The sequence below is a fragment of the Puia sp. P3 genome (assembly GCF_050632245.1).
Taxonomy (GTDB): domain Bacteria; phylum Bacteroidota; class Bacteroidia; order Chitinophagales; family Chitinophagaceae; genus Puia.
The window spans coordinates 285,334-506,598 of record NZ_CP192583.1; the positions used below are offsets into that span (position 1 = coordinate 285,334).

General features: G+C 51.4%; 273 protein-coding genes, 18 pseudogenes and 4 riboswitches (2 of these 295 cut by a window edge). Of the genes and pseudogenes, 164 read left to right on the plus strand and 127 right to left on the minus strand.

Features of this window, described 5'->3' with window-relative positions; all coding sequences use genetic code 11:
• Positions 1–60: the final stretch of a hypothetical protein gene (locus ACQ86N_RS01580; protein ID WP_431213632.1), read on the plus strand. Its footprint begins 219 nt before the window's first position; only the last 60 of its 279 coding nucleotides appear in the window; the start codon falls outside the window, past its left edge; it ends in the stop codon at positions 58–60.
• A gap of 54 nt (positions 61–114) precedes the next feature.
• Here the strand turns inward: ACQ86N_RS01580 and ACQ86N_RS01585 are convergent, their stop codons facing one another.
• The gene (locus tag ACQ86N_RS01585) at positions 115–1,479 is read right to left on the minus strand and encodes a dipeptidase (RefSeq protein ID WP_431213633.1); all 1,365 of its coding nucleotides are present in this window, start codon (positions 1,477–1,479) and stop codon (positions 115–117) included.
• Between the two features lie 277 nt (positions 1,480–1,756).
• Between ACQ86N_RS01585 and ACQ86N_RS01590 the strand changes: the two genes are divergently transcribed.
• Entirely contained in the window at positions 1,757–2,749 is a 993-nt protein-coding gene (locus ACQ86N_RS01590) for an alpha/beta hydrolase (RefSeq protein WP_431213634.1), read from the plus strand.
• Positions 2,750–2,835: 86 nt separating this feature from the next.
• Positions 2,836–3,726, plus strand: a complete 891-nt coding sequence (locus ACQ86N_RS01595) for an AraC family transcriptional regulator (protein ID WP_431213635.1) — start codon at positions 2,836–2,838, stop codon at positions 3,724–3,726.
• 127 nt (positions 3,727–3,853) lie between these two features.
• Here the strand turns inward: ACQ86N_RS01595 and ACQ86N_RS01600 are convergent, their stop codons facing one another.
• The 7 genes from ACQ86N_RS01600 to ACQ86N_RS01630 form a co-directional block, all read right to left on the minus strand.
• Complete coding sequence (locus ACQ86N_RS01600; protein ID WP_431213636.1) at positions 3,854–4,228, minus strand: hypothetical protein; 375 nt, start codon at positions 4,226–4,228, stop codon at positions 3,854–3,856.
• A complete protein-coding gene (locus ACQ86N_RS01605; RefSeq protein ID WP_431213637.1) occupies positions 4,206–4,802 on the minus strand; it encodes a hypothetical protein in 597 nt (198 codons plus the stop codon). The genes ACQ86N_RS01600 and ACQ86N_RS01605 overlap by 23 nt, the downstream gene beginning before the upstream one ends.
• A 428-nt stretch (positions 4,803–5,230) precedes the next feature.
• Positions 5,231–5,785 carry a PID-CTERM protein-sorting domain-containing protein gene (locus tag ACQ86N_RS01610; protein WP_431213638.1) on the minus strand — a complete coding sequence of 185 codons (555 nt, stop codon included), beginning with the start codon at positions 5,783–5,785 and terminating at the stop codon, positions 5,231–5,233.
• Positions 5,786–6,074: 289 nt separating this feature from the next.
• Positions 6,075–6,659 carry a Crp/Fnr family transcriptional regulator gene (locus tag ACQ86N_RS01615; RefSeq protein WP_431213639.1) on the minus strand — a complete coding sequence of 195 codons (585 nt, stop codon included), beginning with the start codon at positions 6,657–6,659 and terminating at the stop codon, positions 6,075–6,077.
• Positions 6,660–6,768: 109 nt separating this feature from the next.
• Positions 6,769–7,812: a cation diffusion facilitator family transporter gene (locus tag ACQ86N_RS01620; RefSeq protein ID WP_431217944.1), complete on the minus strand. Its 1,044-nt coding sequence runs from the start codon at positions 7,810–7,812 to the stop codon at positions 6,769–6,771.
• Positions 7,715–8,101, minus strand: a complete 387-nt coding sequence (locus tag ACQ86N_RS01625) for an LptF/LptG family permease (protein ID WP_431217945.1) — start codon at positions 8,099–8,101, stop codon at positions 7,715–7,717. Before ACQ86N_RS01625 ends, ACQ86N_RS01620 begins: the two co-directional genes overlap by 98 nt.
• A complete protein-coding gene (locus tag ACQ86N_RS01630; protein WP_431213640.1) occupies positions 8,026–9,495 on the minus strand; it encodes an LptF/LptG family permease in 1,470 nt (489 codons plus the stop codon). The genes ACQ86N_RS01625 and ACQ86N_RS01630 overlap by 76 nt, the downstream gene beginning before the upstream one ends.
• A 23-nt stretch (positions 9,496–9,518) precedes the next feature.
• Here ACQ86N_RS01630 and ACQ86N_RS01635 point away from each other — a divergent pair, with 23 nt between their 5' ends.
• Entirely contained in the window at positions 9,519–10,085 is a 567-nt protein-coding gene (locus tag ACQ86N_RS01635) for a hypothetical protein (RefSeq protein ID WP_431213641.1), read from the plus strand.
• A 53-nt stretch (positions 10,086–10,138) separates the two neighbouring features.
• On the opposite strand, the gene ACQ86N_RS01640 is transcribed toward ACQ86N_RS01635, so the two are convergent.
• Positions 10,139–10,519 (minus strand): START-like domain-containing protein, encoded by a 381-nt coding sequence (locus ACQ86N_RS01640; RefSeq protein WP_431213642.1) that lies wholly within the window; start codon positions 10,517–10,519, stop codon positions 10,139–10,141.
• Positions 10,520–10,948: 429 nt separating this feature from the next.
• Between ACQ86N_RS01640 and ACQ86N_RS01645 the strand changes: the two genes are divergently transcribed.
• The 5 genes and pseudogenes from ACQ86N_RS01645 to ACQ86N_RS01665 all read left to right on the plus strand — a co-directional run bounded on the left by ACQ86N_RS01645 (position 10,949) and on the right by ACQ86N_RS01665 (position 15,666).
• Positions 10,949–11,824: a sigma-70 family RNA polymerase sigma factor gene (locus ACQ86N_RS01645; RefSeq protein WP_431213643.1), complete on the plus strand. Its 876-nt coding sequence runs from the start codon at positions 10,949–10,951 to the stop codon at positions 11,822–11,824.
• A gap of 219 nt (positions 11,825–12,043) precedes the next feature.
• Positions 12,044–13,287, plus strand: a pseudogene (locus tag ACQ86N_RS01650) (signal recognition particle receptor subunit alpha); the annotation flags it as partial.
• Positions 13,288–13,561: 274 nt separating this feature from the next.
• Entirely contained in the window at positions 13,562–14,035 is a 474-nt protein-coding gene (gene rpsP / locus ACQ86N_RS01655; RefSeq protein ID WP_431213644.1) for a 30S ribosomal protein S16, read from the plus strand.
• Between the two features lie 95 nt (positions 14,036–14,130).
• Positions 14,131–14,946 carry a ribosome maturation factor RimM gene (locus tag ACQ86N_RS01660; protein WP_431213645.1) on the plus strand — a complete coding sequence of 272 codons (816 nt, stop codon included), beginning with the start codon at positions 14,131–14,133 and terminating at the stop codon, positions 14,944–14,946.
• Positions 14,947–15,117: 171 nt separating this feature from the next.
• Entirely contained in the window at positions 15,118–15,666 is a 549-nt protein-coding gene (locus tag ACQ86N_RS01665) for a carboxymuconolactone decarboxylase family protein (protein ID WP_431213646.1), read from the plus strand.
• Positions 15,667–15,795: 129 nt separating this feature from the next.
• Here ACQ86N_RS01665 and ACQ86N_RS01670 read toward each other — a convergent pair whose 3' ends face one another.
• The gene (locus ACQ86N_RS01670; RefSeq protein WP_431213647.1) at positions 15,796–16,452 is read right to left on the minus strand and encodes a thioredoxin family protein; all 657 of its coding nucleotides are present in this window, start codon (positions 16,450–16,452) and stop codon (positions 15,796–15,798) included.
• 98 nt (positions 16,453–16,550) lie between these two features.
• Here ACQ86N_RS01670 and ACQ86N_RS01675 point away from each other — a divergent pair, with 98 nt between their 5' ends.
• From ACQ86N_RS01675 to ACQ86N_RS01685, 3 genes are read left to right on the plus strand one after another with little or no spacing between them, the layout of a single operon-like run.
• The gene (locus tag ACQ86N_RS01675; RefSeq protein ID WP_431213648.1) at positions 16,551–16,721 is read left to right on the plus strand and encodes a hypothetical protein; all 171 of its coding nucleotides are present in this window, start codon (positions 16,551–16,553) and stop codon (positions 16,719–16,721) included.
• On the plus strand, positions 16,718–17,326 hold the full coding sequence (locus tag ACQ86N_RS01680; RefSeq protein ID WP_431213649.1) for a hypothetical protein: 609 nt from the start codon (positions 16,718–16,720) through the stop codon (positions 17,324–17,326). The genes ACQ86N_RS01675 and ACQ86N_RS01680 overlap by 4 nt, the downstream gene beginning before the upstream one ends.
• A gap of 39 nt (positions 17,327–17,365) precedes the next feature.
• Entirely contained in the window at positions 17,366–18,394 is a 1,029-nt protein-coding gene (locus ACQ86N_RS01685) for a hypothetical protein (RefSeq protein WP_431213650.1), read from the plus strand.
• On the opposite strand, the gene ACQ86N_RS01690 is transcribed toward ACQ86N_RS01685, so the two are convergent.
• The 6 genes from ACQ86N_RS01690 to ACQ86N_RS01715 are packed head-to-tail and all read right to left on the minus strand — an operon-like array spanning position 18,373 to position 22,501.
• A complete protein-coding gene (locus ACQ86N_RS01690; RefSeq protein WP_431213651.1) occupies positions 18,373–18,582 on the minus strand; it encodes a hypothetical protein in 210 nt (69 codons plus the stop codon). The genes ACQ86N_RS01685 and ACQ86N_RS01690 overlap by 22 nt on opposite strands.
• A gap of 17 nt (positions 18,583–18,599) precedes the next feature.
• Positions 18,600–19,373 (minus strand): hypothetical protein, encoded by a 774-nt coding sequence (locus ACQ86N_RS01695; RefSeq protein ID WP_431213652.1) that lies wholly within the window; start codon positions 19,371–19,373, stop codon positions 18,600–18,602.
• Positions 19,370–19,972, minus strand: coding sequence for a response regulator transcription factor (locus ACQ86N_RS01700; RefSeq protein ID WP_431213653.1), 603 nt, complete (start codon positions 19,970–19,972; stop codon positions 19,370–19,372). Before ACQ86N_RS01700 ends, ACQ86N_RS01695 begins: the two co-directional genes overlap by 4 nt.
• A gap of 33 nt (positions 19,973–20,005) precedes the next feature.
• Positions 20,006–21,280, minus strand: a complete 1,275-nt coding sequence (locus tag ACQ86N_RS01705) for an ATP-binding protein (protein ID WP_431213654.1) — start codon at positions 21,278–21,280, stop codon at positions 20,006–20,008.
• Positions 21,281–21,314: 34 nt separating this feature from the next.
• A complete protein-coding gene (locus ACQ86N_RS01710; RefSeq protein WP_431213655.1) occupies positions 21,315–22,244 on the minus strand; it encodes an ABC transporter permease in 930 nt (309 codons plus the stop codon).
• A 32-nt stretch (positions 22,245–22,276) separates the two neighbouring features.
• Positions 22,277–22,501, minus strand: coding sequence for a hypothetical protein (locus ACQ86N_RS01715; RefSeq protein WP_431213656.1), 225 nt, complete (start codon positions 22,499–22,501; stop codon positions 22,277–22,279).
• Between ACQ86N_RS01715 and dinB the strand changes: the two genes are divergently transcribed.
• The 5 genes and pseudogenes from dinB (at position 22,491) to ACQ86N_RS01740 (ending at position 27,103) form a co-directional block, all read left to right on the plus strand.
• On the plus strand, positions 22,491–23,510 hold the full coding sequence (gene dinB, locus ACQ86N_RS01720; protein WP_431217946.1) for a DNA polymerase IV: 1,020 nt from the start codon (positions 22,491–22,493) through the stop codon (positions 23,508–23,510). The two genes, ACQ86N_RS01715 and dinB, sit on opposite strands and share 11 nt — an antisense overlap.
• A 412-nt stretch (positions 23,511–23,922) precedes the next feature.
• Positions 23,923–24,063: pseudogene (locus ACQ86N_RS01725) on the plus strand (redoxin domain-containing protein); the annotation flags it as partial.
• Between the two features lie 34 nt (positions 24,064–24,097).
• Complete coding sequence (locus tag ACQ86N_RS01730; protein WP_431213657.1) at positions 24,098–24,559, plus strand: redoxin domain-containing protein; 462 nt, start codon at positions 24,098–24,100, stop codon at positions 24,557–24,559.
• Positions 24,560–24,698: 139 nt separating this feature from the next.
• Positions 24,699–26,801, plus strand: coding sequence for a hypothetical protein (locus ACQ86N_RS01735; protein ID WP_431213658.1), 2,103 nt, complete (start codon positions 24,699–24,701; stop codon positions 26,799–26,801).
• Positions 26,798–27,103: a gliding motility-associated C-terminal domain-containing protein gene (locus ACQ86N_RS01740; RefSeq protein WP_431213659.1), complete on the plus strand. Its 306-nt coding sequence runs from the start codon at positions 26,798–26,800 to the stop codon at positions 27,101–27,103. The genes ACQ86N_RS01735 and ACQ86N_RS01740 overlap by 4 nt, the downstream gene beginning before the upstream one ends.
• 38 nt (positions 27,104–27,141) lie before the next feature.
• Here the strand turns inward: ACQ86N_RS01740 and ACQ86N_RS01745 are convergent, their stop codons facing one another.
• Complete coding sequence (locus tag ACQ86N_RS01745; protein WP_431213660.1) at positions 27,142–28,419, minus strand: alpha/beta fold hydrolase; 1,278 nt, start codon at positions 28,417–28,419, stop codon at positions 27,142–27,144.
• A 74-nt stretch (positions 28,420–28,493) separates the two neighbouring features.
• Here ACQ86N_RS01745 and ACQ86N_RS01750 point away from each other — a divergent pair, with 74 nt between their 5' ends.
• Positions 28,494–29,771: an amidohydrolase family protein gene (locus ACQ86N_RS01750; RefSeq protein ID WP_431213661.1), complete on the plus strand. Its 1,278-nt coding sequence runs from the start codon at positions 28,494–28,496 to the stop codon at positions 29,769–29,771.
• 145 nt (positions 29,772–29,916) lie between these two features.
• On the opposite strand, the gene ACQ86N_RS01755 is transcribed toward ACQ86N_RS01750, so the two are convergent.
• From ACQ86N_RS01755 to ACQ86N_RS01770, 4 genes are read right to left on the minus strand one after another with little or no spacing between them, the layout of a single operon-like run.
• Complete coding sequence (locus ACQ86N_RS01755) at positions 29,917–30,042, minus strand: hypothetical protein (protein WP_431213662.1); 126 nt, start codon at positions 30,040–30,042, stop codon at positions 29,917–29,919.
• A 26-nt stretch (positions 30,043–30,068) separates the two neighbouring features.
• Entirely contained in the window at positions 30,069–30,299 is a 231-nt protein-coding gene (locus ACQ86N_RS01760) for a VOC family protein (RefSeq protein ID WP_431213663.1), read from the minus strand.
• Between the two features lie 28 nt (positions 30,300–30,327).
• On the minus strand, positions 30,328–31,575 hold the full coding sequence (locus ACQ86N_RS01765; protein WP_431213664.1) for a prolyl oligopeptidase family serine peptidase: 1,248 nt from the start codon (positions 31,573–31,575) through the stop codon (positions 30,328–30,330).
• Positions 31,491–32,495 (minus strand): DPP IV N-terminal domain-containing protein, encoded by a 1,005-nt coding sequence (locus ACQ86N_RS01770; protein ID WP_431213665.1) that lies wholly within the window; start codon positions 32,493–32,495, stop codon positions 31,491–31,493. The genes ACQ86N_RS01765 and ACQ86N_RS01770 overlap by 85 nt, the downstream gene beginning before the upstream one ends.
• A 158-nt stretch (positions 32,496–32,653) precedes the next feature.
• Here ACQ86N_RS01770 and ACQ86N_RS01775 point away from each other — a divergent pair, with 158 nt between their 5' ends.
• The 4 genes from ACQ86N_RS01775 (at position 32,654) to ACQ86N_RS01790 (ending at position 36,868) form a co-directional block, all read left to right on the plus strand.
• Positions 32,654–33,298 carry an ankyrin repeat domain-containing protein gene (locus tag ACQ86N_RS01775; RefSeq protein ID WP_431213666.1) on the plus strand — a complete coding sequence of 215 codons (645 nt, stop codon included), beginning with the start codon at positions 32,654–32,656 and terminating at the stop codon, positions 33,296–33,298.
• A gap of 14 nt (positions 33,299–33,312) precedes the next feature.
• On the plus strand, positions 33,313–34,272 hold the full coding sequence (locus ACQ86N_RS01780; RefSeq protein ID WP_431213667.1) for an ankyrin repeat domain-containing protein: 960 nt from the start codon (positions 33,313–33,315) through the stop codon (positions 34,270–34,272).
• 158 nt (positions 34,273–34,430) lie between these two features.
• Positions 34,431–35,879 (plus strand): ABC transporter permease, encoded by a 1,449-nt coding sequence (locus ACQ86N_RS01785; protein ID WP_431213668.1) that lies wholly within the window; start codon positions 34,431–34,433, stop codon positions 35,877–35,879.
• 59 nt (positions 35,880–35,938) lie between these two features.
• Entirely contained in the window at positions 35,939–36,868 is a 930-nt protein-coding gene (locus ACQ86N_RS01790; RefSeq protein WP_431213669.1) for an ABC transporter permease, read from the plus strand.
• Between the two features lie 16 nt (positions 36,869–36,884).
• Here the strand turns inward: ACQ86N_RS01790 and ACQ86N_RS01795 are convergent, their stop codons facing one another.
• The 6 genes from ACQ86N_RS01795 to ACQ86N_RS01820 form a co-directional block, all read right to left on the minus strand.
• The gene (locus ACQ86N_RS01795; protein ID WP_431213670.1) at positions 36,885–38,165 is read right to left on the minus strand and encodes a T9SS type A sorting domain-containing protein; all 1,281 of its coding nucleotides are present in this window, start codon (positions 38,163–38,165) and stop codon (positions 36,885–36,887) included.
• A gap of 314 nt (positions 38,166–38,479) precedes the next feature.
• The gene (locus ACQ86N_RS01800) at positions 38,480–38,977 is read right to left on the minus strand and encodes a pseudouridine synthase (protein WP_431213671.1); all 498 of its coding nucleotides are present in this window, start codon (positions 38,975–38,977) and stop codon (positions 38,480–38,482) included.
• The gene (locus ACQ86N_RS01805; RefSeq protein WP_431213672.1) at positions 38,961–39,290 is read right to left on the minus strand and encodes a pseudouridine synthase; all 330 of its coding nucleotides are present in this window, start codon (positions 39,288–39,290) and stop codon (positions 38,961–38,963) included. Before ACQ86N_RS01805 ends, ACQ86N_RS01800 begins: the two co-directional genes overlap by 17 nt.
• A gap of 9 nt (positions 39,291–39,299) precedes the next feature.
• Positions 39,300–40,346 carry a pseudouridine synthase gene (locus tag ACQ86N_RS01810; RefSeq protein ID WP_431213673.1) on the minus strand — a complete coding sequence of 349 codons (1,047 nt, stop codon included), beginning with the start codon at positions 40,344–40,346 and terminating at the stop codon, positions 39,300–39,302.
• 362 nt (positions 40,347–40,708) lie between these two features.
• A complete protein-coding gene (locus tag ACQ86N_RS01815; protein ID WP_431213674.1) occupies positions 40,709–41,509 on the minus strand; it encodes a TonB family protein in 801 nt (266 codons plus the stop codon).
• A gap of 24 nt (positions 41,510–41,533) precedes the next feature.
• Positions 41,534–42,205: a hypothetical protein gene (locus tag ACQ86N_RS01820; RefSeq protein ID WP_431213675.1), complete on the minus strand. Its 672-nt coding sequence runs from the start codon at positions 42,203–42,205 to the stop codon at positions 41,534–41,536.
• 171 nt (positions 42,206–42,376) lie between these two features.
• Between ACQ86N_RS01820 and ACQ86N_RS01825 the strand changes: the two genes are divergently transcribed.
• The 18 genes from ACQ86N_RS01825 (at position 42,377) to ACQ86N_RS01910 (ending at position 54,860) form a co-directional block, all read left to right on the plus strand.
• Positions 42,377–42,787 carry a hypothetical protein gene (locus ACQ86N_RS01825; protein ID WP_431213676.1) on the plus strand — a complete coding sequence of 137 codons (411 nt, stop codon included), beginning with the start codon at positions 42,377–42,379 and terminating at the stop codon, positions 42,785–42,787.
• A gap of 93 nt (positions 42,788–42,880) precedes the next feature.
• A complete protein-coding gene (locus tag ACQ86N_RS01830) occupies positions 42,881–43,309 on the plus strand; it encodes an RNA polymerase sigma factor (RefSeq protein WP_431213677.1) in 429 nt (142 codons plus the stop codon).
• Positions 43,291–43,509, plus strand: coding sequence for a hypothetical protein (locus ACQ86N_RS01835; RefSeq protein WP_431213678.1), 219 nt, complete (start codon positions 43,291–43,293; stop codon positions 43,507–43,509). Before ACQ86N_RS01830 ends, ACQ86N_RS01835 begins: the two co-directional genes overlap by 19 nt.
• A 174-nt stretch (positions 43,510–43,683) precedes the next feature.
• Positions 43,684–44,010, plus strand: coding sequence for an ArsR/SmtB family transcription factor (locus ACQ86N_RS01840; protein WP_431213679.1), 327 nt, complete (start codon positions 43,684–43,686; stop codon positions 44,008–44,010).
• A gap of 18 nt (positions 44,011–44,028) precedes the next feature.
• Entirely contained in the window at positions 44,029–44,457 is a 429-nt protein-coding gene (locus ACQ86N_RS01845) for a VOC family protein (protein ID WP_431213680.1), read from the plus strand.
• Positions 44,457–44,936 carry an SRPBCC family protein gene (locus ACQ86N_RS01850; protein ID WP_431213681.1) on the plus strand — a complete coding sequence of 160 codons (480 nt, stop codon included), beginning with the start codon at positions 44,457–44,459 and terminating at the stop codon, positions 44,934–44,936. Before ACQ86N_RS01845 ends, ACQ86N_RS01850 begins: the two co-directional genes overlap by 1 nt.
• A 162-nt stretch (positions 44,937–45,098) precedes the next feature.
• Positions 45,099–45,935 (plus strand): FecR family protein, encoded by an 837-nt coding sequence (locus tag ACQ86N_RS01855; protein WP_431213682.1) that lies wholly within the window; start codon positions 45,099–45,101, stop codon positions 45,933–45,935.
• Positions 45,936–46,005: 70 nt separating this feature from the next.
• Entirely contained in the window at positions 46,006–46,773 is a 768-nt protein-coding gene (locus ACQ86N_RS01860) for a hypothetical protein (protein ID WP_431213683.1), read from the plus strand.
• The gene (locus tag ACQ86N_RS01865) at positions 46,731–47,093 is read left to right on the plus strand and encodes a TonB-dependent receptor plug domain-containing protein (protein WP_431213684.1); all 363 of its coding nucleotides are present in this window, start codon (positions 46,731–46,733) and stop codon (positions 47,091–47,093) included. The genes ACQ86N_RS01860 and ACQ86N_RS01865 overlap by 43 nt, the downstream gene beginning before the upstream one ends.
• A gap of 37 nt (positions 47,094–47,130) precedes the next feature.
• Complete coding sequence (locus tag ACQ86N_RS01870; RefSeq protein ID WP_431213685.1) at positions 47,131–49,467, plus strand: hypothetical protein; 2,337 nt, start codon at positions 47,131–47,133, stop codon at positions 49,465–49,467.
• A 10-nt stretch (positions 49,468–49,477) separates the two neighbouring features.
• Positions 49,478–50,794 carry a SusD/RagB family nutrient-binding outer membrane lipoprotein gene (locus ACQ86N_RS01875; protein ID WP_431213686.1) on the plus strand — a complete coding sequence of 439 codons (1,317 nt, stop codon included), beginning with the start codon at positions 49,478–49,480 and terminating at the stop codon, positions 50,792–50,794.
• Complete coding sequence (locus tag ACQ86N_RS01880) at positions 50,685–50,978, plus strand: SusD/RagB family nutrient-binding outer membrane lipoprotein (protein WP_431213687.1); 294 nt, start codon at positions 50,685–50,687, stop codon at positions 50,976–50,978. Before ACQ86N_RS01875 ends, ACQ86N_RS01880 begins: the two co-directional genes overlap by 110 nt.
• Before the next feature lie 11 nt (positions 50,979–50,989).
• Positions 50,990–52,396 carry a DUF5689 domain-containing protein gene (locus ACQ86N_RS01885; protein WP_431213688.1) on the plus strand — a complete coding sequence of 469 codons (1,407 nt, stop codon included), beginning with the start codon at positions 50,990–50,992 and terminating at the stop codon, positions 52,394–52,396.
• Entirely contained in the window at positions 52,377–52,505 is a 129-nt protein-coding gene (locus ACQ86N_RS01890; protein WP_431213689.1) for a hypothetical protein, read from the plus strand. Before ACQ86N_RS01885 ends, ACQ86N_RS01890 begins: the two co-directional genes overlap by 20 nt.
• Before the next feature lie 251 nt (positions 52,506–52,756).
• On the plus strand, positions 52,757–53,392 hold the full coding sequence (locus tag ACQ86N_RS01895; protein ID WP_431213690.1) for a carboxypeptidase-like regulatory domain-containing protein: 636 nt from the start codon (positions 52,757–52,759) through the stop codon (positions 53,390–53,392).
• A gap of 144 nt (positions 53,393–53,536) precedes the next feature.
• Entirely contained in the window at positions 53,537–53,881 is a 345-nt protein-coding gene (locus ACQ86N_RS01900) for a TIGR03118 family protein (protein WP_431213691.1), read from the plus strand.
• Positions 53,878–54,210, plus strand: coding sequence for a hypothetical protein (locus ACQ86N_RS01905; RefSeq protein ID WP_431213692.1), 333 nt, complete (start codon positions 53,878–53,880; stop codon positions 54,208–54,210). Before ACQ86N_RS01900 ends, ACQ86N_RS01905 begins: the two co-directional genes overlap by 4 nt.
• A gap of 53 nt (positions 54,211–54,263) precedes the next feature.
• Positions 54,264–54,860 carry a matrixin family metalloprotease gene (locus ACQ86N_RS01910; protein ID WP_431213693.1) on the plus strand — a complete coding sequence of 199 codons (597 nt, stop codon included), beginning with the start codon at positions 54,264–54,266 and terminating at the stop codon, positions 54,858–54,860.
• Here ACQ86N_RS01910 and ACQ86N_RS01915 read toward each other — a convergent pair.
• From ACQ86N_RS01915 to ACQ86N_RS01950, 8 genes are all read right to left on the minus strand, one after another.
• Positions 54,855–55,499: an HD domain-containing protein gene (locus ACQ86N_RS01915; RefSeq protein ID WP_431213694.1), complete on the minus strand. Its 645-nt coding sequence runs from the start codon at positions 55,497–55,499 to the stop codon at positions 54,855–54,857. The genes ACQ86N_RS01910 and ACQ86N_RS01915 overlap by 6 nt on opposite strands.
• Positions 55,500–55,516: 17 nt before the next feature.
• Complete coding sequence (locus ACQ86N_RS01920; RefSeq protein ID WP_431213695.1) at positions 55,517–56,308, minus strand: hypothetical protein; 792 nt, start codon at positions 56,306–56,308, stop codon at positions 55,517–55,519.
• A gap of 115 nt (positions 56,309–56,423) precedes the next feature.
• On the minus strand, positions 56,424–57,317 hold the full coding sequence (locus tag ACQ86N_RS01925) for a pirin family protein (protein ID WP_431213696.1): 894 nt from the start codon (positions 57,315–57,317) through the stop codon (positions 56,424–56,426).
• Positions 57,318–57,323: 6 nt separating this feature from the next.
• The gene (locus ACQ86N_RS01930) at positions 57,324–58,211 is read right to left on the minus strand and encodes a pirin family protein (RefSeq protein WP_431213697.1); all 888 of its coding nucleotides are present in this window, start codon (positions 58,209–58,211) and stop codon (positions 57,324–57,326) included.
• Positions 58,212–58,342: 131 nt separating this feature from the next.
• Positions 58,343–58,927 carry a Crp/Fnr family transcriptional regulator gene (locus ACQ86N_RS01935; protein ID WP_431213698.1) on the minus strand — a complete coding sequence of 195 codons (585 nt, stop codon included), beginning with the start codon at positions 58,925–58,927 and terminating at the stop codon, positions 58,343–58,345.
• Between the two features lie 2 nt (positions 58,928–58,929).
• Complete coding sequence (gene rlmN, locus ACQ86N_RS01940; RefSeq protein WP_431213699.1) at positions 58,930–59,997, minus strand: 23S rRNA (adenine(2503)-C(2))-methyltransferase RlmN; 1,068 nt, start codon at positions 59,995–59,997, stop codon at positions 58,930–58,932.
• A 59-nt stretch (positions 59,998–60,056) separates the two neighbouring features.
• Positions 60,057–61,199: a radical SAM protein gene (locus ACQ86N_RS01945; RefSeq protein WP_431213700.1), complete on the minus strand. Its 1,143-nt coding sequence runs from the start codon at positions 61,197–61,199 to the stop codon at positions 60,057–60,059.
• A 44-nt stretch (positions 61,200–61,243) separates the two neighbouring features.
• Positions 61,244–61,546, minus strand: coding sequence for a hypothetical protein (locus tag ACQ86N_RS01950; RefSeq protein WP_431213701.1), 303 nt, complete (start codon positions 61,544–61,546; stop codon positions 61,244–61,246).
• A 17-nt stretch (positions 61,547–61,563) separates the two neighbouring features.
• Between ACQ86N_RS01950 and ACQ86N_RS01955 the strand changes: the two genes are divergently transcribed.
• The 7 genes and pseudogenes from ACQ86N_RS01955 (at position 61,564) to ACQ86N_RS01985 (ending at position 64,354) form a co-directional block, all read left to right on the plus strand.
• Positions 61,564–61,716: a hypothetical protein gene (locus ACQ86N_RS01955; RefSeq protein ID WP_431213702.1), complete on the plus strand. Its 153-nt coding sequence runs from the start codon at positions 61,564–61,566 to the stop codon at positions 61,714–61,716.
• Between the two features lie 10 nt (positions 61,717–61,726).
• Positions 61,727–61,849 (plus strand): hypothetical protein, encoded by a 123-nt coding sequence (locus ACQ86N_RS01960; RefSeq protein WP_431213703.1) that lies wholly within the window; start codon positions 61,727–61,729, stop codon positions 61,847–61,849.
• A 49-nt stretch (positions 61,850–61,898) separates the two neighbouring features.
• Positions 61,899–63,095: pseudogene (locus tag ACQ86N_RS01965) on the plus strand (acetyl-CoA C-acyltransferase).
• A 55-nt stretch (positions 63,096–63,150) separates the two neighbouring features.
• A complete protein-coding gene (locus tag ACQ86N_RS01970; RefSeq protein WP_431213704.1) occupies positions 63,151–63,735 on the plus strand; it encodes a hypothetical protein in 585 nt (194 codons plus the stop codon).
• Positions 63,728–63,838, plus strand: a pseudogene (locus ACQ86N_RS01975) (ATPase); the annotation flags it as partial. The gene ACQ86N_RS01970 and the pseudogene ACQ86N_RS01975, both read left to right, overlap by 8 nt.
• Positions 63,839–63,885: 47 nt before the next feature.
• Complete coding sequence (locus ACQ86N_RS01980) at positions 63,886–64,182, plus strand: SRPBCC domain-containing protein (RefSeq protein ID WP_431213705.1); 297 nt, start codon at positions 63,886–63,888, stop codon at positions 64,180–64,182.
• A gap of 13 nt (positions 64,183–64,195) precedes the next feature.
• Positions 64,196–64,354: a hypothetical protein gene (locus ACQ86N_RS01985; RefSeq protein WP_431213706.1), complete on the plus strand. Its 159-nt coding sequence runs from the start codon at positions 64,196–64,198 to the stop codon at positions 64,352–64,354.
• A 43-nt stretch (positions 64,355–64,397) separates the two neighbouring features.
• Here ACQ86N_RS01985 and ACQ86N_RS01990 read toward each other — a convergent pair whose 3' ends face one another.
• From ACQ86N_RS01990 to ACQ86N_RS02005, 4 genes are read right to left on the minus strand one after another with little or no spacing between them, the layout of a single operon-like run.
• The gene (locus tag ACQ86N_RS01990; protein WP_431213707.1) at positions 64,398–64,952 is read right to left on the minus strand and encodes a His/Gly/Thr/Pro-type tRNA ligase C-terminal domain-containing protein; all 555 of its coding nucleotides are present in this window, start codon (positions 64,950–64,952) and stop codon (positions 64,398–64,400) included.
• A complete protein-coding gene (locus ACQ86N_RS01995; protein WP_431213708.1) occupies positions 64,892–65,758 on the minus strand; it encodes an ATP phosphoribosyltransferase regulatory subunit in 867 nt (288 codons plus the stop codon). Before ACQ86N_RS01995 ends, ACQ86N_RS01990 begins: the two co-directional genes overlap by 61 nt.
• A 12-nt stretch (positions 65,759–65,770) precedes the next feature.
• Entirely contained in the window at positions 65,771–65,914 is a 144-nt protein-coding gene (locus tag ACQ86N_RS02000) for a hypothetical protein (protein ID WP_431213709.1), read from the minus strand.
• Complete coding sequence (locus ACQ86N_RS02005; RefSeq protein WP_431213710.1) at positions 65,889–66,224, minus strand: hypothetical protein; 336 nt, start codon at positions 66,222–66,224, stop codon at positions 65,889–65,891. Before ACQ86N_RS02005 ends, ACQ86N_RS02000 begins: the two co-directional genes overlap by 26 nt.
• Before the next feature lie 391 nt (positions 66,225–66,615).
• Between ACQ86N_RS02005 and ACQ86N_RS02010 the strand changes: the two genes are divergently transcribed.
• The 8 genes from ACQ86N_RS02010 (at position 66,616) to ACQ86N_RS02045 (ending at position 71,612) form a co-directional block, all read left to right on the plus strand.
• On the plus strand, positions 66,616–66,849 hold the full coding sequence (locus ACQ86N_RS02010; protein ID WP_431213711.1) for a hypothetical protein: 234 nt from the start codon (positions 66,616–66,618) through the stop codon (positions 66,847–66,849).
• A 33-nt stretch (positions 66,850–66,882) separates the two neighbouring features.
• Positions 66,883–67,410 (plus strand): substrate-binding domain-containing protein, encoded by a 528-nt coding sequence (locus ACQ86N_RS02015; protein ID WP_431213712.1) that lies wholly within the window; start codon positions 66,883–66,885, stop codon positions 67,408–67,410.
• Between the two features lie 17 nt (positions 67,411–67,427).
• A complete protein-coding gene (locus ACQ86N_RS02020; RefSeq protein WP_431213713.1) occupies positions 67,428–67,790 on the plus strand; it encodes a hypothetical protein in 363 nt (120 codons plus the stop codon).
• A gap of 271 nt (positions 67,791–68,061) precedes the next feature.
• Positions 68,062–69,591 carry a tetratricopeptide repeat protein gene (locus ACQ86N_RS02025; protein ID WP_431213714.1) on the plus strand — a complete coding sequence of 510 codons (1,530 nt, stop codon included), beginning with the start codon at positions 68,062–68,064 and terminating at the stop codon, positions 69,589–69,591.
• A 110-nt stretch (positions 69,592–69,701) separates the two neighbouring features.
• On the plus strand, positions 69,702–70,112 hold the full coding sequence (locus ACQ86N_RS02030) for an NADH-quinone oxidoreductase subunit A (protein WP_431213715.1): 411 nt from the start codon (positions 69,702–69,704) through the stop codon (positions 70,110–70,112).
• Between the two features lie 310 nt (positions 70,113–70,422).
• The gene (locus ACQ86N_RS02035) at positions 70,423–70,554 is read left to right on the plus strand and encodes a hypothetical protein (protein ID WP_431213716.1); all 132 of its coding nucleotides are present in this window, start codon (positions 70,423–70,425) and stop codon (positions 70,552–70,554) included.
• On the plus strand, positions 70,548–70,859 hold the full coding sequence (gene nuoB, locus ACQ86N_RS02040; RefSeq protein WP_431213717.1) for an NADH-quinone oxidoreductase subunit NuoB: 312 nt from the start codon (positions 70,548–70,550) through the stop codon (positions 70,857–70,859). Before ACQ86N_RS02035 ends, nuoB begins: the two co-directional genes overlap by 7 nt.
• Before the next feature lie 168 nt (positions 70,860–71,027).
• Complete coding sequence (locus tag ACQ86N_RS02045; RefSeq protein WP_431213718.1) at positions 71,028–71,612, plus strand: NADH-quinone oxidoreductase subunit C; 585 nt, start codon at positions 71,028–71,030, stop codon at positions 71,610–71,612.
• Here ACQ86N_RS02045 and ACQ86N_RS02050 read toward each other — a convergent pair.
• Complete coding sequence (locus ACQ86N_RS02050; protein ID WP_431213719.1) at positions 71,609–71,821, minus strand: hypothetical protein; 213 nt, start codon at positions 71,819–71,821, stop codon at positions 71,609–71,611. The two genes, ACQ86N_RS02045 and ACQ86N_RS02050, sit on opposite strands and share 4 nt — an antisense overlap.
• Positions 71,822–71,974: 153 nt before the next feature.
• Between ACQ86N_RS02050 and ACQ86N_RS02055 the strand changes: the two are divergent.
• From ACQ86N_RS02055 to ACQ86N_RS02140, 18 genes and pseudogenes are all read left to right on the plus strand, one after another.
• Positions 71,975–72,774 (plus strand): annotated as a pseudogene (locus tag ACQ86N_RS02055) (hypothetical protein).
• A gap of 123 nt (positions 72,775–72,897) precedes the next feature.
• Positions 72,898–73,626: an NAD(P)H-dependent oxidoreductase subunit E gene (locus ACQ86N_RS02060; RefSeq protein ID WP_431213720.1), complete on the plus strand. Its 729-nt coding sequence runs from the start codon at positions 72,898–72,900 to the stop codon at positions 73,624–73,626.
• Between the two features lie 27 nt (positions 73,627–73,653).
• Positions 73,654–73,896 (plus strand): hypothetical protein, encoded by a 243-nt coding sequence (locus ACQ86N_RS02065; RefSeq protein WP_431213721.1) that lies wholly within the window; start codon positions 73,654–73,656, stop codon positions 73,894–73,896.
• Positions 73,856–74,026: pseudogene (locus ACQ86N_RS02070) on the plus strand (NADH-quinone oxidoreductase subunit F); the annotation flags it as partial. The gene ACQ86N_RS02065 and the pseudogene ACQ86N_RS02070, both read left to right, overlap by 41 nt.
• Before the next feature lie 52 nt (positions 74,027–74,078).
• Entirely contained in the window at positions 74,079–75,011 is a 933-nt protein-coding gene (locus tag ACQ86N_RS02075) for a complex I 51 kDa subunit family protein (protein WP_431213722.1), read from the plus strand.
• A 13-nt stretch (positions 75,012–75,024) separates the two neighbouring features.
• On the plus strand, positions 75,025–75,423 hold the full coding sequence (locus ACQ86N_RS02080) for a 2Fe-2S iron-sulfur cluster-binding protein (RefSeq protein WP_431213723.1): 399 nt from the start codon (positions 75,025–75,027) through the stop codon (positions 75,421–75,423).
• 82 nt (positions 75,424–75,505) lie between these two features.
• Positions 75,506–75,865 (plus strand): hypothetical protein, encoded by a 360-nt coding sequence (locus ACQ86N_RS02085; RefSeq protein ID WP_431213724.1) that lies wholly within the window; start codon positions 75,506–75,508, stop codon positions 75,863–75,865.
• Positions 75,777–76,127 (plus strand): hypothetical protein, encoded by a 351-nt coding sequence (locus tag ACQ86N_RS02090; protein WP_431213725.1) that lies wholly within the window; start codon positions 75,777–75,779, stop codon positions 76,125–76,127. The genes ACQ86N_RS02085 and ACQ86N_RS02090 overlap by 89 nt, the downstream gene beginning before the upstream one ends.
• A gap of 9 nt (positions 76,128–76,136) precedes the next feature.
• Entirely contained in the window at positions 76,137–77,204 is a 1,068-nt protein-coding gene (gene nuoH, locus ACQ86N_RS02095) for an NADH-quinone oxidoreductase subunit NuoH (protein WP_431213726.1), read from the plus strand.
• Positions 77,205–77,269: 65 nt separating this feature from the next.
• On the plus strand, positions 77,270–77,806 hold the full coding sequence (gene nuoI, locus ACQ86N_RS02100; RefSeq protein WP_431213727.1) for an NADH-quinone oxidoreductase subunit NuoI: 537 nt from the start codon (positions 77,270–77,272) through the stop codon (positions 77,804–77,806).
• A gap of 44 nt (positions 77,807–77,850) precedes the next feature.
• A complete protein-coding gene (locus tag ACQ86N_RS02105; RefSeq protein ID WP_431213728.1) occupies positions 77,851–78,366 on the plus strand; it encodes an NADH-quinone oxidoreductase subunit J family protein in 516 nt (171 codons plus the stop codon).
• Between the two features lies 1 nt (position 78,367).
• Positions 78,368–78,697, plus strand: coding sequence for an NADH-quinone oxidoreductase subunit NuoK (nuoK, locus tag ACQ86N_RS02110; protein ID WP_431213729.1), 330 nt, complete (start codon positions 78,368–78,370; stop codon positions 78,695–78,697).
• 191 nt (positions 78,698–78,888) lie between these two features.
• Entirely contained in the window at positions 78,889–80,148 is a 1,260-nt protein-coding gene (nuoL, locus tag ACQ86N_RS02115; protein ID WP_431213730.1) for an NADH-quinone oxidoreductase subunit L, read from the plus strand.
• A gap of 84 nt (positions 80,149–80,232) precedes the next feature.
• Positions 80,233–80,586 (plus strand): hypothetical protein, encoded by a 354-nt coding sequence (locus ACQ86N_RS02120; protein WP_431213731.1) that lies wholly within the window; start codon positions 80,233–80,235, stop codon positions 80,584–80,586.
• Position 80,587: 1 nt separating this feature from the next.
• Complete coding sequence (locus tag ACQ86N_RS02125) at positions 80,588–81,310, plus strand: complex I subunit 4 family protein (RefSeq protein WP_431213732.1); 723 nt, start codon at positions 80,588–80,590, stop codon at positions 81,308–81,310.
• On the plus strand, positions 81,301–82,056 hold the full coding sequence (locus ACQ86N_RS02130; protein ID WP_431213733.1) for a complex I subunit 4 family protein: 756 nt from the start codon (positions 81,301–81,303) through the stop codon (positions 82,054–82,056). Before ACQ86N_RS02125 ends, ACQ86N_RS02130 begins: the two co-directional genes overlap by 10 nt.
• Positions 82,057–82,071: 15 nt before the next feature.
• On the plus strand, positions 82,072–83,259 hold the full coding sequence (locus ACQ86N_RS02135) for an NADH-quinone oxidoreductase subunit N (protein ID WP_431213734.1): 1,188 nt from the start codon (positions 82,072–82,074) through the stop codon (positions 83,257–83,259).
• Complete coding sequence (locus ACQ86N_RS02140) at positions 83,214–83,471, plus strand: hypothetical protein (RefSeq protein WP_431213735.1); 258 nt, start codon at positions 83,214–83,216, stop codon at positions 83,469–83,471. The genes ACQ86N_RS02135 and ACQ86N_RS02140 overlap by 46 nt, the downstream gene beginning before the upstream one ends.
• A gap of 247 nt (positions 83,472–83,718) precedes the next feature.
• Here ACQ86N_RS02140 and ACQ86N_RS02145 read toward each other — a convergent pair whose 3' ends face one another.
• Entirely contained in the window at positions 83,719–83,889 is a 171-nt protein-coding gene (locus tag ACQ86N_RS02145) for a hypothetical protein (protein ID WP_431213736.1), read from the minus strand.
• Between the two features lie 12 nt (positions 83,890–83,901).
• Between ACQ86N_RS02145 and ACQ86N_RS02150 the strand changes: the two genes are divergently transcribed.
• The 21 genes and pseudogenes from ACQ86N_RS02150 to ACQ86N_RS02250 all read left to right on the plus strand — a co-directional run bounded on the left by ACQ86N_RS02150 (position 83,902) and on the right by ACQ86N_RS02250 (position 94,954).
• Positions 83,902–84,174 carry a hypothetical protein gene (locus tag ACQ86N_RS02150; protein WP_431213737.1) on the plus strand — a complete coding sequence of 91 codons (273 nt, stop codon included), beginning with the start codon at positions 83,902–83,904 and terminating at the stop codon, positions 84,172–84,174.
• Complete coding sequence (locus ACQ86N_RS02155; RefSeq protein ID WP_431217947.1) at positions 84,111–84,548, plus strand: ABC transporter permease; 438 nt, start codon at positions 84,111–84,113, stop codon at positions 84,546–84,548. Before ACQ86N_RS02150 ends, ACQ86N_RS02155 begins: the two co-directional genes overlap by 64 nt.
• A 134-nt stretch (positions 84,549–84,682) precedes the next feature.
• Positions 84,683–84,949, plus strand: coding sequence for an ABC transporter permease (locus tag ACQ86N_RS02160; protein WP_431213738.1), 267 nt, complete (start codon positions 84,683–84,685; stop codon positions 84,947–84,949).
• Positions 84,950–85,557: 608 nt separating this feature from the next.
• Positions 85,558–86,193 carry a MotA/TolQ/ExbB proton channel family protein gene (locus ACQ86N_RS02165; RefSeq protein WP_431213739.1) on the plus strand — a complete coding sequence of 212 codons (636 nt, stop codon included), beginning with the start codon at positions 85,558–85,560 and terminating at the stop codon, positions 86,191–86,193.
• 116 nt (positions 86,194–86,309) lie between these two features.
• Entirely contained in the window at positions 86,310–86,801 is a 492-nt protein-coding gene (locus ACQ86N_RS02170; protein ID WP_431213740.1) for an ExbD/TolR family protein, read from the plus strand.
• A gap of 1 nt (position 86,802) precedes the next feature.
• Positions 86,803–86,985 carry a hypothetical protein gene (locus ACQ86N_RS02175; RefSeq protein ID WP_431213741.1) on the plus strand — a complete coding sequence of 61 codons (183 nt, stop codon included), beginning with the start codon at positions 86,803–86,805 and terminating at the stop codon, positions 86,983–86,985.
• Positions 86,986–87,037: 52 nt separating this feature from the next.
• The gene (locus tag ACQ86N_RS02180; protein WP_431213742.1) at positions 87,038–87,571 is read left to right on the plus strand and encodes an ExbD/TolR family protein; all 534 of its coding nucleotides are present in this window, start codon (positions 87,038–87,040) and stop codon (positions 87,569–87,571) included.
• Between the two features lie 63 nt (positions 87,572–87,634).
• The gene (locus ACQ86N_RS02185; protein ID WP_431213743.1) at positions 87,635–87,964 is read left to right on the plus strand and encodes a hypothetical protein; all 330 of its coding nucleotides are present in this window, start codon (positions 87,635–87,637) and stop codon (positions 87,962–87,964) included.
• 135 nt (positions 87,965–88,099) lie between these two features.
• A complete protein-coding gene (locus ACQ86N_RS02190) occupies positions 88,100–88,462 on the plus strand; it encodes an energy transducer TonB (RefSeq protein ID WP_431213744.1) in 363 nt (120 codons plus the stop codon).
• Positions 88,463–88,739: 277 nt separating this feature from the next.
• Positions 88,740–88,964, plus strand: a complete 225-nt coding sequence (locus ACQ86N_RS02195) for a hypothetical protein (protein ID WP_431213745.1) — start codon at positions 88,740–88,742, stop codon at positions 88,962–88,964.
• Between the two features lie 35 nt (positions 88,965–88,999).
• Positions 89,000–89,206, plus strand: a complete 207-nt coding sequence (locus tag ACQ86N_RS02200; protein WP_431213746.1) for a hypothetical protein — start codon at positions 89,000–89,002, stop codon at positions 89,204–89,206.
• Positions 89,207–89,252: 46 nt separating this feature from the next.
• Complete coding sequence (locus tag ACQ86N_RS02205) at positions 89,253–89,561, plus strand: energy transducer TonB (protein ID WP_431213747.1); 309 nt, start codon at positions 89,253–89,255, stop codon at positions 89,559–89,561.
• 313 nt (positions 89,562–89,874) lie between these two features.
• Complete coding sequence (locus ACQ86N_RS02210) at positions 89,875–90,525, plus strand: hypothetical protein (protein WP_431213748.1); 651 nt, start codon at positions 89,875–89,877, stop codon at positions 90,523–90,525.
• A 463-nt stretch (positions 90,526–90,988) separates the two neighbouring features.
• A complete protein-coding gene (locus ACQ86N_RS02215) occupies positions 90,989–91,414 on the plus strand; it encodes a T9SS type B sorting domain-containing protein (protein ID WP_431213749.1) in 426 nt (141 codons plus the stop codon).
• Positions 91,415–91,537: 123 nt separating this feature from the next.
• Positions 91,538–91,801: pseudogene (locus ACQ86N_RS02220) on the plus strand (tRNA uridine-5-carboxymethylaminomethyl(34) synthesis GTPase MnmE); the annotation flags it as partial.
• A 49-nt stretch (positions 91,802–91,850) separates the two neighbouring features.
• Positions 91,851–92,513, plus strand: a pseudogene (locus ACQ86N_RS02225) (tRNA modification GTPase); the annotation flags it as partial.
• A 146-nt stretch (positions 92,514–92,659) separates the two neighbouring features.
• Positions 92,660–92,917 (plus strand): hypothetical protein, encoded by a 258-nt coding sequence (locus ACQ86N_RS02230; protein WP_431217948.1) that lies wholly within the window; start codon positions 92,660–92,662, stop codon positions 92,915–92,917.
• Between the two features lie 266 nt (positions 92,918–93,183).
• Positions 93,184–93,381 (plus strand): hypothetical protein, encoded by a 198-nt coding sequence (locus ACQ86N_RS02235; RefSeq protein ID WP_431218056.1) that lies wholly within the window; start codon positions 93,184–93,186, stop codon positions 93,379–93,381.
• 22 nt (positions 93,382–93,403) lie between these two features.
• Positions 93,404–93,574, plus strand: coding sequence for a helix-turn-helix transcriptional regulator (locus ACQ86N_RS02240; protein ID WP_431217949.1), 171 nt, complete (start codon positions 93,404–93,406; stop codon positions 93,572–93,574).
• The gene (locus ACQ86N_RS02245) at positions 93,571–94,698 is read left to right on the plus strand and encodes a tyrosine-type recombinase/integrase (RefSeq protein WP_431213750.1); all 1,128 of its coding nucleotides are present in this window, start codon (positions 93,571–93,573) and stop codon (positions 94,696–94,698) included. Before ACQ86N_RS02240 ends, ACQ86N_RS02245 begins: the two co-directional genes overlap by 4 nt.
• A gap of 130 nt (positions 94,699–94,828) precedes the next feature.
• Complete coding sequence (locus tag ACQ86N_RS02250; RefSeq protein ID WP_431213751.1) at positions 94,829–94,954, plus strand: helix-turn-helix domain-containing protein; 126 nt, start codon at positions 94,829–94,831, stop codon at positions 94,952–94,954.
• A 369-nt stretch (positions 94,955–95,323) separates the two neighbouring features.
• Here the strand turns inward: ACQ86N_RS02250 and ACQ86N_RS02255 are convergent, their stop codons facing one another.
• From ACQ86N_RS02255 to ACQ86N_RS02370, 24 genes and pseudogenes are all read right to left on the minus strand, one after another.
• On the minus strand, positions 95,324–95,635 hold the full coding sequence (locus ACQ86N_RS02255) for an RNA recognition motif domain-containing protein (protein WP_431213752.1): 312 nt from the start codon (positions 95,633–95,635) through the stop codon (positions 95,324–95,326).
• A 426-nt stretch (positions 95,636–96,061) separates the two neighbouring features.
• Complete coding sequence (locus ACQ86N_RS02260) at positions 96,062–97,186, minus strand: MutS-related protein (RefSeq protein ID WP_431213753.1); 1,125 nt, start codon at positions 97,184–97,186, stop codon at positions 96,062–96,064.
• Positions 97,187–97,585: 399 nt separating this feature from the next.
• Complete coding sequence (locus tag ACQ86N_RS02265; RefSeq protein WP_431213754.1) at positions 97,586–99,175, minus strand: MutS-related protein; 1,590 nt, start codon at positions 99,173–99,175, stop codon at positions 97,586–97,588.
• 7 nt (positions 99,176–99,182) lie between these two features.
• Entirely contained in the window at positions 99,183–99,599 is a 417-nt protein-coding gene (locus tag ACQ86N_RS02270) for an NUDIX hydrolase (protein WP_431213755.1), read from the minus strand.
• The gene (locus ACQ86N_RS02275; RefSeq protein ID WP_431213756.1) at positions 99,589–100,944 is read right to left on the minus strand and encodes a sensor histidine kinase; all 1,356 of its coding nucleotides are present in this window, start codon (positions 100,942–100,944) and stop codon (positions 99,589–99,591) included. The genes ACQ86N_RS02270 and ACQ86N_RS02275 overlap by 11 nt, the downstream gene beginning before the upstream one ends.
• Entirely contained in the window at positions 100,919–101,617 is a 699-nt protein-coding gene (locus ACQ86N_RS02280) for a response regulator transcription factor (RefSeq protein ID WP_431213757.1), read from the minus strand. Before ACQ86N_RS02280 ends, ACQ86N_RS02275 begins: the two co-directional genes overlap by 26 nt.
• 133 nt (positions 101,618–101,750) lie before the next feature.
• The gene (locus tag ACQ86N_RS02285; RefSeq protein WP_431217950.1) at positions 101,751–102,107 is read right to left on the minus strand and encodes a metallophosphoesterase family protein; all 357 of its coding nucleotides are present in this window, start codon (positions 102,105–102,107) and stop codon (positions 101,751–101,753) included.
• Positions 102,108–102,140: 33 nt separating this feature from the next.
• Positions 102,141–102,386: a hypothetical protein gene (locus ACQ86N_RS02290; RefSeq protein ID WP_431213758.1), complete on the minus strand. Its 246-nt coding sequence runs from the start codon at positions 102,384–102,386 to the stop codon at positions 102,141–102,143.
• A 22-nt stretch (positions 102,387–102,408) separates the two neighbouring features.
• The gene (locus ACQ86N_RS02295) at positions 102,409–102,525 is read right to left on the minus strand and encodes a metallophosphoesterase family protein (protein ID WP_431213759.1); all 117 of its coding nucleotides are present in this window, start codon (positions 102,523–102,525) and stop codon (positions 102,409–102,411) included.
• A gap of 38 nt (positions 102,526–102,563) precedes the next feature.
• Positions 102,564–102,929, minus strand: a complete 366-nt coding sequence (locus ACQ86N_RS02300) for an inorganic diphosphatase (protein ID WP_431213760.1) — start codon at positions 102,927–102,929, stop codon at positions 102,564–102,566.
• Complete coding sequence (locus ACQ86N_RS02305; RefSeq protein WP_431213761.1) at positions 102,886–103,101, minus strand: inorganic diphosphatase; 216 nt, start codon at positions 103,099–103,101, stop codon at positions 102,886–102,888. Before ACQ86N_RS02305 ends, ACQ86N_RS02300 begins: the two co-directional genes overlap by 44 nt.
• A gap of 6 nt (positions 103,102–103,107) precedes the next feature.
• The gene (locus ACQ86N_RS02310) at positions 103,108–103,650 is read right to left on the minus strand and encodes a hypothetical protein (protein WP_431213762.1); all 543 of its coding nucleotides are present in this window, start codon (positions 103,648–103,650) and stop codon (positions 103,108–103,110) included.
• The gene (locus ACQ86N_RS02315; protein WP_431213763.1) at positions 103,599–103,940 is read right to left on the minus strand and encodes a hypothetical protein; all 342 of its coding nucleotides are present in this window, start codon (positions 103,938–103,940) and stop codon (positions 103,599–103,601) included. Before ACQ86N_RS02315 ends, ACQ86N_RS02310 begins: the two co-directional genes overlap by 52 nt.
• Positions 103,864–104,073, minus strand: coding sequence for a hypothetical protein (locus ACQ86N_RS02320; RefSeq protein ID WP_431213764.1), 210 nt, complete (start codon positions 104,071–104,073; stop codon positions 103,864–103,866). The genes ACQ86N_RS02315 and ACQ86N_RS02320 overlap by 77 nt, the downstream gene beginning before the upstream one ends.
• Positions 103,976–104,424 (minus strand): annotated as a pseudogene (locus ACQ86N_RS02325) (hypothetical protein). The gene ACQ86N_RS02320 and the pseudogene ACQ86N_RS02325 overlap by 98 nt, the downstream one beginning before the upstream one ends.
• 229 nt (positions 104,425–104,653) lie before the next feature.
• Positions 104,654–105,852: pseudogene (locus ACQ86N_RS02330) on the minus strand (chloride channel protein).
• A gap of 158 nt (positions 105,853–106,010) precedes the next feature.
• A riboswitch (Fluoride riboswitch) is annotated at positions 106,011–106,079 on the minus strand.
• Positions 106,080–106,169: 90 nt separating this feature from the next.
• Complete coding sequence (locus ACQ86N_RS02335) at positions 106,170–107,546, minus strand: vanadium-dependent haloperoxidase (RefSeq protein ID WP_431213765.1); 1,377 nt, start codon at positions 107,544–107,546, stop codon at positions 106,170–106,172.
• A gap of 31 nt (positions 107,547–107,577) precedes the next feature.
• Positions 107,578–107,646: riboswitch (Fluoride riboswitch) on the minus strand.
• Between the two features lie 45 nt (positions 107,647–107,691).
• Complete coding sequence (locus ACQ86N_RS02340) at positions 107,692–108,132, minus strand: universal stress protein (protein ID WP_431213766.1); 441 nt, start codon at positions 108,130–108,132, stop codon at positions 107,692–107,694.
• A 16-nt stretch (positions 108,133–108,148) separates the two neighbouring features.
• Entirely contained in the window at positions 108,149–108,517 is a 369-nt protein-coding gene (gene crcB, locus ACQ86N_RS02345) for a fluoride efflux transporter CrcB (protein ID WP_431213767.1), read from the minus strand.
• 315 nt (positions 108,518–108,832) lie between these two features.
• Positions 108,833–109,953 (minus strand): annotated as a pseudogene (locus ACQ86N_RS02350) (chloride channel protein).
• A complete protein-coding gene (locus ACQ86N_RS02355) occupies positions 109,935–110,246 on the minus strand; it encodes a hypothetical protein (protein ID WP_431213768.1) in 312 nt (103 codons plus the stop codon). Before ACQ86N_RS02355 ends, ACQ86N_RS02350 begins: the two are co-directional and overlap by 19 nt.
• Positions 110,247–110,285: 39 nt before the next feature.
• Positions 110,286–110,353, minus strand: a riboswitch (Fluoride riboswitch).
• Positions 110,354–110,414: 61 nt separating this feature from the next.
• Positions 110,415–111,179, minus strand: coding sequence for an SGNH/GDSL hydrolase family protein (locus ACQ86N_RS02360; protein WP_431213769.1), 765 nt, complete (start codon positions 111,177–111,179; stop codon positions 110,415–110,417).
• Between the two features lie 158 nt (positions 111,180–111,337).
• Positions 111,338–111,401, minus strand: a riboswitch (Fluoride riboswitch).
• A 117-nt stretch (positions 111,402–111,518) separates the two neighbouring features.
• A complete protein-coding gene (locus tag ACQ86N_RS02365; RefSeq protein ID WP_431217951.1) occupies positions 111,519–112,319 on the minus strand; it encodes an SLC13 family permease in 801 nt (266 codons plus the stop codon).
• Positions 112,320–112,321: 2 nt separating this feature from the next.
• Positions 112,322–112,675, minus strand: a complete 354-nt coding sequence (locus tag ACQ86N_RS02370) for a hypothetical protein (RefSeq protein WP_431213770.1) — start codon at positions 112,673–112,675, stop codon at positions 112,322–112,324.
• 278 nt (positions 112,676–112,953) lie between these two features.
• Between ACQ86N_RS02370 and ACQ86N_RS02375 the strand changes: the two genes are divergently transcribed.
• The 15 genes and pseudogenes from ACQ86N_RS02375 (at position 112,954) to ACQ86N_RS02445 (ending at position 123,660) form a co-directional block, all read left to right on the plus strand.
• Positions 112,954–113,400: a hypothetical protein gene (locus ACQ86N_RS02375; RefSeq protein ID WP_431218057.1), complete on the plus strand. Its 447-nt coding sequence runs from the start codon at positions 112,954–112,956 to the stop codon at positions 113,398–113,400.
• Entirely contained in the window at positions 113,327–113,554 is a 228-nt protein-coding gene (locus ACQ86N_RS02380; protein WP_431217952.1) for a hypothetical protein, read from the plus strand. The genes ACQ86N_RS02375 and ACQ86N_RS02380 overlap by 74 nt, the downstream gene beginning before the upstream one ends.
• A 44-nt stretch (positions 113,555–113,598) precedes the next feature.
• Positions 113,599–114,126, plus strand: coding sequence for an MFS transporter (locus ACQ86N_RS02385; RefSeq protein ID WP_431213771.1), 528 nt, complete (start codon positions 113,599–113,601; stop codon positions 114,124–114,126).
• Between the two features lie 51 nt (positions 114,127–114,177).
• Positions 114,178–114,876, plus strand: coding sequence for a metallophosphoesterase (locus tag ACQ86N_RS02390; RefSeq protein ID WP_431213772.1), 699 nt, complete (start codon positions 114,178–114,180; stop codon positions 114,874–114,876).
• Between the two features lie 95 nt (positions 114,877–114,971).
• A complete protein-coding gene (locus tag ACQ86N_RS02395; RefSeq protein WP_431213773.1) occupies positions 114,972–115,214 on the plus strand; it encodes a hypothetical protein in 243 nt (80 codons plus the stop codon).
• A 647-nt stretch (positions 115,215–115,861) separates the two neighbouring features.
• A complete protein-coding gene (locus tag ACQ86N_RS02400) occupies positions 115,862–116,314 on the plus strand; it encodes a YncE family protein (RefSeq protein WP_431213774.1) in 453 nt (150 codons plus the stop codon).
• 182 nt (positions 116,315–116,496) lie between these two features.
• A complete protein-coding gene (locus ACQ86N_RS02405; protein ID WP_431217953.1) occupies positions 116,497–117,684 on the plus strand; it encodes a TolC family protein in 1,188 nt (395 codons plus the stop codon).
• Positions 117,685–117,715: 31 nt separating this feature from the next.
• Positions 117,716–117,976: a biotin/lipoyl-binding protein gene (locus ACQ86N_RS02410; protein ID WP_431213775.1), complete on the plus strand. Its 261-nt coding sequence runs from the start codon at positions 117,716–117,718 to the stop codon at positions 117,974–117,976.
• Positions 117,977–118,003: 27 nt separating this feature from the next.
• Positions 118,004–118,489 carry an HlyD family efflux transporter periplasmic adaptor subunit gene (locus ACQ86N_RS02415; protein WP_431213776.1) on the plus strand — a complete coding sequence of 162 codons (486 nt, stop codon included), beginning with the start codon at positions 118,004–118,006 and terminating at the stop codon, positions 118,487–118,489.
• 163 nt (positions 118,490–118,652) lie between these two features.
• Positions 118,653–119,309: a phosphatase PAP2 family protein gene (locus ACQ86N_RS02420; RefSeq protein WP_431213777.1), complete on the plus strand. Its 657-nt coding sequence runs from the start codon at positions 118,653–118,655 to the stop codon at positions 119,307–119,309.
• 9 nt (positions 119,310–119,318) lie between these two features.
• A complete protein-coding gene (locus ACQ86N_RS02425; RefSeq protein WP_431213778.1) occupies positions 119,319–120,755 on the plus strand; it encodes an efflux RND transporter permease subunit in 1,437 nt (478 codons plus the stop codon).
• Between the two features lie 83 nt (positions 120,756–120,838).
• A pseudogene (locus tag ACQ86N_RS02430) lies at positions 120,839–121,786 on the plus strand (efflux RND transporter permease subunit); the annotation flags it as partial.
• A gap of 97 nt (positions 121,787–121,883) precedes the next feature.
• Positions 121,884–122,432, plus strand: a complete 549-nt coding sequence (locus ACQ86N_RS02435; RefSeq protein WP_431217954.1) for an efflux RND transporter permease subunit — start codon at positions 121,884–121,886, stop codon at positions 122,430–122,432.
• Positions 122,433–122,591: 159 nt separating this feature from the next.
• Complete coding sequence (locus ACQ86N_RS02440) at positions 122,592–123,161, plus strand: hypothetical protein (RefSeq protein WP_431213779.1); 570 nt, start codon at positions 122,592–122,594, stop codon at positions 123,159–123,161.
• A 46-nt stretch (positions 123,162–123,207) separates the two neighbouring features.
• Complete coding sequence (locus ACQ86N_RS02445) at positions 123,208–123,660, plus strand: hypothetical protein (RefSeq protein ID WP_431213780.1); 453 nt, start codon at positions 123,208–123,210, stop codon at positions 123,658–123,660.
• A 1,107-nt stretch (positions 123,661–124,767) separates the two neighbouring features.
• On the opposite strand, the gene ACQ86N_RS02450 is transcribed toward ACQ86N_RS02445, so the two are convergent.
• From ACQ86N_RS02450 to ACQ86N_RS02575, 26 genes and pseudogenes are all read right to left on the minus strand, one after another.
• A complete protein-coding gene (locus ACQ86N_RS02450) occupies positions 124,768–125,214 on the minus strand; it encodes a hypothetical protein (RefSeq protein WP_431213781.1) in 447 nt (148 codons plus the stop codon).
• 128 nt (positions 125,215–125,342) lie between these two features.
• On the minus strand, positions 125,343–125,837 hold the full coding sequence (locus ACQ86N_RS02455) for a hypothetical protein (RefSeq protein WP_431213782.1): 495 nt from the start codon (positions 125,835–125,837) through the stop codon (positions 125,343–125,345).
• Entirely contained in the window at positions 125,810–126,265 is a 456-nt protein-coding gene (locus ACQ86N_RS02460; protein ID WP_431213783.1) for a hypothetical protein, read from the minus strand. The genes ACQ86N_RS02455 and ACQ86N_RS02460 overlap by 28 nt, the downstream gene beginning before the upstream one ends.
• Positions 126,262–127,119, minus strand: coding sequence for a DUF4138 domain-containing protein (locus ACQ86N_RS02465; protein WP_431213784.1), 858 nt, complete (start codon positions 127,117–127,119; stop codon positions 126,262–126,264). The genes ACQ86N_RS02460 and ACQ86N_RS02465 overlap by 4 nt, the downstream gene beginning before the upstream one ends.
• Before the next feature lie 23 nt (positions 127,120–127,142).
• Complete coding sequence (traM, locus tag ACQ86N_RS02470) at positions 127,143–127,781, minus strand: conjugative transposon protein TraM (protein WP_431213785.1); 639 nt, start codon at positions 127,779–127,781, stop codon at positions 127,143–127,145.
• Positions 127,735–128,457, minus strand: a complete 723-nt coding sequence (locus ACQ86N_RS02475) for a hypothetical protein (protein ID WP_431213786.1) — start codon at positions 128,455–128,457, stop codon at positions 127,735–127,737. The genes traM and ACQ86N_RS02475 overlap by 47 nt, the downstream gene beginning before the upstream one ends.
• Positions 128,454–128,879, minus strand: coding sequence for a hypothetical protein (locus ACQ86N_RS02480; protein ID WP_431213787.1), 426 nt, complete (start codon positions 128,877–128,879; stop codon positions 128,454–128,456). Before ACQ86N_RS02480 ends, ACQ86N_RS02475 begins: the two co-directional genes overlap by 4 nt.
• A gap of 1 nt (position 128,880) precedes the next feature.
• A complete protein-coding gene (gene traK / locus ACQ86N_RS02485) occupies positions 128,881–129,498 on the minus strand; it encodes a conjugative transposon protein TraK (protein WP_431213788.1) in 618 nt (205 codons plus the stop codon).
• 12 nt (positions 129,499–129,510) lie between these two features.
• Positions 129,511–130,248: a hypothetical protein gene (locus ACQ86N_RS02490; RefSeq protein WP_431213789.1), complete on the minus strand. Its 738-nt coding sequence runs from the start codon at positions 130,246–130,248 to the stop codon at positions 129,511–129,513.
• 317 nt (positions 130,249–130,565) lie between these two features.
• Entirely contained in the window at positions 130,566–131,060 is a 495-nt protein-coding gene (locus tag ACQ86N_RS02495) for a TerB family tellurite resistance protein (protein WP_431213790.1), read from the minus strand.
• 144 nt (positions 131,061–131,204) lie between these two features.
• Positions 131,205–131,738: a hypothetical protein gene (locus ACQ86N_RS02500; RefSeq protein ID WP_431213791.1), complete on the minus strand. Its 534-nt coding sequence runs from the start codon at positions 131,736–131,738 to the stop codon at positions 131,205–131,207.
• Positions 131,739–131,861: 123 nt separating this feature from the next.
• Positions 131,862–132,530 carry a conjugal transfer protein TraI gene (locus ACQ86N_RS02505; RefSeq protein ID WP_431213792.1) on the minus strand — a complete coding sequence of 223 codons (669 nt, stop codon included), beginning with the start codon at positions 132,528–132,530 and terminating at the stop codon, positions 131,862–131,864.
• Positions 132,531–132,533: 3 nt separating this feature from the next.
• Positions 132,534–135,003, minus strand: a pseudogene (locus ACQ86N_RS02510) (TraG family conjugative transposon ATPase).
• A gap of 5 nt (positions 135,004–135,008) precedes the next feature.
• Complete coding sequence (locus ACQ86N_RS02515; protein WP_431213793.1) at positions 135,009–135,326, minus strand: DUF4133 domain-containing protein; 318 nt, start codon at positions 135,324–135,326, stop codon at positions 135,009–135,011.
• A gap of 11 nt (positions 135,327–135,337) precedes the next feature.
• A complete protein-coding gene (locus ACQ86N_RS02520; RefSeq protein ID WP_431213794.1) occupies positions 135,338–135,634 on the minus strand; it encodes a DUF4134 domain-containing protein in 297 nt (98 codons plus the stop codon).
• 741 nt (positions 135,635–136,375) lie between these two features.
• Entirely contained in the window at positions 136,376–137,086 is a 711-nt protein-coding gene (locus tag ACQ86N_RS02525; protein WP_431213795.1) for a hypothetical protein, read from the minus strand.
• Entirely contained in the window at positions 137,037–137,540 is a 504-nt protein-coding gene (locus tag ACQ86N_RS02530) for a hypothetical protein (RefSeq protein ID WP_431213796.1), read from the minus strand. The genes ACQ86N_RS02525 and ACQ86N_RS02530 overlap by 50 nt, the downstream gene beginning before the upstream one ends.
• A gap of 186 nt (positions 137,541–137,726) precedes the next feature.
• Positions 137,727–138,728 carry a hypothetical protein gene (locus ACQ86N_RS02535; RefSeq protein WP_431213797.1) on the minus strand — a complete coding sequence of 334 codons (1,002 nt, stop codon included), beginning with the start codon at positions 138,726–138,728 and terminating at the stop codon, positions 137,727–137,729.
• Between the two features lie 82 nt (positions 138,729–138,810).
• Complete coding sequence (locus ACQ86N_RS02540) at positions 138,811–139,254, minus strand: hypothetical protein (RefSeq protein WP_431213798.1); 444 nt, start codon at positions 139,252–139,254, stop codon at positions 138,811–138,813.
• Positions 139,254–140,300: a hypothetical protein gene (locus ACQ86N_RS02545; protein ID WP_431213799.1), complete on the minus strand. Its 1,047-nt coding sequence runs from the start codon at positions 140,298–140,300 to the stop codon at positions 139,254–139,256. The genes ACQ86N_RS02540 and ACQ86N_RS02545 overlap by 1 nt, the downstream gene beginning before the upstream one ends.
• 18 nt (positions 140,301–140,318) lie before the next feature.
• Positions 140,319–141,518, minus strand: coding sequence for a hypothetical protein (locus ACQ86N_RS02550; RefSeq protein ID WP_431213800.1), 1,200 nt, complete (start codon positions 141,516–141,518; stop codon positions 140,319–140,321).
• 954 nt (positions 141,519–142,472) lie between these two features.
• Entirely contained in the window at positions 142,473–143,066 is a 594-nt protein-coding gene (locus ACQ86N_RS02555; RefSeq protein WP_431213801.1) for a hypothetical protein, read from the minus strand.
• 616 nt (positions 143,067–143,682) lie between these two features.
• Entirely contained in the window at positions 143,683–144,141 is a 459-nt protein-coding gene (locus tag ACQ86N_RS02560) for a hypothetical protein (RefSeq protein WP_431213802.1), read from the minus strand.
• Positions 144,142–144,201: 60 nt separating this feature from the next.
• Entirely contained in the window at positions 144,202–145,167 is a 966-nt protein-coding gene (locus ACQ86N_RS02565) for an AAA family ATPase (RefSeq protein ID WP_431213803.1), read from the minus strand.
• 46 nt (positions 145,168–145,213) lie between these two features.
• The gene (locus tag ACQ86N_RS02570) at positions 145,214–145,618 is read right to left on the minus strand and encodes a helix-turn-helix domain-containing protein (protein WP_431213804.1); all 405 of its coding nucleotides are present in this window, start codon (positions 145,616–145,618) and stop codon (positions 145,214–145,216) included.
• A gap of 52 nt (positions 145,619–145,670) precedes the next feature.
• Complete coding sequence (locus tag ACQ86N_RS02575; protein ID WP_431213805.1) at positions 145,671–146,030, minus strand: helix-turn-helix transcriptional regulator; 360 nt, start codon at positions 146,028–146,030, stop codon at positions 145,671–145,673.
• A 190-nt stretch (positions 146,031–146,220) separates the two neighbouring features.
• Here ACQ86N_RS02575 and ACQ86N_RS02580 point away from each other — a divergent pair, with 190 nt between their 5' ends.
• The 9 genes and pseudogenes from ACQ86N_RS02580 (at position 146,221) to ACQ86N_RS02620 (ending at position 154,389) form a co-directional block, all read left to right on the plus strand.
• Positions 146,221–146,811 carry an RNA polymerase sigma factor gene (locus ACQ86N_RS02580; RefSeq protein WP_431213806.1) on the plus strand — a complete coding sequence of 197 codons (591 nt, stop codon included), beginning with the start codon at positions 146,221–146,223 and terminating at the stop codon, positions 146,809–146,811.
• Between the two features lie 119 nt (positions 146,812–146,930).
• Positions 146,931–147,359: a hypothetical protein gene (locus tag ACQ86N_RS02585; protein WP_431213807.1), complete on the plus strand. Its 429-nt coding sequence runs from the start codon at positions 146,931–146,933 to the stop codon at positions 147,357–147,359.
• 89 nt (positions 147,360–147,448) lie between these two features.
• Positions 147,449–148,159, plus strand: coding sequence for a FecR family protein (locus ACQ86N_RS02590; protein ID WP_431213808.1), 711 nt, complete (start codon positions 147,449–147,451; stop codon positions 148,157–148,159).
• Positions 148,160–148,365: 206 nt separating this feature from the next.
• Positions 148,366–149,175, plus strand: coding sequence for a carboxypeptidase-like regulatory domain-containing protein (locus ACQ86N_RS02595; protein ID WP_431213809.1), 810 nt, complete (start codon positions 148,366–148,368; stop codon positions 149,173–149,175).
• On the plus strand, positions 149,075–151,627 hold the full coding sequence (locus ACQ86N_RS02600; RefSeq protein ID WP_431213810.1) for a SusC/RagA family TonB-linked outer membrane protein: 2,553 nt from the start codon (positions 149,075–149,077) through the stop codon (positions 151,625–151,627). Before ACQ86N_RS02595 ends, ACQ86N_RS02600 begins: the two co-directional genes overlap by 101 nt.
• Positions 151,628–151,641: 14 nt before the next feature.
• Positions 151,642–152,145 (plus strand): RagB/SusD family nutrient uptake outer membrane protein, encoded by a 504-nt coding sequence (locus ACQ86N_RS02605; RefSeq protein WP_431213811.1) that lies wholly within the window; start codon positions 151,642–151,644, stop codon positions 152,143–152,145.
• 28 nt (positions 152,146–152,173) lie between these two features.
• Positions 152,174–152,302: pseudogene (locus tag ACQ86N_RS02610) on the plus strand (hypothetical protein); the annotation flags it as partial.
• Positions 152,288–153,007 carry a RagB/SusD family nutrient uptake outer membrane protein gene (locus ACQ86N_RS02615; protein WP_431217955.1) on the plus strand — a complete coding sequence of 240 codons (720 nt, stop codon included), beginning with the start codon at positions 152,288–152,290 and terminating at the stop codon, positions 153,005–153,007. The pseudogene ACQ86N_RS02610 and the gene ACQ86N_RS02615, both read left to right, overlap by 15 nt.
• A gap of 260 nt (positions 153,008–153,267) precedes the next feature.
• Complete coding sequence (locus tag ACQ86N_RS02620; protein WP_431213812.1) at positions 153,268–154,389, plus strand: TlpA family protein disulfide reductase; 1,122 nt, start codon at positions 153,268–153,270, stop codon at positions 154,387–154,389.
• A gap of 553 nt (positions 154,390–154,942) precedes the next feature.
• Here ACQ86N_RS02620 and ACQ86N_RS02625 read toward each other — a convergent pair.
• The 11 genes and pseudogenes from ACQ86N_RS02625 to ACQ86N_RS02675 form a co-directional block, all read right to left on the minus strand.
• On the minus strand, positions 154,943–155,422 hold the full coding sequence (locus tag ACQ86N_RS02625) for a hypothetical protein (RefSeq protein WP_431213813.1): 480 nt from the start codon (positions 155,420–155,422) through the stop codon (positions 154,943–154,945).
• A gap of 910 nt (positions 155,423–156,332) precedes the next feature.
• Positions 156,333–156,557 carry a hypothetical protein gene (locus ACQ86N_RS02630; RefSeq protein ID WP_431213814.1) on the minus strand — a complete coding sequence of 75 codons (225 nt, stop codon included), beginning with the start codon at positions 156,555–156,557 and terminating at the stop codon, positions 156,333–156,335.
• Between the two features lie 12 nt (positions 156,558–156,569).
• Positions 156,570–157,022, minus strand: a complete 453-nt coding sequence (locus ACQ86N_RS02635; RefSeq protein WP_431217956.1) for a MauE/DoxX family redox-associated membrane protein — start codon at positions 157,020–157,022, stop codon at positions 156,570–156,572.
• A gap of 18 nt (positions 157,023–157,040) precedes the next feature.
• Positions 157,041–157,400, minus strand: a pseudogene (locus ACQ86N_RS02640) (lanthionine synthetase LanC family protein); the annotation flags it as partial.
• Between the two features lie 336 nt (positions 157,401–157,736).
• Entirely contained in the window at positions 157,737–158,309 is a 573-nt protein-coding gene (locus tag ACQ86N_RS02645; protein ID WP_431213815.1) for a hypothetical protein, read from the minus strand.
• 47 nt (positions 158,310–158,356) lie between these two features.
• Positions 158,357–158,923, minus strand: coding sequence for a protein kinase domain-containing protein (locus ACQ86N_RS02650; protein WP_431213816.1), 567 nt, complete (start codon positions 158,921–158,923; stop codon positions 158,357–158,359).
• The gene (locus ACQ86N_RS02655) at positions 158,916–159,326 is read right to left on the minus strand and encodes a hypothetical protein (protein WP_431213817.1); all 411 of its coding nucleotides are present in this window, start codon (positions 159,324–159,326) and stop codon (positions 158,916–158,918) included. Before ACQ86N_RS02655 ends, ACQ86N_RS02650 begins: the two co-directional genes overlap by 8 nt.
• A gap of 220 nt (positions 159,327–159,546) precedes the next feature.
• Positions 159,547–159,783: a hypothetical protein gene (locus ACQ86N_RS02660; protein WP_431213818.1), complete on the minus strand. Its 237-nt coding sequence runs from the start codon at positions 159,781–159,783 to the stop codon at positions 159,547–159,549.
• 288 nt (positions 159,784–160,071) lie between these two features.
• Positions 160,072–160,515, minus strand: coding sequence for a helix-turn-helix transcriptional regulator (locus ACQ86N_RS02665; RefSeq protein ID WP_431213819.1), 444 nt, complete (start codon positions 160,513–160,515; stop codon positions 160,072–160,074).
• Between the two features lie 50 nt (positions 160,516–160,565).
• Complete coding sequence (locus ACQ86N_RS02670; protein WP_431213820.1) at positions 160,566–161,165, minus strand: hypothetical protein; 600 nt, start codon at positions 161,163–161,165, stop codon at positions 160,566–160,568.
• A gap of 357 nt (positions 161,166–161,522) precedes the next feature.
• Positions 161,523–161,765 (minus strand): hypothetical protein, encoded by a 243-nt coding sequence (locus ACQ86N_RS02675; protein ID WP_431213821.1) that lies wholly within the window; start codon positions 161,763–161,765, stop codon positions 161,523–161,525.
• 32 nt (positions 161,766–161,797) lie between these two features.
• Here ACQ86N_RS02675 and ACQ86N_RS02680 point away from each other — a divergent pair, with 32 nt between their 5' ends.
• From ACQ86N_RS02680 to ACQ86N_RS02705, 6 genes are read left to right on the plus strand one after another with little or no spacing between them, the layout of a single operon-like run.
• On the plus strand, positions 161,798–161,959 hold the full coding sequence (locus ACQ86N_RS02680; protein ID WP_431213822.1) for a hypothetical protein: 162 nt from the start codon (positions 161,798–161,800) through the stop codon (positions 161,957–161,959).
• A 41-nt stretch (positions 161,960–162,000) separates the two neighbouring features.
• Positions 162,001–162,171, plus strand: a complete 171-nt coding sequence (locus ACQ86N_RS02685) for a hypothetical protein (RefSeq protein ID WP_431213823.1) — start codon at positions 162,001–162,003, stop codon at positions 162,169–162,171.
• 35 nt (positions 162,172–162,206) lie between these two features.
• Positions 162,207–163,322 (plus strand): DUF932 domain-containing protein, encoded by a 1,116-nt coding sequence (locus ACQ86N_RS02690; RefSeq protein ID WP_431213824.1) that lies wholly within the window; start codon positions 162,207–162,209, stop codon positions 163,320–163,322.
• 5 nt (positions 163,323–163,327) lie between these two features.
• The gene (locus tag ACQ86N_RS02695; RefSeq protein ID WP_431213825.1) at positions 163,328–163,927 is read left to right on the plus strand and encodes a ParB/RepB/Spo0J family partition protein; all 600 of its coding nucleotides are present in this window, start codon (positions 163,328–163,330) and stop codon (positions 163,925–163,927) included.
• Positions 163,884–165,176 (plus strand): hypothetical protein, encoded by a 1,293-nt coding sequence (locus ACQ86N_RS02700; protein ID WP_431213826.1) that lies wholly within the window; start codon positions 163,884–163,886, stop codon positions 165,174–165,176. Before ACQ86N_RS02695 ends, ACQ86N_RS02700 begins: the two co-directional genes overlap by 44 nt.
• Positions 165,177–165,226: 50 nt before the next feature.
• On the plus strand, positions 165,227–166,192 hold the full coding sequence (locus ACQ86N_RS02705; RefSeq protein WP_431213827.1) for a phosphoadenosine phosphosulfate reductase family protein: 966 nt from the start codon (positions 165,227–165,229) through the stop codon (positions 166,190–166,192).
• 183 nt (positions 166,193–166,375) lie between these two features.
• On the opposite strand, the gene ACQ86N_RS02710 is transcribed toward ACQ86N_RS02705, so the two are convergent.
• Complete coding sequence (locus ACQ86N_RS02710) at positions 166,376–166,675, minus strand: hypothetical protein (RefSeq protein WP_431213828.1); 300 nt, start codon at positions 166,673–166,675, stop codon at positions 166,376–166,378.
• 92 nt (positions 166,676–166,767) lie between these two features.
• Here ACQ86N_RS02710 and ACQ86N_RS02715 point away from each other — a divergent pair, with 92 nt between their 5' ends.
• Positions 166,768–167,436: a hypothetical protein gene (locus ACQ86N_RS02715; protein ID WP_431213829.1), complete on the plus strand. Its 669-nt coding sequence runs from the start codon at positions 166,768–166,770 to the stop codon at positions 167,434–167,436.
• A 190-nt stretch (positions 167,437–167,626) separates the two neighbouring features.
• On the opposite strand, the gene ACQ86N_RS02720 is transcribed toward ACQ86N_RS02715, so the two are convergent.
• Positions 167,627–169,255, minus strand: coding sequence for a hypothetical protein (locus ACQ86N_RS02720; protein WP_431213830.1), 1,629 nt, complete (start codon positions 169,253–169,255; stop codon positions 167,627–167,629).
• Between the two features lie 470 nt (positions 169,256–169,725).
• Between ACQ86N_RS02720 and ACQ86N_RS02725 the strand changes: the two genes are divergently transcribed.
• The 7 genes from ACQ86N_RS02725 to ACQ86N_RS02755 all read left to right on the plus strand — a co-directional run bounded on the left by ACQ86N_RS02725 (position 169,726) and on the right by ACQ86N_RS02755 (position 180,251).
• Positions 169,726–170,112 (plus strand): plasmid mobilization protein, encoded by a 387-nt coding sequence (locus tag ACQ86N_RS02725; RefSeq protein WP_431213831.1) that lies wholly within the window; start codon positions 169,726–169,728, stop codon positions 170,110–170,112.
• Positions 170,100–171,392: a relaxase/mobilization nuclease domain-containing protein gene (locus tag ACQ86N_RS02730; protein WP_431213832.1), complete on the plus strand. Its 1,293-nt coding sequence runs from the start codon at positions 170,100–170,102 to the stop codon at positions 171,390–171,392. Before ACQ86N_RS02725 ends, ACQ86N_RS02730 begins: the two co-directional genes overlap by 13 nt.
• A 43-nt stretch (positions 171,393–171,435) precedes the next feature.
• Positions 171,436–173,418, plus strand: a complete 1,983-nt coding sequence (locus ACQ86N_RS02735) for a YWFCY domain-containing protein (protein ID WP_431213833.1) — start codon at positions 171,436–171,438, stop codon at positions 173,416–173,418.
• Positions 173,419–173,734: 316 nt separating this feature from the next.
• On the plus strand, positions 173,735–175,153 hold the full coding sequence (locus ACQ86N_RS02740) for a DEAD/DEAH box helicase (protein ID WP_431213834.1): 1,419 nt from the start codon (positions 173,735–173,737) through the stop codon (positions 175,151–175,153).
• Positions 175,154–176,941: 1,788 nt separating this feature from the next.
• Entirely contained in the window at positions 176,942–177,346 is a 405-nt protein-coding gene (locus ACQ86N_RS02745) for a helicase-related protein (protein WP_431213835.1), read from the plus strand.
• A 148-nt stretch (positions 177,347–177,494) separates the two neighbouring features.
• Positions 177,495–179,189 (plus strand): Zn-binding domain-containing protein, encoded by a 1,695-nt coding sequence (locus ACQ86N_RS02750; RefSeq protein WP_431213836.1) that lies wholly within the window; start codon positions 177,495–177,497, stop codon positions 179,187–179,189.
• 159 nt (positions 179,190–179,348) lie between these two features.
• On the plus strand, positions 179,349–180,251 hold the full coding sequence (locus ACQ86N_RS02755; protein ID WP_431213837.1) for a hypothetical protein: 903 nt from the start codon (positions 179,349–179,351) through the stop codon (positions 180,249–180,251).
• Here the strand turns inward: ACQ86N_RS02755 and ACQ86N_RS02760 are convergent.
• Positions 180,230–180,628 carry a YunG family protein gene (locus ACQ86N_RS02760; RefSeq protein WP_431213838.1) on the minus strand — a complete coding sequence of 133 codons (399 nt, stop codon included), beginning with the start codon at positions 180,626–180,628 and terminating at the stop codon, positions 180,230–180,232. The genes ACQ86N_RS02755 and ACQ86N_RS02760 overlap by 22 nt on opposite strands.
• Positions 180,629–181,466: 838 nt before the next feature.
• On the opposite strand from ACQ86N_RS02760, the gene ACQ86N_RS02765 reads away from it, so the two are divergent.
• Genes ACQ86N_RS02765 through ACQ86N_RS02795 form a run of 7 tightly spaced genes read left to right on the plus strand, consistent with a single transcriptional unit; the run spans position 181,467 to position 187,361 of the window.
• Complete coding sequence (locus tag ACQ86N_RS02765) at positions 181,467–181,898, plus strand: hypothetical protein (RefSeq protein ID WP_431213839.1); 432 nt, start codon at positions 181,467–181,469, stop codon at positions 181,896–181,898.
• 12 nt (positions 181,899–181,910) lie between these two features.
• Positions 181,911–183,794 (plus strand): ATP-binding protein, encoded by a 1,884-nt coding sequence (locus tag ACQ86N_RS02770; RefSeq protein ID WP_431213840.1) that lies wholly within the window; start codon positions 181,911–181,913, stop codon positions 183,792–183,794.
• A 36-nt stretch (positions 183,795–183,830) separates the two neighbouring features.
• Entirely contained in the window at positions 183,831–184,286 is a 456-nt protein-coding gene (locus tag ACQ86N_RS02775) for an ATP-binding protein (RefSeq protein ID WP_431213841.1), read from the plus strand.
• 44 nt (positions 184,287–184,330) lie between these two features.
• A complete protein-coding gene (locus ACQ86N_RS02780; protein ID WP_431213842.1) occupies positions 184,331–184,945 on the plus strand; it encodes a hypothetical protein in 615 nt (204 codons plus the stop codon).
• 17 nt (positions 184,946–184,962) lie between these two features.
• Entirely contained in the window at positions 184,963–185,325 is a 363-nt protein-coding gene (locus ACQ86N_RS02785) for a hypothetical protein (RefSeq protein ID WP_431213843.1), read from the plus strand.
• On the plus strand, positions 185,326–186,231 hold the full coding sequence (locus tag ACQ86N_RS02790) for a Druantia anti-phage system protein DruA (RefSeq protein WP_431213844.1): 906 nt from the start codon (positions 185,326–185,328) through the stop codon (positions 186,229–186,231). It abuts the gene before it with no gap.
• A 14-nt stretch (positions 186,232–186,245) separates the two neighbouring features.
• Entirely contained in the window at positions 186,246–187,361 is a 1,116-nt protein-coding gene (locus tag ACQ86N_RS02795; RefSeq protein ID WP_431213845.1) for a Druantia anti-phage system protein DruA, read from the plus strand.
• Between the two features lie 355 nt (positions 187,362–187,716).
• Here ACQ86N_RS02795 and ACQ86N_RS02800 read toward each other — a convergent pair whose 3' ends face one another.
• Entirely contained in the window at positions 187,717–188,301 is a 585-nt protein-coding gene (locus tag ACQ86N_RS02800; RefSeq protein ID WP_431213846.1) for a hypothetical protein, read from the minus strand.
• A gap of 774 nt (positions 188,302–189,075) precedes the next feature.
• Between ACQ86N_RS02800 and ACQ86N_RS02805 the strand changes: the two genes are divergently transcribed.
• The 6 genes and pseudogenes from ACQ86N_RS02805 to ACQ86N_RS02830 all read left to right on the plus strand — a co-directional run bounded on the left by ACQ86N_RS02805 (position 189,076) and on the right by ACQ86N_RS02830 (position 192,733).
• A complete protein-coding gene (locus tag ACQ86N_RS02805) occupies positions 189,076–189,636 on the plus strand; it encodes a plasmid pRiA4b ORF-3 family protein (protein WP_431213847.1) in 561 nt (186 codons plus the stop codon).
• Between the two features lie 124 nt (positions 189,637–189,760).
• Entirely contained in the window at positions 189,761–189,988 is a 228-nt protein-coding gene (locus ACQ86N_RS02810) for a type II toxin-antitoxin system MqsA family antitoxin (RefSeq protein ID WP_431213848.1), read from the plus strand.
• 195 nt (positions 189,989–190,183) lie between these two features.
• Complete coding sequence (locus ACQ86N_RS02815) at positions 190,184–190,624, plus strand: hypothetical protein (RefSeq protein WP_431213849.1); 441 nt, start codon at positions 190,184–190,186, stop codon at positions 190,622–190,624.
• A 119-nt stretch (positions 190,625–190,743) separates the two neighbouring features.
• A pseudogene (locus tag ACQ86N_RS02820) lies at positions 190,744–191,816 on the plus strand (IS3 family transposase); the annotation flags it as partial.
• Between the two features lie 97 nt (positions 191,817–191,913).
• Positions 191,914–192,558, plus strand: coding sequence for a zeta toxin family protein (locus ACQ86N_RS02825; protein WP_431213850.1), 645 nt, complete (start codon positions 191,914–191,916; stop codon positions 192,556–192,558).
• Entirely contained in the window at positions 192,548–192,733 is a 186-nt protein-coding gene (locus ACQ86N_RS02830) for a hypothetical protein (protein WP_431213851.1), read from the plus strand. Before ACQ86N_RS02825 ends, ACQ86N_RS02830 begins: the two co-directional genes overlap by 11 nt.
• A gap of 212 nt (positions 192,734–192,945) precedes the next feature.
• Here the strand turns inward: ACQ86N_RS02830 and ACQ86N_RS02835 are convergent, their stop codons facing one another.
• The 4 genes from ACQ86N_RS02835 to ACQ86N_RS02850 all read right to left on the minus strand — a co-directional run bounded on the left by ACQ86N_RS02835 (position 192,946) and on the right by ACQ86N_RS02850 (position 195,447).
• Positions 192,946–193,902, minus strand: coding sequence for a hypothetical protein (locus ACQ86N_RS02835; RefSeq protein ID WP_431213852.1), 957 nt, complete (start codon positions 193,900–193,902; stop codon positions 192,946–192,948).
• A gap of 109 nt (positions 193,903–194,011) precedes the next feature.
• Complete coding sequence (locus ACQ86N_RS02840; RefSeq protein WP_431213853.1) at positions 194,012–194,458, minus strand: hypothetical protein; 447 nt, start codon at positions 194,456–194,458, stop codon at positions 194,012–194,014.
• A gap of 141 nt (positions 194,459–194,599) precedes the next feature.
• On the minus strand, positions 194,600–195,133 hold the full coding sequence (locus ACQ86N_RS02845; protein WP_431213854.1) for a hypothetical protein: 534 nt from the start codon (positions 195,131–195,133) through the stop codon (positions 194,600–194,602).
• 23 nt (positions 195,134–195,156) lie between these two features.
• Positions 195,157–195,447 carry a hypothetical protein gene (locus ACQ86N_RS02850; protein ID WP_431213855.1) on the minus strand — a complete coding sequence of 97 codons (291 nt, stop codon included), beginning with the start codon at positions 195,445–195,447 and terminating at the stop codon, positions 195,157–195,159.
• Positions 195,448–195,659: 212 nt separating this feature from the next.
• Here ACQ86N_RS02850 and ACQ86N_RS02855 point away from each other — a divergent pair, with 212 nt between their 5' ends.
• The 3 genes from ACQ86N_RS02855 to ACQ86N_RS02865 all read left to right on the plus strand — a co-directional run bounded on the left by ACQ86N_RS02855 (position 195,660) and on the right by ACQ86N_RS02865 (position 196,975).
• Positions 195,660–196,076: a DUF6088 family protein gene (locus ACQ86N_RS02855; protein ID WP_431213856.1), complete on the plus strand. Its 417-nt coding sequence runs from the start codon at positions 195,660–195,662 to the stop codon at positions 196,074–196,076.
• Positions 196,057–196,344 carry a nucleotidyl transferase AbiEii/AbiGii toxin family protein gene (locus ACQ86N_RS02860; protein ID WP_431213857.1) on the plus strand — a complete coding sequence of 96 codons (288 nt, stop codon included), beginning with the start codon at positions 196,057–196,059 and terminating at the stop codon, positions 196,342–196,344. Before ACQ86N_RS02855 ends, ACQ86N_RS02860 begins: the two co-directional genes overlap by 20 nt.
• Before the next feature lie 79 nt (positions 196,345–196,423).
• Complete coding sequence (locus ACQ86N_RS02865; protein ID WP_431217957.1) at positions 196,424–196,975, plus strand: nucleotidyl transferase AbiEii/AbiGii toxin family protein; 552 nt, start codon at positions 196,424–196,426, stop codon at positions 196,973–196,975.
• Positions 196,976–197,292: 317 nt separating this feature from the next.
• Here ACQ86N_RS02865 and ACQ86N_RS02870 read toward each other — a convergent pair whose 3' ends face one another.
• Positions 197,293–197,490, minus strand: coding sequence for a transposase (locus ACQ86N_RS02870; protein WP_431213858.1), 198 nt, complete (start codon positions 197,488–197,490; stop codon positions 197,293–197,295).
• A 496-nt stretch (positions 197,491–197,986) separates the two neighbouring features.
• On the opposite strand from ACQ86N_RS02870, the gene ACQ86N_RS02875 reads away from it, so the two are divergent.
• Positions 197,987–198,601, plus strand: a complete 615-nt coding sequence (locus ACQ86N_RS02875) for a transposase (RefSeq protein WP_431213859.1) — start codon at positions 197,987–197,989, stop codon at positions 198,599–198,601.
• Positions 198,598–199,014 (plus strand): hypothetical protein, encoded by a 417-nt coding sequence (locus ACQ86N_RS02880; protein ID WP_431213860.1) that lies wholly within the window; start codon positions 198,598–198,600, stop codon positions 199,012–199,014. Before ACQ86N_RS02875 ends, ACQ86N_RS02880 begins: the two co-directional genes overlap by 4 nt.
• A gap of 163 nt (positions 199,015–199,177) precedes the next feature.
• Here the strand turns inward: ACQ86N_RS02880 and ACQ86N_RS02885 are convergent, their stop codons facing one another.
• The 5 genes from ACQ86N_RS02885 to ACQ86N_RS02905 all read right to left on the minus strand — a co-directional run bounded on the left by ACQ86N_RS02885 (position 199,178) and on the right by ACQ86N_RS02905 (position 203,303).
• On the minus strand, positions 199,178–200,677 hold the full coding sequence (locus ACQ86N_RS02885; protein WP_431217958.1) for a DNA/RNA helicase domain-containing protein: 1,500 nt from the start codon (positions 200,675–200,677) through the stop codon (positions 199,178–199,180).
• The gene (locus tag ACQ86N_RS02890) at positions 200,559–201,041 is read right to left on the minus strand and encodes a hypothetical protein (protein ID WP_431213861.1); all 483 of its coding nucleotides are present in this window, start codon (positions 201,039–201,041) and stop codon (positions 200,559–200,561) included. Before ACQ86N_RS02890 ends, ACQ86N_RS02885 begins: the two co-directional genes overlap by 119 nt.
• Before the next feature lie 15 nt (positions 201,042–201,056).
• The gene (locus ACQ86N_RS02895; protein WP_431213862.1) at positions 201,057–201,311 is read right to left on the minus strand and encodes a MazG-like family protein; all 255 of its coding nucleotides are present in this window, start codon (positions 201,309–201,311) and stop codon (positions 201,057–201,059) included.
• A 116-nt stretch (positions 201,312–201,427) separates the two neighbouring features.
• The gene (locus ACQ86N_RS02900) at positions 201,428–202,708 is read right to left on the minus strand and encodes a hypothetical protein (protein WP_431213863.1); all 1,281 of its coding nucleotides are present in this window, start codon (positions 202,706–202,708) and stop codon (positions 201,428–201,430) included.
• Positions 202,709–202,976: 268 nt separating this feature from the next.
• Positions 202,977–203,303, minus strand: coding sequence for a hypothetical protein (locus ACQ86N_RS02905; protein WP_431213864.1), 327 nt, complete (start codon positions 203,301–203,303; stop codon positions 202,977–202,979).
• A 179-nt stretch (positions 203,304–203,482) separates the two neighbouring features.
• Here ACQ86N_RS02905 and ACQ86N_RS02910 point away from each other — a divergent pair, with 179 nt between their 5' ends.
• On the plus strand, positions 203,483–203,701 hold the full coding sequence (locus ACQ86N_RS02910) for a hypothetical protein (RefSeq protein WP_431213865.1): 219 nt from the start codon (positions 203,483–203,485) through the stop codon (positions 203,699–203,701).
• Positions 203,638–205,776, plus strand: a complete 2,139-nt coding sequence (locus ACQ86N_RS02915; protein WP_431213866.1) for a GH92 family glycosyl hydrolase — start codon at positions 203,638–203,640, stop codon at positions 205,774–205,776. The genes ACQ86N_RS02910 and ACQ86N_RS02915 overlap by 64 nt, the downstream gene beginning before the upstream one ends.
• Before the next feature lie 51 nt (positions 205,777–205,827).
• Here ACQ86N_RS02915 and ACQ86N_RS02920 read toward each other — a convergent pair whose 3' ends face one another.
• Positions 205,828–206,853 (minus strand): amidohydrolase family protein, encoded by a 1,026-nt coding sequence (locus ACQ86N_RS02920; RefSeq protein ID WP_431213867.1) that lies wholly within the window; start codon positions 206,851–206,853, stop codon positions 205,828–205,830.
• A 2-nt stretch (positions 206,854–206,855) separates the two neighbouring features.
• Positions 206,856–207,056 carry a hypothetical protein gene (locus tag ACQ86N_RS02925; protein ID WP_431213868.1) on the minus strand — a complete coding sequence of 67 codons (201 nt, stop codon included), beginning with the start codon at positions 207,054–207,056 and terminating at the stop codon, positions 206,856–206,858.
• A 425-nt stretch (positions 207,057–207,481) separates the two neighbouring features.
• Between ACQ86N_RS02925 and ACQ86N_RS02930 the strand changes: the two genes are divergently transcribed.
• Positions 207,482–207,985 (plus strand): hypothetical protein, encoded by a 504-nt coding sequence (locus ACQ86N_RS02930; RefSeq protein WP_431213869.1) that lies wholly within the window; start codon positions 207,482–207,484, stop codon positions 207,983–207,985.
• A gap of 123 nt (positions 207,986–208,108) precedes the next feature.
• Entirely contained in the window at positions 208,109–208,441 is a 333-nt protein-coding gene (locus tag ACQ86N_RS02935; RefSeq protein ID WP_431213870.1) for an EthD family reductase, read from the plus strand.
• 39 nt (positions 208,442–208,480) lie between these two features.
• On the opposite strand, the gene ACQ86N_RS02940 is transcribed toward ACQ86N_RS02935, so the two are convergent.
• From ACQ86N_RS02940 to ACQ86N_RS02950, 3 genes are all read right to left on the minus strand, one after another.
• Entirely contained in the window at positions 208,481–209,200 is a 720-nt protein-coding gene (locus tag ACQ86N_RS02940; RefSeq protein WP_431213871.1) for a LytR/AlgR family response regulator transcription factor, read from the minus strand.
• Positions 209,201–209,315: 115 nt separating this feature from the next.
• Complete coding sequence (locus ACQ86N_RS02945) at positions 209,316–209,813, minus strand: sensor histidine kinase (RefSeq protein ID WP_431217959.1); 498 nt, start codon at positions 209,811–209,813, stop codon at positions 209,316–209,318.
• Positions 209,814–209,826: 13 nt separating this feature from the next.
• On the minus strand, positions 209,827–210,090 hold the full coding sequence (locus tag ACQ86N_RS02950; RefSeq protein WP_431213872.1) for a hypothetical protein: 264 nt from the start codon (positions 210,088–210,090) through the stop codon (positions 209,827–209,829).
• Between the two features lie 442 nt (positions 210,091–210,532).
• Between ACQ86N_RS02950 and ACQ86N_RS02955 the strand changes: the two genes are divergently transcribed.
• Entirely contained in the window at positions 210,533–211,915 is a 1,383-nt protein-coding gene (locus ACQ86N_RS02955; RefSeq protein ID WP_431213873.1) for a vanadium-dependent haloperoxidase, read from the plus strand.
• A gap of 3 nt (positions 211,916–211,918) precedes the next feature.
• On the opposite strand, the gene ACQ86N_RS02960 is transcribed toward ACQ86N_RS02955, so the two are convergent.
• The 6 genes from ACQ86N_RS02960 to ACQ86N_RS02985 all read right to left on the minus strand — a co-directional run bounded on the left by ACQ86N_RS02960 (position 211,919) and on the right by ACQ86N_RS02985 (position 215,777).
• The gene (locus ACQ86N_RS02960) at positions 211,919–212,641 is read right to left on the minus strand and encodes an ABC transporter permease (protein WP_431213874.1); all 723 of its coding nucleotides are present in this window, start codon (positions 212,639–212,641) and stop codon (positions 211,919–211,921) included.
• A 251-nt stretch (positions 212,642–212,892) separates the two neighbouring features.
• Entirely contained in the window at positions 212,893–213,579 is a 687-nt protein-coding gene (locus ACQ86N_RS02965) for an ABC transporter permease (RefSeq protein WP_431213875.1), read from the minus strand.
• Positions 213,579–213,812, minus strand: a complete 234-nt coding sequence (locus ACQ86N_RS02970; RefSeq protein ID WP_431213876.1) for an ABC transporter permease — start codon at positions 213,810–213,812, stop codon at positions 213,579–213,581. Before ACQ86N_RS02970 ends, ACQ86N_RS02965 begins: the two co-directional genes overlap by 1 nt.
• Positions 213,813–213,900: 88 nt before the next feature.
• The gene (locus tag ACQ86N_RS02975) at positions 213,901–214,296 is read right to left on the minus strand and encodes an ABC transporter permease (protein WP_431213877.1); all 396 of its coding nucleotides are present in this window, start codon (positions 214,294–214,296) and stop codon (positions 213,901–213,903) included.
• Between the two features lie 132 nt (positions 214,297–214,428).
• Complete coding sequence (locus ACQ86N_RS02980; RefSeq protein ID WP_431213878.1) at positions 214,429–215,571, minus strand: hypothetical protein; 1,143 nt, start codon at positions 215,569–215,571, stop codon at positions 214,429–214,431.
• Complete coding sequence (locus ACQ86N_RS02985; protein ID WP_431213879.1) at positions 215,559–215,777, minus strand: hypothetical protein; 219 nt, start codon at positions 215,775–215,777, stop codon at positions 215,559–215,561. The genes ACQ86N_RS02980 and ACQ86N_RS02985 overlap by 13 nt, the downstream gene beginning before the upstream one ends.
• A 66-nt stretch (positions 215,778–215,843) precedes the next feature.
• On the opposite strand from ACQ86N_RS02985, the gene ACQ86N_RS02990 reads away from it, so the two are divergent.
• The 9 genes and pseudogenes from ACQ86N_RS02990 to ACQ86N_RS03030 form a co-directional block, all read left to right on the plus strand.
• Positions 215,844–216,314, plus strand: a complete 471-nt coding sequence (locus tag ACQ86N_RS02990) for a hypothetical protein (RefSeq protein ID WP_431213880.1) — start codon at positions 215,844–215,846, stop codon at positions 216,312–216,314.
• A gap of 108 nt (positions 216,315–216,422) precedes the next feature.
• Positions 216,423–216,575: pseudogene (locus ACQ86N_RS02995) on the plus strand (short-chain dehydrogenase/reductase); the annotation flags it as partial.
• 34 nt (positions 216,576–216,609) lie between these two features.
• Positions 216,610–216,852 (plus strand): annotated as a pseudogene (locus ACQ86N_RS03000) (SDR family NAD(P)-dependent oxidoreductase); the annotation flags it as partial.
• Between the two features lie 31 nt (positions 216,853–216,883).
• A complete protein-coding gene (locus ACQ86N_RS03005; RefSeq protein ID WP_431213881.1) occupies positions 216,884–217,252 on the plus strand; it encodes a hypothetical protein in 369 nt (122 codons plus the stop codon).
• A gap of 78 nt (positions 217,253–217,330) precedes the next feature.
• The gene (locus tag ACQ86N_RS03010; RefSeq protein WP_431213882.1) at positions 217,331–218,161 is read left to right on the plus strand and encodes a helix-turn-helix domain-containing protein; all 831 of its coding nucleotides are present in this window, start codon (positions 217,331–217,333) and stop codon (positions 218,159–218,161) included.
• A gap of 168 nt (positions 218,162–218,329) precedes the next feature.
• Positions 218,330–218,821 (plus strand): hypothetical protein, encoded by a 492-nt coding sequence (locus tag ACQ86N_RS03015; RefSeq protein WP_431213883.1) that lies wholly within the window; start codon positions 218,330–218,332, stop codon positions 218,819–218,821.
• An 8-nt stretch (positions 218,822–218,829) separates the two neighbouring features.
• Positions 218,830–219,057 (plus strand): hypothetical protein, encoded by a 228-nt coding sequence (locus tag ACQ86N_RS03020; RefSeq protein ID WP_431213884.1) that lies wholly within the window; start codon positions 218,830–218,832, stop codon positions 219,055–219,057.
• Positions 219,012–219,386: a metallophosphoesterase gene (locus ACQ86N_RS03025; protein WP_431213885.1), complete on the plus strand. Its 375-nt coding sequence runs from the start codon at positions 219,012–219,014 to the stop codon at positions 219,384–219,386. The genes ACQ86N_RS03020 and ACQ86N_RS03025 overlap by 46 nt, the downstream gene beginning before the upstream one ends.
• Before the next feature lie 98 nt (positions 219,387–219,484).
• Positions 219,485–221,265, plus strand: the 5' portion of a protein-coding gene (locus ACQ86N_RS03030) for a glycoside hydrolase family 30 beta sandwich domain-containing protein (RefSeq protein WP_431213886.1). Its footprint extends 49 nt past the window's final position; only the first 1,781 of its 1,830 coding nucleotides appear in the window; the start codon lies at positions 219,485–219,487; the stop codon falls past the right edge of the window.

The following is a 221,265-nucleotide window of genomic DNA, read 5'->3' on the forward strand; positions in this document are numbered from 1 at the left end:
CCGGCCGACGGGAAAAAAGTGAATAATTTTCTGAGAAAAATGGCGAATGATCATCGCTGATACAGCCAGCTGAAGACCTTTTCGGGTGTTGCTGGCGGCCATTGTCGATCTTATTTATCCCTCCGCAAAGAATTTGTGGAAATACGGTATCGTCTCGATCCCCTTGTAAAAATTCACAAGTTCGAATTTCTCGTTCGGCGAATGCAGATTGTCGCTGTCCAGACCAAACCCCATGAACACGATCTTCACACCGAGCACTTTTTCGAACAGGGAACATATCGGAATGCTGCCGCCTCCACGTACAGGTATAGGCGCTTTTCCGAACGTCGCTTCGATGGCCTGAGCCGCCGCCTTATAGGCCTTGCTGTCGATCGGCGTCATATAGGGCTCGCCGCCGTGGTGCTCTTCCGCCTTGACGGTGACGCCGGGGGGCGCGATCTGCCGGAAATAGTTGAGCAGCTTCTCTGTGATGACGCCGGCCTTTTGATTCGGCACCAGACGCGCCGAGATCTTGGCATAGGCCTTCGAAGGCAGCACGGTCTTGGCGCCTTCGCCGGTATAGCCGCCCCAGATGCCATTCAGCTCGAGGGTAGGGCGGATGCCCGTGCGTTCATTGGTGGTATATCCTTTTTCACCCCAGAGCTGGTCAACGCCGAGGTCTTTCTTGTACTCGTCTTCGTTGTAGGGGGCCTGGGACATTAATTTACGCTCGGCGGGCGTCGCCTCCACCACGTCGTCATAAAATCCGGGTATGGTGATATGGTTGTTCTCGTCGTGACAGGACGCGATCATCTTCGCCAGCATGGTTATCGGGTTCGCTACCGCCCCGCCATATACGCCGCTGTGCAGATCCCGGTTGGGCCCCGTCACTTCGACCTCGATATACGAGAGACCCCGCACGCCGATATCGATGGAGGGGTTTTCCATGCTGAGCATGGCCGTGTCGCTGATGAGGATGACGTCGGCCTTCAGCAGGTCTTTATGGGCCGTCAGGAATTTGGCCAGACTGGGGCTGCCGATCTCTTCCTCGCCTTCGATGATGAATTTAATATTGGTCGGGAGGGTATTCGTCTGCACCATCGTCTCGAACGCCTTCACGTGCATATAGAACTGTCCCTTGTCGTCGGCGCTGCCGCGGGCATAGATCTTTCCGTCCCTGATGACGGGGTCGAAAGGTCCGCTCTTCCAGAGATCAAGGGGGTCGGGCGGCTGCACGTCATAGTGGCCATAGACCAGGACAGTGGGTTTGTTCTTGTCGGTGATCTTTTCGCCATAGACGACGGGGTGGCCGTCGGTCGGGTAGATATCGGCCTTGTCGACACCGGCGTCTATCAGGCGCTGTTTCACGGCCCCGGCGCATTTCTGCATATCGGGCTTGTGCTCGCTGCGGGCACTAACGGAGGGGATGCGAAGCAGCTCGAGGAGCTCGCTGAGAAACCGGTCTTTATTCTTTTCCTGATAGTCCTTCCAGATTGACATAACGCTGATTTGGAAGGCAAATATAGGATATCATCAGATACCCCGTGACTGCTTTTCGTCTGTGACGCAGGTAGGTGTCCGGCGGTCGTGCCACGGGTTGCAAGGCGACCCTACTGCCGAAAACGCCTCAAATGGGACGACCTGGCTAAATGCCCTGCCAAATGCGTGGCTTTCCATTTCTTAATCTACATTAAGCCACTTTCTTAACCTTGGTCATTTCGGTGTTTGTATTTCCGTCCTAGCTTTGTATCATCCATCACAACCAAAATCATTTTGTATGAGCACCACAACACAAGCCATTACTCCCGTCGACTATCTGGCAGACGAGCACCTGACCCCTGGCGTCAAGGAATTTTTGAAGATCGTCAACGCGCCGGGCGGCAAGCCGGTGGAGAGCCTGCCCAAGCTGGCCGCACGTCAGGTGCTGATCGATGCCCAGAAGGCGTTCAATGTGGACTATTCCGGTATCGAAGAGTCCGAGAAGACGATCGAAGCGGACGGCTATACCATAAAGCTCAATATCGTAAGGCCCGAGGGCGCGACGGGGCTTCTCCCGGTCTTTATCTTCATACATGGCGGAGGCTGGATCCTGGGCGACTATCCTACCCATCGCCGGCTGGTCCGCGATCTGGTGGTAGCGTCCGGCTATGCGGCTGTTTTCGTCAATTATACCCCCTCGCCCGAGGCCCGGTATCCTCAGGCTATCAACGAGATCTACGCCGCCACCAAATGGGTCGCTGCCAATGGTAAGGAAATTGGGGTGAACGGCGGCAACCTTGCCGTCGTCGGCAACAGCGTCGGAGGGAATATGACCGGCGTCACTGCGCTGATGGCGAAGGAGGGTGGTGGTCCCACTATCAAGCTGGCGATCATGATGTGGCCCGTGGCCGACGCGACCTTCGAACAGGAGTCCTATGAGCAGTTTGGCGCGCAGCGTTTCCTCACCGAGCCGCTGATGAAGTGGATGTGGGACCAGTATACGACCGACCTCGAAGCGCGCAAGGAGAAACACGCTTCTTTGCTGAACAATACCGTCGAAGACCTGAGGGGCCTGCCGCCGCACCTGCTCCAGGTGGCAGAGAACGATATTCTGCGGGACGAAGGCGAAGCCTATGGCCGCAAGCTGGGCGAAGCCGGAGTGACCGTCACGACCGTCCGCTACAACGGAATGATACACGACTGGGGAATGCTCAACGGGCTGGCCAACGAGAACGGGACGAAGTCGCTGATCCTTCACGCGGCTTCCGAACTGAAGAAATATTTGGGATAAAGAGTGTGTTGTGAGCTGACCAAGCCGCCGGCCGCGAGGCTGGCGGCTTTTTTGCGGCGGGCCCAATTTTGGGTAATTTGCCGCTTATGAAAGAAAAGATCCCGGTCTACAAAATTGCTAACCTGACGGCCAGGCCATTGGACCCGGGAGACTTTATGATCGAAGGGTTCCAGGGTTATCTCGGACGCCAGTCCCCCCACCTCCACAGCCCCCACCGCCACGTCTTTTACCACCTGGTGTGTTTCAAGGGCGGGACCGGTCACCACTCGATAGACTTTACCCGATACCCCGTCGAAGAGGGGCAGATCTATTTCATGACGCTGGGTCAGGTACACAGCTGGTCATTCACAAGCCAGCCTGAAGGCTATGTGGTCAACTTCTCCGAAAATTTCCTTCGCAATTTCCTGCTCAGTCCCAACTACCTCGAACGGTTCAGCTTTTTCAGCGGAAACAGCCAGGACAGCGTGGTCCAGATGGTCTCGCCGGTAAAGGAGAAGGTCTACGGCATCCTGGACAGCATGCTAGAACACTACTACAACCACGCGGAAAAGGACCCCGACCTCCTGCGGACCCTGCTGCTGCAGCTGTTCCTCACGGTCCAGAACGGCATCGAGACCGCCAAACCTACCGCGCAGCCGGCCGTTTCCCAGAAACAACAACTACTGGCGAGCTTCAAGAAATTGATCGAACAGCATTACAAAACCCTCCGCCGCCCCAGCGAATACGCCGAACTCCTCTTCATTACACCCAACCACCTCAACGCCCTCTGCCAGGAACTCCTCGGCCGCGCCGCAGGCGAGGTCATCCGCGACCGTGTCCTCCTCGAAGCCAAACGTCTCCTGACCAATGCCGGCATGACCGCGACGGAGATTGCATATGAATTGAACTTTCAGGACAACTCTTATTTCAACCGGTTCTTCAAGAAATATGAGGGCGTGACGCCAGACGAGTTCAGGAAGGCGCATATAATGAAATGAACCGATTGGGGATCACAGCCGCCCAACCCTCACCGGCCATCCGCCGCCCCCATCCCTATCACCCTATTCACCACCACCAAAACCACCAACGGCACCGGCGAGATCAAAAACTCAAAAACCGTCGTCGTCAATCCCCGCGCCACCATCGGCAGCCCCCGCCCACGGCATCAAAAACACCCAACAGCGTCAGCAACACCAGCATCCCCACATACAGAATATGCCAGACCGACAACACCCAACCCTGGCTATTCCGGAAAAACGCAAACACCCCCAGCCCATAAACTACAATCGCTATCCCGAACTTCATAAAATGCCTCAGCGACCGCGACGTGCCCTCCAGAAACCCCGGCGCACACAGCACCAGCTTGTAAACCACATATACGAAGATCACCGCCGCCAGCCCCACGGCCACGCGCCGCGCCCCGCTGAGCCCAAAGCCCCAACGGTCGCCGCCCGCCGCCCCCGCACCCCGAACATCGCTATTGAACTCCAACCTGCGCATGGACACGAAGTTTTTTGGTGAACACGGGATCCCGCGAAAAAATATACCACAGCCAGAAGATCGCCGCATAGACGAGGAATGAAAAAAGATAGTGGTGCGTAAAATCCAGCCAGTCCGGCCGCCGCAGGAACACCTGTACCAGCGCCATACAGCGGAGAACATTGATCACCTCGATAAAGAGAAGGCCGCCCGCCACGAATATCAATTTCCTCCGGGCGGAGGAAGGCAGACAGATGATAAGGCCGGCATAGAGCACCAGCAGCTCGAGACCATTGCAGACATCGGCGATATACAATACTTTTTCCTTGCCGAGGAAGAGATCCATCCCCTGTTCCTGAAAAGGGTGGCCGTCGGCATCGATACTGGTATGGGTGCCCTCGCGGGTCGAGTAGGGCCGCGAATGGTCGAACGTGTTCAGCGTGGCTACCGTACCCGCCGCAACCGCGTCCGTAAGAGGCCTGTCCAGTGTGCGGTGTGGAAGGAGGTACAGCAGATAAATGAGCTTCCATACGGCAAAGAGGAGGGTGGCTTTCAGAAGAAATAGTTTTACGGGCCTCGGAACATTATTTTTCATCAAAAACCTTTATTTTAGACTAAGTCTTTAAACTGACCCTTAAGATGCGAATCCCTTCGTCCACCCCCCGGCGCCGATCGAAAGTCCGTGTATTCAAACATCGTTACAGGTCCATTTACTTCTCGCCGCTGGCGTACGCCGTCCATCGGCTGAAAATATGAAACTGAAAAAAGTATTTCGCTTTCCCGAAATACTCCTTCCTTTATCGCTGCTCGCTGGCCTGCCGGTCGTCATTCATAAGACGATCGGCATTCAGTTGCACGACACTTAACTTTGTCTTCGGCGGTGTTGGTTGGGGTTATTTTTATCTCGGAGATGGATACTCGTCGGTGTTGCCGTCTTGTCACGGCTGGCTATGCTGCATACGGCTCAGGCCATTGTGTTCATCCTAAGCCGGCTCATCTTCCGGATCATGGCGATCGCCAAAATCATTTCGGATCGCGGGGCGCGCGCTTCGGAATGAACTTCTTTACGCCAAGCCCGACTCCTGCTGCCAGCAACAGGCTGATGCCACCATCGATAGGTGCGGAAGGAGACGAACCGCCGCTCGAAGGACCACCGCCCGATGTGGGGGGAAGAGGCATCGATCCGCCATCGCCGGCGCCGCCGCCACTGCCACCACTCCCGCCGTCGCCGCTACCGCTGCCGTTGCCGCCCTGGCCGTTGCCGTTACCATTTCCATTGCCGTCATTGGCGTTGCCACCCGAGCCGGGACCTTCCCTGTGCCCAGGACCCTTGTGATCCTTGTCGCCTTTGTCCTTGTCGCCGGGACCCTTGCCGTTGTCCTTGTCCTCGCCCTTGTCATGATGGCCCCTGAACAGATCGAGGAAATCGTCCCAGGCCTTGTCCAGCCAGCTTTGTCCATGGTCCTGATGTAATACTGAAGGGGAGCCTTTGCCGCCATCATTTGCTCTCGCGGGTGTGAAGGTGAGAATAGGGCACACGAATAGTAGTGTGATTGCAAAGGGTAAAGCCTTTTTCATAATCGGTGATTAAAGTGATGAAAAAAGAGTGCTATGATTCAGGCTGTAAAGAGGCTTACCGGATTTACGAGGAGCGTAGACTTTAAATAAGAAATTCAGAGGAGATTGGGCACAGTTGAATTGACAATATGAATATAAGAAATTATACCAATATTTCCAATAGCAATAAGACGGGATTTTTTTCCACAGTTACTGCTTACCGCAATACTTATATGCAAATGACTTGCCACAGGTCGCCGCAACCCTCACCGACTACCCATCGACGGGAGCCTGGCCGCCAAAACACGACCTACACCGCCCGCCGGTACATCGAACTCCTCATCTTACTCAAAAACTCCGGACTTACTCCGATGTATTTCGCGATCTGGGTCTGGGTCACCCGTGCGGCGATATTCGGATACTTATCTATGAATGACGTATAACGCTGCTCCGCCGTATGCGCGACAGACGCCCTCCACCTCCCCTGCAGATGCGCCAGATTCCGCTGCAGCAACAGCCGGAAGAACCGCTCGAACTTCGGTACCCTTTCCAGCAGTTCGTTCTTGCTCCGGTAGTCCAGCAACAGCAATTCACTTTCCTCCAGCGCCTCGATGAACATGTCCGAAGGAGACTGCTCGCCAAAACTCTGCGGGTCGCTGACCCACCAACCTTCCACGGCAAAACTCAGATTGGTCTCGCTGCCGTCCTCATTGATATAGTATCTACGTATACAGCCTTTTATAATAAAGGCCTCCACACTGCAAACGTCTCCCTCCTGCAGCAGGAGCGACCTCTTCCTTACCCGTCTGAAACGCAGCAGCGAATGAAAGATCCGGCGCTCTTCTTCCGTAAGCTGGATACAGGCACCAACGATGTTGTCGATTTGTTCAAACATAGTGCAGTTTTTAGAAGTTAAGGAATAGGTGGAGGACGGCGGCGCAGTGTAAAATTATCCCATGCACCACTGCGAAAGATTATCTAAACCATAGGTTTTATGGTATAGTTTACCGATTAGGGCGGAGCGCCCCCGGCGCGTCATGGCCCGGAAACTCAATATGCAGCTGCTCCCTCGGCGACGCCGCGACAGGAGCCTCGTGCTTCTTGTTCCTCACCACATTCTTCAGCGTCCACTCGACACGCGTCTCGAACGCGTGCTTCCTCACCGCACACTCCTCCTTCATACAGATCCGGCAGGAGAAATCCATACAGGCATCCGTATGCACGAAGAATTCGACCGACTCACCCCATCGTCCCCTTATCAGCGCCGTCAGCGCGTCGATCTCTGCGTGCGCTTCCACGACATTGAGATACCAGGGCACAGTCAGATGACAGTCCACGTGCAGCAGACCGCCGTATTTGATCACGCGGAGATTGTGCAGATCGATCCAGTTGCGCCGGCGGTTCGCGTTGAGATAAGCGACCATCTCCTGTAGCAGCTGGAGATCCGCCTCGTCCATGATCCCGGCGACGGATTTGCGCAGGATGTGGTAGCCTGTGTAGAGAATTATCCCCGCGAAGATCAGCGACACAACCCCGTCCAGCCAGACCATACCCGTTATACGGATGAGTACCAGACCGGCGATGATCCCGGCCGTGCTGTAGGTGTCGGACTGCAGGTGGCGGCCACCCGCCTGGAGAGCCATGGAATCGTTCAGCTTGCCGCGCCGGATACAGATCGCACCCACGACAAAATTGACAACCGCCGTGACGGCGACGATATAGATGCCCTGATCCAGCTTGACCAGCGGATGCGGGTTTATAAAATCCGTAATTGCCTCGTAGATGATGATCATCCCCGCCATCAGGACCAGGGCGCCTTCCACCGCCGCTGAGAGAAATTCCGCCTTGCCATGACCGTAGGGATGGTCCTCGTCGCGGGGCTTGGCGGCGACGTGGAGGCTATAAAGCGCAACAAATCCGGCAATGACGTTCACGGTGCTTTCCAGCGCGTCAGTAAGCACCGCAACAGACTGGGTGAGATAGTAGGCTGCCAGCTTCAGGAAGAACAGAACAACGGCTACGCCTGCGACCCATCGCTGGAGACCGATATTTTCCTTGCTTTTTCCATTCACGTATACGCGCGGCCAAAGTTCTGATATTCCGGGATAACCGGAAGTAAAATTCTTTGTTGAACAGTTGACTGTCGTTGAGCGCTTTATAAGTCAGGAACAGACCCACGGGTACCAGCACATAGGTAGCCAGCCACATCCCCACCATCGGACTAAGTACGGCCTGTCCGGCCAACTTGCGGCCGAAATTGGTCAGCAGGAAAAAGATGACGAAGAAGACGACGGCGAATACCAGCGGAAGACCGATACCCCCTTGCGGATGATCGATCCCAGCGGCGCGCCGATCAGGAACATCACCAGCACCGCGACGGCCATCGTTATCTTCTCGTGCCACGAGGACTCCATCTGGCGAAGGTTGTGGTCTTCATTGCTGAACATAATGGCGGGCTGGTCAAGACCCGTTTTGGCAGCGCTGATGGTCGATATGGTTCGTTCGAGTACGTTGGAATACACGCTGTCCGGCATCAGGTCGGCAAAGACCGGGTCCTGGGGCGCGTTCGGCACCGGCCGGATCGCGACGTCGGGATTCGCGGGTATCACGGGCGCCGGAGCCGACGGCTTCTTCTTCGTCGCGGCGGCGATCACTTTATCGATAGAATCTTTGGCGTGTTTCAGCGAGTCCTGCCGTTTCCGTTCGGTCACCCACAGACGCTTCACCGAATCGCGCGCGATCGCTTCCGGCTTGAGATAGGCAAGCACCGGCGTAGGCGCCTTCTCCACCTTGTCCCATCCCGTCGTGTCGAGATAGCGTTTGACCTTGACATTCATCGCGACGATATCTCCCGCACGCTTCGAATAGTCCTGCGTCATATGCCGGACGGAGTCGATGGCATGGCCCAGCTGGGGCAGCGTCTTCATCTGGTAGTTATTCCTGAAATTGCTGTCGTCGGTGCGGGTCATCTTGAAGGTCGAGAGGTCCATCACCTTCTTGTACTTCTTAAAGCTCATACGCGTCAGCTCGGTACCCGTCTGAATACCCCCTTTGCCCGCCTGCTCCTGATAGCGGCTGCCGTCATAGAGCGTGAAGATCAAGTTTTGCTGGTTCGGCGTGACGACCATGGTTCCCCTGTCGGCGACGATCACGTTGTCCTGCGCATTACCGGTATTATTCTGTTCGTAGATGACGACGCTGCGGATGGTCGAGTCGTCCTTCTCCTTCTTGCCGATCTTGATCACAAAACCCTCGATCTTGTCGAAGAATACGCCCTCTTTGATGTTCAGGGCCGGCTTCTTCATGATGATATCGTATTTGAGGGTATTCATCTTGAGATTGGCCAGCGGCAGGATATTGTTGTTGAAATAGAAGGCTACTAACGTTAGTCCCAGACTCACGACGAACAATGGCCGGAGGAAGCGCAGCAGGGAGATGCCCGCGGACTTGATCGCAACCAGCTCGAACGTCTCACCCAGATTGCCCATGGTCATGATGGAGGAGAGCAGCACCGCCAGCGGCATCGCCAGGGGTACCACCGTTGCCGCGACATATACCAGCAGCTGCAGGACGATAAAAGCACTGAGCCCCTTTCCGACGACGTCGTCGATATACAGCCACATGAATTGAAGCACCAGCACGAACAGGGTAATGAAGAATGTCGCGACAAAAGGCCCGATAAAGGCTTTTACGATCAGAATGTCCAGCTTTTTGAACAGGCGGCTAAGCACAGGGGATGACTTATCTTTAAATTATGGAAAGCGCAAATCTACAACTTTCGCCAGAGGAAATGCGGCTGGTCGCCGAGCCGGGCTGGATTTTAACGAAGAATTCCATCATCAGGAAGACCGTCGGGCTTTTTGCCGCGCTTAGCGAGGATTATAAGGGGCTGTTGCAGTCGCCTGTCTTCCCAAAAATATCCAAAGGCGAGAACTACCAGGGCCTTCCCTACGTCATGCTGGACTATCCCCGTCTCTTTGGCCGGGAGGACGTGCTGGCGGTAAGGACATTTTTCTGGTGGGGACACGCATTTAGCGTAACGCTTCATCTGAAAGGGGAGTATCTCGCGCGGTACAGGCCATTGCTGGGACGTCACCGGGCAGTGCTGGCGGAGGCAGGATTCCACGTCGGGGTCTCGGACGACGAGTGGAGACACGAACACGTTCCGGAGAACTACCGGCCAATAGTAAGCGCGGATGACCTTGAACGGGGGCCGTTTCTCAAACTTTCCGCGGCATGCGGACTCGATCGCTGGGAGGAAGCACAGACAGTATTGGGGGGATTCTTTCGGGTGTTGGCAGGCGTGCTGGAAGAGGGCTGAATACCGGCCCGCGCAGGGGCGAACACCCACTAACGTTAGTGGGCCGGCCGGCGTTAGTTGCCCAGCCGGTGAAAAAGGTCTTTCACCTGGTACGACCACAGCTGGCTCTGATCTTTCACCTCGCTCTTGCCTGCAAAGTCTTTTATGACCAGGATCGTCTGGTTGGTTACCTCGGACTTCTCGATACGAAACTCAAAGAATTCCTCGTCCGGAGCGTCCATCCAGTGAAAACGGATAAATTTATCTAATTCACTTTCAGTGACTTCCGCCTTATCGGTAGTGCCATTCCAGGAAAAACTGAACACATTATCCCGCTCGTCGACTCTATCTGCAAACCACTCCTGCAAACCGGCAGGTGTGCTTAGGAATTCATATAGGATCGAGGGTGAACATCTTACCGGATACTCTAACGTAAATATTTGTTTCTTACTCATCTATGTGCGATTGTGTCGTTTGGACCAAGCTACCCCACAACTAACCATATCATGCTGCGCGGTAAATTCCTCCCCGCCGGCTCAAACTGCCCAATATTTGCCAAAATGTTTAGGCCGGCTGGATGCAATGATAGAAAAAAAATTCAACCATCAAAATTTTTTTTCAACCATATTTTATTATGGCAAATGGGTAGATTTTAATTAAATTTTAACGATTTGTCATTGATTATCAGAGAAATAGCAAAATAATTGGTGGGCTATCCAAAAATGGCTAAATTGCTATTCACACCTACAGGCGAATCAGTTGACGACCAATTCATGCACGAAAAGAAGGTTTTATTCGTTTTTACCTGAGCTAATAGCTACCATTTAACATATCCATTTAAACAAGCCTTAAGAACTCTAAAAACCCTTTAAAGACCTCTGCCTATGAGCATGCGTCAACTGAAGATCACGAAGAGTATAACTAATCGTGAATCTCAGAGCCTGGAGAAGTACCTGCAGGAAATAGGAAAAGTCGAGTTGATCAGCCCCGAGGAAGAAGTCAAACTCGCCATTCGTATAAAGCAGGGAGATCAAAAAGCTCTCGACAAATTAACCAAAGCCAACCTCCGCTTTGTTGTATCCGTAGCCAAACAGTACCAGAATCAGGGACTGTCACTACCCGATCTCATCAATGAAGGTAATCTTGGCCTCATCAAAGCCGCTCAGCGATTTGACGAGACGCGCGGTTTCAAGTTCATCTCCTATGCAGTTTGGTGGATACGTCAGAGTATTCTGCAGGCGCTGGCCGAGCAGTCGCGTATCGTTCGTCTGCCCCTCAACAAGGTAGGCCTGACCAACCGCATCCAGAAGGCGTATTCGCAGCTGGAGCAGGAGTTTGAGCGCGAACCGTCCGCGGAAGAACTGGCCGAGATCCTCGAGCTGGACATCGAAGAGGTCTCCTCAACCCCGGGCATAGCCGCCCGTCACGTGAGCATGGACACCCCGCTGTCGGAAGGCGAGGACAACACCCTCATCGACGTGCTGGAGAACCCCAATGCGGAAAGAGCCGAGACCAACATCGAACACAAGGAATCCCTCAAACAGGAGATCGACCGTTCGCTGAAGACACTGACAGAACGCCAGAAAGAGGTCATCTGCTTCTTCTTCGGCATCGGCGTCGACCATCCCATGAGCCTGGAGGACATCGGGGAGAAGTTCAACCTCACCCGCGAACGCGTCCGCCAGATCAAGGACAAGGCGATTACCAAGCTGAGGAGCAATTCCCGGTCGAAAATGCTGAGAAGCTATCTGGGCATCTAACCCATTACAAACCAAATTCGAGAGATTTGAAGAAATAATACACTGATTTTACTTAATTTTGTCCCTTCTTTAGAGTGAATATAACCTGGTTATATTCACTTTTTTCATTTTATACGGGCCCCGGGTCGGGGTCATAAAAAAGTTATCATGTTCGAGAATTTGTCGGAGCGGTTAGAGTCAGCCTTCAAACAGATAAAAGGGGAGGGGAGGATCACAGAGCTGAACATTGCTGCAACGGTGAAAGACATACGCCGTGCGCTGATCGACGCAGACGTCAACTTCAAAATAGCCAAGGAATTTACCGATACGGTCCGGGAAAAGGCGATGGGGGAGAAGGTCCTCACAGCCGTCAGCCCCGGCCAGCAGATGGTCAAGATCGTCAAGGACGAGCTGGTCTCCCTCATGGGCGGCTCCGAGAGCGAGCTCAACGCCAAGGGCAGCCCGGCGGTCATCCTGATCGCAGGTCTGCAGGGTAGCGGTAAGACCACATTCAGCGGCAAGCTGGCCAACTACCTGAAGGGCCGCAAAGGGCTTTCTCCGTTGCTGGTCGCGGCGGACATCTACCGCCCGGCGGCCATCGAACAGCTGAAAGTGCTCGGCAGCCAGATCGGGGTCGACGTGTACAGCGAGCCCGACAACAAGGACGCCGTCCAGATCGCCCAGAATGCCATCAAAGAGGCAAAAGCAAGAATAAGAACGTCGTCATCGTGGATACGGCCGGCCGTCTGGCCATCGACGAGGTGATGATGCAGGAGGTCGCCGCCATCAAGGGCGCGGTCAATCCGGGCGAGATCCTGTTCGTCGTGGATTCCATGACCGGTCAGGACGCCGTCAACACGGCCAAGGCCTTCAACGACCGGCTCGACTTCACCGGCGTAGTGCTGACCAAAATGGACGGTGACACCCGCGGTGGCGCCGCCCTGTCCATCAAGTACACCGTCAGCAAACCCATCAAATTCATCAGCAGCGGGGAGAAAATGGATACGCTGGACGTATTTTATCCCGAGCGTATGGCCCAGCGGATCCTGGGGATGGGCGACATCACGACCCTCGTGGAAAAGGCCCAGGCCCAGTTCGACGAGGCGGAAGCCAAGAAGCTGGAGAAAAAGATCCGCAAAAACCAGTTCGATTTTGAGGATTTCAAGCAACAGCTGGAGCAGATCAAGAAAATGGGGAATATCAAGGACCTCCTTGGCATGATCCCCGGCGTGGGCAAGGCCATAAAAGACATCGATATCAGCGACGACGCCTTCAAAGGCATCGAAGCCATCATCAACTCCATGACCCCCTACGAGCGCTCCAACCCCGATTCCATCGACCAGAGCCGCCGCAAACGTCTGGCGAAAGGTTCCGGCAAGGATCTCAACGAGGTCAACGCCTTCCTCAAACAGTTCGAGCAGATGAAACAGATGATGAAGATGATGAATAAGATGCCTATGGGCGGAGCCCTTGGCCGCCGGCGCTAGACACCGGGGTCTGCTTTATCGGTTCATCACCCACCGGAGCCTTTCCTCTGGCCGGAAAAGGTAAAACCCTGACTCCCACTGGCTCCGGGCCGCAAAAGGCAGGTCCGTAATTTGCTGTTAAAATCCCGGCGGAAACCAAAAAAATCCCCCGCAACATTCGCTCTTTAAAAGTTGATGTATTATTTTTGAAATGTGATCACGGATTGCGATATTTGCAATCCCAAATTGGAAAAGTAACCTTATTGTTCACGCATTTAAATGTCTATTTAAGATGCCAGTAAAAATCAGACTGCAACGCCACGGGTCTAAGAAACGGCCATTTTATTTCATCGTAGTAGCCGACGCCCGCGCGCCCAGGGATGGTAAATTCATCCAGAAAATCGGTACGTACAATCCCCTCACTGTTCCCGCTTCTGTTCAGCTCGACCGCCAGAAGGCGCTTGACTGGCTGCACAAAGGTGCTCAGCCCACGGATACCGTACGTCGCATCCTCTCTTACAAGGGTGTTCTCTATCTGAAACACCTCCTGCGTGGTGTAAAACTCGGGTTGTTCGATGACGCAGCTGCAATGGAAAAATTCCAGAAGTGGCACGGCGAGCACGAAGCTCAGATGAAGAAACGCCAGGAAGACAACCGCAAAGCACGTCCCGGACGTCGCGGCCCCGGCGGTCCTCCCATGAGAAGGGTTGAAAGAACCGAAAGGACTGAGAGAAAGAGCGAAAGCGGCCCCGCACAGGAGGCTTAGATCTGGAGGCTTAGTCTAGTCTAACTCAATCTATTTTACAGGAGGTCGCGAGACCTCCTTTTTTAGCCTCCCGGCTCAGGTCCGAAGGACAATCTATGGCAAACAACTATCGCAATATCGGCAAATTGGTGGCAGTTTTCGGGCTCCAGGGCGAGCTGGTCCTCCAGCACCGGCTCGGCAAAAAGACGACCCTGAAAGGCCTCAAGGCGATCTTTATCGAGGACAAAAAGGACGAGATGCTCCCCTGGTTCGTCCAGGCCACCCGTCCCAGGTCCGACGAGGAACTCTACATCAAACTCGAAGGCCTCGACACCAAGGAAACCGCCCGCCGCGTCGTCCAGAAAGAGGTCTGGCTCACCGAAGCCGATTTCGCCCAATACGCCGGCTCCTCCGCCCCCATCTCCCTCGTCGGCTTCCGCATGCTCGACGGCAAAACCGACCTCGGCGAGATCCTCGAAGTCATCGAACAACCCCACCGAGGTCCTCTGCAAGATCGCCCTCGAAGGCGGCAAAGAAGCCCTGATCCCCGTCCACGAAGAGACCCTGCTGAAAGTAGACAAAAAGAAAAAGGAAGTCCACGTGGAGTTGCCCGACGGGTTGTTGGATGTGTATCGGTAGACCTAATAGTGTTGTTTCCCGGGTGTTTCGGATACCCGCTGCCATCGCAGCGTTTGGGGAAGGTCCATCACCGGTTCGCGGAAAGCGATCATCCAGTACGGCCCGGCGCCGGAACTTGCGCCGACACGCCTGACCTTCCCTTCGTCGTAATAGATAGTAAACGCGTCCGCTCCGCTGTCGGTCCAGTCCACCGCATAACTGCTATCCGCGGATGGAAAATCGGCATAATCCAATATGCCGTACAGGCGCTGTCTGGTACCCGCAAAGCCCTGCGCATCTCTGCCAGTCTGTGATTGCTAGCCGGCGAGTCCGGTAACTGGAAACACAAGTTAGGGCCGCGCTATCTCCGGGGGCCCTCAGGCAAAAAGTACATCTCTTCGGGCAATCCGTCCATTTTTTTCGCCTCTCCGGCGTCGTTTCTTTGTATCGTCAATAGCGACAAAGCAAACAAAAAACTAAATGATATGAAAACGTTCAAAGTTCCTGCCAGAGAAGAAGTAAGCCCCGCTAATCAGGCATTGTTCGACAACCTTACAAGGGCCATCGGAAAGGTCCCCAACCTCTACGCCGAAATGGCCGTCTCCGGTCACGGTCTGGCCAACTACCTCGCCCTCTCCAACGCAAAGACCTCGCTGCGCCCGAAGGAAAAAGAGGCGGTCAATCTCGTGGTAAGCGAAGCAAATGACTGTGAATACTGTTTGAGCGCCCACACCGCAATCGCCAGACTCAACGGGTATACGGACGAGCAGATACTCGAGCTCCGCGGCGGCAGCGCGTCTTTCGACCGTAAGCTGGACGCCCTCGTAAAATATGCAAAGAGTGCCGTGGAGACCCGGGGCCATGTATCCGGGGACGTGATCGACGCCTTCTTCGCAGCAGGCTGGACGGAAGAGAATCTGATGGATGCTATATTGGTCATTGGAGATAAGACCATTTCCAACTACCTGTACGCGGCGACAAAGGTCCCGATCGACTGGCCGGCGGTTCCGAAGCTGACGGCTCAGCTGGCGTAAGGTTTTTTGTGGCGGTTCACACCATCGTGGGCCGCCGTCTTTTTCCTGCGGTTCACGCGGTCATGGGCCGCCGCCTTTTCCTGCGGTTCACGTTCCGTGGCCTGCGGTTAACGTTCCGTGGCCTGCGGTTCACACCCCTCCCTCTTTAGGCGGCGCCGCCTCTTCTTTCGCCGGAGGCGCCGCCGGCTGCTGCGGTGCCACACCCGACAGAAGATTCCTCAACCCCGATTCTATTCCCGCCTGTTTGTCCTGGGCATACCATTTATGTAACTCCTCATTATAAGTCGGCGCCGTCGCGGGATTCGCCTTCAGCCGCAACACCATCTCCTGGGCTTTATCCGGCCGGGGGCCCCAGCTGCCGGTAACGTTGAAATTCCTGTCCAGCTGGATCAGCTTTGGAATGGACATACTGGTCCCTGTAAGATGGGCATTCATCAATTCGATGTTCGCGTCCCTGTAAATAAACCGGATCTCGATCATCCCCCGCGACGCCTCCACCATCTTCTCCATGATCGGCGTCGACTGCGCCGAGTCCCCGCACCAGTTCTCGGTGATGACCAGCCAGTACCGGCGCTCCTTCAACTGACCCAGGACCTCGAGGGTCGTGTCGGTCAGCCGCGTCGTTTTGGTGATGCGCTGCATCCGGCGCCAGTTGATGGGGACATACTTGCTGTTGCCTTCCGTCGGATTGGTGGCCGCCTCAGCCTCCACGCTCGCGCTGTAAGCCGGGAAGCCGATGGCCTTTTCCCAATAGGCCGCATACTGGGACGGTGTTAATGTGTTCATAGTACAAATATAACGTTCCCCGCGTGGAACACTGTCAAAGTTCTTTAAGAGCGAATTTGTATTTGGGGTAAATTTGAGAGTACCTAAAAAATTTACCTATGACGGAAGCTGAAGCAAAAGAACTTATCGACTTTATGCATAAAAAGACGAATGAACTTCTAAAGTCGAAAGATGCCTGCTGGAAATTCCTGATTGATGCAGGTATCGAAACAGAGGAAAGCAGGAGAAAGCACGAAGAGAAAATGCAGAAAAGGGGGAAGAAAAAATGACCTATTATCAACCGTCGCATGTTGTCGGATTTCACAGCTGTGATAGAGAGGTTGGTTTGAAGGTCCTGAATGGAAAAATGGACCTCAACCACAGTGAGAATATATGGGATTGGCTGGGTAGCGGTATCTATTTTTGGGAGCAGAATCCTGGACGAGCGTTGGAATATGCGAATGAGTCTGCCGCGGGAAAACAAAAGAACAAGATCAGAATAATCACTCCGTTTGTGATCGGGGCCGTGATAGAATTAGGAAAATGCCTGAATTTATTGGAACCTACCTCTCTTGCGGTTGTAAGAAATGCATATTTCGAACTGAAAAGAGTATATGCCAATGCCGGCAGAGAAATGCCACTCAATGTGGGAGCGAGAAGGGAGTTGGATTGTACAGTGATACAGGGAGTTCATGAATATATTAGGAATAGGGGAGAACAACCCTACGACACCGTCCGCAGCGCCTTCAACGAAGGCGGCGAGCTCTATAAAGGCTCCAATTTCACCGACCGCCTTCACGTCGAACTGTGCGTCATCAACAAAGAGCTGATCAAAGGCTATTTCCTTCCCCGACCGATCGGCCTATTCAATCCCTGGCTAAACAAAGCTGCCTAAACAAGAACTTAAGCCTAATCCTAAATCTAACCCCCACCTGTGCTCGAATACAACGAAGAGATTCTCGCCATACTCCGTCCGCGGATGCCCGACTGGGCGCTGGAAGGCTATTATGGCGGAATGCTCAGCCCCGACAAGACCAGGCTGATCGGCTATACCTGGCAACCGGTCGACCGCAACAACGGAGACTCCCGATTTTTTAATAACCATGAGACGCTTTGCGGCGGAGTACATAGTAGCATCGGCGCAGATACGGAGCAAATGAAGGTCTATCATGAACACGGCACCTGGTCGGCAAAGGGCCTGGAGGCCTGCATCAAAGAAGGGATCTACACGTCGTTGTCTCTTGGCTTTACCGGAGCCCTTCACGAGGGCAAATGGTATATCCGCTGCCGCCTGACTTTCTTTGGACGACAGATAGACGAGGCAAAAGCAAAAGCTTACAGGGCCCAGGGTGTATCGGATCCCGACTACTTTAAGAAAGGCGCGTTCGCGCCTTATAGCGAGATATCATCGTATACTCCCAGAATAAGGCAGGTCGAATATGAAGAATATCCTGATCTGCCGTCCGTGGTAAGTCATGCATTGGTAGAAGAAAAAGAAAAGGTCAACCGTGCATTTTCGACCTATATGAACCTGGCTTTCGTGCGGCCATTCTTTCAACGCCTGCGCATCCGGCACCCGGAAGACTACGTGAAGTCCGTCGGCCTGTTTGCGGAGGACGATTTTACGCTGATATTTCCCGCACATAAAAAGTACTTCCTTGCGGTAGCGATGGTAGAACACCAACAACTGGGCTGGCGGCTGGTCTGGTTCTTCTTCGACACTGCAGCGGAAAGATTTTATCGATGGAAATTACCGACACCCCAATACCACGACCATAGCTATTTCTATGCAGAAGATATCATTGAGGATCTAAAGGCTATCAGCAACTGGGACGACTACCGGTTCCTCAATTCATCACGCACGCTCGACGAGGACCTTTTCTGGCAGGAGTACGTGCTGAAAAAGGAAAAAGGCGAATACCTGTGGCTCGAGCCCGTAGTCTATTTGCCTTTCAACGGATAATAAAAGAGCTTCGGCCGGCGCCCCTCGCTGATCGTAAAATAACCGCTGCCGTCAGCGCTGAATGCGATCGCTTCACCCTGCACCTCGGGTGCATAGGGCTCGAGGGTCCACGGTCGCTGCAACGCCATCCAGACAGATTCAGGCCCGATCCCGCTGTCGCCAGACAACCTCCTCTTCCAGTAAAACACCCCCGTATAACTTTTGACTAAGATCTCGTCCCCCTCCGGGAAATATCACCCGCCGTAATCCATCTGTCCATACCAATAAATCGGAGTTTGCCTTTCCGGACCAGCATCCTCGTAACACGCGGACTAAAATCCAACGGTGTACTATAGACGTGGACAGAATCCTCCCGCTTGCTCACGATATATATTTCCCGCAGGATAGGATCGACCATCAGCGTCTCGGCATCCCGCGCGCCATCGGGATATTGCAGATACAAAGGTTCGGCGACGACCTCGAAATGGGGAACCTCGCCTCCAGCCCCTGCCGCGGACCCACCGCCCACAGCGCGCGGACCCTCCGGCAACGCCCGAAGACCCCCAACCAACCCCGCACCAGCGGACACCACGGGCTCCTTTATCCGATACACAGTCACAAACCCCCTGCTGGCAGCATTGTCCCCAATATCCCCCAGATAGATATAGTTCACCCCACTATCCGGACCCGGCCCGATCGCAATATCCTCCACATCATGAACCCCCAGCCGCGCCGCCGCCTCACCCTCGAAATGAAAGATCGCCTTCATCCTCCCGTCCGGCCCGATCGCAAAAAATCTGCTGCTGTCCCCACTGTCGTTGTGGACAAAAAGCACCCCAGGCTGATCGGGAGAAACAACAATACCGGAAATTTCGTCGAGCCGCCGGTCCTGAACGACGGAAAAGACAGGAGCAACAGTCGGGGCCAGCAAAGCCTTCTTCTTAAACCAGGAACACGAACACAGGACGAGGGCCGCAACGACAGGAACAAGGGTCTTCATAGTTCAAAGATAGCCCTGTTCTGCACATGCAGCTCGTCATAGATCCGGTGAATATGCTGCCCCACCGCCCCCACGCCAATATGCAGCCGGTCGGCGATCTCCTTATAAAGAAATCCCTTGGACAGAAGTCCCAGTATCTCCACTTCCCGCGGGGAAAGATCGTGAACATGACCGGGCCGCTGAAACGAGGTCGCGACCTTCCGCGCAATAGCCGCGCTCATCGGCGCCCCTCCCTCATATAAGTCCCGCAGCGCCGCAATGATCCGCTCCGGAGGCGTATCCTTCAGCAGATAGCCACTGGCCCCCGCCGCCAGCGCCTCAAAAACCTGGTCGCTGTCCTCATAGATCGTAAAAACTACAAACTGCATCCCGCTGCCCCCCGCCCTCAACCGCCGTATACAGTCCGGCCCCGAAGAACCCGGCAGCGCAATATCCATCACGACGATATCGGCGGGATTCCCCCTCAACCCAATCGACGCCTCCTCCCCACCCGAAAATACCGACACACACGAGAACCCCGGCGTCTGATTGACGATAAAACACATACCCTCCCTTATTTCCGCGACGTCTTCCACGATGCTGACCCGAATATCTTCCATATAATTAAGTGTATATCTCCGGCAGCGGCGCCACTATCGTAATAGCCGTCCCCCGCCCGCCGTAATCTCCATCCGCCCTCCGACCTGCTCCACACGCCGCTGCATATTCTTCATCCCATTGCCCCAGCGGTTGCCGCCGGCCTTATAGATCCCCTTCCCGTTGTCCTGGACGACCACGGTCAGTTCCCACCCATTGAGGTGAACCCCTATCTCCGCGACGCTGGCTCCACTGTGTCTAACGATATTGTGTACCGCCTCCTTGACGACGAGATAGACATTACGCCGAAACTCCTGGGTGAGCGCCTTCTCCGGCAGGTCTTCGTCTATATTAAAGCGTACATCGATACCCGCCTGCCCCAGCATCTCTGCGGCATTGCTCCGGATATAGGCGACAAGACTCTCCAGACTGTCCTGGTCGTGACTGAGCGTCCAGACGATCTCGTTCATTTTCCGGATCAGCTGCTCCGCCGTCTGCTGCATCCGGATGATCGTCGCGTGGTCACCGGCCGCATCTCCGCCAGCGCCGCCGCCCGCACCGTCCCCGCCCGCACCAGAACCATCGCCCGCATCCCCGCCGTCCGCACCAACGCCGGGTGTCCTGCTCATAAACAACAACGAAGTAAGGCCCGACCCCACATCATCGTGCATCTCCTTACTGATCCGCTGCCTTTCGCCGACCAGCCCCTCCAGCGTAGCCCTCAGCCGCACATTCTCCTGCCGGACCTGCAGGACCTCCGCCTCCCGCGCACGCAGCAGCTGCCGCTGCCGGTAGTACGACCAGATCCCCACGAACAGCGCCCCCAGCAGCAACACCCCCGCCACCGCGATGACCAGCCAGACGCGCTGACGCATGGCCTGCTTTTCTTTCTGTGCGAGCGACTGACTTAGGGAATCGTACCGTCTGCGGTACTCCAGCGCCTGACGGGGACGGCCAAGCGCTATCTCCACATCCGAGAGCAGCAACAGCAGACTGCGGTGTACCTCCCTCTGGCCGTGACGCGTTGCAAAGGGGAGGGCTCGGCCGAGCAGCAGCCTTTCAGCCGCCGCATAGTTGCCCTTCAGGTACTGTCCCTGCGCCAGCCCCTGCCAGACGAGTGCCTGGGCGTTGACGTCGCCAAACGCGCGGGCCAGTTGCAGGGCCTGCTGATAGTATACGATGGCCGTATCGGGCTGGGTGCTGAAGTACTGCTGGCCGAGAAGGATGAGCGTCGCTATTCTTGCCGTATCGGAACGCTGGGTCGCCAGCGCCTGCCGCAGGCTGTCCTTATCCAGGCCCACGGCCATCTGGCCATGGGCTGCGTTATTCATAAGTAGCATTAGGATAAGTGAGCAACGGAGCATGTCACTCAGGACGCAAATTCTTTGCCGGATTAGTCCGCGCCGCGGCAATGGCCTGTCCCCCGACCGTGATCAGGGCGATCGCCACCGAAAGACAGCCCGCGAAAACAAAGACCCCGATGCCCAGAGGAACGCGGTAGCTATAGTTTTTTAGCCAGCTGTCCATTATATACCAGGCGACGGGCGAGGCGATCAGGATGGCCACCACCACCAGCCGGAGAAAATCCCGGGTCAGCAGGGCCGCAATACTCAGGACGGAAGCGCCCAGGACCTTCCGCACGCCGATCTCCTTGACACGGCTCTCCGCCACATAACCGAGCGAAGCGAAGGTTACGAACGAGGAGAAGCAAGGAACGCCGCTTCGACGAAGTTCCGCGAGACCGAAAAGCCCGAGACAGGAAATGAAGATGGTGAGCCCGGCGAACAGACCCGTCAGCGTGGCTATGCGCTCGGTAGCGGCGAACTTCTGCCCGAAATCGTCGTCGGTAAAATGGTATTCGAAGGGATAGTCGGAGTTGTAGATCGCAAAAGCTTTTCGGATCTTCGAAATGCTCTCTGAGGTCTTTTTCCCTCCCGCAAGCCGCATATTGATGACGTTAAAGGTATTGCTCATAGAGCCCTCGATCACCATCGGCTTAGTAGCGTCATACGGGGAGCGCATGGAAAAATCTTTTATCACCCCCACCACATGAAATACATTAGGGGGATCTTTTACGAGCTGACCGATGGGGTGCTTAAAGCCCATGGCCTTTACCGCCGATTCGTTGAGTAACCGAGCGAAGCGAAGGTTACGGTAGCTGGATTCGTCGTGGATCCACAGGAGGATAAGGGTGGCGCTGGCCATGCCTACGGCCAGACCCGTGAGGTTGAGAGCGGTAAAACCCTTGCTGCGCATCAGGTTGCGGATGGCGGTGATCCAGTAGTTCTTTAGCATGCTTAGGCGGGTGCCAGAGGAATGTCAATTCTCTAGGCATTGAACTTCAGGGTTTTAGGGTCGTAGGTTGCAGATGGAGTGAACGATTTCGGGACATCGGGTGTTCGCCGTCGCCCCGCGTGACCGTGGACCGCGGCCACTCCCGGAACCCGTATCTTTGTCCCATGTCCGCGCCACAGCGCTATATCGCCCAGCTTCGACCTCGACGCGTTCTTCGTCGCGGTCGAATGCATCAACGACCCCTCGCTGAAGGGCAAACCCCTTCTCGTCGGCGGGCACAGCGAAAGGGGCGTCGTGGCCGCGTGCAGCTATGAGGCCCGGAAATACGGCATCCATTCTGCGATGCCGATGAAGACAGCGCTCCGCCTCTGCCCCCACGCGACGGTCGTAGGCAACGCACGTGGCGAGTACAGCAAATATTCGCGCTGGGTGACCGAGATCATCGCCGACAGGGCCCCCCTCTTCGAAAAAGCGTCGATCGACGAGTTCTACCTCGACCTCACCGGCATGGACCGGTACTACGATCCATGGAAATGGACCATCGGCCTCCGCGAGGAGATAATAAAGGCCACAACGCTGCCGATATCGTTTGCCCTCGCGTCGAACAAGATGATCTCCAAGATCGCGACACAGGAAGCAAAACCTAACGGTTATATACAAGTGCCGCCAGGCATGGAACAGGAGTTCCTCGCCCCCCTCGGGGTCAACAAAATACCGGGGGTGGGGGAGCAGACTTATCTGGCAATGAAGGAGATGGGGATCTTCACGATCCGCGACCTCAGCGAACGGCCGGCGGCCGAACTCGAGGGACGGTTTGGCAAGTACGGCGCCGAGCTATATAACAAATCCCGCGGCATCCACACGGGCGAGGTGGTGCCCTATCACGAAGCCAAATCCATTTCCACCGAGAATACCTTCGAAGAGAACAAGACCGACCTCGATTTCCTGATGGCCGAGCTCGTCCGGATGACCGAGAAGGTCGCTTACGAGCTGAGGCAGGACAACAAGACGGCGGGTTGTGTTACCGTGAAGATCCGCTACGGCGACTTTGAAACTACCTCCAGACAGACGACCATACCTTATACGTTCTATGACGACGAACTCATCGGAAAGGCGAAAGAGCTGTTCCACCGTCTCTGGCGGCGCGGCGAGCCCATCCGGCTGCTCGGCGTCCGGCTGAGCGAGCTGACCTCGGAAGCTATACAGACCAATCTATTCGAGAATACCCAGAAAAAAGCCAGCTCTACAAGGCCATCGACGACGTGAAGAACAAATTCGGAAAATACGCCGTCGTCAAGGCCGGCGGCCTCAGCCCCTCGGATCCCCCCGCGGAACCGGACGACCACGAGGAGGCGTAAACCGTCCTGTGAAGCATGTGAACCACCCGCCCGCGTGAACCACGTGAACCACCAACCCCGCTCGCGTGAACCATCCCCCCCGTGAACCACCCCCCCCCCGCGTGAACCACGTGAACCATCCCCCCGTGAACCGAAGAAGCCCCCTGGCCCCGCCGGGCTCCGCCCCCCAAGGACCCCCCAACCATTCCCCAACCCCCGTGGAACCGCCGCCAACCCGCATTTAACGAAAAATTTACCCAAAAGTCTACAACTCTACCAGGGAATGAATATCTTCGCTGTCCGCTTAGCGGAGTTTTCTTAACTTGCAAAAATTAAACGTTATGAGTTTACGTCTCGGGGACAAAGCCCCCAACTTCCAAGCCAAGACATCGATTGGCGACATCGACTTCTACGAATTCCTGGGTGACTCTCGGGGCATCCTGTTCTCCCACCCCGCCGACTATACTCCCGTGTGTACGACCGAACTCGGAAGGACCGCAGCCCTGAAGGACGAATTTGCCAAGAGAGGCACCAAAGTCCTCGGCCCTGAGCGTGGACCCCGTCGACAAACATTTAGGCTGGATCAACGATATCAACGAAACGCAAAAGGTGGACGTCCAGTTCCCCATCATCGCAGACGAAGACCGCAAGGTCAGCACCCTGTATGAATTCATCCACCCCAACGCTTCGGCTACCGCAACGGTTAGGTCGCTCGTCATCATCGGCCCGGACAAGCTGGTGAAGCTCATCATCACCTACCCCGCCTCTACCGGCCGCAACTTCAACGAAGTCATCCGCGTGCTGGACTCTCTGCAGCTGACTGCCAACCACAGCGTTGCAACGCCCGCCGACTGGAAAGAAGGTGAAGACGTTATCGTCGTTCCCTCCATCTCCACCGAAGACGCACAGAAGAAGTTCCCCAAAGGCGTAAAGGTGATCAAGCCCTACCTGCGCTACACGCCGCAGCCCAACAAATAGTCTAAGACAACTAGTTGTGTTATATAGCCCTCCGCTTCAACGGGGGGCTTTTTGCTGGAACCCGGGCTAGCGGCGCCGCCGCCCCATTGGATTTCCCATCCGATTTATCTAGCTTTGCGCCATACTCCCCCGAACCGCAATGAAAAAATCTTACCTTTTCCTCCCCCTCCTTCTATCCCTATCCCTTATAGCACGGTCCCAAACTCCTTATATCGAATGGCAAAAATGCCTCGGCAGCACCTGGGCCGACGAGGGCGTACACGTCACCACTACTTCCGACGGGGGCATTATCCTGCTCACCACCGTTAACGCCGGAACCGGCGACGTCACCGGCTACCACGGCAACAACGCTATCCGCGACCTGTGGGTCGTCAAAATGGACAACAAGGGAGCCGTCCAGTGGTCCAAAACTCTTGGCGGCAGCTTTGTAGAGGACGGCGGCGCCATCCGCGAAGCGCCCGACGGCAGCTTTATCATCGGCGCCACCACCGGCTCTACCGACGGCGACGCCACGGCCCCCAGCCACGGCGGACTGGATATGTGGCTGCTCAAATTAAGCCCAACAGGAACGATCCTCTGGCAGAAAAGATTCGGCGGTGAAAAGAACGAGTATATGTATGATTTCCAGTTCACCCCCGACGGTGGCTATATCCTTACCGGCGACACGGAATCCGACGGCGGCGACGTCACGGGTCACCACGGCATCGAAGACGCCTGGGTCGTCAAGGTCAACAGCGCAGGCGTCATGGAATGGCAGCGCTGTATCGGCGGCAGCGACCAGGACGTGGCCTTTGGCGTCGTGGCCCTCGCGGACGGCTATGCCATCACGGGAGAGACCTGGTCGCGCGACGGCGACATCGTCGGTCACTATCCCGACGCCCAGGACATGCTGGTGGCGAAACTCGACCTTACCGGGAAGATCGTCTGGGTAAAAGACCTCGGCGGCAGCGGCAAAGACCAGGGCGCAGGAGTGGTAAAAGGCTGGGACGGCGGTATCGTAGTAGGCGGATATACCGGCTCTACCGACGGCAACGTCATCGGCATGAAAGGATTTATGGACTTCTGGCTGCTGAAAATGGACGACAAGACCGGCGCCATCCTATGGCAGCGCTGCTATGGCGGCGCCACCACCGCGGAAGAGGCCCACTGCCTCGTCACGACTCCCGACGGTGGCTACGCGATGGCCGGCGGAGTCAACGGACAGGTGCCCTGCACGGACCCAAAAGCCTGGTTCATAGGCTGGGTCATCAAGATCTCCGCCAACGGCGACCTCCAGTGGGATAAAACGATCAGCGGAGGCTATTACGATATGGAGAATGGACTCGCGCCCACACCGGACGGCGGATTTTACGTGGTCGGCGACTGCGGCCTCAGCAAAATGGCCGGTTATCACAAAGACGCCGATCCCAACGGGACGGTAGGAGATATCTATATCGGCAAACTCGACGTCAGCCCGACGCCGCCGGGCACGCCCATACAGCCGCCTCCCGGTGCCGGAACAGGGACAAGCATCGCCGTTAGCAGCCCGACCGGCGCCATCTGTTCCGGCACGGCTGTCACCCTATCTGCCACCACGTCCACCACATCGAATAGTACGTATCGCTGGTTCCGCAACGGCAGGGACGTCAATAACAACAATCCCACCTATACCGCCACCGACTTTGCCGATGGCGACCAGATCTACTGTATCGTCACCCCGGCCAATACCTGCGACGCTCCGATGCAGTCCAATACCCTGACCATCGCCGTTAAAAGTAACGTTGCACTCCCGCTGACCCTGGACTACGGACCCACACCGGTCTGTTCCGGGAAAACGGTGCAGTTCACCGCCCAATCAACAGCCGCGACGTCACAGCCCGGCTGGCAGTGGAAGGTCAACGGCATCGCAAAAGGCGGTAATACGCCCACGTATACCACCGGCAACCTCGCCGACGGAGACGTCGTCAGCTGCCTCCTCAGCGACGCCGGGGGCTGCAGCACTCCCGCCCTAGCCTCGGTCACTGCCACGGTATTTCCTACTCCTTCGGTCGGCGTCGCTCCGGCGATCACACTCCCCAAAGGACAAAGCGTGGTCCTGCAACTACCCGTCACCGGCCCCGTCGCCACCTATACCTGGACCCCGGCCACCGGTCTGTCCGACGCCTCCGTGGCCAACCCCTGGCCAGTCCGGCAAAGCCGACGGTCTATGCGCTCGAGGTCGTATCTGCACAGGGCTGCAGCGATACGGGTAGCATTACCGTGAAGGTTACCTCGCGTCTGGCGATACCCGGCGCGTTCAGCCCCAACGGGGACGGACGCAACGAAGTCTTTTATGTCGTGGGCGGAATGTCGGGCAGCGTGGTGAAGGACTTTTTAGTTTTTGATCGCTGGGGCTCCTGTGTCTTTCAGGCGCACGGAGTAGCGCCGGACGACCCCTCCCACGGATGGGACGGACGCATCGGAGGGCAGGCTGCTCCCGCGGGAACCTATGTCTATGAAATACGCATGGGCTTCGACGATGGTACGCAGCAGGTACTCAAAGGGACCGTAGTGCTGATCCGCTGATTTGGGTCCCGAGGTTGACACGCGTCCCCCTCAATCCTTCAGGAACTCCAGCACCGTCTGGTTGAACCTCCACGGCCGGCCGATCGGCTCATAGTGATTCCCCCCGGAAATATCACCAGCTGGCTTCCCTTTATATGGTCCGCGATCTGGCGCGTATGCCCCTCCTTGATAATATCCTTTTCCCCGGCCATTACCAGCACCGGCGCCTTTATCGTCTCCAAATCTTCCATTCTGTGCTGGGGCTCGGTCAGCAGCAGCGTAACCATCTTCTTCCTCGTCTGCGACCGGTATGCGGTCTGATCTTTCAGACCCGCCAGCTCGTCGGTCAGCCGGCCAATGATCGCTCCGCTGACGACCGTAGTATCGACATAGACGACGGCGCCCATGACGGCCAGCTTATGGACTTTAGCGGGATACTTCATCGCCATGATCAGCCCCGTATTGCCGCCATCGCTCCACCCGAGAATATCGACGCTGTCCAGGTGCAGCTGGTCGAGCAGCGCATTCATATCTTCGGCGAACAGGTCATAGGTCGGGATCCGGTGGTCTTCGCCCGACTTGCCCTGCCCGCGCGTGTCGACGGCGATCACCTTATACTGTTTCGACAGGGGAATGATCTGCTCGCTGAACTGCACGATCGATCCCGAATTGCCGTGCAGCAGCAACAGCGGCTTGCCCTCACCGTAAGTCTCGTAGTATAGCTTGATGCCGTTGGCCTCCGTATAGTGACCGGCCGAATCGTTGTCTCCGTAGTTGACCGGGCGGGTGCCGTCTACCTTCACCGCCATCCGGCCTTCTTCGGGCTGCTCGCTGACCAGCGCCCTTTTCTTGTCGGGCCGCGTCCCCAGCCAGGACCAGCTGCTGTCAAAACCTGCCATATCCTGCTCGAAGCCCGGATCCTTTATCGGGATCTCTTCGAGTTTGCCGCCCCTGTTCTCGATATACAAATGGAAATCGTCGTAATAGAAATACCCGCTGGACTGGTACAGTCCGCCGAAGATCATCGACTTCGCGTCTTTGTCGATCGTGCCCTCGATCGTATAGGTATTCCACTGGGACGAGCGTATCCGCCGGTCCTTCATATTGTCGAAGAACCCGGTGGTATAGTCCGCCTTGTCGATGCGCATCCACAGGGATGCCCAGGCCTGGTCATCCAGCGAGTCCGCGCGGACCGCGGCCGTCATCCTGAAATGCCTCCCCTGCCAGGGCGATACGTTCAAATGCTGAAGAAAGCCCGCCCAGCTGTTATCCTGCGGGTTCTGTGCGTACAGGGAAAAGGAGCCCAGGGTAAGGACGGCAAGGAGTACAAATTTCATGGTACACGGTTGAATTTGAAGACAATTTATTAAATTGATCGGGGTTTTGGTCAAAGCCCGGGAATTAACTGCTTATGAAATATACACTACTGTTGGCCGGGCTGTTGTTGGCCCATCTGGCTTTTTCGCAGCGCACCATTCTTTATTGCGGCCGTCTCATCGATCCCGCATCGGGTCAGGCCTCTGCAGAAATGTCCGTCGTCGTCACCGGCGGCACGATCACCGCCGTGCAGAAAGGCTATCTCGCCGCATCGCCGGGCGACAAGACCGTGGACCTGAAAGGACGGACAGTCCTGCCGGGACTGATCGACTCCCACGTCCACCTGGAGAGCGAAACGAGCCCCAACGAACAGCTGAGACGGTTTACAGTGAGTGCAATAGACGACGCTTTTCAATCTACCGTTTATGCCCGGACGACGCTGATGGCTGGGTTTACGACGGTGAGGGACGTGGGCGGCAACGGCGTCAACATTGCTCTCCGCAACGCTATCAACAGGGGCATCGTCATAGGCCCGCGTATGTACACGGCCGGAAAGATCATCTCCTCTACGGGCGGTCATGCTGACCCCACCCACGGCTTCAGGAATGGGCTGTATGCGGAGCCCTCGTTCACCGAGACGGTAGCCGACGGTAAGGACGCCTGCATCAAAGCCGTACGCCAGCTGTACAAGGAAGGCGCCGACCTGGTAAAGATCACCGCCAGCGGCGGCGTCCTCAGTCTCGAGAAAGACGGCACAGGCGCGCAGTTCTCCGAAGAAGAGATCCGGGCCATCGTCGCCACCGCCAAAGACTATGGCATGCGCGTCGCTGCACACGCTCACGGCGCCGAAGCGATGAAACGCGCCATCCGCGCCGGCGTCACCTCCATCGAACACGGCACCTTTATGGACGACGAAGCCATCGACCTCTTCAAGAAAAATGGCGTATGGCTGGTCCCCACCATCATCGCCGGTAAATCCGTCAGCGACTCCGCCCTAAAACCAGGCTATTTTCCCCCCATCATCGCCGGCAAGGCCCTTGCTATCGGCACCAAAATTCAGGCCACCTTCGCAAAAGCTTACAAGGCCGGCGTAAAGATCGCCTTCGGCACCGACGCCGGCGTCTACGCCCACGGCAAGAACTGGATGGAATTCGTCTACATGACCGAAGCCGGCATGCCTCCCATGGAGGCGCTAAAATGCGCCACCGCCAACTCCGCCGAGCTCCTCGGCGTCAGCGACAAACTGGGCTCCCTCGAACCGGGCAAACTCGCCGACATCATCGCCGTCGACGGCGACCCGATAAAGGATATCCATGCCATGGGCCAGGTAAAATTTGTGATGAAGGAAGGCGTGGTATACAGGAACGAATAGCCTCGCGAACAAAAGACACCGCCAGGGCCCTCACTCCGACCGGAGACTTTTCAAAGGAGAGGACGACGAGTTTGCAGAAATCCTTCGACAGCAACGAACAGCCAGACGAACTCTATCTGCCGGCCTGTCGGTACGCCGTTCCCGATCACAGCGGCCTTCCGATCTCCCAGTGCAGGCCAAACGGGTCAACCAGCCTCCCCAGCCTCCAGCCATGCGATTCATTCACCGGGAAGATCACTTCCGCGCCCGCGGCTACTGCCTGGTCGAACAACGCGTCCGGGTCGGCTACCGTGAGGATCAGCCGGATCGTCCCCCGCCAAGTGCCGGCACATGCCCGCTAACCCCTTCGCTGCTGATCCAGAACTCGGCGTTGACGATGGCCAGCCGGACGACGAGGCCACCACCAGGGTCCTCCAGACGATAACTCTCGGTTGCGCCGAATGCGCGTGTATAGAAATCGACGGCTTTGGCGCCGTCGGCGACGGTCAGCCATGGCGCCAGTGAAGGGGCAATCAAATTGTCGGACATGGAAAGGTTTTGGACTAAAGATACGGATTTACCGCCCGCCCGCCGGACACCACTGCTTCAAAAACCCCGCCATCAGCGTCGTCTTATGCAGCACCGTCCCCTCACCCTCCGTAATCCCATGCGTCCTGTTGGGGTAGGGCATAAATTGAAACTGCCGGTTATATTTGATCAACTCATTCAGCAACATCTCCTCCCCCTGATAGTTCACATTGTGGTCCCCCGTCCCGTGCATGATCAGCAAATGCCCCTGCAGATTCTTCGCATAGGTCAGCGGGTTACACTTGAGATACGCGTCCCTGTTCTCCGGCAGCACGCCCATAAACCGCTCTTCATAGATCGTATTATAGATCAGTTGATTCGGCACCCCGGCACTCGCCAGCCCCACCTTGTACAGCTCGGGATAGCGGAACAACAGATTTTGCGTCGTACTCCCACCGCCGCTGCTGCCGAACACCGCCACGCGCGATGCGTCGATGAACGGCCATTTCAGCACCTCCCGGCAAGCCGCCGCCTGGTCGTTGACGTTGATCCATCCGACGTTCTTGTAGATCGACTTCCGCCACGCACGGCCCTTCGGCGTCTGCGCCCCACGCCCTTCCACCGACATAAAAATATAGCCGTCGTCGACGTTGAAGAAGCTCGCGCGCCCCGGAGAAGCGATATCCGTCACGGTCGATCCTACCGGTTCAGAGTAGGTGTAAAAGATAACCGGATATTTCTTCGTGCTGTCGAAATTGGCTGGTTTGATCATCCACGCATCCATCGTAACGCCATCGGCCGTAGTGATGGTAAAGAAGCTCGTCTGCCTGCCCTGTGGCGTTGGCGTGAGGTGCGAGGCGATACTCTCCGCGGCATTTAGCGCTTTATGGTCCGGCAGGCTCACCCATTCAGAAGCCGGCATATACAAATGGCTGGAAAAGGAATGCTGAGCCCAATGCCCGTTCGGCGACAAAACATAACCGTGCGTCCCCGCGAGGTCCGGCGTAACGCGTACCGGGGCAACCGTCTTTGAAAGCGAAGCCCTGTACAAATACCGCTGCGTCGCATTCTCCGGCGAGGCCCCAAAATACAAATACCCACGCCCTTCGTCACATCCGCTGACGCTCGTCACGTCGAAATTACCCCTGGTCAGCAGCGTCTCCTGACCGTCCAGTCCCACGCGATAGATATGACGCCAGCCGTCCTTTTCACTCACCCACAAAAAGGCCTTTCCGCCCTCGATCCAGTCCCAGTCATTACCCCCGCGTGTGACCAGAAAGCTTTCAGGTCGATCCACGCGTCGTCGGATTCGTTATAGATCACTTTGCTCTCGCCGGTGCCGGGATTCGACAGCACCAGCTTGCTGTTATTCTGCGCGCGATTGAATTGCTGCGTGATGATCCGCGTGCCGTCGGGCGTCCACTCCATCCGCGCCAGATAGTGGCTGGAAGGATCCCCTTCGATATTCATCCATTTCGTCGCCCGCGTGGCGAGGCTGACGACCCCGATCCGCGCCTGCGCGATCGGCTCACCGACCTTAGAGAACGGGATCGCGATGATCTTCGGATAGATGCTATCCGTGTTATTGATCATATAGAAGATGCCCACGCGCGAGAGATCGTTCTGCCAGTACGCGATGCTCTTGCTATCCGGGCTCCACCTAAATCCGTCGACGCAGTACAGCTCTTCGCTGGACGCATAGTCGAACCAACCGTTGAGCCGCTTGTCGCTGCCGTCGGAAGTCAACGCCACCGGAGACCCCACCGACGAGCCGATCTCCACGCTATAGATGTTATTCCGGAAAACATAAGCCACGCGGGACCCATCCGGTGAGATCTTCGCATTGAGAATATGCTCCTGCGCGATCGGCAGCAACAAAGAAGCCTTGCGATCGAACACCCAGGCGGAATGATACGTGTTGTGATACTCGCGAACCGGCTTCGCAAGCAATAGCACCCGCGACCGGTCGGAAGAGAACGAATATTCCAGATCACCACCTCCGCGGCGCCCTCCGGCGGCATGCGCCGAGACCCCAAGCGGCGCCAACTGCCCGGCGCCAACGACCACCGACTTCGTCATCGCGGGCAGCGTCACTTCGACGATAGCCCCATTCTCGACGGTGGTGTAGGAATTGCCGTCCTTGTTCCAGCTGATCTGGGCCCGGACCACAAAGGGAGCAGCAGCGACTATGAATAGAAGACAGATCCCGGCCATCATGTGTAGTAGAGTTAAGGTGCGGACCCGACCCGGGCCGCCGCAATAAATGTAGGCCATACCTACGCCAGCCGGATTCCTCATTCTTGGCTCAAACTACCCAAAATTTAACTTGTTGATGGACGGGCAAAGGGCTAACTTAAAGTATGATACCGCAAGGAATGTTTCAGCCGGCTGAGCTGCAGAGCACCGAGTGGCTCCCCTGGTCCGGGGGCAGGGGTGTGGACGTCTGGGCGATGATCGTGGCCTGCGCTACGGGCGACCTCCCGACGGTGAGGAGACTGGTCGCTCACGACCGGCGGCTGCTCCGCTGCGAGTATCAGTATTTTACGCCCATCCGGTTTGCCGTGCGGGAGAACCAGCGGGCGGTGGTAGAGTATCTGCTGTCCGAGGGTGTCAACCCCTTCAACCTCATCGGCGACTCGCTCGTGACGATGGCCCGCGACCGCGAGTACTGGGACCTGCTCGAGATGCTCGAACGGCTGATTGCCGACCGGTACCAGATCCGCCCGGAAGGTGATACGATCGCTACCGCGATCAAAAATTTCGACCTGCCGCTGGTCAGAGAGATCGTTGGAACAAATCCCGGTCTGGTCAGCGCCGCCGACGCGGCAGGCAACCAGCCCATACACTGGGCCTCGCTGACCCGGCAGATCAGCGTCATCAATTACCTGCTGAGCATGGGTGCGGACATCGACGCACAAGGCCCGACGGCGCCCGTCCGATCGACCTCACCAACGGCGACTACAACTACCGCAACTGGTATCGCGACCTCCCACCGACCGGGCTCCGGTCGCACCAGGTAGTCACCGGCTACCTGATGGGCCGTGGCGCCGAATGCGATATCAGCGTCGCCGCGAAGATCGGCTACTACGAGCGCGTGCGCGAACTGCTGGACCTCTACCCGACACTCGTCAACAAACTCCCCGATTACGTCGGCTACTATAGCGGCCTGCCCTTGCGGAACGCCGCGGCGGCCGGACATATCGAGGTAGTACGACTCCTGCTCGCCAGAGGCGCCAAGCCCAACGAGCCGGAACCCGGTATCGCTCCCATGGGCGGCTCCCTTCACGCCGCCATCGGCGCAAGGCACTGGGACATCGTCCGCCTGCTGATCGAACACGGCGCCAACGCCAACGCGATGGTCGAGTCGTCCGGAGACTGCCTCTATATGGCCCGGCACGTCAACGCCCCACAGGAGATCGTCGACCTGATCGCGGAACACGCGCAACACCGGGAGACAGACATTCTCGCCTACGAGGCATCGGCAGACCGTCTGCAGCAAATCCTCAGCACTGACCCGTCAGCCGACCTCACACCCTACCTCGGACGGATCATCGAAGAGGACCTCCGCGACCAGCTGGAATTGATTTTACAATACCAGCCCGATATCTTTCGCCAACTGCGACAGGACCGAGCTGCCTGGTGGGCGGGAGTTGGTTTTCATTCAGCAGAACAAGCGCGATGGCTCTTTGAAAAAGGCCTCGATCCGGGGCTGCGCAACTGGCTCGGCATTACCTGTCTCCACCGCTGCGCCGGCAAGGGCGAGATAGAGATCGCCGCCGCCTGCCTCGAATACGGCGCCGACATCAACACGATCGAAACGCAGTGGGCCTCCACGCCGCTGGGCTGGGCCGCCCGCCATGGAAAAAAGGAAATGGTCAGATGGCTGCTCGCACACGGCGCAGACCCCGACCGGCCAAAAGACCGGCGCTGGGCCCGGCCCCTCGAGTGGGCGAAGAAAAGGGACCACCGCGGCATCGCGGAACTTCTCCGCTGATCCACGGACCGTACAGCGGGTGTATCGCCGCCGTACAGCGACCGCCGCCGTCTCCTGCATAATACATTGATCCATAGACTGGAAAGAAACCGGCATTTTTTTGGCCCGATATCCCCGACGAGCATCATCCATCCAACGAGAAACGAGAACCGACACATATGTTCACCACCTACTTCACGACCGCCTGGCGTAACCTCCTCCGGAGTAAAGTTTACAGCGTCCTCAATATCCTCGGACTCGCCGCGGGCATGGCGGTGGCCCTGCTCATCGGTCTCTGGGTCCAGGACCAGACAGGCTGGGATAAATTCCTACCAGGCTACCAGCAGGCCTATCAGGTGCGCTTCCGGCAAAGTGAAAACGGCATCATTCGCAGCACGCCCCACGTGTGTCTGCCCCTCGCCACGGCACTGAAGAACGACATTCCGGAGATCGAATACACGGTTCCGAAATTTGGACCGGTCGGCGCCATGTTTACTATCGCAGACAAACGCATCAATGTCAATGGCCTTTTTGCAGGCGACGAGTTCCTGGAGCTGTTCAGGTATCCCCTCATCAGCGGAAAGGCCGCAACCGCGCTGAAAGATATATACTCTGTTGTGGTCACCCGATCGACGGCGATCGCCGTATTTGGAACTACTGACGCTGTCGGCCGCGTCGTCGACATATACGGCGACAAATGCCATGTAACAGCCGTCATGCAGGACGTTCCCAAAGCCTCGACGATGCAGTTCGGTTTTATCAGACCCTTCAGCTCATTCGTCGCCACACCGGGATGGTCGAGGGACGCGCTCACCAAATGGGGAGACTGTTTCTTTGATCTGTATGCGTCCCTCCGTCCGGGCATCACTTACGCGCAGGCAGAACCGAAGATACGGATGCTGGTAAAGAAATATACTCCCGAATCCTGGCCGGCATTCCGGAGAGAGGTGGCCATGCAGCCCATGGCCGACTGGCATTTGTACACGGACTTCAAAGACGGATATCCTTCCGGCGGCCTCATCGAATATATCCGCCTGTTCAGCATCATCGGCCTGCTCGTGTTGCTGATAGCCTGTATCAATTTTATGAACCTGAGTACCGCCCGCAGCGAGAAAAGAGCACGGGAAGTGGGGATCAGGAAGGTCATCGGCTCTTCGCGCAAGGGGCTAATCGCCCAGTTCCTGACCGAGGCCATCGTCATCGCATCGGTCAGCGGGATCCTCGCGCTCGGGATAGTGCAGGCCATTTTGCCGGGCTTCAATGGGCTTATCAGGACACAGATCCCGATACCCTACGGCAGTCTCGTCTTCTGGCTGGCGTTCGCCGGATATATACTCTTCACCGGTCTACTTGCAGGCAGCCGGCCGGCTTTTTATCTTTCGTCTTTTCAACCGATAAAAGTATTAAAAGGGGATCGAGGTTTTCGAAGGCCCCGAACGAGGCCGGAGCAAGGGACGAAGCTCTGGCCGAAGTTCTTGAGCGGCGGTCCTTCGGCTACACGGGGGCGCAAGGCGCTTGTCGTCCTGCAGTTCACCTGCAGCATCGCCCTGATCATCGGCACGATCATCGTCTACCAGCAGATACAATACGCTCGAAACCGGCCCAGGGTTATGATCCCAACCGTCTGATCTCAACAGTTGCGATTTCCGACTATTCCGTAGTAAAAAGAGAAGTACTTGCCACCGGTATGGTCAGCAGTATGACCAGATCGACGACCACAGCTACGTCCGTCGCCTCTCACAATACCATCGAGGGATGGCCCGGCCGGCAGCCCAACGAAGGGCTCAGTCTGGCATACAACGCCGTGGCGGACACCGACTATTTCAGGACACTGGGAATGCCGCTGGTTTCGGGCCGCAATTTTACGGGCAATTTCGGCGTGGACAGCCTCGACGTCATACTGAACGAGTCGGCCGTGCGGCGGATGCGGCTAACGCAGCCGCTGGGCCAGTCGATCCGCTGGCATGTATCCAATAGCCCCCGGCAGCTGCGCATAATCGGCGTCGTGAAAGACATCCTGACGGACAATCCCTTTACCGCGCCTGATGCGCAGTTGTATGTCTTTCAGCCCAACGCGACGTTCGTATTCATGGTCCGTCTGGACCCCCGCGTAAATACCCATGTCGCGCTGTCCAGGCTCGAACCGATATTCCGCAAGAACAACTGGGACGGATCGTTCAACTATCAATTCGTCGACGACAACTACGCCGCGCTGTTTTCGCTGGAGGCGCTGATCGGCAAGCTGGCAGCGGTTTTTGCGGGGCTCGCGATCTTTATTTCCTGTCTCGGGCTGTTCGGGCTGGCGGCCTATATGGCCGAACAGCGGACGAGGGAGATCGGTATCCGGAAAGTGCTCGGGGCCTCGGTGTCGCAGTTGCTGCTGCTGCTGTCAAAAGATTTTGTCATCCTCGTATCGGTCAGTTTTCTGATCGCCTCGCCGCTGGCATATTTCCTTGCCCACCGCTGGCTGCAGGGCTACGACTATCGCACCAGCATCGGCGTCGGCGTATTCCTCCTGACGGGGCTCGGGGCTTTGGCGATCGCGGCGCTGACTGTCGGGTATCAGTCGGTGAAGGCGGCATTGATGAACCCGGTTAGAAGCTTAAGGGCGGACTGACCTCTGCCGTCGGGGCCTAGTCCTTCATCACCTTCAACACCTCCGACTTACCCGTCACACTCCGCAGCACGATCAGATAGATCCCATTCGGATAACGGCTCAGGTCTACGGTTCCACCGCTGACAAAACTATTGTTCTGCTGCAGCATCCGGCCATCCAGTGTCACCAGGCTCAGCGACGTGGGCGTCGTGCTGTTCGTATTCACAGTACAACCGCTCTTTACGGGGTTGGGATAGAAACTCACACGGGACGCCTCTTCGACCGAAACCTCATCGACCTTCGAGTAGACGAACGTCCCATCCTGGTCGACCATCTTCAGGCGGTAGAAATTGTTACCTGCCCCGGCATTCTTATGCGTAAAAGCATAGCTGCGGGCCGTAGTACTGTTGCCGGCCGCCTGTACGCTGCCGATAGTCTCCCAGCTGTTCTGGTCGGTGCTGTGTTCGATATAGAAGAAGGAAGAGTTTGATTCGATGGCAGTAGACCAGTCGAGACGGGCGCCATCGCCCGAGGAAACAGCCGTGAAGTCTACAAGGCCTACGGGCAGGGTAGAGACCGATGCCGTCAGCGCAGAAGTGCTCAGCAGAAATCCGTCACCAGCATGGCCGGTCGACCAGGAAGACGACCCGCCATCGCCGCGCATATACATTTTGAATGTAACACTGGTCACGTTGGTGCCGTTGATCAGGATCGAACCGCTGGCCGCGCCGAGACCGGTAGTGCCGGCAGGGCTGGGGTCGTTATTGAGAATAGAAGTATTGGTAACAGTCAGCTCGGAAGAACCCGACAACTTCATCAGCGTGACACCGGTGGATGACAGGTCGAATTCGGTTGTAAATCCGAGTCCGCCAGCGGTGCCGCCAAGACCGGCGACATGAATGACGGGGTTATTGATGGGCGCGCTGAACGTGATCGTCAGGTCCGCCATATACCACCTGCCGCTGGTGCTGCGACCGGCATTCTGCAGCGCGAGGGCAGAGTTGAAGATCTCGACGCCATAGTTGTTGGTAGTAGAGATACCCGTACCCGCGGTCATGGTTCCGGCAGCCGTAAAATTGCTGCTGGACGCGCCACCGACGGAACCGAGAGACATATAAAGATTGAGACTGCCGGCGCCACTGCCGAATGGATTGACATTGGTGCCAAAGCTGGAACCGGTCCTCGTAGAGACCTGCGCCGAAGTCATCGTATATTGCTGGTTACTCAAAGAGAGTGTAGCCGTAGTGGTCGGCGAAGTAAAGGCGGCGTACGTACCGTTGGTGCGGTTCTCATAAAAGGTCATCACCTGATTGGCCACACTCGGGCCGGTCGCGGACGTCGAAGCCGACGAGCTGGTCAGCTCCAGCGTGGCCTGAGACCTGGCAGACAGAGCAGCTGCGAGAGAGATGATCAGGACAAGTGGAAGATTTCAACAGGGTGTAAAGAGTTTTCATTTTGTGTCTGGATTATTAGTTTCTGACACGAGAGAAGACAATGCCGGTGCCAAAACATAACAATGCTCTCTGCCAGACAGTTAGACCCTGATGTCCTATCGCGTATATTCCAGAAAGAAGACTAAAATCCCCAAATGGGATATTTTCCCAAAAACGCATAGGGTTGGTCCTTAGTGGGTTATAAGGTCCAGGGGGTATGTTTTGCTAAGTAGAACTGCTTAAAATACATTCGCCGGCATTTCCCGGGGTGCGGAAGGGAGGTCGTCTGCGCTACTGTTTCCATTTCTTCAGCTGCTGAATCAGCGCCCGCATGTCCTTTGGCAGCGGCGCCTCGAGCGTGATGAAACTCGCCGCCGGCGTCCTGGAAATGCAGCAGATGGGAGTGGAGAGCGAGGCGGGACAGGATAGGGCGCTCTGCTTCGGCGTCCTTCGACAACTTGAAATTGCGCTTAAAGCCGGACAGCAGCACGGGCCGGGCATCGCCATACAATTCGTCGCAGACGATTGGGTGGCCCAGCGCCTGCATATGCACGCGTATCTGGTGCGTGCGCCCCGTATGGATGCGGAACTGCACCAGCGAGTACAGTCCCATATCTTCGATCACTTCGTAGTCCGTCACCGAGGCCTTGCCGCGGCGGTTGACGACCATCGTCCCCAGTTTAGTAGGGTGTTCCATGATGGGGAAATCGATGGTGCCCTTGCCTTCGGCGAGGCTGCCCTCGGACGAGGCCTTGGTAAAGTTTCTCGACGTCGCGGTGTTCAAAGGCCTCCGACAGGAATTTATGCGTGGCCTCGTCTCTTGCGAAGACGATAACGCCGCTTGTCTCGCGATCCAGCCGGTGGACCGTAAAGATATTGCCGTATTTCTCCCTCAGCCACGACTTCAGCGAAGGTTCCTCTCCTTTCCTGTCCGGTATGCTGAGCATTCCGGCGGGTTTATTGATCGCGATAAAAGCCGCGTTCTCGAATATTATTTCGGGTTTGTACATTGGACTAAATTAATCCCCATCACTGTTAAAATGGCCCGGTTTGTGGGGCCGCGACCTGGACGGCGTAGTGGCGGGTTTCCGTCCCTTCGGGGGGATACTGCGCGGAGGCCGTTTGCCGGGTGCGGCCCCGGGTCCTGCCGTGGCAGTGGCCGTTCTGCGGGGTTGCCCGGATTCCGCCGGGACCTCGACGCTGGCCCATTCCTTCACGCGGGCGGACGATCCCTTGATAGAGGAGTTGAGATATTTTAAAATTCGTATTTCCTTTTCCGTTAGTAGCCGCCATTTCCCGCGCTGTACGTTCTTTTTGGTGAGGCCGGCGTACATGACGCGGTCGAGACCGCGGACGTCGTAGCCCAGGTGCTCGAAGATGCGGCGGACGATGCGGTTGCGGCCGCTGTGTATCTCGATCCCGATCTGCGTCTTGTCCCCGGGGTCGGCATAGGCCAGCGCGTCGACGTGGGCAACGCCGTCTTCCAGATCGACCGCGCCGCCGATGATCTTTTCGAAGTCGGCTTTGGTCAGCGGCTTGTCGAGGCTGACGTGATAGATCTTTTTTATCTCGTGGCTGGGGTGCGCCAGTTTCTGGGCGAGGTCTCCGTCGTTGGTCAGCAGGAGTACTCCCGAGGTATTACGGTCGAGCCTCCCTACAGGGAAAACGCGTTCCTGCGTGGCGTGCCGTATCAGATCGAGCACCGTCTTGCGTCCCTGAGGGTCGTCGGTCGTTGTGATATAGTCTTTGGGTTTGTTGAGCAGGATGTATACAAAATTCCGCGAGATGGTCACCTTCTTGCCGTTGACCTTTACGGTATCCGTCGGCAGGACCTTCGTGCCCGGTTCGGTAACGACCTGACCGTTGACCGATACCTTTCCCACGCGAATCAGGTCGGCTGCGTCGCGTCGCGAGCAGATGCCGCCATGTGCGATGTACTTGTTGAGTGGGAGAGTGTCGCCGTGCGGTGGAGTAGTGCCTTGTGTCGGGGTAGGCTTTGCTCCCGGGGCAGGCTTCCTCCCGCAACCGCGGGTCTTTCCGGTCCCCCTTCTCGGGTGCACCCGCACCCCGCTTGAGCGCCAGGGTCGGCGGCTTGGTCTTGCCTGGCAACTTTTTGAACCTGGCCTCTTTGTCAGCCGGCCCGCCGGCCGCCCGCCTCTTCTCCTCAAAATGCCTCTCGATGGCCTCCTTCCTTTCTTTCTTCTCCGCCTTTTTCTCCTGGCGGAACTCTTCTTTGATGGCGCTGTTGCGCTTCTTATTATAGAACTTGCTGAAATTGTCCGTTTTACGCTTCATATCCAGTGGGATTTGCTGTTTTACAACAGTAATTATGCTGGACTAAGCCCAGCCAGCGGCGAAGGTACGAAAAAAGGCAGCCGCCTCCTGGCGAGTGCAGCGCGCCACCCCGAGAGTGCCGCCGGCAGCCCACCTAACGAAGGTGGAATACCACCGGCTGCCGCTTGAAATCATCGCTCGTTACGCCACCAAATATTGCGGGTATCCAGTCCTGCATCAGTCGCATCACCCGCAAGGCTTCTTCATCGAGATATTTGTCAACTGACTGCGATACGTGAGGGTTTTCGACCTTCCCTTCTTTGCTTACCTTAAAATCAACGATTACTATTCCCTCTGTCTCGTGAACGACGGCGCTGTCCGGGTACCGGAGGGTTTTGTTGAGAAACCGCAGGAACTGTGGAGGGCCACCCGGGTACTCGGCCTGGCGCTCAAACTCCTTCACAAATTTGTTGCGGGACCCGTTTTCATTATAAAAACTGCCGGATACCTGTCTGCCGGTGTCGTATACGGCCTTTCCGGACAATTTGCCATTTTGATAATAGCCACGCCATTCTCCCGTCTTTTTATTATTGCTGTTCTGACCCTTCACCCGTAGTTTGCCATCCGGATAGTAAAAAGACTCCTGTCCCTCTTCCTTTCCTTTTTGAAAGGTGCATTGGTGGGTGATGATTCCTTTATCGCTGTACCAGCTGAATTCACCTTGCTGAATATGAAAAGAATCGTCCGTGTATACACCGGTCATCTGCGGCGCGCCCGTGAGGAAATGGTCAGTTACCTGCCACAGGTCGTTGTTTCTGGTTTTGGTCCTGAAGTACGCCGCGTTTGTGGCGATGGTCTGCTTCCAGGACTTGTCGAAATAGGTTGTGTCCTGGGCTGCGGCGGTAATGGTATAAACAAGGAAGATGAGTACAAGAAAGGGTTTGAGGGTTTGCATAGCGCGCAAGATAGCAGATATTCTTCAATCCACCGACCTGTCATAGTCCCAGTTGCGCGCTACACAACCCTTCGTCTGATACACCCTCCAGCCTCTGGCAACACCTCCATTTCGCGCCTCCTTCAGCAGCTCGTACCGAAGGTCGCGCGGGAATAATAAATGCCACCAGATATGCTGCGTATACGGATGCCCGAATACTCCTATCTGCGCCAGTATCTCATAGGTCGCGGAGGCGCAGCGCATACCCACGACCGCATAGTCGTAGGGAGGGTGTGCCAGATAGGCCCTGCTGAGGTTGTCCAATTTTTTGCGTTGTACTGAAGTGATGGGTATGCTCACAACCAGCTGTCTCAGGCTGTCGACGCAGTATTTTCGGCTATGGGTATAGTTGAAAGTGTGCCAGAAGGCGCCGACGCTATTGGTGGTGAACGCCGACCGGAAATCTGCCCGGCTGCGGGATGGGAAAATATGGCAGATCGGCCTATATACGGTCGGTGCGAAGCTCAGTACCCTGTCCCTGCCCGTCTGGAGGACGACATGACCCCCAGCCCTGCCTCCAAACCATTTAAACTCAGTGGGATAGCCCTCCGCGGGCTCCGATCCGTAGATGATCAGGACGCGGATACTGTCCTTCGTCTGACCGAAAGCGCTGATACAGAGGCAGATTAGCAAAAAAAGACAGGCCGGGAGCTTCACGGATGGGGGTTTGCGTAAATATAGACCATAATTTTAAGGGATTTCACTAGTTTTTGCCTATTGAAGATCAAGTAATTACTCATTTCGGCATTTTCTCCCCGTACGATTTTCTCCCCGTCGGCGTTATAGGAGGGAATAATCCTTTTACCCGTACCCTAATTCGGATACCCTATGCTCAAACACATAGACTATCTCTACTTTAACATCTATAGCTATTTCTATAGATCCAGCCAGTACCGGCAAGTCTTCAACCCCCGTCTTCAGGCCATGTATCTGTTCTCCCTCGGACTGGGAGGGTGGCTCCTGTTCTTCGAATCGATGTACCTCCATTTTTGGAGACACTCCCGGTTCGAGTCCAAGATGCAGTCGAGTATTTTCGCAGGCATGATCTATATGCTGACCGCGGCGTTCTTCAACTACGTATTTATTATACGCGACCGCGACCAGAAGATCTTTGGGAAATATGAGACGCTCGTCGACGGGCACAAGCGCCGTAAACTGCATTTGGTGCTGTCGCTCAGCGTTTTGTTGCTGCCTTACGCGCTGATGACGGTCCTGGCCGTAATGTTCCCGAGACACTAAAGATCGCGGGCCCGCGCCGGCGGGCAAAACTTAAAAATTTCGTAAACTAGGTTTATAGGGGATCGCCATCCCGTACCCGATCTTTGTCGGGTTATGAGCACCCAGGAAATGCTCTCCGACGACAGCCCGCTGCTGCTGCGGCTCAAAGAAGGAGACCGAACTGCTTTTGATGAAATCTTCAACCGCCACGCGGGGCCTGTCCTCACGTATATCCGTCGGCGCCTCAACGGGGCTGCGGAGGCGGACGACATCCTGCAGGAAGTTTTCCTCCGGCTCTGGAAAAAGCGCGACTCCATCGTTATCCACACCTCTTTCCGTAATTATATATTTACGGTCGTCCAGAACTGTATCAGCGATCATCTCCGCGCGATCAAAAAAAGAATTACACCCTCGTCGACGAATTTCAGGAACAAGCCACCGAACGTCCCCAGCCCGACGAACAGTACCAGCACAAACAGGTGTACCATATCTGGAAGGACGCCACCAACAAACTCCCCGGCCAGATGCGGCGTATCTATGTGATGAAGACGGAAGACCAGCTGACCGTCAAAGAGATCGCCTCGCAGCTGCAGCATCAGCGAGCAGACCGTCAAGAACCAGCTGCACACCGCCGGACAGCGGATCGTCAAGATCCTGAGGCAGGTACAGCTGTTCTTTTTGTAGACCGCGGTTCACGCGACCTGGTCCCGTGGTTCACGTGGTTCATGCCCCCGTATCGGTAGTCCACGCCCCGCACTGTATCGATGGTTCACGCGTCCGGTCCCGCGGTTCACATGGTTCACGACTCCCGCTGTATCGATGGTTCACGTCCCGCCCCGATGGTTCACCCCCAAATAAAAATAAATTTGCGCAGTCAAATAACTGCGCATATATTTGCAGTCAAATAGCTGCATATAATGATCATCCGCAGAGACGTCTTCCAGGCAATATCAGATCCCACGAGGCGGGCCATACTCAGCCTGCTCGCAGTCGGCGCCCTTACACCCAACGCCATCTCCGAAAATTTCGGCACCGCCAGACAAACTATCTCCAAACACCTGCAGATCCTCACAGAATGCCAGCTGCTGGAGCAACGGCAATCGGGACGGGAGATCTACTATCAGCTGAACCCCGTAGGAATAAAAGAAGTCTCGGACTGGACCGAGCAATTCCGCGAGCTGTGGGAAGGCAGAATGAACCATATGGATCAGCTGCTGAAAAGAAACAAAAGCAAAAAACAATAACCAATCAAGCTCCTTACAATGGCAAAACACATCTATCCCTGCCTGTGGTTTGACAACCAGGCCAAAGAAGCCGCCGAGTTCTACTGCGGTATCTTCCCCAATTCAAAAGTCCTGAACGCGTCGCCGATGGTCGTGAACTTTCAGCTGAACGGCGCGCACATAATGGCACTCAACGACAGAAGGCCGCCGAACCACTTCAACGAAGCGTTTTCGTTTGTCATTCCCTGCGAGGACCAGCAGGAGATCGACCACTACTGGAACAGCCTTACCGCCGACGGTGGAGAAGAAAGTATGTGCGGCTGGTGTACCGACAAATTCGGCATCTCCTGGCAGGTCATCCCGGCAATACTGGGCCAGCTGATGAGCACACCCGAAAAAGCGCAACGCGTAGTCGCGGCTTTCCTCAAAATGAGAAAAATGGATCTCCAAACGCTAATCAACGCATAATGGCCGCCAAACAAATCACCGTCAGCAGAATATTCGATGCCCCGGCGGAAGCGGTATGGCAGCTGTGGACGGATCCCGAAAATATCAAACAATGGTGGGGTCCGGATAAATTCACCTGTCCGCTGGTCGAACTGGATTTCCGCGAAGGAGGAACCTCGCTGGTTGCAATGAAAGCCCGTCCCGAAATGGGCGGGCAGACACACTACAATATCTGGACGTATACCAGTATCTCCCCGCACAAGAGAATTGAATTTATCATGAATCTGTCGGACGCGAAAGGCGCCAAACAGAAGCCCACCGCGGTGGGCATGCCCGCCGATTTTCCCGAAGACGTCAGGACGGTCGTGACTTTTGAATCCCTGGGCCCAAACCAAACCAAAATGACGGTGACAGAATCCGCCGACTTCGGCACCATCGCCCATTTTGCCCAACTCGGACTGGAACAGTGTTTCCAAAAAATGGTACTTCCCCGGCGTTAGATCCCCTGCCGGGGCCCCGCGGTTCACACGGTTCACGCCTAACACCGGGGTCCAGCGGTTAATGCCGGCCCCCCGGCCCAGCCAATATAACCAAATTGTTAACTCCCATTTCCTCCTAGTACCAACTCCCTCCGCCTCCCGTCTATTCGTCAAACCGTTGAAATGACCTTTACCGACGACGCACATCACGACGAAGACTGGAGACAGGCCTGGGACAACCCCGACGAGATCGACCCCGCAAAGAAAAAGGCCCTGCTCGACAGCCTGCACCTTAAAATGGACGCAGGCCACAGCCCCTCCGGCACCACCCGCCGTCTCCTATTCATAGGCCTCCCGGCCGCAGCCGCAGCCGCCGTCCTGATCTTCCTGTTCGTAAGGTCGGTAATGGCGCCAATCCCCGTAGCCCGGTGGCGCGAGATCGCCAGCGCCAATACCATGCTGCGCCTAACCCTCGACGATAGCTCGACACTCTTCCTCGCGCCGCACTCCGCCATCCGCGTCTACCCGAAATTCAGCAGCCAGCGTAAAATAGACCTGACAAATGGTATCGCCTTCTTCGACGTAAAGAAAGACGACAACCACCCCTTCTCCGTCTCCGCCGGCCCGCAGCTGATCACCGTACTCGGAACGGCTTTCTCCGTCCAGCGCCTCGACTCCATAAATATAGACCTGATGGTAAGAGACGGAAAAGTCGCGCTCGACGTACCCAACCAAACCCGCCGCATCCTCCTCACCGCGGGAATGACCGTCAACACCGCCGCCTGGCAAACGACACAGGTCGACCCCGCCGACACCGACTGGTGGCTCCAGCAACAAGTAAGATGGCACAACATCGCACTCGGCGACCTGCTCCGGAAGCTCGGCAACTACTACCGAACAAAATTAACCTACGATACGATCGATAAGCAGATGAAAGTAACGCTCACCTGGGACATGAATCTCTCACTGGAAGAGAATCTCGGTGTATTGAACTCAGTGACCGGCTACAATATCCACTAGGCATTCCGTATCAAAAAAATTCCCGGCCCGCGCCGGGGGCACCCATCTATTGTCTATAATGAAAAGGAATATGTTACACACAAAGTCGAATTTGACTATCTTATTCTCACTACTTATCCTGCTTGCCGGCCCGGCCCTCACGAGGGCCCAGAAAGGCACCCTGCACTTCCGCCACGGCGCGGGCAGTCTCGCCATGGTCGCGGAGCAATTCGGCGCCCAGTTCAGAGTCCAGCTGGCCTATGCAGACGCCGAGCTCGGCGCGGTAAAGGTCACCGCCGCCAGCTACGAAGCAGAAGGTGTCGGCGAGCTGCTGAACAAGGTCCTGGCGAAGTCCGGCTTTGCGGCCACCGTCCGCGGCAACAGCTGGGTCATCAAACGCAGCGAGACCGGCGACAAAAAAGGACCGCCCATGGTCATCACCGGCGTGATCAAGGAAGGCTCCATCCCAGTGTCCGGCGCTACCGTCATCATCAAACAGGACGGACAGCGGCCCGTCACCGCCATCGCCGACGACAAAGGCGGATTCGGCAAGATGCTGAACAGCCAGCTGGAAGGCTCCATTGAAGTTTCCGCGGTCGGCTACCGCCCGCTAAAAAAGAAATTCACCGCGCAGGAAAATCTCTACCTGCCGATCGAGCTGCAGAAAGACGATCGCCAGATGCAGGACGTCGTCGTGACGGCGCTCGGTATCAAAAGAGAAGAAAAATCACTCGGCTACGCCACCACCACCATACAGGGCAAGCACGCTCGACAGACGCGCTGTCCGGCAACTGGACCGACGCCCTCTCCGGCAAAGTGGCAGGCCTCACGCTGGTGCGCTCCAACAGCGGCCCCGTAGGTACCAACAAGATCATCCTCCGCGGCGAGAACAACCTCACCGGCGACAACGAGGCGCTGATCGTTGTGGACGGCGTCGTCATCAACCAGGGCAGCGGCCGCCGCAGCGCCATCAGCGGCGAAGTACCCTACGGCACCAGCAGCGACAATATGCCCGCCGACTACGGCAGTAATACCAACGACCTCAACCCCGAAGACATCGAATCGGTACAGATATTAAAGGTCCCGGCGCCGCGGCCCTCTACGGTCAGCGCGGCGCCAACGGGGCCGTCATCATCACCACCAAGTCGGGCAGCATCCGGAAGAGCGGTCTCGGTATAACCCTCGTATCCAATGCTACCGAAGAGCAGGTCAATCGGTGGCCTGCCATGCAGTGGCAATATGGCCGGGTCTCGCGGGGGCCAACTATTACTCCTATGGCGCCTCCGCGGACGGGGCCAGCACCAGCGGCACCAGCAGCGCCTACGGCCCGAAGTTCGACGGCCAGCTATTCTACCAGTACGACCCGACGACCCAGGCCCAGGGCGCCGGGCGCACCCTGTGGCGTCCCTACAAGGACAAGATCCACGAGTACTTCAAACCCGGTCAGACGATAACCAATACCGTTAGCATCGACGGAGGAACGGACAAAACGACGGCGAGGTTCTCGGTCACCAACGTAGACAACAAATGGATCGTGCCGAATACAGGGTATAAACGAAATTCCGTCTCCCTCAGCGTCAACTCCAAAGTCAGCGACAAGCTGCAGATCTCTTCCAAGATCGACTACAACAATATGTGGAGCGACAACCTGCCCGGCGCCGGCTACGGCAACCAGTCCATCATGTACTGGTTCATCTTCTGGCAGCCCAGCGCAAACATGGACTGGCTGAGGAACTATTGGGTCAGGGGACAGGAGGGCCGGCAGCTCGAATTTCCCTTCAGCAGCTATCCCGAGAATCCTTTTGCCATCGCCTATGCCTTTCTCAACAAGTCCAACCGCAACGAACTGACGGGCAACGTAACGGCAACCTATCAATTTACAAAGGAACTCAGCCTGCAGATGAGGACCTCACTGGATTTTTCCTATGAGACCCGGGCGCAGCAACGGCCCTACGACGCGGGCGCCAAATACCCCAAGGGTAGCTACCGCACGCAAAACATCTTCTCCGAAGAGTCCGGCGCCGACTTCATGCTGCGCTATGTAAAAACCATCGCGGGCGACTTCCGCCTGACCGCTACCGGCGGCGGCAGTATCCTGCGGAACAACTACAACTACAACGAGGTGCGAGCCGATTCGCTAACTTACCCCGGCGTATACACGCTGTCCAACAACGCGGGGCCGCTGGTGACGCTGCCGGCGAAGAGCCAGTACGGCATCAATAGTTTTTACGGGCTGCTGTCGGGTTCGTACAAAGACTATCTCTTCCTCGACCTGACGGCGCGCCAGGACTGGAACAGCGTGCTGGCCACACCGCTGCGCACTGCCAACGCCGGATTCTTCTATCCCTCGGCCAACCTTAGCTATGTCCTCTCGGACGCCTTCACCCTGCCTTCCTGGATCAGCTTTGCGAAGGTCAGATTCTCTGCCAGCGGCGTCGGCAGCGGCGGCACGCAGCCCTATCTCACGGCGTACAACTACACCACCGCCGGCAGCCTCTACAACGGCGGCCTCCAAAATCCGTCGTTGCTCGCCAATCCCGACCTCCGGCCGCTGCGCACCATCACCTATGAGATAGGCACCGATGTGCGGCTCTTCCACAGCCGCCTCGGCCTAGACCTGGCCGTGTACAACGGCAACACAAAAGACCAGATCCTTAAAAGGGTGGTCGACCGCGCTTCCGGCTACAGCCAGGCGCTGATCAACGCCGGAAAGGTCAACAACCGCGGTATCGAAGTCGCGCTCAACGGCTCACCCGTCAAGACGAAGAACTTCTCCTGGACGGTCAACGTCGTCTTCGACGCCAATACCAACAAGATCAAACAACTCGCCGACAGCAGTGTCGTTATCTACAACGGCCCCGTCGGCGGCGGTCAGATCGTCGCCAAAGTCGGAGGCAGCATGGGCGATCTCTACGGACAGGGCTACCTGCGGGCGCCGGACGGCCGGGTCGTATACGACAACCCGACGGGATTTGCAAAGCTCGACCCCAACGTGAGATACCTCGGCAACACCATCCCCAAATGGAAGATGGGACTTACCAACGACTTCTCCTACAAACAGTGGCACCTGCACCTGCTCTTCGACGCGCAGTACGGCGCCGTGGCCCATTCCCTCACGCACTATAAATTAGCCGAACAAGGCAAGACGCCAAACACCCTGCCCGGCCGCTACAACGGCATCATCGGCAACGGCGTGACCCTGGACGCCAACGGGCACTATGTAAAGAACACCGTCATCGCGACCGATATCGACAACTACTACCGCAGCCATTTCGGACAGAACAACGCCGAAGGCAGCGTCTTCCGGACCGACTTCATTAAATTCCGCGAGGCGCGGCTGGACTACAGCCTGAGCGTCGGCCTGGTGCATAAACTGCACCTACAGCGTGCCACCGTGGGCGTATACGGACGTAACCTCTATATCTGGTCGAAATGGCCCGACTTCGACCCCGAGTTCGGGACGCTGAACGGCACCGATATCGTTCGTGGCTTCGAGATCGGTCAGTTCCCCTCGACCCGGTCATTCGGAGCAAATCTGGTTCTTGGATTTTAATATGAACAAAATGAAACAACTTACTACCGTCATATTGCTGTTGAGTCTGGCCGCGACTTCCTGTACAAAGGACTTCCAGACGATGAACACCGACCCGAACAATACTCCCAACGCGCTGCCGCAGCAACTGCTGGCGCCCGCGCTGGTCAATACCCTCACGTATAACATGACCCGGAACCGCGGCTTCAACAACGAGCTGATGCAGGTGACGGTCAATCTGAGCGATGCCGAGGGGCAGCCCTTCCGCTATGATATCCCCAACAGCTATTCCGACTACCTCTACAACGGATGGTATTCACAGCTGACCAACTTCAAGGATATCTATAAGATCTCGAGCGTCGAGCCCAACTATAACAAGTCCTATATGGGCATCTCCCTCATCTGTCAGTCCTGGATCTATTCCATGCTGACCGATACCTACGGGAACGTCCCCTATTTCCACTCCAACCAGGCGAAGGACTCTGCGGACTACCAGCCGGCCTTCGACGCACAGAAGGATATCTACTTCGATATCTTCAGGCAGCTGGATACCGCCAATAGCCTGCTCTCGGCCAATACGGCCATCATCGGGGCCAGCGACCCCGTTTACAACGGCAATATCGCGCGCTGGAGGAAATTTGGCAACTCCCTCTACCTTCGGCTGCTGCTGCGCATCGCCGGTAAATCCGAGGTCGCCGATACCTGTATCAAAAAGTTCCAGTATATCGTAGCGAACCAGAGCAGCTATCCGCTGATCGACAGCATCGGGGAGTCCGCCATACTGCGCTGGACAGGTGTCGCGCCTCTTAACTCGCCCTATCTCTCCGTCCGCGAACAGGACTTCCGGACACCGGCGATCTGCAGCTTCTTTATCGACCATCTCTCCAACTGGAGCGACCCGCGTATCGATGGTCCCACCTGGGGCGTCAACAATATTAACCGCTGGGACATTGCCCCCTACTCTGGTCAGTACATCGGCGTACCGAGCGGCTATTCTCCAGGCACGGGTCAACCTAAAAAATGCTATTTCTATTCGACCACCTCCACGAGTACGCTGATGACGGACCCTCTCACCGGTATGATGCTCAACTACGGCGAAGCTGGAGTGTATGCTGGCGGAAGCCGCGGTCAAGGGCTGGATCCCCGGCCCCGCGGAAGCCTACTACGACAGCGCGGTATCGGGGGGATCCACCAGTGGCTGCCCAACTATAACGTGCCCATTACGACCTATCTCGGCAATGCCGACATGCAGTGGGACGAGAGCGCGTCCTTCGACGACAAGATGGAGAAGATCCAGCTGCAGAAATATTATATTTTGTTCCTGGAGGATATGCAACAAGTGGTTTGAATACCGCCGGACCGGGCATCCCGCGCTGCCCAAAGGACCGGGGCTGAAGAATGGCGGCGTGATGCCGGCGAGACTGGCATATCCCGTCTATGTGCAGTCGACGAATCCGACGAACTACAAGCTCGCCGTGGCAGCGCAGGGGCCTGATCTGATTTCAACACAAGTCTGGTGGCAGAAACCGTAAACACAATCAAGATGAAAAAATTATTCGCATATTCTTTGCTGGCAGGCCTGCTGTTCGGGTGTAAAAAAGACAACTACCCCGGCTCGGTCATCAGCCCCTTTGTCGCCATCTACGATATTCGGCAGCTCTATAAAGGAGCCGATGTCAAACTGACAAAGGACAATATGGGCGGCTCTACGACGATCACGGCCATGGTCGTGTCGGACCATTCCGGTGGCAATATGCCGGCGGGGCTGCTGGTCGTACAGGAAGCCCGAAGGCTCTCTTCGGTGCGTGGTATTTCGATACCCATCGGGGATGACGCCGCGAAATATGTTCCAGGCGACTCGGTCTCGATAAAGGTCGAGGGTGGGGTATTGAAACGGGTCAACGGCATCCTCGAGATCACGGGCGTCCCGTCTGCTGCTATCGTAAAGATCTCGTCCGGTAATACCATTCCTATCAATCAGGTGCATGCGAATGCGATACTGGCCAGCCCCAGCGACTATGAAAGCGTCCTGTCGGTGGTTGTAAAGGGTGGCTTCGACCCGCTGCCGCAGCCGACGGACGTGCTGGCGGGGGATAAGGTGCTGAACGACGGGTTTGGCAATCTGGATCTGCACGTAGAGGCGTCTTCGGCCCTGGCCGGCTTTACGGCTCCCTTCAGCGCGAACTACTACGGGATCGTATTCAATTCCGCGGACGGCAAGGGGACGCTGACGCCCCAGTTGAGGCCACGGGTGGCCGGCGACGTGATCGTCCTGAGTTCGGCGGTTACGATCGCTTCGGCCGTTATTACGGGCTTTGCGAGCGACGTAAAGGGTGCGGACCAGCCCTATGAGTATGTGCAGTTGATGGCGACGCGGGATATCGATTTTTCTGTTACGCCGTTCTCGGTAGTGATCTTAAATAATGCGAATGCTTCCACTCCCGTGGGCTATCCCTCGAAGGGCTGGGCGACGGGCGATATGCGGTCATTCAAGCTCAGCTGTTTCTCGGGTTTTGCGGCGAAAGGGACCTTCTTCTATGTCGGCGGCAGCGGCAAGATGATCAACGGTGCGGGCTCGACGAGTATGGCGGGCAGCAACTGGATCCGGGCTTTTGACTATTCGAAACAGGGTGGCGACGGATTTGGGCGCGCGACGACGGGGCTGATGGCGAACAGCGGCAATGCGTTTGGGATTGCGGTCTTCCACGACTCCGCGGTGGATGTCAATTCTGTGCCCGACGACTGCATTTTCATCTCCGGCGGCGGCAGCCTCTATACGCCGGGGCCGCCCGAACAGGGATACAAGATCAACAATACGGACTTCCTACAATATCGTCGATCCGGTATCTCTTCAGAAGCAGCCGTATTACAAGGAAGGTTCGAACACGTTGTGTTTCGCCTACAATACCGCCGACGTGGGGTACTTCAATATGCTGGGCGGTGTTTATAGTCCGGGGCTGGGGAAATGGATGACGGCGAGGGCGCAGAACAATGTGCTGATGAGTAAGACCTCGCCGCTGTCCGCGATCGAGGTGGATGGGGCGACGCAGTTGAAGTAGGCGCGTAAACCGTGACCACACCCGCCAGGAAATCCAACCCCGCCGTTGGGCAGCTGCGACAGCGGGCCAAACAAAAGACGCCGTAGCTTCGTCCCATAAGAGATGAGTTGATAGCAATAGGCCCCCGCGAGGGGGCTTTTTATTTCGGAGTGACCCGACGGACGCAAAAAAGAGGTAATTTCCCTTTTGGTTTGAATAAGTTGTTATTATTCATAGTATTGGTCCTGGCCGGCCATTGCGTTTTGGGCCAGGTGGAGGTGAGCGGAACGGTCTATGACCGGTCACAGCTGTTTTATATGCCCCGCGTCAGCGTACTGTCCACCTCAGGGAAAGGAACCATGACCGACTCCGCAGGGCACTATGCCATCCGCCTCCGGAGCGGCGATTCCATCTATTTCTCCTACCTCGGCAAAGAAACCCAGAAATTTCCCGTAAAAGGCGACCAGCTCTACTATCCCCTCAACATCAGCCTCGCCGTCACCGTCGACAGTCTACCCCTCGTAGTCGTCCGCCCCACACTCTACCGTTATGACTCCCTCGCTAACAGGGACGAGTACCGCAAAGTATTCGAATACTCACCCGAATATATGACCAGCAATGGCGGGTTCAATCTGGATATGCTCTTCAACGGCCGCAAAAACCGCCAGATGCTCGCCCTCCAGTCGCGTCTCGTCTGGGAGGAGCAGGAGAAATATATCGACCACCGATTTAACAAGACGCTCGTGAAGAGTATCACGGGCCTGCGCGGCGAAGCGCTCACGCTGTTCATGCGCATGTATCGTCCCTCCTACGAGTACATCCTCGGCTGCGAGAACGACTACGAATTTCTGAAGTATATCAAGGACATGGGCACGAAGTTTAAACAGGAGTGGGGTAGGGAGCGGTAGACAAAGGAGGGTGGACCGGCGATCCGCCTCGATCGGAAATCCCCCAAAACCGATCGGTAACTACGGCCCCGCGCGGCTTCCGGCTCTCACTATGTTTGCTGCAAATACAGCCGAAATGCAGAAACACCAACTAACGAACCTGAGATGGAAACCAGCGGCGGACGCGACCTTATCTACGCCGCCAACTTCGGGGCAAAGAAAATTGACGTGTGGGATACAGCGTTTTCACCGGTAAGGATGTCTTTCTTAGACTCAAGCCTGCCGAAAATATACTCACCCTATAATATTCAAGCAGTTGGCGACCAGCTTTTTGTCATTTATGCCGTTTTGGACGCCGATGGACACGGAGTGGCAGGATCAGGAAAGGGCATAGTCAGCGAGTTCAGGACAGACGGCACCTTTATTCGGAGGTTCGCTTCCAACGGGACGCTGAACATTCCCTGGGGCATCACGGCGGCGCCGGCGAGCTTTTGGAAGATAAGGACATGAGTGTCAACGAGTCCAGGTCGGGAGGAGAAAGCGGCAGATACGGCGGTGGCATTGGTTCAGGAGGCCAGGGCGGCAGCGGAGGCTACCACAACCCAAAAGACTCCGTAATCCTCGTTGGAAACTTCGGAGACGGCCATATCAACGTATTTTCGCAGAATGGAGATTTTCTCGGTCAACTACAATCACGCAAACAAACGATCGTCATCGACGGACTCTGGGCGCTATCGTTTCCCCCTGCTTCCGCAGGCATCGACCCCGGCAAGCTCTATTTCCCGGCCGGGCCAGACAAGGAATCGGACGGCATCTTCGGGTACCTTTTCAAACAATAATCATAACCATAGCAACATAGGTCACACGCGCAGGGCCCCCGTAGTAAGGGGCCTTGTTTTTCTTCCGGCCGGGCTCCTGTTTCTGGCCCTGCTCCCGGCTGCCGCCGCCTTGCCGGAACCCCTTCGCTCACGCCGAAACCGTCATCATCATCCAACCCTTCGGAGATTTTACGCCCGGCAAGGCCGAACTCATCTACAGACAGATCAGAAGACTCGATCCCAACACCGTCCTGAGAACAAGCCTGCCACTGCCCGTGACGGCTTATTACTCCACCCGCGACCGCTATCGCGCTGACTCGCTCATCCGCTATCTCGGCCGGTCAGCCGCCGGTGACACGATCGTCATCGGGCTCACGAATAGGGACATAAGTACGACCAAAGGAAATATTCAGGACTGGGGGATCATGGGGCTGGGCGACAACCCCGGACGGGCAGCCGTAGTGTCGACATTCCGTCTTTCCGCCTCCGACAGGGACGGCCAGCTATATAAAGTAGCTGTTCACGAGCTGGGACATACGATGGGGCTGCAACACTGTAAGGATACTACCTGCTTTATGCGGGACGCCGAAGGCGCGAATCACCTCGATGAGGAAAAGGACTTTTGTACGGATTGCAAACGACATCTCAGGGATAAGGGTTGGAAACTATGACCCGGCCGGGCCGTGGTGCCGCGCTACACGCCTCTTCACTGCTTTAACATCCACACCCGCCGCCTTCATCTTCTCCTCCGCCTCCTCTTCGATCTGGTCTTTCAAGTCCCTGAGCGTCTCATCGAAGGCAACGTGCTTGTCCATCATATAGCTCATTTCGTATTCGATCTCCTCCCAGGTGGAAAAATCAGCGTGATTATGCTGCAGCTGAACCTCCAGCTTATCCAGCGCATTCGCCACCCGCGCTTCGTAAGTCTTCTTGTGCTCAAATTCATAGAAGAGATCATAGATTTCCTGCCCGTTGGTTTCTTTTAGTGCACTCCGAATATTTTCAATCGCCGCCCGCTCTCTTTCCTCTTTCTGCTGTCGCAGTGAAGGATCACGCAATACATCCAGCGCCGAAACGTCCCTTGCCTCCGCTTCCACCAGATCGTGTATGATGATCATCTTCAGCAGTCGCGCCGTATCGACGGGCGTCTTTAGCAGCGGCTCGATCAGCACGGCCATCAGCGCCATTCGCCAGCTGTGTTCGGCGACACTTTCCTGCCTGCCGTTGGATAGATAGCTATGGCGTAACTCGAATTTCAGCCGCTCGGCGAGCTGGAGAACTTTCAGGATGGAGGCGATCTGAGCTTTCATCCTGAAAGTTACGGAATCTATACTTTTTCGTTGGATCCGCCATGGTCGGACATCCCTCCGCGATCACCACCAGGACCAAATCTGCGTCCGAATCTTCCGCCCCTATGCTGCGACATCTTTTCATACTGGCTGTATTGTTCCGGCGTCAGCACGGACTTGAAGGTGTCGTTGCGTTTGGCCATCAGGGACTTCATCTGCTCCATCTTCTCCTGAGGCAGCAGGTTGTCATTCTCGTGGATGGCCTTCGCCTGAGCGTGAAGGCTTTCCTGTCCGGCTTTGATCTTCGATACCTGGTCGTCGCTAAGGTCGAGGCGCAGCCTGAGCCGCTCTATATGCGCGGCGGCCATCACCTGCCGGTCCTCCGTCATCCGCTTGCGGCGGGCGGCCATTTCTTCCTTTTGTTTGGGAGTCAGAAGGGCTTCCATTTTGGATTTCTTTTCCTTCTGCAGCGCGACGAGACTTGCCTTATATTCTCTCAGCGTGATATTGTCCTTTTTGTAGAGGTCAGAAGATTTTTGCCGATATTCTTTGTTGATAGCGGCTACCTGTTGACGTTGTTCAGGGGTATAGTGGATCATGGCGCGACCGTGTCCAAATCCGCGGCCGCCGCGTTCAAAACCGCGACCTTCGCGCGCGAAGCCATGCGTTTCGCGACCACCTTCCCGTCCGGCGCCGTCAAATTTCCTGTGGAACCGGTGGGTAGAATCCGAAGGAATCGTACCCGTCTGGGCCTCGGCGGCCCATCCAATCGTGAGTGCTCCTAAAAGAAATATAGATTTTCTCAGGAGAGAGGAGTTTTTCTGATTCATAACATTCAATTTTTATCACCTTAGGACGGCTCCAGGCCCTGAATGTTTAACGGTCCCCACGACCAGTCGGCGGTTAAAATAGGCCATTCACCGAAAACCTTCGTAGAACACCCCACTAAAACCTTCCCGCCTTATCATCCGCAATCGCCTCCTCGATCTCCTCCGCAGTATTCATCACAAAATTATCCCTGGCCGCTACCGGTTCTTCGATAGGCTGGGCCGACAGATACAACAACTGCGTGTCTTCCTTCGCGGTGACGATCAACTCGTCATTCTCCTTTTCAAATAGCACAAGCTGCCGTTCGGCAATCGTTTCAGCATTGACGCAAAGCGCGCCTTTCACAACATATAACATCGTCCAATAACCAGGCACGGCGCTCAGCTGGACGCGGCGTCCCGCATTGACCTCTCCCGAGATAAGAATCACCGGCGTAAAACCTTTCAGCGGACCCGTGGCGTCATCATAGTGCCCGCTGGCGAGACGGAGCCGGACTCCCTCCTGTTCCAGCACCGCAGGCTGCAGGTCCCCTGGGGCAAACTGGTAAAAGGGCTCGTCCAGTTTGTGGACGGAGGGCGCGTTGATCCACAGCTGTATCAGCTCCTGAACGCCTCCCTGCTCCAGCATCCTTGGCGTGGGGCCCTCGCTGTGGAGGATGCCTTTCCCGGCGAACATCCACTGCACGTCGCCTGCGCCGATAATGCCTTCATTACCCGCATTGTCGAGGTGATAGCCTTCACCTTGTAGCTGGAAGGTAACCGAGCTAAAGCGAAGGTTACGAACGAGTTCTTGCCAGTGGCAAGAACGAAGTTCTGGTGAGAAACGTCTGTGCGGGTGCATCGGCAGGCGTATCTGCGAGCCGGCAGCGATCGTATGCGGCGGCATATGATGCAGGACAATAAATGGATTGGCAAACCGGAACTCCGCATGCGGCAGCGGCTGGAGCACGGTTTGGCCGGGAGCGATCTCCTTCTCCCGGCCTTTTAGTATATGCGTTATTTTCTTTTGCATGACGTCTTATTCAAGTTCACCAAATTTTCCGGCCTGCACTTCGCGGATCGATTCGATAATTTCCTCCGTTGTATTCATCACAAAGGGGCCATAGGCGACGATGGGTTCATTGATCGGCTCGCCGCTGAGCAGCAGGATCTTCGCGCCTTCACTCGTACTGATCTCTATTTCTTCCCCTTCATTGGCGAACAGTACAAAACTATGTTCGGGGGCCGCCTCCCCGTTGACCTCCGCGCTGCCGTTGACGAGCAGCAGGGCCGTGTTGTGGCTGGCGGGTACACTGGTAGTCACCCTGCCTCCTTTATTCAGTCTTACGTCAAAAAGATTGATAGGGGTATAGGTCTGGGCCGGACCGGCTTCACCATTGAAATCCCCTGCGATCACGTTCACTTGTCCCTGACCGTCAGGCAACTCAACCCTGCCCATATTTTCGGCGGTAAGGGCCTGATAGTGTGGCGCGGTTAGCTTGTGGCGCTTCGGCAGGTTCACCCACAACTGCACCATTTCAAACGGGCCGCCCCTCTTCGAGAAGGCCTCATCGTGGAATTCCTTGTGCAGTATTCCCGACCCGGCCGTCATCCACTGGACGTCTCCGGGGTTGATGGTGCCGCTGTTGCCGGCGCTGTCGGCGTGGGCAACGGAGCCTTTATAGGCAACGGTTACTGTTTCAAAACCTTTATGGGGGTGGACGCCGACCCCGCGAACCTTCGCCGAGGGGCCGAAGTCGATCTCGGCGTTGAAGTCGAGCATCAGGAAGGGGCTGATCCGCTCCTGCGGGATCTCGCTGCCCGGCAACCCTCCTCCGCCAGGAATATAGTTATAAACCCTAAATCCGTCACCGACCATTCCGGGTGCGGCCGGCTGAGCTATAACGCGTTCGATTACTCTTTTCATGGTTAAATTCTCCTTGTTGATGCAAAGTTAGCGCCTGGGGAGGGGAGGAGGAATAACCTAGATTAAGAGCGCGCCGCGGGCTTCGCGGTTCACATGGTTCACGCCGTCACCCGTCACCACGGTCCCTCGGTTCACGCCCCCTTATTGGCCGAATTCAACATCTTGCTGAGAAACTCCGGGGTCACCCCGATATAAGACGCCACCTGTTTTTGGGGCAGAGCCCCGATGAGCGAGGGATATAACTGGCAAAAATTCGCGTACCGTTCCTTCGCTGGCAGGCTAAGGATACTGACCAACCGGGCCTGGTGCGCGGCCAGGGCGTTCTGAGAGAGAATGCGGAAGAACCGCTCGAACTTCGGGATCTCCACAAACAGCTGGTCCACTTCCACCTCCCGGATCCAAAGCAACTCACTATCCTCGAGGGCGTCGACCGAAAGAATACTCGGCCGCTGGTAGATCATACTCCCGATATCTCCGACCCACCAACCGGCCGGCGCAAACTGTATCACATGCTCAAACCCATTGCTGTCGATCGAATAACTGCGCAGCAGTCCCGCCGCAACAAAAGCGGGCCCCTTCACCACCTCTCCTTCCTGGTTGAGGAACTGTTTCTTTTTGACGACCCGATGATGGAGCAGCCCGACGAAATGTTCCCGCTCCTCGTCCGTGAGGGTAATATGACGCGAGATGTGCTCGAGGAGAAGGCTGGAGTCCATAACTAAACCTCTTTATTCGCCAGCTGCCCACACGCGGCATCAATATCCTTACCCCGGCTCCGCCGCAGTCGTGCATTAACTTTATTCTTCTCCAGATACGCCATAAACGCCGCGATCGCGTCCTCTTCCGGTTTCGCGAAAAGCGCCTGGTCGATGGGGTTGTATTCGATGATATTGACGAGGTCGGCGGGGACCTGGCGGTAGAGTTTTACCAGTTCATCCGCGTCTTTGATGCTGTCGTTGAAGTCCTTGAAAAGGATATATTCGAAAGTGATCTCGTTGCCGGTCTGTTTGTAGAAATGGTTGAGCGCGTCGATAAGAGCCTTGATATTGTTGGTCTCGTTGATCGGCATGATCTCGTTGCGCTTCTTGTCGTTGGCGGCGTGGAGGGAGACGGCCAGTTTGAATTTAACTTTGTCGTCGCCGAGCTGGCGGATCATCTTTGCCACGCCCGCGGTGCTGACGGTGATTCGGCGGGGGCTCATGCCGAGGCCTCCGGCAGGACTGGTGATCCGTTCGATCGCAGCCATCACGTTCTTATAATTGAGCAGCGGCTCCCCCATGCCCATAAAAACGATGTTCGACAGCTTCTTCTCATACACTCTTTCCGACTGCTGGTTCAAAAGAACGACCTCGTCATAGATCTCGTCTGCCTCGAGGTTCCGCTGCCGTTTCATATAGCCGGTAGCACAGAATTTACAGCTGAGCGAGCAGCCGATCTGGGAGGAGACGCAGGCCGTTTTACGTTCGTCGGTGGGGATGAGTACGCCCTCGACGAGGTGGTTATCGGTGGTGCGAAAACGGCTTTTGATGGTTCCGTCGGCCGAATATTGCGTGGCATCGACCTTCAGCGCCGGGAGGGTGAAGTTGTCAGCGAGCTTCTGACGGAGTTCCCTGGAGAGATTGGTCATGTCTTCGAAACTATGGGCGTGTTTCAGCCACAGCCATTCGTGGACCTGCTTCACGCGGAATTTCTTCTCGCCGAGCTGGTCGACCAGGTAATTTTCTAACTCACTGAGAGTCAGATGTCTGATGTTGGGTTTCTCCGTCTTCATGTCTTGCGCCTCCATTAAAAGGGGCAGCAAAGTTACGACAATTTATTGGGATGGGCTGCCGGCGGGGAACTGACTCAAAAGACTACTTCGAACCTCCTGCTTTTCTCGATCGCCAGCTCGGGCCAGTTGAAAATTTCAACCCCGGGGTCCGCCAGGATCTCTCTGTAGGTGTCGTTGTACAATTGCATCACATACCCCAGCTTTTCTTCCATGAATTGCCCGATCATTGCCTCCAGCGGTTCCCGGGAGTGGATATTCCCGATGCGGAAGAAGGACGAACAGCCGTGTGCGATAGGGAGAATATCGCCGTGCTCGTTTATGATCAGTTCCTTGAACAGCGTGGAGAAGCCTTTGACGCTGCGCGCGGGCATGCTGTTCTGGTGGAAAAAGAAATTGGGGTTGTCAATCACGTTGTCGCGGTGCAGCAGGTCCAGCTGGATGTAGAGTTCGGGCTCTGCAAAAGTGCGCAGATAATAATGGGCTACATAAATTCTATAAAGGTCCACGGGGTTCCAGCTTAATCCCCCGAAATACTCGGTCGCGCGGCCCGACAGTTCCAGCGGGTGGAGGTGGAGGAGGCTGGCCTTGTGCTGGATCGCGAAGTCGGTCAGCCAGGAGAGGATCTGCCAGCTGTCGGGCAGCAGGGTGTGTATGAAACCGAATTTGTCTACGGCGTCCCGGACGACGGCGACGCCTTCGAGCATGCGCGCGAAAGCGCCGGGCATATTGCGCATATGGTCATGCGCTTCGGGTTTACCATCGATGCTGATGGCGACCAGGTCCAGCTGGCGAAGGACGCGCGCCGCGCGCTGCGAGCGCAGGAGCATACCGTTTGTAGTGACGGAATTGAAATAGCCCAGCGTACGGGAGGCCGTTACCAGCTCTTCCAGTTCGCCGTAAATAAAGGGTTCGCCGCCGGAGAGGCTGACGACGTTATAGCCGAGGCCGGCCGCCTGTTCGAGGGTGTTGATGATGGCGCGGGCGGTCAGGCCGTCCTTCTTCTCCGGAGCGGAGGAGGAGTAGCAGTGCTTGCAGAACAGATTGCAGCGAAGCGTCGGATGGATCTGAATGATCCGCGAAACCCTGCATTGCTGCAGGGTTTCTTTCGGACAAGCCGGAGAGGGCGATACCGTCCTGTCAAAGCGGCTATCGTCATCCGGAGACACCGGCAGGGACACTTGCGCCGGTGAGTGAATTGAAGAGCTGATGGTATCCATGTGCTTAGGCTGTTCTTGGTTTGCTTAGGCGATTCTTTCGACCGTTAGCTGTACCTGAAAAAATCTGGTTTCGGGATACCCTTGCGCAGTATCTCGATCGCCTTGAAATTCTCGTTTCCGAGCAGGGTCTGGATGGCGGCCGTCTCCGCCGTGGGCAGCTGTGCCTGAATAACGATCCGCTCAAAAGCCGGGATGCCGTAGATCCACCAGTCCACGATCTGGAGGCCGTTGTTGTACGAGGCGGCGATGGTTTTGGAAATGCCGGCCAGGTGCGCTTTGTCGAGATTGGCGGAAGACAAGTGGGCAACCAGCTCCTTTTCCACTTCCGCATAGCTTCTTTTTTCCATGTTGGGGGTTTTAATAAATGAGTGTCCCTGCTGTCGTGAAGGACGATGACGCTGGTGGGGCCGCCCCGCGCGGGCCGCACTTGCCGCGGGAGACGAGGGACGGAGGAGTGGTAGACAACGGTATAAAGGTACTGCGGTGGAATGCGGTTGACAATACCCTATTGTGGTAAATTTGTTGCTATGAAACCATCCATCAGGGTGGACGCTGATACGGCCCGCCGCGACAGTTTCGACTTCTTACAGATCGTAGTGACCAACGCCGCGGGGCGGTCTACCACGGTCGTGGAGGAGGAGCTGGCCTGACCAGGTGAGTTGATGAATTTCCTGTAACTTGCCGCCGCAAACAACAACTATGAATGCTATCTATGTTATAGACTCGGTGCGGACGCCTATTGGAAAATATGGCGGCGCGCTGAGCACCATTCGCCCCGACGACCTGCTTGCTCATGTGATAAGAACATTGCTTCAGCGTAACCCCGGCGTGGACCCCGCGGCGATCGAAGACGTCATCGCGGGCGACGCCAACCAGGCGGGAGAAGACAATCGCAACGTGGCCCGTATGGCTGCGCTGCTGGCGGGACTGCCGGTGACTGTACCCGGCAATACGGTCAACCGCCTCTGCGCCTCGGGCCTTCAGGCGATCATGGACGCGGGTCGCGCTATCGCCTGCGGCGACGGTGACGTATATATCGCCTGTGGCGTCGAGAGTATGACCCGCGCGCCGTTCGTGATGGCCAAGTCGACCAGCGCTTTTAATCGCACCGCCGAAATCTTCGATTCGACCATCGGCTGGCGCTTTGTCAATAAGAAGATGGCCGATCTCTATCACCCCTATTCGATGGGCGAGACGGCCGAGAACGTCGCGCGCCAGTGGAAGGTCTCGCGCGAGGCGCAGGATCAGTTCGGTCTCGCTGTCGCAGGATAAATATTTTTCCGCCCTCGAGGCTGGTAAGTGGGCGGCCGAGATCGCGCCGGTCGAAATACTCGGCGGCAAACAGGAGAAGATCTATTTTGATAAGGACGAGCCCCCCGCAATACGTCGATGGAAAAGTTAGCGGCGCTTCGTCCCGCCTTTATAAAAGATGGCAGCGTGACGGCGGGCAACTCCGCGGGCATCAACGACGGTGCGGCAGCGATGCTGCTGGCGAGCGAGGCGGCCGTGAAAAAATATGGTCTGCGGCCGATGGCCCGGGTCGTGAGTATGGGCGTCGCGGGTGTCGATCCTTCGATAATGGGTGTTGGCCCGATTCCGGCGTCGCGCAAGGCGCTGCAGCGGGCCGGACTGCAGGCGGGCGATCTCGACCTGGTCGAACTGAACGAGGCGTTTGCCGTTCAGGCGCTGGTATGCATGCAGGAGCTGGGCCTGGATCCCGCGCTGGTCAACGTCAACGGCGGCTCGATCGCCATCGGTCATCCCCTGGGCTGCAGCGGCGTGCGGATCTCCACGACCCTTGTACACGAAATGCAGCGGCGGTCGGTGCGCTATGCGCTGGCCACGATGTGCGTGGGGGTAGGGCAGGGCGCCGCGGTGGTCTATGAGAAGTTGTAAGGGGGCGCATAGTTCTCACACGTGAGGATTCGCCAAATTTCTTTATTTTGGGTGCATGGAATTTCGCACCAAGCTGGTTATATCCCGCCGCAACAAGAGGGCCTATGTTGCCTATGGCGGTCTGTTCATCGCGGCCTCGTCCCTGCTGCTGGTCTTCATCCCTAATATGAACGACTATATCCCCTATGTCTTTGGCGCGGGCATCGCGGTAGTGATCATTGGCGCCTTTATCGCCAGGGGCGACGTTCGCAACTACGGTTTCTCCCCCGACGACCTGGTCGTCAGTACGGAGGGCATCACCATCGGCAAGCTGCACTATCCGCTGCGGATGGTCAGCAATCTGGACTTCAACGTGGAGGCCTACAACGGCATGTACGTCAATGACGGGGCGATGGTGTCGGGCAGCAATTCCGACGGAATGACCAACGAGTTGAGTTTTGAGTCCGGCGGCCAGCGTGTAAAATGCGGGTTCTATCTGGAGAGCAAACAGCACGTACAGGTGCTGGGTATGTTATTTGATGAGCTCTACCAGCGTCATATCCCTTTCGTCGAGCACAACCGGAATACCCGCACCTATATGCTGAAGGTGCTGAATGAAAGGGAACTGGAAGAATTCAAAAGACGATATGGCTATGCGTAATACGACAGAGAATTCGCGGATCATCCGGGCCACACCGGAAAAGATCTATCAGGCTTTCGCAGAAGCCCAGGCGCTCGAGACCTGGCTCGCGCCGGGGGACATGACCGGTAAGGTCCATGCCCTTGACTTCCGGCCGGGTGGGGGTATGAGATGTCATTGTACTATGCCGATGCGGCGCGCCGGGGCAAGACGGCGGCGAACGAGGACAGATTTGCTGCGAAGTTCCTTGAACTCGTGCCGAACCAAAAGATCGTCGAGGCTGTCCGGTTCAAATCCTCCGACTCTTCCTTTTCCGACGAGATGATCATGGAAGTACGCCTCGAACCCGTCGCCGGCGGTACAAAAATCACCTTTCTGTTCCGCAACATCCCCTCCTCCATCCGCCCCGAAGACAACGAAAAGGGGACCGAGCAGACGATGGACAAATTGGCGAAGTACGTGGAATAGTCATTGTACTTTGATGTTCTTTGATTTTGGTCCCATCTTCGAAGACTGGGAGGCGGACTTTGGGCGGACATATGTCATCGGCAGCGACCCGACGAAGCACAAGCTGAATCACGGACTATACGTCCACCCCGAAAATCACTCGCGTGAACCACGCGTGAACCATCCTCTGTGAACCACCGACCACGGTCCGCTACCCGCCTCCCAGGCCCCACTACTCACCCCAGCGGCGCCGCCAGCAACTCTTCCCAACCTAACTCGGACTGCTGACCGGTCGACAGGTCCTTCAGCTTACAGGTCCGACCCGCCAACTCCTCCCCACCAACGATCACCACATACTTTATCCCCTTCTTCTCGGCGTACTTGAACTGCTTGTCGAATTTCGCCTGCTCGTGGTAGAGCTCGGCCGCCACGCCCCGGGACCGCAACTGCTGCATCAATCCAAAAGAGGCGCGCGACTCCGCATCCCCCAGATGGAAGAACAGCACCCGCGTACCGGTATGGACGTCCGCCGGAAAAAGGCCCAGCTCCTCCATAACGTCATAGATACGGTCGACGCCAAAGGACACGCCCACGCCGGGGATTCCGGGGACGCCGAAGGTGCCGGTAAGATCGTCATAGCGGCCGCCGCCACCGATGCTGCCCATCTGGACGGCAATGGCCTTGACCTCGAAGATGGTACCGGTATAATAATTAAGGCCGCGGGCCAGGGTCAGGTCGACAACAAGGTCAGGACTACCAGGCCATCCAAGAATCGTCTCCAGCTCCTCCACCCCTTTAGTCCGGTCGCACTACCCGCAAAAAGCGCCTTCAGGGCACCCAGCTTTTCCTCATTGGCCCCATCGATCAGCAAAAACTTCTCAATCGCGGCGACCTGGTCCAACCCCAATCCCCTCTCTGCCAGCTCGGCCTTCACCTTCTCCAACCCGATCTTATCCAGCTTGTCTATCGCCACCGTAATATCCACCATCTTGTCGGCGCCGCCACAGACCTCGGCCAGGGCGGCGAGGATCTTCCTGTTGTTGACCCGGATCTCGACGGGCACCCCCAGTCGGAAAAACGCTTCCCGGTAGATCGACGCGAGCTCCACCTCGTTGACCAGCGAGTAGCTGCCCACGACGTCGGCGTCGCACTGGTAGAACTCGCGGTAGCGTCCTTTCTGCGGGCGGTCGGCGCGCCAGACGGGCTGCACCTGATAGCGCTTGAAAGGAAAGACCAGCTGCCCATGGTTCATGGCCACGTAGCGGGCGAAGGGAATGGTCAGGTCATATCTCAAAGCCCTTTCGGTCAGCCCGGCGTCATTCTTCCCCTGTAATACCCTGTCAAATGCCGCGACAGCCTTATCCTTATTCTTTGGATCCGCGAGCCCATTGTTCAGGATCTTAAAAATGAGTTTGTCGCCCTCCTCCCCATATTTCCCCATCAGGGTCTCCAGCTGCTCCATAGCCGGCGTCTCCAGCGGCTGAAAACCATACAGTTCGAAGACCTGGCGGATCGTATTGAGGATATACTGTCTCTTGCGGACGACGGCAGGGCCGAAGTCCCGGGTGCCCTGGGGCAGCGATGGCTTATTGCTCATAAATAGTTTGAATTAGGAGGGTAGGGGGTTACTGTATCTGGCGATGATCTCGTCGGTCGCAGCGTCGATCATACGATATACTTCATGATAGCCGGATTCGTCGCCATAGTAAGGATCGGGAACGTCGGTGTCAAGCCCGGGATGGAGCTCGTTCATCAGCAGCTCGATTTTGGACGGATCGAACTGGCGCCCCGAGATTCTTCCGAATTTCGTCGACGACATCGCCAGCCATGGCATAAATCTTGTCATACTGTTGAAAATCAGTCGCCACAAATCTTCGTGCGCGTTGTCCGCTGATGTCCACTCCGTTCGCCCTGGCCAGCTTTCTGGGACAGGCGATGGGGGCTTCACCGACATGATAGCCGTTGGTTCCGGCGCTGTCGACCAGCCAGCGGAGTCCCGCGGCGTTCACCTTTTGCTGCAGAATGCCCTCCGCAAGGGGCTGCGGCAGATATTGCCCAGACAAACCATCAAAACCTTCATAGGCCGCAAAGGTACGGACGGGGCAGGAATTTGTGGAATAAGGGAGGGACAGAGTCTATAAATAAAAGAGAGGAACCCGCGGGAAAACGTGAACCGTCGATACAGGTTCTGGCCGGGCCGGAACCCGCGGAAGGCGGGCGAACGCGTCGGGATCAGGCCGGGACCCGGCCTCCGCCCCGCAGGCTCCCAACACATTAATTGTAATTTAATAAGTGATCAACCCGATACAGGGTGATTTAATTACGGTTAATTTGTTAATTTGGCCACCCTATTGACCCACGGGGTCAATGGCCGAAGGCCCATCATTAGACGTACGGCGGGGATGGGTTACATTTTCGGTTAAACCAGACCCGCCATACAAAAAGAATGGAACAATGGAAAACGAGGCTCCGGACAGGCGCAAAAAGGCATATTCTATTCGACGCGCCATCCTCGATTATGGCATGGGAATTATTATATTTGGGATCGGGGTTTTCCTTTTGATCGCGCCAAGGCTACACGTAGCACTCAATATCGACGACCTCAATCGCTATATGTTCGCAGGACTCTGTCTCCTGTATGGAGGATTCCGGGCATACCGCGGCGCGAAAAAGAATTACTATAAATAACCGGCGGAAAAAATCACCGGAAGGAGAAAATCTATGAATGGTAAAGGCATACTGATCGGATCTGTTTTGTTAGGCCTGCTGGCCGGTTGCAGCAGCCAGGGAAAAAAGCCCCAGGAGACCCCCACCAACGGGACAATTAATATCAGCGTCGACGAATCGTTCAGACCCGTCATCGACTCCCAGATAAAAGTATTCGAATCCTCCTTTCCCGACGTCCACATCGTCCCCCACTACAAGCCGGAAGCCGAGTGTTTTCGCGACCTGAGTACCGACAGCACCCGGATGGTCATCGTCACCCGCTCGCTCAGCAGGGAGGAGGAGAAATTCTATGTAGACTCTTTTCATCTTACCCCTACCGAAGGCCCGCTGGCCTACGACGCCATTGCCGTACTCGTCCACCCCGGGGTAAAAGACTCCGTATTCGATATGATTGAGATCAAGGACATGCTCAGCGGGAAGGACACGCAGCACCAGCCCGTGATGGATGGTCTTTCTGCTACCAGCACCGTCCGCTACGCCATCGACTCCGTCCTGCGCGGCCAGCCCTCGGCAAGAACGTAAAAGCAGCCGAATCCAGCATGGCGGTGGTTGATTATGTGGCAGATAATCCCCGCGCCGTGGGGTTTATCGGCGTTAGCTGGGTGGGTGACCGCAGTGATCCCGGAGACACGACCTTTTCCGGAAAAGTCAACGTAGCCGCCGTGGAATGTACCAGCTGCCTCGGAAAGACCTATGTCCGGCCCTTCCAGGCCAATATCGCGTGGAAACGGTACCCGATGGTGCGGAGTTTGTATTATATATTGAAGGAGAATTACAGCGGGGTGGGTAATAATTTCGCCAATTTCCTGCAATATGAGCGCGGACAACTTATATTCCGGAAGGCCTATCTCTGGCCGGCCAGGATGATGCTCGATCAACGGCAGGTGGAGATGAGCAAATAGAATTTTTCACAATATGTTAAACCAGATTTCAATAAATTTACACACTTCTTAAACAACGATCAAGTAATGAAGAACAAGATGCGATTCAGCTTACTGGTGGCAGGCGTTGCAAGTCTCTGCAACGTGGCATTTGCGCAATCGGTGGATCAGGGGAAGAAATTCCTGTATTATCAGCGGTACAAAAGCGCAAACGACGTATTCGACAAAATTCTGGCTTCTAATCCCAATAATATAGATGCGGTATATTGGAAAGGGGCAGACCTTGTTGGCCATGAAAGATTCCGTTGCGGCAGGCGACCTGTACAGCAAGGCCTTACAGTCTAACGGCAATGCTCCGATGCTGCTGGCCGGCATGGGTGGAGTTGAACTTCGCAACCACAAGACCGCCGACGCCAAACAGCGCTTCGAGACCGCGATCTCGCTGTCCAAGGGTAAAGACGTCAACGTGCTGAACGCCGTCGCCGACGCCAATATCGACGCCCACGACGGAGACGCCGCCTATGCTATTGAAAAACTGAACCTGGCAACCCAGACCAAGAACTTCAACAATGCAGACACCTATCTGCTGCTGGGGGACGCCTACCGCAAACAGATCGACGGTGGCAACGCCGTCCAGAACTATAACAAGGCCCTCACCCTCGACGGCAAGCTGGCCGAGGCCAAGTACAAGATCGGCAAGATCTACGAAACGCAGAATAACAAGGAGTTCTTCCTGCAGGCCTTCGACGACGCCGTCAAGCTGGACCCCATGTACGCTCCCGCCTATTATGAGCTGTTCTACTACTGGTATTTCCGCGACGTCAACAAGGCCGCAGGCTATCTGGACAGCTATATCGCCAATTCCGACCCCGGTCCCGAAGTCGAATACCTGAAAACAGACTTCCTCTATGCCTCCGGCAAGTTCCAGGACGCTAAGACGAAGGCCCAGGGAATGATCACCTCGCTCGGCGACAAGGTCAGCCCCCGTATGTACAAGATGATCGCCTATGCCTGCGATACCCTGGCCGACCAGGCCTGCGCTACGCAGAATATCGACACCTATTTCACCAAGCAGGACCCGGCTGCCATCGTCCCTGCCGACTACGAGGAAAGGGCGCATATCCGCAGCAAGGCAGCAGATACGGCTACCATGCTGACCGCCTTCGACGACTACAAAAAGGCGATCGACCTTGACACCCTGGCCGACAACAAGGCTAAATACGCGGCCGAAGCCGGTGCATTCGCCAAGAAGCTGAACAACAAGCCCGCTATGGCTCAGGCCGCGGCGATCGTTTACGCTACCAAGAAGACCCCGACCAATACCGACCTCTATGCATGGGGTATGGCCAACTATCAGGCCGGCAACTTCAAGACGTCAGATAGCATCTTCTGCGGCATCTATGAAACAAAATACCCCGCAGAGATCTATGGTTATCTCTGGTGCGCCAGGTCCAAACAGGCCCAGGACGACACACTCAACAGTCAGGGGCTTGCAGTAGAAGCGTATCAAAAACTGGCAGAAGTAGCCCGGGGCATGGATTCCACGGCAAAAGCAGCCGGCAGCGCCGATTCCACCAAGTATAAAGCCCAGGTCGTCACCTCCTATTTCTATCTGGCCAGTTACTACAACGACGTAAAGAAAGAAAAACAGGCGGCTATCGACTGGATGAAAAAAGTACTGGAAGTCGATCCTACCAATCAGACTGCAGACAATATCATCAAGCAACTGTCCAAGCCACCGGCCAGGCGCAGCCTGCCAGACCGGCCAGCGGCGGTGCTAAACCGAAATCCGGCGGAGCGAAGAAGTAGTGTAATTTGCTAATATAACCAGAGTTACAGCGGCCCGGGCTAAAACCGGGCCGCTGCTTTATTTTAAGAAATTGTTGGAATATCCAACTGCTGGCTTAAATTTGCCCGTGTAATTCCTTTAAAATGGACATCAGTTTATTACAGGCCAATATTCTTCCGACCGACGCAACGAATAATTCCACTAGTTATTTCCCCATCGGTGTCCAGTTGCTTTTCGCCCTTGGCTTTGTCGGATTGGTCCTCGGCGTTACACACCTGCTCGGCCCCAAACGTAAAACAGCCGAAAAATTACAAAACTTCGAGAGCGGTATCGAAGGCGTTGGCAATGCCCGCCATCCGATGGCCATAAAATATTTTCTGGTTGCTATCTTATTCGTGTTGTTCGACGTGGAGGTCATCTTCTTCTACCCCTATGCGGTAAATTTCCGCGGTCTGGGATGGGCGGGGTTCTCCGAGGTATTGTTGTTCGTCGCCCTGTTCCTGGCCGGCTTCATCTATATCATCAAGAAGGGAGCCCTGAACTGGGAAGATTGACAATATTCGAGTGGTTTCGGTGTTTAAGATTGCATTAAAATATAGAAAGAGTAAACCCCTGCCCGGTGCTATATGTTATTTTTACATAATGCGCCAGCGCGGCGCCGACGGCGCGGATGGCACAATGTTCTCTTTCATAAATTTAAAATATTCAAGATATGGCACGTCCGGTAAGGTTCAATGTTCACCCGATAAAGGCAGATCCAAAGGATAATATCACCTATGCCAATATGCCCGAGGGTTACTCCGGTGAAGGCTTCTTCACCACCACCCTCAGCAGCGTGGTAGGTCTCGCCCGTAAGAATTCCATGTGGCCCATGCCTTTGCCACTTCCTGCTGCGGTATCGAGTTCATGGCTACCATGGCCTCCCACTACGACTTTGCCCGTTTTGGCGCGGAAAGGCTGGGATTCTCCCCCGCCAGTGCGACCTCCTCATGGTAATGGGTACGATCGCCAAAAAGATGGGTCCCATTGTCAAACAGGTATACCTCCAGATGGCCGAACCCCGCTGGGTAATGGCCGTCGGCGCCTGCGCGTCCAGCGGAGGCATTTTCGATACCTACTCGGTTCTGCAGGGTATCGATCAGGTAGTGCCGGTGGACGTTTATGTGCCTGGCTGTCCCCCGCGGCCCGAAGCTATCCTCGACGGATTCATAAAGATCCAGGACCTGGTAGGACAGGAAAGCATACGCCGCCGAAATGGCGACCAGTACAAAGGACTTTTGCAGAGTTACGGCATTCAATAACTTAAAATCGTCGCTCCACCCACGGTGGGGCGATAGTTCATATATGGCATTAACCAACGAAACGATTAAAGACCGGCTGGTCGCTAAATTCGAGAGCAGCTGACGAACTTCGAAGAGCCCTACGGGCTGCTGACCTTCGAGGCTCCGAAGGAATCCAATCTGAAAGCAATGCAGTTCCTGTTCGACGACGAAGAACTGCGATTCCAGTTTCTGACCGATCTGACGGCCGTACACTATCCGAATAAGCCGGGCCGTGAGCTGGCGGTCGTCTATCACCTGCACAACCTGACGGACAATATCCGCCTGCGGTTCAAGGTCTTCACGGCCAGCGCCCAGCCGGATATCTTTACGGCGACGCAGCTGTATTCCTCGGCCAACTGGATGGAGCGCGAGACCTATGACTTCTTCGGGATCAATTTCGTCGGCCACCCCAATCTCAAGCGCATCCTCAACGTCGACGAGATGGACTATTTCCTCTCCGTAAGGAATACCCGCTGGAGGACCAGACCCGTATCGACAAGGACGACGCCATGTTCGGACGTGGACCTTTACCCGCGGCGGCCCAGCAGGGTCCGTCGGAGAGTCCCATGTCGCCGAAACAACCGGAGCTCCCTGCCAGCGGAGCGCCCGTCCAATAACACACCGTATCTGACCGCGCGAGCGGACGGAAACATAAATAGATTTACACATGAGTGTCGAGCACCACGTAAAGCTTCCGGAAGGCAGCATCGAAAAGACAACCACCACGCTTAACCTGGGTCCCACCCACCCGGCGACACACGGCGTGTTCCAGAACATCCTCTGAGCTGGACGGTGAACGTATTGTCTCCGCCGAACAGACCGTCGGATACATCCACCGCGCATTCGAGAAGCTGGCCGAACGTCGTCCGCTCTACCAGATAACGACGCTGACGGACCGGCTCAACTACTGTTCGTCCCCCATCAACAATATGGGCTGGCACCTTACCTGCGAGAAACTCCTCGGGGTCAAAACGCCCAAACGCGTGGACTACCTCCGCGTCATCATCATGGAGCTGTCGCGTATCTCCGACCACCTTATCTGTAACTCGGTCGTGGGTGTCGACTCCGGAGCCTTCACCGGCTTCCTCTACGTGATGCAGTACCGCGAGCTGATCTATGAAATATACGAGGAGGTCTGCGGATCGCGGCTGACGACCAATATGGGTCGTATCGGCGGTTTCGAGCGGAATTTCAGCAACGCCGTCTGGGAGAAGCTGGATAAATTCCTCGACGAATACCCGAAAGTGCTGAAGGAGTTCGAGAACCTGTTCACCCGCAACCGCATCTTTATGGAGCGGACCATCGGCGCGGGTCCTATCAGCGGCGAACGCGCGCTCAACTACGGCTTTACGGGCCCCAATCTCCGGGCCGCGGGTGTCGACTATGACGTTCGCGTGCATACGCCGTATTCCAGCTACGAAGATTTTCAGTTCGAGATCCCGGTGGGAAGCACCGGAGACTGCTACGACAGATTCCTCGTCCGCAACGGCGAGATGTGGCAGTCGCTCAGCATCATCGAGCAGGCCTACCGGAAAATAAAGGACATGAAGGGCGCAGAATCCGAGATCTACCACGCCGACGCACCGTCCTACTACCTGCCTCCCAAGGCCGACGTATACACGAAGATGGAAGCGCTGATCTGGCATTTCAAGATCGTCATGGGCGAGACGGAAATTCCCCCGGCGAAGTGTATCAGTCCGTCGAAGGCGGCAACGGCGAAGTAGGGTACTACCTGATCAGCGACGGCGGGCGAACCCCTACCGGCTGCACTTCCGCAGACCCTGTTTTATTTACTACCAGTGCCTATTCCGAACTGACGAAGGGTTCGATGCTGAGCGACGCGATCATCGTGATGTCGTCGCTGAACCTTATCGCCGGCGAGATGGATGCCTAGGAGCCGACTGGAAGGAGGCTCGCGGAACGAGTGGAGCAGACATAGGCCCCGGTATAGCCCTCGCTTGCGGGGGCGTAGCGGAGAGAGTAAGTGAAGCGGTTGACAACTAAAGAATTTAAGATTATGATCAAGTTTTCAGACGAGAAGTTAAAAAAGGTAGACGAAATCATCGCCCGCTATCCGGAAGGGAAGGGCAAAAGCGCCATTATACCCATCCTGCATCTCGCGCAGGAAGAGTTTGGCGGATGGCTTAGCCCCGAGACGATGGACTATGTGGCGACGATCCTGAAGATCGAGCCCATCGAGGTCTATGAGGTGGCGACCTTTTATTCCATGTACAACCTCAAGCCGGTCGGCCGATATATGTTCGAGGTCTGCCAGACGGGTCCCTGCATGCTCCGCGGAAGCGACAATATCATCGACTATATCAAAAAGAAGCTGGGGATCAACGTTGGCGAGACCACGCCAGACGGGCTCTTCACGCTGAAGACGGTCGAAGTGCCTCGGCGCCTGCGGCTATGCCCCGATGATGCAGCTGGGCAAGCATTTCCGCGAGCACCTGACGCCGGAAAAAGTGGATCAGATCATCGAAGAATGCAGAAAGACCGCCGCAGCCAACAATTAATGGAGACGAAGGATAAAAATATCAGACGTAATCCAAGAACATCGGCGCTGCTTTTCGCTATCGCCGGCATGTTCACCGCCCTGATCGGTCTGTTTGTACACCAGCAGCCGGCCAGGATGATGCTGCTGATCATGGCGGCGGGTTATGTCGTCTCAGCAGGGGTCCAGATGGTCCTCCTGAAAAGAAAAGAAAGCATATTTAAAGATAAAACGTCCAACCCGGGCTAACCGACGGGGCGGATAAAAGAACCTAGCATGGGCAAATTACTATTGTTAGAAAGGGCGAAAGTGGAAGGCATCCGCGGCTACGACGTATACCGCCGCGAGGGCGGCTACGCCAGCGTGGAGAAGGCGCTGAAGAACATGACCCCCGACCAGGTGACGGATGAGGTGAAGAAGAGCGGTCTGCGCGGCCGCGGCGGCGCCGGCTTCCCCACCGGTATGAAGCTGGAGCTTTCTGGCCAAGCCGGAAGGAGTACCGCGCCACCTCGTTTGTAATGCCGACGAGTCCGAGCCCGGCACCTTCAAGGACCGCTACCTGATGGAATTCCTTCCCCACCTGCTGATCGAGGGACTGATCGTCTCCTCCTACGCACTGGGCAGCAAGGCAACCTATATCTATATCCGCGGCGAATACGCCCGGATCCCCGATATCCTCGAACAGGCCATCGAAGAGGCCAGTGGCCAACGGCTGGCTCGGGAAGAATATCCTCGGGACGGGCTTCGACTGCGAGATCTACGTTCACCGCGGCGCCGGTGCCTACATCTGCGGCGAAGAGACCGCGCTGATCGAGTCGCTGGAAGGCAAACGCGGCAACCCCCGTATCAAACCGCCTTTCCCCGCGGTGAAAGGTGTTTGGGATCGGCCCACCGTGGTCAACAACGTCGAGACGCTGGCTGCTGTCGTACCCATCATCAATATGGGCGGTGAAGAATATGCCAAGATCGGTGTCGGCAAGTCCACCGGGACGAAGATCCTCTCCGCCTGCGGCAATATCAACAAACCCGGCGTGTACGAGATCGACATGACCATCTCTGTAGAGGAGTTCATATACTCGGATGAATATTGTGGTGGGATACCGAATGGGAAAAGGCTCAAGGCCTGTATTCCCGGTGGTAGTTCCGTACCGATATTACCCGCGAATCTGTTGTTGAAAACGGCGAAGGGCGAGACGCGTATGATGAACTACGAGAGCCTCTCCGACGGCGGCTTTGCCAAGGGCTCGATGATGGGCTCCGGTGGTTTTATCGTGCTGGACGAGGACCAGTGCGTCGTGAAGAACACCTATACGCTGGCCCGATTCTACCGCCACGAGAGCTGTGGACAGTGTTCGCCCTGCCGCGAAGGCACCGGCTGGATGGAAAAGATCCTGAAGAAGATCGATATGGGACAGGGTAAGAAGAGCGATATCGACCTGCTCTGGGATATCCAGCGCAAGATCGAAGGCAATACCATCTGCCCGCTGGGTGACGCGGCGGCCTGGCCGGTTGCGGCGGCTATCCGGCATTTCCGGGATGAATTTGAATGGCATGTCGACAATCCGCAGGAGTGTCTGGTTCGTAACTACGGCCTCGCGCACTATGCCGATCCCCTTGAAGTAGCTACAGTTTAAAAATAAAAAGAACATGGCTGACGAAAAGAAATTATTCAAAGTAACGATAGACAACATCACGATTGAGGTAGAGCCTGGCACCAGCATCCTGCTTGCGGCCCGGCAGATCGGCGGCGATGTGGCGCCTCCCGCGATGTGTTATTATTCGAAGCTGAAGGGCAGCGGCGGTAAATGCCGCACCTGTCTGGTCGAGGTCGCGGCGGGCTCAACCGCCGACCCGAGGCCGATGCCCAAGCTGGTGGCCAGCTGCCGCACCAATGTCATGGACGGGATGGTGGTCAAGAATATCACCAGCGAAAAGGTCATCGACGCGCGCAACGGCGTCGTGGAAATGCTGCTGATCAACCACCCGCTGGACTGCCCCATCTGCGACCAGTGCCGGGGAGTGCTCGCTGCAGGACCTCAGCTATGAGAACGGTAAGTCGACTACCCGGTATGAATTCCCGAAGCGCGTCTTCGAGAAACACGACCTTGGTCACTATATCCAGCTGCACATGACCCGCTGTATCCTTTGCTACCGCTGCGTTTTCACGGCGGACCAGCTGACGGAGAAGCGCGTGCACGGGATCCTCGACCGCGGCGACCACGCCGAGATCGCGACCTATATCCAGAAGTCCCTCGACAACGACTTCATCGGCAATATCATCGACGTATGCCCTGTGGGCGCGCTGACGGATAAGACGTTCCGGTTCAAGAACCGCGTGTGGTTCCTCAAGCCGGTCGACGCACACCGCAACTGCAACCACGCCAACTGCAGGTGGCAAGGTGACCCTCTGGTACCGCGGCGACGAGGTCTTCCGCGTCACGGCCCGCAAGGACGAGTGGGGCGAGGTAAAGGACTGGATCTGCAATGAGTGCCGGTTCGAAAAGAAAGAGACGAAAGACTGGGAGATAGAGGGACCGACCCTGATCAACCGCCACAGCGTTATCGGCCAGGGACACTATGTCGGTGTACAGCGTCCGCAGGAAGTCCTGTATGATGTACTGGATGGCCGCAAGCCGCAGCTGCTGATGGATATACATACCATTAGCGAGGTGAACCGACCGGAGATTGACTTATCCAAAATCCAGGGGCCGTCGCATTCGACGGATTTTGAACCACATGAATCCCGTTAATTGATGAATATGACTTTACTAGCCATGGACTGGGCTTTACTGATCGAAAAAGCGGTGCTGATCCTTATCATCATCAGCGTCTCGCTATTGATCGCCATGTACGAGACTTATGCCGAGAGAAAGGTTGCCGCATTCATGCAGGACCGCCGGGGACCCAACCGGGCCGGACCCTTCGGGTTGTTCCAGCCGCTGGCCGACGGGCTCAAGCTGTTCATGAAAGAGGAGATAATACCAACATCTTCCAACCGGTTTTTGTTCGTTCTGGGTCCTGGTCTCGCCATGCTGACGGCCATGATGACCAGTGCGGTCGTACCCTGGAGCAGCCATTTCCACTTTTTTGGACGGGACATCTCCCTCCAGATCGCCGATATTAATATTGGGATCCTCTATATCTTCGGCGTCGTCAGCATGGGCGTCTACGGGATCATGATCGGCGGCTGGGCCTCGAACAACAAGTTCTCCCTGCTGGCCGCCATCCGCGGCGCGTCGCAGATCATCTCCTACGAGCTGGCCATGGGTCTTTCGATCATCGCGCTGCTGATGATCACGGGCAGCCTGAGCCTGGGCACCATCGTGACCCAGCAACAGGAGGGACACTATTACTTCCTCTACCAGCCGCTAGGCTTCCTGATCTTTCTGATCTGTGCCTTCGCGGAATGCAATCGTACACCGTTTGACCTGTCCGAGGCCGAGAACGAGCTGAACTTCGGCTACCACCAGGAGTACTCCTCGATGAAGCTGGGCTTCTATCTCTTTGCCGAGTATATTAATATGTTCATCAGCAGCGCCGTGATGGCGACGCTGTACTTCGGAGGATACGATATTCCTTTCGTCAACGACGGCCAGCTGGCCGCCCATATCGGCCAAAATCCGGTTGCGACCCTCCAGGCCCTGAGCCTCTTCCTGAAGATCGTGATCTTTATCTTCTTCTTTATGTGGGTGCGCTGGACGATCCCCCGATTCCGGTACGACCAGCTGATGCACCTGGGGTGGAAGGTCCTGATCCCGCTGGCTTTGGCCAATATGCTGGCCACTGGATTTATCGTACTGTTGAAAGCGAACCACTGGCATTTTTAAATATATTTGCGGCCTCCGCCGCGCGGAAAGCGCGGCCTGGACGCGGGTTATAAAACAAAGAATTTATGCAATCATTAACGAGCAGAGCGAAGCCGGTCGACCGTAAGCCGATGACGTTGTGGGACAAGATGTATCTGCCGGCAATTGCCAAAGGGATGTCCATTACGTTCGGACATATGTTCAAAAAGAAGCCGACGGTCAACTATCCCGAGAAGACCCGGCCCTTCAGCGCCGTATTCCGCGGTCTGCATGTCCTCAACCGCGACGAACAGGGCCGTGAGCGCTGTACCGCCTGCGGCCTCTGCGCCGTAGCCTGTCCCGCCGAGGCGATCACCATGGAGGCCGCCGAGCGCATGCCCGGCGAGGAGAACCTCTACCGCGAAGAGAAGTACGCCGCCAAATACGAGATCAACATGCTCCGCTGTATCTTCTGCGGTCTCTGCGAGGAGGCCTGCCCGAAGGACGCGATCTATCTGTCGGAGACTTTCGCGCCTTCCAATTATACGCGGAAAGGGTTTATCTATGGAAAGGAAGAATTGTTGATCCCGAACCCGGTGACGAATCCTGAGGAGTACGCGAAGGCGAAGGGACAGCATGTGTAAGGGGGCGAAGCGAAGGACACACTAAAATTATTTATACAACTGCAATGGGTATTACGCAAGTTCTGTTCTGGTTTTTAAGTATACTGGCCCTCCTTAGCGCGATCCTGGTCGTGATCAGCAAGAATCCTGTGCACAGCGTATTGTGGCTGATCATGGTGTTTGTGGCCATCTCGGGTCACTATATCCTGCTGGACGCGCAGTTCCTGGCGATCGTGAACCTCATCGTCTACGCCGGGGCCATTATGGTATTGTTCCTGTTCGTGTTCATGCTGATGAACCTGAACGCGGAGACCGAGCCCCAGAAGAACAGGTGGCTCAAGATCGCCGGCGTCGTTGCCGGCGGCGCGCTGCTCCTCGTACTGGTGGCCGCGCTGAAGAAGGCGGACCTGAAGATGCAGGTGGCGGAAATGAACCGTGGCGACATCGGCCTCATTCACAATCTGGGTATGACCCTTTTCAAAGACTATGTCGTGCCGTTCCGAGATCAGCAGTATCTTATTCCTCAGCGCGATGGTTGGGGTGGTGGTGATCGGGAAAAAAGACTAAGACTAATAGAATAACATGCCAATAAATTACTACATCTTTCTTGCTGTGGCGCTGTTTTGTATCGGAGTGGCCGGAGTGTTGACGCGCCGGAATGCGATCATTATTTTCATGTGTATCGAGCTGATGCTGAACGCAGTGAACCTGCTGCTCGTGGCTTTCTCGAAGATGCACTACCACGCCCTGTCGGCCACGGCGCCGCACGCGGGCATTGACGGTCAACTATTCGTATTCTTCATCATGGTGGTGGCCGCGGCGGAAGTGAGTGTGGGGCTGGCCGTTATCGTGATGATGTATAGAAACACGCATTCGATCGACGTTAATTTCCTCAACAGGTTGAAACATTAGTATGAGCGTACAATCCATTTGGTTAGTTCCTGTTCTGCCGCTGATCGGCTTTCTGATCAACGGTCTGTTCCGAAATAGTCTTTCAAAGTCCCTGACGGGTATCATCGGCAGCGGTACTATCCTCCTTTCCTTTGTCGTGAGCCTGCTCATCTTCGGACAGGTGCGGCAGCCGGGCTTCCACGGCGAAGCTGGTGACCCTGTTCGACTTTATCACCGTTGGCAAGCTCAGCATACCCTTTGCCTTCCAGGTCGACCAGCTCTCGACCCTCTTCCTCCTCATCATCACGGGGGTAGGCTTCCTGATCCATCTCTACTCTACATCTTATATGCACGAGGAAGAAGCCCCACACTTCGCGCGGTACTTCTCCTACCTCAACCTCTTCGTATTCTCGATGCTGCTGCTGGTGCTCGGCGCCAACTTCATCATCCTCTTCATCGGCTGGGAAGGCGTGGGACTCTGCTCCTATCTGCTGATCGGCTATTGGTTCAAGAACCTCGAGTACGGCAACGCCGCGAAGAAGGCCTTTGTCATGAACCGTATCGGCGACCTTGGATTTCTGATCGCGATCTTCCTGATGATCCGGCAGTTCGGCTCGGTCAATTTCAGCGACGTATTCGCCAACCCCGGGACCGTCAAAGTCGGCACGCTGACGGCGATCACCATGCTGCTCTTCGTGGGTGCTACCGGTAAATCGGCGCAGATCCCTTTATATACCTGGCTGCCGGACGCCATGGCGGGTCCTACGCCCGTGTCCGCGCTGATCCATGCCGCTACGATGGTGACGGCGGGTATCTATATGATCGCGCGCAGCCATGTCCTCTATGACCTGACCCCGGTAACGCAGAGCGTGGTAGCGGTCATCGGTCTGCTGACGGCCCTGCTGGCGGCGACGATCGCGCTGAAACAGAACGATATAAAGAAAGTCCTGGCGTATTCCACCGTCAGCCAGCTCGGCTATATGTTCCTCGGTCTGGGCTGCGGCGCCTACACGGGCGCGGTATTCCACGTCATGACGCACGCCTTCTTCAAGGCCCTGCTCTTCCTTGGCGCCGGCTCGGTGATCCACGCGATGGGCGGCGAACAGGATATGCGCCGCATGGGCGCGCTGCGTAAATGGATGCCCATCACCAACGCCACCTTCCTGATCGGCTGTATCGCGATCGCGGGTATCCCTCCGTTCTCCGGATTTTTCTCCAAAGACGAAATACTGGCCGCGGCGTATGCGAAGAACCCCGTCTTCTATGGCGTGGGTCTGTTCACGGCGCTGCTGACCGCTTTCTATATGTTCCGCCTTTATGCTACGACCTTCGCGGGTCAGTTCCGTGGCACGCACGACCAGGAGCACCACCTGCACGAGAGCCCTTCTGCGATCACGATCCCGCTGATCGTGCTGGCGATACTCGCGGCAGGCGGCCGGCTTCCTCGGTATTCCCGAGTCCCTCGCGCCTGACGCGCACGTGCTGGGCAAATACCGGCACCGGTCATCGGCGGCGAGCCGAAGAGCGAGATTGCGCACGGCACCGAGATCGGCCTCATGGCGCTGGCGGCGGTGCTGGCGGCGGCGACGTCGTTGTTTGCGTGGTTCAGATTTAAAAGCAAACCCGATCTGGCCGAACCGACCGGCTTTGGCAAGGTGCTGGCCAATAAATGGTATGTCGACGAGCTGTACAACGCCATCATCGTAAAGCCGCTCGATCTGCTGGCGCAGCTGCTGGTGTTTATCGAGAAGAACATCATCGACGGCATCGTGAATGGCGTGGGTCGTCTGGTACAATACAGCAGCCGTCAGCTGAGACTGTTGCAGAGCGGCCAGGTGGGCGGGTATGTGTTGCTGATGGTCGTAGGCATTTTAGTTTTATTCCTTGTTGAACTTTTTGTAAAGAAATAATATGGTCCCAGTTTTATTGATACTGATCCCGCTGATCACCGGACTGGTCGGCTTCCTGATCAAAAATGAAGGCAATGCCCGCGTCTGGTCGCTGTTGTCCTCCATCGTGACGCTGCTCGTCGCCCTCTGGGGCCTTTCGCTGGCGAAGACCAGTCCGATGCTGGCGGCCAATGTGGAATGGTTGCCCGATCTGGGGAGCCGGTTTGCGGTCGGTCTGGACGGGTTGTCGAAGATCCTCGTGTTGCTGACGGTGGTGTGTTTCCCGCTGATCTTTATCGCGACCTGGAGGGATCAATACAAGAAGGCGTGGAATTTTTACGCGCTGATGCTGCTGTCGCAGTGCGGGCTGATCGGCGTTTTTGTCGCGACGGATGCGCTGCTCTTCTACTTCTTCTGGGAGCTGGCGCTGATTCCCGTCTACTTTCTGTGCTCGCAGTGGGGCGGGGAGCGGAGGATCCAGGCGACGTTCAAGTTTTTCATCTATACGTTTGTAGGCAGTCTGCTGATGCTGGTGGGTATCATCTGGCTGTACTGGCAGACACCCGACCATAGTTTCTCGATGGAGTCGTTCTACGCGCTGCGGACCAAGCTGAGTGGCGCCGATCAGACCTGGGTATTCTGGTTGTTGTTTGTGGCCTTTGCGATCAAGATGCCGATCTGGCCGCTGCACACTCGCAGCCCGAGACCTACGAGCAGTCGCCGACCGCCACTACGATGGTCCTGAGTGCGATCATGGTGAAGATGGGCGTCTTTGGCGTTATCCGCTGGCTGGTGCCGGTGGTTCCTGTCGGTTCATGGGCCTGGGGCGATACCGTCAGCGGCGCCTGTATCATCGGGATGGTCTATGCTTCGCTGGTGGCGATCAAGCAGGACGACCTGAAGAGACTGATCGCCTATTCGTCCATTGCCCACGTCGGTCTGATGTGTCTGGCCATCTTCGCGACGACGGAAAGCGGTCTGCAGGGCGTGATGATCCAGATGTTCAACCACGGTATCAATATACTCGGGATGTGGATTGTCGTTGATTTGATCGAACGGCAGTTCGGTACGCGCAAGATCTCCGAGCTGGGTGGTCTGGCGCAGAAGGCGCCTTCGCTGGCGATATTGCTGGTCATCGTTGCCCTGGCCAATGTGGCCCTGCCGCTGACCAATGCTTTTGTCGGTGAGTTCCTGCTGTTCAGTGGGGTATTCACGTCGACGGCGACGCAGTATTCGGTGGTGTTTACGGTGGTGGCGGCGCTGACGATCATCCTCGGCGCGATCTATACGCTGAACATGATCCAGCGGGTGTTTTACGGAAATACGAATTCGCTGACGGAAAAAGCGGTCGACATAAAAGTAAATGAGAAGCTGGTTCTGGCGGCGATCGTCGTGCTGATCGTGGTGATCGGGGTTTACCCCAAGCCGGTGCTGGCGATGACAAAGGAGACGACCGAGTTTCTCCTCAACAAGATGAACTATAAATTATAAGATCATACAGAAGATATGAACGCTATACTTTTATCGGCTATTTGGGGTATCGTCATGATGTTCAGCGGCATTTTTACGCAGAGTAAAAAGGCTATCCGGTACACGGCAATCGTGGGACTGGTCGCGCTGCTGATCGCCAACAGCGTGGATATGATCGGGTATCACGTGGCGATCGACGTGCACAAGATGTTGAACTATGACGAGTTTGGAATGCTGGGCAACGCCATCGCGATCGTGAGCACCCTGCTGCTGGTGCTGGTCAGCGGGAGGGATATGGAGAGGGTGGGGCACAATCTGGCCGAGTATTTTGCGCTGATCTTTTTTGTGTTGTGCGGGGTGGCCCTTGTCACGTCGTTCAATACGCTGCTGATGCTGTTCCTCGGGATCGAGATCATTTCGATCCCTTTGTATATACTGACGGGCGCGGATAAGCGCAATTTGAAAAGCAACGAGGCGGCCCTGAAATACTTCCTGATGGGTTCGTTCAGTACGGGGCTGATGCTGCTGGGTATCGCGCTGCTGCATGGCGCGTCGCAGAACGGAACCTTCTTTATCGACGACCTGTGGACGGGTGGTCCGGCGGTGGCTACCCGGCCGATGTTCATGGCGGGACTGTTGCTGTTGCTGGTGTCGATGGGTTTCAAGGTCTCGGCGGCGCCGTTCCATTTCTGGACGCCGGACGTGTATGATGGGGCGCCGACAGTTTTTACGTCGTTTATGGCGACGATCGTGAAGGTGTCGATCTTTATCGGGTTTGTGCGGTTGTTCGAGGACGGTTTTGGCGAGAGCCAGGACAAATGGCAGATCTTTGTGGCCATCATTACGGCGGCCACCTTATTTATAGGTAATATCACGGCTGTCTTCCAGCAGAGTGTGAAGAGGATGCTGGCTTATTCGTCGATCGCGCAGGCGGGCTTCATGCTGCTGGCGTTGCTGGCGCTGAATCAGGTGTCTAGGCAGGGGATGTTGCTGTACGCGGCGGTGTATGGCGTGGCGACCATCGGGATCTTTGCGGTGCTCATCAGGATGAAGGACTATACTTTCGAAGGTTTTAACGGGCTGGCGCGGCAGCAGCCGGTGCTGGCGGCGACGCTGACGATCTTTTTGCTTTCCCTGGCGGGGATCCCGCTGACGGGGGCTTCTTTGCGAAATATTATATGCTGGCGGCCGTGGTTCAGTCGGGCCATTTTATGTGGCTGGTGATCTTTGCGGTGCTCTGCGCGGCGGTTTCGGTCTATTACTACTTCCGGGTCATCCAGGCGATGTATTTCAAGGATGGGGAGGGTAGTACGGAGACGGAGCCGGGTGCCGGGTTCAAGGGCATGCTGGTGGTGCTGGCGGCTGTGGTAGTGGTGTTGGGGGTTTGGCCCCAGATGCTGCTGAGCCTTTTAGCAAAGTTTCCGTATACGTGGTAAACCGACCGGAGGGCCGCGGCCTGGGCCCCCGCCCGGAGACTGCCTTCCGGTGTAGCTGTGGTTCACACGGTTCACATCGCCGGTGGGTGTAGCGGCGGTTCACATGGTTCACGCCCCCAATCCGGGCCCCCCGTCCCCCAACCCCCGGTTCAACTCCCCGAACAAGTTCGTACAACCCCGTTCACGCCCCCATACCCCACCCGGATCATTTTTTCCCTAACTTCCACACGTGAACTATTCCGACACTTTATCCCCTGGCCTTCCGGACGGTCCGCAGCAACAAGCTCCGAACCGGCATCACGGTCGCCATCATCGCCTTCGGCATCATGGCCCTCGTCGGCATCAACACCGCGATCAACGCCATGAAACAAAAATTCACCGAAAGCTTCTCCGCCATGGGCGCCAACGGATTCACCATCCACTACCGGAAATGGTTCAATTTCAATGGCGGCGGCGTCAAAAACAAAAGAAGGGCCTGCGGGAGAAAAAGTCCAATTCCAGCGTCCCCATCTCCAGGCTGCAGGCCGAAACTTTCCTCGCCCGTTTTCAGTACCCCGCCATGGTCAGCCTCAATTTCCAGGGCCAGGGCGACGCGATTGTCTCTCTTGGTAACAAAAAACAAATCCGAATATACGCGTCATCGGCGGCGACGAGAACTACACCGAACTCAACGGGTACACCCTCGCCGCCGGCCGCAATCTGAACCAGCTGGATATCCAGTCCGGCCGCAACGTCTGCATCATCGGCAGCGCGCTCGCCAAACGCTTCTTCGGCAACAGCCCAGAGACCCCTGTAGAGAAGATCATCAGAGTTAACAATTTACCTTTCAGGGTTATAGGGGTGACGGAAGAAAGGGGTTCGTCCTTCGGCATGAGCTATGACAACGTCGTCATTACCTCCTATAATAATGTACGCCGTTTCTTCACCAATACTAATGGCCCGTTCGGTCCGGGATCGGCGACCTCGTTCAATATACAGGTGAAAGTAGCCGACGTCAAGATGCTCGAGGGGGCGATCGACCAGTGCCGAGGGGGTGTTCCGTCCTATCCGCCGGCTCGAGGTGACGGAAGCGGATAATTTTATGATCGACAAGAGCGATACGTTCGTTGCCCTGCTACTCAAGAACCTAAGCTTTATTACGATGAGCGCCGGCATCATCGGATTTATTACGCTCGTGGGCGCCGCCATCGGCCTGATGAATATCATGCTGGTTGCCGTCACCGAAAGGACAAAAGAGATCGGCCCTCGTGAAGGCCATCGGCGGCAAGAGGAGAGACGTGCGGCTACAGTTCCTCTGGGAATCGGTCCTGATCAGCCTGCTGGGAGCAGCTTTTGGCGTAGTGCTCGGGGTCATCGTCGGCAACGTTTTCTCATTGGTGCTGAACACCGGATTCGTGGTCCCCCTGGATCTGGGTCTTCGGCGGCATCTTTATGTGCAGCCTGGTAGGCGTACTGGCGGGGATCTATCCGTCGTTTAAGGCAGCACGTCTCAATCCGATAGAGGCGTTGAGATATGAGTGATGGAATAAGATTTTTATTAGCATACCCTTTTGTTCGCTGGTAATAAAAAACACGTAAATTACGCGTTCCGCCAAGGCTCTGACTTCCTCTCTACCCGGGGTCCCCGAATAGTGTCGTGGCGGGCTATTGGTCGAATCCTTATGAATTATACCGGTTTCGAAAGCCGCACAGGCGGTACGTATTGACGGATTTTGCGTTACGAAAAATCCTTATCTTGTGTGACCTGTAAAAATTTAGTATCCAATTTTATCTATTGAAAGGCTTTTTTCCTTAGAATTGTACAATCATTTTCTATTACATACTTCAATTTTTTTAAAAACACTAAAAACAAACGATCATGGCTGAAACAAAACCGACTGCAGCGACAGCAGCTAAGACCTCTACATCGTCCGTTCAACCGAAGAGAAAGGGTAATTCAATTTCCTGGGTCGCTCCATTGGTATGTATTATCGCCGGTTACGTAATCTGGAGATTTATCATTGGTAGCCCGGACAATTTCACACATCCGGATCCTAACGGCGGCTTTTGGCCTAACCATGAAGGTGCCAAATCCGGCCTCTCCAAGATGTACCTCGGAGGTATCATCGTTCCGATCCTGATCGGTGCATTCCTGACCGTTCTGACTTTCGTGATCGAGCGTTTCCTGACCATCCAGAAGGCTACCGGCACCGGCAATATCGCTGAGTTCATCCGCAAAGTACAATACCATCTCGCCAACAAGAACGTCGACGCAGCTATCGCCGAGTGCGACAAGCAGAAGGGTTCTGTAGGTAATGTAATGAAAGCTGGTCTCCGCAAGTACAAGGAAATGATCAACGCAGAACTGGACACCGAGCAGAAAGTGCTGGCTATCCAGAAAGAAGTTGAAGAAGCTACTTCCCTCGAACTGCCCATGCTCGAAAAGAACCTGGTATTCCTTTCCACTATCGCTTCGGTCGCTACCCTGATGGGTCTGCTCGGAACGGTTATGGGTATGATCCGTTCGTTCTCCGCTCTCGGTGACAGCGGTGGTGGCGAAGCTGCTCAGAAACTTTCTCAGGGTATCTCTGAGGCCCTGTACAACACGGCTCTCGGTATCGGTACTTCCGCTATCGCGATCATCATGTACAACATCTTCACTACCCGTATCGACGGCATCACTTACGGCATCGATGAAAGCGGTTTCACGCTGACGCAGAGCTTCGCCTCCCTCTACAAATAATTTGTATAGGTTAGGTTTGTGGAAAAGAGAAACGTTCGCATCTCATTTCTGTAATAGGAAAAGAGAGTATTCATCCAACCGGGCCGTTAGAAGCCCGGCGTTAAAAACAATTTAAAATGCCAAGAGCCAAAATACCGCGTAAAAGCACCAGCATCGACATGACTGCCATGTGTGATGTGGCCTTTTTGCTGCTGTCCTTCTTCATATTGGCGACCAAGTTCAAACCACCAGAGGCGCTTAGCGTCGTGACCCCCAATTCGGTCTCGTCGAAGATCGCTCCGGACAAGAACGTGGTACTGATCACTCTGGACAAGGACGGAAAAGTTTACTTCAGCGTCAGTGACGGGAACACTTCTGAAAAGAAGGACATCATCGAGACCGTGAACACTTCCAAGAACCTCGGTCTGACCGACGCCGAAAAGAAGAATTTCGTCAACAATCCCAGTGGCTATATCGGGGTGCCCTTCTCCCAGCTGAAATCTTATCTGGACAAGAGCCCCGACGAGTTGAAGAATGCCGTTCTGCCGGGCGTACCCGTCACGGACAGCACCAACAACGAGTTGCTGGAGTGGGTACGTGCCGCCGTAGGCGCCTTCCAGGGGTTCTAAAATGAACCTCCTGATCAAGGGCGACAACGCGTCAAAATATCCTTCTTTCCGGGGAGTTGTGTTTGCCTTCAAGAAGAATGACCAGTTGAAATTCCAGCTGATCACCAATCCTGTGGCGGCTCCCCTCGGCTCTGAACTGCAAAAACAGCAGGAGAAGACCGGGAACAAGAGCTCCGAGCAGTAATCCTGCGGGAGAAGACAGATCAGAATTTGTAACTTTATAAAAAGCTATTGTTATGGCAGAAATGGATACCAGCAGCGGCGGTGGGCATAAAAAGGGCCCCGGCGTGAAAAAGAGGAAGAAGCTCTCCACCCGCGTGGACCTTACCCCCATGGTGGATTTGGGTTTCCTGCTGATCACATTCTTTATTTTTACGACGACAATGAGCCAGCCTACAGCCATGAAGCTGTTCCTGCCCAAGGACGTAGACAAGCCCGAGGAGCAGAACAAGCTGAAGGAATCTGCGGCGCTGACGCTCATGCCTTCCAAAGCGAATATGGTCTATTACTATGAGGGCCTGGATCCTTCCAAACTTCAGCAGTCTACCTTCAAGGGTATCCGGGACATCGTCCTGGACAAGAAGAGAAGAACCGATCCCAAGGATTTCATGGTGATCCTCAAGCCGACCAAGGATGCTACTTATAAGAATACGGTGGACGTCCTGGACGAGATGACGATCGACGGAGTGAAGCGCTATGCCCTCGTAGATATTACGCCCGATGAGTACAAATTCGTCGAAGCGACTGAGAATGCGAACGGTATAAAATAATCCCGGAGTTTTATGGAATTGCGATCGGGTCGCATCTAATTACAACTAACAAACCATTTTGAAATGGAAATCAACAAAATACTAACCGCCGACATCCTCGATATTATCTTTGAGGGTAAGAATAAGGAGTACGGCGCTTACGAGCTGCGTAAGACCTACAACAAGCGCACTGGTCAAGGCGATTGTAGGCATGGCTGTGGTTCTTTTGTTGCTGTTCATTGCTTTTTTGTAAGCAATCTGAATACCGGCAAAGAGAAGAAACAGCTGGTGGTGCAGGACGTGCAGCTCGAAGACGTAAAAGAAGAGAAAAAGAATGAGCCGCCGCCGCCCCCTCCCCCAAAGTGGAGCCTCCCAAGGTGGAAATGGCGAAATTTACGCCTCCTAAGATCGTGAAAGACAATGAGGTAAAGGAGAAGAAAAGCCACCGGAACAGGAAAAGCTGGAAGACACCAAGATCGGTACGGTCAATCAGGAAGGTATCAAGGACGAAGGTATCACGGCTCCCCCGTCAGCGACGCTGGTAAGGGTGTGGTCGAGGCCCCGAAAAAGGACGAAGAAGACTACGACAAGACCTTTACGAAGGTGGAGATCGAGTCCGAGTTCCCCGGCGGTGCCGCTGCCCGGCTGCGCTACCTGAACAAGAACCTGCGCTATCCCGACGACGCCGTGAACAACGAAATACAGGGTACTGTAGTCGTTCAGTTCATCGTGGACAAGGAAGGCAACGTTTCTGATGTGAACGCGATCAGCGGTCCCGAGTCTGGTGGTCTCCGCGAAGAGGCTGTCCGTGCGATCAAGAAGTCTGGTAAATGGACCCCCGCGGTTCAGAACGGACGTCAGGTGAAATCGTACAAGAAGCAACCAATCGTCTTCAAGCTCGAAGCTCAGTAATCTACGTCTGATATAATTTCTTAAGTCCTCTCCACCCGGAGGGGACTTTTTCTTTTCGGGTATGCGGCGGGGTTATGGTGTCGGCGTGGCGGCGTGGCGGCGCGGTTCACGTGTTGCGCGGTTCACGACGGTTCTGTCGGCGCGGTTCACATATTGCGCGGTTCACGTTATGGAATTTCCCTCTTTCTGCATCACGACAATCCGCTATAATCCGCTGCCAGTAAGGGTTGTATGGAATCGTTCCGATCCCGCGTCTCTATTGTAAATACTTTTACATATGGAATCGAACAACATCTTACAAGCCGATATCCTCGATATTATATTCGAGGGTAAGAACAAGGAGTATGGTGCGTACGACCTGCGGCGGACCTATAACCGGAGGCTCATCAAGGCGATCGGCGTCACGACGGTGGTGATCGCCTTGGTTTTTCTGGGCGGGATGGTGAGTGGGAGGGGAAGAGTAAGGCGGCCGCGGTCGTCCCCACCGATGTCACGCTCGTAGCCGTCGAGAAGAACCAGCCTGTTATACCTCCTCCGGTGATCCCCAAACCACAGCCCCGGCAAATCAGGACGATCGCATTCGTAACTCCCAGAGTCGTCCCCAACGACCAGGTAAAACCCGACGAGCATCCTCCCGTGCAGACCGACCTGGACGACGCCAAGATCAGCACTCAAACCCATGACGGGACCCCGGACGACGGGACGGCTCTGGCGCCCCCGCTCCTGCGGGAAATGGAGGGGTGATCGAGGAGCCGAAGAAAAGGACGACGACAACACGATTTGGACCTCGGTGGAAATCGAGTCCCAGTTCCCCGACGGGCCAGCCGCCTGGCTGAGGTTCCTGCACAGGAACCTCGTCGTTCCCAACGACGCCATCGACCAGAACATCAGCGGGCAGGTGATGGTCCAGTTCATTGTCGATGAGGAAGGCAATGTCAGCAATGTCCAGGCGGTCAGCGGCCCTGTGGGCGGCGGGCTCCGCGAGGAGGCCGTCCGGGTGATCAAAAAGAGCGGCAAGTGGACGGCGGCGATCCAAAATGGGCGCAAGGTGAAGTCGTACAAACGGCAGCCGATCACGTTTGCGGTGGCTAGTGAGTAGGGTAGGCTGTTGCCGGGGCCGGGGCCGCGCACTGGGCCGTAGTCCGGGCTGTGGTCGGGCTCGTGTAGCCACGGTTCACAGGTCCCGGCTCACCGCGTCCCCAACCTTCCGCGGTTCACATGGTTCACGCTGATTCAGCGGGTTAGGCTTAATATTTGCATAAATTGCAGCCGGTGGGCGTTATAACTGCGTCACCGGCTGTTTTAATTAAAATAGGCCAAAGATCCTAACCTCTTCAATGACTAAGCGACCCACTCGTTCCCATCCGTTGAGGCCCGCAATATCAACGGGAATACTGCTGCTTTTCAGTTGCATGGTCGCGAGTGCGCAGCCGACGAATCGTGTACTGCTGAACCCCACAGCCTCCTCCTGCGGGCTGCCCAATGGTTCGATCGCAGTTAATATCAACTATGGGACGGGGCCCTGGCTCATTTTCATAGACTCCACCGGCGGCGGGTTCATTGGCTTGCCCGTGTCGTCCAATACGAATACTTATACTTTCAACAACCTGCTTGGTGCTTCGGCGCCCGGCAGGACATACCGGTTCCGGGTGATCGATTTCGCCAGCGATCAGCAGGACGCTTCCACCCTGTTAGGCGACCTCTCGGTCTTCATGACCGCCTCCTCCCCAGCCAACGGGCTGTATGGATACCAGCGGTATCATTACAATGTCAACCACCCAGGGCTGGCCCCGTTCCAGTTTACCGTCACCGACGGCACCAACACCAAAAACAGTCCCGATTCAAATTTCAGAGGCCTTTCCCATGGCAACTACACCGCTACGGTCAAGGACGGCAACGGCTGCGTCGTTTCCACGCCGGTATCCGTGACGGTGATCAACGATATCTCTGTGGTCGTCAGTAACCCAGCGCCCATCTGTTCCGGCGACTCGGTCCAACTCCCCGTCCTCAGCCGAGGGTTCCTCCTATTCCTGGACACCCACGATCGGGCTGAGCGATCCTAATTCCGCGGCGCCTAGGGCCAGTCCGCCCGCGAACCAAACTTACACCGTCTCCGTCTCTGCCGGCCCTGCGGGCCTCTGCCAGCCCCGGACGGCCCGGTCTCCGTGACGGTAAATCCAACGCCGGTGGCAGACGCGGGTCCCGATGTGGCCACCTGTACCGGCAAAAACGTCATCCTCCATGGAACAGGGGCGGGGGTTGGCGGCAAATACAACTGGACGCCGTCGACTTATCTGATCAGTCCGACTGTTCCGTCTCCCGCGGTCCTCAAACCAACCCAGTCTATATCTTACGCCCTCACCGTGACCGCCGCCAACGGCTGCGTCTCGAAGGTTGCGGATACGATACACGTTACAGTCATACCTTCATTCACCGTCAACGCCGGTCCCGACACCGTCGTCTATATAAGCGAGCCCGCGCAGTTGCACGCTACCGTTCCCGACAGTCTCGGGGCGGTCACCGGCAGTGGACCCCCTACCGGGCCTGGACAACCCCAACAGCGCCGACCCGACCTTCGTCCTAAACAACTCCGAGGAAGTCCAGTTCGTCGTCGAAGCAACTACCGCCGGCGGCTGCTCCGGCACCGATACGGTCAATGTCAAAGTCTTCGGCGTGGCCGGTCTCTTCGTCCCCAACGCCTTTACCCCGAATAACGACGGCCGCAACGATATCCTTCGGGTCATCGGTCCGGGCATCGGCAAGTTAGTGGTCTTCGCCGTCTACGACCGCTGGGGCCGGCAGGTCTTCCTCACCCGGAATGCCGGCGTAGGCTGGGACGGCACCTTCGGCGGCCGGAACATGGATGCGGGGACTTATGTCTGGATGGCCGAGGCGGTAGACGATCATGGAAAGATCGTGCAGAAGAAGGGGACCGTGGTGCTGATCCGGTAGCCGCAGGTCCCCGGCCGCCTGACTCTCACCCATCCCCGGGTCCCTTGCTTGCCCCTTGTCCCCCGCGGTTCACATGTGAACCATCTCCCGTCCATCCAACATCAATAATAGTATCTTTGTCTAATGTTAGGCAAATTAACCGGCTGGGAGGACACCATCGTGGCACTCGCCACACCGCCAGGCATCGGCGCGATCGGCGTGATTAGGGTAAGTGGCAAATCCAGTTTTAAAATTGTCAATCAACTTTTTGCAGGCAAAGACCTCTGCGAGCAGGCCTCCCACACCCTCCACGTCGGCGTGCTGAAAGAAGGCGAGGAACAACTCGACGAAGTGGTGGTATCCCTCTTCCGAGGGCCCCGGTCATACACCGGCGAGGACGTTATCGAGATCTCCTGCCACGGGAGTCCCCTATGTCCAACAACGGGTTCTGCAGGCATTGGTCGCCCGGGGAGCTCGTCTTGCCAAAGCCGGCGAATTCACCCAACGCGCATTCCTCAACGGCAAGCTCGACCTCACCCAGGCCGAAGCCGTAGCCGACTTGATCGCCTCCAACACCGAGGCCTCGGCCCGCACGGCGCTGCACACTATCCGCGGCGGTTTCTCCCGTGCCTTACGCGATCTCCGCGAGCAACTGATCTCTTTCTCGGCGTTGATCGAGCTGGAACTCGACTTCTCCCGGGAAGACGTAGAGTTCGCCGACCGCACCCAGTTATATCATTTAATCGGCGAAGCCGAAGAAGTCACGGCAACCCTTCTGTCCTCCTTCAAACTCGGCAACGTCATCCGCAACGGCGTAGCCGTGGCGATCGTCGGTAAACCCAACGCCGGCAAATCCACGCTGCTGAATACGTTGTTGAACGAAAACCGTGCAATCGTCTCCGAAATAGCCGGCACCACCCGCGACACTATCGAAGAGATCCTCAATATCGATGGTATCATCTTTCGTCTGATCGACACCGCCGGCATCCGCGAGCACACCTCCGACGTCATCGAACAGATAGGCGTCGGCCGCAGTCGCGAAAAGATGGACCAGGCCGACATCATCGTTTATCTCTTCGACGTCCGCGACGACCCCTCCTCCGTCGCGGCCATCCGCACGGACCTCCAGTCCCGCGCCAAGCCGTTCCTCCTCGTCGCCAACAAAGTTGACATCCTCGGCGAAGACCCCGCCCGCGAACTCTTCCCCCGAGGAACTCCACGGTCTCCGCCCGCGACTCGCGCCATATCGACGTCCTCCGCCAGCGCCTGGTCGACCTCGTCCTCGAAGGCCGCGCCGCCACCGGCGACGGCACCATCGTCACTAATGCCCGTCACTACCACGCACTGCAGCAGGTGGCCACGTCTTTGGCGGCTGTTCGGCGGGGTTTGGATGAGTTGCTGCCGGGGGACCTGGTGGCGCTGGATATCAGGCTGTGTCTGCACTGGTTGGGGGAGATCACCGGTGAGGTGACGACGGAAGACCGGCTGGATTATATATTTAGTAAGTTTTGTATTGGGAAGTAGTCCCTTTCTTCAACTTTCTTTTTATTTTCTTATTCTTTTGTAACTCAATACTGACAAGCATTCCAATCGGAATGCTTTTTTATTTTTTCATCTAATTTTTACTAATATTGCAATGCTATTTTGTACCTTTAATTAGGGTCTCAAAGGGGTACAAATATAGGCCAGTTTTGGAGAAATTATAGCATTCTTGGCAGTATATGGCAGCTATAGGCATTAAATAGCGATAATATGGTCATCCTTGTGAATTACAATTACAACTTCAAACCATGAGCAGTAATATCCGGCTTAAAAGAGTATGCGAACATTGCGGAAAGGTATTTACAGCCAAAACGACGGTGACTAAATTCTGTTCTGACGAGTGTGCGAAGAAGAATTATAAGCTCAGACAAAAGGCTACCGCAATTGCGGAGAGCAACCAGGGAGACAAAGGAAAAGATTACCCGCCCGCCCGCAGGGTCTGGTAATGGCACCATTACTGTCGATCAAGTGGAACTCATAGACATTAAGATATTGTGTGCTATTACTACTATTCCGGAGCGGACCATGTATCGACTAGTTAAAGATAAGGACTTCCCTAAGCTAAAAATTGGTCGGTCTGTGAGATTTCATAAGGAAACGGTGATCCAATATTTGATTAATAAATATGGAAAGATATGAGGGGAGCATTACGGCAAAAGAAATTAAAGACTGGACGGTATAGTTTATATATCGACTATTATCCCCCTGTTTGGAATCCTATAAAAAAAGAATATACCCGTCGCGAGTTTCTTAAACTGTATCTGCACGTCAATCCCACTACTTCCCTCCAGATCTTAGAAAATAACCTCTATACAGAGATTGCAGAGAAGATTTATATCAAGCGTATGAAGGGATTAATGCTCGACGTAAACGGCATTTTCAACCAAGATGCCCTTGAGGGAGATTTTTTTGAGTACGCAAAGAATTTTATTGCCGGCAAGCAACGAGAGAAGATTGACACTGTACACTACGAGACCGCAATGAAATACGTAAAAAAGTGGGTGGGAGATAATTTAAAATTCAGGCACATTGACGAAATTCTACTGAAGAAATTCAAGGACTTCTTACTTACCACCGACTCTTTGAAATCAAAATTTGCAAAACTCAAGCAAAACTCGGCCGCATCGTATTATGATAAATTTGCCGCGATCGTTCAGGAAGCCTTTTATGACAGATATCTGACCGAAGATTATACCCTGCGTGTAGACCGGATCAGCAATGTGGATGTCGATCGGCAAATTCCAGATGACGCAGAACTCCAGCTTTTATTAGAAAACCCATGTGAAGATGAGTTGGTCTTCCGATCGTCAATGCTGGCTTTGTTATCAGGTTTTAGGTTTAGTGCCGTAAAGATCTTACGATGGAATCATTTGCATTACTCGCCACCTTTAGATGCCTGGTATTTTCAAATTATTGATCCTAAACCCAGCCGCTCGTTCAGACAGTACATCAGCAAACAAGCACTCGAAATACTGGGAGAAAGAAAAGGTACGGACGAGCTTATTTTTCCGGATTTGGAGTATCATAGAACAAGGCGGATTTTAAAAGCCTGGTTTGCGTCCGTTGGACTGGAGGAAAAGGGCAAGTTTCATAACTGGCGTCATATGTACGCCACCAAACTAATAGAAGAAGGAGAAGATATTTATGTTGTCAAAACTATGCTAAACCATAAGCATATCCAGACCACCGAAATATACGCGAAAGTGCCTGCGAAATTAAGAGTCAAGGCTTCCCGTAAGGCTAATACAGAACATCTAAATTGATCGAAATGGCAAGAATATCAATAAATCAAAGGCTTGATCATATGGAAGATATCCTCCAAATGATTCGGTTCTGAATTGTCGGCCTTGGTCAAAGGTCCATCAACCGATAAAAAAGGGGCCAGAAGAAAAAGTGTCGGAAAATGTCATCCTCTCTCCGAAGGAGGCTGCCGATATTCTGAAGGTCGACGTTGATACTATTTACTTAAAATGTAAGAAAAAGGAATTGCCACATTTTAGGATTGGAAAGCTCTTATAAGTTCAGAAAGTCGGACATCCTGGAATGGAGGAAGTCTCAAGATAAAATATCAAAAGTATCTGTGGACGACTTTGTTAATAGCTATTTACAAAAGCACAACCTAAAAGGGTAACTACCGACATGCCAATGGCCTCTTGTCTGAAACGTCTAATTCTGTCAGGAACTTCCGTGTAAGCGAATTTTCAAATTCTGGTTGATGTTAAAGGGCTGAAAAACCGTTAAAAAACCCTTTCCAGTTTTGCTTTTTATCCGAAATTCGGCCAGATAATACTCGCCGATGACACCCGCTGAACTGAAATTGTTTTCCGTTTGTACATCATATAAAAAAGCCCCGGATGACCGGAACTTCTGATTCAATTGAGGCAGATACTAATATCTATTATTATTGTAACCGTTGCCGTTGTTGTAACCACCGTTATTAGAGCGGGCTGGTCTTGCTTCTTTTGGCCTTGCTTCATTGACAGTAATGGTCCTGTTCTCCACAGTTGCACCATTCAGTTCGGCAATCGCCTTTTTGGAAGCAGCTTCATCAGGCATTTCAATGAAACCAAATCCGCGGGATCTACTGGTTTCTCTGTCCATGATGATTTTTGCTGAATTCACTTCGCCGTAAGGAGTAAAAAATTCTCTTAAGTCTTCATCCTGTACGTTGAAGCTCAAATTAGAAACATAAATGTTCATACTTAACAATTGTAAATAAAAAATGCGAGAAAAGCAGTAAGTGTAGAAGAAAAGAAATCCTGATGTTGAGGCGGGATAAATTAACAAATACAGATGCAAAGCTCAAATTAACACCATAAAGATACGGCTTCTTCGGATATTGATCAAATAAACTATCGGGTTTTAAGATGGCGGCGATAACTTAGGTCATTGGCACGTTGATGATCTCATCCCCATGCCAGCCATCAAGAGCCGCCCCATCCTGAATATTCCATTCGGCGGTAGATGTGCAAGGGTTCCCTTCAAAATCAGCTCTTTTAAAATATCCGCTATCGTTCTTATGTCCGTTTACCCTTTCGAATAGTATCTCAGAAGTCCTTAGCGGATTTCCGGGCCGGGTATCCAAGCCGGGAGAATTCCCGGCCTTTTTTAAAATTGTATTCATCTTCAGGTTGCTGACGTTCCCGTTAACGTATCGTCCGGAAACAGTCTTTTATAAATGTCGAGTGCGAAGCTAGTCGGCAAGGGCTCTCCTGTCACCACCTTAAACGTCCGCTGCATATCTTCTCGTCGCTCCGCCCGCAGGAAGACGGCCATATCCCTGTTATGTTCCCAAAAGGACCGCGCAAAGGCATACAGGTGCGTTACGAAAAAGATCCGAACTCCTTTTTCCCGCAGTCCCGCGACGATCTGCCGGGCAATCTCCGACCCCTCCCGCTCGTTCGTCGCCGCAAAGGATTCATTGAACAGTCCGATGCCGTCCCGTGTCACATGGTCCGCGATCTCGCTCATCCGGCTCATCTCTTCGTCGAACTTCCCGCTCTTCATGCCGGCATCTTCTTCACGCTTGAAATGCGTAAACAGTGAACGGCAAAGCCCCGCCGAGAATCGTTCAGCCGGGACGAACATGCCCGCCTGCATCATCAATTGCGCCAGCCCGATGCCTCGCAGAAAAGTCGACTTCCCTCCCTGGTTCGCGCCCGTAATGATCATAAGGCCCTGTCCTTCATCATCAAAGTCATTGTCCACGACCTTCCGCCCCATGTTCAATGCCAGGCAGACATCGTATAACCCTTTGGCCGAATGCCGCCGCCCTTCCATCTCCTCTACTAAAGGAAAACAGATACCTTCCTGTAGCCCCGTTAACCGCTCTTCCAGGTTCAGGCAGCCCAGGTAAAACGCCAGCTCCGTCCGCAGCTGTTGGAAGAACGCCAGCACATGCTCCGCGACCCCCGCCATAATGCTTGCCGCAGCGGAGATACCGTCGTCCCTGATCTCCGACAAGGCCCTTGCCCCGCTATCGTCCCGTGGATGGAGCGCGAAAGTGTACACATCCCTGGGCCTGGACGCAAACAGCTGCTGCCACCAACTCAACTTCTTATCCTCCAGCCGGCGGAGCGCATACCCTCCCCCTTTGTTTCCCGGGCCGATCCGGGCGGTCATCAATGTACCCCGGCGGAAGCGCAGCTCCTCCAGATGCTCCGCCACATCCGTCAGGTAATCCTGCGCCAGCTCTGTCTTTAGGGAATCCAGCAACCGCCGAAAACCCGTCGATTCGAAGGCCAGCTTCATGCGCCTCTGCAAACCTCAACAACTCGCCCATATAAGCCAGAAACACCTCCATCATCCCTACCGCGCTGGACAGGATCGACGAAGGGTACTTCGAACTCAAGTAAAACCACTGGCTCTTCTTCGCCTCTATCGCGTCTACCGCAATCCCATATAGTTCCCGGACAAGTTCACGCTTTGCCATGCAGTCCCGGAGAATTGCCTGGCGGTAAGCGATAGTCTCCGCATCATTGTCCAGGCTCGTCAGCAGCACCACACGGGCGACCTTCTGCAACAGTTCGTCACCTCCCCCCATGGTCTGAAAAAGGGTACTGAGTTCCAGGTCCTGCGTCAACGCCTTCTCATTCCAGGCCAAGGAATCAGCCACATCGAGATCTTTGGTCTTATGGTGTAACAGCACTCTCATGACGACAGACGTTTTTGAAGGTCATGGTAAGTAACCCGGTATTTCTCGGCAATGGCCAGCGCATACGCCAAGCCGTCGGCCGGCTTCCGTACGACCTTAAAAGTACGGACGGCCAGGTTGCCCGGCTCCATCTCGCTGACCATACTTACCGTTTTGCCGCTTTTCCAAATGATCTCATCGATAAAAGTCACCCAGACGCAAAGCGCGTCCAGTTGATCGATCCGTTCCATTATCTTTCCGCTCAGGTAGATCGCGTCCTGCAAAGTCGCTGAGGATAAGATCTCATTAAGGATGACGACACTCCTGGAAGTCGCCCCGGTAAGGATATCATGCAGCCGCACCAGGTCGTCTTCCAATTTGCTGCGCAGATCCTTGGCTTTCTCGGCCCGTTCGAAATGAGTGAACAGCCTGTCGAAAAGGAATAGCTTCGCCCGCACTCCGGGCACCGTGAGACCCAGTGCCGCCAGGTAATGCAACTGGCCGAAGGTGCGCGAGAAAGTTGTCTTCCCACCCTGATTAGGTCCCGTCACCACGATGATCCGTTCTTGCCGCCCGAACGAAAGATCATTGGTCACAATCCGCTGGCCCTCCTTTGTCAGCTTATACGCCAATGCCAGGTCGAATCCTTCTGCATCAAATATCTCTTTATCCTTATCTGACATCTCCGGGTAACAGAATGGCAGGCCTCCCTCCTTTATTTTCCCGGTATGATCCAGGTAGGCGATATAAAATTGTATCTCCCGGTCGAAACGCACGATACGCTCATCCATGAATGCTAGATGCCGCTCACAAAATTCATCCAGCCGCTGGAATATCCCGGGGAACAGTGTGGCCACACCTTCCAGTATACGTGCTTCCACATGGTTCATCCCGTCCGTCTTCTCCCGCGGCTCACTTCTGTCCAATTGCGCCCGGGTCCCTTCCCGCTTAAATTTCCCGAAAAGCCGCTCGATCTCCTCGTTATAATCCACCTCGGGTCCGGGCCGTCGTACCTGCACCTGTAACTCCCTGGTGTACACACCATATTCAATCCCTGAAAGATCGGCCAGCAACGCCCCGGCCTCCTCCCGCAGGAGCAAAAAGGCCGGGGAAGATAAATAGCCGGTGAGGAAGTCCCGAAATGCATGCAGGCCCGCTGACTGCAATTCCAATGTCCTCAGGCCCTTGCCCAGTTCAACGACCACTCTGCAATACATCTCCGCTGCTTCCAGGAAAAACCGCTCGCGTTGATATCTATAATACGTGTTTTGGGGGTTCGGCAGGCGTTGCCGTATGCTCCGCATCCCGTTGGCAAAAGCACCGATACGGCCAACCAACAATGCGTTCTCCAGGTCGCGTAGAACAGCCTGCCGGTAACCTACATGCGCTATGTTTCGAAGAGGCGTATAAAAAAATGGTTTTAACACATACTCCTCCTTTCCCGTCGTCACAGCATCGACTACCTGGTCCAGGTTCAGGTCGACAAAATAATCCGGTGGCTGGTCGCGCAGCGCGCTTTCCCCTGGCGGCGCGCCATGGTACAAAATGCTCTGGAAACCCGTTATCACGGGAACCTCCGACGGCCTGCTGATAGCTGATTGATCCATGTAGATGTTACTTAGGGATAGCTTTACCGACAATTTCCCGGATATTATCATAGGAATTCTTCAAATAACCCGACAACTCTCCCCTGCTGACCCATCGCAGCCATTCAATACCTTCCTGCAGCTGCGGAAAAAGACCACTACGTTGAGCCGCCCGCATGACATACCAGTGTACCTCCTTAATGGCATCCGAATTAAGCTTGTTATCGAAATAGGTGTGCTCCGTTACTCCGATAAAAGAGGTAATGGTTACCTCTTTGAGACCCGTCTCTTCCTTTACTTCCCGGATAGCGCAGCTTTCCAGGGTCTCTCCCTTTTCAAAATGCCCCTTCGGCAGGTCCCACTTGCCATGCCGGAAGATCAGCAACAGCTGATCTTCAAAGTTGAATACAAGCCCCCGGCCGCAATTACTCTTTTCATACGACACTTTTAAGATGATTAAAATACAGGCTAAAAAGATGGTTCGGTTCGGTATATTCATACAAAATCGGCAGCTTATATTTATCCGCTATTTCTTTGATGATAGAAAGCCCCAGTCCCACTCCTTTTTGCGGAGAGGAGTGCTTTTTAAATCGTGTAAAGAGATCGTCTTCAGCAAAGGGAAAAACAGGCCCACTATTGGCTATCGAAAGCCTCGCTGTATCCAATCTAATAATAATGCACCCATTACGATGATTGTGCTGGACAGCATTTATAAGGAGATTCGTTATCATCACCTGCAAAAGGGTCTCATTGGCCCGGATGACAGGATTACCGGGCAATTCCATCTGAAGATGAATCTCCTTGCTCTCTATAGTCTCCTGCAAAAAAGCTACTGTTTTTTGAACTAGTTCGGCTACTGATATGGCTTCCGTTTCTTCAAATTGGCTATTTTCTATCCGGCTTAATAGCAATAACCCTTTATTCAAATGATGAAGCCGTTGAACTGCTTCATATAAAACCTGAAAGTCCTTTGTTTCCTCCGTTGTCATAACGCGGGATTCGATCATATTGTCCAGCTTGGAGCGAAAAATCGCAAGGGGCGTCTGCATTTCGTGAGAGGCGTTCTCTATGAACTTCTTTTGACTGCTAAAAACCTGGTGACTACGATGAACAAGCTCAGTAATTGCGTTGTTAAGATCGTTAAATTCACGAATATCTGAGCTCTCTAAAATAGGAAACCTACCCTTATCCAGTTCGTAATTCCGCAATTGGTCAATAGTTGTATAGAAAGGACGCCAGGCACGTTTCGACTTGAATCGGATAATCAAAATCCATCCTATCAACAAAAGGAAAAGCAGGACTGCTTGGGCCTCTGCGATCCCGATGATGAGGTCCCTGCTTTCCACAAGCGACGCTCTCACAACTAACTTATAAGAAACATTCCCAATAACGATACTGCTTACCAGTTCCCGGTAAGGCTCTACCTCCTGAGGGATGGAATCGAGGTATTGTGTGAAATAAAGAGTATCCTTAGCCGGGTTTTTAGCTAAATTGGCAACTTTAACATCGTCGTCCATGGCAAGCCATAAATCAATGTCTTTTTGCGAATGCAAATGAGAAGCACGCAGACGAAGTTCATCCCTTTTCAGGTAAAGGGCATCATCGACATCCTGGATGTAAAGCTGTTCGATAATGAAATAAAAAAGAGGTACACAGACGGCAAAGATGATAAGGGCATATTGAATCAGCTGTCGAATACTCTTATTAAGCAGTTTCATCCGCCCAGAAAGTATTTTCACTGGTCGGATGGAACCTTGCGCTGTATCAATATTTACTGTGCTCGGTTTCATGGCAATCGAATTTATAGCCCAGACCGTGGACCGTTTTAATATAATCGGTACAGCCTGCTTCAGTCAGTTTCTTCTTTAGATTTTTCATATGTGAATACACTACATCGTTATTGCCAAAGTAGCTGTTTTCATCACCGGAAAGGTGATCCGCAATAGCAGTTTTAGAGACAATGCGACGATTATTGGCTACCAGCAATAAGAGCAGGCTGCTTTCTTTCTTACTAAGCGTCACAGGTTGATTATGCACGAATATTTGTCGTTCCTGTACTTCAACTTTCAACTCATTGAATAACAGAAATCTGCTGCCGTTAAAATGTTTTCGGCGAATAAGAGAATTAATCCTCGAATTAAGCTCTGAAAGATGAAAAGGTTTCGTAACATAATCGTCGGCACCCAAATCCAAACCGGCTATCTTATCGTCAATGGAATCGCGGGCAGACAGAATAATAACGCCTTCCTTTCTTCGCTGATCCCGTATGTCCTTCAATAGCTCCAGTCCGCTGCCTCCGGGCAACGAAATATCCAATAGAATGCAGTCAAAGGTTCCGTATAGTAGCCTATCCATAGCTGTATCGAGACAATCAGCCAGGACACACTCGTAATCCCTACGCCGAAAAAAATCGGCAATATTCTTTTGGAGGGCGGGTTCATCTTCTATAATCAATATTTTCATATTCTATGAGGGGGCTTTGGTTCCAATTTCTCTATCCTTTCCCGTAAATCGCTAATCAGATCGACTACGATTTCTATTTTGTCACCGGCATCAGTTTCGAATGTTGCAGGTGTATGTTCATAATCAGCTATTGTTATTCTCCCTGCCGAAGAAATTCATCATAGGCACTTCCGAGGCCGCAGGTGTGTATATGTTGGATTACTTTTTCCACATCGTATGGTAAATAGCGGAACGTGACTGCTATGCTTTCAGGTTCGCTTAATTGGATATCTTCCTTAATCTCAAGCAGAGCATAACAAGCGGTAGGATTACCATGTTTTGGTTTCCCAACCGACCCGACATTGATCGCATGCCGGTATAGTTTATGATTCTCCCCATCATAATAAATCGGACGATGAAAGGGTTGGTGCGTATGACCCATCAAAAGAATATCAGTATTGGCGATATCGAGCAGTTCCCGCAATTCTTCATCTGGTGTTTCTGGCCGGATATAATCGTTATTGCTTAACGGGCTTCCATGGACTCAGCCAATGCGGCAGGTATGGAAAGGAAACCTGTATTCCATCTGCAGCATAAAGGGCAAATTAATCAAGTAAGCAAGGTTGACAGGGGTAATGGCCTTTTCTGAAAGGCAAATCGATTGCTTACCAAACGCCTTTTGTGCGTCAGTTGTATGCGAATAACAAAAACTTACCCGAAGATGCCCAATACCTTCGTCATGATTGCCTTGAATACAAGTAATACCTTTCTGACGAACAAGATCGATCACTTCATTATCCCATCCTGCAAAATTAACCAGTGTCGCCGAGGCAATAGATGTCGTCCGGCTGATGCAACGCGATATCTGCAAGAACAGATTCCAGGGCAGGTAAATTAGCGTGAATATCACTGATAAAAGCTAGTTTCATATCTCCAATTTTAATGGTTGGCCATCCGGATTAGATTTTTAGTTTCTCATCGTACATCTCCATGCTTCGTCGAATGCACTCTCGTAGGCCTTCTCGCGGCCGAACATTTTCCCAACCGTCACCTTTTTATTTTCCAGCGACTTATACCCTTCGAAAAAATGCTGCAGCTCGTTCATATGATGCTGAGGAATGTCGGGGAGATCACGGATATGTTCATAAGCCGGGTCATAGGCTGCTACCGATAGGATCTTATCGTCAATTCCATGCTCGTCTTCCATGTGCATGATACCGACCACCCGGGCATCCACTACGCAAAGTGGCTCTATATCCTGGGAACACATGACCAGGATATCCAGCGGATCACCATCGTCGAACCAGGTACGGGGCACCAAGCCGTAATTCATCGGGTAGAACATAGCTGTATAGAGTACTCCTGTCTAACCTTAGAAGCCCGGTTGCCTTGTCCAGTTCATACTTCATCCGGCTTCCTTTTGGAATTTCGATTACTGTCCGAACAATCTCGGGCGCACTGGTTCCTACCGATATATGCCAGGGATGGACAATTGTCTTGATCATACGTTTCTATTTATTCTTAAATGCCTTAATACCGGCAAATTTTGCCGTTGAGCCCAATTCTTCTTCGATTCTAAGTAGTTGGTTAAACTTGGCCACCTGTTCACCCCGGCAACCGCTGCCGGTCTTGATATGGCCTGCGCCTGTTCCTACAGCCAGGTCGGCTATCGTGGTATCTTCCGTCTCACCACTTCGGTGAGAGATGAAACAATGGTAGCCATTTCTGTAGGCTAGATTAATGGTCTCCAATGTCTCAGTTACTGTCCCTATCTGGTTCAACTTGATCAGGATAGAATTACCGATTCCTTGTTCGATGCCTTTTTTCAGGATGGACGGATTGGTGCAGAAAATATCGTCTCCCACCAATTCGACACTACTTCCCAACTTTTTGGTTAGGGCCTTCCATCCAGCCCAATCGTTTTCACCCATTCCATCCTCCAGCAGGACGATGGGATATTGTCGGATCCAGCTATCCCAGAGATCGAGCAATTGACCGGAACTCATCTTTTTCTTTGTGGATTTGAAGAAAACATACCCGCCGTCCTGCCACATTTCACTGGTAGCCGGATCGAGACATAGGGAGATATCTTCCCCGGCCGGTAACCTGCTGTTGTAATAGCTTCCGGGATAACTTCAACCGCCTCCTCATTTGATCGGAGATTGGGAGCAAAACCGCCTTCGTCCCCCACACCGGTAAAATACCCTTTCCTTTGAGGATGCTTTTCAGTGCATGAAAGGTTTCCTCTCCCATCCGGATTGCCTTCTTTAAAAGACGGAGCATGATGAGGAGCGATCATAAATTCCCTGGAAATCGACATTATTATCAGCATGCCTTCCCCCATTGATAACGTTCATACATGGTACGGGAAGGCTATAGCTAATGGATATCTCCTTCATTAAAATATTGGTATAGCGGAATTTTTTGAAGAGCTGCCATTGTTTTGGCAAATGCCATCGATACGGCCAGGATGGCATTTGCTCCTAATACTGATTTATTGGGTGTTCCATCGAGCCGCTTCAACTCCTCATCAACGTGATGTTGAGAAAGGATCTTGCTATTCGTCAGGTTTCTGGAAATAATGGTGTTAACATTAGCAACCGCTTTCAAAACCCCTTTCCCCTGATAACGTGCCGGGTCATTATCTCTTAATTCTACGGCCCTCCTTTCCCCGGTGCTTGCACCGATGGAACAATCGCCCGGCCCTTTACCGAACCGGTAACAGTCTTATCATATGTAGTAGTTTCACTAATACTAATTTCTGCTTCAACCGTTGGGTTTCCTCTGGAATCCAATACTTCCCGTGCATATACTTTATCAATTACCATATGTTCTATTGTAGTTTTAAAATGAATAGTATTCAGTTAACCCAATGGGTTTTAGTATTATATAAAATGCCTTTGACAGTCGCATCGATCGTGTCGAGACGAAATAGTAGGAAAAGGAGCAATTCCTTCTCGTTCATATCCCGCACCGCAGGATGTTCATTGAGCCACTGAAGTAATCGGGAATGCTCCGGAACTGAGGGGTCGGTGAATAATTCTTGCATGGTATCCGTTAATTTTCTTCCCGATCTTCCCGGGAATGGTGTAGAAATAAGTTTGGGCTGAAAAGTTTAGGAATGCCTCTCGCTGAGAATTTCCCCGGCGTTCTGCTGGGCGGGCTGAAGAAATAGGCAATAAGGCAGCAGAAGGCAAAGTAGACAATATATTGACTGCCGAAAAGCTCGACACCTAAAAAGATCCCGGCGATGGGAGTATTGGCGGCGGCGGCAAATATGCCAATAAAAGCCAAGCTGCAAAACACGGTCAGATTCACCCCGACAAAAGGGGCAAGAAAATGGGCTAATATTGTACCGATAAACAGCAATGGTACGATCTCACCACCTCTAAAACCTGCGGCGAAGGTTAATAACGTTAGTGCCATCTTCCATAGCCAGCCAAGAGGATCGAGCCCCCCGGACTGGAATGCAGTAAGGATAGACGGTGAGTTCGGTGAGCCCGGAAGGATCCCGAGGCCCATGTAGTTTCGTGCAGGAGTGAAGCAGCCAAGTAGTGCCAACACGATACCGGCAAAGAGAGGCACTACCCAACCAGGTTGAATAACCCAACTGCCCAGATAACGGACTTGCCTGCTAAGCTCCGTAAATGCACAGCAGACCAGTCCTAAAATGACTCCAAGACCTACTGTCACGAGTAACAGCCGAATGTCCATGTTATAAGGGCCATTGAAAGAAACCGGAAGAGCGTGAGTGAATAAATATTTGAACTGTGAGTCATGCATGCCCATGACCGCAGCTACGCCTAAGCCTGCCAGGCCGCCAATACCGCATGGCACGAGCGCATTATAAGGAAACCGTTCGATACGGACCAGTTCAAGAGCAAAACCGCGGCAGCAATGGGCGTTCCAAAAAGCGCGGCAAAGGCGGAGGCTACACAGGCTGAAATAATGATCTGGCGGGGAGCGGTGTCGAGATTATACCAACCTGCGAATTCCTGACCTATCGCCGCTGCAGCCTGGAAGCCGGCTCCCTCCCGTCCGGCGCTGGCGCCAAAAAGATGGGTAAGAAGAGTGGACAAATATACGAAGGGGATAGAGTGTCTGGAAATCCCGCCCTCAGTCTCATGAAGTCCGGGAAGGGCGACCGGTAAGGCCTTCTGTGGAAAAGGTCGTTGGAAAAGGTAGATGGCTATAGCTCCAACCGGTAATAAGAGGAAGAGCCAGTGGATGGACCGAGCGCAACTGTTGTTCGCGATCGACGAGCTTTATGAGTAGTGTTGTTAAAAAGCCGGTTAAAATAGCGGGTCCGAAGGCTAATCCGCACCACCGAAGGGTGCGTTTCATGGCGGGCCAGTTCGGACGAGAGTCTTTACTTGATTGCATACCTACTCTGTAAATTAATGGTTGATTAATTTATTCCGTAGGCGCCATCGTCCTTCTGAAAAAGGCGGTTGATAAGGCGGACACCATCACCTTGTAACTCAATAAAGTTAAGATATTCGACTTTAACGGCGAAATTCTTTACTTATTTAGCTGGATATTGCATTCCATAGCTTTATATCTGGTATTCCGATTACCTTCGTTTCATCTTTAATCGACTAACTACAAGCTCACCTAATTTCTTTCCCATTTCGTTACTAATGATACAGCAATAATGGTAATGTATTCCACCATAGAACCGGGAATTCATGGTCTCCAATGACGCATTCCTGAAAGAGGTAAAAGCCCTGCTTTTGATGCCGAACTCCAGTTCAGTGCTGTCCGTGTACGCCATGTTGTCGCCGAATTCACTGGTCAGTGCCTCGGCTACCGCCGCCGAGATCGTACAGTGCCCGCAGGTATATTCTGGGAAGGGTGGGGTCTGTAAATGAGGTCTCCAGTTCGGATCGAAGTATTTGTCAATGACCGTTTCGGGCCTGGCAGTGTTGTAGATATATTTGATATTCCAGCATTGGATGAATGCATCGAACGCAGCAATGGCTGCTTTGGCATAGGCACAGGTCGTTTCACTAAAATCAGCGCCCTCCTTCTTTGCAGCAATGCCGACAACGCCCATCCAATGCCCCGCAGGAGAAAATTTCTTGGTGCCAAACATTAAATGGCCGGAAACGTTCAATTTAAAAGGATTGTCATCCCAGAAATCCGCAATCCAGGCTTCTTCTGCATTCAGGCTATCGCCCTTGTTCTCTATTGCTTTCACTTCCCTATAATAGGGGCTAGCCTTGTGGGTGACATCGAAAGGATAAGGACGATGTGGCATGAACTGATCTACACTGTCCACCACGGCATAACGGATCTGCCCCCAATGAGGCTCCATGGCCGGTGTATAACCAGGCGGTGTGGGCACCCAGCGACCGGGCGAATCGCTAACCATGTATTCGGGGGCTCCACGTGTCTGCAGGTAATTGTCATGGCGGCTCCATTCCAGTACCACGGAAGCGACTGTATCGGCATAAGCCAGGCTGGCCATGTACACGTCTTGAGGCATACCGTGTTGTTCGCCCAACTTGCGCAGACTGTCGGTATAGGCGCGCATGCTGCCTTCGGGGAATGTGACCGATTCTCCCAACTTGCAATAAGCAAGCAAAGCTGCCAGGCTAAAGTTGACCTTTTGCTGAGGATCGGGTCTTGGAATTTCGTGGAGTCCATGGAGTTGTCCTGCGAGCGACATATATTTATCAGGGTAGCCGGCTGCGACTACCTCGTAGCCAGCGACTGCAGCATACATGTAATTTCGAGAGGCGACAATCGGTCCAAAATTATTTCCCATGACCACTGTGTTGAGCTCGTGGACGGTGTGGGAATATAGTTCAGGATTGGCAAAAATTGTCTCGTAATCGGCTTTGGTGTTACAGCGAACCAGTAAGAAAACAAGAACACCGATAATAGGGAGAAACGAACGAAAACAGCTGGCTGATAATTTGATTGTCGCTTTTCTTGTATAATACATGCCTACAGTTTAATCTGTTTGTTGATTAATAGTTACTGTAGGCGTCATCGTCCTTCTTTTAAGGCTGTTGATGAGGTGGAACGCCATCACCTGATACATGAAATTAAGGGATTGCCATTAAAATCTCAAATTTTATTAGATAATCCTATTTCATATTCGTTGGAGTAACCATTACCGGTATTTCCGCATGGCGAATGACATATTCTGCCACCGATCGTGTCATCATCCGATCGAGTTTCGAACGACCATGGGTACCCATCACGATGAGCTCAGCCTTCCATTCGCTGGCTATGTTCAGGATCTCTTTTTCAGGGTCTCCTTCCGGGGTAAAACGAAATACCTGTTCAATACCATCATACATTTTAATATATTGATCGAGCGTTCTCTCGGCTTCCTCCCGGAGGGTATTTTTACTTTCATTGGGTGTAATGCCCAGGTCTGCACTGACGACCTCCTTGTCTTTATCGATCACAAAGAGGACGCCAATGACAGCTTTGAGGCAGTGAGCAAGCTCAAAACCGCACCTGGCGGCCTTCATTGATTCACCGCTATCGTCTACTGCAATCAGGATTTTAGTAAATGGCATATGCAAGCGTTTTTAGTTATCGTATAATGGCCGAGCCGCCCACGGTAGCCAATAGCCCCAATATCGTACTTCCGAGCGCATATATTAAGAAATAAGTATAATTACCGTTCCGAAAAAGGGTGATACTTTCGAGTGAAAAACTGGAAAAAGTTGTGTATCCTCCGCAAATGCCGGTGATCAGAAAGAGACGCCATTCCATAGTCAGCCAAGCATGTTTGCTGGATAGCCCGAATAAAAGCCCAATCAGAAAACAACCGGTAATATTGACTACCAGCGTGCCAATCGGAAAGGTTAGCGTCGTGTACTTTCCTATGTAGACCTGTGCCAGATAGCGGCAAATACTGCCAATAGCGCCACCAATTCCTACAATGAGTAATGGTTTCATATCCCGGTGTTAAGTGTTTAATCAACGTCCCAGAACTCTACCTCTTTGTAAATTACCACTTTATTACGCAGCAGGTCTTTGTGTTTATAAAAAAAAGTTGCAGCTTTTCCTTTTTATCGACTAGTGAAACACACATGGCAATCTTCGAGTTGTCGCCTTCAGGGGTAAAGGATTGAATGTCGTCACCGTTACTGTAGCTGGTATGCGTACTGAAAGCAGATGCCTTGATAATGCCATCCTTTTTCGCCTCCGATATAATATGGAGATAGACAGATTTAGGAAAAATCCGCCGGAACAGCGTTCTTTCACCGTGCCTCACTTTGTGTGCCGGCTCGATGTATATTTCGAGCTTGCCCAAACTATGGGTCTTGATCTTTTCAACCATTGTTTTCTGTTTTTTATGCGTTTGTCCCTGACGTCGTGGAGGGTCTTGTCCGTATGGTGATCGAGTTTGTCCACCTTGGATACAGCCACGCGCTGGGCATGGTAAATGCCGGAATGTCCGCTGAAATAGTAGGCGGTGAAACAGGCAATGGCATAGTATAAAGCATGATCGGTGCCGAAAAGCTCTACGCCCATGATGGTGCAGGCAATGGGGGTATTGGTTGCACCGGCAAATACTGCAATAAAACCGAGACCGGCAAAGAGGTCGATGGGGGCACCGGTGAGCGTGGCGATAGTATTGCCAAGTGCTGCACCGACGAAAAGAGAGGTGTGACCTCTCCACCCTTAAAACCGGTACCCAGCGTGATCGCAGTGAACAACAACTTCCAGAGCCAACTGAATGTAGTGGCCCCGCCCGCGTGAAAACAGGAAGGTATGGTTACCGAATTAGCACTTTCACCAATTATGCCGAGACTAAGGTAATCCTGTGTGCCAAGTGCATAAGTGAAGCCTATCACGAGTACGCCACCGATAGCCGGGATGAGCCACTTCGTCTTTATCCAGCGATTGCTATAATTTTTGATGGTATGAGAGATCTCGGCGAAGGCAAAGCCGGCCAAACCAAAGAGAATTCCTCCAACAATCACTTTCCAGAGCAACGACAGGTCAAAATGGACGACAGAGAAGTAGGTGATGCCGGTTTCCTTGAAAAGAATATGATATTGGGTGTGATGAATGCCCCAGGAAGAACAGGTAAGATCAGCCACGAAACTGGCAATGAAGCAGGGCATCAAGGCGTCGTGCTTGATCCGGCCAACGGCCAATACTTCCAGGGCAAAAATCGCCCCGGTAATAGGGGTACCGAAGACGGCTCCAAATCCCGCGGCAATCCCAGTGGTCAGCAGCATGCGAACATCCTCTTTCGAAAGATTCAGTTTCCTGGCAAAAAATTGTGCGAGGCTGCCTCCGATCTGTACGGCCGTTCCTTCCCGGCCCGCAGACCCACCGAACAAGTGAGTGATAACGGTGGTGATTAGGACCATCGGGGCCATGCGGGCAGGCACTCCTCCCCTGGTTCATGTATCTCATCCATGATCAAGTTGTTACCCCCTTCTGAATTTTTACCCATGAACTTGTATAAAGCATAGATCACGATACCGGCGAGTGGAAGCAAAAAAAGCAACCACGGATGATCGAGTCGAAAATGGATAGCTTTGTCCAATAGCCACAAGAAAAACGCAACCAATGAACCAGCCGTCACGGAAACCGGGATAACCAATAAAGTCCAGCGAAAAAGGTGGGAAAGGATAAAAACGTGTTCAAATGAGGTCTTCAACTGCTTCATTCCTACAAATTAAATATAATATTAATAGAATATATTAATCTCTTTGTAGGCGCCATCAGCCGTTTTACGGGCGGTTAATAAGGTGGAACACCATCACCTCTGATACACGCAAAGGTAATATCTGCCCTCACAATGGCAAAATAAATAATACAGAGTGCTTCCTCTATTCTATCCCTTCACGGCCTCCAACCAGGCCTTGGCGATCAACCCTTCGCCCGCGACACTGGGGTGGACGCCATCGATAGTCCAGTAGGATCCCGGAGCCTTTTCCTCCGCCTTGTCGAAAATAGACTGTAAGGGGATGAAGACCGCTTTGTACTCACTGGCAATTTCTTTCGCAGCCATTCTGTATTCATCAAATGCTGGATACCATTTCTCGTCTACGGCTTTTACATCTTTGACGGCATAGGGTTCCATCAAAATCAGTCTGACAGCAGGCAAGGCCTTCATGGTCCGGTCAAGCAGTTTTCGATAGTCGGTCCGGTAAGTTTCGATCGTGCCTTTGTAACCTCCGGTCAGCGTATGCCAGAAGTCATTAACCCCGATCAGAATGGTCAAAATATTCGGTTTGATATCCAGGCAGTCCGTATCCCATCGTTCTGCCAGTTGAAATACTTTTTGGGCGCTGATGCCTTTATTATAAACCTGTAATTGAAGCCCCGGGTACATCTGCAATAATTCCGCAGTGATAATTAAAGGATATCCTGAGCCTAAAGCATTGGAAGCATTGGCACCCATCTTGGTTTTGTCCCTTCCCCAGTCCGTGATGGAGTCTCCCTGAAAAAGAATAACATCATTCTTTCCGAGCATAACCCTTTTCATCTTTTCATTCTCAGTTGACGCTATGCCTGCAAGTGGCATAGCCGCCGCGGATAGTCCCGCCATAGATAGCTGTTTGAGGAAGGTTCTTCTGTAATTTGCTGATTGATTCATAATTTCTTTTTGATTTTAGATTACGAAATGATAGGAGAAAGTGATATCCACGCGCGGCAAGTGCCAGCTAGAGGGATGCTGAACATGATAAATAAAGAAAAAAGTATGATTGTTATATTCACCTACAAATAGTTTACCACCGCCTTTTTCTGGCGGCACGATTTGTAGGCGTCATCAGCCTTGCGGCGGTTGGAGCGGGAAGACACCATTTCCCGTGTTACAAACAAATATACTTACATACCAGCATATTTTTCAAGCAAAAAGATTAAAATACCTGCCGCAAAGCCTAAAAACGCCAACCAACTGATCCTTTTCAGATACCAGATAAAACTAATATCTTCAATACCCATAACTGCTACTCCTGCGGCGGATCCGATGATGATCATGCTGCCGCCTGTGCCCGTGGTAAGGGCCAGGGAATGACCAAAAAGTGTGATCGGTGGGATAGGTATGCAGATCATACATGGCCTGAGAGGCGGAAACGAGCGGAACATTATCCACTAAAGAGGACAGCAGGCCCAGGGAACTACCGATGAGAAAGTCATTTTTGAATTGACTGCTCATAAAATGAGCGAACGCGTCCAATATTCCTGAAGATTGAAGGGCCGCTACCGCCAATAGAATACCCAGAAAGAACAGGATGCTGGGAGAATCTATTTTCTGCAGCGCTTTTGAAACTGATAGTTTTTCGAGAGTCTCAAAAGGTTTATCCTTATGAATAATAGTGGTGATGATCCACATAATGCCAAGCGCCAGCATCATACCCATAAATGGTGGCAAATGAGTGACCGTTTTGAATACAGGGACAAAAATCAGCAACGCAATACCCGCGATAAGGATAAGCCGCCCTTCTTTTCTTTCCTGTGCCGAACAAATGTTCCGTGCTGTTGCCTGAAAGTTTTTCCCTTTAAAACGAAGGGCTACGATAAAGGAAGGAACGATGCAGGCCACCACACATGGCAGGAAGAGTATGTTCATAATATGAAAAGCGCTCAATTGTCCGCCTATCCACAGCATAGTGGTCGTAACATCTCCAAGCGGCGACCAGGCTCCGCCAGCATTGGCAGCTATGATGACAATGCCTGCAAACCAAAGCCGGTCTTCCCTATCCGACAGCAATTTTGCACAAAGGGAAGTCATCACTATCGCAGTCGTGAGATTGTCCAGAAAAGCTGACAGAAAAAAGTAAGAACGGCAACGATACCCAGTAGCATACTTTTCCTGGATGTTTTGATCAGATCGGTGATCAGGTCGAAGCCGCTATGGGTGTCAATCAATTCCACGATGGCCATAGCCCCCAGCAGGAAGAACAGGATTGACGATATTTCACCCACATGATGAAGCAGCAATGTTCCGGCTTGCTCCGTTGAGGCACTGTCAAAGAAAAATATTGTCCAGCAAACGACCCCGGTGATCAATGCCGAAGCAGCTTTATTTAGCTTTAAGTAGTGCTCGAAAGCAATTGCCAGATATCCTATAATAAAAACAATTAACATAGTTCCCTTTTGCTTGACTATAAATTAACGAACATAACATTTTAATTCTTACACCATCCGAATAATGCTGAACATCTTTGGATCTCCCTTCCTGGAATTTTGTGCAAATGTTCCCATGGAAGTCATATCTGCATAGCTGGCTGGCTAGGATATCCTGACTGCTGTCGGTGAATCCTTTACCGGGCTGCGCCTCCCTAAGCCGGAATCGGCCTGATTATACCTCCCATCTCTGTTCTGTTCCCTTTTCAGAAATTTTTCAGATATGTCAATTAAGTTTGTTGGCAAACATTAAGCAGGTACAACTAATTATGGAAGAAACAACTAAAAAAGGAAAATGGCTCAATAAGAACATCTTCGGAATGGGTCTGGCCAGTTTCTTTAGTGATATGAACCATGAAATGGCCTCAGCGGTTCTCCCCCTCTTTCTGTCGTCTGTGCTTGGTGCTCCTGCCTTTGCGCTTGGCCTGATCGAAGGCGTCGCAGACGGTGTATCCACACTCTTTGAAATCTGGTCGGGATGGTACAGTGACAAGATCGGCAAACGTAAAGGCCTGGCGACTATCGGGTATTTCATCACCGCTTTTAGCAAGGCCAGCTTTCGCCCTGGCTACCAATTGGGGGCAGGTACTCATTGGCAGAACAGCAGGATGGATCGGCTGGTCCATCCGCTCGCCCGTCCGGGATGCCTTGCTGACAGAATCCACGACCAAGGCCACCATAGGTAAAGCATTCGCCTTTCACAGAACGATGGATACCCTCGGTGCGATAGCAGGTCCGCTGATTGCCATGCTTTTACTGGGTCATGTATCCATCCGCCACATCTTTCTCATCTCTCTCTCCCCGGACTTTGCGCAGTGCTGTCTGTTGTCTTTCTTATAAAAGAAAAGGCCAGAACTCCCGATACACGAAATATGTGGCGTAGCATGAAAAGCCTTTCACCTGACTTCCTCTCTTTTCTGGTACCCGTCGGCATCTTCGGTATTTCCAACTTTGCGCCTACACTCCTGATCCTTAGAGCCCAGCAATTACTCACTCCTTCTCACGGAGTAGCGATAGCTGGCACTTATTCGGTAGGACTTTATACCTTCAGCAATGTCGCCTATGCACTGGTCAGCTACCCCATAGGTGTTTTAGCCGATAAATACAGCAAAAAAATCATTCTTAGTGTAGGCTACCTGCTCTTCGGCATCCTTTGTTTTGGATTTATGGGCGCAACCGGTAGTTTTTTCACCCTTATTCCTCTTTTTGCGCTAAGCGGCGTTTATACAGCCATTATTGAATCTTCCCAACCGGCGCTGGCCTCCACGCTTATCGCCGACGACCAGCATGGGGCAGGTTTTGGCCTTATGAGTTCGGTCGATGGGTTAGGCGATTTCCTTTCCAGTATAATTGTAGGGGAGTGTGGACCTATGGTTCCGCGTTCGCAGGCTTTGCTTTTGGAGGCATCGTAGCAGTTGTCGCAGCCCTGTTGCTCTTTTTTAAAAAATTTAAAATATAATTATATGGTGGATTTACGGCTTGCTTCCTACCCAGTTTGCTTCCGCCTTCGGCGCTCATCCACGCGTATACTCCGTCTAACGCTCCTGCTACTCCTATCAGGGATCGGATCAATTGCTCAAAACAAAAATTACAAAAAAGAAGCTTCCTCCGGCCATCCGAGCGGTATTATCAAAGAATTGGAGGCCATTCCTGCGTCATTAAGCTTCCTGGTAATGGGGGATTGGGGAAGACATGGTGAATCCCACCAGCGAAAAGTAGCTGAACAGATGAGCAATGCGACCGTAGGACTGGATGCAACGTTTAATGTCATAACTGGAGATAATTTCTATCCCAAAGGTGTCGCCAGCGAATGGGATCCTTCCTGGAAAATCTCTTTTGAAGAGGTATACAATCAACATCCTTTATATGATGATTGGTATGTAGTATTGGGAAATCACGATTATATAAGCAACCCGGACGCTGAAATCGCATATAGCAAAATCAGCGCAAGGTGGCATATGCCATCACGGTATTTTAATAAGGTCATGCTTCTAAAACATGGGGGAACTGCTGAATTCTTCTTTATCGATACCAGCCCCTTTCAGTCGGATTATTACACAAGCGACGAATATGGCCCAAATGTAAAATTGACGGATACGGCCGCTCAAAAAAATGGCTGGAAGAAAAGCTCGGCAACAGCAAAGCCACCTGGAAATTTGTAGTAGGGCATCACCCGTTGTATAGTGCAGGGAAGCGCAAGAGGGAAGACTAATGATATGCTCTATTCTTTTGCATGTCTCTATTCGAGAAATATAAGGTGGACGCTTATTTCTGCGGACATGAACACCACCTTGAATTCGATGAGCCAGAAGGATACAGTTTTATACAGTGCATCTCGGGTGCTGGTTCGGAGGCCACAGAAGTCAGTTCCGCGCCTTATGCAAAGTTCGTCGCGCAAGATTTTGGATTTTTAGCTGTAAGTGTGACCAATAAGAAAATGCTACTTCAGTTTATTAATGAGGAAGGACACATTCTATACACCACTACAGTTAAAAAGTGATAGCCCTCCATTAAAATACCCATACTGATAAATCAAAGCTATATGAAACCTTTACCACTAGCTTTTATTTTGTTCATAACGCCTGCATTTATCTCTTTTTTACTCCCGTAGTTCGGGGGTGCCGGGCCAAAATTTCCAGGTATCCGGCAATAAGAACGCTATTCAGATACCCACAGAGGTCATTGTCGCTTAAAACAACCATACCGTTACCTAATGTAAAGGGAAGTTTTGACCTGATGGCTTTGGATGGCGACAGGAAGAGACTGTTTGTTTCCGCCCAGTGATAATCATACCCTTGAGGTAATAGACCTTGCCACAAATAAGCCGCTTCTCAGCATACCGAATTTGAATGAGCCGAAGCTGGGTATTTTATTGGTCCCGACAAGATGAAGTATACGTTTCTACCGGGGGAGACGGGCGGGTAACACAATTGAATGGAACCAATTATAGCAGAGACCCGTTTATATACTTTTAAGGAAAAATGCAATAATCTTCTGATATGACAGTACCATGGGTCAGTTATTGGTAGGAGTTGGCAAGACCTTCGGTGCATTGGGTATAATCGACCAGCCAACCATAAAATAGCCGGGGAAATTCATCTTTCTGATTACCCCAAACAATTTGAAATAGATGGAGATCTCGTTTATGTGAATGAGCCCGAAATGGGGCAAATTGAAGTTATAAGCCTTTCAGCAAAAAAGGTGGTAAAAGCATGGAATCTTAAAGCTGCCCTCCAGAATACTCCGATGGCAATTGACAGAAAAAACAAAAGGTTGTTTATTGCCTGCGATACGGGCAAATTTATCATACTTTCCACTACCTCTGGCCAGGAAATCCAACGTATAGTCATACATAAGAACGCGGATGGCATCTACTACGATGGCAAACGAAAACTCCTATATGTTTCTTGCGGAGAAGGTTTTATCGATGTCATCCGGCAACAAAACGCCAATCATTATCAAATCGAAGGGACAATCCCAACCACGAAGGGAGCAGCGACTTCGCTTTTTTCGCCTTCCACGGATAACTACTATCTAGCCATACCCCAATCAGCTAATACTCCTGCCGAAATTCGCATTTATAAACCCCTTCATTCCTAAATCCGAGGGGTTTATTCTTTTATTTCAGGCGGAATCTCCGTTTTCAGAAATTTTTCAGAACCTCACCGGACATTTGGCGTATCCACCGGAAGGGATATTCACTATGCAAAGATTATACTGTTTCTATCCTCGTCTGCCTGCTCGTCGGGACCGCCAGCGCCCAGCCGTCGCTCCCCTTTTTCCTGGAGCAGGCCCGGAACAATAATCCCGTCATTCGCCTGGACTCTCTACAGGCCGTCGCCAACCGCATCGCGCTGGATCAGCAGAAAGCAGCTGCCGCAGGCCCTCTCATCTATGCAGATGGCGGCTACCCGGCAGCCCCCGTCATATCAACCGATCAGGGCAAGACCCGTTTCCTGTTAAACCCATCGAAGGGCACTACCGACTATTATGGATACGATCTCTCCCTGACAAACGGTGGTCTGTACCGCGGCGTCGTCGCCCTCGAACAACCCTTACTCACTGGCCCAAAAACCCGGATTCTGGAAGAGCAAAATCAGCTTCAGAGCGCCCTCTTGTCCGAGCACAGCCGGCTAACTATCCATCAACTCGAAAAAGCCATCACCGACCAATATTTGCTATGTCAGTACACACTGGAACAGCAGGAGGCCACCAGGCAGTTACTCGATCTTCTCCAGGCCCAAGCCAGGATCAGTAGCACGCTGGCAAAAAGCGCCCTGCTCTACCAGGCAGACGTACAACTATTACAGATAGAGGCTGATCGCCTCCAAACTGCCATTGATGCATTGGATGCAGCCTACCATGCCCGGCTGCTCGACCTGTTTGTCCTTTGTGGTATCAAAGATACATCCGTGGTCCGGATAACCCGCCTGTCGCTCTCTTTTATACAGGATAGCTCGGTGTCATCCGGCTTCACAGAGCAATACCGCCTGGACAGCCTGAGTCTGACCACGGGACAGAAGATCTTTGATCTTCGTTACAAACCACAATTCAGTTTTTATATTTCAGCGGGGCTCAATACGGCCTACGCCCCGGACATCCTGCAACGCTTTGGCTGGCAAGCGGGATTGAAATTCACCCAGGTCCTTTTCGATGGACACCAACGACAGCTTAATGACCGGCGCGTCCGCCTGTTAGCCCAAACCACAGCATGGCAGACAGATTATTTCAATCGTCAGAATGGAGTACGGAAGACAAAATTGATGTCGCAGGTCCGGTCACTGGACGACCAGCAGGCGGCTATCCGGCAGCAGGAACAGGCTTATGACAAGCTCCTGCAGCTCTACAAACAGCAGGTCGTCAGCGGTCAGCTATCCGTCATCAATTATCTTTCCGTTCTGAGAAGCAGGGCGTCTTTGCTACAGGATTTGGCTACTATCCGGTATAACCAGGGGACTACTCATCAATGAATATAATTACTGGAATTGGTAAAGCATAAACATGAAAAATCTATTCATTCTTTATTCCATCTCACTATTGCTGATCGCCTGTCATTCGGCTAGTCCCGGAGAAGAGCCCATACACCCCCGCTCCATAGTTACCGCCGTTACCGTCACCATCGGCACTATGGAACAAACGGAAAGGGTTCCAGCCACCACGGTGTACCTGCAAAAAAGCCAGCTAAGCTCTCCCATTACCGGCTACATAACGGAGGTCCGGGTGAAGCCAGGGGATCCTGTGCATAAAGGAGATTTGCTTTGATCTCATCGAATCCAAAAGAAAAAAGCATTGGGTGCCTGGCCTGGTAATGGAGACTCTGCAACAGCCAATTATGGTATCTTCCGCGTAATGGCTCCCGCTGGTGGCTTCATTACCCGCATGGACAAACAACAGGCCGGGGATTTTGTCACCGAAGGTCTGCCTCTATGTTCCATCGCCGATCCCGCTACTGTCCTTTTTCAGCTCAATATACCCTATGAAGAGATCAGCCTGATCCTGCAAAATCCGGTATGCCGCATTGACCTGCCTGACGGAACCCATCTTAATGCCCGGATCACTCGCCCGCTCACCCAGATAACCCAGAGCAGTCAGGCCGCCCCTTTTCTCGCCAGGCCTGAAACGCAGCGTTTCTTTCCCGAAGGGCTAATCGCATCGGCCAGCCTTATTGGCTACCAGAAAAAGAATACCCGCCTGCTGCCGGTAAAAGCCGTGCTGAGTGACGAGCTAATGCATAATTTCTGGGTTATGAAGCTCATCAGCGATTCCCCGCCATAAAGGTTCCGGTCACCATTGGACAAAAAATGATAGTCTTGTTGAAATACTCCAACCTGCATTTTCGAAAACGGACAGAATACTTACGCAGGGGAATTATGGGCTGTCTGATACGGCCCTGGTTACTGTCCGTGGCAATTTGCCTATTCCTACAAAATAAACTAGGATGAAAACAATCGTGCTGGCCCTAGCTTTTTTTGCCTTTGTCGGATGCTGCTTCCTTTATGGAGGTTTTTCCGACATGGCGTTTATTCGCAGCATTCACTTAGGCCGCCTTCGAAACGCAGATTCAATGCTACAATTTATCAGCAATACTACGGCCTTTTTCAGCTTTGGGCTGATACTACCCTTCCTGCTGGTTTATGTGAGCCGACGAAGATCCAACAATGCTGTTCTGTTAAAACGTGACACAGGCAGGAAAGCACTAATAGAGGGAGTTACCTTATTATGCTCACTTCTACTTACTACCTTATTGGTACAGGCACTTAAACATTTGATCGATCGTCCAAGGCCCTATGAAGTGTATTCATTCATAAAAAAGTTATCTGATGCAGGCGGAGGTTCTTTCCCTTCCGGTCATACTGCCGACGCATTTACTGTACTGGCATTTTTCATGCTGGGCCGATATTCGTTATTATTTGTCCTGCCCATACTGGTATGGGCCTTTGCAGTAGGCTATACCCGGATAGCGCTGGGCGTTCATTATGGCAGCGATGTGCTCGGCGCTATGCTCCTTGGCATCCTGTCTGCCTGGGCCGGGCGGAAGGCAATGAACGCCTATTTTCCGATAAGTAAAGTAATTAACAAACCTGACAAAACATGACCCTCCGGTATGGAAACCAATCGTTATAGAAAATTCCTGAAGCCGCTGTCTTTCCTTGCCCTGGTTGGCATCGCTATGGGGCTATTTACCTTCAGCCGAATGCAGACCGCCCTCTTCCCGGAGGTCATGTTCCCAAAGGTAAAACTAATCGCAGACGTAGGTCAGATGCCAATCGACCGCATGATGATCACGGTCACCCGTCCTATCGAAAGCGCGGTAAAAAGGGTCAAAGGAGTCACCATCGTCAAAAGCGTAACCAGCCGGGGTAGCTCCGATGTACAGATCTATTTCGAATGGGGAATCGATGTCTATCAGGCTAAGCTGCAGATCGAAAGCCGCCTGAATGAGATTCGCAATCTTTTGCCTGCCGGCACCAATATTGCCGTGGAAGGCTACAACCAATCTTTATTTCCTGTCTATGGATACACCCTCGAAAGCGAACGCTATGGCCCGGTAGCTCTGCGGGACATTGCCACCAATACGGTGCGGCCTTTGTTCTCTCAGGTGTCTGGGATTTCAACCGTTATTCTTCGGGGTGGCAAGGCTAAAGAATATGTGCTCATCCCTGACCTTCTCAAAATGTCCGCCTTCGGCATTACCCCGCAACAGTTGGTCAGTGTTTTCAACAATACCAACTATGTTCTCTCCAATGGCAAGTTATCTGATTATCGCCGTCTGTACCTTTCCCTTACCGATACCCGGTTGAACACGGTCGGGGATCTTGGCGAGGTCGTGGTCAAAAACGACGGCAGCCGCATCGTCCAGGTTAAGGACATTGCCCATATAGAATTGCAGGAACAGGTCGAATTCAATGTCATCAATACCAACGGCCGGGAAGGTATGATCGTAGATCTTGTCAAGCAGCCCGGGGTTAACCTGATTGATTTCGCCCGATCCGCAGAAGATAAAGCCGCTGAAATACAGTCTCTCCTTCCGGCCGGCATTACCCTCCGGCCCTATTATAACCAGTCCTCCTTCGTCAATGATAGCATTGAAAGCGTCATTCACACCATACTTGAAGGGCTTTTACTCGCTATTCTGGTCGTTATCCTCTTCTTACGGTCATGGCGGGCAAGTACTGTCGTTATTCTCACTCTACCCGTCACACTCGGGTTCACCGCCATCGCGTTATATAGTGCAGGCCTTACGCTAAACATCATGTCTCTTGGCGGCATTGCTGCGGCTGTTGGCCTCTTCATCGACGACGCCATTGTGATCATCGAGCAGATCTATCGAGGACATGAAGAACATCCTGAAAAAGACCGATTCCAGGTCGTGGTGGAAGCGATACACGAGCTTTTCCCTGCGATGATCGGTTCGTCGCTAAGTACAATCGTCATCTTTTTTCCATTCGTGATGATGGGTGGACTAGCCGGGGCCTTCTTTAAAGAACTGGCTAAAACAATGGAACTGACCCTTGTCTGCTCTTTTTCGTTACCTGGCTGATCACCCCCGTGCTCCATCTTATGCTCGGGTACAAGCCCACCCACAAACACAAGCCAGCCAATGAAGCGGAAACATTACACCGCATGCGCTGGCTGACACGACTCTATCGCCGGCCTGTCTTTGCCCTATTATTCCTGATCATCCTGGTAGCCGCCGCTGCCTGGGTCGCGCCCAAATTAACCACCGGATTCCTTCCCGAGTTGGATGAAGGAACGATCGTCCTCGACTTCTATTCACCTCCGGGAACAGCCCTCGAAGAAACCGACCGTCTCTGCCGTGAAATGGAAAAAGTTATCCTGCACCACCCGGATGTCGCCAGTTACTCCCGACGCACCGGCCTCCGCCTGGACTTCCGTAACGTCGCCCCCAACTATGGCGATTATCTCATCCAGTTGAAGCAGGACCGGGCGCATACGACACCGGAGGTCATCGCCGCATTGCGTAGTTCCATCCAGGGATCAGTCCCGGCCATGAATATTTCTTTTGGCCAGCGCATCCAGGACCTGCTCGGCAATCTGATGAGTACACCCAGCCCTATTGAGATAAAAGTATTCGGGAATGACCAGCACGAACTGGAGAATCTGGGTCGCCAGGTGGACGTACTGATGCATCAAACGCCCGGGCTGGTTGACATCAATAACGGGATGATCAGCGCCGGCCCTGCCGTCGTGTTCCATCCCGACGAAGCCAAATTAGCAAGGTACGGCCTTACCCTGACTGACTTCCAGCAACAGGTACAACTCTACACGCAGGGCATCGTCCTCGGCCCCAATGCCGGTGTCACCGAACCTTCCCCAGTCCAGGCATCCATGATGGGCAACCTGCAGGTGGGCCAGATACAGGATCAGGAACAGATGCGAAAGATACGGCTCCGGGCTACCAACTACTCAGAAAATGACATTGACAAGATCAGCCGGCAGCCCATTTTCCTCCCGGATGGTTCGCTGAAGCCTCTGCGTTTCTTTTGCCGCGTCGAAAGCCAGGGCGGAGAGGTCGATCTTAAACGGGAGGACCTGAAATCCTGTGTCGTCCTCACATCCCGTCTCAAAGAGCGTGACCTGGGCAGCGCCATTACCGATCTGAAAAGGACTTTTTGCAACGCAACTTCAACTTCCTCCCGGGTACTATATACGGTTCGGAGGCGCCTATGCGGAACAACAGCAATCCTTTCGGGAGTTGCTTACTATTCTTATCGCCGCGAGTGTCCTGGTTTTCTCCGTCCTGCTTTTTCTCTTTCGGGAATGGCTCATTGCCGGCATAATCCTTATCATATCAACCGCCGGCATTTCGGGAAGCCTTCTGGCCCTTTACTTCGTTCATATACCTCTTAATGTAAGCAGTTATACCGGACTTATCATGATCGTAGGTATTATCGCTGAAAATGCCATATTCACCGTCAACCAATTCCGCCACAATATGCTTCATAATGGCAACGATGTAGATCGGTCCGTTGACTTTGCTCTGGCAACGCGTATCCGTCCTAAATTAATGACTGCCATTGGGGCCATTCTGGCCCTGCTGCCCCTTGCACTTGGCATAGGCCTCGGTGCTCAGATGCAACAGGCGCTGGCGGTAGCCGTCATCGGAGGGTTCGTAGCAGGCATACCTCTGCTGTTGTTTGTATTTCCAAGTTTCATGCGGTTTATCTATCACAGAACGCAAACAACAAATACATGACCCTGAAATTTCTAGTGACAGTGGATCATGATCCTGGCCATTATTATATGTGTCTTGCTGGCAGAAGGCGTATTAAATGAACGCCACCCAAAATGAAAGTTCAATATTTCTTAACCTATAAACTCATGCGGCGAGAAAGATTGCCGCTATATTTATCAAATGAAAGCGTTACTACACATCTTCTTAACCTTCTCACTACTGTTTTCAGGCCATTCCTACGCCCAGCAGCAAGCTGTACCAGCCAAAAATCTCGTCATATTTGTCATGGATGGTTACCGCTGGCAGGAACTGTTTCAGGGAGCTGACTCCGGTATCCTCTTCAACAAACAGTATAACCATAATGATTCTGCCTGGACGGTAACCAAATATTGGGACACTAACCTTCAGGAAAGAAGGCATAAACTGATGCCTTTCGTATGGGAAACCATCGCCCGGCAGGGTCAGATCTTCGGCAACCGTCAGTACGGCAACCTGGTCAACGTGCAGAACAAATACTGGTTTTCCTATCCGGGAAGGAGCGAAATCTTCGCCGGCTATTATGACAGCGCCGTCAACTCCAATGAATATCCCGATAATCCCAACACCAATGTCCTGGAATTTATCAACCAGCAATCCGCTTTCCACGGCAAAATTGCCACCTTCGCCTCCTCGGGACGCCGTAGCCAGGATACTCAATCGCAACCGGAACGGCATGCTCGTCAACATTTATGGAGAAGATGTCAAAGGTGACGCCCTTACCCCGTTGCAAAAAGAAGCTAATTTATGGCAGCATACCTTGCCTGACATTTTTGGCAAAGGCGAACGTCTCGATGCTGGCACCTATGCACTGGCCAAGGCCTATCTTCTCGCCAATCGCCCCAGGATACTCTACATCGATCTCGGCGATAACGACGATTTCGCCCATGCCGGCGACTACGGCGACTATCTCGACGCCGCCCACTACGCAGACGCCATGTTCAAGGATATCTGGAACACCCTCCAGCAAGATCCCTTCTACAAGGACCAGACCGCTATGCTCGTCGTCCCGGACCACGGCAGAGGTATCGGTCTCGGATGGACCAGCCACGGCGCTCGCACTCCCCATTCCGACGAAACCTACCTACTCGCTATGGGCCCCGGCATTGCACCCAAAGGAGAGGTAAAAACTCCGGCCAGATTTATCAGGCGCAATACGCCCAGACCATCGCTGCACTGCTCGGGTTACATTTCACGGCCCAGCACCCGGTAGCAGATGCAGTTAAGGGAATTCTTGCTCCCAGGCCTTGATGGAGAGCAAGAATCCCTTTCCGCCGGTGGCTCGATTTCGTCGGTACATCTTACTGGTGTTCAGTCTTTTCTCGTATTTCGTAAGAATTTGATATCCTCCCGTAATTCAGACTCGTAAAATACTTTTTTCGGCGGCCCAAGTCATGTCGTCGGATAAGACCCTGATCAACGAATTTCTTCAAGGTGGGCGCGGAGACGCCGAGTGAGCTTAGCAAACCGGCCAATATCAAGCGGCTCGCCTTCGGCGTTTACTGAATGCTTTACTTCCGCCAGACACTCCAGGGAAAATCTTCCGGATAAACCGGGCAGCTTCTTCGCGTGTGAACCCAACAAACTGGATGTTCCCTTTTTCTTCCTTCTCAGTCATCTCCACCACCTTATAAAAGTTGAGATTCGTATAATGGATTAAAACAGCGCCCGTCGCCAGGCGCTGTTCACCTTATCCCCGCCGCCAGGATTCTCGCTGGCCGGGTGCACTCCCTGCAGAGCCGGCGTCCCTGTCCTCCGGCAACTTCTTTACCCTGAGTCAGTTGACAAATTTTCAACAAAGGCAGAGAACTGCGTCAGCAACTCGGCAAGAGAATCCGCTTCAAATAAGATGGAGGTGGCGTATCGCTTCTGAAACGAGAGGAATATCCTCATCCTGTACCTTCATCACTTTATAGCCTTCCCTGGTCAGGCAATAAATAATATCGCATATTAGATGGTTTACAAAAAATAAAAAATTTATTATACTTACTTCTCATGCCGGATTCGCATGATACAGTCCGAGGAAACCGGACAGGTGTATGACGCTGCCGACATATTGGTTAAACGACGGGATATAGCGGATGTAGCCATAGTCATGTAACTCCTGTATACATTTTTGATACGTGCTTCGACCTGCTATCTTGGACAATCGCATAATATCATTACGAAACACCGAAACAGGGTTGCAAGATCCCTGTCTCTTCCAATTATAAAGTAGGGCTGAATACAGGCTGATGTGTGTCGGGGTCAGTTTGGAGTCATCAGCAGCGGCCTCAAGAAACCCCGAAAAATTGCTCATCGCGTCCATAGAGAGATCATTTTAAGGTTGAAGCCGTTTTGTTTTCTTTTGCTTTTCCTTTTGGCCGCTTCGGAGCGCGCCTTGCTGCATAGGACTATTCTTCAGGGCCTTCGACTCCTTTCCATCGTCCGCGGCTTCGGGTGATTTGGATTGACCCAACGGCTTTGCCTGCTGGGCCGGCGAGCCGGCGGCATTCTTCAGGTTCGTTTCCCCGGTTTTGCCTGCCGTTTGATTGTTCGAGGTATTTTGCTGAGCAGATTGCTCGCCAAAAGCCTGTTGTGGAGTCTGCAATATCGATTGAAGCTGCAAGCGTTTGCCATGCTCATCATAATAATTCAGGCTTTTGAATTGGGGCGCAGCCTCAGTTGCGATTTTGCGCTCCTGTCCCTGCAGATTGAGCGTTACCGTCTGGCGGTTTCCACGTTGAAGTGATTCCATCAATCGTTTCTTCTCTTCCGGATTTTCCAAGCTTCAATGGGAGTTGCAAAAGGCTCTTCTCCAGATCGAAGCCGTAATTCTGGTGATACTGTTTGACGGCATAGTTACCATGTTTGTCTGTTTCCTTAAAATTGAGCTGTTGCCACGCCCGGTATTTTTCACCTCTCACGGTTCTCAAGATCCTTTTCGACGGCCCGCCCAGACAACAGATTATAACCCTCTTTGAGGGTAATGTTATCGCCTTTGCTATTGACATAGAAGGTCTGACGGATAGGATCTGGATGCCTTTCATTTTTTAGAATGACAGTATGGTTGTTGAAAAAATACATGTCGCTGTTTTCAGCCTTCTTGAAGTGCAGCGAAGATACGGTGCTATCCTTGCCATAATCCTGCTGATGAAATAAGGTAAAAGCAGGATTTTGCTTCACGATAGCCTCACGCAATTCCTTGTGGTGCTCCTTCCCATAGCCCGTATTTTCCAACTGGCGTTGAAGAAAGGAAAGATTATTTTCATTCATATGTTTAATTTTAAAATCCGTTATACCATTATTGCCGACAAGACCAGCAAAAAAAGTTGGATGTTCATGTCGTAACCCGGCTAAAAGGCCTTGACCATACCGGCTGCTCAGAAGGATCGACTGATACTGGACCATATCATCCCGTAACTGGCGAACAGAGGGCCCCCTGACTCAAACCCGTAATTCTGAGAAGCAAGGGTTTCGCTACGGATACCCCATTCAAACCGATCTGCTGCCGCCCGCGTGGCAACGACTTTGCCGATGTCAACATACTGATGGGAAAGAGACTCCCGATAAATAAAATCCTCTGTCGGGATTCTACGTTTCTTCAGCAGTGCCATCGCTTCATAATAGGCCCGCAAATCACCCCAGACGAATTCATGTTTATCATATGGCTGACCCGCAAGGAACTCCGACGCATCGTTGTAATCCATGCAGATGGAGATATCATTTTTGTTTTCTTGAACGCGATCCTCCTTGAATAGCACAAGACCTGCACCATATGCTAAGGCGTCATGCATCGGCCTCATCAGCTTTCGAAGATCTTTCTGGGCGACTATCATAATCCGGTATTGTTTTTATGAATATTCCTTAGTCCTTGAGCCACCTTGCTTTCAGCAGCTGACGGCCGCTCACTTTCAAAGCTAGGACCCGACTGCCTTTTCGCTCCCGTGCCCGAATCAGCAGCCACTTGATGACTCGATACGGTGAACGGGTGAAAGGCTAACACGATCGATCGCGGGTGATGGTAGGCGACTTCAGCAAGCTTCGTCGAATACAGTGGCGTCAACTCTTGCGATTGCACCGCCGTCCGGCGCGATCGCCGTCTGGTCTCAATCGAGAAAGTAAGCTCATCCAGGGGCAGAGCGATACGGGATTGGTTGGTGAACACGAGCTCGAACCACAAAAAGGAGGAGTCAATGGCGATATGCCTGACCCATAGTCCTGCCGACGACTGGTGGACATGGAGGCCAAAAGTCGACTCTTCCGCATGTAGATTAGAAGCGCGATGTGCCAGAAAAGCTTTATTGTCAGCAAATGACGGAAATTGTACCTGGCCTTCTTGGGAGCCGAACGAGTCTTTTAATGACGGAAAGCGGATCACCAAACTGTCCTGGCCGGATGAATACTGAAGCGTAAAGGCGTAAAACTGTCCATCGGCTGTTACTACACTCGCATTTGTCTCGGAGGAGGGGCGGACACTAGCCTTGAGTTCAAGGATATTCGTCATCCGCTTAGGAATCTCGGCAATCACCGTCGGACTGCCAATATCTACACTGACGATCGGATAGGAGAAGATCAGGCTGGTGGTCTTGGCATACGACACCGGAATTCGTATCGGAGCGATGACGGTTTGCCCCAAGCCAGCGGTCACCAATACCAGCAACAAATTGCTGCAAATAAACCAATGTTTCATGTGATTTGATTTTTAGATTATGATTAATGAGGAGATGCCTGGTTGTCTTGGAGGAGTATCTCGTAGCCTGCCGGTATGGTTACCGTCACGATCCGCACCTTTTTACTGAGCAGGTTTTTAGCTGCCTGAAGACCCGCAGTCGCTGCCTGTGCGCCGAAGGATTGGTCAACGCTCGTCAGCCCAAGGCTTTCGATCGACTGATCTGCTGATTGCTTCGCTACCTGCCTGGCGATGCCGTCCGGAATAGCAACCCCGGCTATCCCATCCAGATCAAAGGCAGAAAGTGCGACAGGAACGATCCGATTCTCGAAGCGAATGCTCTTGATGGTGACGGTCATTCTTTCGCCGGCCAGCTGAACCGTGCCGAAAATGGGCTGGCCGGCAGGAAGGTCAATGCCCGCAATGGTGCAAGGCTGGGAAAGACGCATGGAAAGGGTGCCACCACTGACCACTGTTTGAGACTCGGTAACCGTAGCGCCGATGGCAGACGCTGTAGCCTCATTCGATTGATCGGGATCGAGGCTGTAAAAACTATTGGAGACCGGGATACTTAGCTTCGATGTGTCGGTCCCGGCAGTAGAATCGGGGGAAGTATTCCAGCCGCCTTCGGTGGTGTCAACCTCGCGGCCGGAGAACGGGAAGGCGGACGGTATGGGCTCCACCTGAAGGCCGTTCCTCTTTGTTTACTTCTGGAGTCCCTTTTTGTAAGGCTACCAGCTTGTCGACCATCTTACTCAGCTCCGACAGTTCCGGATCGATGGCGGTATCCTTGCGCCGAAGGGTCTGCATGGCATCCTCCACCCGGGCCAGCTCGGGAGAATAAGCCTCCCGCATTACTGGCAGAGCCTTAGAGGCTGACGGCGACGAGCTGTTCAAGGCCGCGTTGAGCGTTGCTAACTTTCGGTAAACGTTAAGCTCATTACGATCACTGTCTCTAGCAAGGTGAGACCGATAGGGATTTGTCCGGAACCCGGACGACTGGGAGGGTGTCCTCGGCTGACTGGCGAGCTTGGCCGTATCTGGCTGAAGACCCGACAGCCTGGCCAGGCGGTAATAAGGATCGTTTTTGATCAGGGTAAGTCGCTTCGCGGAATCCTGATCGGCGCGCCGATAATAGTCCAGCTTGGTCAACTTGCTTTCGTCTTTTAACCGCGCTGATGGAAGCTGAAGATTCAGGCCGTTCACAGTGTGCTTCGCCGTCGCGGCGACGGCATCTCCTTCTCCTCCTCCGAGCAGCCAGAACAGCAGGGTAAAAAGGGGAATGATAAAAATGGGCAAAAACAGAAAGAATTGCATCTTGCGTCTGGCCGTCAAGGCCGTTTGGTTGATCGCGTTCATGGCGTAACTGTTAAAGGTTGAAGAAATAGTTGTTGAGCTCGGAGCAGGCTGTCCCGCAGGTTGGGATGGACGCGGACCAGACTATCGTATCGGCTTCGGGTGACTGGATTGGCCTGAAGGCTATCGAGCTGGTGAAGCAGTGAATTGAGATGGCGAAGCACCGTTTGTCGGCGAATCTCCTCCATCGAAGTCCCCATAGAGTCCATTATATAAGCGGGCGTGCGAATCGCCTGCTGGATCAACGGTCGATTCGACTTCGGCGGCTTGATCAGCATCACGACCATCAGCGAGGCGATCGCGATAAAGCTGGCTACAGAAAGAATCATTAGTGTCCGGGGCGCCAGCTTATTAACCGACCGGTTGAGGTCGTCAGCCCAAACGCGCAGCCAGCGCGGTTCCTTATTGTCGGTAGATGGGTTCATATTAACGGTTTTCTGTTGTGATGTCGGTGTTGTCGAGCGTCTTCCATTTCTCGATCAGGAATCCATGCGTATTGTTCTCGGATCGGTTCACATTTCGCAGGTAACCTTCCGTGACGAGGTGTCGGTGAAGAACAGAGGTGGCCCGAAGGACTGTCTGACGACCATACAGCCGGAAATAGTAGGGATAGTTGACCGTATTGAGTTCGATGCTGTCGACTTGGATCCGCTGGCTGATGTTACCGGCGATAAGGCTAGCGTAGTAGCCGCTCTCCTTGAGATTTTGAAACTGCTGTTTGGCCGACTCGTCCGCCAGATAAAGGGATTTTGTCAAAGAGACTTGAATGCTTTTATCATCGGGATCCAGATTGAAGAAATAACTGTGGAAAAGACTTATATGATCCCTGGCTTCCACCCCAATATTTTCCTTTCGATCGGCAGCCAGAGCCTCCAGCGCTTTGCCGTTCGCAAGGATATAGACCTTGCTTTGGGTGAGCGCTGCTAGCTGGTAGCTTTTGTACAGAACAAATCCACACAGACCCATACACAAGACGATAATGATGAGCGAAAAGAGGCGAACATAACGGAAGGCGTGATCGAGGTGCTTTAGTTGACTGAACATTGCAGGAGGAGTTTATTTGAAGAGGTAAGAGCGAAAGACTCGCGTAACTTTCTGTGTCAACCCGTCGCTGCTGACGTGGACGATCTGATTGGCCACGCTCGGAACGCTGGTATAGCCGATGATTCCGATGATCAGGAAGATCAGATAGGCCGCGTCGGTCGGGCTAAAGAACGTATCGCCTGAAGAGCCGATCTGCGCGATATCGATCTTCAACATATTCTCTTGTATTTTACCGATGATCGCGCCATAGAGATTCGCCACGGGAAGCCAGAGGAAGACATTGATGTAGCGGGCCAGCCAATGGCGGAGTGTGTGCTGAAGGCCATCGAATACAGAAATGCCAAATACAAGCGGGCCGATAACTGCCAGCAGCAGGAGATTGAACGTCCGCATGGTATTGATACAGAGGGACGCTGCAGCGAAAATGAGCTGAAGTACTTCGGCGAGTACCTCCTTGATCGCGTTTCGGAAATTATACGATGCCTTGGCCATAGCGAATTTGACATCGTCTCCGATGCTCGCGAGCCAGCCCTCGTCTGTCCGATTGGGATCATCGGGATGCGTATACTGGTACCATTTATCGCTGTTGCCCTCGCCACTCTCCCCGACGTACATCTGCCAGGCATCAGTCTGTTGGATCGCCGCCTGCTTTTCCTTCAACAACGCGGCGATCGCCTGGTCAGAGTTGTTGACCATCGCATTTGTGGCTGAAACTGTTGGCTGGAGCAGACCGTTGATGAGCCCGATCACCGATGGAAAGATGGTAATACAAAATCCCAGCACGAAAGGACGAAATAAGGGGAATAGGTCGATTGGCTCGGCGTTCGCCGGTGCCGCCAGACCCGGGCGGCGATATAGAAAAGCGCTGCAAACCCGGCTATCCCCCGCCCCACGGTAATCAGGTCGCTACAGAGTGGCAACATTTGTTCATAGATCTGATCCAATACACTGTTTAACCCAGATATATTGCTGGACCAAGTATCCGTCTGTGCATTGGCGATCAGACAAAGCGGTACCAGTCCGCTGACCAGCAGCAGAATTTTTAACCCTAGCTTCATAATTATGGTTTATGGTTGATTGTACATATGTTGTATGCCTTGGATGGAATTCTGCTCCTTCGACCGCTGTAAGGCGAGCATAGCAGTTTGGTTATTAAATGTTCGTAGGAAAGAGACCTTCTCCGTCATATCCCGGTCCAACCGATCGATGGATGCCAGTCGCTCCGCATCGCTCATCCGAAGACTGCCCGCGGTCAGAATAGTCGTCAGGTCGCTGATATTGTTAAGGGAGGCGTCCAGCAGGTGAGAGTAGACCTTGGCGATATAGAGTATCTCATCGGGATTGAATTGGCCGCTGCTCTTTAGTTGGCTGAAAGCCGACTTATATTCCGTTACCAGGGTCAACTGATTATTGATGATCTGTGCCACCTTGATGTAGTTCTTGACGGCGGGGCTCACCACCAGAAGGCCATCCAGAAATGCCTTATGGAGATTGAAATTCCCTTCGGATATGTCCCGCACCGCATTGTAGCCCTGCGTTAGGATGTCATATCCATCCTTCATGTCCTGCAGGATCTTTTTAATTCGGTCAATTTTTCAATATCGAGGACCAACTGTTCAATCTGCTGTTCCTGTGCCCAACTTTTTCTCGCTTGCAGTGCCCAGCAGGAGACTCACCATTACCCATCGCCACTTTTTCATTGCATCTTATTTTAAGAGGTACATATTTTTGATTCCTGTCGCCTCATCCAATTCCTGCGAACGGCTACCGGACACCCGGCCCAGTTGAGCGGAGAAGGATTTAATGAAAGCGTACTTATCTTCCAGCCGGGTTTTTACCTCATCGATCCTCGCCTGCCGCTGCTGGTCCTGTAAGCTGTAATGACCGCTCGCGGTCAGCAGATTAAGCTCGGCGCCGTCTTCCGAGGTTTTTTCCTGTAGACTACTGAGCACAGCCCGCACATACGCCTGCTCAGGAGGGTTAAGCAGACTTCCGCTGCCAGCCGCTTTTGACGCTACTAAAATTTGGCTTTGGACGTATTGGATTAACTGCCGGCAGGCTGATACGGTATTGGAACTGCTGATCGCGGAATTAGCAGTCAGCAGCGAACTGAAATAATTATTATGGAGATCGAACTCCCCGTGGCGGATGTCATTAATGACAGACAGACCATCGTGCGAGATCTGGTAGCCCTTTTCCAGGTCCTTTGTGTACAGCTCCAGTTCGGCGATCTGCGTCACCAGGTATTTAATCTGGGTTTTCTTTTGGGAGAACCATTCGTCGAACGTTTGCGCGAAGCAGGGGCGGCCGAGAGCCAAAAGCAATAGGGAAATCAGTAAGTATTTCATACCGGCGATAAATTTTTAGGGTAAATCATACATGCGCTTGATCTGGTCGGCATCCTCCTGATCCTGGGCGCGTTGAAGGCTAAGAATTTGATTTTGTCGCGTAAACGCCTGGAGATCATTATGGGCCTTTGTAGTCTGCGCGGCAGCAGCATCTATCTTCCGCAGTCGTTGCTCGTCGGTCATGGAGGTGACCAACGCCTGTAGCACCGTAGTGACCTGATCGACGAGTTGACCGGCCGTCGAGAGGATACCCTGGTAGACCGCCTCCATGTGTTGGATCTCGGCGGAACTGAAGTGATTATCCTGCCGGAAGAGCGACATGGCTTGCTGATATTCCCTGACGATCGCCGATTCCTCTGAGATGAGGTCTTTGACCGCATGATACTCGGTTATAAAAGTCTTCACCTGTTGCAACTCCTTGAAATAACTGTCATAGAGGTCCTTCTGTTTCTGTACCCAATCACCGATCTCCTTAAGCTTGAGCTGAGACAGGGTATTTTCGATTTTTTTCTGCGCCTCCTGGAGCTCAATGGTATTTTCTTGCAGTCGCTGCACCTTGAGGTCGATGGCGACGATCACCTTCGTAACCGCGGCTTGAATGATCTCCAATATTTGGGCATGACTGGAAGAGGGGTAGCAAGTGATGACCAGGGCGAATCCCAGTGCGGTCCGTAATCGGCTCATAAATCATTGTTTAACGTTGGAAAGGGATAGTTGCTGGACCAGGTGGCGAATCCCCAGATCGTAGCTACCGAACTCGGTAGCATATTGCTGGACCCGCATTTTTTCGGACTGGTCGCTGGTGTAGGTATAATATTCCTCGGGGGACGGCTCAAACCGGTAGACCTTCTGTACCTGTCCTCCCAGGTCCGGGTAGAACTCCCGGTACTTCCGGCCCGGTTCATTGGCGCGGTTGACGGAGAACAGAATGGCCTTAGCCTTTTCGGACATTCCCAGGGTAGCTTGAAGCGCGTCGAACTTGTTCAGGAATTTCCGCATGTCCATCAGGATCTTAATGTCCGAGTTCCCGATGATCGCCTCCTTGATGATCGGTGAACTAATCACATCATCCACTTCCTGCGTGACGACGATGGGGATGCCGTGGAGTTTCCGGAAGGTTTTGTACGCGTACCGCATGAACTGCGCCATACCCCGCTGGGTCATCGGCTTCCAGGCCTCCTCGATAGCGAATGCTTTGAGCACGCCGGGGATCTTCCGTAGCTTCGAGATCACCATCTCCGTGATAATCAGGCTTACCACGGGCAGCAGGACCCCATGATCTTTAATGTTGTCCAACTCGAATATCACTAGACGTTCGGTCAGGAGATCTAAATTAGTCGTGGCATTAAGGAGGAAATCAAATTCGCCTTTCTTATAGTACGGCCGAAGCACGTACAGGAAATTGGCAACATCAAAATCTTTTTCCTTGACCTTTTCCCGGAGTAGCTCTTCTACAAACGACGTCTGGAGATATTCATAAAAGGTATTGAAACACGGGAAGACGTCCGGATGGATTTCCAGAAAGGAATAATAGCCTTGTAAGGCGTTCGACAACGCGACATATTCGCTTCGATTGTATTCTTCATGCTCTTGTTTCCAGAGCGTGACCAGGAGCGCCTTTAGGCTTTCCTTTTTCGGTATCGAGCACTACGCCTTTGCCAAGGTAAAAGGGATTGAACCGGATCGGGTCCGCCTCCGTATAGGTGAAATAATACCCTCCCAACAAAGCACACAATCCCTGGTAGCTATTTCCGATGTCAACGATGACAATATGGGCACCCTGATCATACAAAGAGCGGAAAATGTGATTGCACAGCATGCTCTTCCCGCCGCCGCTGCTCCCGCAGACGAACATTCCACGCGACGTAATCACCCCGCTCTTGAGTGGCCCATGAAAGAGATCGACCTCAACGGGACGGCCGGTCAGCCGGTCGCCAAATCGAATCGTTGTCTGGTCCGCAGCGGAACGATAGCCGGTCTCCAGGTTCAGAAAACAGCTCGCCTGCTCGGCGAAGGTGTCAAAAGTCTCATTGACCGGCAGGTCAGCGGCATTCCCGGGGATGCCCGCCCAGTGGATCTGCGCGGCACCGCTCAGCTCTTGCTTCGGTACGCAGTCCAACTGGGCAAGGGCAGTAGACACCTGGTTGCGCAAGTCTTTCATTGAGGTCGCCTGCGAATCCCAAACCAATAGGTTGAAATGGGCCTTTACAGGCAACCGTTGCTGGCTGATGGCTTCATTGAGGAAAGCATGGGTCGCTTCCTGAGCGATCGCGTTCTCCCGGGAATAGGCTGCCAGCGACTGGAGCCGCAACCGCTTGCTCTCCAGCTTTTTCAGGATGGCCGGCCCATCATCGATGAATATAAATTGATTATAAACATGGTTGCAGGGTAGTAGGGAGCCGAGCACACTGGCAAAGCCGATCGGAAAGGTCGTCCGATCCGTTGAATACCGATCAGATCGCTTATGCGGTGCGCACTTCTCCGGCAGGTCATTGATATCTGCAAGCGTGAACAGTTGACCATGCTGCTCACCAATCCGGATGCCGTCGGCAAAATGGATATCCCGGATCACGGGCCGGTCAGGATCCTCGGTCAGATAACAATACTGTTCAATGATCCCGGCGTGGGATGCATCGCTAAGCAACTCTGCCTCTGTCAGTCTTCGTAACTGTATCATGGCCCCATCGCTAAGAATATGCGCGAATTGTCCACAACAGTCCAGGAAGTCCTGTAGATAAGCAGGCTGCAGCAATTCCCGCGGGATCAGGTTCTTTCTGAAGAGGGTAGAGGAAGCCGACGTCGCATTCCGGCGACCGGGTGCCTTGCGGGTAAGATAAAGATAGCAACGATGATCAAGGTATGGCCGGTCGGTAAAAAACTCGTCGCTGCTGGCGGACAGAAAGGTTCGCTCCAGCTTGCTATCCGGTTTAAATTCCCGTCGGATAAACCAATCCTGCTTGTGCAGGACGCTTTGCTGGGGGAGGACCTTGATGGCCTTGACCATCAGCAGGTGCAGGTTTTCAATGTCGTTGTTCGACAGGGTAAAGATTTCCGGAAGGGTCAATTCAAAACATAAAGTAATGTCACCTTGCCGGGATAAGATACAATCATGCTCCACGCTTAGTAGCGGAAAGACCTCCTCCAATGTTCGTTCCATACGCTTCAATTGATTTTCTTAAATAATTGCCTTGATCGGCATTTGACCACAGGGGGCACCGAACGCTTCGCCCGTAGTTTCATCAGGCCATGTTCTCCATGGACACGGCTAAGCCGATAGATCCAGGTAAAGAGCCCGAACCCCAGTAGTCCTATGACGCCGATGCACAGAAAGCTGTTTAAGCCGGCGATGTACAGGACTGCGAATACAATAAGTAAGACCAGGACTCCGCCGCCGAGGTACCAGATGTACTGTGCTTTCAATCCTTTAAATTCAATGGGCTTGTTGATCCCTTTATTTATCGTATAAATGAGGTCGGACATGGTCGTCTGCTTTAAGTGATACCGAAGAAGGATTTGATGACGGTGCTCACGATCACCAGGAACACGCACGCGCCGAACCACGCCGCCGCAACACGACCGGTCTGCTCGTCACCCGCACTCCATTTTTGATAGACTTTGATCGCTCCGACAATCGCCACGATGGCGGCAACACCATACATCAAATTCACTCCGGCCGCGAAATAGCTTCGAACCTGGGTGTTCGCTTCGTTTAAACCTGCGTTTCCGTCCTGGGCGAGACTGATTGAGCTCTTGACCAGGCTGATGGCAATAATGCCGGGACGCAGCATCCCCCTTTTGCTGTTAAAGCAATTCACACTACACGATTTCATACACACGTTGCTTTTATGAAGAAATGAAGAAGACTAAAAGCTCCACCCGTCTTCCTCCTTCACCACAGTCCATAACCACGGGAAGCGGGTGGAGAAGCGCTTATTCATCTTTCAATGGAGAATCGGTCTGTTCCTTGGGGAAATAGTCCTCTCGCGCAGCGGGTTCTCGCTGCTTTTTTGGCCCCTCGGCGTTGCTGCATTCGCGGAAGGACAAATCGGACAACGAACCAGCAATACCAGGCGATAGCCAACATTCCCATCCACTCGAAATACAGTTGCCATGAAAGATGCTTCAGCATGTTTTTTAATTCTTGGTATGGCACAAATAAACGACGCGGAAGTACCCCTTTTTCAAGTCCCGGGGTCCTTGTACCCCTTGGAAGTCATTGAGATGGAAAGTATTGGCAGTGGAAAAAAAGGGGATTAAATTGGAGGAGGTTGCGGTTTGGCTTAGTATCTTAGCGTACCAACAAAGCCATGGACTCAAATCTTTCTTACCTGGAGCGAAGCGTACATGATCTTCCCATGAGCCGCTCGCTGATCCATTGGTTGGAGACTAATGACCTTCCTACCTTACAAGCACTGTTGGATTTACCGATGGATAGATGGTTTCAATTACCGGGATTTACACAACACGTCTTACACGAAGTGATGAATTTACTGGAGGGAGAGCAGTTAATCGGATTGATCACAGACTGATCAATAGCGGGTTACTTGTTTGAATAACTGCATGAGAAGGTCTTTGACGATCTCAAGATCCTTCTTTTCTGCACTGTAGGATTTGGAACGCATGCTGTCGCCGGACAGCTCTTTTTTGTGAGGTGTGGCTAAATACGGGCTAATTTGATTGAAAAGCTGGCGTTGGGAAGGTGCATCCAGCAATTGGATGTCCGCCGCAGCTCGGAAGAAGATGCCGAGTTGGTCAACTGTGGCGTGGCAAAGGACTTTGGTGGAGGTCGGGGATTTGTATGTGGGAACTGGAGGGTTGTTGACAGCCCATTGGTTGATCTTTCGCTCCTGATAATAAAGTTCTTCAGACAGCCATTGGAGCAGTTGTGTCTTTAAAGACGGATGTTTCACGTGGAGAGCACTATCCGGTTTGAACTGAAGCTGCTGAATGCTTTTGGAATATACAAGGATGATGTCGATCTTATCGTTGGCGTCTTCTTGCCCGGTGATAAGCGAGGAGAGCCGATTCACTAGCACATTGACGATCACTTTATCATTATAATTAAGGTACAGGAGAAGACACTCCAATCCGGAAAGGCCGTTAGGGGTATCTCGCCATGCAGAGAGGTCCCGGAGTTCCGAGAGTAATTCCCGGTAGAAGAGGATGTCCTTATAGGTGACCACCGCTTCGTCAGGTCTCGATATAAATAAATCGAGACCAAGAAGGACCTGGTTGTACAATCTTCCGTTGGGAGAGTCCCCCAGGGGGCACGGCCAGTCGACCGCGTTCTGCTCCCAGTTCTTGCCGCACGAGTTCCCAATAGCCTTCAGGCACCTTAGCCGTCAGATCAAAGTAAGCCGAAAACCGGTCTTCGATGAAGGACAGGAGCCGGTACAACGCCGGAGTGAGCGCCGTCACGAAAGCGGGCGGATCATTGCCTGCCGCCAGTGCATAGAGTTGGTCGAGCAGACCCGTGATCGCTGCCTGATAGTTCTGAATAAAGAGCTCGATCTCCTTTTTCCGGCTGCATTGGAAAACTTGCTGGACCATATGTGATTGCAGTTGCGCCACCTCGGTCAGTGCTTCCTGCAGTAATCCCGCACTTTGGTCAGGCGTAAGAGTCGCTTGAATGCCCTTACGGACATCGGTCGCCTCCGCGACCAAGGTTTCCAGGTGTTCCAGTTGGTACTCCACAGTGCGCTAAGATTATCGTTCAACGGCTTGGGAGGGGATACAAAGATAAAATGGCATTTGTTGGCATTTAGGAGAATGGAATTGGCGTTCGGAAGTTAATGAAGAGGAGCGAGGTAGGCAATGAGTTCAGGGATGAAATGGATGTCGATGCCGAGGATCGTTTTTGTTTTTGGCATTATTAACCACTCAGTTTGCTTGGATGGCATCTGTCAGTTTTTTGTTCGAATATTTATCGCGCTCTTTTACAACGCTTAACAGCCATTGCTGATACATTTTATCGGGCATTTCCCTATAACCCAAGTCAAACAATCTGACATAAAGTTGTTCCATTTGATGGTAGGTCTCTTTTGCCGCTGACGCCTTTTGCAGTTTCTCCTTCTCATATATCCGTTTAAGGGTTTCCGCTTTTAGAAGCATGGCCTGGACATTGAGCGGAAAATATTGCAGAGAAAGATCGCAGCATTTCAGAATAAAACCATCGTAATAATTATGGGTCTTGTGTTCATATCCTTTGGCTAGATCCAGTACACAAAGGGCGATGGATTGCTGATTGCTAAGGGTGTCCATGTAAATTCCATTTTGTACGGCTTGCAGGGGTAAATAGCCGGAAGCCATAATCCATGCATCGATGGGGAAACTGCCACTGGTCAATTCTGTATTGTACCATCCAATTTTCCTGCAACGATTCTCAATGTAAATGTGATTGGGTGCTAAGGCAAGCCAGCAGGAGGCTCCAATATCATCAGCGAGAATTTTGTAGAGATAAGGTAAGCTGTGACAGTTTCCTTTATGAGTAGCAAGTAACTTAGTAATAAACATATATCCCCAGTCGCTTCTTCCAATAAAATCGGTGAAATCATAACTGTATGGCAATAGCTTATAGGTCTTTTGATTTCCATCAATGAAGTAAATGGTATCCTTCAGAAACTTATAAATTGCCAGATTTTCCCGGAAGTTAACACTGTCAGAATACGGATAATTTCTCAGAGGGTTAGCGCTCATCCATGCTTTAACAATGCCTGTTAATTGTCCAATATATTCATCGAATTTCGAATATTCCATCTGGTTTATGGTGAAGGAGTTTTCCGTAATAAAAACTGCCTTCTTAAATGTTGCTGGGTTGTTACTTCTAAGTAGAAAAACCAGAGCTATCATAACTGTTGGCATAAATTCTTTTAATGGTATCATTTTGGGAGAACGCCAACTGCGCAAAACCTAGAAAGGAAAGAAAAAGAGTAATGACTTGAGCCTTCATAAACTTTAATATCAATCAGAATAAAATTCTTGTCTCTATGGATTTTAGCTTAAGGCGTTCATATGTGATTTTAACATAGTATCCACTATATGGTAAGATCGCAATTTTATCTTGCTGCAATTGTTTACTATGAACATCGGCGGGAAAGACTAGTGGAATCAATAAATCATCACTAATTTTAATCCATCGGCTGGAATTTTTAATGACATCCAATAAGCCGGGTAACTGGATTGGCGAATATTCCTGCAAATAGATTTCAATATCGCCATCTCTTTCGACAAGAATTGCGTATATTTTTAAATCCTTTACTGGCTTATGATACATCTTTTCATACCAATTGATTCCACCTAGTAAGGTGTCAACTACTGCTTTGTCAAACGTGTAAGTGATGGCATGTTGTGCTTTAACAGCAGACATGCAGACACAGAATAATGCTATTATCAGAATTTGTTTTATCATTATTTACCTCCAAAATATTGTAATGCTGTCCGTAAAATACTGAAATTGTTATTATTTAAAGCTGGAGTAGTGGCAATATTATCCATCGGTTTTACGTATGTTCCCATAGGTCCGCTGCGAGGCACGAAAGCATCAACATTCTTAGAATCAATCGTAAATAATGGGAGACCGGCAGCCCTTGCCTTTGCGCCATCACCTCCCATTTGACTAGAAGCATCGCGATTTCGATCATCCGAAAGGTCGGCAACCTGATGTGTATGCGCGTCTCCTATCTTAATTTGACTACCATCTTGCAGCCCAGGCACTTTAGAATCATCTACAAACGAGAAGTTCGGGCCATTATTTTTATCTGAATTTGTAAAAACAGTTAAAACGGCCTTTTCAGGATCCAATAGCAAGGTAGCGGTTTCCTCTTTATAAGTGTTAATGTCTTGGCCATTGCCATTGCCCGCAGCAAAAAGTCCTTTGAAATAGTCGCCTTCTGATTGTCCACCGGGAAGTGATACGGTAATAATCTTGCTGTTTGCCTGAAGGTCAGATGTAGCGGCTGCTGAAGTCGTCCCCCCATTCTTACTATCGACATCCACGAATTTATCTGCGCTTATAATTCTTTGATTATTTGTACTGGCACCATCACTGCCCAGATATTTTCCAGACTTGCTATAATAGTCGTCCCAGGGAGCCCGCCCATCTGGGTCATTAAATCTAATTGGATTATTGTAGGCAAAGTTATATGGGCTCCATTGTGTCATCTTATCAGCCAGCGGGTCGGGGCTCCACCACCGACTCGCGGAAGAATTATCCGAATATTTTTTAAACGTCTCCTGGGCTTTTAGTAGCCGGACTATTTTTTTCGTATTTATATTAAACAATATGGAGCCAATACGTTGTACACTGTCATAGTCAAACACCTCGACAAATTTTCCATTGGAGGCAGTCAGGATCTTCGCCTTTTTTCCGAGGGATTGATACGGGTTATATTCCTGGGCGCTTGCGGTGATGCCAATAAGCAGAAAAAAGGCTAGGAAGGCTTTAAGACGGTGCATGGTTAAATGGGGTTTATGTCAGTTAATTTTCGAGGGTTTAAGTGTCGATTTCAGGCGTTTTAATTGGTCGATTTCTTGCTGTATCCGTCCGTTCAATTCCCTGTTGGCCTGTTTTTTCTTTTCCTGTTCAATGGACTTTAGCCACGCTTGATAGGCTTCTGGTGGCATATCCTGATAGCCGAGATCGGCTACTTTATCCATTGCTGCCTTCATGTCTAAGTACGACTTGTAAGCATCCGGAAAGTTGTGTAAATCGGATTCTTTAGGCCTGCCGGCGGCTTTTATTTTTTGAAAGGCAATTTGTCTTTTGATGCCGGCATCTATGATCCGTCCCCGTAGATTAGTAGGGTCAATTTGCAGAATTCTTTGTTTTATCTGTTCCGCGAGGTCGTCATAATCAAATTTTTGCAGGTATCCTAATAGCAATTCCGACAGACACTCGGCATATAACTGTCTTTGAGAAAGTGTGTCGAGGTAACTTTTGTTTTTTACTGCTTTGGCGTTGATGAAACCAGAACTTGCTAACCAGGAACTGGATGCTAAATTACCATTTGTCGTTTCAAAGTTCAATAGCTTTCCTTTGCTGTCTGTAAACTGGATGAATGAATGTTGGGGAGCCAGGGATAGCCAGGCTTTCGCTCCCAGTTGTTCTGCGATCATTAAGTACAAACGGGGCATCGAGAGACATTGACCTTTGCCTGTCCGCATGAGTTTCTCGGTAAAGATATTTTCATAATCCTTCTCCCCCTTATAATCCTCAAATTGATAAGAAAACGGCGGTACGGTAATAGTTGTATGATGGATGCTGTCTAAAAAGGAGTTAGGGTGTTGATACAATTGCTGAATGCCATAATTTAGGGCCAGATTACTTTTAGCGCTAAGTCCTTCACCTTTCAATATTTGCTTTACGTGAATCGCCCTTAATTGGATGGCATGTACAAATTGATCGTAGGGCAAAGCGCCTTCCAGGTAGGCGTTTTCAATATCATATTGCGCACGGATAATGGAAAAATGGTCCGGATTGAGCCCGGTAATATCCCTGAAAGCCTGTTGATAAGATCGCGTGGCTATGGCGTGCTCCTCATTTTTATGGTAAAACTCTTCCTCCATTAACTCTCTTTCCATCTGGGCCTGCTGACTAACCTGAGCAGCTTCCTCCCGGCCCTGGTAATAGATTTTGTTGTTGCAATACCCTCCTGTTTTGTTCTTCGACGGCATTGTTTTGCAACTGGAAGTAATCAGTCGGTTTGTTTAATGTATTCTGTTTTTCGGGAGAATTGTTATAGGATACGACCGGCTGAATCCGGGCGACCTCCGGCATCGGAATCTTCACCGAAGGATACAGATCAAACAGCTTATAATTGATTGGGCCTTGTGCAATTGCCGAAATGGGTAGGCAGGGAGTAAAAAAGATAGTCCACCAGACAAGCAGATTCCATCGTATATATCTATGTAAATAGATATTTAAAACTGTGCTGGTAATAGGGGCGTTCGGCATTTTCAATAGTCTAAGGTGTAAGGGTATTCTCTGGGCAATATAGATAAATATTCAGATATCTTAAAAATTTTCCCTTACCTGAATATCCAACATTTTCTTATGGGCTGCTGTATTTCTGAGCCTCTGTTATTCCGGGTAAATTGTTAGAGTTTTTGTGCTTCAGCCTATTTTCCGAAGGGCGGAGACCGAGATTACTGTTCTAACGGTCATTCCATCCCCCGAAGTCCGCCTCGAGGGGGATTTGCCCCAGGAGGACGGCAAAGAACCGAACTGCTGCGAGAGTGCGGTGAACCGTCGAATGATCTAACCGCCAAGAATCTAGGCTCGCTACAGTTTTCCCTGTAGTTGGCAGAAGGGAACTTATTATTGGCAAATAGACATTTTCATGCACCCAAATGGTTTTTTCCCAGATACTTTTTTTACCTTTTCATTGACAATCACCTTTTACTAAATAATGTGTGCTTTGTCCTTTTCAATTAACAAAGCTTTTTTTATAGGATAAGGTTTAATGGTTGAAACCAGCCCGGATTGGACCCCGGGCTTTTTTTATTGGCGGTAGGCAGGGAGAAGAGAATTCGGGGGTACCGGCGGACGGAGGAAGAGCAACATCGTTGCGACGCATTCCGTTCAACGATAGTGATGGGGTGTGCAGCAACTATGGGAAGTCCATGAATTTACGAACGGCCGTGGACGGAACTTACCTTTTTCGTTTGCACCCAGTCGATCGGCGCATTTTTGATGATGAACTGCTTTTGCCCATATACCATATAATTCAGTTGTAGGGTACAGAGCAAGTGGGCTTCACGGATCACGCGCGTAGTCTTGTTCACCTTTCCCAACCGGATCCAAAGCAACTTAGTACCGTCGGCAGCCAGCGTGTCGTGAACCAGATTGAGGATGGTCCGCTTATCCTTTCCGAATTGGAGCGCAGAAATGGGCGAATAGCCTTGATTCGCTTGGGCGGCTGTTTCCAGCCGCTCGCTATGAAAGAGTGCGTAACGAACCCCTTTGTCATCCAGGATGCCGAAATCGGAATAAGAGCCGGAGCCAAAGTTGAGCTGAGCTAATTTTTGGTAACTATTCCGGACCTGCACAGTAATATCGACTACGCCAGTCTCCACCTGTCCCACCACTTTTACCTCGGTCAGAGATATAGAATCAAAGGGAGAAGAAAATGACATTGCAGTCGAATCCTGGGCAGATGACTGATCAAATCTGAAAACAAGAAAAGTTGTGAACAGCCCGCAGGCAAAAAGAAAGGATTTCATAATTGACAGGTTTATTGGACATGATGTCCAAATTAGAAAATAGAACAATATGACCACCTACTATTTAGAGGAAAAAAGTTGGCAAAAGGTAAAAAGGTGTTGGTAAAAAAGGAAAGCTAGGTCAGGTAGCCATTAACAGTTCAGATATGGAGCTATTTCTTTAGACCGGGCGCTATCGGTTGCTGAAGGACAACAGAATCTAACAACGCTTAGACTGATGGGAATGCGAGGGAGAGGGGCTGCAATTGCTTCACTCGATAGGATTGTAATGATATATGGAACAGATGCAGGAAGGCAACTTGCAGTTGGGGGATGGTTAGGCCGGCATGTTGTGCCAGATCTTCCGTGGATAACTGCCTGTTCGGACAATAGTCGAGGAATAGCTTTACGGCATAAGCGCCATCGATTTCTGCTTGGGAGGGTAACATAATGCTCCTTTTAAGGTTAAAAAGAGCTACTAATCAGAGCCCGGACCAGATAGATAGGCCGACGTTAGTTAAAGCTATTAAATTTTGCCATACTGATCGGAAACATGGAGTTGGCAATCGGAAGTATTTAGGAAAGCTTGGGGGACCAGCAGAGTTTTCTGCAGCCGTCCCCACGTCTCGTCTACCCTTTATATCCTTTCTATATGGTGAACATGGGTCTTCTTGATCCGTAAATGCTTTTCCCGATATACCTTTTCCTGCAATCGTCGAAACCGTTGCTCCGCCGCAGCCGGTACACTACTGGAAACGATGACACCGGTATAGCTTAGAGGTGTCGCCTTGACTTTGGCATTGACTATATCAAAGGTCTGAATGATCTGAGCGACAGCATTATCTATGTTTATACCTTTTAACTCAACCAGGTAATAAGCTTTATCTTCCCGGACAGCGAATAGGTAGTCACATTTTTTCGTCTGTTGGCTGGTGATCAGACAGCCGTCCACTTTTACGCGACAAATGGCCTTCATACCATTGTTTTCGAAACGGAATTTCTTGCCATGCTCCTGAGCAGCGGAAGACGTTGAAAAGCAAACTTCGAAATCGGCATTGGAGGGGTCTAATAGTTGTTGTAATGCAGTACAGGACATCAGGTAGGATATTTTAGTGCAAGTAATTTTTCAAAGGTATCACTAAGAGTAGTGGATACATCATCGATGTTGGAAGGACCGATGGAACGCATCTCCGTATCCAGGGGTAGATCTGCAGGTTCCTCTATCAAAATAATAGCAGGATACTTGATCAAAGTTGATCCAGCGGGCAGTTGGAATTAGATCTGCTACTGCTTCAGTCGCAGCAGCGCTATTTTCTTTGACAACATTATCGGCCTGGATCAGATTATCGATAGCTGTTAACAAGTAGGGGCTATGGGTGGTAATAATGAGTTTGTCATGCGCTTCTTTAATGCGGCTGATCAAAAAATCAACCAACTCTTTTTGAGAAGAGGGATAGAGATTTATTTCTGGCTCTTCGATGACAAACAAGTTTTCAAGGTCACCCTTTACAAGGGTGTAATAAGAGACAACCAGGAAAAGAGGAATCACGGATTGCAGTCCGCTGGAAGCTTCGGAAAGTTTGATTTTTACTTGGTCAGATACTCGGACATAATCGGTATTGCCTTCGTACACATATTCCACTCCTAAAAAATCAACCGAATGGTTTAGAAAGGATTTACGGGCGGTTTCAAATTTGGCGCCAAAATCGACTAACGATTTGGGCAGGGCAACATTATTGCTAATCAAGCTAAAAATAGATTGCGAAAAAGTGGGGAAAAAGACCCGTTCTGCTGGAACGTAGATAGGCTCGTCGGCAGGAGGTGGATAAACAGACCAGTTAGTTGTAAAGAATTGCCCGGCAATTTCGAACACGGAATCACCATTTTCATAACGAATAGATGTACCTTGGACAAAGGCATAAGGGATATTGTAATCTACCAGCGATTTTAGGAAAAGTGATCGATCTGGATTCGCGCGAAAAACAGGACCTTTAAGAATAGCCACCAATTTTGCGACGGTACTTTTCCCACTGGAAGTAGTGCCAATGAATATATTGATATCCTTGATGAGCAGCTCGGCGTCTACAATGGGCCCAAAATTTTTGACAATTAATTTTTCCATGCTGATTATCTAACCTTATTTATAGTGGTGCTACGGAATAAAAGTTTTATTTTTTAGCACCCTTCACCTTTTCATATTTTAATCTTTCTTTTTCAAGTAATTTTTCAAAAAGCTCGATGGTTTTTTCAATGGGGAAGTTATTTAGGGTTTCTATATTGTGCGCTCCTATTGAAGCGGCATTCACGCCGCTATTTTCATAGAAATTATAAGTGTTGTATAATACATTCTCTTCATTGAAACTTTTAAGTCCTTCTTCCGTTACGCCTAACGCATCGGCAACAGTTTTCAACTTGCCGTCCTCAATTTTCTCGGTCTGTTCCATTTTGGATACTGCTTGTTTGGTAATGCCGAGAGCAGTACCCAATTCAGTCTGGGTCATGCCACGTAACCGGCGGATACGTTCAATTTTTCGGCCCATGTGTAATTGGTTTGTATAATCGACTGTTTCCATATTGCATTACGTTTAACCGGACGACCGGTAGATTATTTTATAAATATGACACCTATTTCTTGTCCATTAAAATTTCTATCTTTTCTCGTTCACTCTTCAAAAGCCGTTCATATAATTCCACGATTTTTTCTATGGGATTAAGCTGTTGAACGATTGCAGTAGCGCCTTCGGAAATGGTAGCATCCTGGTAATTATAATTGCTTATATTATAAATGGCCTTCTCTTCATCAAAATCTCTTATCACTTCAGGACTCACACCCATCGCCTCCGCAATCTGCCCCAATAAACTTTCTTCGATCATTTCTTGTTGCTCGATATGGGATACCGCCTGTTGCGTAATACCAAGAGTAGCGGCCAAAGTTTCCTGCTTCATACCCAAATAAACGCGGATTCTTTTCAATTTTTTTGCCAATCGGCAAAGCTGGAAGATTCAGAAGTCATGAAATAAGATTTAATTATAAAGATAGTAAAAGTCAACTAAATATTGGTAAAAGTCAACTGGATAACGGAGGATATTTTTGGGGATTCCCTTTATTTCGTCTGACCGGTTCAATCAAACGGGCCTAAGGGCAATTGATTCTAGCAAAGCCGTGGCTTGAAAGATGCGGGAAGGTGGCAAATATACAGAAACAGAACTACTTACGGGCTTCCGGCAAGGCCGGGACGAAAGCTTTACCCAGGTTTTTAAAGCCTTGTGTCCCGTCTTATGTGGGTATAGTGCGAGGTTAACAAGGGATTGGCCCGCGGCCGAAGATATTGTCCAGGAGGCCTTTGTCAAAATTTGGGAGCGGCGTACCCAATTCTATCAATTTGTCGTGCTGAAATCTTACTTGTATACGACAGTCCGTAACGATAGTCTCCAATGGCTGCGGCGTGAAAATCGCAAACAAGCGAAGGATCTTAGCTCCCAACAAGAGGAGCCGGACAACCAACGGAGTAAACTGGAGGATCTGATCCGGGCCGAAGTAATCCGAGAACTCAGTGCAGTTGTCGAGACCTTGCCCCCGCAATGCCGGCAGGTAATCTCCCTTTTTATAGAAGGCAAAAATACTCGGGAAGTAGCGCAAACAATGCAAATCAGCCAGGGTAATGTCAAAGTCCAGAAGGGTAGGGGATTGAAACTCCTACGCAAGCAGTTGCCTGACTTCCTCACCTTTGGATTCACACTCTTTATGTATCATTGCTACCGGTAAGGACTCCTACAGGTTTTTGTGTAGAGGAAATTTATTTTCCCTTTCTTTTTACCTTTTAGACCATTTTTGCATCTCAGGGTATCGGTCCATTCACCGATTTTATTCTTTATCTTACTAGTATGAAAAAGGAGACGTCCCTTTCATCGGATAACGCAGATCAGCAGGCGTACCGGATCGCTTTTCTGATCTCAGGTTTCTTGCAGGACCGCCTTTCTCCAGAGGAACACGGGGAGCTAGACGATTGGGTGACGGCAAGCATGGAGAACCAGCGCCTGTTCGAAGAATTGACGGATCCGGCAATTCTGGAGGCGGGAAAGGCAGAGTTCCAAAAAAGCCGGCCGGACGAACTGCTGCAGCATGTCAAAAGCAGCTTGCAGTTCACGGAGCCGCCGCGCCCTTCATTATTCAGGCGTATATGGCCCTATGTGGCCGCTGCTTGTTTGTTGATTGGGGTATTGATCTTATGGGTGAATATGCAAAACAAAAATTCACCTTCGAACAAAGCTGGGGGGAGAATGGGCGGCGAAAGATCTTCCACCAGGAAGTAACAAGGCCACATTAACACTTGCGGATGGTACCTGCCGGCAATTAGACAGCGCCGCTAAGGGCATGCTGGCTACCCAGGGGGGCATTTGTAATGAAGGATGACAGCGATCGGCTGGTATATGAAACTGGTACTTCGAACCCCACAACAGAGCCAGCGATCAATATCCTGCGAGTGCCACGGGGAGGTCAGTATCAACTCAGATTATCGGATGGCACAAAGGTTTGGTTGAATGCTGATTCCTATTTGAAATATCCAACGACCTTCACAGGCAAGGACCGGAAAGTAGAATTGTCCGGGGAGGGGTATTTCGAAGTGACAGAGGATGCCCATCGGCCGTTTATCGTGCAGGCAGAAGGCGTCACGACAGAGGTGCTCGGTACACGTTTTAATGTGAACACCTATCCGGAAACGAAAACCATACAAATTACGCTGGCTGAAGGAGCCGTCAATGTGATACCGACCGCGTTGGGCGGAAAGCAACCGGCGCAAATCCTGCGGCCTGGCCAGCAGGCTCAGGTAACAAGAACCGGAGGACAGTTGAAGGTTGTGTCGGCCAACCTATCAACCGTTCTAGCCTGGAAAGACGGCCTCTTTGCTTTCGAAGGCACCCCGCTAGAGCAGGTCCTGGCACAGATCAGTCGGTGGTACGACGTCCCCATCAACAATGAGACAACGGAAACAAACCACTTCAACGCCAGCATTTCCCGGGATGTGCCCGTATCCAAATTGGTCCATATGCTGGAGCAAACCAAACAGGTCCATTTTCGAATGGAACCCAATAAAATAACGGTAACGAATTAACCTAGAAAAACCAGTTGAGCAGGGGTTAAAAAAGAATACCGAGGACTGTTACTAGCAATCCTCGGTCAGATGTCTGAGTTAACCCCTTTACAAATTCCTTGCGAGAATCGATCATTAGTTAACCCAAACAAAACAAAACTATGCTTTTGACCGCATTTGGCAAAAAGGCATGCCCGGGATTGGTAGCATTTCTAAAAACCCGTCGCATGAACAAACTTGTACTTTACCTCCTGTTAGCCTGCATGGCACTGGCCCGAGACACATATGCCCAGTCGATTACCCTCTCCGTCAACAATGCTTCCCTGGACACTGTTTTTGCTAGAATCCAATCACAGACCCCTTACCGGTTTGTGTATACCAACGAAGAACTCGTGGGAACGAAGAGAATTAGCCTTTCTGTCCAGAAGGCACCGGTAGAAACTGTGTTGAGTGTCATATTCAAAGACCAACCAGTCGATTATTCCAGGGAAGAGCAGTACATCTATGTACAGAAAAAGCAGGAGAACAAAAGCGGAAATGCTTTTGTGGACCGGGCCGTAGGCATTCGTGGGAAAGTAGGCGATTCTTTAGGCAGTCCCCTCGCCGGTGCCTCCATCCAACTCCGAGGAGCCAAACGTGGCATCCAGACGGACGCAAACGGCGCTTTCCAACTGACTGGACTCCGTGCAGGAGACGTGATCCAGGTGACCTTTACCGGGTACCTCGCCCGAGAGATCAAATTTACTAACCAGACATACCTCAACGTCGTCTTGATCCGCTCAGCGAGCCCTTTGGATGAGATCCAAATTGTTGCCTACGGCAAGACGACGCAGCGCACCAATACAGGAAGCGCCGTTCGGGTGGACGGCAAAACAATAAGTGACCAACCATTAGACAATCCTATCAATGCCTTGGCGGGAAAAGTGCCCGGCCTGTTTGTCCAAAGCGGCCGGGGCCTTCCCGGAACATTTACGAATGTCCAGCTTTCGCGGTATTGGCTCGGTCGCGGCCGGCACCGTTCCGCTCTACATTATTGACGGGATTCCCTTTTCTGGCTATGCGCTTAATAACAATACTACAGTTAATGGCGCTAGCAACGTCATTGCTGGCTACACCAATGCCAGCGGCTTACTAAGCCCCTTCAGCAGTCTCAACCCTTCTGATATCGAAAGTGTAGAGGTACTGAAGGATGCGGATGCTACTGCCATTTATGGATCAAGGGGAGCCAATGGGGTTATACTCATCACCACCAAACACGGCTCGATCGGCAAGACAGCGGGGGATGTAAAAGTCTATCAAGGATGGCAGGCCGCAACTCATATTGTAAAAGGACTGAACACCACTCAGTTCCTGCAGTTGGATCGTGAGGCGTATGTCAACGACAAGGTAACACCTACACCAACTATTGCGCCTGAATTATTTGTCTGGGACTCTACCAAATCAGTCGATTACCAAAAGAAGATCCTCGGAAGTACATCGAATATAACAAACGCAGATATTAGTCTTTCTGGCGGCACAGCAGGAACGCGATTCCTTTTCAATGGAAACTACTTTAAGGAGGGGACGATCTTTCCAGGGTCGTATAACTATTCGAGGGGTGGTGGCCATCTTTCGGTAGATCACAATTCGATTGACGGCAAATTTAATGCGACTTTTTCGGCGAGCTATTCCGCCGACGTAAATAATACTCTTGGTCAGAGTATTGCATCATTTAATTACTACCCGAATTACCCTCTTTACGATAGCACTGGAAAGCTGAACTGGGCGACTTCCAATTATCTTGGCATTATGAAAGAGACGAGCAAGGCCTCAACCCAGAATATGTTCGCAAATGGTATGTTGAGTTATACGCTCCTGAATGCTTTAAAGATTAAGATTGATGCAGGATACAACAAGGTCTATATAAACGGTACAACAATTTATCCATTGGAATCATCAAACCCAGCCTACAACCCTGTGAACAAGGCCATATACGCAAATAACTCAATATCCTCTTTTATCGCCGAACCTCAAGCCGAATACAGCAAAAAGATACAGAAGCATAAAATAACGCTTCTTGGTGGGGGTAGCTATCAATATCAATTTACACAAGGATCTATAATAGCCGGACAGAATTATAGCAATGAAGCCTTACTTCAAAATATTGGCGCGGCGGGTAGTATAGCTACATTTCCGGCACCTCAATCATCATATACTCAGTATAAGTATGCTTCTGTATTTGGTCGCACAACTTATGATTTCTCGGATAGATATATTGTAAACGCTAGTTTTAGAAGAGATGGATCATCTCGTTTCGGCCCTGGGCGGAAATATGGGAATTTTGGTGCTTTAGGCGTGGCCTGGGTATTTTCAAATGAGAAATTTGTCAAAAATCCCTTTCCTTGGTTAAGTTTTGGTAAAATCAGGGGAAGCTACGGTACGGTCGGGAATGACCAAATTGCCGACTACCAGTATCTAGCAACATACAGCACCAACTCCACGTACCAGTCTACAAGTTCCTTGGCTCCATCTCGGCTCGCAAATCCCAATTACAGTTGGGAAGTAACGAAGAAATTAGAAGGAGCAATAGAATTGGGGTTTTTGAGAGATCGGATTTTAATTACGGCTGCGTGGTTTAGAAACAGGAGTAATAACCAATTAACAGGTTATCCACTGCCAACGCAGACAGGATTCTCTAGCTATCAGGCAAATCTTCCCGCGACAGTACAGAATTCGGGAGAGGAATTTTCCTTTACCTCGGTAATTATTAAGAGCAAGCATTTTACTTGGTCTACGACTGGAAATATTTCTTTTATAAAAAATGTACTTGTGTCGTATCCGAACTTGACAACCAGTTCGTATAAAAACACCTATGTGGTTGGACAATCACTATCTATAAAGAAAGGATTTGCTTTTGATGGTATCAATGCTTCAAATGGTCTACCTGAATTCAGAACAAGTAAAGGACAAGATACGGTTTCCCCGGCTTATTTTGCGGACTATGTTGTCTTAGGAAAGACAATGCCAGATTTTTACGGGGGATTATCTAATACTTTTTCGTATCGGGGATTTGAATTCGGATTTACAATTCAGTTTGTAAAGCAGCAAGGGGCCTACCCTTCTTATTGGCCAGGAATGGCAGGATTTACTGGTTATATGCCTCCGGAAAGCATGGATCGATGGACACATCCGGGTCAAATTACTTCTGTGCCAAGATCCTCCACTACGATATATGAACCAGTGTCGGCACAAGCGTATCAAGCCTGGTTTTCTTCAAGTCGTTTTTGGGGGGATGCGTCATATGTAAGGTTGAAAAGCGCGAGTTTATCCTACTCTTTTGATCAAGGCATTCTTAGTAAGGTTCATCTAGCCCGTCTTAGGTTTTTTGCCGAGGGTCAAAACCTTTTCACGCTGACTAAATATACTGGTACAGATCCAGAGAATCCGGCAGGGACATTAATCGCGCCTCAGTTAAGAACCCTCGTATTCGGAATTCAAGTAACTCAGTAATTATATTATATTTTATGTTTAATATTAGTAAATCGTGTTGGGCAATTTTCTTAGCAAGCATTTTAGTTATTTTATTTTCTTGTGAGAAATTGGTGTCTGTTCAACCGCCAATTAGCCAAATTACAAATGCAAATGTACTTACGTCCGATGAGTCAGCAAATGCTGTGATTCTTGGGATGTATGCTAAAATTATAAATGGCACTAGTTTCGATTTTTTGCCAACTTTGTTGCCGGCACTTACCGCCGACGAGTTAAAGAGCTATTCCACCAATACGGCATATATATCATACGCGACAAATAATATTTCTTCTGCTGATACTTATATTGAGAATATTTGGAGTTTTTCCTATAATGTAATTTATCAAGCCAATGCTTTTTTGGAGAACATTGAACAAGCGCAGGCTGTTTCATCAGGCGCTAAAGCACAATATTCAGGAGAGGCTTTATTTATGCGAGCATTTATGTATTTCAATCTTGTTAACCTTTTTGGTCGAGTCCCTTTGATTAACTTTTTCTGATGTTACCGCATCTTCAACTAAGCCGAGAACTTCAACAGATTCGGTATATAAATCAATAATCAACGACTTGACTAACTCTTCAATATTGCTCGGGATCAATTATATCACAACTGATCGATCGAGGGCAAATAAATATGCCGCCATGGCGCTGCTTGCTCGTGTCTATCTTTATCAAAGGCAGTACGATAGCGCGATTCAGTACTCATCACAGGTAATAAACAGTGGCACATATTCTATAAATACCTCATTAAGCAATGTTTTTCAGAAGACTAGCCCTGAAACAATATTGCAATTTGCAACGCCAAATGGTTATACTGATATTGGAGCCACGTTTATTCCCAACTCCCAATTGCCGAATTTTGCATTTACCAATGACTTTTTAATCAATGTCGAATCTGGAGACCATAGGGTTACCTTTTGGATGGGAACGACTCTTAATGGAGGTGCCACTTACTATTATCCATTCAAATACAAAAATAAAAGTATCAACACGACAAATCCGGAGTATTTGGTAACAGAAAGACTTGCTGAGCAATATTTGATTCGAGCTGAAGCATATGCTAATGAGAATAAAATAACTCAAGGTATCTCTGATCTCAATGTGATTCGGTTCCGTGCTGGGCTGCAAGCGAACTCAGCTCAAACTTCCGTGGATCTTTTGAATGCGCTAGCAAAGGAAAGGCGAGTCGAGCTATTTTCCGAATGGGGTCATAGATGGTTTGATTTGAAAAGGACTGCGGAAGTTAACACTATCATGTCTATCATCAAGCCTAATACCTGGTCACCAAATGACACACTTTATCCAATTCCTTTGGTAGAAATGACCGCAAATTCAAATTTGATTCAAAATACCGGCTATTAATTTAACGTCATGAAATCTCTTTATAAGTTAATAAAGCTTCTTTTCCTAATTTCTACTATTTGCGGAAATGCTTATGGTCAGGGGTAGCGATAAAGCCAGTTTTGTATTATAATTTAGGTGATTATGTTCCCAATATTTCTCTAGGAAGACTGGTGAATTCAACTAAGGTGGGGTTGTCGTTTGGGGAACTAAAAGGTAAATTGATTATCTTGGATTTCTGGGCATTGTGGTGTAGTCCATGCATCAATTCTTTATCACATATGGACTCACTACAACGGTTATATGGAGATAAAATCGCAATTATTCCCATTGATGGGCTCGACAGGGGGGATAATGCGACACGAGCCGAAGCATTTTTTAGGAAAAACAAATTTATTATCCCTACGGTTGTTGAAGATACAGTATTGAAAACGATATTTCCGCATAAATCAGTGCCTCATGAAGTTTGGATTAGCCCTGATGGGCGAATATTGGCAACAACCGGACATGATGAAGTTACGAGAGAAAATATTGACGATGCTCTGGCGGGTAGGCTTTTAACAGTTAAAATAAAAAGGGATGATCTGACCTTTGACTTACATAAGCCTCTTTTTGTTAGCGGAAATGGTGGCAAATGTGACTCTTTTCTATACAGAAGCCTACTTACTCGCGAAATACCTTCAATAGGGTCTGGATACCGGCAAACTCCAATTGTAAGAGATGGTAAACTTTACCTAAGATCGTTCCAGGCTACAAACCTGCCCGCAATTAGTATATATATGGCTGTTTGGAATGAGGGTAAGGCAGGGTTATTAGTAAATCCTACTCGAGTTCTAATTGATGCGAGAGATTCAGTATATAGCCCTTGGGACTTTAGAGATCCTGGATCAAGGTGGCGAAGGGTAAAGAACTATTGTTATTCATTTGACATTCCTGTTGAGGTTTCAGATTCAATTTTTTATCGTCAGCTCATGTTAGATGATTTGAATAGGATTTTCAATTATCAAGGTAGAATTATTAAAAAGAGGGTTGAGAGTATTGTGCTCAGGCCAGTTAATTCAAGGGGCGATCTGCTTAAGTTGAAGGCCGGAAATGCAGAAAAAGTTGGACTCAGATACAGCGATGAAAGGGGCTCCATTTTGGATAGTGTAGTAAATATACCATTTTGTGATTTTATAAACTATTTGTCGAGATTTTATTATTCGGCATGTCCCATTTATGATGAGACTGGACTTGATAGTACACGAATAACTATGAAGATAAATATCCGGTACAAGAAAGATCGGGCATGTGAATCGATAATTAACTACGATGAGTGGAGAACTGCGTTTAGAAGAAACGGAATTGATTTAATTGTTGAGAAACGTGACACAGAGGTGCTTGTTTTATCAATTCCCGACTAATTTTAAAAGCGAATAGATTTGCAATGATCTAGTAGTAGTCGAGATTAGATAATGTTTGGTTATGGAAATGGACCTTAGGTTTTCGTTACGGTGTTTTGGTAAGTAGTAGGTCTCTTGATAGCGCATTTTGTTTAGATTATAGACATCGATAGCGTTAATGCTGTTGAATTCTGATTGATTTTCATTGTCTGCTCTTAATCTCGAGCAAATATATAGGTTGTCATTGTAAGATGCGAAACAAGAATTTAAGACGAAAGTTGGGCTCGAGTTTGTAATGATACCATTTCTGTCTTTGACTTTAACAGAAGGGTGTGCTACAGTATCTATTGTGGTTAATGTTCCTATCAATGTCAAATTCGTGTCCATAATTAAAATATCATGATAAAAGTAATGTGAGTAAATGATTTTAGAAGTTATAGGATCGAAATGAAGCTGACCATCGTTTCTGAATCCACCATCGTTGTAAATAGGTCCGTATGATTTTGTCTTTAGGATAATGGAGGAGGTGTCCTTCCAAAGTGAAAATTCTCCATCTCTTCTCCTATCATCAAATTCACGGAAAATGAAGTTCCCTTGAGGCAAAAGTTATCGCTCTGCTGAAGAGAGATCCCGGTTTCTTTATAGAGTCCAACGTTTTTAGTTTCAGGTTGTATATAAAAATGGTATTTAGATTAAAGGCGAAGATTTCAACATGGCCGCTGGATACATAAGAGAAGAAAGCGGTTTTTATTTTAGCAGAAATATCGGATGGTATTTCAAGTTTTATATTTTCATTAGTTCCCTCTAAAATATTTAATCGTGAAATTGTAGTGACGTCGTTATAGGTTAGGAAAATAGCTGACTCGTCTGCATATGCAATATCTCTTATATCGTCTGTTAAGTCAAATGATTTTAATAGTATTGGTTGGAATCTGCTTTTTTGACGACTGAATCCATTTTTAGCTTTGTTTATGCCTTTGGAGCGCGAGATTAACGTAAAGAGGAGTGACGTTACTAATATTGTTATTACGCATAAAATTGAGAAATCTTTCATTAATTCATAATTAAGGTGTCAATGATGTTATTAATAAAGCCCCTAGTTAAAGGGGCTTTATGGCGAAGATCACTCAGATTGTTGAGCACTGGCCTACGAAGGCTCCATCTTGGTAGATGTTTGCACAGAATTCTTTGTTACTTGTGCAGTTGGTGTCTACGTACGCTTGCGTAAGTGGATTTCCAAATCCATCGGTGTAGGTTCTAGCGATGGAGTGTTGTTTGGTTGCAAAGACGGCAACACCGCTGATCAGTAGCGCAATGGCTGTAAGGCCTAGATTTTTCTTTTTCACAAAAAAGGATGTTTAAATGTGGTTTAATTTTCTTTTCGGATGCCTATTGGGAATCACGTTCCAACTGTGATACAAATTGGTTGTCTTTGTACTCGTTTGCGCAAAAATTTAGTGTCCCGGCACTGCAATTTGCGACATCTGCTGCATGTAGCTGTTGGTGATTGATGTCAGTCCAGGTAGTTGTGGCGCGGTGACTTGCTGAGGCAGTGGCCCCGATTGCGCCAGTCAGAATAAGAATGGCGGCAACGATGAGATTTCTTTTCATAATCGCTTGCGTCTTTAGCAAAGACGCTGAAATTTTAGTTTTTTAATAGTTGCCTACTTTTTTATGCAGGTTTTCGGCTACGTTCCTGTTTGCTCGACTGCGCAGTGAGAAAAGTTTTCAAATATTTACTTAGTGGAATTGTAAGAGGGTTGCTACAAATACTCCATTCTTGTTTTCATTTTGGAATAAAACGTCACCCTGAGTCGCACACATCCGTCTGGCGAATTCGGGAGGTACGTGGCTCCCTAAATCATCTGTTAATGATCTCGCAGATTAGTTATTTCGGCTCACACAGATATCGTGCCGCCAATACTGCAACTAGTATTACTAGTTTCATAAATGGAATACCATATTTAATTTGGATGCCATTGAAGTTGCTCGACAAACACGCCGTCTTGGTAGCAATTAGCGCATAACACAGTTCCACCGGTGCAATGGCTTTCTATCCAGCCAGCCGAAAGTGAATTTCCTTGTCCGTCGGTCGAGGTTTTTGCGATTTGATTAGAAGCATTGACTGTGACACTTGTGATTCCAAGGGGCAGCATAATTGCTACAAATGGGGCTTTTAGCTTTTTCATTTTGAAATTGTTTTATGTGTTTAATAATTCATCCGCGACGGGGGGTAAAGGGTTGGATAGGATGTATTTTCGGATTTTGCGTTCAATGAATATTGCGGGGATCTGCGCGATGACGATGACAGAGTTGAAGTAAAGATGCGTCGTCCAGTTCATCTTGCTGATGATGCCACCGCAGGAGCAGGGAAGATAGTCGCTGTACTTCAACATAGCGGCAATATATTCCGTGAAAAGGAGCATGAGAGCAAAGGATAGATATAGGCCGGTAAGCCGCAATTTGCGCACGACCAGGAGCGCGACTGCCAAAAGCTCCAGTATTGGGATTGCCCATGAAACCGGAATGGCGTAGTCTGTTAAGTAGGGGGATTTAGATATTTGAGTTTCAAAGGTCTCCCGGCTAATCATTTTTATTAGGCCGGTATAAACAAAAGAGCAGTACGAGGATGCTCGAGACGATTTCCGGGATATATTGCCGCTTTATCATAACTATTTGGAGGTGGATTTGATGTGATTGAGATATTTTATGAGGTAAAAGAGAATTCCGGAGGTGCCCATATGAAGGCTTGCATTCGGACGCTCTGCGTTTGTTGCGATCCAGAGCCTGCCCGCATTGCTTCTTACCATAGCAGTATGCAGGAGGATTTCAGTGATCTTTGAGGCCCTGAATAGCCAATCCTGCCTGCGATCTGTTGCGTGCATCTCAAGGTAGATCTCGCCTAGGCCCGCAAGGCCGTTCCCCAGCGAAAGGTCGCTACTGGCAGGATTGACAGGGAATGACTCCAGCAACTGAGCCGCGGTCTGTAGATAAGCTTTGTCCTCGAGTATAGTCGCGGCTCTTATAAATACCCCGGCGAGGCCAGCCTACGCCGGTTAAGGTAATTGGGGCCGCCTCATTGAACACTTGGTAGGAGCGGCGGGTCGATGGAAGAGCGAGATGGCGCAACCCGTTTATTATAACCCCCAGAATATCCTTTGACGGCTTTTTGCCGTAGTATTTTAAGAGAAAGAGGATCATTCCAGCCGAACCGTACGCCAGACAAGAAGATCTCCACCTTTCGCCCTTTAGATGATCTATCACCCAAGCTCCATCTCGCCTTTGTCCGGCAATCAGAGTCGTGACCATGCTGCCGGCAGCCTTCCATCCTTTGTCATCCATGGACTGGCCGAGACAATCCAAGAGAGCTAATCCTGACCGGCCACTCCATCCGCTATCCCAAGTTGAGTGGGGTTTATTCGTTTTAGACGGTGCATTGCGTTTTCATAGGCCGTTCCCGGCTGAATTAATCCCGCGTTGATAGATTTGGTCATGGCAAGGGTAATCCCCGCTAAGCCTTTAAAAAGTCCCGTTCCCAACTGACCACTAGTATTTTCAAGATATGTGGATATATGGGGCCACACCCTTTGCGTTATACCCGAAAGATGGCCTACTTCAAACCCCGAGAACCGCGCTTCAGCAACCAAGTAGAGGACGCCGGCGAGACCCACGGAAAGGCCCGGAGAGGCAACTTTAATGATTTTGGGGGTACCTGATCCTTCATGAAGGTTCGGTCCGTCGAACCAGATGCCCCTTTCGGTCAAGAGTAGCGAATCAGCCAGCCCTAAAAGGCCCTTTTTAATCGTGTCCTCCAACTGCAGAAGAGGCGTCCCATCTAAATCAATTGTCCTTGGCAGCGCTAACCTTGCATTTTTCATTGTATCCAGCAACAGCCCTTGAATTTCTTCTATCGTTGGTCGTTCGTCGGGATCTTCTTTCAAGCAGCCTTGGATGACACCTTGTAGATGCTGCTCAGGGATAAAGAAGTTTAGACTATCCCGAAAGGTCGCCTTATCCTTTGCTCTATCCTAAGAGGCGCCAGCCGGATGAGGGCCGCGATCATTAGCCCCCCGATGGCATAAATATCCTCCTTCGCTGTAGGAGTTGCCGAACTTTGCTGTTCCGGAGAGACATACCCTGGCGTCCCAAACCGGAAGGGGGGATTAGGGAAATGGCGCTCCAGGCTGTACATCAGTTCCAGATCGATAGGGTGGACCATACCATTTTTGGTGAACAGGAAATTGCCCGGGGTAACATCCCGGTGGATGTACCCGGCCCGATGGAGATCGGCGACCAGGTCGACGATCTTTGCCAGAAGCGAAAGGATCTCCAACTTCTTAACCACCACAAGCGACCTCCAGCCCACACCATTATAAATACTTGTCAACACCTCATCCAGGCTATCCCCTTTTATACACTGCGTCACGAGGTAGAAGTCTCCATCGATCTCAAATGCGTCTATGATCTTTGGTGTATGGATATGTTCGGGCAACTTGTTTCCCAAATAGGCCTGCCACTGTAGGCGCTCCTTAATACTCCTGCCCGCGTCATCCATCCACATATTTGCCTTGCCTTCTTTGATGATGCACCACTTGCAGGAATACGAGCCTCTTTAACCAAATGCCTTTATAGACGTTCCCCTTGAAATCCCCTTTCAACCGCTCCGCAGGGACATACCGGCCACGCATTATTTTCTGGTTTGTCTTTGGTTGATAGGTCACAAGTTCACCAAACGGCCATGTTATGCCTTGCTCGAGCTGAAATGGGATGGCGTAATCGTTGATAGCGGCTTTGCCGGCAGCAGGACCACCCACATATCGGGTGAAGACGCCGCCGCCAAGATAATAATCAGTCGAGACTTTTGGACAGCGTATCTCCCTGGTGATCTGTACCAATTGTTTTGCAAGCGTTGCTAAATCCGAATCAACCGCCGGATAGATAACAAATACTTTTCCCAACTTAACCTCGCCGAAACTACCGTCTAATAATCTGGTTAAAAAAAATGATCTTTTGGTATACGAAATGATAGACCATGCTCAACACAAAATTCCACTACGTTCCGCGCAATTTGTAAAAATTGTTGTCTAATAACCGATATATGGAAGATCCAACTCGAGATGGGGTAGGGGACAGGCGGCTCAACATTGAAATAAGGCTCATGACTAACATACTGAGGCCTTAGATCTGAAAAAACCGAGCTAAAATCTCGGATGACTTCTTTTCAGGAACTGCGATGGAAACTACTGTTGTTGCTGAATTCTCCATATCAAGAATAATTTTTTTATACACTTGGGTAAGGATATCACTATCGCCAGAGCAGATAGGACTTGCTGGTCGATCATTCCAGTTCTTACTGGCAAGAGTGTGCGTTCTGGGGAAGTTGGTTGCTTCCACAGCAGTTTCAATACTGGTCATGGACATAATAGATGGTTGCCAGTTCTAAATTGGAATAGATGCAAAAAGATTTACTAAGTGCTCAACTGGTAATCGAAGGGATACGAATTAGGATATAAAATAAATGCACTGGTGGATGTAGTATTGCTGCAAGCTATTTCCGGGTCTGATGGGTCGAGATATTTTGTGTTGCCATTCAATTGTTAATGCAATGTACAAACTAGACCTATGCATTTCCAAATGAAAGCTATTGGCAGCCGGAACTTTGAGCTTGGCAAATTGAATGAAAATATAAGAGAAGAGATTTAGTTAGCGTTTACTCACCTGGCTGGGTGGATATCCGAAATACTCTCGGAATTTGGTGATAAAGCTAGTAGTGAGATCATAGCCGACACGGGCGGCAATGGCCTTCGTTGTGAGGTTTGTTTCTTCGAGAAGCCGGTGGGCTTCCTCCATCCGGGCTTCCAGGTGGTATTCGAAAATGCCTTTCCCAAAGAGCGATTTGAACGCGGTTTTTAATTTCATTTCGTTCATGTGCGCTTCGAGGGCGAGTTGCGCAATGGGAAATTTTTCGGCTGTTTCGGTTCGCAACCGTTCGGCAAGGCGGATCAGACTGGCATGTTGTTCCTGGGTCAATGGTACAGCCGATGGAGCGGCCTGGCCGGAAGCCACTAGTAGTAAGAGCAGATATTCACGGACCTTTAAATTAAAATAAAGCGATTGTGTGTCGGTGGGGACCGGTGGCCGAAGCATGTCCTGGGCGACATGCAGAGCGTTGGACCCGGCTGCCCGGCCGGGAGTGCCTACAAAAAAGGGTGGGGAGCAGGAGGGGATAACACCGAATCCAATAGGGGAAAGCGAGGGAGAAAGGAACGCAGCAGGTCCGCGGACCATGCGATCTCCAGGTGTTGGTATTCTTGCGATTGCTCAAAATGTGCGGTAAGGGCCGTGGCAGGCGACTGCAGTAAGGCAAATTGACCGGGCCGTAAGAACAGGGATCCCAGGCCTTGGATGGAATAGTGCAGGGTACTTTTCAGGGCAAGTAAGGCAACAAGGATCTCGGATCCCTGTTGCGCCAGGAAGTCCATGGGACGAAAGATATCAAATACATGAAAGCGAAGGGAGAAATCCTGCTGATCGAGGCGTTGAAAAACCCACTCTCCGTTGACGCCCCGGGCATGTTGGCTCATACTGTTGGCCAATACCATTCCCCGGTATGAGGCGGGCAGGGTACTCGAAAAGAGGAGCCCTTGTGAAAGTAGTTGTAATTCATCTGGGTGCATAGAACAGGTTACGATAAAAATCATCGCCGTGCAACGGCTAGAACAATGTAAGGAAAAAAAGATAGAGGCAAGGAGGAAGCGGAAGTTTTTGGTGGGCAAATTAGGAGGTGCAATCTGCAATAGATCGTTGTTCTGAAATTTACTACATGGAAACCTGTAAAAATTAAATCAGCAAGAGTTGTTTCGACTTTTCGTTCAAATACCGTGTTTCCACTGTTTTTTAAGTGGAGTAATTTTACTATTGGTCGCTTTTTGGGTGATTTTCTTTGCTCTCTAACCCAAGGAAGGAGATTCCCTGCAACTTCATCATCACAATGAGCAAAAGACCTGGTAGTAAACACCGTTAAATTCATTTTTGATCAGCCCAATCTTTCCTTCCTCTATCTCTATAAATACTGATTGACGGATCATTCGTCAAACTGAGGATATGTTATATCCTTCATCACCGAGTTGTGTCATAGCATGACCAAGATGCGTTTATGCCTTCTGTTTTTTCTTCGGCGTCCATAAGGCACAGTTCCATCCCATCTCAATACCTGCCAACTGTTTTAAAAGAAACCGGCAAAAGCGAAAGTAAGATAGCGGATTCCCACGCGCGACCAAAGGTTCGCCATAACGCCGTTCCGGCGCCCTTCGGGACTTATTGCGCATTCCTTTTGGTGCCTGCCCACGCGCGACCGCTTCTCCATTACTTTCTTTTTTCCGGTTTTTCTTTTTCAAAACAGTTTTTTCTCACTTAAAAATTAATCATTATGGAAAAGATCGAAGGCCACATCGTGGCAAATGCAATCCCCAAGAGCTTTGACAGCGGCAAGTCTGTCGTGAATTTCACCCTCGCGGACAATGACAGCGTACCGGATGGGAAGGGCGGCTTCCAACAACTGACCCGTTTTTCGAGTGTTCGTATTGGGTAGGTCCCGCCATTGCGGCTCATCTTGCAAAAGGACGGCCCATTGTGGTCGAGGGCAGGATCGGCGCACGGGCCTATATCAGCACACACAGTGGCGAAGCCATTCCCGTCCTTACCATCCGCGTTCAGCGAATCGAGTTCCTGTCTTCCGGCCACCAGCCGGAAGATAGCGAGCGGTCTCCCCTTCGGGTCGTCACCGAAGAAACTCCTTTCTAGTTACCTCCTTTCTTTTCATCCTCAAATCATTTTTTATGGCACACAATCTTCATCAGAACGAGCAGACCGGAGAATACAGTTTCTTCTCCGTTAAAGAGAAGGCATGGCATGGCCTCGGCAAGGTCGTCGACCAATACCCCACCAGCGCAGAAGCCATGCGCTTCGCCGGGTTGGACTACACCGTCGAAAAACGCCCGCTTTTCACCTATGATACCGAGAACCAGACCGGCGACCCGCAGTCAGATATTATCATTCCGGAGGTAGAAGTCCCTGGGTATTTCGCCACCGTGCGGACCGATACAGATACGCCGCTCGGCGTGGTGGGCAAAGACTATCAGGTGGTACAGAACCGGGATGCCTTTTCCTTTTTTGATAGTATCGTCGGGGGTGACGGCATACTATACGAGACCGCCGGGGCGCTGGGCAATGGGGAGCGTATCTTCATCACCGCCAAGCTACCCGACTACATCCGGGTAGGGGAGAAGGACCTCATTGAGCAGTATTTATTCCTCACTACCTCCCATGATGGGTATGGCAGTATTACCGCCGCTTTTACCCCGATCCGTATCGTTTGCAACAATACATTGAATGCAGCCCTCCACGCCAAGACCAACGCCATCAAAATCAGGCATACCGCGGGAGCGGAGGAACGGCTGGAGCAGGCCCATCGGGTGATGGGGATCAGTAACCGGCTCAGCCTTGAGTTGGAGACCATCTTCAACCGCTGGGCGAAAGTAAAGATCACCGACCCGGAAGTCCGAAAATTGATCCAACTGGCGATGGTCCCCAATAAGGAAGTATTGGCGAACCTGAATGCAGGCAAGGACGATGAACTGTCGGCTTGCTTCAGGAACATGGTCGACGATGTATACGGGTATGCGATGGGACATCCTACCCAACTCCTTCCGACTACGGCGGGCACTGTCTACGGGGCCTATAACGCGGTAACGGGCTACTTCCAGAATAAACGCAGTTACAAGGACGACGAAGCGAAGGTAAAATCTCTCTTCTTCGGCGGGACGGCTCAACTCCGCACGCAGGCGGCTTTCAACCTGTGCGCCGACTTCGAAAAAGTGGCCCCGGTGTATTGCAGCTCAATTGATTTCTTCAACGGGGGGACCAACACCCCCATTTTTCCACTTTTCAACTAATTTTTATGTCAAAGAAAATAGCTAAGGATAGAACGGCTATCACAGCCGAAGGCACCGCCATCATCGAACAGCCCGGTGGGCAATTCCAACGAATCGCGCTCACCGAGATTGATTCCAGCCCGTTTAACTACAGGAAACTATTCCCGCCGGCGCAGTTGCAAGAACTTGCCGCCAGTATTGCGCTGCATGACGTGATCGAAAACCTGACCGTACGGCTGGTGCCTTCGGGCCGGTATGAACTCGTGACGGGTGAACGCCGGTTTCGGGCGGCTGCGCTGGCAGGCTTGACATCGGTTCCCTGTATGATCCACATCTATACAGACGAACAGGTCCGTCAGATTCAGCTATCTGAGAACCTGCACCGGGAAAACCCGACCCCGCTCGAGGAAGCGGAGGCTCTGCAAGCCTTGCTGAATGATCATAAATCTATCGATGTCGTCGCCAGCAAGGTGGGTAAATCCAAGACCTACATCTATAGCCGTCTGAAACTCCTGTCGCTGATTCCCGCTATTCAGGAAATGCTGATGGCTGGTAAGTTCACGATACAGGAATCTGTCCTGATTGCTTCCCTCGTCGCCGCCTCCCGAGGAACAGTTTTTTGCTGACTACTGCGCCGACTGGACCGATGAGGATTTTGAACGCCCTGATCTGGACGAGGCGTTGGAGCGGTTCACGTATGTACTGGCAAAAGCGCCCTTCTCTCTCGATGATGTAACCCTTAACCCGGAAATGGGGGCCTGCTCTGCCTGCCCGTTTAACACTGCTTCGGCCAGTCTCTTTCCCGAATTGGCAGCCAAAGCCGTCTGTACCAACAGTAAATGCTTCGATCATAAATCCGATGCCCAGTTCCTGAACGGTCTGCGCGGATTGGTCCAACTAAAACAACCCACCGCACTATTGTTCTATGGGGCACCCTCCCCTTACCTGCGTAAGATGGTGGAGCAGGTGCCGGAACTGAAGGAGGTGCATACCTATAATTATTACCAAGTGGACATCATTAGCGCACCGGAACCGCCTTTGAAAGAGGACTATTATTTCGAGGGAGAAGAAGGCGAGGAAGGAGAACCGGACGACGAAGGGTATACACAGGGCGTGGAAGAATATAACGCAGAGAAAGCCGAGTTTGAACAGGCCCTGATCGATAAGGCCCTGCTGGAAGGGATGCTAATCACCGAGACCAAGATCGGGACGGTACTGTTCAACCCTGACCCCAACTGGCACAAGGTGCTGACACAGGGTCGCAAAGAACTACCGACTGCCAAAGCTGTTCAGGCTGCTATCAAAGCCGGTACTGCAACCGTTGAATTACTCACCGGAGAGATCGAGCGGATAGAAACTCGCGCCAGCCGCAACCGACAGCTAGATCGGGAAAAGGTCCAGCAGACCGTATACAAGGAGGTAGTCGGGAAACTCGAGACGGGAGGCTCTGCTGCCCCGCTGACCGAAAAGGACTGGCCTGCAGTCTGGTTCCTCATCTTCAAGTCGCTGGACTGGTCCAGCCAGTCAGACGTAGAAGAAACGTTATGGCCAGCCCCCGAAGGTGAGGAGAACGAGGAGACGGAACAGGATTCCATATATGCCCGGATGCAACGGCTGACCCCGGCACAATGCGCCTATCTGGTTCGAAAGGCGGTGACCTCCAAAGCGGAGAGCAAGTCTGCCACCAGCGATCTGGGCTATTTCCTCTACCAAATGGCCGGTAGCCTCTCCATTGATACGGAAGCTATCGAACAGAACCAGTTGGAAAAAGCCGATACCCGGCAGGAAAAGAATGAAGCCCGCATCCGCGATCTCAATAAGCGGATCAAACGACTGGCGGCACGCCAAGCCAGAGCGGAAGAAGTAAAACAGTAATTCAATCACCAGTGCGCCCTTTGCGGAGGGCGCACTTTTATACTACGCATATGAATCCCATTCACTATATCAAAAGCGGCTCCTTTCCGATCATCGTGGCCTTCAGCGGCGGAAAGGACAGCATTGCCATGGTTTTGCACCTGCTCGAGCAGGGGATCGATCGTCACCGTATCCATCTGCATCACCACGATGTAGATGGCGCGGGCGTGCCGTTGTTCGACTGGGCCTGTACGGCCAGCTATTGCCGGGCTTTTGCCCATGCCTTCGGCCTTTCGCTATATTTCTCTTACCGGGAAGGAGGCATCCTTCGGGAAATACTCCGGCAGGACGAACCCCGGCAGGATGTCTATTTTCAAAAAGTGCCCGGTGGCCCCTTCCATTGCATCCCAGCTAAGAAGTCCGCCCGAAACACCCGCCTGAAATTCCCGGCTGTCAGCGCCGACCTGCGCACCCGCTGGTGCAGTTCCACCGTGAAGATCGACGTGTTCAACACGGTTATCCGTCACCACGAAACGTACCGGCGCGAGATCATGGTCGTGACGGGGGAACGGGCAGAAGAAAGTACCGCCAGGAGTAAATACCAGCCACAGGAAACGCACTCCACGAATACCCTTTTCCGAAAAGCAACCCATTGGCGACCTGTTCTTCACTGGTCGGAGGCGGAAATCTGGGCTATCCTTCAACGCTGGCGGGTTCAGCCTCACCCTGCGTATATGCTCGGATGGAACCGGTGCAGTTGCCAACTCTGTATCTTCAACTCGCCCAACCTTTGGGCGACCATTCACAAGTTGTCGCCGGAGAAAGTGGAGCGGATCGCCATCGTCGAACAGTTCACCGGCTTCACGCTGTACAACCGGCAAACCATCTACCAGCGGATTGCATTCGGCGAGCCGCTGCAAAACTTGTCGGCGTACTGGGTAGCACAGGCTACCGGGGCTTTTACAAATCCTATTCTCATAGACGAGTGGACGCTACCCCCAGGTGCTTTCAGCCGAGAACCCGCCGGCAGCGTCTAAACTGCCCAGGATCTGGTCCAGATCGTCGGAAACGACCCGCCCTTAAGGGGCGGGTCGTTATTTATATTGCCGAGGCGATATTAATGCTATATATATGCATTATTTTTACCCTACGGGCTGATAATCATTTGGAAAAGTCGATTATTTTACGTATTTTGTAATGAAGGGGAAATTAAAACACCCCTATATCATATGAACACCGTTGCCTATAGGCACATCCCATCCATGAAAGCTGTTTTCAGGGTCCAAGAGGACTGCTGCATCGAAAAAGTCATCTATGAAGGTGACAGAACCCAGATCGGTATTGTTGGCCTGTTGGACAGGTACAATGAGCAGGTCGGCCCACTTCTTTGCGCCTGCGACCCTACGCGGCCCATCTACGAAATCTCCGAAAAGGAGTATTATGCAAAACGCCAGGCGGTTTGCAATCTGCTGGCTGCCTAGCTGCCGATAACAGGTTAGCTTCTTAACCTGGACATTCACTTTCAAACAGTTCAAAACCAATCGTTGCGTCGGCACCCGGACCGGTGGACCCACACTTTTGTTGGGGCTTCCGGACGGGACACCGGCAACGTATGTTGCCATCGGAAAGGGGTGACTGGTTGGTCGCTTTTGTCAACTACGACTACCGTTTAACGAACATCAAAGATGTGAGGCAAGCGCCTGGAACAGATTGTGTGACGCACGAGTTCAATGAACTCCGGAGAGACATAACTCAGCTTCCCTTGACTGAGACTGCTTTAAACGGTAATTTAATGTTACTGACATATTGTTGGGTTACCTATAAATATGCCGGAGTGCGAAAAATTTGTAATTTTAATAAAAGCCGCAGCGTAATGAATGCAAGAAGTTATAGAGTAAATCTGAGCCTTTCGCCATTAGATTTCCCTGCCATAATGGGGTTGGGACAGTCATCAGTTTCTTACCAATCAGAACCCCATATCAATAAGAAGAATGTAGTATTAACAATAACTAAGAAGTATGTCCTTACCGACATGAATACAAATAGGGAGCATGAGGTTCTTTCTGTTAAATCTGACTATGAAATACCATTCAACCTAATAAGAAGCAGAGAAGATGTTTATGAATTTTATAAAGATGCGACACTAAGCCTGAACGAAGCATATCAGAATGCTAGAACACAATTGCCAGCACTTCGCAACATACCATTCCCCAACCAACCAATAGAAAATTACAAAGGAGAGATTGACCGTGTTTTTAATTTATTAAATAGTCAAAACTGATTTAGCCCCGGTGTGTCTTTTTGCTGTTGGCATCCATAGTCAAACCTACAATCCACAAAATGATCGCTGGGTCAAGCGTGATAGCGACACCGGCCGGTTTATGGACCAGAAGGCAGACGATAAGCCATCCAAAGGAATCCGAAAGGAGAAATGACAACGTTACAGGCCAGACCTTACAAGTCTGGCTTTTTTATTTCGGTCTCGATGATGCACTCGATCTGGCCAGTCTGGACGGCCGCCGTATTTTTAGACGTGATCTCATAGTCGATTGCAAAGCTTTCCGTTCCCTTAAAAAGCAGATAAGCCGGAAATGCGACGCGGACGTTGGGATTGATGGCAGAAAAGGTGTACCGTACCTGGGTAAACCCCGGCAGATCATCGAAGACTTCCCGGTTGAACAATTCGCCCAGTGTTCGACTGAATTTGTCTTTGCGGAGCTCCAACTCTTTGCCCGAAGAAAAAGGCGGAGATTTGACTCCCATAAATGTGCCATGGGATCAACAATCGGGTCAGGTGGGTACGGTTTCACAAAGCTGTCACCAGGGTGGGCAAGCAGGGATGTTAACGGCTTCTCGACCATGAGCAGCTTTAACACGTCAATGTCGTCCGGCACATAAAATCTATCGGCCGTGATGATTTGGATAACTTCCGGGACCTTCAGGGTAACAGACACTTCTTCATCGTGACTGCTGCCGGCATTCTCCAGGACGAAGGGCAGGTAGTAGAGGGTATTGACAAAGTCAATGGTAGCTACCAACTCATCCAGGGTCTCGAACGTCCAGCGCAAATTCCGGATCGCCAGGTACTTCGCTTTTTCCTCCTCCGTTCCCGCATAGTCAATGCCGACTCCCCATGGACCGGGCAGGGCATATTTTTGCTTGACGTTACCGATGTTAAAAAAATCGCTGGGGAGTTTACGAACTAGATATTGCCGCACTTTCTCGGCCAAATACGTCTTTTCTGACTCGGAGATCTCTATGGGTGTAAAGTCGCCGAAGGGAATAAATGCCGGGATTTTTAGTAAAGGAAGCCCAAAGTCTGGCTCTTCTTCCTTAGGTTCCTCCCGGGGCGGTAAGTGGATTTTCGACGCTGTATTGAACTGTTCCATTGCCTCGGTCAGACGGAAATTGAGCCAATCCTCCGGGTTCAATTGGAACCGCATGGGCCGAACTGTCGAGACCAGCTTTCGGTTCTCCTGCTGGTAGACCCCCACCAGCAGCCGGTCTTGTCGCCCTTCGAGTTTGAGCCCCCGCTTATAGTTGTTCGTTACCCATCGCAGCAAATCTTCGGTCCATTGTTCCCTGGAGGCCCGGGTGCCGAATACCGCAAACTGAAAGAATTGATAAAGCAACCCACCGGTGATCACCACCAGGGTATCGTGGGTAGGGGAGAAATTTTGCTGAGAAAGAAAGCGATGCACCTCATTTTGCACATGCCCTTGGAGGACGTCCAGGTTGAAGATCATCATTTCCACGTGTACCCGGTCGGCAAACGGTTGCAGTTCCGGACTTAGGTCAGACGATTGCCGGCTGTTCAGTTTATTGACAAATTCACTGACAGTATCCGTTCGATTGCCGATCAGGATCATCTCATACTCCTGCGCATCCGGTACGTCTGTGACCATCGCCGTCAGCCAATGGAGGATGTCCGCCTTAGCAAAATTATTGATGGAGGATTTGACCTGCTGACACTTCCTGGCACCGGCTCCGTCTTCCCAAAGCATATCTACTTTGTCATTATTGGTGACAGGCTCAATGGTCAAATATTCCCAATGCGAGTCCACCAGGGAATGAAGTACGCTTGCGATCGTCTGATACACGAACCCTCGGATAGCATGTTGTCCACTCATAGTATAAGGCTTCACTGCGGCAAACTGCCATTTTTTCGGTAGCAGCAAAGCAAGAACAAATATACTTATTTCTGGAAGTGCCCTTTCATCTCAACTTATTCCTGTCCATTTCCGCTCCGAAAACTCCCTTTCAGCAGCTTTGGCTATTCCCATCTCCTGACCGAATTCAAGACAGGTGCTGAAAGGCACTTCGTTCTATTTTTGTTACACAGCAATTCTCAATGTCCAACAAGGAAGTGGCAGAGACGACCGATAAGTATGATAGGGGAGCGTTGACAAAGCGCACGACTAAACTTTAAATAGGCAAGAAGATGCCCTGTGTTCCGGCATCTGCAAGATGTACGGTTGTTGAACAACCGAATCTTGCCCTTCGCTGCGGAACTTGCTTCGGGAGTAGATGCTAACAGAAAAAATGATTGAAAAGTGTAAATGAAAATGTGATGAAAGATCAATCCAACAGAAGCAGGCTCGTCGGGCTTCGCTTCACGCGCGATGAATTTGAGAAGCTCGATGGCTGGCGAAGACAGTCGACGACGCCCGAACTAAGTGAATTTATCCGTCGGGCGCTTTTCCATAAACCGATCACCTTCCACCAGCGCAACCAGTCGCTTGATGACTTTATGGCGGAAATGATGCGACTCCGGACCGAGCTCAATGCGGTCGGCAACAACTTTAACCAGGCAGTCAAAAAGCTCCATACGTTGTCCCGGTTGTCCGAATTCCAGGACTGGCTGTCCCGCTATGACCAGGATCGTCAGAGCCTCCTGCAGTTGATGGATAGCATAAAAACTCGTATCAATGAAATTGCTGATCAATGGTTACAGTAATCCATCAGAGCAAGAGCCTCCACAATGCCGTTAATTATAATGAGCAGAAGGTACAGGCCGGGAAAGCGATCTGCCTGCTGGCCGTCAACTATCCCAAGGATCCCGAGGACCTCAACTTCTATCAGAAACTGCACCGCCTAACCAACCAGGCGGCACTCCGTCCCAGGACGAAGGTCAACAGCCTGCACATCTCGATCAATTTTGAACCGTCCGAAAAGCTTTCACGGGAAACGCTCGAACAGATCGCCCGCAATTATATGGACCGGATCGGCTTCGGCCAGCAGCCCTACCTGGTATACGAACACCGGGATGCCGGTCACCCCCATCTCCATGTGGTCACGACCAATATCACCCCGGACGGCAAGCGCATCGGGCTCCATTACCTTGGCAAGAACCAATCTGAGCAGGCCCGCAAGGCCATCGAAAAAGAGTTCGGCCTGATCCGGGCGCAGGACCAGAAACAGAAGGCGGGCCACGAATTGAAAGCGGCCAGCATCAAAAAGGTAGTGTATGGACAATCAGACACCCGCCGCGCGATCATGAATGTCTTAGACGCCGTGCTGGACAAATACAAGTATACCTCTCTGGAGGAGCTAAATGCGATCCTGCGGACTGCCAACGTGCAGGCTAGCCGCGGCAACCCAAGTTCCAGAACCTACCAGACCGGGGGGCTCGTCTACCAGGTCCTTGATGAACAGGGAAAACCTGCCGGCTGTCGGATCAAGGCCAGTGCCTTTTATAATAAACCAACCCTGCCTTTTTTGCAGGAACGCTTCACCGCCAATGCGGCTGAACGGGCAGCGCTCGAAAAGAGGTTGCGGTTGGCGGTTGACTGGTATTTCCTCAAAAGCCGGCAGCCGACTCGTGAAGGCTTGAAAGGCGCGCTCGAAAAAGAAGGGATCACATTGGTTCAGTATACCGCTAAGGATGGACGGATTTTCGGCGTCAGTTACATCGACCACAAGACGGGCGGGGTGTTCAAAGGAAGCGATCTCGGAAAGGAATATGCCAGCGAGGGCATCGGCCAGCGCATGAACCCGCAGATAGAAACTCCTGCAAAAAACGAGCGGCAACGTTCGCCGTCGAATAGCCAGCCGCCCGCCTCCACTCCGCGACAGGACCATCTCCAGAGATCCGTTCCGGAGATACCCGCGTGGTTTCAGCCGGCATCTTCCAGCGGCCCGGAGAAGCCGCCACCATCCGATCCACACGTGGGCTTACCCTATGAATTACAGGAAAATGAGAGAAAGCGCCGCCGGCGAAAGCGGCTTCGATTATAAGTGAACAGTTTCTCCAGTCGTGTGAAAGAGAAAAGGAGGGAGTATGAATACGGGAGACAACGAACAGGGCCTGCGTAGGATCATGGACATGATTCGTATGGGTAGCCTCGTGCTGCTGGGGTTACATTACTATTTTACTTGCTACGCAGCTTTCGAGGCCTGGGGCCTTCGATCCAAATTGACAGATCGCATTCTGCTTAATATCGGCCATACAGGTTTTTTCGATCGACCCGTCATGGCCAAAGGTATTATCCTGGCGCTGCTGGCCGTCGCCTTGCTCGGAGTTCGCGGAAAAAAGATGGAAAAGCTCCGGCAGCGGACTGTCGTTGCATACATCCTAACAGGTGCCACCATCTATTTCGCCAGCGTCCTCTGTCTTTTAATCCCCGGGGATGACAGCATCGTGGCGGTCTTGTACATGGCGGCAACCTCGCTCGGCTATTTACTTTTTCTTAGCGGGGCGACGCTGCTCTCCCGTGTGATCCGGCAAAAGCTGAGCAAGGATGTCTTCAATACGGCCAACGAGTGGTTTCCGCAGGAAGAACGGCTGATCACCAACGAATTCTCCTTTAATCTGCCGATGTGCTATCGTGCCGCTAAGGGCTGGCGCGACAGTTACCTGAATTGTATCAATCCGAGAAGGGGTGTCTTAATCTGTGGTTCTCCAGGCAGTGGAAAAAGTTTTCATATACTGGAAAATTTTCTACGCATCCAAATCCGCAAAGGCTATAGCCAGTTCACATATGATATGAAATTTCCGGAGCTAACGACCCTTGTCTATAATTATTACCTGAAGCACCGGAAGGACTACCCCAAACCACCCCGTTTCTGCACCATTAATTTTAGCCTGCCGGAATATTCTCATCAGTGTAACCCCCTTCATCCGGCGTACATGCTCGACCAGATCGACGCCATTGAAGCGTCAAGGACGATCCTGCTATCGATCAACAAAAGCTGGGCGCAACGCCAGGGTGAGTTCTTCGTCGAGTCGCCAATGAACCTGCTGGCGGCCGTGATCTGGTACCTACGAAAGTACCGGAACGGTGAATTTTGCACCCTGCCGCACGCCATTGAGATGCTCCAACTACCTTATGATGAGCTGTTCACCATATTAAGAACGGAAGAAGATATTCTCATTTTGCTGAACCCATTTATCAGCGCCTACGAGAATGATGTGATGGAAACGCTTGACAACCAGGTCAGCAGTGTCAAAATCCCGCTTGGCCGCTTGGCCAGTCCAATGTTGTACTGGGTCATGTCGGGTAACGACTTCACGCTTGACATCAACAACCCCAACGATCCGAAGCTATTCTGCCTAGGAAATGACCCGACGAAAGCGGAGGCGCTCGCACCTATTATGTCGCTCTACGCTGATCGAATGAACAAGATCATCAATGTGCAAGGCCGGATGAAATGCGCGACCAACTACGATGAATTCGCAAGCCTCAGGGCAGCCTCAGTCCAGACCGTGATTAGCCAAGGCAGATCCAATCTCATCGCCTGCGTGATCGCCATCCAGGATATCTCGCAGCTCCGCAAAGTGTATAGCCGCGATGAGGCGGATGCCATCTGGAACATGACCGGGAATATTATTAGCGGCCAGGTCGCCGGCGACAGCGCGCGCCAGTTGGCAGAGCGCTTTCCGAAGACCCTGCAGGACAAAAACAGCCTCTCGATCAATCGAACGGATGTCAGCGTCAGCAAGGCTAAGCAGTTGGAATTTGCCGTTACGGCGAGCTTGATCAGTAACCTGAGTAGCGGGGAGTTTGTCGGGGTGGTGGCGGACAATCCCGATCAGCCCATTGAGTTGAAAGCTTTTCACGCCAAGGTGGTCAATGATCTGGCCGCAATTACCCGGGAAAAGAAGCAATTTGTGCCCCTACCGGTGATAAAAAAGGTAGACGCCGGTACCATTCAGCGTAATTTTTTGCAGATTAAAACCGATATCGAGGATCTGAAAATAAGTGAACTAGAACGAATTAATAGCGACCCGAGCCTTGCCCGCCTCATTGTGACTAAGGCTTAAATGCCCGGACAAACGACCACTGGCATGCGGCGACCCGTGAAAACACCCTTTTTTATGGAAACGTCACACCTTGATGAATCGCATCTTCATTTCCATCTAGTAAATAGCTATCTTTCCGTCGAAACAGCAACTAATCAATGCATTGGCCGTGCCATTTTCTGCCGGAGCGACCTGTCATTGGTCGAGGGAATGCTTCCGGGATCGAATGACTAATAGCTTGGGCAGAATGAATAGCTTATCAATCAAGCAAAATTTAGTATCGCCCGGCTTTTGGTGATTGCTATCAATAACCTTACTCTAACCCCTCTACTCGAAAATGAAGCAAACCCCTCATGGTTCTTTCGCTCACATCAAAGAGTCACTCATCCAATACCTGGAAACTCAGTATAAAATAGCCAATTCAGTAATTTTCGATGAACGGGGCAAAATACTTCGAGAGGGGGATAAAGTCGCCCAGGTTCCCTTCATCGAGGCGACGCCGAACTTTGTGGCCAATAATTTTCTGCGTGATCTGGAGGTCAGGCACGAGACTATTGCTACGGGGCTCTCGGATCTTGTTCAACATGGCGTTGCGGTCGACCGGCATAAAATTTACACCCATCAGGAAGAAGCGTTGCTTGCCTCCTTTGGAAGACAGCCTAATTTACTGGTTGCGACGGGTACCGGCTCCGGTAAAACGGAAGCGTTCTTGCTGCCCATATTGTCCAAACTTATCAATGAGTCAAGGGGATGGTCTCCTCCGGATAATACAGATCTGATCAGCAGATATGATCAACGGCGCGAAACCTGGTTAGCTTCCAGGCGGGCGGAAAATCGACCAGCTGCGATTCGAAGTATCATATTGTATCCGATGAATGCCCTGGTGAATGACCAACTCACGCGGCTTCGAAGAATCCTTTCACTTGGCGAATCTCCCAATTGGCAAAGATCAAACTTAAATGGTAACCTTGTCCATTTTGGAATGTATACCAGTCTAACGCCACTAGCGGGGAGTTGGAATGAGGCCTGGCGGCGAGAAAAGGTCGAACGTTTCCTGGCTGAAATTCAACGTGATTGGGATAACCTCCCTGCCTCATATCGGGAATTGGGTACTTGGCCTCGGCCGGATTCTGCAGAAATGTTGACCCGGTGGGATATGCAGTCCTATCCTCCGGACATATTAGTGACAAACTACTCGATGCTTGAGTATATGCTGATGCGCCCGGTAGAAAGTACGATGTTCGACCAAACAAGGGAGTGGCTCCAAAATGATCCGAGTGCTCATTTTACCTTGGTGCTTGATGAGGCACATACCTATTCTGGGGCAAAAGGCACGGAGGTCGCCCATCTCATTCGGCGCCTGAAAGAGAGATTGGGCCTAAGCGCCAGCCGCAAATTTCAGGCGATTGCAACCACGGCGTCGGTTCCGCCCACGGCAGATAACCAGCTTAAAGAGTTCACCAGCGCGCTTTTTGGGGAGCCAGAGGCGAGTTGGACATTAATTCGGGCAGGCGTCGCGCCTTCGAAGCCTGACACGAGGGATGCCGATCGAATTGCCCTTGCAGCTTTTAGCCTGTTCCAACGCGACTTTGAGTTACAATCTCCGCGGCTGGCCATTCAGCGGCTGGCAGGAGCCTACCAAATCGCTGACATAGACTTCTCTAATGGCGATGAAGCGGCGCTTTATTCTCTTATCAGGGATAATCCGTTCATAGAATGGGTTAGAAGTAAGACTGCACGGAATGCTACCCCTTGAATGACGTGGAATTGGGTTGTTGGGGTGGAGAAATTCCCGCTAACGATCGCGAACTGGCAACAGCGGGACTGCTGGCGGCTGGAAGTTTTGCTCGGGCCGATCAAAATAAGGGGACACCACCCCTCGTTTCCATTCGTCTCCATGCTTTTTTCGGGGGATTCCTGGATTATGGGCTTGTTTGGATCCTAATTGCAGATGTGCAGATACCTCCCAACCCCGGCCTGTTGGTAAAATCTATACGGAGCCGCGGCCCTGGTGTGAATGTGGGGCTCGGGTATTAGAAGTTTTTACCTGCCGCCATTGCGGACTACTATTTCTTGGAGGAATCCCCGATGATCAGGTTGGCAGTCTCTGGCCCTGGAGTAGTGATTTGACTGGCGAGCGGGAGGATATCCGCGGTTTCCGGATTTTCGGTGTCGAACCTGCAGACGGCAACGCACTGGCCAGTTTCCGATCGGTGAGGTCTACTATGATTTGTGAAGAAACACACGAATTCCATCGATCGGTATATGAAGTTGTCGCGGCAGCCGAAGGCGACGAGGCCATCAGCCCATTCCCGGCACAGTGCCCCCGGTGTCAGAAACACCGAGCCCCAGGGGCCGGCGGACGGGAGGTTATTGAGCCTTTGCGGACCCGCGGGGTACAGTCATTCGCCACAATTGTTGAAGAATCTTTCCGATTCCAGCCGGCGCAGACTAATCTCCAGCCGAATTTTGGAAAAAAGCTATGATCTTCAGTGATTCAAGGCGAGAAGCGTCAAAATTGGCCAGCGATTTAAAGGACCATCATCATAATGAGCTATTTCGGCAATGTCTTTATCGTATTCTTTGCGAATGTAAAGTTTGCAACGGCTCAGGTATCGAACATCTTCCTGCCGATGGCCCACCTCGCATTGGCCGAGCGCATATTCCAACAACTGTCGTATGCAGGACTTGCAATGGTTCTTTGATTGAGCTAAATCCGGGCCCCTTGAGCTACCATCAGTTAAAGCAACGTCTCCTCGAACTGCAGTTAGAAAAGGGGATTGACCCGTCCAGGCAGAGAATTAGAGATTTTTTGCAACGATGGAGACGAACTGGGAAGAGACTTTTCGAAAAGCGGAATTGTTCTTCAACGCTGATCTTTTAAAAGAAGTTACGGATGAAGCATTTTCCTTTGGTCCCTTAGGACTTGGAAAATGGGAGGTGCCTATAATGTATAATGGGGCGATTGTATCAGATATCGGTGAATTCCCGAATCTTTCGACGGAGGAATCGTATAGGCTCTTACAATCAGCTATTCGCTTGCTGGCAACTGAAAACGTAGTCACTGCGCCCGAGCCCGGCAATCCCTGGAGTGGGGTAGAGATGACGACGGTGATGATATTGTCCTCTTGTACAAGCGTAATACGACGCAGCGATTGTGGGCCACCCAAGACCTGGAGTGGCGGGGCCGGGTCATACCATTTAACGTTTCTCAGAATAGGAAATTGGGTCGATATGTTACAGCAATTTCGCACCGGCTTATGGGCGAAGGTAGAATTGCATCTGAAGATCTTCGCCAGGTCTGGGTCAACGAAATGGACAATCTGCTATGGGAAACGTTGGTCAGTTTCCAAATACTCACCCCAGCAGGTCCTGTTTTTTCCAGTGGGGCTCGACGACTCGTTCCTCATGGAATACGCTTGAATAAGTTTGTATTGAGCCCCTCGCTCCAGAAAGTCTTTGCCAATGTAGTTCGTGCAAATATATAATTGCATCTCCATTACTAAACGTATGCCTTCGATGTGGTCAAACTGCCGCTCCTATTTTGCAGGACCAAATTCGAAATTATTTCAGGACGAACGCAGTTTACGGACACCCGGCGAGCGGATTAGCCGATCCTTATCCGTTCAAAGTGAGTGAGCACACTGCCCAGGTGAACTCGACTGAAGCCCGAAATGAGGAGCGATGGTTTCAGGACGTTTTCCATGATAGTCAAAATCCTCAGGATGTAAGGGTGGATGCCCTCTCTGTGACTACAACGATGGAAATGGGCATCGATATCGGAAGCCTCTTATTTGTCGGTTTGAGAAACGTTCCTCCGACCGTCGCCAATTATCAGCAAAGGGCAGGACGGGCTGGCCGCCGCGGCAGTGCGTTAGCGACTGTTTATACATTTGCTCAACCACGCAATCATGATCAATATTTTTTTCTAAACCTAAAGAAATTGTAAGCGATCCCCCTCGAGTTCCCTCGTTGAATTTCGATAATGCTATTGTAGCAAAACGTCATTTCCGATCGATGGTTTTACAGGCTTTTTTTCCGAGGTAGATATCAACGATCCGCAATTATTTAACATCTGGGGAAGCACCCGAAATTTTTTGGACCAACATCTGAACCAGCGCCTGCAACGGTTCATTCAAAATAACCGGGAAGATATGATCCGGCGTTCACGACTGATCATTAGCCCCATGTTACATGCATCGATCATACCTTGGCTGGTCGAACTGCCCAGCGAAATCCAACTGTTCTGTGAGGCCAGAGACAGGGATGATCAATTGTTCGAGAGTTTACTAAATAGTGGCCTGCTGCCGAAATATGCGTTTCCCATTGACGTCGTATCGCTAACAATACCGACCGATCAGGCGAGTACCATGGAAGAAAACTCAAACGACACGCTTCAACGGGATTTGAAAATCGCGATAGCGGAATATGCACCCGGTGCCGAGATAGTACGCCAAAGCGACCAACGTACCTATAAGTATACCAGCGTAGGATTACATGATCCTTTTGAAAGGGTTCCCTCGTATGTAGGGCAGGGATTAGTGATTGAATGCCCAGTCTGTCAGCATGCTTTGGTCCTTCAAGGCCCGAACGCACAAATTCCGGCGGTTTGCCCTGTTTGTGCATCAGAAAGACTCAATTCGATGACCTTTATCCGGCCAAAAGGTTTTACTGTTGATGGCGCCTTGAACAACGGCGGCCGAGAACCTTACTATTCTCAAGATGGCGTTGAGCGGGGCGCACCCGTGTCGTCAGCGAAACTGCTGATGGGCGAGAACTCTGTAAGATCGGAGCACCGTGAATCGTGGCTGGACGGGCGCCTGAACTCCCTCGTTAGCGTTGGAGGTCTGCTAATTGTAAATAAAGGGCTGGACCCTTCGAATCCGGGATTTAATCTATGCCCTACCTGTGGAAGACAATTAGATCCTCAAAGTTCGGAGCGGCATCGCTATCCCGCCGACGTGCCACCCAATGCTGGTCATCGACTCGGTCCCCGCAAAGGGCACCGGTGCCCGGTTACACCGCCCTATTCGGACGCGAAATTGGTACTCGCGCACAATTTTCATTCCGAAGTTTTACTAATTGGCGTCAATTTCCCGTTAACGCTTGATGCTCCTTTTACCGACAGATCCGGTTTTGCTCAGTGGCTGTCGTTCGGGACATTGGTGGCAATGGCTGCTTCTCGGATACTACAGATCGATAGTACGGAAATAAAGGTTGGGGTTCGGGCGATTAACCATGGAAACAATCGCATCCACGGCGAAGTATTTTTGTATGATGATGTACCAGGAGGGGCGGGCTATGCAAGGGCCATTCGAGATAATCTGATGACGATCCTAGAAACGGCCTATACAATTGCGGCTACGTGTAGCAACGCAGAGTGTTCTGGTGCTTGCTACCAATGTATGTTGGATTATAAGAATCAATCTTTTCATCATCTTCTGAGCAGAGATTTGGGACGACCCATCTTAGAATATGTGTTAAGCGGACAAACTCCATCATTGGGTAACGCGGAATTTGACTTGTCTGTGGCTAGTTTGTCGGAATATGCGAGAGAAACCTATCAGGTTCTTGTTGAAACGGAGCCGTGGAGATCGAATTATTCCATCACCGTTATCGATAATCAGGGGCGAAGGTGTCGCATCCAAATCATTCACCCTCTTTGCGCGCGGCCCTCGACCGAGGAGCAAAGGCGCCTGGAGAGTGAAACAGGTATTGGCCTCGTGACGTTTACGACATTCGACCTGATCAAGCGGCCGTTTTGGGCGTTGAATCAGCTTCGATTTTTATAGTCAGGATCTTAATCAGTAAAAGCAGTTTTAATTCATGATACTCTTTTTTCTTCTGATATCAATGCCTTATATAAAAAAGATATTCTCAGTGTTCTGTCTCTTCCCGCTTGCCAGACCATCCATTTCCGATATTCTCGCGGAATTATTGAAAAGAGTCTATTGCGATCACTTGATTCACTTAACGGAAGAGAGGCGCTGATCGTATATGTAAAAGGGAACAACAGCGAAGAGCCAATGGAACAGCGAGAGGTGGAATTTTTCACGACTCGAAGAGCCACGGTCAAAGGCGCCCGGGCCGATAAACAAACGGAACTGGTTCACTTTAGTCTCGAATTGGCCGAATTTATTAACTGTGACGTCGTATTTCCTGTCGAGCAATTTGCGAAGCCGCCCTACCAATTCGTTTGCGAGGCCCAGGTCACCACAATAGTGTCAACAAACTGGCACAGCAAAATAGAACAATTGGTTTCTTTCGATGATACGTTATGCGGTCACCTTTTTTATTATTTTGAAATTAAACAGTTGGTTGGTGGGGAATCCTATGCAGTTGATCCCGGTTTTGACTCCCACGATGATGCCAGTTATTTTAGTGTCCGTGAAGGAGAGTCTTACCAACTAGACCTATCCATATATATATCTGAAAGTAACGCTGCGGATTTTGAAAAGTATGAATGTAAACTGGAGTACGATCAGAAGGATTTTCTCATTTCAAATCCAAGCAGTATTGTTATTGGAACGGAGAAGGACAATAGGCGATACAAACTTGTGACAAAATCCATTGATGGAGTACAATCATTTGATTACCTAAAGATCCTTGCACAGAAGACTGACGGAACGGTGGTTACGCCATTTTACGAGACCATTGTAAGGTTTTATATTCGGAAGAGCCGGAGGCGAGCTGTCTTATTCGTGCTTCTAATTTTAGTTAATCTTGTTGGAACAACATTTGTTGCCAATTCGAAGGATTCAACAGGCTTTTTGATCGGCAATATTGCGATAGGACTTTTCCTTGTAGTCTCGTCTGCCCTTGGCTTGTACTACTATTTCAATAAAAGGAGCTGAGAATTCTGGATAAGCGACTCAACTCTTCTTTTCAGCAGGAGGTATCTGGTGTTGGTTTTAAACTTTCGGGCGGCCGTAGAATGCAGGATCTCTTGCCGCGTCACAGGAATCTTTTCCCCACGAATGTTTTTAGTGAACTGTTTTTTGGTCAAATCTATTTCTTTACCATCGGGGAGAATATTCCAATAGTGATCCAAACGCTGATTAAATACGATTTTACCGCCGTAGAGATCATTGATCAGCAAAGCAGTCACCGCGCATTGCCCCGTTTCTGGTAAGTGCTCACTCCATTTGGAGATGTCTGCGGGATAGCAGGTCTGCTTATCCCACGACTGCTGAAGAGCTTTCTTTACTTGTATCGGAATCGTATGCTTCACCTTATTATAAAGTTATCAATTTGTAGACCAAGGACAATATTTTTGATCTGGTTTTTAAAAAAAATATCGGACCTTTAAGCCGGATAAACTATCCAACTAATTAATAAATAATCAGTTATATGGCGACAGAAAAGGAAGTGAAATTAGAGGCGTTAAGGAAAAACCACCCAGATATGCATCAAAAGATTATGAACGGCGAGATGACGATGACTGATGCCTACAATGAAATTAAACGTCAGCAATTTGGAGTTAGCGAATACCGGGGAAAAAGCACCAAAAAAAGGAGTTCTCGACTGACTTTAAACGGATCATGGCGCTACACGACCCCTCCCCGGAAGAGCTCATTGAGGAGATTAAGAAAGCGTTCCCCTTGACGTGGAAGACTTTTATCAGTGTAAAGGGATGATAAACAATGTTTTAAACAAATTACTGTAAAAATTTTCTAATAATGGAAAACTTTTATAGCTTTCACCGTTTACTTATATATAGATCGATAGCAATTTTATAATTTTATCAATCTGCGGTGGGTTTATTCAAGTCTGGGCATAGCCTGGAGCGAACAGATAAACTGGTCAGAAGAGATCCCCCACAGTTAAAACCAAGGAGGATCAATGAATACCCACCTCAATGCCGGCATTGTTGCCGTCCTATTCGTACGCTACCGCTCCGGTAACGTTTCCGACAGTTTCCAGAAAATTTTACGCTATTTCCAGCCGACAATCAATGAGTATGCTTACTCATATCCCGACTTCTGGAGGGCGGATTTCGTCCAGGAGGGGGTAATAGGGCTCCATAAGGCGCTCGAAGCATTCCCGGATTCCAACCCCCGGCCGACTTTGTGTACTATGCGCTGAAAGCAATCAAGTCAAAAATGGTCGATTTCTGGCGTTCGACCATCGAAAAAGCACAACTGAAGGTTCAAGATCACGACCAGGATGGCAATCCTACGGTCACCGCTGTACCATTCTTTGTCCAAATAGAAACGACTGTTGACCCTGACGGAGAGTCTGAAAGCGTCATAGATAATTTCCCCCATCGTGTGAATTATGTATCTTCCATCACTGCGTCCATCGACGTTTGCTACGTGCTGGAGAAAGCTATCCAGAATCCAAAACTTTTCAGTGAAGACGACAGAAAGGTCTACCAGATCTACTATAAGGAGGGGTACAACGTTTCGGAAACCGCCGAGTACCTCGACGTGTCTGTCTCCTATGCATCCAAAATGATAACAAAGACCACACAGAAAATAAAATACATCTTGTCCGAATAAATGTCAATTATTATGGCAACACGCAAGCAGACCGGATTACAGAGGCAAGATGCCTTTGTTAAGAGCATGAACGACCAGAACTTTGATTTTGGCTTGGTCATGACCCAAGCGTTCCTGAAAGGGATCCGCGATATCGGCTACAAAAGCACGGCCACAGCGCTGTTCGAAAACATCGATAATAGCATCCAAGCGGATGCGGAAAATATTCATCTGATCTTTGACTTCGACAAAGGGAAGTCAGGAAAATCGCATCCGGACCGTATCGCAATTGTCGACGACGGCCATGGCATGAGCGGAGAAATGCTACGGATTGCAGTTTTGTGGGGAGGTTCGGATCGCCTAGACGACCGGGAAGGAATGGGTAAATATGGTTACGGTCTCCCGTCCTCCTGTGTCAGCATCGGGCAACGTTTTACGGTAATCTCCAAGCGAGCCGATGCGGATAGGTGGCACTCGGTTGTCATAGATATCGAAGAAATTGCAAATAAAAACCCCGACTATATAGACTCGACATCCGGAAGAATTGTCGCTCCAGAGGCTAAGCAGGCTATTGTTCCAGATTTTGTCGGGAAATATGTTAAAGCGAAGGCTCAGAGTCTGAAACTCGAACATGGGACGATCATCATTATCGAGAAAATTGACCGGCTCTCAAAAAGTTCGCTCAATCCGCTGAAGAAATTTCTAAGCCTTGAAACCGGGATCACCTATCGCAATTTTCTTCGAAAGACAAATATTTTCATAGATGGTGAAGCGGTACAGCCTGTAGATCCACTTTTTACTACCGAAGGTTACCGCTATTATGACGAAAATGACCTGCGGGCAGAATCACTGCCCTCTATCGATATAAAAGTGCCAATTAAAAGCGAAAAGGATAAGAGCGGCATTGTCAAAGTTCGTTTCTCCTATATGCCCTATGGCTTTCTGGGTGATAAAGGCGGAATAGATCCTGAGGAGCAGCAAAAGGATTCATTTGATGGGGAGGATTCCGGCGAAGATGAAAATAAACGCAGTAAGACGAAACGTCTTACTATCCGAAAACACAACAATGGGATTATATTTCTTCGGAGGGGACGGCAAATAGACGTCGTAGACTCGAAGTGCCCCTGGACTAAGTTTCAGAACAACGACCGGTATGTAGGTGTGGAAGTTGATTTTACCCCGGAATTGGACGAGGAGTTTTCCATCACGACCTCTAAACAGCAGATTGTTGCATCTGAACGGATTTGGAACATATTACGTGATAATGGCGTGTACGAGGCGATTCAGCAAATGCGCAATAGGTATAAAAAGCAGTCTGAGGCTGCCAATCAGGCCAAGGAGAATGCCATTCAAAGTTCGCCGCAGAAGCGTGACGAATTTGCCGAAAACCTTATGAAAGAATCGGCTAGCTATTTTGAATTGGACAAGGATTCCCAACCACAAAATGTCAAAAAGGAGGCGGCGGAGAATTTTGAGAAGCAAGTAAAAAAAATTGCTAAGGAAACGGGGATGCCGGAGGAGGCCATAAAAGAGCAACTGGAAGTTCAGGTCGAAACTAGGCCTTATAAGCTCGATTACTTTGATGAGTTGGAAGGGCCTTTCTTTCGCCCCGAGCAAATGGGTGGCCAGGTAATAATCCATATCAATAGGTCTCACCGATTTTATACTAGCTTGTATAATAATCCTCAAACCAACGCATTGACGAAGAATGCACTGGCCTTGGTCGTCTTCGTGTTGGGGCATTGCGAGCTCAGGGTGACCGATGAAAATAGAAAATTGTATAGAATTGAACGGAATGCTTGGTCGGTTAAACTGGAGACGACGCTGGAGACCCTCAGTAAGCACTTGATGAAGAGCATCGATGACGATGTAGCAGAAGAAGAATTGACAAGCAAGGAGTCAAGCAAGCGAAAGTAGGGACTAGGTCCTCATTTTTAAGTCAACAGTTATTCTATGGAACAACGAAGCCTAATTGACATAAAACATTTTATCATAGCGACACGAGACTCAGGGTACAAAAGCACGGCGTCCGCGATCGCGGAGGTGATTGACAATGCTATCGAATCCGGCGCAAACGCTATTCAGGTCCACATCAAGCGGTCTAAATCTTCTTCCGATGATGAATATGAGATTGCTGTCCAAGACAATGGCGTCGGCATGACAAGTGATGAGTTGCACCTGGCCCTTCAATTTGGGGGTAGTACTCGATTTAATTCCCGCCGGCAACTGGGGCGCTACGGGATGGGCCTGCCAAATAGTTCTCTCAGCCAATGTAAAAGGCTTGAGGTGGTAACCTGGCAGGATCCCTCGGTTTTTATATTCAACTATCTTGACGTCGATGAAATGGTGGAAAATGGATGGACGGAATTGAGACCGAGCCAGTCCGTTGCTACTCCCCCTTGCCAGTGACAAGTGGATCGGGGACTATTGTTGTATGGAAGAAATGCGACCGATTGAGTTTTAAGTATCATAAAATTCTTACGAAACATTTACAGTTAGAGTTAGGCAGAGTATTCAGATATGCGATCTGGGCAGGCGTGGATATTCGGATCGAACGGGAGAAGCTAAAGGCTTTTGACCCGCTATTCTTGCGACCGGGCGTTAATTTGCTTGGGGCCGTAGGATATGGTACGGACCTGATCTACACCGTCAGAATACCTGGGGATGAGGACAGGACGTCGGAAGTTAAGGTGCGTTTTACCGAATTGCCGGTTTCTATCTGGGCGAACTTAACAAATGATGAGAAAAGAAGGCTGCAGATCTCTAAGTGTGCGGGGGTAAGCGTCATTCGTTCAAACCGGGAAATCGACTATGGATGGTTCTTTATGGGAGAGAAACGAAAGGAGAATTACGATGATTGGTGGCGCTGCGAAATTTCGTTTCAGCCAGATTTAGACGAGGTGTTCGGAGTTACTCATACGAAGCAGGAAATCAAGGAAACAGAATTCATGTTGGGAATTTTAGTGCCAGATTTGGAACAGATAGCTCGGGCTCTTAATAACAGGGTTCGGCTCCAGTTTATAGAGTTGAAAAAAATAGACCTGCTACCCTTTCAAAGAATCAATTAGAAAGAACCGACGTTTATTTGCCTGAAATAAAAGTGAAGTCCGGCGACGACGACGAGCCAACATTTCATCCAGTTAGCGTAAAAGGACTACGCTATGAGATCGTCGCAAAGGAGCTAAGTGACGATGTTTTCTTTGATGTGGAATATGTAAACAATAGAGTAGTTTTGGCAGTGAATACAGCGCATTTGTTCTATGACAAGATTTTTAAGGCACTGCATGAGCGAAAAATAAAAAATGCCTCAGATTTTCTTAAAATTGTTGAATTGATCATCTTCTCAGCTGCTCGGTCTGAGCTATCCTTTTCTGGCAAAAAGGACGCTGGAGCTATTTCTGAATTCAAACGCGAATGGAGCGCGCAACTAAAAACTTTCATCAGTTAAATGCAAAGGGAAATCATCAATATTAATCCGAAATTATCGGAAACGCACCGGGTAGAATTTTTGGGCTTTTGTAAGCGAATTAAGCGAAAGATACAAACACGTGAGTATGAAGACAGGGTGTTAATATTATCGGCGGAAAAAGCATCGGTTAATAAGCTATATCGTGGGAAGGCATTTCATTCGAATACTGATCTGGTTTTCATGGAAAATCTCATCCTGGACCTCCTTTTTCAAGACTGGAATCTCGTAATTCAACGGGGCCAGATTCAACTGGAATTGGAGGTCTTGGACGCAAAGGATAAAAACATGGACAATGAAAAGCTCAAAACCCGGAGAAGACATCTGCTTGCGCGTGACGCCCAACTAGGCATTTCCTCAGTGAAAGACTTCATAAGAGGCATGGAAAAGAGAAGATTGACAACAACAGGTTGGCACTCCATTTTTTCGGTAATGCGTGATGGGGTAGACTTAAGCCGAAAATTACGATTGGTCAGCAATTTTACCAACGACCAGGATCGAGAAGAGTATTTGCAAACAATTGTTCGACCAGTAATTCAAATCGTTGAGCCCGGAGAAAGGTGTCACGAAACGGGGCTATTTCTTTCGGATATTTGGCGGTATTTCAGACATACTTGGGTAAGCGAATATAAATCGCTACCAGGCAGAACGATTTCAATTCTCATTAGGGACAGTGCTGTTCAAAATAGCCCCGTCATCGGTATTGCCGCCCTAGGGAGTTCCGTCGCGCAGCAGACATGTCGGGACAAATGGATAGGCTGGGATGGCGATGCTTTCATGGAAAGGATGTTGAAGGAGCCGACCAACAAGTATGCCAAATGGATAGTAACAAGTCTCAATGATCTACTGAATGAAATTTATCTCAAGGACTTTTATCGAGAAAAATAGTAACTCCGGGCGACTTGAAAAAGCCGACCAAGGAGAAAATAGAAAGACTTCGCAAACTCGCGCTGATCTACAAGCAAAAACATCTCAATAACCCTCATTCAGCTAAGTTTACCAGCGGAAATGAAGACCTCAGTTGGAAGGAACGGGCGGAAAGCTTTTTATTCAAAAGCAAGCGAGCGACATTGCTGGCAGAACTGATGACAATAAGGGCCGTATTCAACAAGTATGCATTTTCTGGACATAACAAAAGGGAATTAGAAACGTGTTTGGAAATGAAGGACTTTAGGGAGGCGGTGCAGAAATTGGTGAGGAAGGTGAAATCTATCCATGTAGGCATCAATATGATGGATATTATTATTTGCGGATCTGTAGCACCATACAATCACATTTTGGGTGGAAAATTGGTTTGCATGCTTCTTACCAGCCCTGAAATTACGCAATACTATAACAAAAAGTATAGAGATGCCATTAGCCTAATCGCCTCCTCGATGAGCGGAAAAGCGGTCAACAGGAAGCCTAACTTAGTACTCCTTGGAACAACCAGCTTGTATGGAATTGGAAGTAGCCAGTATAACAGAATAAAGATTCCGGCAGAGACTATAGATGGTTTGAAAGGCAGTTTTATAGAATACAAAGAATTGGGGTTTAGTGAAGGGTATGGCTCATTTCATTTCAGCAACGATACTATAGTCATCGCGGATGCTGTAGTAGGGAGAGAAAAAGGGCGATCAAGAGTGAACAGCATTTTTGGCGAAGGGGCCAATCCTCTTATTCGTAAACTCAAAGATGCATTCGAATACTTAAAACTGGACAGCGGACCTATCTTAAAACATAGAAACCAAAGAGTGGTATATGGTATCGCGCTAGCCGAAAATTTCGGCGATATATTACTCGGTCTCGCTGAAAGACCAAAGTATTTTGTGCCACAATCCAACAGTGAGGAAAAATCCAGGTTGCTCAGTAATTATTGGATCAAGCGCTGGCTGTCGAAAAGGGTATTGAGTGACGAAATTTTGCAAAAGGTATCGGAACATACCTTATCTTATCCCATTAGTCATGGTGCGAGGGTCGTATCGAATGACCCCGAAGAGGTAAGTGGTACAATGTTAATTCAATTTAATGACAAGTAGGTTGATTGGCTAATTTAGCAGTGTTAATTCAACTTCCAATCGGCATTTACCGCGACAGGTGGTGGTATTGTTGCTCGCTCTCAAAAGGGCTAGCTGTGATTTTGTGTGGAAGAAATTTAACGATGAACATGAAGCATTTCAAATATAAGAGGGGAAAAACAGAAATTGAGTGCGACGAGGACTGTAATAAGGACATCGTTAGACTTGCTACACTCAACACAATTTTCTATTGGATTGCGCGATTGTTACTCATTGTCCTGGCCATCATTTACCAATTGCGGAGCAATTCCTAATAGAATTACTCCTGCATTCAATGCTACGTCCTTCGAGGGTTGTATGGCATTCTGACAGCAGGTTAGCCCTGTTCAAGTAATTGAAAGATATCATTAATTGTTTTGTCATAATATTTCAGCCCCGTCGTGAAGATTGACATTAGTTTTAGAAAATCGCCAGCGTCGTGGTCACTACTCTTATCTCGCGATAGAGCGCTCATCGGGTTTACATATAAGGGATATAACAACTTTCCAAAGCTATATCCCTTGGAATACATGTCATTCGTCTGCTCGATATAGAACTTAAGTCGAATCGATAGAAAGGACTCTCCTTCGCGCTCTCCGACCTCTCCCATTCTTGTCAATACTTTAATTGAAGCATTCTCTGTTATACCAGTGACGGTAGCCTTTTGAAATTCGTCGAAGAGAGGTGGGTACTTACGTGCGAGAATTTTCATGGTCCATACGCAAGCGAATAGCGTTGCCTCGACTTTTTCGAATTCGCTCGGGATTCGGTTTTCGAGGTTGTTCCACAGCAAATGAGACAATTCGTCGGAAAGTGTGAACAATTTGTTGCCTGGAGAAAGAGAGTCGTTCTCAAGAACGGAAGTCAGTTTTTGGGAATCAATATTCGTCATGCAGCGCTTACGTTTTGTTGTCGGCGACAAGATAAAACATTTCTTATGTGCATTCCGAAGTCTGTGGGAAAAGGTAGCAACTTTTCAGGCTTTCCTGTCGCTCGGCGCGAAATATCGGTTTGGTCGGCATGCAGTGATGTTTTGTCGTAATTTTGAATGGACTCCAACAAGTCGGATCCTGGGGAGAACACAGAAGAGAAAACAAACCGACGAACTGTCCGGGATGGGCCGAGGTTTTGGTGCAAATCTGGCGCTTCCTGTCTGGACCTCGACATCCCTAAATAATTGGAAATCAACATTTATTATTTTCTGTATTGGGAAGTAGCGGGGCGCTTTTGATGCACGGTTGATGCGTGATATATTCTTGAGCCCCTGGTTATCAGGGGTTTTCTTTTGCCTTTATTTGCCTTCTCTTGCTTTTAGTGGCCAAAATATTGTTACCAAAGTTGGGACGACGGTGGAGTTTGGGGTGATCTTTAGGTTATCGCCTTGTATTTTGATACGCTTTGATACAGTATGATACGATTTGATACGGTATGATACATTTTCCAGCTCAAGGCCCGTAGATTATTTCTGCCTTTTTCGTGAAATTGTTTTTTTACTATGGTTGATATAACTAATACATTAGTTAGCTCTTACATTTATTAATTTCATACACAAAAGAGAAATTATCTTGTACTTTCTCCAACAACAGTATAAGTATACGTAACACCAGCTTGAACACCCGCAGAACAATCCGGTCCACATGTTTTGGGAAAGAATATGCTATTTGCGCGGGTGAGAAGGGATTCTGTAAATTTGTTCATGATCAGTCATTTTTATATAGAGCTGGAGGATAGTAGTCCGTTAGTTTGGAGAAGGATTGTTGTACCGGCCGAGTATACGTTATATAAGTTACACATGGCGTTCCAGGGGGCTTTTGGTTGGGAGAACAGCCATCTGTTCCAGTTTTGCGAGAAGGATCTTACCGACGCAACCGGATATGGTGTTCCCTATGGACTGGATACAGATACAGAGATCATTGATGCAAGAAGGACTAAGATCAGCCGGATATTTAAGAAACCCGGAGACCAATATTATTACATTTACGATTTTGGAGATTACTGGAGACATCGCGTCACCTTTGAGAAGAAAGAGGCAAAAGAGATGTCTTCTCCCTGGTGTATCGGAGGTGCTGGTGCCTGTCCGCCTGAAGACGTGGGTGGAATGCACGGTTATCAGGAAATGGTGAAAATGTTGAAGATCTCTGGCGATAAGGAGTTAAAAGAATACCGGGAATGGCTGGGACTTGTTAAGGGTGAAAAGTGGGACGCCGATTTCTGCAGCATCCGGGAAGTGAATAAGAGGCTATGTTTACTAGAGTGATACAATATGTTGATTTTCAGTATATTGTTTGAGTTTTCAGGCTTGATAATTGTATTGTTATTACGGCTTATGAGCCGGATCCGGGTATCTGAGAGCCCGGTTTCAAATCAAAAAGAAGTTAATTATGGAATGCGCATTGTGTAAAGTCGGAACTACAGAAAAGGGAACGGTAACTGTGACCCTTGAAAGAAACGGGTCGATTGTATTGATCAAAAACGTTCCTGCAGAAGTCTGCACCAACTGCGGGCACTATTATCTTTCGGAAGATACCACCCGGGCAATTATGCAAACGGGGAATGACGCTATTGAGAAGGGGGCCGAGCTGGAAGTTGTGAAGCTGAAAGTAGCCTGATTTCCTTGTTACTAATCTGTGATTAAACTCGCTAAAACCCGCTAGAATCGCGGGTTTTCACTTTCTGTATTGTCACCTGTGGATATTAAACTAATCAATTCTATGAACTGATATTCAATGAGGGAAATTAATAGTGAAATAATCGGATGATCTTCATATTTTGGTAGAGAATTTACTCATTTGATCTGTAGAAAAGTGGACAAGACTGCATTTCTTCAACGACTTACTGCTGACTCGAAATTGACCGTCGATTTGACGAAGAGTTTTTGTATGAACCAATTTCCAGATACCCATTTGTATACTATCGTGCCTAATAGCTGGATGATAGATCTTAATGATGAACATCTCACGAAAGATGAAATCTTCAATTTGCAGAGTTGGCGTTTGCATAAAGGTAGAGCACTTGCTGCTAACGATGTAGCGGAGTTGATGATTCATGACTATAAGATACCAGCATGGATGAATTTATCGGTTTGGAAGATTACAAAAGACCATACCATTTTCGAAATATTTTGTAGTAGACGATTAAGGGAAGAGCCTCCAGAGGTATTTCATATTCAAGTAGCATTGCCTCCTTACTATGAAAAAGGTGTTCAATTCGATGTGAACTGGCGATCGGCTACGGGAAAAGAGTAACAAATTAGTTTTTACGGACACATTAATTTTTAGGAAGGACACATTGTCGGCTCCCCCGAACTCCGGCCACAAGAATTAGAGTTACCAATTGAATGAATTGTTAACTTTAAACTTGAATTATGAAACGCAAACAATTTACAGAAAGTCAGATTGTGTCAGCCCTGAAGCAGCAGGAAGGGGGCATTTCCGTGAAGGATATCGCCCGGGATCTGGGGATTAGCGAAGCTACCTTTTACAATTGGAAGTCGAAGTACGGCGGCATGGAAGTCTCTGATGTTAAACGGCTGAAGGACCTGGAGGCCGAGCATGCCGAGTTGAAGAAGATGTATGCCGAGCTTAGCATCGAGAACCGGGCCATGAAAAACCTAATCGAAAAAAGCTATAACGCCTGCGGAGAAACGGGACGCGGTTGGTTACCTGGTTGAACAGGAGCAACTGAGTGTTCGCAAGGCGTGCAAGATCGTAGCCATCCCCAGAAGCACCTACGAATATAAATCCATGCCCAAAGATGATGTACCGGTCCAGGAGGCGCTAACGGCGTTGACAGAAAAGCATGTTGACATTGGGTTTTGGCAATCCTATCATCGATTAAGGAATAAAGGGTTTATGTGGAATCATAAGCGGATATACAGGGTTTATACAGAGATGAGGCTGAATATCCGCAGAAGGGCTAAAAGGCGGCTACCAGCCCGAATCCGGGAAGCGTTATTCCTTCCGGAAGGGCCTAACGAGGTCTGGAGCATCGACTTCATGAGCGATGCCCTGGTAGACGGTCGAAAGTTCCGGGTATTGAACATCATAGACGATTTTAACCGGGAATCATTGGCTATTGAGGTAGATACCTCCCTGCCAAGCCGACGAGTTATCCGGGTGTTGGAAAGGATCATCGCACGCCGCGGCAAACCGGCCTGCTTGCGGACAGATAACGGGCCAGAATTTATCAGTCATTTGCTCCAGGGAATGGTGCGAGGCTAATGGAATCAGGCTAGTCTATATCCAGCCGGGAAAGCCAACCCAGAACGCTTACATAGAGCGTAAAAACGGAACCATGCGCCGTGGACTGTTGAACGCCTACTTGTTTTACAGTCTGCCGGAAGTCCGGATGATGGCTGAAGAATGGCAGCTGGATTATAACACTGAGCGCCCGCATAAATCACTGGGGTATTTATCACCAGTCAAATATGCTGAACAGTATTACCAACGCCAGGTATTACAGGTGAAGCTTTATCCACAAACGGCGAACGGAAATCCTTTCACAATTGAAGAGAGCCGGTTAGTGGATAAAATGGTTGAAAAACAAACCGAAAACTCTAAGTGACGGTGGCGTAGTTTTAAGGGAAGCTTACAACATGCCTAATTTATACATAATAGCAGGATGCAATGGTGCTGGCAAAACGACGGCGAGCTTTACAATCTTGCCGGAAATGCTTAATTGTAAGGAATTCGTAAATGCCGATAGCATAGCTGCGGGATTGTCTCCATTTAACCCTGAAAGCGTGGCAATTGAGGCTGGGCGGCTAATGTTGTCACGGATTCATGACTTGATGCAAGCAGGGGTTGATTTTGCATTTGAGACGACATTAGCGACCAGAAGCTATGTTTCATTGGTCAAAGCGGCTCAACATGCCGGCTATAATGTGACACTTCTTTTCATTTGGCTGGATTCTCCAGAGACGGCTATTCAGCGAGTAACTGATCGAGTTGCGGCAGGCGGTCATCACATTCCGGAAGAGATCGTGAGACGGCGATACCACAGGGGGATTTACAATCTTATTAATTTGTATATACCGGTTTGTAACAGTTGGATAATAGTGAACAATAAGGATGTTGTGCCTGAACTAATCGCAAAGGGCACTTTAACCGGCGAAAATATCGTTCAAAATTATTATATTTGGGATGCAATAAATGCTCAAAGTAAGGAGTATGGAAGATAATAAATCAGAACTTGACCAGTTATCAGACAAAATCCTAAAAGGGATGACTGAAGCTTCGCGAAAATTAGTCGAGGAAAGCGCTGCTAAAGGCCGTTCCCTTGTGATTTCTGAAGGCGGGGAAGTTAAGCGGGTTCCGGCTAAGGAGCTCTTGTCACGAGTTTCCACAAAAGCATAAATTCCATGTCACTAATCTGTTACTAAATCTTCGTAAACACCCTGTTAACGGGCGTTTTCATTTTCTGTATTGGGAAGTAGTCGGCGGGCATTTTGCCCGCGGTTGTTGCACGATATTTTTGAGACCCCTGATTTCCAGGGTTTTTATTTTGCCGATAGTTGCTGACTTTGGCCTATAGTGGCCAAAAGGTTTTTACCAAAGTGCATTAGAGTTTATCTATGCTTTTGGTATTGAATTCTGCCGTCCAGACTCGGGATTATTTCACGGAACATGGCCACGAGAGATTTGAAGCCTTCTTCATTGCCAGCATAGGAATTTATGGAGTCCAACGCTGTTTCCCCTTGCCAATCTCTTTTCTCCAGGTCCGCGCCATGAGATACCAAAATTCGAATTATTTCTATTGCTTCGGGAGATGGGGAATCCCGACCGCTTTGTAGCATTCCGTCGATTGCCCCGTCCATTGCCAAATGCATTGGCGTCCGACCAGATTCCAGTTCGGCATTTACATTTCCTCCAGCTAAAAGGACCTGTTCGAGCATTTCAGGATCATCGCTAGTGACGGCGGATGCCATTGCGAGGGGGCCGAAGTATGCATTTTTCTGCAAGTAATTGTCTTCTTTGAGAAAATAAGAGCCGTCCCCTTCGAAATCATAACCTTTTCCTATGCCAGGACTTGAAACATACGCCCATCCCCGGTTTCCGAGGCACGAATTTATCTTTTCAATGTAACCATTCACTATATTGTCAGGGAGATCGAATAGATCGTCTGAATGTAGCAGTGGAAGCAGTGCATCGAAGTTGGCTAAATCAATTACCAGAAATGAGGCGGTATCTGTCCCAAAAGCAGTGATTGACTTGTTGATGGCCTGCTTTTCTATTGCTTCGCCCTGCGCTTCGCCAGAGTCGTAGTGGGTGACCAATATAGGATCAAAGTCATACGTTTTGACGTCCTCTTCCAGTTGCCTGAAGCCAATAAGTGAACCTCCGCCATAGGGGAAGACTCTTTTTTCTACCTCCTTAATGAAGCTTTTCATATCGGAACGGGGGATATCCTGTAGACCGTCGACGGAGCCGGCGATGTCTTCGAAGTAAGCAGGGTCGATGAAAAGTAACTGCCCAGATATGACATCCATTCGAATTGGCCTTCCATTATTTGAAAACTGGTTCATTTTCGGGTCATTAGTGATTCCATTTGTGAAATCGGAACCAAAATAAATACGGTACGAAGAAAATTAAAAATGCTATGCCGGTAGATAGATTGGTGAGGAGAACATGCACTCAATAAAACACAGGAATATCCTTAAAAACACCTTTAGTAATCAAAACCGACCCCGAAACACCATAAGTGTTCGTCGGATAACCAGCCGTGACCATCGGCGTAAGTCGTCCTGAAAAATCTCCGCTTATATGACCTTTCGTGTACGATGTTACATTAAAGCTGATGCTATCTTTCGGCGCATGTACAAATTCGTCGGTGTTGTTGTAGCTTAGGACAAACATATCGCCATAAGTACTTGTATAAATGTAATTTCCGACTTTTAAACTATCCGTGAAAAATGTAAACGCCAGTTCTCCCGTCGTGCTTAAAAGATCAAGGCTGTAGACAGTGCTGTTTGTGCCCGGATAAAGCGTTTTACTACATCCCAACTGATAACTAGTAGGCGATTGACTATCGGGGTCATTAACAGAAGCTGATACCGCATTTCCATTAATCGCATAACTCATAGTTGCAACATTTGGAGAACCCCGCCCGGCGTTCCGGAATTTTGATCGGCGAGCATAGCATCGGCAATCGATTGCTTGAAACACGACGATAGAAGTAAGATCGCTAAAGAGGCTACGAATAGATGTCTCATAGTTCATTTTTTATTGGTCGTAATCTTTTCTCCCAAAATGCAGGTAAAAAGATAGCCCCAGACTAACGTAATTATCGGAGCCCCCATGGGCCATAATTGTTTCATAACGCAGGTGTAGATCAAGCGGCATGTTCCCTATTAAAAATAGATAGCCTGTACCTGCAGCGCATACCAATCCATGAAATTTGAGGTTTTGCGTATAGCCGTCTACATTAACAGACGATACGCCGTAAATATTATAGCCAATCTGGGGTTCAACATAAAGCCCCATTCCTGATCCATTTAGCGAATAACGATAACCAGCTTTTATGGGCACGACAGCCGTCCCATCCCCGCTGCCCCCATCCTTTAATAAGAACAAATTCGCACCCAGCTCCAGTGTAACATCACTCGCCTGGGAAATGGGGAAAGCCCCTTTGATATACGCGCCGACCCCAAGGGTATAATTGCTTGTATTGTTTCCAACCATCTTGATCACTCCTAACTGGGCTTTTACAGTTGTAACTATCAAGAATAAAACGGCGGTTACTATTCCTTTCAACATAGATTTAGTTTGGTTCGGGGAGTTTATGATGGATTGTTGCGGATAAGCGCTTTTACAGTAGCATGGTTTAGATATTTCTTGATAAATCCATCCGTTTTGAAAATACGTTGACCGATGTATTGAGCTTTGATCATTCCGAGCAGTCCAGGTTGAAAGGTGTTCGTAACCTGCCTAAATGGTGACAGTATCTGATCCATTTCTTTTTCAAGACCTTCCCGCTGGGCCGCGTAGTACATGAGGAACTCATCAATAACCGTTCGTGAAAGAGCAGTGGTTTCATTGCAAACAACACGTAAACTATGGTAATTATTCATGGAAACTTATAGCTTATGCTGCTAAAATAAGTTATTTTGGGCGATGGTTTATTAATGCTGACTTTCAATAGATTATGGGTTTAGTTGGTTAAGCTGAATAATTATCCAAGGGGTGAGTCTGCTCAAAAATTGTTACGTTTTATACTTAAAATTGTCGTATGTTTGTTTAGGTAAATTGTCGTATTTTTGTATCCTTAGTGTGCTAATATACAATGAAATATAATAAAACATTAGAAGGTAGGATAGCGGCTAGGATCGCACGCAAGAAGTCACCTGTTTTGTTGCGCGAAGACTTTGATGATCTGGGTGGATACGACCAGGTCGGAAGAGCCTTATTGATGCTTACTAAAAAAGGAAAACTGGTTAAGATCGGATACGGACTGTACGCTAAAGGAAAGATATCTTCCTTAACAGGCAATACCGTGCCAGTGGAACCCCTGCCGGAGCTGGCCCAGAAAGCTTTGGTCCTTCTTGGGGCTGATCCTGGCCCATCCCGGGCAGCAATAGAGTACCAACAGGGGAACTCGACACAAGTACCAACCGGCCGGTCAATCAGTGTAAATAATCGGATCAGCCGTAAGATCGGCTATAACAATATAGCCGTTGCCTATGAACGCCGCGCCCAATAAAACACTTATTATAGAGGTTGCTCTCGAACTGGGTATCGATCCTGCCTTTGTAGAAAAAGATTGGTATGTCGTGCAAATGATCCGTGAAATTATCAGCACAGATCTTTTCGGTGCGCAGTTGATCTTCACCGGTGGGACTGCTCTATCTAAAGCTCATCGTCTTCTCCAACGCTTTTCTGAGGATATCGATTTCCGGCTAATCCTGCCTCAACAGCCACCATTATCCAGGAGTAGTCGGCGAAGACTTCTATCAGCAGGAACCGTCTAAAGGAAACGATTACCATGCTGTTTCCACCGGACGCCGTTAAATGGAAGTCAAGGGATGAGAATCACTTTTTTCGTTCGACATAGATTATCCATCCGTAGTCGATTCCTCGGCCCCACTTCGACCTCATCTCCAGATAGAGTTTACAGAGTCAGATCTATCGCTCTTACCTCTGCTCCGTTCAGTATCTTCTTTGATCGCTGAATTGACTAAAACGAATCCAGAAATACCTGCCGTCGCCTGCATCGACCCCGTGGAAAGTGCTGTTGACAAAATAAGCGCGTTGCTTTGGCGTGTTCCTGACCGGGTTCGCCAACCAAAAGACGACGATCCGGACCTAGCTCGACATATTCATGACCTGGCAGCCCTGCAACCCTATGCAATCGCCCACCCTGACTTTAAGCATTTGACAGTCGGGATGATTGGACAGGATGACCACCGCTGTGACAAGACCTCCGGCTTGCCAATAGTGCAAAAATTTCAGATATTAATGGAAATCCTAGCTACCGATACGGAATACGCTACCGAATACACTCGTTTCGTTCAGGGTATGTCATATGCTGCCGGCGGAGTACCAACCTATTCTAAGGCAATGGCAAAGTTGAAAGATCTTGTGGAACATATATTGGAATAGTGAAACGGTTTTGGATTCGAAAATAGCTTGTTACTAATCTGTCACTAATTTCGCTAAAACGCCCTGAAACCGGGTGTTTTCATTTTCTGTATTGGGAAGTAGTCGGCGAGTATTTTGCCCGCGGTTGTTGCGCGATATATTTGGAGACCCCTGATTTACAGGTGTATCAACTATCTTACAGGCCTGACGGACACTCATCCCCTTATCAGAGACCATTATGCTCACTGCTTCCCGTTTGTCGTTAGGCCACCGAACTTTTTTTCCAACACGTGCTTGACGGCATCGATCTCCAAAGTCATGTTGGCTACGATCCTTTTTTAGACGGGCGTTTTCTTCCTCCGGTCCTTCATACGCCTCACCTCATTGGCCTCCATACTGCCGTATTTTGCCTTCCAATTATAGAACGTGGCTTCGCTAATACCATGTTCCCGGGCGAAATCCTTGACGAATATGCCGGCTTCCTGCTGCTTGAGAGTGGAGATGATCTGAGTCTCCGTAAATCGTACTTTTTCCAAGTTTGGGCGTTTAAGTTAGAGATTTTTCTCTAACCCTCCGCGGACGACTTCCGGGGGCCTTAGACGTACACTGGCTTAAAATCAGTCAAATATTGTGGCAAATTGCACTTTTGAGATTTGATGGTTGCAATCTCGTAAAAATAAGGCCTAAAGTGTATCATAATACACTTTGTAAGGGAATAGTTGTAAAAATGGGTGATTTCACTAATGTCGTTGACTTAAGCAAGAAAAGGTGTTTTCACGGTGGGGTGGGTATTGATAATGAAGTAATTTGTAATGAGTATATAAGAAGGGGCGGTGTGATCGCCGAAAACCAAAAAAAGATTACCGGATCAAAGTAACCAACAAACTAAACTACCATATCAATGACAGCGAAGCATTCAAAGGCCGTCACACGCACGGCCAGGAAGGGGCCTTCACCAGGAATCGTCTGCTTCCGTTTGGTCATTTGATAATCAGTATATTAAGAATGGGAAAGACGGGACTACAACGGGAGATGGACCGCTTCTTAAGCGAGACGGAGAACGAGCAGTTCAACATCCGCAGGATCACCAAGAGTGGGTTCAGCCGGTCGAGACGGAAGTTGGCGCCCGAAGCGTTCCTTGAGCTCAACGATATTATCTGGAAGGACTTCTATAAGGAAGTCGATTACTACGGTTATCATGGACAGAAGCTGTTGGCGGTCGATGGCACTTATCTGAACCTGCCGAACCATCCGAGCATCCACGAGGAGTTTGACAGAAGAGGCATGGGTAGGGGAAAGAACAAAGACCTGCCCAAGAGCATGTGCCTGCTGTCCGCGCTGTATGATCCGGTGAACTATCTGACGTTGGATGTGCAGACCGGTCCGACGGATGGCAACGAACAAGACCTGTTATTGAAGCATCTGCCAAAGGTGGAGCGGGGAGATATATTGCTGCTGGATCGCGGATATCCTGGCGCAGCGCTGTTTGCCGGCTTGCAATCCAGGGGCATTCACTTCATCGTCCGGATGAGGGAGCACTGGTTGCCGGTCAGGGAGTTTAGAGCCAGCCGCAAGCGGGATACGATAGTAACGTTGACCGTGCCGGATAAATACTATGATAGCTTTGCCGAACAGTTCCCTCGATGAAAAGGGAAGTCAAATGCAGGCTGGTTAAGATAGCACTGGAGAATGGAGAGGAGGAAATATTGGGCACCTCGTTATTAGATACCGTAAAATACAAGCTGCCGGAACTCGGTGAACTGTATCAGATCCGCTGGGGTGCGGAGGAAGGTTACAAGATGTACAAGGCCCGGGTGCAGGTGGAAGCCTTCAGCGGCAAGACCGCTACCGCCGTTAAGCAGGATATTTATGCCAAGGTGATGATGATGACCTTATGTGCAGCACTGGCGTTCCCTATAGAGGAAAAGTCATTGCAGAAAGCACTGCAGATAAACAGAAAGGCAAGATCAGGCACCGTAAAAAGATCAACCGCACCTTTGCTTATTGGTCGACCAAATGTATCCTCATCGGCATGTTCATTAAAAGGACCATCAGATTAGCACTTGCTGTCTTCGACAAACAGGTGGCCGCTAACACAGAAATCGTTCGACCTGGCAGGCATGAAAACCGAAAGCGACGACCGCCAAGACTGTATCATATGAATTACAAAGACGTGTGAAACCCTTAAGTCAATGACATTAGTGTTTTCACGGTGCCTGAGCTTCATGAAGCCAAATTGTCCCTAATATATTCCCTCAACCCCTCATCCTCACAATAAACATAACACCCCTTCATCCCCCTCGTCATCAACGTCCTATATGTATTCTTAATAATCGCCCTCAACAAAATCTTCCCCTCCTCCGGCTTGTCCTTCATCAACTTCTTATACCCAAATATTGACTTATCATCCTTCGACCGTTTAGTCGGATCAACCAGCACTTGCCCGTCACGGTAAATTAAATCCTCTCCAATTATAACCCCAATATAATCAACCTCAAGCCCCTGGCAAGTATGTATACACCCAACCTCCTTAACTGAGTTAGGATCGATGATCCAGGTCGAACCATAGGACTTCAAGTTCCAGCGCATTTGAAAGTCGTACTCAGGAAAGGTAATATCATAAGCGCCAGCATCCTTCGCACTCTTCCAATCCCAACAATACCCCGCAACCAGCCTTGCCTTATTATTCACCTTGTTCTTCTCATAGATCAGGTCGCGCAACTCGGAAGGGCTTTCAACTACCCGAAAGTCGTATTTAAACCCCGATGACAAAAAGTTCTCATTAGCCGTCTCCCGGATCTGCAGCAGATTATCCAGCCACGCCAAATACCCATCCGACCCCGCACACCTAAACTGCGACGCCAGGCTCAATTTCGTGACCTTCGCCCCCAACTTCGCAGCCCACTCCTCGATGATCCAGCTCTCTGCATAGTCATTAATATGTACCCGCTGATCCTCATCAATAAAGAACGCAGAAAACGTAGCCGTATTAATAATCTCCTTGACCTGGTTCTCGCCCATCTTTAAAAACCCCGTCTGCTCCGTCAGCCGATGCGCCTCATCCACGATCAGGGCAGAAACCGAATTCTTCGGCGCCGACATAAACGACCCAGATGAGACAAATAAATTCTTCAGTTCGGGCTTGCGGCGATCAGGACTCAATTTATCAAAATAGACCTCCCGCGGCGCACTGGTCTTCGTGACATACTGCGCCATCAGCCCGCGGCGATTCAATTCCACCAACAGATTGACAGCGACCACGGATTTGCCGGTTCCCGGTCCTCCTTCGATTATAAGCACATTCTTCGTCTTCTCATTGGAATGCGCGGCAAGCCAGAGTGCCTCTTCATAAACTACCTTCTGGTCATCGATCATGATAAACTCCTGGTTACCCTTCATGATCGATCGAAGACTGTCGGCCAGACTTTTCGAGGGCCTGATCTTGCCGTTTTCGATCCGGGCAATCAGGTTGCGGCGGTCCCCGTGTCTCATGAATCGTTTGATAAACTCCCTCAGCTTGACCGCGTCCGGTTTGAGGAAGAGCGGAGCCTTCTCTATATAATAGCTGTAAAATTCATTGGTCAATACGTCATCCGGTGCATAGTTATGCAGATAGGCACAGGGCTGAACGAAGATGGACTCCTCTTCGATGGTCGCATTGAAAGACTGAAGCAACCCCGCGTACGACCAGGCCTGATAGGAAGGGTGTGTAGTCGTGTTCATCCTGCCCTGCAGCCGCGTGTCGACCATCCCGTCCTGCTCTGCTTGTCAGTCGGGCTTCCGACCAGCCTTTTAGCTCCACAATGATCAGATTGTCCCGGTTGCCATCTGAACCCGTAATCAGGAAGTCGATCCGTTTGGATGTACTTGGGATATGGTATTCGATGGAGATGCCGCAGTCATCGGGGATATCCTTGTCGTGAAGGACGGTGTCCATATAGTGGAGCGACTGCCGGTAGGCGTTCACCTCGCTGGCGGCGATGGCCTTGCCGGTGATAGTTTTTATGGCCCGCGTGATAATTCCGTCTATATCATTTGTCAGCACGTCATTGCTGAATTCCTCTTTGTTCTTCTGATAAACGATCATGGATAAGGATAATGCTTAGAGTTCGTTGTATTTTTTTGCGGTTCCCCTGGCCTTTTCAACCGGGTATTTTTGGTCGTTCAACCGGATCTTGTCCAGAATGATCTCCTTCACGTCCAACTGATGTTTGGCAGCGAGTAAAAAGCAAAAAGAAAATATATCGGCCAACTCCTCTTTCAATTTGTCTTTATTTACCTCCTCCGCAGCAGGCCCCTCCTTCCAAAGGAACAGTTCGTTCAACTCCGCCGCCTCGATGGAAATAGCCAGTGGCAAGATTCTTGGAGTCGTGAAACTGTGCCCACTGACGATCGTCCCGAAACTTCACAAGGGCATCTGTAATGGCTTGACTGTCAGACATGCTTTACGTTTGGGGTAAGTTATTCCAAAATTCAGAATTGACCAAAATATCGGGTCATTGCGTCAACGGCGGGCCATTGCGTATCGCCGGACTTTGCGGTCAATTTCCAATCCGTCCGCATATGCTCTACCTCCCAAACCCGTCTTTCCAGCGCCGCAAGACGGTAGGAGCCAATTAGCCCGTCCGATTCAAACTGTCCCCGCTTCCCTCCATCGTATTCAAAATACCAGGTCGATCCAAAATTCCGCATAAACTTATTCGGCATCAGCAACTCCGGGTTCAGACGTTCAAATCGGATGCCGGCGGCAATCGAAAGCAGTTTTTGGCTGGCCGCAGGGTCTGTCAGTATATAGAGGTTTATACTGTCTTTCCAGATATTGCCGGTATCGGGCGGGTTGGCGTCATTTTTATACCAGTAGAGGGTATCGCATGTGACCACCATGCTGTCATGGCCGATCTGCAGATGCACGTTCAGCTTTTCAATGTGATGCAATACTGGCGTCGGAAGTTCTACTATCAGGCCGTCCTCAGCCGTAAGTGTGTCTTCCCTGGCCGCGAGGTGATATCCTTTTTTCTGCATAGAATCTTCGATAGCTTGCAGATAACTGATCTGTATATTATCATGACCGTTGTTACGGATGATTTTGGCGGCGAAAAGCCGTTTGCCCCGGCAATATTGTTCCTGGACAAGGCTGTCACCACCGAAGGACAGCACCGCGACGGAGTATTGGCTCGACTTGCAGTCTTTATTCAGGTAGCCGTTAAAGAGAAGGTCGGTGTATCCATTTCCGTCAATGTCGGCTTTTTGCCATCGCTGCCCGCCGAAAGCAGCCAGCCGTTCCCGATAGTCGGGCAGCGCATCGACAGAATCCTCCGGATCGAATTCCAGAGAGGGATAGTCCGTATATAGCGTTCTTACCAGGCCCAGGACTTCTGCGTCCGACCGCAGGCTATCGATGCATCTCGGCCTTTTCGGATCGGCGTTTGCCCAGTGCTGAGTTTCAGTCAGGCCATACAGCAACTGGTGGATCTCCGCCAGTCCATAGGTTCCGCAGGTCCCGTAGTCGGTTATCGTTTTTGTCCGGCCGTCGTCGTAACTGATCCTCAGGGTCCCCGTACTCGCATCGGACGAACTGATTTCAAAACTATCTTTAAGGTTCACGAAATCAATCGCATTCAACAGTCCATAGAGCCGTTGGCAGGTACTGGAATCGAGCCGGGTTAGCAATACCCCTCCGGTCTTCTCGCCGTTATAATATTCGTATAGATCCTTCTTCATCCGGATGCTGTCCCTAACGATTCTGAGGGTCATATTGCCCCCAAAGGCAAGCCCATTAAAGCCACTGTAATCAATTTTTGTGATCTTTCTTTTTACCGCCGGCCCCTTTTCGATAAAGGCGTTGAATGCCCAAACCAGCGTATCTATATGGTATATGGCGTGGTATTTACCGGCAAAATAGCGTTGGTTGACTCGAATCGCCTGGAGATACTGTTTACCCCCTAGCTGTACCGGACGCGCAATAATATCTTCGAAGTGATCCAGTTTCAGTTCCCGTACAAAAAACTGTCCTTTCCAAAGCTTAGGATGGCCAGAGACAGCGACTCAGCGACCGGACCCGTTGTGGACTGGTAGTACTTCGAGCCGTTGAAAATGAGATCTGTTCTGCCATTGCCATCGGAGGTCGGCCTTCTCGAAAGATTGGAGATGGTAAAGTGCTGACCAGCGAGTCGAAGGAGGCGCGGGCGATCTGCCGGAAGCCAAGCGTGGAGGAAATTGAGCTATAGTCGGGAGCGACCTTCCGGACAAATTGTACAATTTCGTCTGTAGTTGGCAGTTTCTCTATCTGCGCCATGCAGCGGGACATGCCCAGAATGAGGATCGGGGCCAGAAGGAGGCGGAGGGCCATGGTATGGAGTTTAGGTAGAGATGGGCAGGAGGATAACGTTTGAGATGAGATTTTATGATTTAGAGCACCCTATCGTTTTTTTCGCTGAATAATTTCGGGATTTCCGAATTTGCGAAGAAGCCAGTCAATAGGAAATCCGCCTCCATACCCGATCTTTGGTCTATCGGAAAAATACAACGATGAAAAACATTCTGTTACGCTTTCTTTTCCTGCAGGCATCTCTTGCCACCTCCCTCATCTCCACCGCCCGGGACCTCCTCCAGTACGTCGACCCGGAGGTCGGCACCGCCCACAGCCGCTGGTTCTATTACACCCCCGCGGCCGTCCCCAGGGCATGGCCAAGCTGGCGCCATCTACCAACGGCCACTACGGTAACGCCAGCGGCTGGGAAGCAGTAGGCTACGATACCCGCCAGAATTCCATCGAAGGATTCGTTCATTTTCACGAATGGCAGGTGGGCGGGGTCTGCTTCATGCCGACGGTCGGGGCCCAGAGAACGGTGCCTGGCGACCTCGATAAACCCGGCAGCGGCTATCGGTCCGCATTCGCCAGGAAGAACCAGCAGGCGGAACCTGGCTATTATAAAGTGCTGCTCGATGACTACGACATCACCGCCGAGCTCGACCGCCACCAAAAGAGTCGGGTTTCACCGGTATACCTTCCCGGCCAGCGACCAGTCCCATATCATCCTCGACATGGGCAGCGTTCAGGGGAAAGCGGCCCCGTGACAAACGCCGGCATTAAAATGGTTGACCCCACGCACTTTGAGGGCTACGTGATCACCAACCCCAAATATGTCCAGAAATACGACCCGGGCGGGAAAGTGAGCATGTACATCTATGGTGAAGTCTCGAAAGCACCACTGTCGACCGGCAGCTTTACCACCGGCTTGAACCTCAACTATACGACAACCCGCAATGAACAGATCGGCATCAAGGTCGGCCTCTCCTACACCTCCATCGCCAACGCAAAAGCAAACCTGCTCGCCGAGGCAAAAGACCTCAGCTTCGATGAGGCGAAAGCAAAGGCACAGGAGGAATGGCGCCGCCAGCTGGGCCGCATAACGATCACCGATACCAGCCGGACCAACAAGGTCAAGTTCTATACCGGCCTCTTCCACGCGCTGCTGGGTAGGGGAGTGGCCAGCGACGTGAACGGCGCCTATCCGAAACACGGCGGCGTGGCCGGACAGCTGGAGCCAAACAACTATAACTTTATCAATACCGACGCCATCTGGGGCGCTTTCTGGAACCTTACACAGCTGTGGTCCTTGTCTTATCCCGAATATTACAGGGATTTTGTCCATACACAGCTGCAGGTCTGTGCCGACAAAGGCTGGTTTGGTGACGGGATCGCCAACAGCGAATACGTATCCGGTGTGGGCACCAATCTCGTAGGTCTCGCGATAGCCGCAGGCTACCAGACAGGTCTGCGCGACTACGATGTCGAAAAGGCGTGGCAGGCCATAAAGAACAACGAGCTGGGCTGGAAGGACCGGCCGGTCGGGTCCGGTAAAATGGATACAAAAGCATTCCTGAAGTATGGCTATTCCCCTTATCTCGAAGAAGACCGAACCGACAGCTCCGGTGCGCATTTCTCCGCCTCGCATACCCTGGAGTACAGCTTCAGCGCCTTCGCCGCAGCGCAGATGGCGAAGCGACTGGGCAAACAGGAAGACTATGAACAGCTGATCCGGCTTTCCAACGGCTGGCGCCTTCTCTATAATCCGACGAACCAACTCCTGCAGCCCAAAACAGCAGCCGGCTCCTTCATCGATAAATTCGATCCCTACGCGCCATGGCGCGGCTACCAGGAAGGCAACGCCATGCAATACACCTTCTATGTTCCGCAGAATCCGCACGATCTGGTCGCCACGCTGGGCCGCGACTACTTCAATGAACAGTTGAACGACATTTTCGAAAAGTCCGAAAAGGACGGTTTCGGCGGCGGAAAAACGATCAATGCGTTCGCGGGCATCACCTCCATCTATAACCACGGCAACGAACCAAGCCTTCATGTCAGCTGGCTCTTTAATTTTTCCGGAAGACCGTGGCTCACGCAGAAATGGACCCGCGCCATTTGCAACGAATTCTACGGTATCGAACCCATACACGGCTATGGTTACGGTCAGGACGAAGATCAGGGGCAACTCGGCGCCTGGTATATCATGGCCGCCCTGGGCCTGTTCGACGTAAAAGGCTTTACGGACGCAAAGCCCATCGTAGAGCTCGGCAGCCCGATTATTCAAAAGGCAGTTATCCGGCTGGGCAATGGAAAACAGCTGAGCATTGAAACAACCAACAACAGCGCCGCCAACCTTTATGTCCAGTCCGTGCAGTTCAATGGCCTGCCATTGCACGACTGCTGGCTGTACCGCGACGATCTGATGAAGGGCGGCAAACTGCTCTTCATCATGGGCCCAACACCAAATAAGCAATGGGGAGTTAAAATACCTCCGCCGTCAGCGCAATAATACCGGTGCAACACGAACTTCCCGGAATACGTCACTTCCCCTTCTGATAAATCACACCCCCTGCCTGATCGTCATCGCCACATGATAAAAAGCACTGTTATCCTTCGCCGGGTCACCATCCAACAACACAAAATCCGCATCCAACCCCTTCTTGATCGCCCCCGTGGAATCTCCAAACCCTAACCTTGCCGCCGGAACAGTAGTCAACGTCGCCAAGATCTGCGAAAATGTCAATCCAGCCTGCGCCAGGTGGTCAAATTCCTTCGTCAGCGACGGATAGTCCGTCAAAAACCCGATGTCCGTTCCAAACATGATCTGGCCGCCGATGTCGGAATAGCTCTTTATCTCTTTCAGGATCCCATCGAAATCCTGGTCCTTGTCAAAAAGGGTCAGTGTAGGGATCAGCGTGACATTGGCGGCCTTTAGCCGACGTGCGACCGTGCTATCCCATTTGGATGGTTCTTCCGAAGCGTGTGCCAGCACATCGACGTGACCGGCAAGCACCAACTCGATACCCTCCATATTCGTCGGGTGGGCGAAAACAAGTTTTCCCTTGCTATGCGCCTCCGCCGTAGCTGCCTGCACGACGGGCAAAGGCATCGGCTTAAACTCAAGATGGCCATTGGGGCGCATGATGCTGACCGCCATCAGCTTCACGATATCCGAGCCCTGGCCGAGCTGTTCATCGACGATTCGAACGGCATCTGCAGGCGTCGCCGCTTCCCCCATTTTTCTGACAACTGCCACCACATCGGGTGGTAAACTTTCCGTGACATAGTAAGGAATGCCATCCTTCGGATAAATGATCATACCCGCCGTCAGGATCCGGGGACCCTTTACCTCTCCAACAACCACCCTGCGTCTCAACGCGAGCGTATTCTGGAGCAGCGACCCAACGTCTACAACCGACGTAAAACCATAGCGCGTCAGCATGTCCTGCATTTGCGCAGTCAGCTGTTGGGCGGGTAGCTGGCCAGCCCCATTCCACTTCGCTTCCATGAAATGAACATGGGAATTCCAGTAGCCGGCAACCAGCGTCTGCCCCTTGCAATCGATCGTTTGTATGCCTGAAGGCACCGCTATTTCCCCTTCCCGCCTACGGCAATGATCTTTCCGTGCGAGACAATCACGACCCCGTCCGGGATCGGCGCCTCATCCGGCGCGGGATAGATCAGTGCTCCGGTGAGGGCGTATTCATCGGATAGGGTGGTCGGCTGCGCCTGGGCTGAGCTTTCGAATGACAAAAAGATAACAAGCAATAACGAATAGACTAATCGCATTTAATGATTTTTTACCGGCGAATGTGGTGCAATTGGGCTGCCAAATTCCAAACTACTTATAACCAGCCGTTTAGGTATTTGTGAAACGCCAACCTGTTCGCTAACGGCACACCGGCGTCTGATAGCGATACAATCGAAAAAGTTTTATATCTTACCAGCCCATGAAAAAAACATTACTCCTAATCCTTCTACCATTTTTCGCCTGTCACAAGAACTCCACACCCCCTACACTCCCACCGCCGCCGCCTCCCGAGATTACCCAAAGCCTGAGTCTGACCATATCCAATCTAAACCCGGACAACTATGACAGCGTCATGGGTCATGTGTCGGATAGCTTTTCCTGGTCGGTTCCCCACGCTTACGGCGACACGGCGATTGTTCTAAACGGTCGATATTATCCACCGTCCAATTCGACAACTCTTATTTTGGAAAATCTGATCACCGCCTACGGTTTAGCCGGGGCTGTTGGTGGGGGAGCCTATATATCGGTCAACGGAGGGAGCACCGCGTTCAATACGATCGGGCTCACCATCGGGCTTCCGGCGGATACCTCTTATATAAATCTCGGATATTCGAGTGCGGGCTTTAGCGGCGGATCTGCCGTTTTCGGCGATACGGTAGTGGTCAGTCGAACTTATGGCACCGGTCTTGCCAGGATGATCAACTGGTGGAAGAATGAGGCCATTCCGCTAAATGACTCGGTGAGCAAATATGTAGACACCCGTACCAATCCGATCTGGATAACAGCACAGGACACCATTATGCTGACCAGCAAAAACTATATCGGCAACGACCTGGTGGTCAGCGGCACATTTTCGGAACAGCTCATTACCGGATTATCGTTTCCCTACGCCGGGTCCTATTGCCGGAAGAGTTGGTATGTCAAAGGCAGGTTCTCGAATATGATCTATGTGTTCAGGCCGCGGTGATGAAATCTCGACTATTGTGCTTAGATTTAATAAAAAAACAAATGAAAAGCACCCTCCTTCTCTCCCTCCTCCTCCCTAACCGCGACCGTCAACTCATTTGCTCAGGAAAATAAAACCACGGACATGGCCAGCACAGAAAGCGGACTGATCAAAATTTCCATCCTGTACCCCTACGCCGAAGGCAAGACCTTCAATATGGAATACTATGAGACCAAACACATGCCCATGGTCGCCAAATACCTCGGCTCCAATCTGGTAAAGTACACCATTGAGAAAGGCCTCGCCAGCGGGATGCCCAACCAGCCGCTGCCCTATATGGCAGTCGGCGCTTTTTACGTAAAAAGCCTCGAGGAATACCAGGCAGCGATTGCCCCGAACCGGGACGCCATCAGGGCCGACTTCGCCAATTATACGAATGTTGTTCCGGTGATTTTGGTTAGTAAGGTGGTGAAATAGCCGCCGCGGGACGGACCTGGGCCGATGAATCGCCAGCGGTTATAGCTTCGCCGACTGCAGCCGCTCCATTACCGACTGTTTATATAGTCGCCCAATGGGAATTTCACATGGCCCTATTTGCACGGCCAGTGCATTATAACCGGAGATTTTGCTGAGCGAGACAATGTACGAGCGGTGCACCCGGATGAACTTATGATCGGACAAGATATTTTCAATTACACTGATCGCCCGCTTTACCAGAAAATGCCGGCCTCCTGTAAGGTAGATCTTCACATAGTCTTTCCAGCTTTCGACGTACTCGATCTCATTTACAAAAACCTTTTTCATATCCCTGTCCACCTTCAGGTAGATAAAAGCAGCCGGGTCAGGCGCTTCACTCACAGCGGCCGAAGACACCTCTCGGCCCATCATCCGGTTCAATTTAGTGATGGATTTAAAAAACCGTTCAAAAGAAACCGGTTTGACCAAATAATCCACCGCATCCAGTTCAAAACCATCGATCGCATATTCCCGGTAAGCCGTAACAAAGATCACCTTGGGCGGATGGGAAAGATTTTTCAAAAACTCAGTACCGATAATACGGGGCATTTTAATATCGAGAAAAATGACATCGACCGTCTTGTGCCGCAATACGCCAAGTGCTTCAATCGCATTTCTGCACTGGCCCACGATTTCCATATCATTAAGGGAAGAAATATATTTCACCAGCACTTTCAATGCCGGGGGCTCGTCATCTATAAGAAGGCAACGCAGCTTCATGTGGCAATAGTTTGAGCAGTTACAGGAGGGCGATCCGGCATTGTATGGGCCAGGATGCCGGAGCTCAGTTTGACCATTAATGAAACCGCAAAGAAATCCCCCTCGTCGTTGATCTTCAGTTCATGTTTTCCGGGGTAAAGAAACTCGAGGCGTTTTTCACATTGTCGATGCCAATGCCATGATTACTGTGCGGGACATATTCGTTTTTGCTATTGGTGATCTTGAATTTTAATATATTGTTGGCTACAGATAGATCCACTCCCATCCATGGTTTTTCGATTTGCTCCGATGCGCCATGCTTAAAAGCATTTTCCAGAAAAGGGAGCATCAGCAACGGTGATATAAAATACTCGCTGATATTACCTTCCACAGTCCACGAAATTTCTATTTTATCGCCATAGCGCTCTTTTTCCAGACCGATATAATTCTTCATGATCTCCACCTCTTTCTCCAGCCTGACTTCCTCGGCCTTGCAGTCATAAAGCATATAGCTGAGCAATGATGAAAGTTTCAAAATAAGTTCGGGTGTTTTTGGCGATCTGTCGAGAGAAAAGGAGTAGATATTATTAAGGGTATTGAACAGAAAATGCGGATGCACCTGCGCCTTCAGCAGCGCAGCTCGGCCGTTATTTTTCCTGTTGCGCCCGCAGGAAGTCCCTTTGCTTCAGTAACCACTGCTTCCCAAGCGATAAAGAAGAGAAACAGGCCGTAGTAGTCATCACGCAAAGAAAACACTGCCATGCATAGTCATCCCCGTACGGCATGCCCAGCCGGTCCAGCACAGGAGCAGATACATACCGCAGATAATAAACGCTCAGGAACCAACCGACTGCAAGCCAGAAAAGGAGTGAGGCAAGGAATAGAAGGTATTTGCCTTTCAACAGCAGCACTGGGAATGGCGATGTAGGCGAAGGGATAACTGAAGGCCATAAAGACCGGGATCCAAAGCCCGATGCGAATAAGATGGCCGGTGAATCCCGACCAGATCAGAGTCAGAAAGCAGGCCCATCCCAAAAGCCATGACAGCCAGAACGAGACGTGCCGCAGCACCCCGTATTTCCGGGAAAAAATAAACTCGTTTGTGTTGATCATATTCAGGCTGGTGGCTTGCTTTACACAATTTAAGCAATTAAAGCACAGGATTTATTCGCCTGAGGACAAAATAGACAAACGACATTCAATCCCAGACAAACAACATTTTTCTCTCTTAAAAGCCACACAGCTGTTTTACGGGCCTTGTTTCCGGCAAACGCACCTGTTCAGCGATTAGAGTTCATAGTAGAAAAACCTGTTTCTATTTTGCCCCTGCTAACTAATACTAAATACTAAAAAATGAAACAGAAAATCGTCTACGCAATGGTGCTGATTGCCACGGCATCATTGTTGAATCTTGCGTGTCGTAAACACTCGAACCCGGACACCAACGGTCATCAGCAGCAGACCAGGGAACTATTCTTCGGATGTCGTAAAAAATGGCTGGGCGTCCAACTACCATTGCTGTACAGCCCCGCTGTCTCTTATGGGGTCAACGCCGGAAGATACATGGCTTATTGTGGCGTCGCCCTATACGAAGCCGTGGTGCCGGGCATGCCCTCCTACCAGAGTCTTAATGGCCAATTGAACGAAATGCCCCAGATGCCTCCAACGGAGCCCGGCAAAGCCTATCACTGGCCCACCTGTGCCAATGCCGCCCTTGCCGAAATGACCAGGCGACTTTTTACCTTCACCCCCGCAACGACCGACGCCGTACAAAAACTGGAAGATAGTTTGAATGGAGCGTATGCAACGGAGATCGGCGACACCGCGATCTTCCAACGGTCAAAAGCCTTCGGAAAAGCCGTAGCCGAAAAGATCTTCACCTGGTCCACTACAGATCATCCCTGGTCTTCAAATCCGCCGCTGGTACTCACCAACAACAGCCCTGGCCTGTGGTGGCCGGAAAATAATAACCCTACCATTGCCAGCGGCCTTGCCTACTGGGGGGATACCCGCACCATGGTTGCCGGCAGCATCGATAACGTAACCTCGACGCCCTATGTTTATAATGATGCAGACGTGACCTCTCCTTATTACAAGGATTATAGGGAGGTCTATGACCTGTCGAAAAGTCTGACCTATGATCAAAAGCGTCTGGCCAAATATTATGACGACCCGGCTGTGGGTGGTTATCCGTCAGGATCGAGCTATATTGCCGTATTCAAACAGATTCTTGATCAAAAAGATCCGGCGCTCGATATGGCCGCATATGCTTATGCCAGGACGGGGATGAGCCTGTTCGATGCCACCATTGGATCCATGAAAGGGAAATTCCATTTTATGCAGGAAAGACCCTTTCAGTTCATTCGCAGGGTCATAGAGCCCTCCAACGACCCGGCTACCTGGTGGAAACCGTATATTCCCACACCGCCCTATCCCGATTTTCCCGCAAACCATGCCGTGTTTAGCGGTGCGTTCGCTCAGGCACTCACCATTGTATTTGGCGATCCTGTAGCTTTCATAAACGACACTTACAAAGGCAAAATGATCGATCTGGGAAAAGGTTCGGAGGACATGGGCAGCTATTCCTACGGTTCGTTTCTTGAATTTGCCAATGCTATCGCCATTTCGAGAGTGTATGGGGGTATCCATACCCGTCATGCGGTGGAAGAGGGCACAAAACAGGGAATAAAAACAGCAAAAAACATCGACAGTAAGGTGAAATTCCGGAGGGATTGACACCTATTCCGCCCGCAGCGTCCTGACTGGTGGGGCCAGCGCCGCCCGGATCGCCTGGAGGCTGATCGTCAGCATCGCGATCAGCAGGGCCGTCACTCCCGCCGCGGCAAAGATCCACCACGCCGAAAAGATGTCGATCCGCGAAGCAAACCCATCCAGCCAGCGCCGCATCAGCCAGAAGGACAACGGTGTCGCCACCACGAACGCGATCCCGACCAGCACCAGGAAATCTTTCGACAATAATCCGACGATGCCCGAAACGCTCGCTCCCAACACTTTTCGCACGCCGATCTCTTTGGTCCGTTGCAGGGTGCTGTAGGAGGCGAGCCCCAGCAATCCCAGACAGGAGATAAGGATAGCGAGCATGGCAAAATAAAGGAACAGTCTTCCGAACCGGTCTTCGGCACGGTATTGCCGGTCGAATAGCTCGTCGACGAAGGAGTAACTGAACGGCCGGTTCGGAATGACCCTGTGCCAGGCTTTTTCGATCGCAGCGATCGTATTGGGCAGATTGGAGGTGTTCACCTTTATGGAGAGCATACTGCATCCACCCGGCTCGATCCGCAGGCTCAGCGGCCGGATCTCCTCCTGTAAACCCCGGTAGTGGAAGTCCCTGACCACCCCGATGATCTTGCCTTTTCTGCCCCACTGGTCGAAATTGCGGCCGATCGCCTCCTGCGGACTGGTATAGCCCAGCATCTTCAGCGCGCGCTCGTTGATGACCATGGACTGCGCTGGTGTCGGCGCCGAAATCCCGTGAAAAGGTCCGGCCCGCCACTATCTTCATTTCGTATTGCGGGATAAAGTCGAAATCGACGAAGAAAAGATCGGGAGAGCAGATCTGCATTTCGCCTTTCCGGTTCTGGATGATCGAGTAGGCATTCATCGCGCCCGATCCGGGGGTGGTCGAGGACATGGCCGTCGATACCACACCGGGCAGTTTTTGGATATCGTCTTTCAGCGCGATCCGGTGGTCGTCACCGTGGGTGTCCAGCACCAACTCCTGCTGCTTGGAGAACCCGAGTTCCTGCTGCCGCATATACCTCGAGCTGGTAGCCCGCCAGCAGGGTGGCCGCGATCAGCCCGATGGAAATAGTGAATTGCGAGATCACCAGCCCTTTTCGAAGGAGCATCCCGCGTGTCCCTGTGGCAAAGCGCCCCTTTAGGACGATGATCGGCTGAAAACCGGACAATACCAGGGCAGGGTAGATGCCGGCCAGCAGCCCGATGCCCAGACCGATCAGCAGCAGGGCAAGAATATAGCTGGGGTGATCGAGTATCCCGGTACTGATGGTCTTCCCCGCCAGAAAATTGAAGGCGGGTAACAGCGCCGCGCATACGCCGACCGAGAGTACGAATGCGATCAGACAGAGGATCACCGACTCGCCGAGAAACTGCGCCGTCAGCTGACGTCGTTCCGCTCCGATCACCTTGCGTATCCCGACCTCTTTGGCCCTTTCCGTAGACCGGGCGGTCGACAGATTCACGAAATTGATCGCCGCGATCAGCAGGATAAAGATCCCAACGATGCTGAAGACATAGATATTCGTCAGACTGCCCCTGGCGTTTCCGGGTGTCGACTTCAGATAGACGTCTTTCAGCGGCTCGAGTATATAGGTATAGGTCTGGTTGTTGTCCTTCATGAACTTGCCGATATGGTCCACTAGAAAAGCGGGGAATTTTTTTGCAGCGCCTCCGGACTCGTGTGGGGCTTCAGCAGGAAATAGGCCATGACCCCAAATCCTCCCCAATTCTTGTCCCTCGTGGAGTCTCTCTGACTATTGTACATCGACATCAGCATATCCGTTTTCAGCTCGGTATTCTCCGGCATGTCCTTCATGATGCCTGTGACGGTCGCCAGCTGGTTGTCGCCGAATACCGTCAACTGCTGTCCCATCGGATCGGCAGAGCCGAAATACTTTTTGCCGCAGTCTCCGAAAGAACCACCGTCAGCGGTCCCTTCAGGGCGGTTAGGGGATCTCCTTTCAGCAGGGGAAATCGAATACCTCGAAGAAGGTCGAGTCGGCAAACGCCATATTTTCCTCCTGGATCTTGATCTCCCCGCGGCGGACCAGTATATTGCCCGGACTAAAGCGCACCTGCTTCTCGATCTCGGGAAAATCCTTTTTGGCTGCCACCGGCATCGCAGGCGCCGCGACGCTGAAGTGCAGGACTTCCGAGGGATTGTTGATGTCCGTTACTATGTTGTAAATCCGGTCGGCTTTGGAATGGAAGTGGTCATAGCTGAGCTCAAATGTCACATACAGGAAGATGAGAAAGCAGGCCGACATACCGATCGTAAGACCCATGATGTTAAGAAAGCTGAAGCCCTTGTGCCGCCAGAGATTGCGGAAGGCAATGCGGAGATAGTTTTTTAGCATAATGGAGGGGATGTGCCTGGACGGCGTAAATAGCATGCCAGATTGGTAACAGGCTATTTTTCAATAGACTATGATGCTTTGTCCCGGTGGGACTGTTCGGTTTTGGAATAGATGGTGTGCGGTGGCAGACATTTACCTGCTGTATATCACCCGCCCATCAGCCGTCCTCAGTTGCACGAACTGGACATCGGAGATCCCATTCGATATAAAACCAATCCCGGTGATCAGGCCGGCCGATTCCGCATACGCATTCGAGTAAGCCTTCCTGCCGTCGATAAGGATACTCACCTTCTTTTCCCGTACCGTAAATTCCAGGTCCCGCCAGTCGCGAAGATCGGCGCCCAGTCCCGAAAGATCGGTGGTCCTGCCGCTGAGTTCGTTCTCCCCGAATTGTGCGGCCAGGATGCCGGTGCAGCCTTTTGGGGTACTTCGGAAGTACATGAAATTATGCTGACAATAGATCTCGCACATCAGCAACGGACAGGATTCATTGTTCACCGGCTTTATCCTGACCCTGCATCTCAGCGTGAAATTGTCGCTGCTATACCGGATGTCGGAGGGGAACCAGGTATTGCAATACACATTGTTTTTTTGCGGGTCGATATGACTCGCCAGCAGCTCGTCGACAGTTAGCCTGAGCATGCCCGTATCCCGGTGCGTGATATATTGCGGCCGGCTGCCGGGCTTGTACTCTATCGCATAGAACAGCCAGCGGTCTGTTGGGATGCTGACCGGCACGGTCTTGATGATCTTGTCACCGGCTATCAGTTTGGCGGTATGATAGCCCGGCTCGTAATAGATATCCGTCAGAGTATAGGAATGTTTATAAACCTGCACTCTGCGGTTGCGGTCCCAGGACTGCTGGATGAAAAAACTGTCCGCCTCTACCGAGTCCACATTGTAGTTGAATATGACCGTATTGGGGATGTCGTTGCCGGTAACTTTTGTGGCGGAAAAATGGGCTTTGCCGGTATTGGCCGGACCGGGCTTGCCGGACATCAGGATCGCAAAGGTTCCCAGAAGGACCAGGATCAGGACGCCTCCCGCAATGAGGACGCGGGCCTTGAACCGCGGCCCCGGCCGGCGGCTGCGATGAACTTTCCCTGGGCCGGCGGCGCGCTCCTGGATGACGGAGGGCTGCCCGATGACGGCGGGCTGCTGGATGACGGCGGGCTGCTTGCCGGCGGGGTCCTCCTCCAAAATAGCGTTCGCCCTGGTAAAATCCCTCCAATCCACATACCCCGCCGCAACGGCAATAGCATTCAGCGTAGCCACTGGGGTATCCGGGCAAACTGCCCGTTGAGCAAGCGCTTGATCGTTGACAGACTGATCATTACACCGGTCTTTGACTCGATAGTATCGCATAGCGCGACCATATCTCTTTGTATCAGGTCACCGGGGACGGGAAGCCCGGCCCGGCTACACGCTTCGGCCAGGCAGATCTTGACCAGCCGGTGTTCGTTTTGTGAATTGGACGGCATTTGAACGGCTTTTGACAGTGAGTTCCAGCGGAGTCCGGATAGTTTTGATGGTAAATATAAAACACTATGAACAGATTCTTTAAGGCCGTGCTTCTCACGGGGCTTTTCGTTGGGACGACCGACCTGCTCTACGCCTTTACCTCGCAATGGATCAATTCCGGAAAATTCGCCGACAAGATGTTCAAGGGCATCGCATCCGTGGCCGTCGGGAGGGACAACGCGTTTCCGGGTAACGAATGGATCGCCGCACTGGGCCTTTTCTTTCACTATTTTATCGCCTTTTCGTTCACCCTGTTCTTCTTTTGGGTCTTTCCCAGGGTCAGGCTTCTGCGGTTTAACAAGTACCTGATCGGCATCCTTTATGGCATATTCGTCAATGTAGTGTTTGAACAGGTCATACTGCCTCTCTTCATTCCCAGGTGGCCCTTCAGCCTTCCGAAGGCGTATATCAACTGGATCTGTTTTGGCATCCTGTTCGGGATCCCGATCGCCTGGAATGCCTACAGGTATTATAAAGTGCCCAAATATGAGATGTAGCGGCCTGAGCACAAGCCCCCTCATTTTGGCTACAAGTTCCCCCGGTTAAGCTACAACCACCCACCGGCGCCTCCCGAACTTTGTTGTATCAAAATTTAAATACAACATATGAAAGTTTGGTTCATTACAGGCGCATCACGGGGTTTTGGACGCATCTGGGCCGAGGCCGCACTCCGGCGTGGCGACAGGGTCGCAGCTACAGCACGCAATCTGGCAAGCATCGCAGACCTCAACCAGAAGTACGGAGACAGCGTCCTGACGCTGCAACTCGACGTGACTAACCCCGACCAGGTGAATGAGGCCGTCGGGCAGGCACACGCCCAGCTTCGGAAGGCTCGATATCGTCCTCAACAACGCCGGATATTCACTCGTCGGTACGATCGAGGAATCCAGTGCCGGCGACGTCCAGGCCCTATACGATACGAACATTTTCGGTCCTCTTTCTGTTATAAAGGCTGCACTGCCCTTGCTGCGGCAACAGGGTGGGGGCCGTATCCTCGGCGTATCGAGCAGCCTGGGCCACGTGACACTACCGGTGATCGGGTATTACTGTTCGTCAAAATGGGCTTTTGAAGCGATTCACGAAAGCCTTGCAGAAGGAGGTCAAACCATTTGGTATCAGAGTAACGATCATAGAACCCGGCGCCTATGCCACCGAGTTTGGAAGTCAGGAATCCCTGAAATTCGCGTCAGGCCTGGACATCTACGGTGATTTTAAGACGCAGTTCTTCGGACGCCTCGGAAGCCTGGAAAGAGGCGACCCCAATGCGACGCCGGAGGCTATGTTCAGGATCGTGGATTCGGACAATCCGCCGCTGCGCTTCTTTCTCGGCAGCCAGAGTTTACCATGGGTGCGGGGCGTATACGCCGAGCGCCTGGCCGGCTGGGAAGCCTGGCAGGAGGTCTCCGCCTCGGCACAGGGCGAAATAACAAAGTAAAATGAAAAATCAGCTTCATAAATTTGAATCGTTATCGGATGCGCACCGGGCCTTTGGTTTACAGGGCCCCTGCATCCTTTGATCAGTCTCATAAACGGCGCCCATACCCCGGTCGACCGCAGCGTATTGTCCCAGTCCCATGTGCTGAGCTTTTATAAGATCTCTTACAAGCCCCGGCTCAGCGGCAAGCTGAGATACGGACAGGACTACTATGACTTTGATGGAGGCGGCCTTTTATTCGCTTCTCCCGGCCAGATCATCGGCGGCCATGGCGAAGACAACACCGGCCAGTGTTCCCAGTATACACTGCTGATACACCCGGATTTTTTATGGAATTACCCGCTGGCGGCGACGATCAAACGATACGGCTTTTTCTCTTATTCAGCCAATGAAGGACTGCATCTGTCGGATACCGAAAAGGCAACCATCATCTCCGTTTTTCAGCTGATCGAAGAGGAGTTGAAGAGCAGGATAGACGATTTTAGCCAGGACGTCGTGATCGCGCAGATCGAACTCTTGCTGAACTACGCCAATCGCTACTACAAACGCCAGTTCATCACCCGCAAAGCGATCAGCAACGGTCTGCTGCAGCAGTTGGCATCTGTCCTTGACGAATACTTCGAACACTCACTGAACAACGGGATACCCACCGTACAGTCGCTTTCGGAAAAGCTGAACTTATCGCCGAGCTATCTGAGCGACATGCTGCGTTCACTGACCGGCCTCAGCGCCCAGCAGCATATCCATAACAAGCTGATAGAAGTAGCGAAAGAGAAGCTGTCCATCACCAGCCTGTCTGTGAGTGAGATAGCGTACGAGCTGGGGTTTGAGCACCCGCAGTCTTTTAGCAAATTGTTTAAAACAAAAACCAACCTTTCACCGTTGGAGTTCAGACGATCTTTTAATTGATTTAAAATATTTCTTTCGTTCGATCGTCTTCCTTAGATATGGCAAAAAAGACTTCCCCTGATCCTCCTGATCTGGCTCTGCGCCGACCTTTATTTTTACCAGGCCGTCAGGACCCTCGTACATTCCGACACCCTTTCGTGGGTATATTGGCTGATTGACCCATTGATAATGACCGGTATTATCACCGGCATTTTCATCCGGCGGGGCTCCCGCCTGCAGCAGCACCTGATCACCTGGATGATGGGACTGATGCTGCTGGCCTTTATCCCCCGGCTATTTTCGGCTCCGATCCTATTGGCCGAAGATCTTGTCCGCCTGTTCCGGGGTTTCCCGCCAAGGGCGGTTTGGGTGAGCGAGCTGACCCTGGCCGTGGCCGCGGCGCTATTCCTTCTCGTACTGTTCGGCATTACCCGAGGGCGGCATTTTTATCGCGTACGGCGTGAAACGATCCATTTCCCGGATCTGCCGCAGGCTTTCGACGGATTTACCATCACACAGATCACGGATGTCCACTCCGGCAGCTTTACCAACGCGGCCGGCGTACAAAAAGGGCTCGACCTGGTCAATGCACAGCGGAGCGACGTCATTCTGTTCACCGGCGACCTCGTCAACAACAAGGCCTCCGAAATGGATAGATGGATAACCGCTTTTCCGGACTAAAAGCTCCCATGGGAAAATTTTCGGTCCTGGGGAACCACGACTACGGTGACTATATCCAGTGGGAGACACCCGACGCAAAACAAGCCAATCTGCGCCAGTTGAAACAGGTGCATACCGAGATCGGCTTCCGTCTTCTCCAGGACGAAGCGATCACCCTCCAAAAGATGGTCAGTCCGTTGTCCTTCTCGGGGTGGAGAACTGGGGTAAGGGCGGCTTCCACAAATACGGCGACCTGAAAAAGGCCACCGCCACCGTGCCGGATGACGCTTTCAAGATCCTGATGTCACACGATCCCTCACACTGGGATGCCGTAACGCTCGAGCATCACCAGCATATCCATCTTACGCTGTCTGGGCATACGCACGGCATGCAGTTCGGCGTCGACCTGTTTGGTTTCAAATGGAGTCCTGTGCAATATGTGTATAAGCAATGGGCCGGCCTCTACCGTCAAAAAGATCGTTTTCTCTACGTCAACCGCGGTTTTGGCTTCCTGGGGTTAAAGGGTCGCATCGGGATGTGGCCGGAAGTGGCGGTGATCACGCTGAAAAAGGGCCAGCGCCATTGATACTCAATAACCAAATTTGACCTTGAAGGAGTTTTAGCGTAGTGCGGTTCCGTCTGCTGGCGCGGTTGTTGTCGATTTTGGTTCTAAAACCTTGCCACATGAGAGTCAAAACGACATCAGCAGGCCTGCTGGCGCTGCTCCTTGCCTTTGCGATCCCTTCCTGTAAACGCGACAATACCGCAGTCACCGCGATCAATAATCCCGGTCCCGTCGCCACTCTTCCACGCGCCGTCAATGAAACGGTCAGCGTATGGATGACGACCCCCGACCAATCCAAACTCTTACAACAGCAGACGAGCATCAATTTCGCCGCGGACGCCGGCAGCAACCCCATCACCGTGACCGTCGACGAGGCCACCACCTACCAGGTGATTGACGGCTTTGGATATGCGCTGACCGGCGGGAGCGCTTCCCTGATCAATGGGCTGGGCGCCAATCAGAGTACCTTTCTCAACGACATCTTCTCTACCGCTGCCGGACACGTCGGATCGGCCTTCGTGCGCGTATCCATCGGGGCCTCCGATCTCAGCTCGTCGGATTTTACCTATGACGACATGCCGTCGGGACAGACAGACCCCAATCTGACGCACTTCAGCATTGCGCCGGAAATGACGGACCTCGTTCCGGTCCTGAAAAAGATCGTCGCGATCAACCCTTCGATAAAGATCCTGGCGACGCCCTGGACAGCGCCAGTATGGATGAAGACCGGCGTCGGCGGCAACGGCGGCTTCACTGCCGGTAGCCTGAACACGGCTTATTACGACGCCTATGCGCGCTACTTCGTAAAATATATCCAGGCCATGCAGGCGCAGGGGATCAGCATCTATGCGATCACGCCGCAGAACGAACCGCTGAATCCCTATAACAACCCGTCGATGACGATGCAGGCGGCGGAAGAGGCCAATTTCATCAAAAACAATCTGGGACCTCAGTTCGCGGCCAACGGGATCAGCACAAAGATCATCGCCTATGACCACAACTGCGACCGGCCGGACTATCCCGAGGCGGTGCTGGGTGATGCCGGCGCCAATCCCTATGTGGACGGTTCGGCGTTCCACCTGTACGGCGGCGATATCAGCGCAATGACGACAGTACACAATGCCTACCCGAACAAGAATGTTTATTTCACGGAACAATACATCGGTGGCCCCGGCAATTTTGGCGGCGACCTCGCCTGGCATGTCAACAACCTCATCATCGGCGCGCCGCGCAACTGGAGCCGCGTCGTGCTGGAATGGAACCTGGCGGCCGATCCCAACTACAATCCGCATACCAGCGGCGGCTGCGGCAATTGTCTGGGTGCGGTGACGATCTCGGGCAACAGCTATACGCGCAATACCGCTTATTATACGGTAGCTCATGCCTCCCAGTTCGTAAAGGCGGGTGCGCTGCGGATCTCCTCCAATACGTTTTCGACGAGCATCCAGAACGTCGCCTTCAAAAACCCCGACGGCTCAAAGGTCGTCGTGGCGCTGAATACCGCCTCGTCGAGCCAGTCGTTCAAGATCAAATGGGGTGGAGAGTCCTTCACCTATGCGCTGCCCGCCGGAGCCGTTGCCACTTTCACGTGGACCGGTACCCCATCGAATGGGACTTCGGGTCCCCCGATCGGCCAGACCATCACGCTGAAAGGGTTTAATAATTTATACGTAAGCGGGGAGAACGGTACAAAGGCCATGACCTGTACCCGCACCACCGCCGGCACCTGGAACAATTCCTCGTCGTCGACGCCGGCAACGGCAAAGTCGCGCTCCAGAGCATGGGCAAATATGTGTCCAGCGAGAACGGGACGATGCCCATCACCTGCAACCGGGCCGCCTATAGTGACTGGGAGGAATTCACCTGGGCCGTCAACGCCGATGGCACCATCACGCTGCAG

Coding starts and splice junctions, on each gene's coding strand:
- ACQ86N_RS01585 (WP_431213633.1), bottom strand. CDS start 1,479: ATGTCAATCTGGAAGGACTATCAGGAAAAGAATAAAGACCGGTTTCTC.
- ACQ86N_RS01590 (WP_431213634.1), top strand. CDS start 1,757: ATGAGCACCACAACACAAGCCATTACTCCCGTCGACTATCTGGCAGAC.
- ACQ86N_RS01595 (WP_431213635.1), top strand. CDS start 2,836: ATGAAAGAAAAGATCCCGGTCTACAAAATTGCTAACCTGACGGCCAGG.
- ACQ86N_RS01600 (WP_431213636.1), bottom strand. CDS start 4,228: ATGCGCAGGTTGGAGTTCAATAGCGATGTTCGGGGTGCGGGGGCGGCG.
- ACQ86N_RS01605 (WP_431213637.1), bottom strand. CDS start 4,802: ATGAAAAATAATGTTCCGAGGCCCGTAAAACTATTTCTTCTGAAAGCC.
- ACQ86N_RS01610 (WP_431213638.1), bottom strand. CDS start 5,785: ATGAAAAAGGCTTTACCCTTTGCAATCACACTACTATTCGTGTGCCCT.
- ACQ86N_RS01615 (WP_431213639.1), bottom strand. CDS start 6,659: ATGTTTGAACAAATCGACAACATCGTTGGTGCCTGTATCCAGCTTACG.
- ACQ86N_RS01635 (WP_431213641.1), top strand. CDS start 9,519: ATGGAAAGCGCAAATCTACAACTTTCGCCAGAGGAAATGCGGCTGGTC.
- ACQ86N_RS01640 (WP_431213642.1), bottom strand. CDS start 10,519: ATGAGTAAGAAACAAATATTTACGTTAGAGTATCCGGTAAGATGTTCA.
- ACQ86N_RS01645 (WP_431213643.1), top strand. CDS start 10,949: ATGAGCATGCGTCAACTGAAGATCACGAAGAGTATAACTAATCGTGAA.
- rpsP (WP_431213644.1), top strand. CDS start 13,562: ATGCCAGTAAAAATCAGACTGCAACGCCACGGGTCTAAGAAACGGCCA.
- ACQ86N_RS01660 (WP_431213645.1), top strand. CDS start 14,131: ATGGCAAACAACTATCGCAATATCGGCAAATTGGTGGCAGTTTTCGGG.
- ACQ86N_RS01665 (WP_431213646.1), top strand. CDS start 15,118: ATGAAAACGTTCAAAGTTCCTGCCAGAGAAGAAGTAAGCCCCGCTAAT.
- ACQ86N_RS01670 (WP_431213647.1), bottom strand. CDS start 16,452: ATGAACACATTAACACCGTCCCAGTATGCGGCCTATTGGGAAAAGGCC.
- ACQ86N_RS01675 (WP_431213648.1), top strand. CDS start 16,551: ATGACGGAAGCTGAAGCAAAAGAACTTATCGACTTTATGCATAAAAAG.
- ACQ86N_RS01680 (WP_431213649.1), top strand. CDS start 16,718: ATGACCTATTATCAACCGTCGCATGTTGTCGGATTTCACAGCTGTGAT.
- ACQ86N_RS01695 (WP_431213652.1), bottom strand. CDS start 19,373: ATGAAGACCCTTGTTCCTGTCGTTGCGGCCCTCGTCCTGTGTTCGTGT.
- ACQ86N_RS01700 (WP_431213653.1), bottom strand. CDS start 19,972: ATGGAAGATATTCGGGTCAGCATCGTGGAAGACGTCGCGGAAATAAGG.
- ACQ86N_RS01705 (WP_431213654.1), bottom strand. CDS start 21,280: ATGAATAACGCAGCCCATGGCCAGATGGCCGTGGGCCTGGATAAGGAC.
- ACQ86N_RS01710 (WP_431213655.1), bottom strand. CDS start 22,244: ATGCTAAAGAACTACTGGATCACCGCCATCCGCAACCTGATGCGCAGC.
- ACQ86N_RS01735 (WP_431213658.1), top strand. CDS start 24,699: ATGAAAAAATCTTACCTTTTCCTCCCCCTCCTTCTATCCCTATCCCTT.
- ACQ86N_RS01745 (WP_431213660.1), bottom strand. CDS start 28,419: ATGAAATTTGTACTCCTTGCCGTCCTTACCCTGGGCTCCTTTTCCCTG.
- ACQ86N_RS01750 (WP_431213661.1), top strand. CDS start 28,494: ATGAAATATACACTACTGTTGGCCGGGCTGTTGTTGGCCCATCTGGCT.
- ACQ86N_RS01760 (WP_431213663.1), bottom strand. CDS start 30,299: ATGTCCGACAATTTGATTGCCCCTTCACTGGCGCCATGGCTGACCGTC.
- ACQ86N_RS01770 (WP_431213665.1), bottom strand. CDS start 32,495: ATGATGGCCGGGATCTGTCTTCTATTCATAGTCGCTGCTGCTCCCTTT.
- ACQ86N_RS01775 (WP_431213666.1), top strand. CDS start 32,654: ATGTTTCAGCCGGCTGAGCTGCAGAGCACCGAGTGGCTCCCCTGGTCC.
- ACQ86N_RS01780 (WP_431213667.1), top strand. CDS start 33,313: ATGGGCCGTGGCGCCGAATGCGATATCAGCGTCGCCGCGAAGATCGGC.
- ACQ86N_RS01785 (WP_431213668.1), top strand. CDS start 34,431: ATGTTCACCACCTACTTCACGACCGCCTGGCGTAACCTCCTCCGGAGT.
- ACQ86N_RS01790 (WP_431213669.1), top strand. CDS start 35,939: ATGGTCAGCAGTATGACCAGATCGACGACCACAGCTACGTCCGTCGCC.
- ACQ86N_RS01800 (WP_431213671.1), bottom strand. CDS start 38,977: ATGGAACACCCTACTAAACTGGGGACGATGGTCGTCAACCGCCGCGGC.
- ACQ86N_RS01805 (WP_431213672.1), bottom strand. CDS start 39,290: ATGTACAAACCCGAAATAATATTCGAGAACGCGGCTTTTATCGCGATC.
- ACQ86N_RS01815 (WP_431213674.1), bottom strand. CDS start 41,509: ATGCAAACCCTCAAACCCTTTCTTGTACTCATCTTCCTTGTTTATACC.
- ACQ86N_RS01825 (WP_431213676.1), top strand. CDS start 42,377: ATGCTCAAACACATAGACTATCTCTACTTTAACATCTATAGCTATTTC.
- ACQ86N_RS01830 (WP_431213677.1), top strand. CDS start 42,881: ATGAGCACCCAGGAAATGCTCTCCGACGACAGCCCGCTGCTGCTGCGG.
- ACQ86N_RS01835 (WP_431213678.1), top strand. CDS start 43,291: ATGCGGCGTATCTATGTGATGAAGACGGAAGACCAGCTGACCGTCAAA.
- ACQ86N_RS01840 (WP_431213679.1), top strand. CDS start 43,684: ATGATCATCCGCAGAGACGTCTTCCAGGCAATATCAGATCCCACGAGG.
- ACQ86N_RS01845 (WP_431213680.1), top strand. CDS start 44,029: ATGGCAAAACACATCTATCCCTGCCTGTGGTTTGACAACCAGGCCAAA.
- ACQ86N_RS01850 (WP_431213681.1), top strand. CDS start 44,457: ATGGCCGCCAAACAAATCACCGTCAGCAGAATATTCGATGCCCCGGCG.
- ACQ86N_RS01855 (WP_431213682.1), top strand. CDS start 45,099: ATGACCTTTACCGACGACGCACATCACGACGAAGACTGGAGACAGGCC.
- ACQ86N_RS01860 (WP_431213683.1), top strand. CDS start 46,006: ATGTTACACACAAAGTCGAATTTGACTATCTTATTCTCACTACTTATC.
- ACQ86N_RS01875 (WP_431213686.1), top strand. CDS start 49,478: ATGAAACAACTTACTACCGTCATATTGCTGTTGAGTCTGGCCGCGACT.
- ACQ86N_RS01880 (WP_431213687.1), top strand. CDS start 50,685: ATGCCGACATGCAGTGGGACGAGAGCGCGTCCTTCGACGACAAGATGG.
- ACQ86N_RS01885 (WP_431213688.1), top strand. CDS start 50,990: ATGAAAAAATTATTCGCATATTCTTTGCTGGCAGGCCTGCTGTTCGGG.
- ACQ86N_RS01890 (WP_431213689.1), top strand. CDS start 52,377: ATGCTGGGCGGTGTTTATAGTCCGGGGCTGGGGAAATGGATGACGGCG.
- ACQ86N_RS01900 (WP_431213691.1), top strand. CDS start 53,537: ATGGAAACCAGCGGCGGACGCGACCTTATCTACGCCGCCAACTTCGGG.
- ACQ86N_RS01905 (WP_431213692.1), top strand. CDS start 53,878: ATGAGTGTCAACGAGTCCAGGTCGGGAGGAGAAAGCGGCAGATACGGC.
- ACQ86N_RS01915 (WP_431213694.1), bottom strand. CDS start 55,499: ATGAAAGCTCAGATCGCCTCCATCCTGAAAGTTCTCCAGCTCGCCGAG.
- ACQ86N_RS01920 (WP_431213695.1), bottom strand. CDS start 56,308: ATGAATCAGAAAAACTCCTCTCTCCTGAGAAAATCTATATTTCTTTTA.
- ACQ86N_RS01925 (WP_431213696.1), bottom strand. CDS start 57,317: ATGCAAAAGAAAATAACGCATATACTAAAAGGCCGGGAGAAGGAGATC.
- ACQ86N_RS01930 (WP_431213697.1), bottom strand. CDS start 58,211: ATGAAAAGAGTAATCGAACGCGTTATAGCTCAGCCGGCCGCACCCGGA.
- ACQ86N_RS01935 (WP_431213698.1), bottom strand. CDS start 58,927: ATGGACTCCAGCCTTCTCCTCGAGCACATCTCGCGTCATATTACCCTC.
- rlmN (WP_431213699.1), bottom strand. CDS start 59,997: ATGGAGGCGCAAGACATGAAGACGGAGAAACCCAACATCAGACATCTG.
- ACQ86N_RS01945 (WP_431213700.1), bottom strand. CDS start 61,199: ATGGATACCATCAGCTCTTCAATTCACTCACCGGCGCAAGTGTCCCTG.
- ACQ86N_RS01950 (WP_431213701.1), bottom strand. CDS start 61,546: ATGGAAAAAAGAAGCTATGCGGAAGTGGAAAAGGAGCTGGTTGCCCAC.
- ACQ86N_RS01955 (WP_431213702.1), top strand. CDS start 61,564: ATGAGTGTCCCTGCTGTCGTGAAGGACGATGACGCTGGTGGGGCCGCC.
- ACQ86N_RS01960 (WP_431213703.1), top strand. CDS start 61,727: ATGAAACCATCCATCAGGGTGGACGCTGATACGGCCCGCCGCGACAGT.
- ACQ86N_RS01970 (WP_431213704.1), top strand. CDS start 63,151: ATGGAATTTCGCACCAAGCTGGTTATATCCCGCCGCAACAAGAGGGCC.
- ACQ86N_RS01980 (WP_431213705.1), top strand. CDS start 63,886: ATGTCATTGTACTATGCCGATGCGGCGCGCCGGGGCAAGACGGCGGCG.
- ACQ86N_RS01985 (WP_431213706.1), top strand. CDS start 64,196: ATGTTCTTTGATTTTGGTCCCATCTTCGAAGACTGGGAGGCGGACTTT.
- ACQ86N_RS01995 (WP_431213708.1), bottom strand. CDS start 65,758: ATGAGCAATAAGCCATCGCTGCCCCAGGGCACCCGGGACTTCGGCCCT.
- ACQ86N_RS02000 (WP_431213709.1), bottom strand. CDS start 65,914: ATGAACGAGCTCCATCCCGGGCTTGACACCGACGTTCCCGATCCTTAC.
- ACQ86N_RS02010 (WP_431213711.1), top strand. CDS start 66,616: ATGGAAAACGAGGCTCCGGACAGGCGCAAAAAGGCATATTCTATTCGA.
- ACQ86N_RS02015 (WP_431213712.1), top strand. CDS start 66,883: ATGAATGGTAAAGGCATACTGATCGGATCTGTTTTGTTAGGCCTGCTG.
- ACQ86N_RS02020 (WP_431213713.1), top strand. CDS start 67,428: ATGGCGGTGGTTGATTATGTGGCAGATAATCCCCGCGCCGTGGGGTTT.
- ACQ86N_RS02025 (WP_431213714.1), top strand. CDS start 68,062: ATGAAAGATTCCGTTGCGGCAGGCGACCTGTACAGCAAGGCCTTACAG.
- ACQ86N_RS02030 (WP_431213715.1), top strand. CDS start 69,702: ATGGACATCAGTTTATTACAGGCCAATATTCTTCCGACCGACGCAACG.
- nuoB (WP_431213717.1), top strand. CDS start 70,548: ATGGTAATGGGTACGATCGCCAAAAAGATGGGTCCCATTGTCAAACAG.
- ACQ86N_RS02045 (WP_431213718.1), top strand. CDS start 71,028: ATGCAGTTCCTGTTCGACGACGAAGAACTGCGATTCCAGTTTCTGACC.
- ACQ86N_RS02060 (WP_431213720.1), top strand. CDS start 72,898: ATGATCAAGTTTTCAGACGAGAAGTTAAAAAAGGTAGACGAAATCATC.
- ACQ86N_RS02065 (WP_431213721.1), top strand. CDS start 73,654: ATGGGCAAATTACTATTGTTAGAAAGGGCGAAAGTGGAAGGCATCCGC.
- ACQ86N_RS02080 (WP_431213723.1), top strand. CDS start 75,025: ATGGCTGACGAAAAGAAATTATTCAAAGTAACGATAGACAACATCACG.
- ACQ86N_RS02085 (WP_431213724.1), top strand. CDS start 75,506: ATGACCCGCTGTATCCTTTGCTACCGCTGCGTTTTCACGGCGGACCAG.
- nuoH (WP_431213726.1), top strand. CDS start 76,137: ATGACTTTACTAGCCATGGACTGGGCTTTACTGATCGAAAAAGCGGTG.
- nuoI (WP_431213727.1), top strand. CDS start 77,270: ATGCAATCATTAACGAGCAGAGCGAAGCCGGTCGACCGTAAGCCGATG.
- ACQ86N_RS02105 (WP_431213728.1), top strand. CDS start 77,851: ATGGGTATTACGCAAGTTCTGTTCTGGTTTTTAAGTATACTGGCCCTC.
- nuoK (WP_431213729.1), top strand. CDS start 78,368: ATGCCAATAAATTACTACATCTTTCTTGCTGTGGCGCTGTTTTGTATC.
- ACQ86N_RS02120 (WP_431213731.1), top strand. CDS start 80,233: ATGGCGCTGGCGGCGGTGCTGGCGGCGGCGACGTCGTTGTTTGCGTGG.
- ACQ86N_RS02125 (WP_431213732.1), top strand. CDS start 80,588: ATGGTCCCAGTTTTATTGATACTGATCCCGCTGATCACCGGACTGGTC.
- ACQ86N_RS02130 (WP_431213733.1), top strand. CDS start 81,301: ATGGTCCTGAGTGCGATCATGGTGAAGATGGGCGTCTTTGGCGTTATC.
- ACQ86N_RS02135 (WP_431213734.1), top strand. CDS start 82,072: ATGAACGCTATACTTTTATCGGCTATTTGGGGTATCGTCATGATGTTC.
- ACQ86N_RS02140 (WP_431213735.1), top strand. CDS start 83,214: ATGCTGGCGGCCGTGGTTCAGTCGGGCCATTTTATGTGGCTGGTGATC.
- ACQ86N_RS02145 (WP_431213736.1), bottom strand. CDS start 83,889: ATGGTGAATCCGTTGGCGCCCATGGCGGAGAAGCTTTCGGTGAATTTT.
- ACQ86N_RS02150 (WP_431213737.1), top strand. CDS start 83,902: ATGGTTCAATTTCAATGGCGGCGGCGTCAAAAACAAAAGAAGGGCCTG.
- ACQ86N_RS02165 (WP_431213739.1), top strand. CDS start 85,558: ATGTACCTCGGAGGTATCATCGTTCCGATCCTGATCGGTGCATTCCTG.
- ACQ86N_RS02170 (WP_431213740.1), top strand. CDS start 86,310: ATGCCAAGAGCCAAAATACCGCGTAAAAGCACCAGCATCGACATGACT.
- ACQ86N_RS02175 (WP_431213741.1), top strand. CDS start 86,803: ATGAACCTCCTGATCAAGGGCGACAACGCGTCAAAATATCCTTCTTTC.
- ACQ86N_RS02180 (WP_431213742.1), top strand. CDS start 87,038: ATGGCAGAAATGGATACCAGCAGCGGCGGTGGGCATAAAAAGGGCCCC.
- ACQ86N_RS02185 (WP_431213743.1), top strand. CDS start 87,635: ATGGAAATCAACAAAATACTAACCGCCGACATCCTCGATATTATCTTT.
- ACQ86N_RS02195 (WP_431213745.1), top strand. CDS start 88,740: ATGGAATCGAACAACATCTTACAAGCCGATATCCTCGATATTATATTC.
- ACQ86N_RS02210 (WP_431213748.1), top strand. CDS start 89,875: ATGGTCGCGAGTGCGCAGCCGACGAATCGTGTACTGCTGAACCCCACA.
- ACQ86N_RS02235 (WP_431218056.1), top strand. CDS start 93,184: ATGAGCAGTAATATCCGGCTTAAAAGAGTATGCGAACATTGCGGAAAG.
- ACQ86N_RS02245 (WP_431213750.1), top strand. CDS start 93,571: ATGAGGGGAGCATTACGGCAAAAGAAATTAAAGACTGGACGGTATAGT.
- ACQ86N_RS02255 (WP_431213752.1), bottom strand. CDS start 95,635: ATGAACATTTATGTTTCTAATTTGAGCTTCAACGTACAGGATGAAGAC.
- ACQ86N_RS02260 (WP_431213753.1), bottom strand. CDS start 97,186: ATGAAGCTGGCCTTCGAATCGACGGGTTTTCGGCGGTTGCTGGATTCC.
- ACQ86N_RS02265 (WP_431213754.1), bottom strand. CDS start 99,175: ATGGATCAATCAGCTATCAGCAGGCCGTCGGAGGTTCCCGTGATAACG.
- ACQ86N_RS02275 (WP_431213756.1), bottom strand. CDS start 100,944: ATGAAACCGAGCACAGTAAATATTGATACAGCGCAAGGTTCCATCCGA.
- ACQ86N_RS02280 (WP_431213757.1), bottom strand. CDS start 101,617: ATGAAAATATTGATTATAGAAGATGAACCCGCCCTCCAAAAGAATATT.
- ACQ86N_RS02295 (WP_431213759.1), bottom strand. CDS start 102,525: ATGAAACTAGCTTTTATCAGTGATATTCACGCTAATTTACCTGCCCTG.
- ACQ86N_RS02300 (WP_431213760.1), bottom strand. CDS start 102,929: ATGAATTACGGCTTGGTGCCCCGTACCTGGTTCGACGATGGTGATCCG.
- ACQ86N_RS02305 (WP_431213761.1), bottom strand. CDS start 103,101: ATGATCAAGACAATTGTCCATCCCTGGCATATATCGGTAGGAACCAGT.
- ACQ86N_RS02310 (WP_431213762.1), bottom strand. CDS start 103,650: ATGTGGCAGGACGGCGGGTATGTTTTCTTCAAATCCACAAAGAAAAAG.
- ACQ86N_RS02315 (WP_431213763.1), bottom strand. CDS start 103,940: ATGGGGGAAGGCATGCTGATAATAATGTCGATTTCCAGGGAATTTATG.
- ACQ86N_RS02320 (WP_431213764.1), bottom strand. CDS start 104,073: ATGCCATCCTGGCCGTATCGATGGCATTTGCCAAAACAATGGCAGCTC.
- ACQ86N_RS02335 (WP_431213765.1), bottom strand. CDS start 107,546: ATGTATTATACAAGAAAAGCGACAATCAAATTATCAGCCAGCTGTTTT.
- ACQ86N_RS02340 (WP_431213766.1), bottom strand. CDS start 108,132: ATGCCATTTACTAAAATCCTGATTGCAGTAGACGATAGCGGTGAATCA.
- crcB (WP_431213767.1), bottom strand. CDS start 108,517: ATGAAACCATTACTCATTGTAGGAATTGGTGGCGCTATTGGCAGTATT.
- ACQ86N_RS02355 (WP_431213768.1), bottom strand. CDS start 110,246: ATGAAGCAGTTGAAGACCTCATTTGAACACGTTTTTATCCTTTCCCAC.
- ACQ86N_RS02360 (WP_431213769.1), bottom strand. CDS start 111,179: ATGAATCAATCAGCAAATTACAGAAGAACCTTCCTCAAACAGCTATCT.
- ACQ86N_RS02365 (WP_431217951.1), bottom strand. CDS start 112,319: ATGACTTCCCTTTGTGCAAAATTGCTGTCGGATAGGGAAGACCGGCTT.
- ACQ86N_RS02370 (WP_431213770.1), bottom strand. CDS start 112,675: ATGTTAATTGTTTTTATTATAGGATATCTGGCAATTGCTTTCGAGCAC.
- ACQ86N_RS02385 (WP_431213771.1), top strand. CDS start 113,599: ATGAAAAGCCTTTCACCTGACTTCCTCTCTTTTCTGGTACCCGTCGGC.
- ACQ86N_RS02390 (WP_431213772.1), top strand. CDS start 114,178: ATGGTGGATTTACGGCTTGCTTCCTACCCAGTTTGCTTCCGCCTTCGG.
- ACQ86N_RS02410 (WP_431213775.1), top strand. CDS start 117,716: ATGAAAAATCTATTCATTCTTTATTCCATCTCACTATTGCTGATCGCC.
- ACQ86N_RS02420 (WP_431213777.1), top strand. CDS start 118,653: ATGAAAACAATCGTGCTGGCCCTAGCTTTTTTTGCCTTTGTCGGATGC.
- ACQ86N_RS02425 (WP_431213778.1), top strand. CDS start 119,319: ATGGAAACCAATCGTTATAGAAAATTCCTGAAGCCGCTGTCTTTCCTT.
- ACQ86N_RS02440 (WP_431213779.1), top strand. CDS start 122,592: ATGAAAGCGTTACTACACATCTTCTTAACCTTCTCACTACTGTTTTCA.
- ACQ86N_RS02455 (WP_431213782.1), bottom strand. CDS start 125,837: ATGGTCCAGTATCAGTCGATCCTTCTGAGCAGCCGGTATGGTCAAGGC.
- ACQ86N_RS02460 (WP_431213783.1), bottom strand. CDS start 126,265: ATGATAGTCGCCCAGAAAGATCTTCGAAAGCTGATGAGGCCGATGCAT.
- ACQ86N_RS02465 (WP_431213784.1), bottom strand. CDS start 127,119: ATGAAACATTGGTTTATTTGCAGCAATTTGTTGCTGGTATTGGTGACC.
- ACQ86N_RS02475 (WP_431213786.1), bottom strand. CDS start 128,457: ATGAACGCGATCAACCAAACGGCCTTGACGGCCAGACGCAAGATGCAA.
- ACQ86N_RS02480 (WP_431213787.1), bottom strand. CDS start 128,879: ATGAACCCATCTACCGACAATAAGGAACCGCGCTGGCTGCGCGTTTGG.
- traK (WP_431213788.1), bottom strand. CDS start 129,498: ATGTTCAGTCAACTAAAGCACCTCGATCACGCCTTCCGTTATGTTCGC.
- ACQ86N_RS02495 (WP_431213790.1), bottom strand. CDS start 131,060: ATGAAGGATGGATATGACATCCTAACGCAGGGCTACAATGCGGTGCGG.
- ACQ86N_RS02505 (WP_431213792.1), bottom strand. CDS start 132,530: ATGAGCCGATTACGGACCGCACTGGGATTCGCCCTGGTCATCACTTGC.
- ACQ86N_RS02515 (WP_431213793.1), bottom strand. CDS start 135,326: ATGTCCGACCTCATTTATACGATAAATAAAGGGATCAACAAGCCCATT.
- ACQ86N_RS02520 (WP_431213794.1), bottom strand. CDS start 135,634: ATGCTGCGTCCCGGCATTATTGCCATCAGCCTGGTCAAGAGCTCAATC.
- ACQ86N_RS02535 (WP_431213797.1), bottom strand. CDS start 138,728: ATGATACCATTAAAAGAATTTATGCCAACAGTTATGATAGCTCTGGTT.
- ACQ86N_RS02540 (WP_431213798.1), bottom strand. CDS start 139,254: ATGATAAAACAAATTCTGATAATAGCATTATTCTGTGTCTGCATGTCT.
- ACQ86N_RS02545 (WP_431213799.1), bottom strand. CDS start 140,300: ATGCACCGTCTTAAAGCCTTCCTAGCCTTTTTTCTGCTTATTGGCATC.
- ACQ86N_RS02550 (WP_431213800.1), bottom strand. CDS start 141,518: ATGCCGTCGAAGAACAAAACAGGAGGGTATTGCAACAACAAAATCTAT.
- ACQ86N_RS02555 (WP_431213801.1), bottom strand. CDS start 143,066: ATGAAATCCTTTCTTTTTGCCTGCGGGCTGTTCACAACTTTTCTTGTT.
- ACQ86N_RS02560 (WP_431213802.1), bottom strand. CDS start 144,141: ATGTCCTGTACTGCATTACAACAACTATTAGACCCCTCCAATGCCGAT.
- ACQ86N_RS02565 (WP_431213803.1), bottom strand. CDS start 145,167: ATGGAAAAATTAATTGTCAAAAATTTTGGGCCCATTGTAGACGCCGAG.
- ACQ86N_RS02570 (WP_431213804.1), bottom strand. CDS start 145,618: ATGGAAACAGTCGATTATACAAACCAATTACACATGGGCCGAAAAATT.
- ACQ86N_RS02580 (WP_431213806.1), top strand. CDS start 146,221: ATGCGGGAAGGTGGCAAATATACAGAAACAGAACTACTTACGGGCTTC.
- ACQ86N_RS02585 (WP_431213807.1), top strand. CDS start 146,931: ATGAAAAAGGAGACGTCCCTTTCATCGGATAACGCAGATCAGCAGGCG.
- ACQ86N_RS02590 (WP_431213808.1), top strand. CDS start 147,449: ATGAAGGATGACAGCGATCGGCTGGTATATGAAACTGGTACTTCGAAC.
- ACQ86N_RS02595 (WP_431213809.1), top strand. CDS start 148,366: ATGAACAAACTTGTACTTTACCTCCTGTTAGCCTGCATGGCACTGGCC.
- ACQ86N_RS02605 (WP_431213811.1), top strand. CDS start 151,642: ATGTTTAATATTAGTAAATCGTGTTGGGCAATTTTCTTAGCAAGCATT.
- ACQ86N_RS02615 (WP_431217955.1), top strand. CDS start 152,288: ATGGCGCTGCTTGCTCGTGTCTATCTTTATCAAAGGCAGTACGATAGC.
- ACQ86N_RS02620 (WP_431213812.1), top strand. CDS start 153,268: ATGGACTCACTACAACGGTTATATGGAGATAAAATCGCAATTATTCCC.
- ACQ86N_RS02625 (WP_431213813.1), bottom strand. CDS start 155,422: ATGAAAGATTTCTCAATTTTATGCGTAATAACAATATTAGTAACGTCA.
- ACQ86N_RS02630 (WP_431213814.1), bottom strand. CDS start 156,557: ATGAAAAAGCTAAAAGCCCCATTTGTAGCAATTATGCTGCCCCTTGGA.
- ACQ86N_RS02650 (WP_431213816.1), bottom strand. CDS start 158,923: ATGGATGACGCGGGCAGGAGTATTAAGGAGCGCCTACAGTGGCAGGCC.
- ACQ86N_RS02660 (WP_431213818.1), bottom strand. CDS start 159,783: ATGACCAGTATTGAAACTGCTGTGGAAGCAACCAACTTCCCCAGAACG.
- ACQ86N_RS02665 (WP_431213819.1), bottom strand. CDS start 160,515: ATGCTTCGGCCACCGGTCCCCACCGACACACAATCGCTTTATTTTAAT.
- ACQ86N_RS02680 (WP_431213822.1), top strand. CDS start 161,798: ATGGAAAAGATCGAAGGCCACATCGTGGCAAATGCAATCCCCAAGAGC.
- ACQ86N_RS02690 (WP_431213824.1), top strand. CDS start 162,207: ATGGCACACAATCTTCATCAGAACGAGCAGACCGGAGAATACAGTTTC.
- ACQ86N_RS02695 (WP_431213825.1), top strand. CDS start 163,328: ATGTCAAAGAAAATAGCTAAGGATAGAACGGCTATCACAGCCGAAGGC.
- ACQ86N_RS02705 (WP_431213827.1), top strand. CDS start 165,227: ATGAATCCCATTCACTATATCAAAAGCGGCTCCTTTCCGATCATCGTG.
- ACQ86N_RS02715 (WP_431213829.1), top strand. CDS start 166,768: ATGTTGCCATCGGAAAGGGGTGACTGGTTGGTCGCTTTTGTCAACTAC.
- ACQ86N_RS02725 (WP_431213831.1), top strand. CDS start 169,726: ATGAAAGATCAATCCAACAGAAGCAGGCTCGTCGGGCTTCGCTTCACG.
- ACQ86N_RS02730 (WP_431213832.1), top strand. CDS start 170,100: ATGGTTACAGTAATCCATCAGAGCAAGAGCCTCCACAATGCCGTTAAT.
- ACQ86N_RS02735 (WP_431213833.1), top strand. CDS start 171,436: ATGAATACGGGAGACAACGAACAGGGCCTGCGTAGGATCATGGACATG.
- ACQ86N_RS02740 (WP_431213834.1), top strand. CDS start 173,735: ATGAAGCAAACCCCTCATGGTTCTTTCGCTCACATCAAAGAGTCACTC.
- ACQ86N_RS02770 (WP_431213840.1), top strand. CDS start 181,911: ATGGCAACACGCAAGCAGACCGGATTACAGAGGCAAGATGCCTTTGTT.
- ACQ86N_RS02775 (WP_431213841.1), top strand. CDS start 183,831: ATGGAACAACGAAGCCTAATTGACATAAAACATTTTATCATAGCGACA.
- ACQ86N_RS02790 (WP_431213844.1), top strand. CDS start 185,326: ATGCAAAGGGAAATCATCAATATTAATCCGAAATTATCGGAAACGCAC.
- ACQ86N_RS02805 (WP_431213847.1), top strand. CDS start 189,076: ATGATCAGTCATTTTTATATAGAGCTGGAGGATAGTAGTCCGTTAGTT.
- ACQ86N_RS02810 (WP_431213848.1), top strand. CDS start 189,761: ATGGAATGCGCATTGTGTAAAGTCGGAACTACAGAAAAGGGAACGGTA.
- ACQ86N_RS02830 (WP_431213851.1), top strand. CDS start 192,548: ATGGAAGATAATAAATCAGAACTTGACCAGTTATCAGACAAAATCCTA.
- ACQ86N_RS02835 (WP_431213852.1), bottom strand. CDS start 193,902: ATGAACCAGTTTTCAAATAATGGAAGGCCAATTCGAATGGATGTCATA.
- ACQ86N_RS02840 (WP_431213853.1), bottom strand. CDS start 194,458: ATGAGTTATGCGATTAATGGAAATGCGGTATCAGCTTCTGTTAATGAC.
- ACQ86N_RS02845 (WP_431213854.1), bottom strand. CDS start 195,133: ATGTTGAAAGGAATAGTAACCGCCGTTTTATTCTTGATAGTTACAACT.
- ACQ86N_RS02850 (WP_431213855.1), bottom strand. CDS start 195,447: ATGAATAATTACCATAGTTTACGTGTTGTTTGCAATGAAACCACTGCT.
- ACQ86N_RS02855 (WP_431213856.1), top strand. CDS start 195,660: ATGAAATATAATAAAACATTAGAAGGTAGGATAGCGGCTAGGATCGCA.
- ACQ86N_RS02860 (WP_431213857.1), top strand. CDS start 196,057: ATGAACGCCGCGCCCAATAAAACACTTATTATAGAGGTTGCTCTCGAA.
- ACQ86N_RS02875 (WP_431213859.1), top strand. CDS start 197,987: ATGGACCGCTTCTTAAGCGAGACGGAGAACGAGCAGTTCAACATCCGC.
- ACQ86N_RS02880 (WP_431213860.1), top strand. CDS start 198,598: ATGAAAAGGGAAGTCAAATGCAGGCTGGTTAAGATAGCACTGGAGAAT.
- ACQ86N_RS02885 (WP_431217958.1), bottom strand. CDS start 200,677: ATGAACACGACTACACACCCTTCCTATCAGGCCTGGTCGTACGCGGGG.
- ACQ86N_RS02890 (WP_431213861.1), bottom strand. CDS start 201,041: ATGATCGTTTATCAGAAGAACAAAGAGGAATTCAGCAATGACGTGCTG.
- ACQ86N_RS02900 (WP_431213863.1), bottom strand. CDS start 202,708: ATGACCCTCAGAATCGTTAGGGACAGCATCCGGATGAAGAAGGATCTA.
- ACQ86N_RS02905 (WP_431213864.1), bottom strand. CDS start 203,303: ATGGCCCTCCGCCTCCTTCTGGCCCCGATCCTCATTCTGGGCATGTCC.
- ACQ86N_RS02910 (WP_431213865.1), top strand. CDS start 203,483: ATGAAAAACATTCTGTTACGCTTTCTTTTCCTGCAGGCATCTCTTGCC.
- ACQ86N_RS02915 (WP_431213866.1), top strand. CDS start 203,638: ATGGCCAAGCTGGCGCCATCTACCAACGGCCACTACGGTAACGCCAGC.
- ACQ86N_RS02925 (WP_431213868.1), bottom strand. CDS start 207,056: ATGCGATTAGTCTATTCGTTATTGCTTGTTATCTTTTTGTCATTCGAA.
- ACQ86N_RS02935 (WP_431213870.1), top strand. CDS start 208,109: ATGGCCAGCACAGAAAGCGGACTGATCAAAATTTCCATCCTGTACCCC.
- ACQ86N_RS02940 (WP_431213871.1), bottom strand. CDS start 209,200: ATGAAGCTGCGTTGCCTTCTTATAGATGACGAGCCCCCGGCATTGAAA.
- ACQ86N_RS02955 (WP_431213873.1), top strand. CDS start 210,533: ATGAAACAGAAAATCGTCTACGCAATGGTGCTGATTGCCACGGCATCA.
- ACQ86N_RS02960 (WP_431213874.1), bottom strand. CDS start 212,641: ATGGTCATCAACGAGCGCGCGCTGAAGATGCTGGGCTATACCAGTCCG.
- ACQ86N_RS02970 (WP_431213876.1), bottom strand. CDS start 213,812: ATGGGACAGCAGTTGACGGTATTCGGCGACAACCAGCTGGCGACCGTC.
- ACQ86N_RS02975 (WP_431213877.1), bottom strand. CDS start 214,296: ATGCTAAAAAACTATCTCCGCATTGCCTTCCGCAATCTCTGGCGGCAC.
- ACQ86N_RS02985 (WP_431213879.1), bottom strand. CDS start 215,777: ATGCCGTCCAATTCACAAAACGAACACCGGCTGGTCAAGATCTGCCTG.
- ACQ86N_RS02990 (WP_431213880.1), top strand. CDS start 215,844: ATGAACAGATTCTTTAAGGCCGTGCTTCTCACGGGGCTTTTCGTTGGG.
- ACQ86N_RS03015 (WP_431213883.1), top strand. CDS start 218,330: ATGACCGGTATTATCACCGGCATTTTCATCCGGCGGGGCTCCCGCCTG.
- ACQ86N_RS03020 (WP_431213884.1), top strand. CDS start 218,830: ATGGGAAAATTTTCGGTCCTGGGGAACCACGACTACGGTGACTATATC.